The organism is Lentzea alba (assembly GCF_047445655.1).
Lineage (GTDB): Bacteria > Actinomycetota > Actinomycetes > Mycobacteriales > Pseudonocardiaceae > Lentzea > Lentzea alba_A.
In genome coordinates this window covers 30,775-261,460 of record NZ_JAJAEG010000005.1, presented here as the reverse complement: position 1 = coordinate 261,460, position 230,686 = coordinate 30,775, and the positions used below count along the sequence as shown (strand labels likewise).

Sequence of the window (230,686 nt, the reverse complement as noted above, 5' to 3'; positions counted from 1 at the left end):
GGTCAGGCTGCCGACCGCGGCCTGGACGGCGGCGCGCAGGTCGCCGCCGGTGTAGACGGTCCGGCCACCGTTGCGGGCCGTCCAGGTGCTGCCGTTCAGCACCGCCTCGGCGTTGAACGCACGGTCGCCGCACGCCAGGATCCGGGGTTCGGCGCCCGCGGGCGACACGCCACCGAGCACGGTCGCGGCGACGATCACACCCACTCTCCACCTGCTGGAGAACATGCGAAATCTCCCTCCGATAAGGGAATGCAGGGAATCGGCGGGGGCTTCCTCACCAGGCACGTTATCGCTAACGTTCCTTCCAGAAAAGGGTAATCGAAGCGATTCGATTCGAATTCGAACGGCGAAAGCGGTCGAATGAAATTCAGCAACGGGTACTGGCTGCTGCGCGACGGTGTGCAGGCGGCGCATCCGGTCGAGGTCTACGACATCATGCAGTCGGCGGGGGAGCTGGTCGTCCACGCGCCGACCCGGCCGATCCGCCACCGCGGTGACCTGTTGCAGGGTCCGGTGGCGACCGTGCGGTTCTCCTCGCCGATGCCGGACGTGATCGGGGTGAGCCTGACGCACTTCGAGGGTGAACGGCGCCGGCTGCCGGAGTTCGCGCTGGCCACCGCGGAGCCCCATGTGCACCTCACGGAGGACTCGCTCACGTCCGGTGCGCTGGAGGTGAGGGTCAGCCGCGACTGGAAGGTCGAGTTCGCGGCCGGCGGCGAGGTGCTGACGTCCAGCTCCGTCAAGGGCATGGGGTTCATGGCCGTGGACGGCAAGCACTACGTCCGCGATCAGCTCGCTCTCGGTGTCGGCGAGGTGGTGTACGGGCTCGGCGAGCGATTCGGGCCGCTGGTGCGCAACGGTCAGGTGGTCGACATCTGGAACGCGGACGGTGGCACGAGCAGCGAGCAGGCGTACAAGAACGTGCCGTTCTACCTGACGAACGCGGGCTACGGCGTGTTCGTCAACCATCCTGGCCACGTCTCGTTCGAGGTCGCCTCGGAAAAGGTGTCGTGCGTGCAGTTCAGCGTCGAGGGGCAGACGCTGGAGTACTTCGTGATCCACGGTCCCAGCCCCAAGGAGATCCTGCGCAAGTACACCCTGTTGACCGGCCGCCCCACGATGCCGCCGGCGTGGTCGTTCGGTCTGTGGCTGTCCACGTCCTTCACGACGTCGTACGACGAGCAAACGGTGTCCGGCTTCATCGACGGCATGATCGAGCGCGACCTGCCGTTGAGCGTCTTCCACTTCGACTGCTTCTGGATGCGCGAGTACAACTGGTGCGACTTCGAGTGGGACCCGCGCACCTTCCCCGACCCGGTCGGCATGCTGGAGCGGCTGAAAGCGCGCGACCTGCGGATCTCCGTCTGGATCAACCCGTATGTGGGGCAACGGTCTCCGCTGTTCGCCGAGGGAGTCGAGGGCGGCTATCTGCTCAAGCGTCCCGGCGGTGACGTGTGGCAGTGGGATCTCTGGCAACCGGGGATGGCCCTGGTGGACTTCAGCAATCCGGCCGCCCGCGAGTGGTACGCGTCCAAACTGGATGCTCTGCTCGATCAGGGCGTGGACTGCTTCAAGACCGACTTCGGCGAACGCGTCCCGACCGACGTCGAGTACTTCGACGGTTCCGACCCCGAGCGGATGCACAACTACTACGCCTATCTCTACAACAAGACCGTCTTCGAGGTGCTGCGCAAACGTCGCGGCGACGGTGACGCCGTCGTGTTCGCCCGCGCGGCCACCGCGGGATCGCAGCAGTTCCCGGTGCACTGGGGCGGAGACTGCGAGTCGACCTACGAGGCCATGGCCGAGAGCCTGCGCGGCGGACTCTCCCTGGGACTGTCCGGGTTCGGCTACTGGAGCCACGACATCGGCGGCTTCGAGGGCACCCCGGACCCGGCGTTGTTCAAGCGGTGGATCGCGTTCGGCCTGCTGTCGTCGCACAGCCGCCTGCACGGCAGCTCGTCGTACCGGGTGCCGTGGCTGTTCGACGAGGAGGCCGTCGACGTGCTGCGGGTGTTCGCGAAGCTCAAGGCCCGGCTGATGCCGTACCTGCACCACGCCGCGTTGCAAGCCGCCACCGAGGGAACGCCGATGATGCGGGCGATGGCGCTGGAGTTCCCGGACGACCCCGCGTGCACGCACCTCGAACGCCAGTACATGCTCGGCGACAGCCTTCTGGTGGCACCCGTGTTCTCCGACAGCGGTGAGGTGTCGTTCTACGTGCCGGAGGGCACCTGGACCGAGTTCTTCACCGGCGCCGAGGTGCCCGGTGGCCGGTGGACAACGATGACTTGCGACTTCCTCACCGTGCCGTTGCTCGTCCGGCCGAACACCGTTCTGCCGCTCGGGAGCGTCGACGATCGGCCGGACTACGACTACGCCGAGGGCGTCACGTTGCGGATCCACCACCTCGACGACGGCGCCTCGATCACCACCGAGGTCGCCGGTTCCACGTTCCGCACTCGCCGCCGCGGCAACCGGATCGACGTCGATGCCGAGGCGCCGCCGTCCGCGTGGCAGGTCCAGTTCCCCGGCGGAGAGCCGATCGCGGGCGGCGACGGCCGGTGGTCAGGTCACCTGAGGTAACTGGAAAGCGGAATCCGTTGGTCGCGCAGGGCCTTGGCGACGACACCGGCGATCTGCCTGGCTCCGGCAGCCTCGAAGTGGGTGTGGTCGTTGCAGAAGAAGGCACCGACCGCGCCCCTGGTGTAGTCACCGTCGTTGGGGCACAGCTTGAGCGTGTTGTAGAGCGTGTAGCTCAGCTTGTGCAGGTCGATGACGGTCACACCCGCGGCCCTGCCGGCGTCGAACGTCTCGGTGAGGAAGCCTCGGGTGCCGACGGCCGAGCTGCCGCTGCACCTGATCGCCGAGACGGGGGTGAGGAAGATCGGGGTGACCCCGCGGTCCCTGGCCGCCTTGGCCATCAGGGCGAGGAGGTCCTTGTACCGCGCGGAACCGACGTGCCTGGGGCAGTCGCGGCTGCCGTCGTTGATCCCGAACTGGATCATCAGGTAGTCGCCGGCCTTCATCCCGTTCGCCGGGTCGAGCATGTTCTGCCACCGCGGGTGGAAGGTCCTGGGGCTCACGACGCACTCACCGGCGGAGTCCTTGGTGTTCTTGACGTTGGACTCGTACAGCCAGGTCTGGAGGCTCCGGCCCGCCACGGCGCTGTTCACCACGGTGACGTCGCCGGTGAAGAGCGGGTCGAACTGGCTGCCCCAGCCGGCCGGGCAGCTGGACCGCGGGTCGGACATCGTGGAGTCACCGGCGAGCCACACCTTCACGCTCGCCGCGGTGGTGGACGTTCCGGTGGCGGGGGAGCAGTCGGGATGATCAGCCGATGCGGGACGGGCACCGGTGACGAACGGCAGGACGGCGAGCGCGACCAAGGTCAGAACACGTTTCCGCACGATTGTCTCCAGACGGCAGGGTTGTCTGATTCAGACGACAGGAAAACGATGCCCGAGCGTAGCTGGGAAAGCGCTTTCCGGCTGCGGAGAGAAGCCGTTCGACAGTCATTCGACTCGAACGAGGTCGAAATGAGCCGATCGGGTCCCCCGTCCGTACCCCGTGGCATGAGCCTCTACAAAGGACAGCCTCTCGTGCTGAAGGTCGCGGCGGGCCTGCTCGGCCTGACCGCGGTCGGTGCGCTCGTGGTGGCTACTACGAGCAGCGGCGAGTCCGCTCTGGCCGACGGGGCGGACAAGGGCTTGTTCGTCGACATCACGAAGGTCCAGCCGAACGTCAGGAAACCCAGACCGGGCAACGGCGCCACGACAGGCACGTTCACGGTCGACTGCGGCCGGAACGAGAACGGGCACTTCAACCCGGACAACTTCATCGCGCAGCCCGGTGTCCGCAACGGTGCCCAGCACCTGCACGACTACGTCGGCAACCTGTCGACCGACGCGGACTCGAACAACAAGTCGCTGGAAGCGGCCGGTACGACGTGCAAGAACGGCGACAAGTCGGCTTACTTCTGGCCGGTGGTGCGCATTGACGACGACGATGACGCCGAAGCCGGTGCCAAGGTGGTGAACTGCCCGGACGTGAAGAGCAAGCTGCCGAACGTGCCGGGCCAGGCCAAGGCCGAGGTCGATCGCAACCTGGAGTTGCTCAAGACCCAGATCGACGAGGCGAACAAGCGGCTGGCCAAGAACGAGAACCCGCGCGATCCCAACTTCAACCAGAACGCGATCGTGGGACCGTTGAAGGACAAGCGGGTCGCCACCATCGACCGGATCGCCATCGCGATCGGCCGCAACGCGCAACGCCCGCAGGGACTGGAGAAACTGGCGCCGTGCAAGCTCGAGGGCGGCGAGGGTGGCGGTGAGAACGAACTGCCCGGCAACGACGGCGAGATCCAGCGTCCGGAGGTCGTCGACCTCACCTTCCGCGGTTCGCCGGTCGGCAAGGTGGTCGCGATGCCGAAGTTCCTGCGTGTCCTGTACGGCGACGCCAAGGTCTCGACCAACGGCACCAAGAACGCCCGCGACTCGTGGACCTGCACGGGCTTCGAGGACAAGGTTCTGATCAACAAGTACCCGATCTGCCCGCAGGGCTCGAAGGTCAAGCGCATCCACGACTTCCCGAGCTGCTGGGACGGCAAGAACATCGACTCGAAGAACCACCGCGACCACATCGTCTTCCCCGACGGGAACGGCAAGTGTCGCAACGGCTTCAAGGCCGTTCCCCAGCTGCGCATCTCGCTCACCTACAACATCCCCCGCGACATCCAGCAACGCGGCCAGTACGCGGTCGACTCCTTCCCGGAGGAGGATCACAACCCGTTCTCCGACCACGACGACTTCGCGAACGTGATGTCGCAGCAGATCATGGACAGGCTCGTCAACTGCGTGAACACCGGCAAGAAGTGCCGGGAGTGAATTGTTCTGACGTCGTTCGACGATTCGGCAGATCGAATCCGTCGAAGCGCATCGATTTCTGGCAGGCGTCTTGACGAGGTCAGGGCGCCGTGCCAGTTTTCGGTTCATGTCGCGGCTTTTCGTTGAAACACAGTGGTTCCGACGATGGATCAGTGCGGCGGTGGCCGCGGCAGCGGTCATGGCCGTGAGCGCGGTGCCGGTGGCCGCCTCGGCGGAGTTCCGGGCGCGTGGCGCGATGGATCAGGTCGCGGCGATGCAACCGGGGTGGAACCTCGGCAACACGCTCGACTCGACCGGCGGCGACGAGACGTCCTGGGGCAACCCGCGCATCACGGAAGCCTTGCTGGACAACGTGAAGGCCCAAGGCTTCAGGAGCATCCGGCTGCCGGTCACGTGGAGCGCTCACCTCGCGCCGGACGGCACGATCGAGGCGGCGTACCTCGACCGCGTCAAGGAGGTCGTGCGCTGGACGCTGGCGCGCGACCTCCACGTGATGGTCAACATCCACCACGACTCGTGGCAGTGGATCAACACCATGCCGGCCGATCGCACCGGTGTGTTGAACCGCTTCAACAAAGTCTGGACACAGCTGGCGGCCGCGTTCCGGGACTTCGGGCCGAAACTGACGCTGGAGAGCGTCAACGAACCGCAGTTCGCCGGCAGCTCCGGCCAGGCGCAGGAGATCGCGCTGCTGAACGAGCTCAACGCGTCGTTCCGCGACATCGTGCGCCGGTCGGGAGGCAACAACACCGGTCGCCTCCTGATCCTGCCGACCCTGCACACGTCGGCCGACCAGCCCCTGCTCGACGCGCTCGCGAGCCAGATGCGGAGCTTCAACGACCCCAACCTCGCCGCGACCGTGCACTACTACGGCTACTGGCCGTTCAGCGTGAACATCGCGGGCGGCACACGATACGACGCCACCGCGCAGAACGACCTCACCGGCTACTTCGACCGCGTGCACAACGCCTTCGTGGCCAAGGGCGTTCCGGTCATCCTCGGCGAGTACGGCCTGCTCGGCTTCGACCGCCACACCGGGACCGTCGAGCAGGGCGAGAAGCTCAAGTTCTTCGAGCACCTCGGCCACTACGCCCGCACCAAGAAGATCACCACGATGTTGTGGGACAACGGCCAGCACTTCGGTCGTACGTCGTTCCGGTGGCAGGATCCCGCGCTCTACGCGCAGATCAGGTCGAGCTGGAAGGAACGCTCCGGCACGGCGTACAGCGACCAGATCTTCAGCGCGCGGTCCAGCGCCGTCACCGCCAAGACGGTCACGCTCAACCTCAACGGCACGTCGTTCACCGGCTTGTGGCACGGCAACCAGGCCCTCGTGCGGGGCCGTGACTACACGGTCGCCGGGGACCGGCTCACCTTGACCGCGGCGGCGTTGACGAGGCTGAGCGGTTCGCGGGAGTACGGCACGAACGCGCAGCTGACGGCTCGCTTCTCCCGTGGCGTGCCGTGGCGGTTCGACTTGATCACCTACGACCCTCCGGTGCTGTCGAACGCAAGCGGCACAACGGCTTCGTTCGCGATCCCGACGACGTTCCGCGGTGACCAGATCGCCACGATGGAGGCGAAGTACGACGACGGCACCAACGCCGGGCCGCAGGACTGGACGTCCTTCAAGGAGTACGACCGCACGTTCGCGCCCGACTACGCGGGCGGTGCGACGCTCCTGAGGCCGGAGTTCTTCGACGCCGTCAGGGACAACGCGCGGGTGACGCTCACGTTCCACTACTGGAGCGGGACCAAGGTGGCCTATCACGTCACCAGGTCGGGCAGTTCCGTGGCAGGGGCGACCGCGGCTCTCGACCACGCGCACACGGCCGGCCGGGTCACGAAGCAGGTCCAGTACACCTGGCCGGGCGTCTACTTCGAGGGCCGGTTCCGCGGCACCAGCGTCGGTGTCTCGCTCAACGACGCGATGAGCGACTACGACGTGCAGATCGACGGGCGAACCGTTTCGACGCTGGTGAAGCCGGGCCGCACCACCCACTGGATCCGCGACCTCGGCGACGCCGAGCACAGCGTCCGGCTCGTCAAACGGTCCGAGAGCCCGTGGGCCGCGGGGGAGTTCGGCGGGTTCGTCGGCGCGATGCTGACCAGGCCTGCCGCTCGCACCAGGCAGATCGAGTTCATCGGCGACTCGCTGACCGCGGGCTACGGCAACATGTCGACCACCCGGGACTGTTCCACGAACGGCGGCGTCGACCGCAACACGAACGCGGACCTGAGCTTCGGCGCGATCACCTCGCGTGCGCTCAACGCCGACTACCAGATCAACGCCTTCTCCGGTCGCGGCATGGTGCGCAACTACGGGGGTGGCGAGCCCGGCACCAGCTACCGCACCTACTACGACCGGGCGTTGCTGAACGTCGACGGTGACGTGTGGCAGAACCCCGGCACCTGGCGCCCGCAACTGGTCGTGGTCGGCCTGGGCACCAACGACTTCTCGACCGCGCTGAAGCCCGGCGAGCAGTGGCCGACCCAGCAGAGCCTCGTGGCCGCGTTCAAGTCGGCGTACCACGGCTTTCTGGACAAGCTGCGCGCCCGCTACGGCTCCGGTACGACGATCGTCGTGGGCGTCCCGGAGGGTTCGGGGACGTTCGCCGACGCGGCCGCGCAGGTCGTGGGGGAGCGGGGCGACAGCCGGGTCCGGTACTGGAACTACGCTGACCCGGCGCTGGACCGGCTCGGCTGCGACTGGCACTTCTCGCAGCGTGACCACCGGCTGATCTCCGGACTGCTGAACGACTACATAGCGCGATTGGGGCTGGCTTGGTGACGAGACGTCGTCTCGCGGTGTTGGTGGCGGCTGCGCTGGTGGTGGTGACCGCCGGCGTTGCGCTGCAGGGCAACGCGAGCGTGACCGGCCGCCCTGTGGCCGCCGATGTGGTTGTCACGACGACCGCGACGACCACGACGTCGCCGCCGACTGCGCCGTCCACGCCGTCCACGCCGTCCTCGCCACCATCACCGCCGCCGACGTCATCCGAGCAGCCGCCGCCTGTCGCGGGGGCGGCAGGCAAGGTCCAACCCGGCGTTCCCCGCACCGGTCCGGCGACGTTCTACGCTTCCGACGGCGGCGGCGCGTGCTCGTACGACCCGAGCCCGGATCCGCTGACGGTCGCGATGAACTGGTCGGACTACGAGGACTCCAAGGCCTGCGGTGCGTACATCCTGGTGCGGGCCAACGGCAAGAGCATCACGGTGCGGGTCACGAACCTCTGCCCGGCGCCGTGCCGGGCCGGGCAGCTCGATCTCAGCAGGGAGGCCTTCGCGCGGCTGGCGGACCCCGGCGTGGGGGAGATCCCGGTGACGTGGACGCTCGTGAGCCCGGCGCTGGAGAAGAAGATCTCCCTGCGCCACAAGAGCGGGTCCAGCCAGTGGTGGTGCGCGATCCAGGCGATCGACCACCGCAACCCGGTGGCACGACTGGAGGTCCAGGTCGCCGGGCAGTGGAAGGAACTGCGCCGCACGGAGTACAACTACTTCCTCTCCGAGAACGGCGCCGGCTGCGGCGGTGCCGTCGCGATCACCGACATCTACGGCGAGCGCCTGGTCGTGAACGCCGTGCCGGTCAAACCGGACGTGGTCCAGCCGACGGGCCTGCAGTTCGCCGCCCGCTGAGTTCTGGGAACGTTCCCAGTCCGTTCGGTCCACTCGGCGTTGCTCCCAGGGCTGCAACTTCGCGATGGATTTTCAAGCGGGCGATCCGGGTTGCTGCCGCCGGAACGGCCTATCGCGCTGAGAAACGATCCACTGTGGGTCTTCTTGCATGCTTCTTGCCTTGAGGGAGAAGTGATCCAGGCCTGGGCGATTGGCGTCTGGCACTAACGCTCCGTGCTGATCAAGCGGCCGGCGGGTGTTCGACGGGGTCTTTCCGGGTGGCCGATCCGTGAATAGAGTGTGCCGCCAGTCTGGGAGCGTTCCCAGAAATGAGGAGGCAGGATGCGCAACAAAGGAGTTGCCGCCGGCATCGCGATGGCCACGCTCGCGGCCACCGCGGCCGCGGTCCTGGGCAGTGCGGAGGCGGCCGCGTCGCCGTTCTACGTCGACCCGAACACCAGTGCGGCCAGGTGGGTGGCGCAGAACCCCGGCGACTGGCGCACCCCGGTGATCCGCGACCGGATCGCGAACGTGCCGCAGGCGAGGTGGTTCACCACCACCAACACCGGCACGGTGCGAGGCGAGGTCGACGCGTTCGTGGGCGCGGCGGCGTCCGCGGGCAAGGTCCCGATCATGGTCGTCTACAACATCCCCAACCGGGACTGCGGCGGGGCGAGCGGCGGCGGCGCGCCCAGCCACAGCGCGTACCGGGCGTGGGTCGACCAGGTCGCGGCGGGACTGGCGGGACGGCCGGCGGTGATCGTGCTGGAGCCGGACGTGCTGCCGCTGATGACGAACTGCCAGAACGCCGGTCAGCAGGCCGAGACCAGTGCGTCCATGGCGTACGCGGGCAAGCGGCTCAAGGCAGGGTCGGGCCAGGCCAGGGTCTACTTCGACATCGGTCACTCGGCGTGGCTCGCACCCGCGGAAGCGGCGGCACGGTTGCGTGCGGCCGACATCTCGAACAGCGCCGACGGCATCTCCACCAACGTGTCCAACTACCGCTGGACCAACGACGAGGTGGCGTTCGCCAAGGCGGTGCTGAGCTCCCTGGGCGACTCCCGGTTGCGAGCGGTGGTCGACACGAGTCGCAACGGCAACGGTCCGGCCGGCAGCGAGTGGTGCGACCCGGCCGGTCGGGCGATCGGCACGCCGAGCACCGACCAGACCGGTGACGGCCGGATCGCCGCGTTCCTGTGGGTGAAGCTGCCCGGTGAGGCGGACGGCTGCATCGCCGGAGCCGGCCAGTTCGTGCCGCAGCGCGCCTACGAGCTCGCGAGTGCGGCCAGCCAGCCGCCGACCACCACGACCCCTCCGCCGACGGCCGGGTGCAAAGCCACGCACAAGGTCACGAGCACCTGGCAGGGCGGCTACAGCGCCGAGGTCGTCATCGAGAACCGGGCGGCGCCGATCAACGGGTGGAAGCTCACCTTCTCCGCGCCCGGTGTGACCGTGACCCAGGGCTGGAGCGGCACGTGGAGGGACACGGGTGACGTCGTCGAGGTCGTGAACGCGGCCTGGAACGGTGCTCTCGGCACCGGCGGGACCGCCACCATCGGCTACAACGCGACTTATGGCGGCGGCACCCCGCCGTTCCTCTCACCCGCGCTGAACGGGGTGGTGTGCACGTGAGCTAGGGCGGCGCGGGCGACCGGCAGGTCGGGGCATGTCGTACCTTCGGGTCTCATGCCTGCTGATCTTCCGGTCCGCCCGCTGTCCGACGACGGCTTCGTCCTGGCGCGGGCCAAGTTCGCGACGGTGCTGGCCGCGGGCGTGACGGCCGGCGTTGTGGTGTCGTTGCTCGGCCACGCCGAGTTCGGGCCGCTCGTCGGCTGGGACGTGGCGACGCTGGTCTACCTGGTCTGGGTGTGGAGCCTGATCTGGCCGATGGACGCCGAGCAGACCGCTCAGCACGCGGTGCGCAACGACCCCACGCGCACCGCGGCCGAGATCGTCCTGCTGCTCGCCGCGACCGCGAGCCTGGTCTCGGTGGGTTTCGTGCTGGCCCGAGCCGCGGAGACGACCGGGACGTCCGAACTGCTGCGCGTGGGGCTGGGTGTGCTGTCGGTCGTGCTGTCGTGGACGGTGGTGCACACGATCTTCACGTTGCGCTACGCCCGGCTGTACTACGTCGACGTCGACGGCGGTATCGACTTCAACCAGCCGGAACCGCCCGACTACGGCGACTTCGCCTACGTGGCCTTCAGCATCGGCATGACGTTCCAGGTCTCCGACACCTCGCTGTCCACCAGGGAGATCCGCCGCACGGCGTTGCGGCACGCGCTGCTGTCGTACCTGTTCGGCACGGGTGTGCTGGCCACCACGATCAACCTGGTGGCCAGCATCAGCAGCACCGCGTGAGAGCGCTCTGACATCCACTCCAGGCAGGACGGGCGATCGTCCCTCAGGACGATGCCCGATGCGTCCGAACGGACCTGACCTCGCGCTCATGTCACCTCAGGTCGTGCAGGCACTGTCCGATCAGCAGCTCAGGTTGCTGGAGGGCGGCGGCCTCGTGCTCGTCGTGCTCGGGGCTGTCGCTCTCCTGGTCTTCTGGGGCGCCGCTCTGATCAGCGTGCTGGGTGCGCCGATCGGGTGTGGCGCCAAGATCCTCTGGCTGCTGGTGGTGTTCTCCCTCCCGTTCTTGGGCGGCATCCTGTGGTTCGTCGCCGGCAGGCGGCCCGCCGGTGTGCACTAGCAGTGGAGTGGGTCTGGGTGAGCAGGCCGATGTTGTACGAGCCGGCGGTGTTCACCGGGCTGGCGAAACGTGCCAGCGTCATGGCGTGATCCGGTAGGTGATCAGCGACCGTGCCGGCACAGTCGCGGTGAACGCGCCGTTCGCGACGCGAATGGGGGACTGTGCTGTCGTGCTGGCGGTCGTGTTCGTCAGGTACGGGGTCGCGGTGCCGGCGGCGACGTTCTTGAGGGTGTAGGAGACGGAGCTGGCACTGGTGCCCGTGTTGAGCGCGACGACGGCGAGGGTGCCGTCGGTGTTGCGGAACGCGGACAGCAGCAGCCCGCCCGACGAGGTCGCGTCGATCCGCGTCGCGCCGGGACGGATGAACCTGCTGTAGTTCGCCAGCGCCCACAACCGTTTCGACACGCGGTAGCTGTCGCCGTTCATCTGGATGAGGCCGCGGGTGGCGCCCACCGACGCGCCGTACCAGTACACGTAAGCGTTGACCTTGCCGGTGGTGAGCGCGGTGTGGACTGCCTTCGCGATGGTGAGGCCGTCGTAGCCGCTGCCGTCGTCCCAGTTCTCGTTCCACGTCGTTCCGTTCGGCGACCACTCCGACATCCAGCTGCGGCGCGAGGTCGGCAACGGGCCGGTGATCTGCGACGCGTAGGTGTGGCCGGTGTGCGTGGCGACGATCCCGCGCGCCGTCGGGTCGGCCTCGATCGCCCTGGTGTAGGCGGCTTGCTGGTTCCAGCCGAACGAGTCGCAGCACGCGACCTTCAGCCCGCCGGCGACGGGTCCGAGGACCTTGGTGAACTCCGCCGCCTGGGCCGGGGTGAAGCGCATCGACGAGTAGTCGGTGGTGTAGTCGGGCTCGTTGGTGAACCCGATGTCGGTGATCCTGATGCCCTCCTGCGCGTAGAACTTGGTGTACTGCACCAGGTAGTTCGCGTAGGCACGGCGCCAGTCACCGCTCGCGCAGGACGCGCCGGCCAGCCCGCAGAGACTGCCGCCGTTGGCCTCGTCCCCGTTGGTCTTCATGTAACCGGGCGCGCTCCAGGCGTTGGCGTAGAAGCGGTTCACCCCGTAGGCCTTGGCCTGCTGGGCGAGCCACACCTGGCTCTCGTCGTCGCGGTCCCAGACGTAGCGCGGGGGCGCGCTGGGGCCGCCGGGGTCCGTCGGCTGGATGGAGTTGGTGGACGTGGACCCGATGCCCAGTCGCACGATGGACATTCCGGCGCCGGTGTTGCGCGACAACAGCAGATCGAGGATCTCGCGCTGTTCGGACGCGGAGAGGCCCTGCGAGCCGTGCATGATCTCGGCACGCCCGAACGCCTCGGAGAACCCGAAACCGTCGATCTGCTGGTGTGGTCTGGCACCGTCGATGGTCGCCGTGGCCGGCGCGGCCGGAGTGACGAGCGTGCCCAGGAGAAGCACCGCTGTGGCGACCACCGCTGATGTCATTCATCCAGAGTGGTGGAACCGTTGCGGTGCAAGCAATCCGGACAGCTTCTTCGACTCGAATTCGACCCGCTTCAGCGGACGGACAGCTCGTGAACCGTTTCCTGGCGGTCCGCCAAGCTCTATATTGACGACTGCAACACCGAGGGCGTCAACGCTCGGAACGACGCAGTGCGGATTCCCGACGAGCCTCCGGTCTAACATCGAGCGGCCCGAGCCTGCCTGCACCAGACTCAACCCGTAGCTGGAGAGTCCACTTGGCACAGTTCTCGAACCCGGTCCTGTCCGGCTCGCACCCGGATCCCTCCGTGTGCCGGGTGGGACCGGACTACTACCTCGTCACGTCCACCTTCGAGTACTTCCCCGGGTTGCCGGTCTTCCACAGCCGCGACCTGGTGCACTGGCGGCAGCTCGGACACGTGCTGGACCGGCCGTCGCAGCTGCCGTTGCAGGGTGTGCGGGCGTCCGGCGGGTTGTACGCGCCGACGATCCGGCACCACGACGGCGTCTTCTACGTGGTGTGCACACTCGTGCACGGCACGCGGGAGACCGGCAACTTCGTGGTCACCGCAACCGATCCGGCGGGACAGTGGTCCGAGCCGACGTGGTTGCCCGAGGCCGCCGGGTTCGACCCGTCGTTGTTCTTCGACGACGACGGACGGGCGTGGTGGACGGCGACCCGGGAGATCCGTGACGGCCGCAACGAGATCTACCTGCGCGAGTTCGACCCGGAGTCGTTGGCTCTCGTCGGCGAGGAGCACGTGGTGTTCCGCGGGGCGATGGCGGACTCGCTGTGGCTCGAAGCACCACATCTGTACAAAGTGGATGGGCGGTATGTGCTGGTGTGTGCGGAAGGCGGCACGGACTTCGCGCACTCGGTCGTCGTGGCGTTCGCCGACGAGATCACCGGTCCGTACCGGGGCTCGCAGCTGAACCCCGTGCTCACGCATCGCCATCTCGGCCGTTCACACCCCATCTCGGCGACCGGGCACGCCGACCTGGTGTGCACGCAACACGGTCAGTGGTACGCGGTGTTGCTCGCGACCCGGCCGTACGGTGGCTACTACTACAACCTCGGTCGCGAGACCTTTCTCGTGCCGGTGACGTGGGAGGACGACGGGCCGGTGTTCAGCCCCGGCACCGGACGGGTGGAGGCCGTGTATCCCGTGCCGGACCTGCCGCCGCACCCGTGGCCGGAGGCTGACCCGGCGTGGATGTTCCTGCGCACACCGGAATCGGACTTCTGTTCGTTGACCGAACGGCACGTCCGGCTGAAGGTGCGGCCGGAGTCGATCACCGACCTCGTCAGTCCGAGCGTCGTCCTGCGTCGTCAGCAACACCAGTCGTTCCACGCCTCGTGTGAGCTGGACTTCACGCCCGCGGGATCGACCGAGGCAGCCGGGCTCGTGTTGCTGCAGAACAACGACCACCACGTGCGACTGCTGCTCGGTGCCGACCGCGTGGTGACGCTGGTGCGCCGGTCCGGCGGTCAGGACGAGGTGCTCGCCGAGACACAGGTCGCGGAAGGTGTCGTGCGGCTGGGTGTGGAGGCGCGCGGGCAGGAGCACCAGGCGCTGATCGGCAGACGACCGCTGGGCGAGCCGTTCGACGGCCGGTTCCTCAGCACGCCCGTCGCCGGCGGGTTCACCGGAGTCCACATCGGACTGTACGCGACCAGCGACGGCGTGCCGAGCGAGTCGTGGGCCGACTTCCGCGATTTCACCTACCGCACGCTGACCGGAACGGCGGGGGAGTAGTACAGCCGGCCGTGGGCGGCCACCCGCACCAGCGCCCACCAGTGCGCGCCGCGACGAGCGGTCGGAGCGGCGGTGGCCGTCACCGGCACGGTGATCTTGCCGCCCGGCGGGATGACGAACGGCTGGGTTCGCGGGCCGATCGCGACGTCGCCGTCCCAGGTGCCGAACGGGCTGATCACGGCGACCTCCCCGCGCACCTCGCTCTGCACCCGGTTCTGCAGTGTGACCGGCAGGAGAGCGTGCTCGCCCGGACCGAGCAGGAGAGCGCCCGCCCTGAGCACGACGTCCACCAACTCCCGGTCGGTGGTCGGGCCGGACACCACCTCGACGGTGTCCTCCAGCACCTGGCCGAGGTGGTCGCGGATGCGGGCGGCGTGCAGATGGCGCCCCGGCCGCGCCTTGACGGTGGCGGTGAACTCGGCGAACTCGCCGGCTGCCAGGTCGTAGTCCCACGACTGACCGTCGGCGAACTCCAGGCGCCCCTTGGCCGGGGTGCCGCTGCAGCTGACGCTGATCGACGCTTGCCCGGTGGAGCCGGGGGCGAGCCGGACGAACGACGGGGTGACGTGCACGGTCACCGGCAGGTTACCGATCGGTGCGGGGCCCGCGTTGTGGCGCCAGTACTTCGTGTAGATCGGCTGGACCGGTTCCACGGACTCGGTCGGCGTCACCGGAAGCGCGGACGCGGGTGTCAGCCGCAGGGTGGCGACGTCCGCAGCGCCCAGCCGAACCTCCATCTGTCCGGAGTGGACGGTCAACGGCTCCAGGTCGCGTTGCTCCAGCAGGTCCGTGCGGTGGGCCGCGGAGAGACCGCCGTACAGCGAGATCGACGCGGTGGTCGGGGTGCCGGCCGATTCGTACAGCCGCACCGCGAGATCCGAGCCGTGCTCCGCGGTGCAGGACGCGATCGGGTTGCCTCGGTTCTTCGCCGCGGTCAGCAGGACGTTCGGCGGTGACGCGGACAGCAGGCTCAGCTCGGCCGGCAGAGCTCCCGTCGTCGAAGGGACCTGGTGGGCGTGCAGCGGGTGGTTGACGTCCTGACCGGCGCGGGCGAATCCCGCCTGGCGCCAGTCACCCGCTGCGGCGACCAGGCTCAGCTCGAACGTGTGAGACCAGTGCTGGTAGGCGAAGCTCGACCCGTCGGGCACGGTGCGGCGGTCGCCGTCGATCCACACCTCGGCGGGCCAGCCGCTGCACGACCGCATCAGCGAGACGTGCAGCGTGCCGTCCGGTGTCACGACGAAGCCCGGCGTGCCGCGGTTGACGACGGCCACGGAGTAGTCGGTCGCGGGGTCGGTGGTGCCGCCCGGCCCGGCGACCTCCACGCACGCGTCGGCGAGGTCCTCGATGAGCGCGTTCACATCGGTGACGACGAGCACGGGCAGATCGCGCCGGCCGCGCAGGTCGGCGTGCGGCTTCCACTGTTCTGCTCGCGGGGTCCAGGCGGGCACGAACACACTGCCGGACTCCGCGAGCGCGCTGCGGTACTCGGCCGGCGCGCTGTCGAGCACCGCGGCCGTGAACGCGTTGTCGCCCACGACGATCCGCACATCGGGCAGGTTCGAGTCCACGTCGAGCGCACCGTAACGCGGGCCGGCCGGGCGCGTGCACGTGGCGGTGACGCCCTTGGCGACCAACGCGGCCAGCAGTTCCCGGCCGTCCTCGGCGACGACCTCGGCGACACCGATGGCGTGCAGGACGCCGTCCGGCAGCCGGAGCCGCACGGGAGCGGAGAGACCTGCCCACGTGTGCGCGGGGCTGTCGAGCGTCCACAGGTGGGCTGCCGCGTCGACGTCCACGAAGCCGAACGACCTGCCCACGGCGGCGAACCCGACCTCGGCCACGGGGAGCGTGCCGGGCAGGTCGAAGGCGAACCGGCTGCGCAGCAACCGGTCCTGGCCGATCGAACCGTCCACGTGGGACCGGATGTCGACGCGCGGCAACCCGTGCCACAGCGTCACCTGCTGGGTGATCCGCAGGTCTCCGAGGACAGCGCGGCTGACCAGGCGTTCGCCGATCGGGCTCGTCTCGACGTGCACGTCGGCCGGACCGGCTGTGGCACCGGGACCCTTGGGCAGCAGGTGCCACGGCCCCTCGCCCCACACCGGATGCCCGGCGTGTTCGTCCTGCACGAGCAGTTCTGCCGCCAGGCCGCCGGGCCGCACCAGCTCGCGCAGAGCCGTCCGGTCGTACACGCTCGTCAACGCGCCGCCCCTGGCCGGATCAGCCTGGACGAGGAACGACTCGGAGGCGATCGCCACGCCGGTGCGCGGAGTCCAGCGCGGCGGCACCGAAGACGCGTCGACCACCCGGTACACCCGATACCCGGACGCGGGCACCTGCCGCGCCAGGAAGGTCAGCGTCAGTTCGAGCGTGCCGTCCGGGTGCTTGATCACGGCCTCGGTCACGGCCGGGACCTGCCCTCCGTCGGGATCTGTGACGCGGGCACCGCGGAAACCGGGCAGGTGGAGCTCAACGCTCACAACGGCATCGCGCGCGAACGCCAGGGTGTTGACGACGATCACCGCCTCACCCGCACCGGAGGTGTCGGCACTGGACGCCAGGTGCGAGATCGCACCGGTCAGGACGGAACGGCCGAGCTCGTCGGCCTCCCGCCACCCGGTCAGCAGGTCGAGGTAGACCTGGTCGGACTCGGTACCGGTGATGGCGTCGTGGTGCGCGCCGTAGATCAGCTGACGCCAGGCCTTGTCCAGCGCGAACGCCGGATACCCCGCTCCCAGCAGGGTTGTGAGCGCTGCCATCCGTTCGCCGTCGAGCACCGCCACCTCGGCGGCGCGTTGTGCCTGCTTGGTGTCGACGTACGAGACGTCCTTGCCGGTGTAGACGGGGTTCATGTCCCTGGTCTGCGGGCTGAACGTCACTGACCGCGCGGCGGCGTCGGAACGCACCGCGGCGAAGAAGTCGCGCGGCAGGCCGACGACGAAGCGCGGCCAGACGTACCGGGCGTTCCACGCGCGGTGGATCTCGGTGCAGAAGCGGGACGGCACGTTGTGGTCGTGTCCCACCGGCAGCAGGACGTTGCGCGTGGCCGCGACCTGGCGCAACGTGCTGAACTGCCGGTACGCCTCCGCCATCGCCTCGTCCAAAGTGGACTTCCGTTCGATGTCCCACCCGGCGACGTAGTGGTCGGCCAGGCAGGCGGTGAGCACCCCGCGCCCGCTCGGCGAGATCCACTCGAACTCGGACGGGAACTGCATCCTGGTGATGTCGCCGGTGTGCCGCTTGGCCCCGACGTGATGCCACGGCCCGCGCGCCCACACGCTCGACGTGAGCCCCGCGTCCGCCATCAGTCCGGGGTAGGACGGATCGTGCCCGAACACGTCGAGCATCCAGGCGGACCGAGGGTCGGCGCCCAGCACGTCCCGTTGGAAACCGACGCCGTGCACCGCGTTGCGGACGGTCGACTCGGGATGGGTGAGGTTCGTGTTGGCCTCGTTGTAGTTGCCGCCGACGATCTCGATCCGGCCCTCGCGCAGGAACCGCCGCAGGTCGTGCCGGTCCGCCGGAAAGGCGTCCCAGTGCGGTTTGAGGTAGTCGACCTCGGCGAGCACGAACCGGTAGTCCTCGTCCTCCCGAGCTGCGTCGAGGTGAGCGCGCACGAGGTCGAACGCCGAGAGCTGGAACGGCATCCGCTTCGCCTGCGCGCCGGGCAGGTCGAGCCACGTCTCGGTGAAGCCGGCCTGGGTGTTCCACCACACCGGGTCGTAGTGGAAGTGCGAGACCATCCACATCGTCCACCCGGTCTCGGCGACGGTCACTGTGACGTCCCACGCGAACGGCGGCGCACCGCTGACCGGCGCGACGAGCACGGTCGCCGGGTAGGACGTGCCGGCGGTGGTCGGCGCGGAGAAGACCACGCCGACCTCGGCCACGACCTCACCCTGACCCGCCGCCACGCGCACCGGTTCGGGTGTGCGGACCAACGGCCCGGTGATCCGCACCCACGCCGGTTCGGGCCGCGGCACCGCCACGGTGACCCGGATCAGCTGGCGCGGTGCGGAAACCGGTCCGACGAAGAGATCCGTGCTTTCCACCATCGGTGCTACTTGGCCCCGTTCAGTGCTGCCTCGGCGTCGCGGAAGTACATCGCGACCGCGTCGGGAATCGACATCTTGCCGAAGGCGACCTGCTTGGCCGCCGCGTCCAGCGCCGTCTTCGCGTCGTTGTAACCGGGCGGCGCGGTCGGTGCGCTCGGCAGCGCGTCCTTCGCCACCTCGTCGGCGACGTACTGCGCGTAGGTGACGTCCCGCTTGTCGGCCGCGGTCAACGTCGGCGTCAGGGTCTCCAACGCCTTGCTCGACGGCGGGATGCCGCGGGACATGGCCATCGCCTTGATCGCGTCGACGTCGCTGATGAAGAAGTCGATCAGCTTGGCCGCGCCCTCTGCGTTCTTGCTCTTGACCGGCACGGAGAGCAGGACACCGCCGCTGATCGCCTGCCCGGTCTTGCCGTCGCTGCTGCGCGGAACCACCACGATGTCGAGCGTGTGCTGGGTCAACGGCGCCATCTGCGCGAGTCCCCAGCCCGTGGTCATCGCGATCTGCCCCGCGATCAACGGGTGGTTGCCGGTCGCCGAGTCGGTGTTGGAGAGCATCTCGGGCGGGCAGATGGCACCCGACTTGCGCAGGCCGTCCCAGAAGGTGAACCACTCGGCCAGGTCGTCCTTGCCGAACGCGAGCTTGCCCTCGGCGTTGTAGAGGTCCTTGCCGCGCTGCCTCAGCCACGGCTGCAGGGCGCCGGAGTCGTCCTTGGAGGCGTCCAGCGACCCGTACTTGCCCTGTCCCATGGCCTTCGACAGCTCGCCGGCGATCCGCGCGAAGTCGTTCCACGTCCAGTTGTCGGAGGGCACCGGGATCTTCGCCTGCTCGAAGATGGTCTTGTCGTAGAGAACGGGGGCGATCCCGGAGCCGGACGGAACACCGTAGGGCTTGCCGTCCACCGACCCCGCCGAGCGCACCGCGGGATACAGGGTGTCCAGGTGGATCGTGCCGGGGATGAACGACGACAGGTCGGTCAGCACGCCCTTGGCGGCGTAGGTGCTCACCAGCGCGGTGTCCATCTGGAAGAGGTCCGGTGGGTTGCCGCCCGCGAACTCCGTGTTGAGCTTGTTGAAGTACCCGTCGTAGCCGGAGTACTGGGCGTCGACCTTGATGCCGGTCTTCTCGGTGAAGATCTTCAAGGCGGCCTGGTAGGCCTTGTTGCGCGCTTCGCCGCCCCACCAGCGGAACGTGAGCGAGTTGCTCGCCGCGCCACCACCGCTGGTCGGCGCGAAACCGCAGCCGGCGACCGAGGCCGCGGCGAGACCACCGGCGAGGCCGAAGAGGCCTCTCCTGGAAATGGACATGGGTTCTCCCTTTCTTGGCGGGGAAAGGCGTTACTTGATGCCGGTGGTCGCGACGCCGTCGACGAGCCGGCGTTGCGAGATCAGGAAGACGGCGACGGTGGGCACGAGCGTGACTACGGACATCGCGAGCATTCCGCCGTAGCTGGAGCCGCTCGCCCGGTCGACGAACGCGTTGAGGCCCAGCGGCGCGGTGTAGCGCGAGTGGTCGGACAGGTAGACCAGCTGGCGCAGGAAGTCGTTGAACGTCCAGATGAACGTGAGGATCGTCGTGGTGAGCAACGCGGGTTTGAGCAGTGGCAGGATGATGCTGAAGAACACCCGCACGTGCCCCGCGCCGTCCAGCGCCGCCGCCTCGTCCAGCTCGCGCGGGATGCCGCGGATGAACTGCACCATCAGGAAGATGAAGAAGGCGTCGTAGGCGAGCAGGTACGGCACCACCAGCGGCAGGAAGGTGTTGATCCAGTTCAGCTGGTAGAAGATCGCGTACTGGGGGATCAGGGTGGCCTGGAACGGCAGCATCATCGTGCCGAGCATCACCGCGAACCAGAACCTGCGGAACGCGAAGTCCAGGCGCGCGAACGCATACGCAGCCACCGAGCACGACGCCACGTTCGCGATCACTGTGCACAGCGAGACCGTCATCGAGTTGGCCAGGTAGACGGTGAACGAGGTGCCCGTCGCCGTCCAGCCGCTGACGTAGTTGGCGATGGTGAAGCCCAGCGGCAGCGGGTTCATCGTGGTGAAGATCTGGTTCTCCGGCTTGAACGACGCGCCGACCAGCCACACCATCGGATAGATCATCGCCACCAGGACGAGCAGCAGCAGGGCGTGCGCACGCCAGTGGGTCCTAGTCCGCATAGTTCACCCACTTCCTGGCCGACCAGAAGTAGAGCGCGGTGAAGAGACCGATCACGGCGAACAACACCCACGCCATCGCGGAGGCGTAACCCATCTGCATGCTGCCGAACCCCTTGAGGTACAGGTAAAGCGTGTAGAGCAAGGTCGAGTCGATCGGCCCGCCGAGGCCGCCCGAGATGACGTAGGCCGGGGTGAACGTCTGGAAGGCGTTGATCGTCTCCAGCACGAGGTTGAAGAAAACCATGGGGGACAACAACGGCAGCGTGATCTTGAAGAACACCGTGAACCGCCCGGCGCCGTCGATGGCCGCCGCCTCGTAGAGGTCCTGGGGCAGCTGCTTGAGCCCGGCCAGGAAGATGAGCATCGGTGTGCCGAACTGCCAGGCGGACAACAACACCAGGGTCCACATCGCGTAGCGCGGATCGCCGATCCAGTCGGCGCCCTCGACGCCGAACAGGCCGAGGAACTGGTTGACCAGGCCGTCACGGGAGAAGATCTGCCGCCACATCACCGAGACCGCGACGCTCGCGCCCAGCAGTGACGGCAGGTAGAACGTCGCCCGGTAGAAGCCGAGCGCCTTCAGCCCGCGGTTGAGCGCGACGGCGACGAGCAACGCCGCGGCGAGCTTCAGCGGTACCGAGGTGAACACGTACAGCAGGGTCACCTTGATCGACTGCAGGTACCGCTCGTCGGAGAACAGCCGGACGTAGTTGTCGACGCCGGTCCACTGTGGAGCGGTGAGCAGGTTGAACTTGGTCAGCGACAGGTACAGCGAGTACACCATCGGGATCAGCGTGAACGCGAACAGGCCGATCAGCCAGGGCGCGAGGAAGGCGTAGCCCGCGAGATTGTGCTTGTGCCGCTTGTGTTTGCGTACGGGTGTTGCTGACATGCCACTCCTGGGACGTCATCGCTGGACCGTTGGGTCTTGCATCGATGCCACGCACGGTGCATTTCCCGTGGTCCGTCCCAGGGAGCCGGAAAGCGCTTTCCGGGACTGTAGGAACCGGCTACCCGGCTGTCAAGAAGATCTTCTGGAAACCTTGTTACCCAAGGGGTCGGTCGAACTTGAGGCTTGACGCCGACCGGGTGAACAAGTTTACGTTTAAACCAACAAGGCGGGTCCCAGCCGCGACGCACACGGAAACGACGGGGAGGCAACGCACTCCGGCCACGCACGCCCACCACAGCTTTCGATCTTGGGCGTGAGGAGTACCGATGACCGCCGCCGCGGTGTACCTGCCGAGCCAGCACGCGAGCGTGCACGACCTGCCGGACGACCACGAAGAACTGCGGATGGTGCTCGGCCGGGCGGTGACCGCCGCGATCGGCCGGCAGCGCCCGGACGGCAACCTGGAGGACCACGCCGCGGTCGACGACATCGGTGACATGGCGCTGGGCGTGGTGTCGCTGCTGTGCCTGGCCTGGCACCGCGGCGATCGGCGCGATCCCGAGCTGGTGGACGCGGCCCGGCGCGGGCTCGACTTCGTGCTGGCCGAACGGGTCTTCCGCGCCGACAACCCCGGCGAGCCGTTCCTGCTCGTGCGCGACAGCGGTCTGCCGTACGCCCGCTACGTGCTCGAGTCCGGCGACCACCCCTTCGGTGACTGGCCCAGCACCGTGTGGGCGCTGCTGCACGCGGTGAACGTGCTGGAGTTCGGCCGCGAGGTGATCACCGAGACTCAGTGGGCGGCTTTGTCGGAGTTGGCGGTCGGCTACTGGCGCTGGCTCACCGAAGCGAGCATGTTCAACCCGCAGCAGACCGCTAACCAGGCGATCGGTGCCGTGGTGGCGGGTCTGACCCTGGGGCGGCTGTTGTCCGAGAAGTCCATCGTGGACGTTGCGATGTTCCTGTACCACAGCGAGGTCAGGACCAAGCGCGTCGTCGACCGCGGCTTGCGGCTGCCGGTCGAGCACGGCGCCGGGCACGACCAGAACTACCTGCCGATCTCGCTGACGTTCCTGGCGAGGGCTCACCAGGTGAGCGGCGAGCAGTGCTTCCTCGACGACGGCGACGAGATCGCCCGGCACCTGGAGACGCGGCTCTCGGTCCGTGGCTTCGACTACGGCGGGCCCCGCTACAGCGAGCAGCACTGCGGCTGTGAGGGCATGTTCGGCCTGCGGTTCTTCAGCGGTCGCGTCCGGGCCGAGCTCGGCCGGTACCTCGGTGACCGGCGGGTGGCCTACTACTGCGCCTCGACGCCCGGCCTGCCGAGCGGCCACTTCGCCTTCACCACCGTGTGGTTCTTCCTCGACGGCCACCGGTGGTACCGCGAGCCCGCCGATGCTCCCGTGCACACCCGCTACTCGTTGCGGCACGGGAAGGCGTCGGTGTCGCTCACCGCCGGCCTCACCCCGTACCTGATCGACGCCGGCGGGACCGCGGTGATCGAGTCGGTCGTGGACCACCAGCACGGCATCGGGCCGCTGGTGCACTACGCGGACGGCAGGAGGTTGCTGCTGACCCGCCCGCTCGGTCCCGCGCGCGTGCGTGACGTGACCGAGGGCGGGCTGGGCGCGAAGCTGGTGACCAAGGCGGTGGTGACCTGGGACCAGGTCATGCTCTCCGTGCAGCAGCTGTACGTCACCGACGGCGAACGGCTGTTCGTGGTCGCGGTGCTCGACCGCGCGGCGTTGCCCCTCAACGCCGAGCTGAGCTTTCTCGCCGGTCTTCCCTATGCGACGGCCGAAGGCTCGCGGCAGCGTCGCATCCGGACGGTCGGCGTGCCAGGTGGCAGCCCGTTCGACCTCGGCGAACCCTGGCGGGCCCTCACCACCGGTGCAGCGCTGCTCGCGGGCGGGCTCGCGCTGAGCTCGGCCGCCGGCCTGCGGGTGGAGAACCCGCCGGACGGCACCGCGTACTTCAACAGCCCGCGGACCGCGGGCATGACCCAGGAGCAGCTGTCGTTCTGGCTCGGCGACGACCCCAGGGGCTACGGGGACCCGGACGCGGGCTGGCGCCGGGTCGTCTCGACCAACCTCGTGCTGGCCGATCCGATCGCCGCCACGCCGCACGGGCGAGCGGTCTTCGCCCTCTGCTACGGGCCCGAGCCCGTGGCGTTGGAGGTGTCGGCGGACGAGCCCCTGGAGGGTGTGCGGGTGCGCACGCCGTTCTTCACGGCGCTGGTCGGTCACCCGGCCGGTGACGTGGGCGGCGAGCCGGTGCTGCGCCTCGCCGCATCGTGAACTGTTAACGCTCACACCACCTCAGCTTCGAGTACGGTCCGGTCTCGTTGCGTATTGTGCACCACAATCCCCGTGCCGCCACACGCGTCCTTCAGGGACAATTGGGAGCGTTAACATGACCACTGTCGACGGGTTCGACCGCAGAACCCTGTTGCGTCGTTCGGCGATGCTGTCCGCCGGGATGCTGCTCGGCCCGGCCGCGCTGGACCTGGCACTCGAAGCGAGCGCCGCCGCACTGCCCACGGGTGCGGCGCCGTTCGTCGACTCCTACCGCACCAACGTGCCCGCCAACCTGACACCGGAGACCAACGCCGCGGTCCGCGCCCTGTCCGGGATGCAGGACCTCTGGCGCACCGGTAGCAGCTGGAACACCGGAGTCGTGCTCAACCGGGAGGTGCTCAGGGCCAACGTCCGCCACGTCGCGCGGATCACCGGAGCGCGGACCGCCGATCAGGCCAAGCGAGCGTTCATCGTGGACCGTCAGCACCAGAGCTACAGCGCGATCGGAGGGCTCGGCCCGCTCGCCGAGCCGTACAAGGCGGGCGCCAAGGCCGTCACCGGCATCACCTCGGCACCCGACGGCACCCCACCGTCCACAGTGGACGAGAAGCTCCCGCCGGACGCGCCGGCCGGATCGGCGCTCGGCGCGGGTTCGCCGGACTCCGCGCTGGGCCAGGTCGTGCTGCTGGTCAACACCCTGCGCGGGCCGTTCGCCTCGGGCAACCCGTCGAAGTACGCCTACCAGTACCCGCGGCCGTGGCGGATGACCCCGGACAGCCAGGTGGTCCCGACGGGTGAGACGGACGAGTTCGGTTACCCGGTCTACCGATCGGACGTCGTGGTCGCCCCGCAGTTGCTGCGTCAGCGCAACCTCAGCCCGGCCGACGACGCGGGTTACCCGAGCGGCCACACCAACGCGCTGCACCTGGCGTGCCTGGCGCTGGCCTACGCGATCCCCGAACGGTTCCAGGAGCTGGTGACCAGGGCGTTCGACCTCGCCGACACCCGGATCACGGCGGGCATGCACTCACCGGCCGACGTCATCGGCGGCCGGATCCTGGCGACCGCGCTGGCCGCCGCGACGCTGTCCGACCCGGAGAACGCGACGCTCAAGGCGGCCGCCAGGGCGCAGGCGAGCGAGTACTTCCGGCAGCGCGTCGGCGTCGACGTGTTCGAGTACGCGCACTCGGCGGGCATCTCCACCGACCCGTACGCCGACCGCGAGGCGAACGCCCGTCTCGTGGCGCCGCTGTTCACCTACGGGCTGCCGAAGACCGGACGGCGGATCCCGATGAGCGTGCCGAAGGGCGCGGAGGTGTTGCTGGAGACCAGGCAGCCGTACCTGACCGCGAACCAGCGCCGCGAAGTCCTGCGCACGACCGCACTCCCGTCCGGGCACGCGCTGCTCGACGGCCCGGAGCACTGGGGCCGGCTGAACCTCTTCGCTGCAGCCGACGGCTTCGGCGCGTTCGACTCGGACGTGCGCGTCGACATGGACGCCAACCGCGGTGGCTTCCACGCCGCCGACACCTGGCACAACGCGATCGGCGGCCGCGGCGGGCTCGTCAAGAGGGGCACGGGCGCGCTGACGTTGGCGGGCACCAACTCCTACGCCGGCAGTACGCGCGTCGAAGGCGGCATGCTCGTGGCGGATTCGCCGTCCGCGCTGGGCAAGGGCGACGTCGACCTGCGGTCGGGCACCTTGCGGCTCGATACGGCGGTCCGGGTGCGGGGCTATCGACAGGGGGCGGGGGCCACGCTCGCGGTGACGGTGCGGCGGGGTACCTGCGCCGTGCTGACCGCCGCGCACCTGATCAGGCTGGCGGCCGGCAGCGTGCTGGAGATCTCGCTGGAGGACCTGCGCGCCGGCGACGTGGTGCCGGTGCTCGCCGCACCGGGCCTGCTCGGCAGGTTCGCCAGGATCACCGTTCCCGGGGGAGAGCATCGGGTCGAGGCCAGGTACAGCCCGGCGGGGCTCGCGGTGCGCGTGGTCCACTGAGGACTGTTGTCGAACGGTGACGGTGCCGTTCGACGACTTCGTTCGACGTTGTTCGACTGCCTTGCTTGACGCTCGGGAAGCCCCGTTGCAGACTCCGGAAAGCGTTTTCCAGACGTCGGGGTCGGGGGTTCATGAGCGCGTTGGACGAACTGCGTCACCTGCGCCACGGCGGCGTCCAGGTGCGCAAGCGCGACAACAGGGTGGCGTTCTGGTTCCTGGCGCCGTGGTTCGCCGGACTGGTCTTCATCACGATCGGTCCGGTGCTCGCGTCCTTCGGCCTCGGTTTCACGAAGTACAACCTGATCCAGCCGCCGAAGTTCATCGGGCTCGACAACTTCGCCCGCATCCTCAGCGACGAGCGGCTGCACAACGCGCTGGGCGTCACGTTCACCTACGTGCTCGTGTCGGTACCGCTGCAACTGGCCTGTGCGCTGGGCGTGGCGCTGTTGCTCGACCGCGGGCTGCGCGGGCTGGCGTTCTACCGCTCGGCCTTCTACCTGCCCTCGCTGCTCGGGTCGAGCGTGGCGATCGCGGTGCTGTGGACGCAGGTCTTCGGCACCGACGGCCTGGTGAACCGGGTGCTGGGGTTCTTCGGTGTCGAGGGCAGGGGTTGGATCTCCGACCCGGACACGGCGCTGTCGACGCTCATCGTGCTGAACGTGTGGACGTTCGGCTCACCGATGATCATCTTTCTGGCCGGACTGCGGCAGATCCCGGCGGTCTACTACGAGGCCGCCTCGATCGACGGCGCGAGCAGGTGGTCGCAGTTCTGGCGGATCACGCTGCCGCTGCTGTCGCCGATCCTGTTCTTCAACCTGGTGCTGCAGATCATCCACGCGTTCCAGTCGTTCACGCAGGCGTTCGTGGTCTCCGGAGGTACGGGCGGGCCGTCCGACTCGACGATGTTCTACACGCTTTACCTGTACCAGCAGGGTTTCAGCCGGTTCGACATGGGTTATGCCTCGGCGCTGGCGTGGTTCCTGCTGCTGATCATCGCGGCGTTCACCGCGATCAACTTCTGGGCGGCGAAGTACTGGGTGTTCTATGAAGACTGAGAGGTCTTCTTCTGGTCGCCTCACCGTGCTGGCCAAGCACATCGGACTCGTGCTGATCGGGTTCGTGATGCTGTACCCGGTGCTGTGGATGGTCGTGAGCTCGCTGCGGCCCGGCGACGAGATCTTCCGCAGCCCCGGCCTGATCCTCGACAGCCTCAAGACCGAGAACTACACCGAGGGCTGGTACGCGCTCAGCCCGTCGTTCGGGACGTACCTGCTCAACTCGGCGGTCCTGGTGCTGGGCTGCATCGTCGGCAACCTGGTGTCGTGCTCGATGGCGGCCTACGCGTTCGCCCGGCTGCACTTCAGCGGCAAGCGGTGGTGGTTCGGCATCATGCTCGGCACGATCATGCTGCCGGTGCACGTGATCATCGTGCCGCAGTACGTGCTGTTCTCCCAGATCGGCTGGGTGAACACGTTCCTGCCGCTGATCGTGCCGAAGATCCTCGCCACGGACGCGTTCTTCGTCTTCCTGATGGTCCAGTTCATCCGCGGTCTGCCCCGGGAACTCGACGAGGCCGCGCGCATCGACGGCTGCGGCCATCCGCGGATCTTCGCGCAGATCGTGCTGCCGCTGATGACACCGGCGCTCGCCACCACGACGATCTTCACGTTCATCTGGACGTGGAACGACTTCTTCACCCAGCTGATCTACCTGACGGACCCGGACATGTACACGGTGCCGGTCGCTCTGCGCTCGTTCGTCGACTCCACGGTCGCCACGTCCTGGGGCTCCCAGTTCGCGATGAGCGTCGTGTCGATCGTCCCGATCTTCCTCGCCTTCCTCATCGGCCAGCGGTACCTCGTCAAGGGGATCGCCACGACCGGTGGCAAGTAGCCGAAAGGAACGGACATGCCTCGATCCGGTACCGCGTGGGCGGTCGTGCTTTCGCTGACCGCGTCGCTGCTCGCCGCGTGCGGGTCCGGTTCCGACGCGGGAGGTGATCTCACGACGGAGAAGGTCACGCTGCGCTTCACGTGGTGGGGCGCGGACGACCGGCACAAGCGGACCCAGCAGGTCATCGAGATGTTCCAGAACAAGCACCCGAACATCACCGTCAAAGGCGAGTTCAAGGAGTGGAACGGGTACTGGGACAGCCTCGCCACCACGATGGCCGCGAACGACGCGCCGGACATCATGCAGATGGACGAGCTGTACATCGCGTCCTACGCCGAACGCGGCGCGTTGCTCGACCTGAACGAGGCCAAGAAGCACCTCGACACCACGAACTTCGACCAGAAGGCGCTCGCCACCGGCGCGGTCGACGGCAAGCAGTACGGGCTGCCGGTCGGCCTCGGCATGTACTCGATCATGGTCAACACCGACCTGCTCGCGAAGTACAACATTCCGGTGCCGGACGACACCAAGTGGTCGTGGGACGACCTGAAGTCGATCGGCGAGCAGGTGTCCAAGGCGGGCGGTGGTCAGGTGTTCGGCGTGCAGTCGCCGGGCATCAACGACACGGCGGGCTTGAGCATCCGGGCCCGGCAGCAGGGCAAGGCGTTGTTCGACGCGGAGGGCGAGGTCGTCCTGCCCCCGGAGATCGCGACGCAGTACTGGACCTACATCTCCGACCTCGCGAAGACCGGGATCGCGGCACCGCCGTCGGTGACCGTGGAGAAGGCCTCGGCCGGGCTGAACCAGTCCGCGACCGCGACGAACACCGCGGCGTTCGGCCTGTGGTGGAACACCCAGCTCACCGCGCTGACCGCCGCCAGCGGTGCCAGGCTCAAGCTGCTGCGGCTGCCCGGTGAGTCGCAGGCGAAGTCACCTGGTGCGTACTACAAGCCGTCGATGTTCTGGTCGGTGTCGTCGCGTTCGAAGCACCCTGCGGAGGCGGCCGCGTTCGTGAGCTTCCTCGCCAACGACGAGGAAGCGGCGAAGATCCTGCTGACCGAACGCGGTGTGCCCGCCAACCAGAAGATCCGCGAGGCCATCGCCGGTCAGCTCAAGGAGACCGACAAGGCCGCCAAGGAGTACCTCGACACCGTCCCGGTCAGCGATCCGCCCAGGATCACGCCGAACGGTGCCAGCACGGTCGACGCGATCCTCAAGCGGCACACCGAGGACGTCCTGTTCGGCCGGACCACCCCCGAGGCGGCGGCCGCGTCGTTCATCGAGGAAGTCCAGTCCGAAGTGGACGCGGCGAGGTGAGGCGCGCGGCCATCGTCGGCACGGGTGCCATCGCCACCTCCCACGCCGAGGCTTTGCGGGCTTGTGGAGAGCGCATCGAGCTGGTCGCCGTCGTGGACGTGGACGCCGATCGGGCGTCCGCGTTCGCGAGCGAGTGGGGTGTGCGCGTCCACCCGAGCCTGGCGGCGTTGCTCGACGCGGAGCAGTTGGACGTGGTGCACATCTGCACGCCACCGCGCTCCCATGTGCCGTTGGCGCTCGAATGCCTCGCCGCCGATGTGAACGTGCTCGTGGAGAAGCCGCCGGCGTTGTCGCTGAGCGAGATCGACACGTTGATCGCCGCCGAACACGGGTCCGCGGGCCGGGTCGCCACGGTGTTCCAGCACCGGTTCGGGCCGGCCGCGATCCGGTTGCGGCGCCTGGCCGCCGAGGGCGTGCTGGGCAGGTCGCTGGTGGCGAAGTGCGACACGCTCTGGTACCGCGGCGACGCCTACTTCGACGTGCCGTGGAGGGGGACGTGGGAGAACGAGGGCGGTGGGCCGACCATGGGGCACGGCATCCACCAGTTCGACCTCCTGCTGTCCGTGCTGGGGCCGTGGCAGGAGATCCGGGCGCTCGCCGCGCGGCAGGCACGTGACGTCGCGACCGAGGACGTGTCGATGGCGCTGGTGACCTTCGCCGACGGCACGGTCGCGTCGGTGATCAACTCACTGCTGTCGCCGCGCGAAACTTCGGAGCTGCGGTTCGACTTCGAGCGTGCCACGGTGGAGGTCGAGCATCTCTACGGCTACAGCGACGAGCACTGGACCGTGACTCCCGCGCCTGGCCAGGATGAGGTCGTGGCTCGGTGGCGCGAGGAGCAGTCGGGGATGGTGAGCGGTCACAGGTGTCAGCTGGAGGCGTTCCTGGACGCGCTGGACAGTGGTGAGACGCCGCCCGTGACGCTCGCGGACACCCGGAACACCATGGAGTTCATCGCGGCGTTGTACGCCTCGGCGTTCACCGGCACCGTGGTGAAGGCCGGTCAGATCGGCCCGGACAGCCCGTTCTACGCGACGATGGAAGGAATCGGTGCCCCATGGGCGAACGCCCGGTGATCACTCGGCAGGACGACGAGGTGCTCGTCGTGTCGGTGGGCGACGTCGAGCTCTTCACCTACGTGCACCGGCCGTCGACACCCGCGTTCGAGGGCCCGAAACCGTATCTGCACCCGGTGCGGACGCTGGCCGGTGACGTGGTGACCGCGTTCCGGCCGCACGACCACCGGTGGCACAAGGGTGTGCAGATGACCGCCACCGACGTGTCGGGCGAGAACTTCTGGGGCGGCGTCACTTACGTGCGCGACGAGGGGTATGTGGCGTTGCCGAACGTGGGCAGCATGCGCCATGAGGACTTCACCGTCTTCGAGGACGAGGCCCGGTTCGAGGAGCTGCTGTCCTGGTTCACCGAGTCCGGGCAGCACTGGGTCCACGAGACGCGTTCGCTGGAGGTGCGGGATGTCTCGGCCGACTCGTGGACGCTGGAGTTCGCCACGACGCTGACGAACCTGCGCTCGGAGCCGCTGGTGTTCGGCAGTCCGACGACCAACGGCCGTGAGCTGGCCGGCTACACCGGGTTCTTCTGGCGCGGGCCGCGGTCGTTCACCGACGGCGAGGTCATCGCGGCCGACGGCGGAACGGGCCAGGAGATGATGGGCAAGGCCGCCAGGTGGCTCGCTTTCGTCGGCCGGCACGACGAGGTGGACCGGTCGTCGACTTTGCTGTTCCTGGACCACCCGGACAACAAGGGCACGCACTGGTTCGTGCGCAGCAGCCCGTTCGCGGCCGTCAACCCGTCGTTCGCCTTCCACGACACGGTGGAGCTGCCGCCCGGCGAGGAGCTGAGCCTGCGCTACCGGCTCGTCGTCGGCTCCGGTGCGTGGGACCGGGATCGTCTTGAGTCCTATGTGGAGGCCCACCCGTGGTGACGCCGTTTCCGGGCGGGGTCGGCATCTCCGGCCTGCGGGTGTACGACTGGCCGACGGTGGACGGGCTGTGCGGAGGATCGCCGCACGTCCACCTCACCTGCGCGGAGTGCTACTTCGTCGTCGGGGGAGAGGGCTCGGTCCAGACGCTGACCCGGCGCGGGTTCGCTGAGACGCCGTTGCGCGAGGGCACGGTCGCCTGGTTCACGCCGGGCACGATCCACCGCCTCGTGAACGCCGACAACCTGCGGATCATCGTGATCATGCAGAACAGCGGCCTGCCCGAGGCCGGTGACGCGGTGTTCACGTTCCCAGCGTCTGTGCTGGCCGGGAACTACGCCGCACACGCTCAGGCCGGTGACGAGGAGTCGGCTCGGCGGCGCCGGGATCTCGCCCTCGAAGGGTTCCTCGAGTTGCGGCGCCGCGTCGAGGCGGGCGAGGACGGGGCGCTGGACGACTTCTACCGCGCTGCCGTGCGGCTCAAGCAGGGCGTGGTGGACGACTGGGAGAAGCGGTGGCGCGCCGGTGCGCTGGCGTCGGCCGAACGCACCGGCGAGCACCTGGACCTGTTGCGGGGTGGCGACATCGCGCACCTGGCCGAGGCCGACATCCACGTGATGAGGGCGGAGGGTCCGCAGCGGTTCGGCATGTGCGGAAGGCTCGACGTGCACGATCCGGCCGAGGGGAGGTCCCCGCACGACTGAGGTGTTCACGGGCAGAGGCAGAACGCGAGGACGGCGCCGATCATGGCTGCGACCAGGACAGTTGTCGTCGTGACCCGCAGGCGCCGCAGTCGCGCCGCTCGTGCGAGACCGGGCAGCACCGTGGCCGGTACCGGCGGGGCGGCCAGCGACTCGACCGCCCACTCGGCGGGCACGCGGGCCAGGAGACCTGCCGTCCCCGTCAGCCGGCACACCTCGTGTTCACACGACGGGCACGCGGTGAGGTGGCGTTCATAGGTGTGCCGGTCACCGGAGGACAGCGACCCCAGCACGTAGGCCACGTCCCACTCGCGGAACGGGCACGTCACCGCCCGGTCACCCCGTTCTCCTCCAGCGCGAGCCGCAGCGCGCGCAGGCCGTAGTGCAGGCGCGACTTCACCGTTCCCGGTGGCACACCCAGCGCCTCGGCCAGCTCGGCGATCGACTCACTCCGGTAGTACGCCCGCACGATCACCACCCTGTGCTCGGGTTTGAGCTGGGACAGCGCGTCGGCGATCAGCCAGGTGTCCAGCGTCGTGTCGGTGTGGTCGGACCTCGGGCGCTCGGGCGGGCTGGCCGAGCCGATCTCCCAGCGGGCGCGGGCGCTGCGGCACTCGTCGATGGCGAAGTTGCGGGCCACGGCGTAGATCCACGCCCTGGACGCCGCGGTGCCCTGTTCGAGGATGTCCGGGTTGCACCACGCGCGCAGCAGGGCCTCCTGGACGACGTCCTCGGCGAGCTCCTTGTTGCCGGTGAGGCGGAGTGCGTACCGCCAGAGAGCCTGGGCATGACCGTCGTGCAATGCGCGCAGGAGAGTGCTGTGGTCGTTGTTGATGGCGCACCCCCTAGGTTCGGAACTCAGGCGTGCGCTTGGCCAAGAACGCCGCTGTGCCCTCACGCATGTCGGTGGTGGTGAACGCATGTCGAAACGCTTCGAGCTCGACTTTCAGCCCGTCGTCGACCCCCAGGCCGTCGACCGCGTTGATCACCGACTTGCAGGCCGAGACCGCGGTGGGGGAGTTGGCGGCGATGTCGGCGAGCACTCGCCGGGCGGCGGTGAACATCTCCTCGCGGCTGTCGAAGACCTCGTTCACGAGCCCGAGTCGATGCGCTTCGACCGCGTCCACGCGGCGCCCGGAGTAGATCAGCTCGCGCGCCTTGGCCACACCGACCCGGCGGAACAGCCGGACGCAGCCGCCGAAGCCGGGGATGAGACCCAGCAGCACCTCCGGCTGACCGAACACGGCCTTGCGGGTGGCGTAGACGAAGTCGCACGCCATGGCCATCTCGCAGCCGCCGCCGAGCGCGTAGCCGTCGACGCAGGCGATCACGGGCACCGGCAGCCGTTCGAGCAGCCGGGTCACCTCCTGGCCCAGCGCGCCGAACGTCTCGCCCTCCTCCGGCGTCATGGCCGCCATCTCGCGGATGTCCGCTCCGGCGATGAACGCCGGCCCTTCCGAACCCGAGAGCAGCACCCCGCGTGGGACCACGAGATGGGTGAGGAGATGGCGCAGTTCGGTGAGAGTCCGCTGGGACAACGCGTTGCGCGCGGGCGGACGGTGGACGGTCACGGTGAGGACGCCGTCGTGCTCGTCGAGTGCGAGTGTCTGATAGTCCACAGTGGTCTCCTCACGAGTCCCAGATCGCGCCGTAGGCCGGGATCCCCCTGGCCTCCAGCTCTTCGACGACGTGCCAGGTGGTGGGTTTGTTGGAGATGCAGATGACCGCTTCCGCGTCGAAGCGCTTCGAAGCCTCGTACGCGAGCGCGACCAGGTCCGGCTTGCCGCGGCTCTCGGTGTCCCAGACAACGGCGTCGGGCTGGACACCGAGGATCTCGTCGACCAGTGCGTCCCCGTACGTGCGGCGCGGGTTGCGGGTCGACCACACCAGCACGGACGGCGTGTCGGCGGCCAGCAGGTGGGGCAGGCAGGGGCCGATGCCGCTGCCGGTCGCGACCCACACCACCCTGGTGAACAGCTTGTCGATGTTGCCGACCCCGGCGGTCGGAATGCCCTTGACCCACACGTGACCCGGCCGGTCGGCGATGAACCGGGCCGTCCAGTCGCCCGCGCGGGAGATCGTGAGCCGGAAGCCGCTGCGGCCCGGCGCCGGGACGTTGGCGAACGAATGCCACTCCAGCAACGGGTTGCGGCTCACCGTCGTCGACGAACCCGCGAACGGCGTGACGCCGTGGTCGAACGAGACGAGCGCGACGTGCGCTGACGGGCTGTCGATGTGCACCGGAACTCGCCGCAGCCGCAACCACGGCGCCGCCACACTGGCCACCACGAGGGCGAGCGGCCAGAGGAAGACGGGGTTCGACACGGCCGCCAGCAGGCCGAACAGCACAAGCACCGCCCACCCGCCAAATCGGTGCGACCGCTCGAACAGGTCGTGGTGCCCGGCCCGCAGCCGGGGCAACGCGAGCACGACTAGCGCGCCGAGCACCGCCATGATCGTCCAGGTCAGCGCGAGGACGAGCGGTGGTCCCGTCGTCGTGACGGCGAGCACGAGGAACCAGGCGGTGGCGCAGATCGCGGCACCGACGTGCAGGCCGCCGAAGTGGTAGACCTTGCCCAGCGTCCAGCGGATCCGCAACGGCCAGCGGGTCGGCGCGCTGGTGGCGAGCCGGAAGAACAGGTTGATCACGAGCTGCTGGCGGACGAGGGCGGCCAGGGTGAGGTTGGCGACGACCAGGGCGGTCAGCCGTTCGGCATCACCCCACCAGCCGGCGAACCCGAGGTTGGCCAGCACGACGAGGGCGACGAGCCGGTTGTGATGGGTGAACGGCCTCCTGCGCAGGATCGTGCGCCAGGAGCGGTCGGCCGGCGGCAGCCTGACGGCGTCGACTGAGGTCATGCCACCGTCTCCTCCTGTCCGTCCAAACGCGACAGAAGCGCCCGCCTGTCCACCTTGCCGCGGTCCGTGGTCGGCAGCGTGTCGACCGGCACGATCAACGTGGGCACGCAGTAGTACGGCAGCCGCTCCGCCACCGCTCTGCGGGCCTGCTCGGGTACCGCGCCGGCAGGGCTGATGAACCCGACGAGCTTGCCGTTGTGCAGCAACGTCGTCGCCCGCGCGCAGTCCACCGCGCGTTCGAGCGCCGACGTCACGGCGTCCAGCTCGACCCGGAACCCGCGCACCTTGACCTGGTCGTCGGTGCGGCCGTGGTGCTCCAGCTGGCCGTCGCGCGTCCACCGGCCGAGGTCGCGCGTGCGGAACATCCGGTGCTCGCCGCCCAGGAACGGGTCGGGCCGGTAGCGCTCGGCCGTCAGCTCGGGATCACCCAGATAGCCGGCGGTCACGCACACGCCGCCGGCCCACATCTCGCCGATCTGGCCGATGCGGCACGGTCGCAGGTTCTCGTCGAGCACGTACACGGTCGTGTTCGGCACCGGCCGGCCGATCGTGAGCTGACCGCCGGGCCGGTAGCGCTGAACGGTGTTGACGATGGTCACCTCGGTCGGCCCGCACGAGTTGTGGAAGACGGCCTGCCGTGACCACGTTTCGGCCAGAGCCTGCGGGCATCTCTCACCGGCCACCGCGACCGTGCGGACCCCTTGGCAGACAGCGGGATCGAGCGACGCCAGCACGCTGGGCGTGGCGATGACGACGTCGACGGTGCGCGCCGTCTGTTCGATGTCGTCACTGCGGATGACCAGCGTGCCGCCGTTCGCCAGCGTGCCGAGGACCTCCCACATCGCCATGTCGAACGCGATGTTCAGCAGCTGCGACACCCTGGTTCCCGGCGTGATCTGGAGGCTTCCGGGTGCGGTCAGCAGGACGTTGCACAGGTTGGCGTGCGAGACCTGCACGCCGTTGGGCCGGCCGGTGGTGCCGGAGGTGAAGATGACGGCCGCGATGTCCGAGTCCTCGGTGATCGTGCGGCAGAACGACGTGGCGTCGGGTACGCGGTCGATCGCGATGATCTTCCCGAGATCATCCGGCAACTCGTGAGCGCTCGTGGTGAGCACGAAATCGATGCGCGCGGTGCGAACGATGTGTCGCAAATGGACTTCGGGTGCGATGCGCACGTCCTGTGGAACATAAGCGGCACCCGCTTTGAGCACGCCCAGAATGCCGACGACCATCGAGATCGACCGGGTGAGGAACAGGCCCACGCGGTCGCCGGGACGCACCCCGGCGCGGATGAGGAACTCGGCGAGCAGTTCGGCTCTGCGGTTCAGTTCCGCATAGGTCATCGACTCGCCGAGGTGCTCCACGGCCGTGCGGTCCGGTTGCCGCACGGCCTGTTTCTCCACCGCGTGGTGGATGTGGTGGAACGGCGGAGTCCGGACGGGTCCGGCGCCGAACGACTGGAACAACGCGCGGTCGGACGGCGGCAGGTCGCGCAGGGCAGATTCGAGGAACACGGCTTTCACTGCGGGGTTCCCTTCCGGGAGCGAAGCGTGGTCACCCGTTCTGAACGAGACACACCCGCAGATCGTTCACGTCGAGTCGAACATTCATCGAATCGACGAAGCTGTTATGCCACAGCAACTTCGTGGTTCACAGTGAAAAAATGAGAATCGCAGCGGCAGTACTCGTCCTCGTGATCACGGTCCCCGGTACCGCTCAGGCGGCCACGTGGGAGGACGTGATCGGAACCGGTTCCTTCGCCAGTTACGGCGCGCTCCAGTCGGAGTGGAACTACCGCTATCCGTGGGGGTCCGACCACAACGGCACCGCCCGGATGTACGCGAGCGCCACCGACCACAACCACGTGTCGCTGTCCGGAGGTGTGCTGACGTTGAAGGCGACGAGGATCTCCTGGGACGAGGGGAACAGCGGCGCCGACCCGCACCTGCCCATCCGCTACCACTCCGGCGCGATCCACGCCAAGGAGCACGTCGTCGTGAACGACCAGTTCCCCAACTGGGAGGTGAAGGGCGACTTCCAGGCGCCGTCGGCCCGTGGCACGTGGCCCGCGTTCTGGCTGACCGGGGTCAACAGCTGGCCGCCGGAGAGCGACGTCCTGGAGTTCAAGGGTGACAACCGGAACTGGTTCAACACCTTCCGGACGTCCAGCGACGTGTCGAGCTCGATCGTCGGGGTGTCCTCGCCCGGCTCGTGGCACACCTACCGGGCGTGGATCACGAAGGTGAACAACACCGACGTCGACATCCACTACTACCTCGACGGCAAGTGGATCGCCCAGCACACCGGGAAGAACTTCGTCGGCAAACCGCTGTGGGTCATCATCAACCTGCAGATGGAGGGCTCGTCCGGCAGCCCCGGTCCGACCGCGGACACGATCTACCGGGCACGCAACGTCTACATAGGACGTACGCGGGCGTGAAGCGAGGTGGCCCCGGCGAACTCCGGGGCCACCCCTCGATCACGCTCCGGCCGGACGCCCCGACCAGGCCTCCTGCGAGGTCAGCGGCCGCATCGTGAGCGTGTACTCGTAGGTGACGTCTGGACGCACCTGGCTGCGCTGCCGCACCGGGTTCGGCGTGTCACCGACACCGGTCACGGCATGATCGGCGTGCAGCGTGAAGTACCCCTTGTTGCGCTGCAACATGAACGGGTACGCGGCCCGTTCGAGGTCGTCGTACTGCGTCACGCTGACGTCCTTCGCGCCCGACACCAGCAAGCCGGACGTCCGGCCGTCGGTGAGCAGCGCCCACCGGGTGTCGGTGTGGTTGCCGTGGTCCTGCGGGCGGTGGTACTCGACGTACTGGTCGGCCACCGAGCTGGTGTGCACCCCGATCGGCGTGCCGTCCTTGCGGTCGACGTAGCTCTCCGCCTTCCGGCCGTACCAGGAGAACTCGGAGTAGCGGTCCGGCACGGACAGCTGGACACCGATGCGCGGCAGGTAGGGCAGTGTCCGCAGGGAGCCCTGCGGCGTCACCCGGTGCCCGAGCCGCAGCACACCGGCGGAGTCCACCGAGTAGACCATCGTCTGGTCGAACCACGCCCCGCTCACACCGGGCGCGGCCACCGTGCTGTCCACGATGATCCGCGTGGCCTTGTGACCGTCCTTCTCCACGCGAACCCCGGTCACACTGGTCTCCAGCCGGTCGAGGCCGGCCTTGCGCCAGTCCTCGCCCTCCGCGCGGCCCCACGTGTACGTCTCGTTGCTGATCGGCGTGCGCCACGCGTCGAGCTTCGGCCCGCTGGTGAGCAGCTCCCGGCCCCACGACTTGATCGACGTCAACGCACCGGTCTTCTTGTCGACCGTGTAGGTCGTGCCGGCCGCGGTCGCGGTGACCTTGGCGGCGTCCTCCTGGGTGAAGACGACAGCCCAGTCGAGCGGCGCCTTGTCCAGGCCGGGCACCCGGCTGCCACCCAGTGAGAACTGGTCGTGCGCGAGCACGTGCCCGGAGGTAACCGCTTCGACGGTCAGGAACCGCTCGCGGTCGGCGTCGTTGACCGGAACCGGCAGTGAGATCCGAGCAGTCGAAGCGCTGGCGACCCGCAACGGTTGTTCGCCGCTCTTGACCATGCGCGATCCCTCGGTGACCCGCCAGCGCAGCGTCAAGTCGTCGGTGCCGGTGAACTGCCGTTCGTTGGTCACCGACAGCACGCCACCGGAGTAGGCGTACCGGATCGGCTGGTGGGCCCACGCCATCTGCACGGTTTCGGGCTGGAGCGCCCGATCCGTGCCGATCAGTCCGTCCACACCGGACAGCGTGGACCCGTACGCGAAGTGCGTGCCCTTGTCCTGCACGCGGTCGAAGTCGAGCGCCAGCACGGCTCCACCGGCGGGAGTCGAAGCGTTCAGCTCGGCCGGCGAGAGCGCCCTGTTGTAGATCCGCACGTCGTCGACGTCACCGCGGGACAGCCGGCCGACGTTCGACGGGTCGTTCCACGACATCTCGAAGTCGCGGCCGATGTTCACGTCGGCGGCGGAGTAGTCGATCGGGCCGCTGAACGGAAGGCTGCCGACCTCGGTGCCGTCGATGTACAGCCGGACCGCGGTGCCGTCATAAGTGCCGCTGACCCGGTGCCACTTGCCGTAGAAGTCGGCGGGCACCTTCGCCTGCACCGCCCGCCACGTGCCGCTGTGGATGAAGAACTCCAGCGTGGTCTCGTTCTTCATCTTGAGCGTCCACTGGTGGTCGCCCTTCGCGATGATCGGGAACTGCCCGGTCCACTCACCTGGCTTCACCCACGCGTCCAGCGTCAGCGCCGTGCCGGTGATGTCGAGCTTGCGGTCGCGGTAGACCTCGACGAAGTCGTCCAGCCCCGACAACGACAGCGCCTTGCCGCGGTGGCCGTCGACGAGCTTCGGCGCGCCGGAGAGCAACGCGGTGATGTTGTTACCGGACGTGTCCGGGGTGATCAGCGTCTTCTGCTTGATGTTCTGCTCGGCCCAGTCCCAGATGAACCCGCCCTGGGTCTGCGGGTTGGCCCGGATGATGTCCCAGAACTCGCGGAAGTTGCCGAGGCTGTTGCCCATCGCGTGCGCGTACTCGCCGAAGATCAACGGCTTGGTCGTGCTCTTGGCCTGCTCGGCGAACCGCTCCGGCGACGGGTAGCGCGGCCCCCACACGTCGGCGAACGGCGCGTCACCGTCCGGGTTGTTCGACTGGTGGTAGATCGGCCGCGACGGGTCGTTGGCCTTGAGCCACTTCGCCATCTCGTAGTGGTGCGCGCCGAGGCCGGCCTCGTTGCCGGTGTCCCACATGAAGACGCTGGGGTGGTTCTTGTCGCGCTCGACCATGCCGATGAGCCGGTCCATGAACGTGTCGCGCCACTCCGGCTGGTTCGCCTGGCACCACCGCGTGCAGTTCTCGTGGTTGTGGGTCTCGATGTCGACCTCGTCGTCGATCCAGATGCCGTGCCTGTCGGCGAGCTCGTAGAAGTACGGGTCGCTCGGGTAGTGCGAGGTGCGGACGGCGTTGACGTTGAGCTGCTCCATCAGCGCCACGTCGCGTTCCTGGGCCGCGCGGGGCACGTGCCGGCCGTGGTCTGGGTCGGTCTCGGCCCGGTTGACGCCCTTGAACAGCACGCGCTTGCCGTTGACCAGCAACGTCCGGTCGCGGATCTCGATCTCACGGAAACCGGTGGTGTCGCTGACGACGTGGCTCGTGCCGTCCGGCGAGGTGAGCGTCAACACCACGGTGTAGAGGTTCGGCGTCTCGTCGGTCCACTTGGCCGGGTTGCGCACGGGCAACGTCAGGCGCGCGGTGCTGCCGGACACTTCCTGGCTCGTCGAAGTGACTTCGCCTCCGCGAGAGTCGCGCAGGACGGCCGTGAGGCGGTGTGTGCTCGTGATGCCGCGGAGCTCGACGTCCGCCGTGAGGGTCGCGTCGGTGTAGGTGACGTCGAGATCGGTCTTCAGCGTGGCGTCCTGGATGAACGCCTTGGGCGTCGAATAGAGCGACACCGAGCGGAAGATGCCCGAGTACCGCCACTGGTCGTAGTCCTCCAGGTAGGAGCCCGCGCTCCAGCGGTGCACCTGCACGGCGATCTTGTTGCGGCCCGGTCGCAGCACGGAGGAGATGTCGAACTCCGCCGGGGTGTAGCCACCCTGGTCGTAGCCGATGTACTTCCCGTTGACCCACAGGAGGTAGGCGGACGTCACGCCCTCGAACCGCACGAACGTCGCGCGCTTCGTCCAGTCGGCGGGCACGTCGAAGTCGCGGACGTACGCGCCGGTCGGGTTGATGTCGCGGGGGACGCGCGGCGGGTCGTCCGGCTGCACCTCGGTGGCGATGTTGCGGAAGATCGGGTGGTCCAGGCCGTCGGTCTGCCAGGTGTGCGGCACGTTCACCGTGCGCCAGCCGGACGTGTCGTAGTCGTCGGAGTAGAACCGTGCCGGTACGTCGGAAGGCTTGTCCGCCATGGCGATGCGCCATTTGCCGTCGAGCGTGCGCGTGAACTCCGGCTCCTGGCGCAGGAACGCGTGGTGCGGCTCCTGTCCCTCGGCGATCTTCCGCGGATCTTCGAGATAGGTGTGCACGTCGGGAGGGGGATCGACGGCGGCGGCGATCGGTGTCGTCGAACCTGCCGCAACCAACAAGACTGTCGCAAGAACAATCGCGCGCCGCACGCTGAACCTCCATGTTCAGACATAAGTGCACACAAGTGAACAGTCGGTGCTGGGGGGCGACAAGGGGCCGCGTGGTCCGCGCCGTTCACACCCACGCGTTGTTATCGAATGGTTCGTCCCTTGTGTTCGATTTCGTTCGACAGCACGCTCCGAGGGCATGATCGCTCGCCTGCTGACCGCGGCCGTTGTCGCCGCCTCTCTGTCCGTGCCGGGGATCGCTCACGCGGCACCGGGCGTGAGCCTCGTGGGGGACATGCTGCTCGATCCCTCGGCGCTGTACTTCGTCTCGTACGACGGGGTGGTGAACAACAACTCGTTCCAGCAGGACGCGATCCTCACCTACCAGGGACGCCAGTACGCCACCTGGTACACCGCGAGCCGCAACGCCGTGATCGCGCGCAGGAGCGTCGGCGGCACCCGCTGGGAGGCCGTGGTCCTGCCGCACCGGCTCAGCGCCGACGACTCGCACAACGTGATCTCGTTGGGAATCTCCCCGCAGGACAACACGATCCACGTCGCGCTCGACACGCACAACACGCGCTTGTTCTACTTCCGCTCGAAGCCGGGACTGGCGATCGGCGCGCAGCGGTGGAGCGCGGAGTCGTTCGGTGCGGTGCAGCGAACGCTCGGGACCGTCGAGCTCGGTTCGATGACCTACCCGCAGTTCGTCGTGACGCCCGAGGGCAGGCTGCAGTTCAGCTACCGCAGCGGTGGTTCCGGCAACGGCGTCAACGAACTGGCCGAGTACTCCGGTGGCACCTGGCGCAAGCTCGGTGGCTGGTCGTCCGCGACGGGCTCGTACACCGGGCCGAACGGCGTCGTGTCGACCACCCGCAACATGTACCTGCACGGTCTGAACTACGACCGAAGTGGACGGTTGCACGCCGCTTTCACCTGGCGTGAAGGCAACACCGGCGTGCTGTGCAACTCGGGCGGGCTCACCAACCACGACACCGGCTACGTCTACAGCGACGACCGCGGCCGGACCTGGGGCAACGGTGCGGGAACCGTCGTCGGCACGACCGGCGGTACCCCGGTCGGCGTCACCTCGCCGGGACTGGTGGCCGACCCGCTCGACCCGAACCACGGCCTGATGAACCAGGAGAGCCAGGCGGTGGACACGAGCGGCCGGCCGCACGTGGTGATCAGCTACGTGCCCGGCCGCTTCACCCAGTGCGTCTCGAACTACGCCCAGCAGCGCGCGCAGTACGGCCGCACGTTCCACGTCTTCCGCGGCGCCGACGGGAAGTGGACCAAGATGGAGGTGCCGATCCCGCCGAACCACACCCAGCGCACCAAGATCGTGCTCGATCGCAACGACAACGCGTACCTGGTGATGCCGCGCGGCAAGATCGTGGCTGCCACCAAGGCGAGCGGCTGGACCGACTGGACGACCGTGTTCGACCGGCCGTCGCTGCAGGCCTTCGGCGAGGTCAACGTCGACACGTCGCGCGTTGCGTCGCAAGGGATCCTGTCCGTGCAGTACCAGCAGGTCTCCACCGGCACGACACCGTCGGCGATCCGTGTCGCCGACTTCCGGCTCGGCTAGGCGGTGGACTCGCGCACGACCAACCGGCACGGCTGCCGGACGACACCACTGGCAGGCGTGCCGGAGAGCGCCGCGAACAGGTGCGTCACGGCGGTCGTGCCGAGCAACCGTTGTCGGACGCCGGCCTCGTACCAGGTCCAGTGCTGGAACGGCAGCGGATGGGCCGACGTCGCCGGGCAGACCAGGACACCGGCGGCGCCGCGCGCGAACCACAACCTCGTCCAGTTCACCCCGGTCGGCACACAGCGGCTGCGGGTGGTGATGACGCACGCAGCCGGGTTCCGGACCGAGATGACGGAGATCAAGGTCTACTGAGAAGGACGTACATGACAATCGCACGTCTGGCAGCGTTCGCGCTGTGTCTGGCCGTGGGTGCGGGGATGTTCGCCGTGCCCACGGCCGCGTTCGCGGAACCGTTGCCGCAGCACGGGGTCACGGTCCGGGTCGACCCGTCCTACCAGCAGCCGGAGTTCGAGGGCTGGGGAACGAGCCTGGTGTGGTTCGCCAACGTGACAGGCGGCTACCCCGAGCCCGTCCGCCGCAGGCTCGTCGACCTGCTGTTCGGCGAGGACGGGTTGCGGCTGAACATCGCCCGTTACAACATCGGCGGCGGCAACGCACCGGACGTCCGCAAGGACTACATGAAGGCCGGCGCGACGATGGAGGGCTTCTGGAAGGCGCCTCCCGGCACCACACGCACCGACGTGGACTGGTGGCGGGCCGACAACCCCGGCCACTGGAACTTCGGCGCGGACGCCAACCAGCGCTGGTGGGTCGACCAGATCAAGCGCAAGGTCACGAGGTGGGAGGCGTTCAGCAACTCACCGCCGTGGTTCCAGACCGTCAGCGGTTACGTCTCCGGTGGCTTCGACGCGAACACCGACCAGATCCGCAGGGACCGCGTCGACGACTTCGCCACCTACCTGGCGCGGGTCACCCAGCAGCTGGAGCGCGCGCACGGCATCAAGTTCGACACCCTCGCCCCGTTGAACGAGCCCAACACGAACTACTGGGGCACCCAGATCGGACCGGACGGCCAGCCCACCGGTGGACGACAGGAGGGCGCTCACGCGGGACCCGAACTGCAACAGGAGGTTCTGCTCGCGTCACGGCGTGCGCTCGACCGGCTGAAGTCGGACGTCGGAGTGTCCGCAATGGACGAAACCAACCCCGGCACGTTCGTGCGCAACTGGAACGGCTACGGCCCGGCACGTGAGGTGATCGACCAGCTCAACGTGCACACCTACGGCACCGGCCAGCGCACCAGCGTGCGCGACATCGCCAAGGGTGCCGGCGAGAAGCTCTGGATGAGCGAGGTCGAGGGCACGTGGGGCAACGGCACCACCGACTACGTGGGCATGGAACCCGGTCTGGGCATGGCGACCCGGATGCTCGAGGACATCCGCGAGCTCGAACCGTCGGCCTGGGTGTTCTGGCAGCCGATCGAGGACTCGATCCCGCAGCAGGCAGCCGGCAAGAACTGGGGCAGCATCCACATCCCGTTCAACTGCACGGCGATCGACACCCCGGAGTCCTGCCCGATCAGGACCAACACCAAGTTCAACACCATCCGCAACTTCACCCACTTCGTGCGGCCCGGTGACAGGTTCGTCAAGACCGACGACCCGTCGACCGTCGCCGCGGTGAAACGCTTCGACCGAGGTGCCAGCGTCGTGCACGTCAACAACGGCTCCGCAGCCCGTGCGGTCACCCTCGACCTCTCCCGGTTCCGAAGCGTTTCGACGACCGCGCGGGTGACCCCGGTGGTCACGAGCGCGGAGGGTGCTCTGGTGCGCGGCAAGCCGGTACGTGTTTCCGGCGGTTCGGCGACGCTCGCGGTGCCGGCGAAGTCGGTCACCACGTTCCTCGTCGACGGTGTCTCCGGAGTGTCCGGGGACGCCGCGCTGATCCAGCCGGACCACGTGTACCGGCTGGCCATGGGCGGGAAGTCGCTGCAACCGTCCGACGACTGGTCGCGTGTGGTCGCCCGCACGACCGACACCGCCGGCGCGCGGCAGCTGTGGGCGGTGCGCAAGCTCAGCCGCGGCAACGGGAACCGCGAGCGGTACGAGATCGTGAACGCCGTCTCCGGCACCCGGCTGGCCGCGGCGGGCGAGGCCGTGGTGCTGCAGTCGGCGAAGGACCCCGCCGCGGAATGGATCATGTCCACGACCGGTGACGGCACCTGGACCTTCGTCAACGCGGCCACCGGCGGGTTGATCGACGCGACCGGCGAGACGGTGTCGGCGAAGGGCCCGACGTCGGGTGCGAGCCAGCGCTGGACCGTGGCCGACGAGACCGTGCTGCGGACCGAGGACGCCGCGGTGTTCACCGTCCCGAAGCTGCGTCCCGCGCTGCCGCACACCGTCACACCGGTCCACCGCGATGGCGGGCGAGGCGCCCTCCCCGTGGCGTGGGAGCTCCCGTCCGACGTGCGGTGGAACCGGCCCGGCACCGTGCGGGTGCGCGGAACGGCGACGGATCCGTTGGGACGGAAGCTGTCCGCGCTGGCAGTGGTCACGGTCGACACGATCGTCTCGACGATTCCCGCCCGTGCCGGTACTTACGTCGGCGGGCGGCCGGATCTTCCTTCCACCGTCGAGGGAATCGGCAAGCGGGGTGGCCGGGCCGAGCTGCCCGTCACGTGGGACGGCGGGGTGTTCGACCGGGTCGGCACGGTGATCGTGACCGGGCGGGCTCAGATCGTCGACGGCAGCACGGTCCCGGCCACCGCGGTCGTGGAGGTCACCGAACCCGTGGAGGTGAACGCCGCCCTGGACGCGGCCGTGACGGCGACGTACACCGAGTCCGGCTATTCCGCGGACCGGCTGCGCAACGGCGTCACGGACGAGAAGGCGTGGTCGAACTGGAAATCCGGCACCAAGAACCCGTCCGACACGATCACGTTCACCTTTCAGAAGGCACGCGATCTCACCCGTCTCACGGTTCATTCCCATCGCGACGGTGACGGAGGTATCGCGCAGAGCCTGAAGGTTCAGGTGCGCACGGCCGACGGTGCCTGGGCGGACGCGAGTGGAGACATCGAGGTCACCCCGGCGGCGACCGCGGTGCCGCTGAGCCCGCCCGGACCGGTGACCGCCGTCCGGATCGTGCTCACCGCCCGTCCAGCCGGATATCTCACCCTTGGCGAGATCGAGGTGTTCGCGAAGTCGAATCGAGTCGAAATCTGAGTTCTGTTTGAATTGCCGTGCGGGCGAGGGGCACCATTCGCAGAAATCGGCGAGAAGGGATTCTCAATGCGGAGAGCTCTCGCAGGCGCACTGGCGGCGGTGACGACGGCCGCGCTCGTCGTGGTGGCGCACACGACGAGCGCGGGTCAGGTGGCGGCCGAGACCTACTCGTGGGGCAACGCGGAAATAGCCGGAGGTGGGTTCGTGCCCGGCATCGTGTTCAACCAGCGCGAGCCGAACCTGGTCTACGCACGCACCGACATCGGCGGCGCATACCGGTTGAACCCGCAGACGAACAGGTGGATCCCGCTGCTCGACCACGTCGGCCTCGACAACTGGGGGTTCAACGGGGTCGCGAGCCTCGCCACCGACGCCGTCGACCCGAACCGCGTGTACGTCGCCGCCGGCATGTACACCAACAGCTGGGATCCGAACAACGGAGCGATCCTGCGCTCCTCGGACCGCGGCACCACGTGGCAGAGCACGCCGCTGCCGTTCAAGGTCGGCGGCAACATGCCGGGACGTGGCACGGGGGAGCGGCTCGCGATCGACCCGAACCGCAACAGCGTGCTGTACTTCGGCGCGCCGAGCGGCAACGGCCTGTGGCGCAGCACGGACTTCGGTGTCACGTGGAGCAAGGTCACCGCGTTCCCGAACCCCGGCAACTACGTCCAGGACCCCAACGACCCCAACGGGTATCTCAACGACAACCAGGGCGTGCTGTGGGTGACGTTCGACCCGCGCACCGGAAACGCTTCGACGCCGACCCGGACCATCTACGTCGGCGTCGCGGACAAGGAGAACAACGTCTACCGCAGCACGAACGGCGGCACGACGTGGGAACGGGTGGCGGGGCAACCGACGGGTTTCCTGCCGCACAAGGGAGTTCTGGAAGGCGACACGCTCTACCTCGCCACGAGCGACACCGGAGGCCCTTACGACGGTGGGAAAGGCGACGTCTGGAAGCTGAACACCGCGACCGGTGCGTGGACGCAGATCAGCCCCGTGCCGTCGAGCAGCGCCGACAACACGTTCGGCTACAGCGGCCTGACCGTCGACCGCAGGAAGCCCGGCACGCTGATGGTCGCCACGCAGATCGCCTGGTGGCCGGACGTGGTCTTCTTCCGCAGCACCGATTCCGGTGCGACGTGGACGCGCGTGTGGGACTGGACGAGCTATCCGAACCGCAGCTTCCGCTACCGGATGGACATCAGCGCGTCGCCGTGGCTGGACCTCGGCGCGAACCCCGCACCACCGGAGGTCTCGCCGAAGCTCGGCTGGATGACCGAGTCCGTGGAGATCGACCCGTTCAACTCCGACCGGATGATGTACGGGACGGGCGCGACGATCTACGGCACCACCGACCTCACGGCGTGGGACCGCGGCACGCAGTTCACGATCCGGCCGATGGCGGCAGGACTCGAGGAAACCGCGGTGAACGACCTGATCAGCCCGCCGTCCGGGCCACCGCTGATCAGCGCGCTCGGTGACATCGGCGGGTTCCGGCACGACCGGCTGGACGCGGTGCCGGCCAGGACCTTCCAGCAGCCCTACTTCACCACCACCCGCAGCCTGGACTTCGCCGAGCTCAGCCCCGCGACGATCGTGCGCGCCGGCGAGTTCGACAAGATCGGCAGGCCCAACGACAACCGGGTGGCGTTCTCCACCGACGGCGGCGCGAACTGGTTCCAGGGCCAGGAACCGGGTGGTGTCACCGGTGGCGGCACCGTGGCCGCGGCGGCCGACGGCAGCAGGTTCGTCTGGAGCCCGGGAGGAACCGGGGTGCACCACGCGACCGGCTTCGGCAACTCGTGGACGGCGTCGACCGGTATCCCGGCGGGCGCGGTAGTCGAGTCGGACCGGGTGAACCCGATGAAGTTCTACGGCTTCTCCGCCGGGAAGTTCTACGTGAGCACGAACGGCGGGGTCACCTTCACCACGTCGGCCGCGACCGGGCTGCCCGCGTCTGCGCGCTTCAAGGCGGTGACGGGCCGGGAGGGCGACGTCTGGCTCGCGGGCACGGGTGGCCTGTGGCGGTCCACGGACTCAGGTGCGACCTTCGCGAAGGTCTCCGGCATCACGAGCTCGCTCAACATCGGTTTCGGCAAGGCCGCCGCGGGACGGGCTCATCCCGCGCTGTACCTGATCGGTGAAACCGGTGGTGTCAAAGGCGTCTTCCGATCCGACGACACAGGTGCGAGCTGGGTGCGGATCAACGACGACCGCCACCAGTACGGCAACATCGGGGACGCCATCACCGGGGACCCGCGGGTGTACGGCCGTGTCTACCTCGGCACCAACGGACGCGGTGTCGTGCTCGGCGAGACGACCGGAACCCCGCCCACCACCACGACTACAACCACCACGACTACAACCACCACGACGACCACCGGCCCGCAGCCCGAAACCGGGTGCTCGGTGAAGTACACCGTGCAGAACCAGTGGCCGGGCGGGTTCCAGGGCGGTGTCGACATCACCAACACCGCAACGGCGGCCGTCAGCGGGTGGACGCTGAAGTGGTCGTTCGCCAACGGCCAGGTGATCAGTCAGCTGTGGAACGGCAAGCTCACCCAGACCGGCGCTGCGGTGTCCGTGGCCGACCAGGGCTACAACAGGGAGATCAAGCCGAACGGCACCGTCGGGTTCGGGTTCTCCGCGAGCTGGGCGGGGACGAACGCCAAGCCGGTGTCGTTCAGCCTCAACGAACGGCCGTGTGCGGTGCTGTGAGCGTGGTGCCCCGATCGGTCACCTGCGGGTCGAGCAGCCGCACCTCGGGCGACTGCTCGCCCGCCAGCCCGCGCATCAGCATCTCCACCGCGATCGAGCCGACCTCCTCGACCGGGACCGCGACCGACGTGAGCGGCACCGGCTGGGTGGCGGCGACGGCGTCGGGGCACAGCGCGATCACCGAGATGTCCTCCGGCACCCGCCGGTCGCGGCGCCGCAGCTCCAGCACGACGTCCGCGAGCACGGCCTCGTTGTGCACCACCAGCCCGGTGATGGCGAGCTCGGACTCCAGCAGACTGTCCAGGCAGGCGCTGAGGGCGGTGTAGGACGGCGCGCAGGGCTGCACGTGCACCGTCACGCCGTGCTTGCGCGCGGACTTGGTGAACCCGGACAGGAACCGCTTCGCATAGCCGGTCTTGCGCTCGTAGACGGCAGGCGGGGAGCCGATCAGCCCGACCGCGCGGTGCCCGAGGCCGGCCAGGTGTTCCACCGTGCACGCGCCGCTCGCCGCGAAGTCGAGGTCGACGCAGTTGAGCCAGGCGGTGTCGGCCGGCACCCCGATCAGCACCACCGGCACGTCCAGCTCGCGCAGGCCGGAGATGCGCGGGTCGCGTGCCTCGACGTCCATCACGATCACCGCGTCGGCCCGCGCGGACGCGATCACCCGGTGCACCTCGTCGGCGCCGGACTCCTTGGTGAGCAACAGGACGTCGTAGTCGTGGCCGCGGGCGGCGGTGACGATCGACGACACGAACTGCATGATCACCGGCAGGTTCAGGTCCGTCCGCAGTGGAACGACGAGCGCGAGGACGTTCGTGCGGCTGCTGGCCAGCGCCCTGGCTCCCGCGTTGGGGTGGAAGCCCAGCTCGCTGATGCTGCGGTGGACGCGCTGCGACGTGGCCGCCGAGATCGGCCGCTTGCCGCTGAGCACGTAGGACACCGTGCTGATGGCGACACCGGCGTGCTTGGCGACGTCCTTGATGGTGATCAACCGGCCTCCCGGGCGCATGTCGTTGTCCGGGCAACTTTAGCGCCGGGGTCTGACATCCCCGGCAGGTCGACGTCGAATACAGGTCGAAAAATTGTTCGCGACACATTCGATTTATTCGACGCTAATGTTTCCTCCTGGTGAAACGTTTCGATTTCCAGGAAGGAAAAGTTCCATGAACAATCTCGGGCGTGCACTGGTGGCGGCACTCGCCGCGACACTGGCGTTCTCGCTGGGTGCTCCCACCGCGTCCGCCGCGACGTGGCAGTCGTCGGACAAGTGGGGCACCTGGAACAACGGCGGCTACATCGTCCGCAACAACATCTGGGGCGGCGGCGCCGGCCCGCAGACGATCTGGGCGAACTCCTACAGCAACTGAGGGGTCTGGGCGGACCACCCCAACACCGGCGGGGTGAAGTCCTACCCGCACGCCGGCAAGGCGCTGAACCGGCGCCTGAGCTCGATCGGTTCGCTCACCAGCAGCTTCAACGTCAGCGTGCCCGGATCGGGCGCCTACGCGACCACTTACGACATCTGGGCGAACAACAACGCGTACGAGGTCATGATCTGGATGAACAGGACCGGTGCGGTCGGTGCCATCGGGTCGCGCCAGGGCACGTTCTCCGTCGGCGGCCACACCTGGGACGTCTACCGCGGTTCGAACGGTGCCAACGCGGTGTTCTCGTTCCTGCGCACGTCCAACACGTCGGCCGGCTCGGTGGACCTCAAGGCCGTCATGAACTGGCTGCGCAGCCGCGGCTGGTGGGGAGACGTCACCGTGGGCGAGGTGCAGTTCGGCTACGAGATCACGTCGTCCAGCGGTGGCAAGAACTTCACCACGAACAGCTACTCGGTGTCGGGCGGGTGATCGGCGATGCGGCGGACGACGACGTCGGTCCTGCTCGTGGCGGTTCTCGTGGCGGGCGGCGTGCCGGCGACGGCCGAACCGGCGGTCGCCTCGGACCGCGGGCTCGTCAGCACCCGGTCGGTCCACGGCAACGGCAACTTCGTGTCGTGGCGGCTGCTCGGCTCCGATGCCGCTGACGTGGCGTTCAACGTCTACCGCGACGGGGTGAAGGTCAACCCTGCGCCGGTGACGACGGCGACGAGCTATCTCGACGCGGGTGCGCCCGCGACGGCGTCCTACTCGGTGCGTCAGGTGATCGGAGGCGTGGAATCGGCGGCCACGCGATCCGTCGGCACCCTGGCGACCAGCAGGGACGTCCCGATCCAGAGCCCGGGATCCGGCTACGTGGCGAACGACGCGTCGGTCGGCGACCTGGACGGCGACGGCGAGTACGAGATCGTCCTCAAGTGGGATCCCGCCGACGCCAAGGACAACGCGCACGCGGGTCGCACGGGAAACGTGCACCTGGACGCGTACCGGTTGAGCGGCACCAGGTTGTGGCGCATCGACCTCGGCCGCAACATCCGCGCGGGCGCGCACTACACGCAGTTCCAGGTCTTCGACTACGACGGTGACGGCAAGGCCGAGATCGCCGTGAAGACCGCGGACGGCACGCGGTCGGGCACCGGGCAGGTGATCGGCAACGCGAACGCCGACCACCGCAACGGCGACGGCTACGTCCTGACCGGGCCGGAGTTCCTCTCGGTGTTCCGCGGCACGGACGGCGCGGTGCTCGACACCGAGAACTACGTGCCACCACGCGGGAACGTCTCGTCGTGGGGCGACAACTACGGCAACCGCGTCGACCGCTTCCTGGCCGCAACGGCCTATGTGGACGGTTCGCGGCCGAGCATCGTCATGGCGCGCGGGTACTACACGCGCAGCGTGATCTCGGCGTGGGACTTCCGCGGTGGGCAGCTGACCCGGCGCTGGACGTTCGACTCGGCGTCGCAGTCGAACCGCTCGGCCTGGGAGGGCAAGGGCAACCACAACCTCTCCGTGGCCGACGTGGACGGCGACGGCCGCGACGAGATCATCTACGGCTCGATGGCGATCGACGACGACGGCCGCGGCCTGTGGCAGAACAACACCCACCACGGCGACGCCCTGCACGTCGGCGACCTCATCCCGGCCAGGCCCGGGCTGGAGGTGTTCAAGCCGTCGGAGTGGACGAACGAGGTCTCGCACTGGATGGGTGACGCGCGCACCGGCCAGATTCTCTGGAGCGCACCGTCTTGCGGCTGTGACAACGGCCGTGCGGTCGCCGCCGACATCTGGGCGGGCAACCCCGGCGCCGAGGCGTGGTCGGCCTCGGTGGGCGGTCTCAGGTCCGCCACCACCGGCGGCCAGGTCGCGGCGCGGAAGCCGGGTTCGATCAACTTCGTGATCTGGTGGGACGGCGACGCGCAGCGCGAGCTGCTCAACGGCACCACGATCGACAAGTACGGCCCCAACGGTGACACGCGGCTGCTCACCGGTTCGGGCGTGGCCTCCAACAACGGCACCAAGTCCACGCCGGCGCTGCAGGCCGACATCCTCGGCGACTGGCGCGAGGAGGTCATCTGGCGCACGTCGGACAGCCGGGCGCTGCGGATCTACTCCACGACCGAGCCGACCTCGATCCGGCGGCCCTCGCTGATGGAGGACCGGCAGTACCGGGAGGCGGTGGCCTGGCAGAACACCGCGTACAACCAGCCGCCGCACCCGAGCTTCGCCACTCCCTGACGTTTCCGGGAGCGGATCCGCGGACGGGTTCCCCTCGTCCGCGGATCCGGCGTGCCCGCATTTATTCCCCAGGTTTATGTCCGTGAATTGCACGCTTTTCACCGTTGTGAATCTTTTGGCGATTTATTGCGGGTTTGAAAGCGGGTGCGTTAGCTTGCCTGGGAGCGCTCCCCGAATCCTTTCGCACTCAGGGAGAAAATGATGAAGTCCATAGGTGTGGCATTAGCCGTGGTGCTGGCGCTGCCGTTACCCGCGTCCGCCGCGGACAGCGTGCTGTACGTGTCGCCGTCCGGTCGTGACGGCGCGACCGGCACGATCTCGGACCCGACCACGCTGACCTCGGCGATCACCCGGATCGCCGCCGGCGGCACCATCTTCTTGCGCGGCGGCACCTACAGCATCGCCAAGACGGTGACGATTCCGCCGACCAACAACGGCACGGCGAGCGCGCGCAAGAAGCTCACCGCATACCAGTCCGAGAAGCCGGTGCTGAACTTCTCCGCACAGACCGAAGACCCGGCGAACCGCGGCCTCGCGGTGAACGGCTCGTACTGGCACGTCTACGGCGTCACCGTCGAACGGGCCGGTGACAACGGCATCTTCGTCGGCGGTAGCAACAACATCCTCGAACGCACGATCACCCGGTTCAACCGCGACACCGGCCTGCAGCTCTCGCGGATCGCGTCCAGCACACCGAAGGCCCAGTGGCCGGCGAACAACCTCGTGCTCAGCGCCGAGTCCCACGACAACCGCGACTCCGACGGCGAGGACGCGGACGGGTTCGCCGCGAAGCTGACCGTCGGCGCGGGCAACGTGTTCCGGTACGCCGTGGCGCACAACAACATCGACGACGGGTGGGACCTCTACACCAAGACGGACACCGGTGCGATCGGCCCGGTGACCGTCGAGGACTCCCTGGCGTACAAGAACGGCACGCTCAGCGACGGCGGCCAGGCGGGCAACGGCGACCGCAACGGGTTCAAGCTCGGCGGCGAGGACATCGCCGTGCCGCACGTCGTCCGTCGCACCATCGCGTTCGACAACGGCAAGCACGGCTTCACCTACAACCGCAACCCCGGCGCGATGACGGTGTCGAGCAACCTCAGCATCGACAACGACGAGCGCAACTTCTCGTTCGACACGGGCACCTCGGTGTACCGCGGCAACACGTCGTGCCGCAGCAGCAAGGGTTCCAACGACAAGACCGTCGGCAACGCGGACAGCTCGAACCAGTTCTGGACCGGTGCCAACGGGTCGCGCTGCTCCGGTTTCAGCGGCGCTCTCGGCTGGTCGTTCGCGTCGGATGGCAAGCTGCGGGTGACGCTCGGCGGCAAGCCGGTCAGCTTCTAGCCTGAGCGAGTTCCTGAACCCGACGTTCCGTGAACTTGTGCGATGGGCAGCGCACGGAGCGTCGGCTCGGCAACTCGCAACACCGGCAAGCCACTAGCTGGCGCAAGGACGTTCGGTCCTGACACCTTTCGGCAAGGTGTCCTTCTCCTGCTGGGTGAACTCGCGGTCGGAGACGCGGCACAGATCGCGGAACCACTGCTCGGGGTCGAGCGGAATGGACTCTCGCCGCCATGGCTGGTCGTTGAGCAGAAAACTGCCACCCTCGATCGCTTGCACGTCTTCGGCGCCGCTGAGCTTCACCGTCGCCACCTGGCGTCGTTCCCGCCAATGCCAGACCATCAGTTCCGCAGTGCTCTGCGTGTACAGGTAGTCCCCGGCGGCGTCGATGATCGATTGGCCTGGGGCGTTCAGCGGGGGGAGTTTCTGGTTGTTCTCGAGATCGATCAGCACCAACTTGTCGTCCCCCGAGGTGACGGCGAGAGACCCGTCGCCGGACACGGTCCCCACAGAGGCGTTGCCCACGTCGAAGCGGTGCACCTCGGTCAAGGTCGGAACATCCCACAGGGACAGCCTCGTCATGTGGCCGACGAGCATCTGGTCAGGATGTCCCGGCCGCGCCATGAGGCCCGGCCCTCCGACGAGTTCCTGCCACGCTTCGGTGCGGTCGTTTCCCGCCAGCGTCAGCGGGGGACGTGTCTGCACGCCGGTGCGGATGTCCCAGCTGGACAGAATTCCGAGGTGACCGATCAAGGTCAGCCCGTCCGGGCCCGCGGCGACCCCGGAGTGGTGGGTGCTGTAGAGCTTGTGGCCGCTGTGTCCTGGTGGGGTGGGGAGGGGTACTTCTCGTTCCAGCACCATGCCGTCCGTGCGGTAGATCTGGACGGTCGGACCGTTCACCACGATCACTCGTTCCCCGGTGGCGTCGAACTCGACCCCGTCAGGGGCGAAGGGAACCGAGCGGCGATGCAGCTGCACGCCGTCCGCGTCGACGAGGATGATCCAGTTGCCTGTCACGGTGCGATCGTCGAGAAGGCCCACCCAGTGCTTGCCGTCAGGACTTCGCGCCTGCCAGCTGGTCGAAAGCTTCGGTCTTGGCACGTGCGCTCTGGTGGTGACCGATCTGATCTCCACTGCGCCACCTCGCAGCGTGATCGCGTGGAGCCCGTCCGCCGCGGGCGTGACGACCGAGTTCCTGGGACCTGGTTTCCAGGTGAGCGCGAGGTTCCTGGTCTCACCGGTCTTCAGATCGAAGAACAAGGGCGGCTGGGTGTTGTCCAGGGGAGAGCCGCTGATCAGGTATCGCCCGGTGGCGTCCCTGCCGAACTCGAACGGACACGCGTGGACCGGGAACTCGCGTTGGGTCGTGCCGGACACCGGGTCGAACAGGCTCAGCGTGTTACCGCCGCAGGAGGCGAGTCCCGTCCCGTTTCCGACGAGCGGCAGAGAGCCGGTGCCCGTCGCCTGGAAGGTGCGGGTGCCCTTGCCGGTCGCCCGGTCCCGCACCACGACCTCCATCGGGGCTCCTTCAGGGGACACCGGTTTCTCGACTGTCACCAGTGACACGCCGTCGGACGTCGGGTACGCGTCGTCCAAACCCCGTTCCTGTCGGGCGTACGTCACTTCGCTCGGAAGTTGCTGCGAGGTGTGAAGATCCCAGAAGCGGACGCGGGAGGGCGTTTGATCGCCTATCCCGACGAACTCCTCCACGGCCATGAATCGGCTGTTGGCGCTGAAGGTGGCGGCCCTGAACGTGGTGGTCGAATCCAGCACGGCAGGATCGCCTGGACGGGTCAGGTCCCACACCCGCAGGCCTGGTTTGGTGCTGCCGGCCTCCGCGAGCCAGCGGCCGTCCGGGCTCAGCGTGATCGCGGTGTCACCGGCCATCCGAGGCAGCTCGCGATGCCTCGCGTCGGGGCCTTGCGGGTCCCACCAGACCGTCATGGTGCCGACCTTCCTCAGGACGACGATCCGCCCGTCCGCACTGGCGTGGAGCTCTGTGATGCCGGTGAAACGCGGATCGGTCAGCACACGGTCGACCCCGCGCCAGTAGATCCGCTGCTGGAACAACGCACCGTAAGCGTCAGCGTTGCCAGGCTTCTCGCGATACGCGGCAAGCGCCAGCTGCAACGTCTCCGCGGGATTCTTCTCCATGTCACGATTCGCGGCCTGTGCGAGCGAGGCGGCGTTGTTGGAGCGGAGCCGGTCGTCGAGTTCGGCGAGGTTCTTCACCACGACCCCGGCGAGAAGTGAGGCGAGCAGCCCGAACGTGACGGACACGGCCGTGATGACGCGCCAACGACGCTGGTTTCGGCGTTGAGCGGCTTGGCTGTGGCGGATGAAGGCGCGCTGTGCCGCGGGAATGTCGTCGGACCGATCACGGAGCCAAGCGGACGCCTCGGAGAGCGGCGCGTCGACGAGTTGACCGCCGGCGCCGTGGAGGTCGTGGAGTTTCGCCAGCCAGGTCAGGAACTCGGTGTCCTCTACGAGCCAGCCGCGCAGGGTCGGCCAGTGGTCGATCAGGGCCTGGTGCGTCAGGCTGACGGTCTGGTCCTGGATCACGACGAGGCGCTTGGCAGCGAGATCGTGGGCGATGTCCTGGCCCTGAGGGTCGAGATCTGTCAGCCGCGCACTCCGGCGTGCGTAGCCTCCTTCGCCGTCCGCGTGGGTGAGCCCGGTGAGCAGCTGACGGGCTGCCTTCCGTTGTGCGGGAGTCAGCGACGCCAGCACGTCGTCCGCCGCGTTGCTCAACGCGCCCTGCACGCGCCCGAGTTCGTCGTACGCCTGGTGGGGCAGCCAGCCGCCGTGGCGGTGCCGCCACAGTTGGTCGAGTACCAGCGAGACGAGCGGCAGCGTGCCGGGCTCGTCCCTCGTGTCGTCCAGAATCCTTTGCACCAAGCCGGATTCGAACGCCAAGCCGCCTACCACCGCCGCGGGCTTCTCGATGGCGGCCGCGAGTTGAAGGCGGGACATCGGTTCGAGGAGCCACACCGCGCGGTTGAGCTCGGCGACGGTCTCCTTGGAGATCAGGTCGTCCAGTGAGCGCGACCGCAGCGTGAGCACGGCTCGCACCGGCGCGGGCTCGCCCGGCTGCCGGTGCTGACCAGCGACTAGCCGCGTGATCGCCGCGAGCTTCTCCCTCGCCGCGGCTGGGTTCGCGGCCACGGCCTCCTCGAACTGGTCCAGCACCAGCACCGTGCCGGCCTCGGGTGACTCCGGCACGCCGTCGTCCGCGCCGAGATCGACGACCGTCGCCCCAGCCTGCCTGAGCCGCGGGATCAGACCTGCGCGGACCAGCGACGACTTGCCGCTGCCGGACGGACCGGCGATGGCGACGATGTCCTGCCGTGCCAGGAGGTTGACCAGCCGGTCGGTGTCCTCGTCGCGGCCGTGGAAGAGGGCCGCGTGCTCCTCCTCGAACGGGCGCAGTCCCCGGTACGGGTTGCGAGCCGGAGTCGTCCACACGTGGCCGAGCGCGGTCGTCGGCACCAGGTGCGCCGTGGTGTTGTTGCGAGCCGTGAAGGTCACGACCATGCCCACGACACCGGCCAGTTCCTCGTCCCAGACCGGCGCGCCGCTGAAACCCGGCTCGACCCGCCAGTGGTCGGGGTCCTGGGCCATCTGGATCCGGCCGGTGCCCTGAGCGCCGAGGAGGCGGCCGGTCACCCAGATGCCGTCCGGCAGGTCGTGCGGGAAACCGAAGGTCCGGAATCGGTGGTCGCGGACGTCGCCGGTGATCCGAGCCGGGATCGGCAGCGCGCCCGGCGGCGGATCGGCCAGCCGCAGGATCGCGACGTCCGCCTCGTCGTCGCGGTCCAGCACCTCGACGGCGTGGCCGTGGCTGCGCAGCATCGGGAAGTCCGCCACCGGCGTCTCACCGTCGATGACGTGCGCGCAAGTGGCGGCGACGTCGGGCGCGATCAGGAAACCCGCGCCCAGAAGCCGGTTCCCGGTGCGCAACCGGATCAGGGCGGAGTCGAGGGGATCAGCGCCCAGTCCGCTCATCGGCTCGTACCGGCACCGTTCCACTCGATCGTGACGGTGAAGTTCGCCTCGGCCGCTGACGCGGCCACCACGAAGTCGGCATCGGCGTTCACCTTGATGCCGAACTGCACGGTGACCTTCGACGGCGGCTGCTCCGTCGCGCGGAGTTCGCCGAGCACCTCATCGGCAGCGGAACGGATACCGCTCATGGCCTTCCGCACCGTCTCCGAGGCCTGCACGACGATCTTCCCCGCACCGCTGACCGGCACCGAGCCCTGGTCACCGGCCGCTTCGATCAGCAGCGTGCCGCCGTCCTCCAGGGGCATCCTGACCAACTGCGCCATGCCGTGAACCCCCGACTCGTCGTTTGGGCCTCATCGACGTTAGCTCAAGACCTGCGGCCGACGGGCGAGTTTCGGGCGAATCAGTCGCTCAGGAGCAGCTGATCGGCAGGAGGTGCCCCCGCGCGCCGGTGGCCTGGTCGATGAGCTGCACCTGGGCGCTCTGTCCCCGCAGGTCGCTGACATCCCAGTCGGTTCCGCCGGCGAACGTGTCCAGCGCCGCGTTGCCGACCATGCCCGGCCGGTACCAGGGCAACGGCCCGGTGCCGAAGCTGCCGGTGGCGTAGAGGTTGATGCCGGTTTCCGAGGGGGCGGCGAACACCTGGCTGGAGTGCACGTGGCGGCCTTCGTTCACGAACGCCTCGTCGTCCGGTTGACCAGGATCCGCAGGTGTGCGGTGGTTTCGCGGGGTTCCACGGAGCGGCTGCACCCCGATGTTGTCGAGCTGGGTCCAGCTGACCTCCGTTTCCAGCTGGTGGGCCGTTCCGTTGTACGCCACCGGCACCAGGCCGTCGTTGACCTCGATGGTGCCGAGGTTCGTCACGGAGGAGGCGTGGGTCGCCAAGGCTGAAGTCGGTTGGGACACCAGCGAATACCCGTCGCCACGATGCTTCAGCGGTCGGTGAACCCGTCAAGAGTCGACGGAGACGGCAGGCTGTGGGTGTCGCACACGAGCTCGGACCCTTGCGATCGACTCCAACACCAGGCCTCCGCCCTCTGGACGTCGAGTAGCGCGACACCAGGTGTTGCTTTTGCATCAACGCATGTGGCGCTGGCGGCGACGATGGCGATGCGCTTTTCGTCGCGGCAGAGGACGAAATCGGGGTCCGGCGAGGCCTGCGGCTTCCCGGCCGGGCAGATCAACGGCGGCCACGATGAACCGTTCCGACACGTGAAGCATGTGCTCGAATGTGTTGCAGCGCAATGTGGAAAGAGATTCCCGTCGAATTGTCGAATCGAGCGCGGCGTTCGACAGAAAAATGTGTCGAACAAGTCGAAACGGGCCCGCCCCTTCTTGACGGCCGTTGTGAGCCGTGCCACGTTCACGAAGTCCGGTCGAAGCGATTCGATTCAACCTCGGTGACCAAGAAGGGCGTGCCTTGAGCATCGAGAACCTCAACGGGGACCTGCCTTTCCGGAATCGGGACCTGCCGTTGCCGCAGCGGGTCGCCGATCTGCTGGGCCGGCTGACCGCCGCCGAGAAGATCGCGATGTTGCACCAGTGGCAGCCCGCCGTACCGAGGCTGGGGCTGGCGGCGTTCCGTACGGGTACGGAGGCGTTGCACGGCGTCGCGTGGCTGGGTCGTGCGACGGTGTTCCCGCAGGCGATCGGCCTGGCGAGCACGTGGAACCCGGATCTCGTCAGAGCGGTCGGCGACGCGACGGGGACCGAGGTGCGCGGCTTCCACCACAAGGATCCGGTGGCGCACGGGCTCAACGTGTGGGCGCCGGTGGTGAACCCGCTGCGCGATCCGCGCTGGGGCCGCAACGAGGAGGGCTACTCCGAGGACCCGTTGCTCACCTCCGTGATGGGCACCGCGTACGCGAACGGCCTGCGCGGCGACCACCCCGTGTACCTCAAGACCGCGCCGACGCTGAAGCACTTCCTGGGCTACAACAACGAAACCGACAGGTGCACGACGTCGTCGGCGATGCGGGCGCGCGTGCTGCACGAGTACGAGTTCCCCTGCTTCCGCGGCCCGATCTCCTCGGGTGCCGCGGTTGCCGTCATGCCCTCGTACAACCTCGTCAACGGCAGGCCCGCGCATCTGACGCCGTACATCGAGGAACACCTGCGGTGCTGGACGAACGACGAGATCGCGGTCGTGAGCGACGCGTGGGCACCATCCAATGTGGCCGGTTTGCAGAGCTACTGCGAGGACCACGCCGCTGGGCACGCCGCGCTGCTGAGGGCGGGCGTCGACAGCTTCACCGACCAGGACGCGGGCAGTGGGATCACCGCCGCACGCGTCACCGAGGCACTGGACCGGGGGCTGATCACCGAGGAACACGTGGAACGCGCGGTGGGGCGCCTCATGACGCTGCGGATGCGGCTTGGTGAGTTCGACGCGCCGGAGCTCAACCCGTACGCGGAGATCACGGAGGAGGTGATCGACGCGCCGGAGCACCGCGCGCTCGCGCTGGAAGCGGCCCGGCAGTCGATCGTGCTGCTCAAGAACGATGGTCTGCTGCCGCTCGACCGGCACGACGGCGGGAAGCTCGCCGTGATCGGCACGCACGCGGACACGTTGTTCGAGGACTGGTACTGCGGCACGCTCCCGTACTCGGTGACGCCGCTGGACGGGATCCGGCGGCTGGGCGGCGGCGAGGTGACGTTCAGCGAAGGAGTGGACCGGATCTCGCTGTCCACCGAGGACGGCCGGTTCCTCGCCGTGGTGCCCGACGAGGGCGTGGCCGGCCTGGCGGACCACTGGAGCGATGCCGGCGCGTTCGACCTCTTCGAATGGGGCGACGACGTGGCCACGTTGCGCAGCGCCCGCACCGGCAGGTACCTGGCCGCGACGCCGGAAGGTGCGCTCGTCGCCGAACGGGCCATGCCGGGCGGGTGGGACGTCCGCGAACTGTTCGAGATCGTCCGGCCGTCGCCCGGCACGTGCCTGCTGCGCAACACCGTGCTCGACCGGTACCTGGCCGTGCGCGGTGACGACATCGTGTTCGTGGCCAACAGGAACGAGGCGGCGCGGTGGCGACTGGAGGTCGACCGCTCGGGTCTCGACCAGGCCGTCGCGCAGGCCGCGGCGGCCGCCGCGGCGATCGTCGTGGTGGGCAACGATCCGCACATCAACGGCCGCGAGACCCAGGACCGCACCGGCCTGGACCTGCCGCCGAGGCAGGCGGAACTGGTCCGCGCCGTCCGGCAGGCCAACCCGCGCACCGTGCTCGTCGTGGTCAGCAGCTACCCGTACGCGCTGGTCTGGGAGGACGAGCACGTCCCCGCGATCCTGTGGTCGTCGCACGGCGGCCAGGAGTTCGGGCGGGCCCTGGCCGAGGTCGTCTTCGGCGAGGTCACCCCGTCCGGCAAGCTCACCCAGACCTGGTACCGCGGCGTCGAAGCGCTTCCGGACCTGTTCGACTACGACATCATCCGGGCGCGCGGCACCTACCTGTACTTCGAGGGTGACCCGCTCTACGAGTTCGGCCACGGGCTGAGCTACACGAGTTTCTGCTACGGCCGGCTGAGCGTCCCCGTCGGTTCGGTGTGGCAGCACGAGGAGTTCGAGGTCTCGGTCGAGGTCACCAACACCGGTGACCGGCCGGGCGCAGAGGTGGTGCAGCTCTACGGCAGGCAGCGGGAGTCGCGGGTCGTTCAACCGCTTCGACGGCTGCTGGCGTTCGAGCGGGTGCAGCTCGCGCCGGGGGAGAGCCGGGTGGTCCGGTTCTCGTTGCACGGCAGTGACTTCTGGCATTGGGACGTCATCGGTGACCGGCGGGTCGTCGAAACGTCCGTGCACGACCTGTGGGCCGGACCGTCGTCCGCACGCCGGCCTGAGTCGCAGGCCGAGGTGCTGGTGATCGGCGAAGGCATCGCAACGCGCGACGCGCAGATCCGCGCGGAACGCTTCGACGACTGTGCCGGGATCACTCTCGCGGACGAGACCAGGGAACGCGGCACAGTCGTCGAGAGCACCGAGGCGGGCGGCTGGATCCTGCTCGGTGACGCGCGGATCGAGGAGAAGGCCACGCACTGCACCGCCCGGCTGGCCGGTCGCGGCGGGGTGGTCCAGCTGCGGATCGGCCACCACGAGCGAGGACGTGTGCTGTGCACGTTCACGATTCCGGCGGATTCCGAGCCCCGTGCCTGGCACGAGATCACGGTGCGGGCGAAGTGGGTGCCTGGCGTGCACGACATCGTCGCCGTGTTCAGCGCCCCGGGGATGCGACTGGCCGCCCTCGATTTCGGTTGTCGGTCGTCAACGTGAGTAGTCGAAACGCTTCAACACTCGGAGGTGCCGACGTGGTCACCATCGCGGACGTGGCTAGGCATGCCGGCGTCGCGCCGAGCACTGTCTCGTACGTGCTCACAGGCAAGCGGTCGATCTCGACGCAGACCCGCACCAAGGTCAGGGAGAGCATCCGGTTGCTGGGCTACCACCCGCACGCCGGAGCCAGGGCTCTCGCGACGAGCAGGACGAACGTGGTGGCGCTGGTGCTGCCGCTGCGCCCAGGCGTGTACCTGCCCGTGCTGATGCGCTTCGTCACGGCGGCGGTGACGACAGCCCGCAGGCACGACATGGACGTGCTGCTGGTGACGGCGGACCAGGGCGCGCAGGGCCTGCGCCGGGTGGCGGGCAGCGCCCAGGTCGACGGTTTCCTGGTGATGGACGTGGAGCTCGACGACGACCGCGTGCCCCTGCTTCGGCAGATGGGACAGCCGTCCGTCCTCATCGGACGGCCGGCCGCGGTCAAGGGACTGACCTGCGTGGACCTCGACTTCGAGGCCGCCGGTGCGCGCTGCGTCGACCACCTGGCCGACCTCGGGCACCGCTACATCGGGTTCCTCGGCGCACCGAGCGTCGTGTACCAGCGCAACGCCGGCTACGCGCAGCGCACCATGGCGGGGTTCGGCGCGGCGGCCATGCGGCGGGGCATCGCGTCGACGGCGCTTCCGGCCGAGGACGACTACGAGTCGGTGCTGGCGTCCGTGCGCTCGTTGCTGCGCACGCAACCGGCGATGACCGCGCTCGTCGTGCACAACGAGGCGGCGCTCGGCTGGGTCGCGAGCAGCCTGCGCGCACTGGGCCGCAAGGTGCCCGACGACGTGGCCGTCGTGGCGATCTGCCCGGACGAGCTCGCGGAGCAGATGCACCTCACCTCGGTGCAGCTGCCTGCGGAGGAGCTGGGACGGCAGGCGATGGAACTGCTCGTCTCCAGGCTGAACGGCCAGCCGACGGCGCCGCTGACCCTGTTGCCGCCCAAGCTCTCCGGCCGCGCGAGCACCGCACCCCGCCTCCGCCGCGCCTGATCCGACCATTCGATCAGGGGCGGCTCGGGCGTACTGGTCGTCGAAGCGCTTCGACGGTTGTCCTGCTTGCTGAAACTTCGAGATGTGGCGCAAAGGAGCGTTGACGTGGCTGGTGAACACGGCTTAGACCGCAGGGGGTTCCTCTCCCTGGTGGGCGCGGGTGTGCTCGCGACGACGGTGGGCGGCGGGGTGAGCGCGTGCAGCACTCCGTCGGCCCCGCAGACCGGTAGCGCGCTCGGGGGTGCCGACGGCGTGCTGCCGGCCCACGTGCCGGTGGACTTCGTGAAACCGGACCTCCCCGGCGTGAACGGATCGCCCGCGGCCTACCTGAAGTACCCGTCGCAGCTGGTCCAGGCGATCAAGGACAAGCCGGGCACCGGCGGTCAGCTCACCGCGATGACGCCGTCGTTCTGGCCGGTGCCACCGGGTCTCGGGCAGAACGCCTACTACGACGCGGTCAACGCCCAGCTCGGTGCGACCATCAAGTTCGAGCAGGTCAGCGGCAACGACTACCAGCAGAAGCTGAGCGCCATGATGGCGGCCAAGCAGGTGCCGGAGATCGTCGTGATGCCGTCGTTCACCGTTCCCGCCCGCTTCACCGAGGGCGTCGGCACCGTGTTCGCCGACCTGACCGACCTGCTCAAGGGCGACGAGGTGCGCAAGTACCCGATGCTCGCGAACATCCCCACCGACAACTGGCTGGGCTGCGCGTTCAACAAACGGCTCTACGGCGTGCCGTTCCCCGGCTCGCCCTTCCCGGAGACCATCTACTACCGCAAGGACGTCTTCGAGCAGCTGGGGGTCGCGCCGCCGAAGTCGGCAGCCGAGTTCGAGCAGCTGTGCAAGAAGATCACCGATCCGGCGGCCAAGCGCTGGGCCCTCGGCGACGTCTTCCGCGCGATGGTCCGCATGTTCGGCGGCAAGGGCGACTGGAGCCGGGACGCGTCCGGCAAGGTGGTCAACCAGCTGGAGACCGAGGCCTACGTCGAGGCGGTGAAGTTCACCCGGTCGCTGTGCGCCGCGGGGTACGCCCACCCCGACTACGTGGCGGGCGCCCTCAGCGGCACCAGCAAGCACAAGGAGCTCTTCGCGAGCGGCCAGATGCTGATCGTCCAGGACGGAGTCGGTGCCTGGAAGGAGGCACTGGCCGCGCAACGGCCGTCGAACCCGAGCTTCGACATGGCCGCCATGCCGTTGTTCAACCACGACGGCGGCAAGCCCACGTACCCGATCTCCACTCCCACCAGCATGATCACGATGTTCCGCAAGGACCTGTCGAAGGACCGGATCGAGGAGCTGCTGCGCATCACGAACTTCGCGGCGAGCCCGATCGGCACGCAGGAGTACCACCTGGTCAACTACGGCACCGAGGGCACGCACAGCACGCGTGACGCCCAGGGTGAACCGCAGCTCAACGACCTGGGGCGCAAGGAGATCACCCTCACCTACGGGTTCTTCGCCGGACCGCCGCAGATCGTCACGAACCCCGTGTACCCGGACTTCGTCAAGGCCTCGCACGCCTGGTACGCCGACACGTACTCCCACCAGATCAAGCCGCTGGAGTTCGGGCTCAAGGTGGACGAGCCGGCGGAGTTCTCGAAGATGGGCAAGGAGTTCCAGGACAAGACCTTCGACATCATCTTCGGCCGCACCCCGGTCGAGGAGGTCACCAAGCTGGCCGACGAGTGGCGGCGCAAGGGTGGCGACAAGCTGCGCGAGTTCCACACGAAGGTCCTGGCCGATGCCGGTCGCTGATGTGCTGACCCGACCGGCAACGGCCGACGCGCCGCCCGCCGCCCGCCGCCAGGAGAAGCCGTGGCGGCGGCGGCTCAGGCGCGACTGGCCGTTGCTGGTGATGGTGGCACCGGCGATCTCGCTGTACGTCGTGTTCCACTACATACCGTTGCTGGGCAACGTGATCGCGTTCCAGAACTACTCGCCGTACACCGGGATCCTCGCGAGCCCGTTCACGGGCCTGTACAACTTCGAGCGGATCTTCACCGACGGCGAGTTCTGGCAGGCCGCGGTCAACACTGTGACGATCACGTTGTTCCAACTGGTGTTCTACTTCCCGGTGCCGATCCTGCTCGCCCTGCTGCTCAACAGCCTGCTCAGCACCCGGCTGCGGATGCTGATCCAGAGCGTGGTCTACCTGCCGCACTTCTTCTCGTGGGTGCTGGTGATCACGCTGTTCCAGCAGATGTTCGGCGGCACCGGGGCGATCAACACGTTCCTGCGCGAGCACGGCGCGCAGACGGTCGACATCATGAACAACCCGGATCTTTTCCTCGGGCTCGTGACGCTGCAGTCGGTCTGGAAGGACGCGGGGTGGGGCACGATCATCTTCCTCGCCGCGCTGTCCACTGTGGATTCGAGCCTGTACGAGGCCGCCGCGGTCGACGGCGCCGGCAGGTGGCGACGGCTGTGGCACGTCACGCTGCCGGCGCTGGTGCCGGTGATCGTGCTGCTGCTCATCCTGCGGCTCGGTGACGCGTTGAGCGTCGGCTTCGAGCAGTTCCTGCTGCAGCGTGACGCGGTCGGCGCGGACACGGCAGAGGTGCTCGACACGTACGTCTACTTCACCGGCGTGGTGAACAACGACTGGTCCTACGCGGCGGCCGCCGGGTTGGTGAAGGGCGTGGTAGGCCTGCTTCTCGTGCTGGGGGCCAACCGGCTCGCGCACGTGTTCGGCCAGCAGGGGGTGTACCAGAGGTGAGCGTTCAGGCCGTCCGGCCCCTGTGGGACGAGGAACCGACGCTGTTCGGGCGCGCCGCGAAGGGCGTGGTCGTCGCCGTCGTGGTGCTGGCCGTGCTCTTCCCGTTGTACGTGGTGATCCTGACCAGCGTGTCGCCGCAGTCCGCCATCACGAAGGCCGGAGGGCTGGTGATGGTGCCCGACGGGTTCAGCCTCGCCGCCTACGCCGAGCTGCTGACCGGCGGTGTGGTGAGCAGGGCGGTGCTGGTCAGCACCGGGCTCGCGGTGTTCGGCACGCTCTTCAGCACCGTCCTGACGCTGCTCGCCGCCTACGGGTTGTCGCGGCCGGGTTCGTTCGCGCACCGGCCGCTGTTGTTCGTGGTGCTGCTGACGTTCCTGTTCGGGCCGGGCATGATCCCGACCTACCTGCTGGTGAGCTCGCTCGGTCTGCTCGACACCTACGCGTCGCTGGTGCTGCCCGGCGCGGTGGCGGCGTTCAACCTCGTCGTGCTGCGGTCGTTCTTCATGAACATCCCGCAGGACCTCGTCGACAGCGCCCGCATCGACGGGGCGAGCGAGTTCGGCATCCTCACCCGGATCGTGCTGCCGCTGTCCAAGGCCGTCACCGCGGTGATCGCGCTGTTCTACGCGGTCGGCTACTGGAACGCGTTCTTCAACGCGTTCCTGTACCTCAACACGCCGGAGAAGTGGCCGATCCAGCTGGTGCTGAGGCAGTACGTCCTGCAGGGCCAGCCGATTCCCGGCACCGGCGGGGAGGCGGTGATCGAGGGCGTCGCGCCGTTGCCGACGCTCGCGGTGAAGATGGCCGTGGTCGTCATCGCCGTCGTGCCGGTGCTGTTCGTGTACCCGTTCGTGCAGAAGCACTTCACCAAGGGCGTCATTCTCGGCGCCGTCAAGGGATGACACATGCCGAAGTTGTCCGATGTCACGCGCGGCCGCCTCATCTACGGAGGTGACTACAACCCGGAGCAGTGGCCGGAGGCGGTGTGGCTCGAGGACGTCGCGCTCATGCGGGAGGCCGGCGTCAACCTGGTCACCGTCGGCGTGTTCTCCTGGGGCAGGCTCGAACCGTCGCCGGGCGTGTTCGACTTCGACTGGCTGGACCGCGTGCTGGACCTGTTGCACGAGAACGAGATCGGCGTCAGCCTCGCGACCCCGACGGCCTCGCCGCCGCCGTGGATGAGCCTGCGTCACCCGGACACGCTGATGGTGACGGCGGACGGCGTGCGGATGTCGCACGGTTCGCGCAACCACTACTGCCCCTCGTCGCCGGTTTACCGCCAGTACGCGCGGGCGATCGTCACGGCGCTGGCCATCCGGTATGGCGAGCATCCGGCGTTGAAGATGTGGCACGTCAACAACGAGTACTGCGAGGTCTGCCACTGCGACGGGACCGCACAGCACTTCCGGCGGTGGCTGCGTGAGAAGTACGAGACGCTCGGTGCGTTGAACGAGGCGTGGGCGACGGCGTTCTGGAGCCAGCACTACGGCGAGTGGGCGGAGATCCTGCCGCCACGCGCCGCGCCGTACCTGCGCAACCCCACCCAGGTGCTGGACTTCAAACGGTTCTGCTCGGAGGCGCTGCTGCAGTGCCTGCGGGCCGAGCGCGAGATCCTGCGCGACACCACGCCGCTCGTCCCGGTCACGTCGAACTTCATGGGCTTGTACGCGCCGCTCGACTACTGGCAGGCGGCGGCGGAGCAGGACTTCGTGTCCCACGACTGGTATCCCGACCTGACCGATCCGACCGCACATGTCGAGACCGCCATGAGCTACGACCTCATGCGCGGCCTGGCCGGGCGCAAGCCGTGGTTCCTGATGGAGCAGTCCGCGAGCGGTTCGCACGGCGCCCGCCGGCCACCGGGCCATCTCCGGACGCAGTCGCTGCAGGCGATCGCGCGCGGCTCGGACGCGGTGTGCTTCTTCCAGTGGCGGGCCTCCCGTGCGGGCGCGGAGAAGTTCCACTCCGGCATGGTGCCCCACCGCGGTCCGCACAGCCGGGTGTTCCGCGAGGTCGCCGCGCTCGGCCGCGACCTGGCCGAACTGGCGGAGGTGGCGGGCGAGCCGGTGCCCGCGCAGGTCGCGATCCTGATGGACTGGGACAACTGGTGGGCGGTCAGCGGCGCACACCTGCCGGCGTCGATCGACCTCCTCGCCAGGCTGCGCGACTTCTACGAACCGTTGTGGCGGCTGGGGATCGTCGCCGACTTCGTGCGTCCGTCCGATGATCTGAAGAAGTACCGGGTCGTGCTCGCGCCGAACCTCTACCTGCTGACCGCCTGCGACGCCGACCGCATCACGTCCTATGTGGACGACGGTGGCACGTTCGTGATGGGCTTCTTCTCCGGTGTGGTCGACGAGCACGACCACGTCCGGGTGGGCGGTTATCCCGCGCTGCTGGCCGACGTGATGGGCCTGCGGATCGACGAGTTCCTCCCGCAGCGCGACCCGGTGACGTGCGCCTCGGAGCTGCTCGGCGAGTTCACCGCCGACTTCTGGGCCGACGACCTCGCCGCGACCACGGCCGAGGCCGTTGCCACGGTGTCCGAGGGCGAGCTCGCCGGCACACCGGTGGTGCTGCGCAACGGGTTCGGGGAGGGCACGGCCTGGTACGTGGCGACCAGGCCGGAGCCCGCCGCGCTGCGGGCGTTGCTGGCGCACGTCGCTTCACAGGCGGGCGTGACCTCGTCCCCGCAGCCGGAAGGTGTGGAGGTGGTACGGCGCGGTGACCTGCTGTTCGTGATCAACCACCGGCCCGAACCCGCGAAGGTCGTGGTGGACGGTGTCCGGGTCGACCTGCTCAGCGGCGAACGGGTCACCGGTGTGACCGAGCTGGCTCGCTACGGCGTGCGGGTGTTGAAGTGACCCGGTTGTGGTTCACGGCTCCCGCGGGGGCGTGGGAGGAAGCGTTGCCGCTGGGCACGGGACGGCTCGGCGCGATGTGCTTCGGAGGCCTCGACACCGAGCTGGTGCAGCTCAACGACGACCGGTTGTGGACGGGCTCACCGATGCCGCCGCCGTCCGGTGATCCGGAACTGGTCGCACGGGCCCGCTCGCACGTGCTGGCCGGTGCGCCTGCCGCAGCTGAAGAGGCGTTGCGGCAGATGCAGGGGCCTGACACGGCGAAGTACCTGCCGCTGGCCAACGTCATGCTCGTCGGTGGCCCGGCCCAGGCCGAGTTCTATCGGCGTGAGCTCGACCTGCGCACGGGCGTCTACTCGGTGTCGTACCGCACAGGGGCTGCGGAGGTGCGGAGGGAGGCCGTGTGCCACTCCGGGTTGCACGTCCTGGCGTTGCGGGTGACCGGGGTCCGGACCGGCCTGCTGGTGCGGAGCTCGTTGCCCGGCGAGCACTTCACCTCGTCGGGCCGCGTCGTGGGGGTGCGCGGCCGGGTGCCGGACGGCATGGCCTGGGCTGTGGTCGTGGCGGTGGACGGCGACACGGTCTACGTGGCCACCGAAACGGGCTACCGCGGGCCTGGCACCGCGCCGGACGACGACCCGGCCGAGTGCTCCCGGCTGGCGCTCGCGCGGGTCGAGCAGGCACGCGGGCTCGGCTGGGAGACGTTCCGCGAGCAGGCCGTCGAAGCTCACCGGACGTTGTTCGACCGGGTGAGCCTGCAGCTGGGTCCCGTGCCGGACCTGCCGACCGATCAGCGGCTCGCGCGGCCGGACCGGGCGTTGCCGGCGCTGCTGTTCCAGTACGGGCGCTACCTGCTGATCACCAGCTCGCGGCCGGGCACGCTGCCCGCGAACCTGCAGGGTGTCTGGAACCCGCACACCGATCCGCCCTGGCGCGGCAACTACACGCTCAACGTCAACCTGCAGATGAACTACTGGCCGGCCGAGGTCACCGCGTTGCCCGAGTGCCACGAGCCACTGCTGGAGTTCGTCGCCGAGCTGTCCGGCTTCGGTGCGGCGACCGCGAAAGCGCTGTACGGCGCGCCAGGCTGGGTGGCGCACCACAACAGTGATCCGTGGTGTCTCACCACGCCGGTCGGGAACGGCGGTGGCGACCCGGCCTGGGCGAACTGGCCGATGGCGGCGGCGTGGCTGTGCCGGCACCTCTGGGAGCACTACGCCTTCACCGGCGACGTGGACTGGTTGCGCGGCCACGCGTGGCCGGTGCTGCGTGGTGCCGCCGAGTTCTGTCTGCACTGGCTGGTTCTGCGCGACGGTGTGGTCACGACCGCGCCATCGACGTCACCCGAGAACCACTACCTGGCCGGTGGCAGGGCGGTCGCGGTCGGTGTCGGGTCCACAATGGACCTGGCCCTGACGGCGGACCTCTTCGCGACGTTGCTGGAAGCGGCCGAGGTGCTGGGTGTGCGAGACGACCTGGTGGACAGGGTGCGTGAGGTGGAGCTGCCGCCACCGCCCGTCGGATCACACGGCCGGTTGCTGGAATGGGCGGACGACGTGCCGGAGGCCGAGCCGGACCACCGCCACCTGTCCCACCTGTTCGGGCTCTACCCCGGTGATCAGATCGATCGTGTCCTCACCCCGGAGCTGGCCGAGGCGGCGGAACGTGCGCTCGTCGCCAGGGGAGACGCGGGCACGGGCTGGTCGCTGGCCTGGAAAGCCGCGCTGTGGGCACGTCTGGGCGATGGCGACCGCGCGCACGCGTTGTTGTCGATGTTGCTGACCGACGCCACGGCCGGAGGCCCGGGGGCCTATCGCAACCTGTTGTGCGCACATCCGCCGTTCCAGATCGACGGCAACTTCGGTGCCACCGCCGCGATCGCGGAGATGTTGCTGCAGAGCCACACCGGCGAGCTGCGGTTGCTGCCCGCACTGCCTGCGGCCTGGCCGACGGGTGTGGTGCGAGGGCTGCGGGCGCGGGGCGGCGTGGTGGTCGACCTGTGGTGGGACAACGGACTGCTGCAGGCCGTCGCGTTGCGCGGCCTTGGTGGTGCCAAGACGGTCGTCGTGACGTACGCCGCCCGCACGGCCGACGTGAAGGTTTCGCGGGACTTCGATCTGATGCTCGACGGGTCGCTCGTCCCCATCGTATGTTAGCGCTCACATTCGGACCTCTGGAGGGCATGCGCATGGTGAGCGGGTTCGCACGGCGGGACTTCCTCAAGGCGACCTCTGTGGTTGCCACCGCACCACTGCTCGGCATGGCGGCCGCCGAGGCCTCGGCAGCTCCCAGTGCTCTCGCGCCGGGAAACCTGAGGCCTTTCGAGTTGTCCGAAGTCGCCCTCGCGGACGGCCTGTTCTCGAAGAAGCGCGATCTCGTCCTGAGCTACGCGCGCGGGTACGACGTGAATCGGCTGCTGCAGGTGTTCCGGGCCAACGCGGGCCTGGACACGTTGGGCGCCATCGCACCTGGCGGCTGGGAAGGCCTCGACGGTGAGGCCAACGGCAACCTCCGCGGCCACTACACCGGCCACTTCCTGTCGATGCTCGCCCAGGCGTACGGCAGCACCGGCGACGCCGTCTACCTGGAGAAGATCCGCACGATGGTGGGCGCGCTCACCGAGTGCCGGGCCGCGCTGCGCCGTGATCCGCAGGTGCTGAGCGTGCCGGGCAAGTCCGGTCGTGCGGTGGAACAGGTGCGCGGGTCGTACCAGTTCGTCGACCTGCCGGCCGCGCCGCTGCCCGCGATGTTCACGTTCACAGCGTGGGTCCGGCCGTCGCACAACGCGAACTGGACGCGGATCTTCGACTTCGGCAACGACAACACCCGCTACCTGTACCTGGCTGCCCGCAACGGGTCCGGCGTGCCCCGCTTCGCCATCACCACCAACGGCCCCGGAGGCGAGCAAGGCATCAACGGCACGGCCCCGCTGCCGTTGAACGAGTGGAGCCACGTCGCTCTGACGATCGCGGGCACCGTCGGCACGCTCTACGTGAACGGTGTGCCGGTCGGCTCGAACACCGCGATGTCGCTGAACCCCGCCGCGCTGGGCACGGTGGTGCACCACTGGCTGGGGCGGTCGCACTTCGGTGGCGATCCGGTGTTCGCGGGCGCGCTCGACGACGTGAACCTGTTCTCCCGTGCGCTGACGGCGGAGGAGGTCATGGCGCCGCTCAAGGGAGATCTGGGTTCCTACTCGTTCGACGAGACGACCGGTGGGACGTTCGCCGATGCGTCCGGTCGCGGCCGGACGGCGGCGCTGCGCCGCACGTGGGGTGGCCCGAGCCACCCCGGTTTCCTGGCGGCGTACCCGGAAACCCAGTTCATCACGCTGGAGACGATGACGCGTCCGGACTATCTCGTCGTGTGGGCGCCGTACTACACCGCGCACAAGATCCTCAAAGGCCTGGTCGACGCCTACCTCAACACCCAGGACGCGCGGGCGCTGGACCTCGCGGACGGACTCTGCGACTGGATGTACTCGCGGCTGAGCAAGTTGTCCGCCGAGGTGCGCCAGCGGATGTGGGGGATCTTCTCCAGCGGTGAGTTCGGGGGCATGGTCGAGGCGATCGCCGACCTGCACTCGATCACCGGGAAGCACCTGGAGTTGGCCAGGTTGTTCGACCTCGACTCGTTGACCACGGCCTGTGCGGAGAACCGGGACGTGCTCGACGGCCTGCACGCCAACCAGCACATCCCGATCTTCACCGGCCTGCTGCGGCTCTACGAGGCCACCGGGGAGCAGCGCTACTGGCTGGCGGCGAAGAACTTCTGGGGCATGGTCGTGCCGCCGCGGATGTTCGGCATCGGTGGCACCAGCACGGGGGAGTTCTGGCGGGCGCGCGGCGTCGTCGCCGGTGCGCTGAGCGACACGACGGCCGAGACCTGCTGCGCGCACAACCTGCTGAAGCTCAGCAGGCAGCTGTTCCTGCACGAGCAGTCGCCGAAGTACTTCGACTACTACGAACGCGCGCTCTACAACCAGATCCTCGGGTCCAAACAGGACCGTGCCGACGCCGAGCTGCCGTTGATGACGTACTTCATCGGCCTCACACCCGGTGCCGTGCGCGACTTCACACCCAAGCAGGGCACGACCTGCTGCGAGGGCACGGGGATGGAGAGCGCGACTAAGTACCAGGACTCGGTGTACTTCCGCGCGGCCGACGACTCGCGGCTGTACGTCAACCTGTACAGCCCGTCGGTGCTGAGGTGGAAGGGCGTCACCGTCACCCAGACGACAGGCTTCCCGGCGGAGCAGGGCACCACCCTGCGGATCACCGGCCGGGCGCGGTTCGAGCTGTCGCTGCGGGTACCGGCGTGGGCGGGGGAGTTCACCGTGACGGTCAACGGCGAGCGGCAGCGGGTGAACGCCCTGCCCGGCACTTACGTGACGTTGACCCGATCATGGCGTGACGGGGACGTTGTGCGCGTGCGCATGCCGTTCGCGTTGCGGGCGGAGCGCACGCCGGACCAGCCTCTCGTGCAGTCGCTGATGTACGGCCCGGTCCATCTGGTGGCGCGCGATGCGCGGCGCGAGTTCCTGGAGTTCGGGCTGCACGGTCGCGCTGCGCTGTCCGGGGACCTGGCCGGCAACCTCCAGCCGATCGCGGGCAGCCCGCTGCACTTCCGGCTCGGCGAGGTCGAGCTCGCGCCGTTCTTCGAGGGCACCGAGCACGCCTTCCACTCGTACTTCCGCCGGTCGGAGCCGAAGATCGTGTTCGCGGGCGTCGACTCCGGTGTGGCGAACCCGGTTCGTGTGGACACCTCGACGTTCCTCGACGAGGTGTGGGTGGCCGCGCCGTTCTCGGCCAGGAGCGTGTTCCTGGACCGGGTGAGCGCGGTGGCGCGGCGGTGGGTGGGGGAGGGCCTGATGTCCGTCGCCGACCACGACCGCGTGATCCGCACGGCTCGCAACGCGCCCCTTCGGTGAGGTCGTGAGTGGTTTCCGTCGCCGCGGCGACGGAAACCACTCACGAGGCTAGGCCGGTACGAAGATCGCGCCGAGCCGGTCGACCTCGGCGCCCGCCCGGCCGGTGAAGCCGGCGATCCGCCAGCCCGCCGGTGCGGTGACGGTCAGCGTCTCACCGGTGGGCTGACCTGCCGAGAGCGTGCGGCCTCGGCTGGTGGTGAACGCGGCCGAGAACACCCGCGTGTGGCCGTTGTGCTTGCCCTGGCTCAGCTTCGCGGAGACCAGGTGCTCGCCGGGTTCGAGCGTGAGGGTCGTCGCCGTGCCTCCGGTGCCGCCGTGGCTGAACGTCGCGCCGTTCGCGAGCGTGACCGCGATCTGGTCCAACCTGCTGCCGCCGCGCAGTGTCAGCGTGCGCACGGCTCCCAGGTCGGCCGCGGCGAGGTCGGTGAACGGGGTGCCGTGCGGGCCGCCGAGCTCGGCGCTGAGCTTGATGCCGTCGTCGGCCGTCCAGTCGAACCGGGTGGCGATCGGGTAGTGGTCGGACAGCGGTTTGCCCTGTGCGTCGACGAACGCGGCGTTGTCGTTGCGGTAGTCCCGTGCGGTCAGCGTGATCTGCCGGTTGCCCCGGTAGAGGATCTTGTCGACCACCTCGCACGAGTCGGTGAGCGCCGCCGGGTCGCACAGCACGGCCGGACTGCCCGCCGCCGGTGCCTGGCCGCCGCGTTCTAGCTGCACCCACGCGTCGGTGAGACCGTTGGTGGTGATCAGCTCGCGGATGTTGTCGTCGGCGCGGGTGTAGCGGGTGTTGGTGTCGCCCATGACGATGACCGCGTTGCCCGCGGAGTTCGCGGCGATGAACCGGGACAGCTGGCTGATGTTCGACCGGCGCGCGGCGAGGTCGGCGTTCTCGGTGCCGGCGTTGGGGTGCAGGTTGTAGAGGTCGACGTGCACGCCGTCGGCCAGCCTGATCCGCTTGTACGTGAAGCCCTTGGGCGTCAGGCAGTCCGTGCCGTTGCAGGACGACCACTTCGTGCGTTGGAGGTCGCTGTAGGGCAGGTGGGACAGGGTGTTCAGACCGCTGCCGAACGGCACCCCGCCGCTCGTGGGCGTGCGGTGGGCGTGGTTGTCGCCCGCGTACAGGGCCGCGTGGTAGTTGAAGTCCTCCTGGACGTTGACGACGGCGTAGGGCGCCAGCCGCGGGCTGATCAACGGGGTGTTCACGGCCGGGTTGCCGGACGACAGGCCTTCCGGCAGGCCCGCCACGTTGTAGGTCAGCACCTCGAAGCTGCCGCCGGCGGCAGCTGTGGACGCTGCGGCGGTGGGCGGGACGAGCGCCGCCAGCACGACCGGGATCACGAGCAGGGTGGATCGTCGCATGCTGCTCCTCGCAGGGATGGGAGCGTTCGCACCACGAACGCGGCACGATGATCCACGATGTGTGAGCGCTAACAAAGCGGTCGTGCGGCCGCCCCTGTCGAATTCGACGTCGAATTCAAAATCGGCGCGCACGATTGAAGCGTTTCAACTGCTTGTCCGGTTGTGGACAGGCTTCCGACGAACGTCTTGACGTCCCTCGCTGCGCCCAACACCCTGGCTGTCGCCTCAGGAATTGAAACGTTTCATCCAGCGACGAAGGTGGAGACGACGTGCGGCGACGGGAGTTCCTGAAGACATCGGCGGTCGGGCTGTCCACGACGGCGCTGCCGGTCGGGGTGGCGCAGGCGGCGCGGGACCAGTCGGACGGGATCTGGGCGGGCGGGGACCGGGCGGGTGGGTTGCGGGTCGTGCGCACCACGGTCGAGTACGCGGAGACCGTGCTGGGCACCGACGTCACGGCACCGCGGCTGGGCTGGGTGCTGGCGGCGGGCGGTTCCGGCGCGCGGCAGACGGCCTACCAGGTCGAGGTGGGCACCGCGCCCGGACGTGCGGACGTGTGGCGGTCCGGCCGGGTGAGATCGGACCGCACGACAGGAATTCCCTACGGCGGCACGGAGTTGCGGCCGCGCACGCGTTACCACTGGCGGGTGCGGGTGTGGGACGGCGCCGACCGGGTGTCGGCGTGGAGTGCGAACGGGTGGTGGGAGACGGCCCTGCTCGGCACGCCGTGGCAGGCGCGGTGGATCGGCGCCCCGGACACGTCGATCGGCTTCACCGGCGCCTCGTGGATCTGGTCGGCCACCACGCCACCGGAGAGCAGGTGGTTCCGCACCCGGCTGGACCTGCCCGCGGACGCGGTCCGCGCGCGGCTGGTCGCGACCGCGGACGACGACTTCACGTTGTACGTCAACGGGTCCGAGGTTCTGCACGTGCCGGAGCAGACGGACGTGTGGAAGGTGGGCCAACGTGCTGACGTCACTCGGCTGTTGAGCGGCAGGCGAATCGTGCTGGCCGCGCGAGCGACGAACCGGTCTCCCGGACCGGCGGGACTGTTGTTGCGACTGCTGGTCGACCTGCCGGACGGACAGCGCGAGCTGGTCACCGGTCCGGGCTGGAAGGTGACCGACATCGAGCAACCCGGTTGGCGGGCAACGGACTTCGACGACTCGGCATGGGCGCCGGCGACCGTGCTCGACCCGTACGGTCAGGGCCCGTGGGGATCGAACGTCAGTGTTGTCGAGCAACCGGCGCCGTTGCTGCGCAAGGAGTTCGCGCTGGGCAAGCCGGTGAAGCGTGCCCGGCTGTACGTCAGCGGGCTGGCGTACCACGAGACGGAGATCAACGGCCGCCGCGTCGGTGACCGCGTGCTCGATCCCGGCTTCACCGACTACGACAACACCGTCCTGTACGCGACGCACGACGTCACCGAGCTGGTCAGCAGAGGTCGCAACGCGATCGGGGTCACGCTGGGCCGCGGCTTCTACGGCATGAAGACGCCGAACGTGTGGCACTGGGAGCGCCCGCCGTGGCACGACGAGCCGAAACTGCTGGCCCAGCTGGAGATCGACCACCCGGACGGGACGCGCACGACCATCACGTCGGACGAGACCTGGCGTCTGACCGACGGCCCCACCGTGTCGAACTCGCTCTACACCGGCGAGACCTACGACGCCCGGCTCGCCCCGCGTGACTGGACGAAACCGGGCTTCGACGACAGCTCGTGGCCGACAGCACCGCAACGGCCGGCTCCCAAAGGCACGCTGAAAGCCCAGGAACACGAACCGATCCGGGTGATCGAGTCGGTCACGCCCACCGTCACGTCACCGAAGCCCGGAGTGTTCGTGGCCGACATGGGTCGCACGATGTCCGGCTGGACGAAGCTCACCGCGACCGCGCCCGCGGGCACGATCATCAGGCTCAAGCACGGCGAGACGCTGAACCCCGACGGCACCGTGCGCATGGAGAACGGTCACGTCACGGGCAATCGCATCCAGCTCGACGAGTACGTCTGCGCCGGCCGCGACGACACGTGGGAACCGAAGTTCTCCTACAAGGGCTTCCGCTACGTCGAGGTGACGGGCCTGACCACCGCACCGGCACTCGTCGGCCGTGTCGTGCACTCCGATGTGCCGCAGGTCAGCACGTTCCGCTGCTCGGAGCCGTTGTTCGAGCAGTACGACGCCGCGATGCGCCGCACCGTCCTGAACAACCTGCACGGCATCCCCACCGACACGCCGACCTACGAGAAGAACGGCTGGACCGGTGACGCGCAGGTGGGCGCGCCGTCGATGCTCGGCGAGTTCGGCATGGCGAAGTTCTTCACGAAGTGGCTGGGCGACCTCGCGGAGAGCCAGGACGCGGCCGGCCAGCTGCCGGTGATCGTGCCGAGCGGTGGCTGGGGCTACCGCGAGCTCGCGCCCGCGCCGGAGTGGACGACGGTGTACCCGTTCGTGCTGCGGGAGATGTACCGGATCTACGGCGACGAACGCCTGCCCGCCCAGCACTGGCCGGTGCTCACGCGGTACCTGGACTGGGAGATCGGCAGGCTCCATAACGGCCTGGCGGTCACCGCGCTCGGCGACTTCCTGCCGCCCGGCTCCGGTGGCCTGCCGCCCGAGGACACCCGGCTGACCGCGACCGCGTACCTCTACCGCGCGTTGCTGCACACCGCCGAGCTCGGTGACGTGATCGGCAGGCCGGTGCCGCGTTATCGCGAGGTCGCCGCCGGCCTGTTGTCCGCGTTCAACAAGACGTTCCTCGACGGCTACTACCGCACGGCCAAAGATCCGGACTACCGGCAGACGTCCAACGCGATCCCGCTGGCGTTCGGCATGGTTCCCGCCGGCTCGGTCCAGTCCGTCGCGGACCGGCTCGCGGCGGAGGTGAAGGCCAACGGCAACCACGTCAACGTCGGCTGCCTCGGCGCGAGCGTGCTGCTGAAGGCGTTGAGCGACAACGGGCATGCGGATGTCGCCAGTGCCACGGCCACTGAACGGTCGTATCCGAGCTGGGGCCACTGGTTCCAGAACGGCGCCGACACGATGTGGGAGATGTGGGACACCGGCACCCGTTCGCGCAACCACTACTTCAAGGGCACGGTCGCGCAGTGGCTGTACGAGCACGTCGCCGGGCTCGTGCCGGGTGATGCGGGGTACCGGACGTTCACCGTCCGGCCGAACGCCACGAACGGCGTCTCGTGGGCGCGGTTCGAGTTCGAGAGCGTGCGCGGGCGCATCGGGGTGGCGTGGGCCAAGGTCGACGGTGTGCTCAGGCTGACCGTCGACGTGCCGGTGGGCTCCACCGCCGAGGTGCACGTGCCGCACGCGAGCGGCACCGCCGTGGTGAAGGTGCCGCACGGGCGGTGGAGGTTCAGCGGGGGAGGTAGCGCCGCAGCGGCTGAGACTCCCTCACCAGCTTCCTGAGATCGGTGAGCGTGCCTTGTGCGGCGCCCACGGCACGAGCTTGCACCAGGACGTTGCCGAGTGCGGTCGCCTCGGCTGGCCCCGCGACCACGGGTAGACCGCACGCGTCGGCGGTGAGCTGGCACAACAGCTCGTTGCGGGAGCCGCCGCCGACGATGTGCACGACCTCGACTTCCTTGCCGGACAACCGTTGGGCGTCCGCGATGGCGTCGCGGTGCGCGATCGCGAGACTGTCCAGGATGGACCGCACGATCTCCGGTCTCGTCATGGTCTTCCCGCACCGCTCCTGGATCCGCGCGGGCATGTCGCCCGGTGGGACGAACACCGGGTCGTTGGGATCGAACACGGATCCGGTCGCGTGCCCGGCTTCCCGCAGCAACGGCTCCAGGCCTGCGTCCCACACCCGCAGGGACTCCTGCAGGAGCCACAGGCCCATCACGTTGCGCAGGTAGCGGATCGTGCCGTCGACGCCGCCCTCGTTGGTGAAGTTGGCGGCCTTGCTCTCGGCGGTGAGCACGGGTGCGGAGAGCTCGACGCCCACCAACGACCAGGTGCCGCACGAGATGTAGGCGAACCGCTCGTTCTCGGCCGGCACGGCGACGACGGCGGACGCGGTGTCGTGCGAACCAACGGCCGTGACCGGGACGCCGTTGTAGACACCCGCGGGATCGCCGGGATGACGCAAGTCCGGCAGGAGGTTCGAGGGCAGATCGCGGGTCAGCTCGGACGACCACTGTCCGGTTCGGACGTCGATCAGGCCCGTTGTGGTGGCGTTGGTGTACTCAGCGCCGCGTTCGCCGGTCAGCCAGTAGGAGAGCAGGTCGGGGATCAGCAGCAGCTGCGCGGCCTGGGGCAGCAGCGGTTCCGCCATGAGCTGGAACATCGTGTTGAACGGCTGGAACTGCAGTCCGTTGATCTCGTACAGGCCGTCCGGTGGCGTGATGCCCTCGGTGCGGGAGTCGCGGTAGTGCACCGGGTTGTCCAGCAGCCGGCCGCGCGCGTCGAGCAGGCCGTAGTCGACCGCCCAGCTGTCGATGCCGATGCTGTCGACCTCACCCGCTCGTCGCAGCCCGGTGAGAACCTCCCGGTACAGCCCGGGCACGTCCCAGTGCAGCGTGTCGCGCAGGTGCACCGGCCCGTTGGGGAACCGGTGCACCTCCTCGACCTTGAGGCCGTCGCCGATCAGGCCGCGCACGACGCGGCCGCTGGACGCCCCGAGATCGACCGCGGCGACCGCTCTCATCGCAGGAACGCCGCGGCGACACCGGCGTCGACCGGCACGTGCAGCCCGGTCGTGAGGGACAGATCGCCCGCTGTCAGCGCGAACACCGCGGCGGCCACGTGCTCGGGCAGCACCTCGCGCTTGAGCAGGGTGCGCTGGGCGTAGAACTCGCCGAGCTCCTCCTCGGGCACGCCGTAGACCGCGGCGCGCTGGGCACCCCAGCCGCCGGCGAAGATGCCGGAACCGCGGACCACCCCGTCCGGGTTGATGCCGTTGACGCGGATGCCGTCCTCGCCCAGTTCGGCGGCCAGCAGCCGGACCTGGTGTGCCTGGTCGGCTTTGGCGGCGCCGTACGCGACGTTGTTCGGGCCGGCGAAGACCGCGTTCTTGCTGGAGATGTAGATGATGTCGCCGCCCATCGCCTGTGCGCGCATCATCTTCGCCGCCTGCTGGGACACCAGGAACGAACCCTTGGCCATCACGTCGTGCTGGAGGTCCCAGTCGGCCTCGGTGGTCATCTCCAGCGGCTTGGAGATCGACAGGCCGGCGTTGTTGACCACCAGATCGACGCCGCCGAACGCGAGCGCGGCCTGTCGAAACGCTTCGACAATGCCTGCGGTGTCGGTGACGTCGACGGTCACCGGCACCGAGACGTCTGTCGAACCGATTCGCTCGGCGACCTCGCGCGCTGCCTCACCGTTGCGGTCGGCGACGACCACACACGCGCCCTCGGCGGCGAGGCGTTGCGCGATGGCACGGCCGATGCCCGAGCCGCCGCCGGTGACGAGCGCGACGCGGGTGGCGAGCGGTTTGGGCTTCGGCAGCCGCTGCAGCTTGGCCTCTTCGAGCGCCCAGTACTCGATGCGGAACTTCTCGCGTTCCTCGATCGGCGCGTACCTCGACACCGACTCGGCTCCACGCATCACGTTGATGGCGTTCACATAGAACTCGCCGGCTACGCGTGCGGTCTGCTTGTTCTTGCCGAAGCTGAACATGCCGACGCCCGGCACGAGCACGGTCGCCGGGTCCGCGCCGCGCATCGGCGGGCTGTCCGGCTCGGCGTGCCGCTCGTAGTAGGCCTTGTAGTCCTCGCGGTAGGTGTCGTGCAGCCGTTCCAACCGCTCCACGACGTCGTCGAGCGGCGCGGTCGGGGGCAGGTCGAGCACCAGCGGCCGGACCTTGGTGCGCAGGAAGTGGTCCGGGCAGGACGTGCCGAGCGCGGCCAGTTCCGGATGCCGTTCGCGGGACAGGAAGTCGAGCACCGCGTCGGTGTCGGTGAAGTGCCCGACCTGCGGGCTGTCCGTGGAGGCCAGGCCGCGGATCACCGGCGCGAGTTCGGCGGCCCGCACCCGGCGTTCTCGTTCGGGCAGCGGCTCGTGGACGACCGGGCCGAACGGGTCGGGGCGGCTGTGGTCGTCGAGGTAGCGCTGGGCGGTGTTGATGATGTCGAGGGAGTTCGCCTCGCACTCGTCGCTGGTGGCACCCCACGCGGTGATGCCGTGCCCGCCCAGGATCACACCGATCGCCTGCGGGTTGTCGCGTCTGACGGCGGCGATGTCCAGACCCAGCTGGAAACCTGGCCGCCGCCACGGCACCCAGACCACCCGCTCGCCGAAGCAGGCTTTGACGAGCGCTTCGCCGTCGGCGGCGGTCGCGAACGCGATGCCCGCGTCCGGGTGCAGGTGGTCGACGTGCGGGGCGTCCACCAGGCCGTGCATGGCCGTGTCGATCGACGGTGCCGCGCCGCCCTTGCCGTGCAGGCAGAAGTCGAACGCGGCGACCATCTCGTCTTCCCGTTCGACGCCTGGATAGACGTCGGTGAGCGCACGCAGCCGGTCCAGCCGCAGCACCGCGAGGCCGGACTCGGTCAGTGTGCCCAGGTCTCCGCCGGATCCCTTGACCCACAACAGTTCCACGGGCCGGCCGGTCACCGGGTCGAGCTGCTCGCCCTTGGCGGAAGTGTTGCCGCCCGCGTAGTTGGTGTTGCGCGGATCGGCTCCCAGCCGGTTGGAACGGTGGAGAAGCGCTTCCACCTCGGTCATTTCAGGCACCCCATCCGGCGGCCTCGCCGCCGACTCGGTCACGGACGATCTGCTCGGCGTACCCGGACCGCGCGTAGGCGGCCATCGGGTCGGGGTCGAGGCCCATCTCCTCGCGGAGTTCTCGCAGCAGTGGGCGGACATCGGTGTTGTAGGCATCCATCAACGCGCCGTTCGCGGCGAGCACGTCACCGGCCTTTTGCGCGGTTTCCAGTGCATCGTGGTCCACCAGGAGTGCCTTCGCGGTGGCCTCCTGGACGTTGAGCACCGAGCGGATGATCGCCGGGATCTTCGGCTCCAGGTTGTGGCACTGGTCGAGCATGAACGCGATGCCCGCGGCCGGTGTGAGCGCGTCCGCGAGCACGATCTCGTGCATGATCCGGAACAGCTGGAACGGGTCCGCGGCGCCCACCATCAGGTCGTCGTCGGCGTAGAAGCGCGAGTTGAAGTCGAACGCGCCGAGCTTGTTCACGCGCAACAGGAACGACACGATGAACTCGATGTTCGTGCCGGGTGCGTGGTGCCCGGTGTCGATCACGACCTGCGCTTGTTCGCCCAGCTGCAGGCAATGCGCGTACGCCGTGCCCCAGTCCGGCACGTCCGTCGTGTAGAACGCGGGCTCGAACAGCTTGTACTCCAACAACATCCGCTGGTCGGAGCCGAGCCGTGCACAGGTCTCCTGGAGTGCCTCGGCGAGCCGGTCCTGGCGGGCCCGGATGTTGTCCTGGCCGGGGTAGTTGAGGCCGTCGGCGAACCAGAGCTTCAGATCGCGCGAGCCAGTCTGGTCCATGATGTCGACGCACTCGAGCAGGTGCCCGATCGCCTTGCGCCGCACGGAAGCATCCGGGTGGCACACGCTGCCGAGCTTGTAGTCGTCGTCCTGGAAGACGTTGGAGTTGATGGCACCGAGCGCGACCCCGCGGTCCCGCGCGTAGGACGCGAGCTTGCCGTAGTCGTCGACCCTGTCCCACGGGATGTGCAGCGCGACCGTGGGCGCGACGCCGGTGAGCCGGTGCACGACCGCCGCGTCGTCGATCTTCTCGTACGGCGTGCGCGGAACTCCCTGCTGCGCGAACACCTTGAAGCGGGTGCCCGAGTTCGCGTACGCCCACGACGGCGTCTCGATCCGCTGCTCGCGCAACGCGTCTTTCACACTCATGGTTCTCCCCAAAGCTTTCAGTCCCCGAGAAATCAGGCGAGGTGGAAGACCTCGTCGAGCGGTCGCATGCGTTCGTCGGCGTTGCCGTCGCCTTCGAAGAACTCCGCCATCTCGGCTTGCCACCGCGCGTTCACCTCGGTGCGGGCCATCTCCGCGAGCGCCGAGTCGAAGTCGTCGCATTCGAGGTACCCGATCAGCAGGCCGTCCCCGGCGAGGAAGAGGCTGTAGTTGCGCCAGCCCGCCTCGCTGAGGGCGGCCCGCATCTCGGGCCACACTTCGCGGTGCCGTGCCTTGTACTCGTCGAGCCGGTCGGCCCGGACCCGCAGGGTGAAGCAGACGCGCATGTCAGAAGTCGAACTTGTCGATGTTGCCGGAGTTGAACACCGTCGGCGGGCCGAGCACGACCTCACCCTTGGCGCCGATCGTGTACTCGCCGAGGTCGCCGGCCTTGAACTTCTCGCCCTCCGCACCGGTGATCTGCCCGGACGCGAGCGCGGCCGCGGCGTAGGTGGCGAGGTAGCCGAGCTTGGTCGGGTCCCACAGCGCGAAGTCCTTGACCGTGCCGTCCTGCACGAACTTGCGCATCTGGTTCGGGGTGCCCAGGCCGGTCAGCTGGACCTTGCCCTTGTACTCGCTGGAACTGAGGTAGCGGGCTGCGGCGGCGACACCGACGGTGGTCGGCGAGATGATGCCCTTGAGGTTCGGGTGCGCCTGCAGCAGACCCTGCGTCTTCTGGAACGAAGTCTGGTCGTCGTCGTTGCCGTACGCGGTTTCCACGAGCTTGAGGCCCGCGTACTCGGGCTTCGCGAGCTCGGTCTTCATGACCTCGATCCACGCGTTCTGGTTGGTGGCGTTCGGGGTCGCGGACAGGATCGCGATCTCGCCGCTGCCGCCGACCGCCTGCGAGATCAGCTTGACCTGGCCGGCCGCGATCTCGTTCGAGGTGGCCTGGTTGATGAAGACGTCGCGGGCGTCCGGTGCGGCGTCGGAGTCGAACGTGACGACCTTCAGGCCTTGTGAACGTGCGCTTTTGAGTGCGGGCGCGACGGCGTTGGCGTCGTTCGCGGAGATCACCAGTGCGTTCTGCTTCTGCTGGGCGGCGGTGTTGATGTAGGTGACCTGGGAGGAGGCTGCCGCGTCGGACGGTCCCGTCGCCTTGACCTCGGCCTTGATCGCGGTGCCCGCCTGCTCGGCACCCTTCTGCGCCACCGTGAAGTACGGGTTGTTGACCTGCTTGGGCAGGAACGTGATCTTCAGGCCTTCTTTGAGCGGCGCGTTCGGGTCGGCCTTGGCAGCGTTGGTGGTGCCGCCGGTCTGCTGGCTCGAGCTGTCCTTCGTCGTGCCACCACAGGCGGTGAGTGCGACGGCCCCGGACACCACCAGAGCGACCACTAGACGTGTGTTCATGTCGTTGCCTTTCGGAGGGTTCGGGTGATCGAGGGGGCGAGAACGCTCACCAGCAGCAGGAGCCCGGTGACGATGGTCAGGACCTCGGTCGAGGTGTCCTGCAGGATCAGGAGGTTGCGCAGACCGCCCAGCAACAGCACGCCCGCGAGCACGCCGAAGAGCGATCCCTTGCCGCCGAAGATGGACACCCCGCCGAGCAGCACGGCGGCGACCACGGCGAGCTCCAGTCCGACGCCGTTGTCCGCGCGGGCGCTGGAGAAGCGGAACGTGTAGACGATGCCGGCGATCGCGGCCACCGCCCCGGCGAGCACGAAGAGCGTCAGTTTGATCCGCTTGACCCGGATGCCGGAGAACCGGGCGCCCTCCTCGTTGGCGCCGATCGCGTAGACCGACCTGCCGAACGAGCTGGCGTGCAGTGCGACGCCGAACAGGATCGCCAGCGCTGCCGCGAGGACGATCGGGTACGGGATGTTGGTGCCGGGCACCGGAGTGGTGCCGAACTCGGTGTAGGTGGCCGGGAAGTCCGCGACCGCCGTGTCGCCCAGCACCACCAGCGCCAGGCCGCGGTAGAGGGCGAGCGTGCCGATGGTGACGGCGAGGCTCGGCAGTCCGAGCCGGGTGACGAGCAGTCCGTTGAACGCTCCGCAGATCGCGCCGACGACGATCACGGTCGGCAGGATCGTCTCCAGGGGCCAGCCCGCGTTCCACAGCCAGCCGATCAGTGCGCTGGACAGGCCGAGCACCGAGGCGACGGAGAGGTCGATCTCGCCGGCGACGATCACGAGCGTGAGTGGTAGCGCTATCAGTGCGATCTCGGCGATGTCCAGGCCGAGGTAGAAGAGGTTGCTGCCGTCCAGGAACGAGCCGCCAGTGCTGACCTGGCCTGTTAGCGCTACCACGATCAGCAGGAACACCAGTGCGGTCTCCCACCGCAGAAGGCTACGCATGGCTGGTCCCTTCGGTCTTGCGCAACGCCTTGGCCAGCCGCAGCGCGAGCACGCGGTCGACGGTGATGGCGCTGAGCAGGAGCGCGCCCGCGATCGCCTGCTGCCAGAACGCGGGGATCTGCAGCACCACCAGGCAACTCGTGATCGTGCCCAGGAGGAGGGCGCCCAGTGCGGCGCCGGCGACCGTGCCCGATCCGCCGAAGATCGCGACGCCGCCGACCACGACGGCCGCGACGACCTGGAGTTCCAGCCCGGTGCCCGCGGCCGCGTCGACCGTGCCGTACCGGGCCACCCAGAGCGCGCCGGCGAGGCCGGCGATCAGTCCACTCAGGACGAACGTGGTGAGCGTGCGCCTGGCCACGGGGATGCCGGCGAGGGTGGCGGCCTCCGGGTTCGACCCGATCGCGTACAGCTCGCGGCCTGAGCGGTAGGAGCGCAGGTACACGGCGGCTACCGCGATCACGGCGATGGTGATCAGGACCAGGATCGGGATGCCCAGGATGCGGCTGCTGCCCAGGTTCAGGAGGGCGTCGGGGAGGTTGGCGGCGTTGACCTGGCGACCCTGGGCCAGGGCGTAGTCGATGCCGCGGAACACGTAGAGCGTGCCGAGCGTGACCACGAGGCTGGGGACGTTGCCGAGCGCTACCAGGAGGCCGTTGAGGAGTCCGCAGGCCAGGCCTACCGCTACGCCGAACCCGATGCCCGCTACGAGAGGGGTGCCGGGATGGTCGGCGAACTGTTGTGCCGTGAGGAAAGCGGACAGGCCCAGGACGGAACCTACTGACAGGTCGACGTTTCTGGTGATGACCACGAGGGTTTGGCCGACTGCCAGGAGGGCGACGATCGAAGCGTTGAGGAGGAGGTCGCGGAGGCTTTGGGGCTGGATGAACCGCGGGTTCACGATCGCCGTGGGGATGACGACCAAGGCCAGGGCCACGACGATGCCGAGCTCGCGGACGCGGCCTACTCGGGTGGACAGGCGGCGGGCGGCGGTGCGGCGGGACGAGGGTGGGGCGACGGCGGGGTTGAGTTGAGTGGTCATGGACGCCCACCTGCCCGCTGGCCGCTACCGCCACGCCGCGAATGCGATGCAACGATCATCGCGCCACCACCTGCCCGGCCGCCGCCAGCGCCACCCGTTCCTCAGTCGCGTCGGCCCTGGCGAGCTCCTCCACCAGCCGCCCCTCGTGCATGACCAGCACCCGGTCGGCCATCCCGAGCACCTCGGGCAGCTCCGACGAGATCATCAACACGGCTACACCCTGCCCGGCCAGCTCGGACAACAGGCGGTGCACCTCGGCTTTTGTTCCGACGTCGATGCCGCGCGTCGGCTCGTCGACGATCAGCACCGAAGGCTTGCGGGCCAGCCACTTGGCGAGCACGACCTTCTGCTGGTTGCCGCCGGACAGCACGCCGACCGGGTCGCTCAGCCGCGCGAACTTCAGCCGCAGCTTCACCGCCCAGTCCTGCGCCAGAGTGCGCTCCGAACGCCGTCGCAGCAGCCCGAACGTCGACAGCCGGCCCAGGGAGGCGAGTGCGGTGTTGCGTTCGATGGACGCGTCCATCACGAGCCCCTGCTGGCGCCGGTCCTCCGGCACGAAGCCGACGCCCGCGGCCATCGCGGCAGTGGGTGAGCCGTACTTCAGCCTGCGGCCGCGCACCACGACCGAGCCGCCGTCTGGGCGGTCGATGCCGAACACCGCACGTGCGACCTCGCTGCGGCCGGCGCCGACCAAGCCCGAGAGCGCGACGATCTCGCCCGCCCGGACGTCGAACGACACGTCGGTGAACACGCCTTCGCGCGTCAGCCGTTGGACCGAGAGCAGCACCTCGCCCGCGGTGGTGTCCTCCTTGGGGAAGAGCTGCGACAGCTCGCGGCCGACCATCCGGCGCACCAAGGAGTCCGGTGTCTCCTCGTCAAGCGGACCGGACCAGACGAACTCGCCGTCGCGCAGCACGGTGGCCCGCTGGCACAGGTCGAACACCTCGTTGAGCCGGTGCGACACGAAGAGCACGGCCGCGCCTTGCGCCCGCAACGCCTGCACCACGCCGAAAAGCCGTTGGACCTCGTGTGCCGACAGCGCGGCGGTCGGCTCGTCCATCACGATCACGCGGGCGTCGAACGACAGCGCCTTGGCGATCTCCACCAGCTGTTGGTCCGCAATGGACAGTCCGCGCGCCGGGCGGGCGGGGTCGAGCCGGACACCCAAGCGGGAGAACAACTCCGAAGTACGGGCGTGCATCTCGGAAACGTCGATGCGGCGGCCGAAACCCAGCGGCTGGCGGCCCATGAAGACGTTCTCCGCCACCGACAGGTCACCGAAGAGCGTGGGCTCCTGGTAGATGATCGCGATGCCCGCGGCGAGTGCGTCGGCGGGGCCGGAGAAGCGGCGCACGGTGCCGTCGACCAGCACTTGGCCCGCGTCCGGGCGGTGGACGCCGGCCAGGGTCTTGATCAGGGTCGACTTGCCGGCGCCGTTCTCCCCGAGCAACGCGTGGGCCTCGCCGGGCAGCAGTCGCAGCGACACCCCGGACAACGCGCGGACGGCGCCGAAGGACTTGCTCACCTCGTCCAGTGCCACCACGGGAGGTCGGTCCACGTTGACGTCTCCTCGATGTTGAAACGTTTTAACAGCCGAGTTACGTGCAGCCTGGGCGCGGCGGGGCGACATGTCAAGAGTGGGGAGCTACGATCCGTTGTCACGTTTCAACAAAGGAGTCGCCCGTGAAGCCGTCAGTGGGCATCCGCGACGTCGCGCAGCACGCCGGCGTGTCGAACGCGACCGTGTCGAACGTGCTGAACCGACCGGACGTCGTCGCGCCCGCGACGCGGCAGCGCGTGCTGGCCGCGATCGAGGAGCTGGGCTTCGTGCGCAACGAGTCCGCGCGTCAGCTCCGTGCGGGTCGTAGCCGGGTGATCGCCTACGTCGCGCTCGACGCGGCGAACCCGTTCTTCACCGACGTTGCGCGGGGCGTGGAGGACGCGGCGCGGGAGGCGGGCCTCGCACTGTTCCTGTGCAACAGCGCGTCGGACGACAGCCGCGAACGCGAGTACCTGGAGCTGCTGCACGAGCAACGGGTCGAGGGCATCCTGATCACCCCGGTCGACGCCGAGCAGCTCACCGACCGCGGCACCCCGGTGGTGCTGGTCGACCGCGAGTCGAACGGCACCCACTGCTCGGTGGCGGTCGACGACGTGCTCGGCGGCGAGCTCGCGGTGACCCACCTGATCGAGACCGGCCACACCCGGATCGCGATGGTCGGTGGCCCGATGTCCATCCAGCAGGTGCGTGATCGGCACGAGGGAGCGATGCGAGCGGTAACAAACGCTGGTCTGCCAGCGGATGCGCTCACCTTTCTGGAGACCAAAGGCCTGCAGGTCGCGGAAGGACGCGGCGCGGGGGAGAGGCTCGTGGGACTGCCTGCCGCACGCCGGCCCACCGCGGCGTTCTGCGCGAACGACCTGCTCGCGCTGGGTTTGCTGCAGTCGATGACCCAGCAAGGCCTGCGCGTGCCGGACGACCTGGCCGTGGTGGGCTACGACGACATCGAGTTCGCCGCGGCGGCCGCGGTGCCGCTCACGTCGGTGCGCCAGCCGCGCGAGCAACTCGGTCGCACGGCCGCCCAGCTGCTGCTGGCGGAGAACGAGCCGGACCACGAGCACCGGCACGTGAAGTTCCAGCCGGAGCTCGTGGTCCGCGCGTCAAGCGCCGTAAAACGGTGAATTACCGGACGAGCATCATTTCCCGTTCGTCTTCGACGGTGCTCGAATTGTCCGGCGGGAGGTAGACGTTCAACGACGCCGACGTGAATGCGACGCCCTGCCGGAACGCCTTGGTGCGCGACACCACGGTCACGTCGACCTTGTGGAATTGGCCGGTGCACGCCACGCTCGGCGTGTATTTGTCGCCGATCGCGAGCTCACCGCGCACGTTCTGGGTGACCTGCACCCACAGCGACCCGGTCGCGCCTTTCTGGCACATCACCCGAATGGGCACGATCACCGCAGCTCCGCGCGCCGTCAGCCGCCCCTGCGACTGGATGGTCATCTCGGCGTCGACCTGGGCCGCTGCTGCCGGCAGAGCGGTGGCCATTATCGCGGCTGCGGTCACCACGAACGTCGAAATAGCACGCACGATTTTCACCTCGTTTTTGTCGATGGCTGTTTGCGGCCGCGGCACAACATTAGCCACGGGCTGATCAACCGGGCGAGGGGCCAAATGCGGCAGGCCATTTGTTAAAGGGTGAACGCACGTGGGTGTCCGAGGCCGGTGACGACCTCGGCTGATCGACTCGTGGTGCGGCCCAGACCGTGGAAGCTCGCGCTGTACCTGTTCGGCGCGGTGGTGTTCGTCGTGATCGGTGTGCTCCTGCTGATGTCGGGCAGCGTGTCCGGGTTCATCGCCGGGCTGCTGGGAATCGCGTTCTTCGGCGGCCTCCTGGTGCTCGTGGTCGCCAACGCGAGCGCGCGCCGGATGGCCCTGACGCGGGACGGCTTCGAGTTCCAGGGCGGGGTGATCCCGTGGGCCGACGTGGAATCCGTTGGTGTGGTGAAGGATCCGACCACGATGGTGGCGCTGCGGCTGCACAGCCGTGAGAGGTACCTGGCGTCCCTCAGCCGGGAGGGCGCGCGCGAAGCCAACCGCACCATCCGCTTCCTGAAGCCGTTCGCGCACGTCCTCCGCGCGATCCCGAGCATGCGGCGGTTCACCGAGGTCGACGGGCAGGGCGACCAGCTGAGGTGGAACCGGGACACGTACGGCTACGACATCGGCATCAGCCCGGTCTGGCTGGACCGGTCACCCGGCGACTTCGCCGAGCTGCTCGAGCGCTACCGGACCACCCGCTGACCGTCAGTCGAGCTCGCCCAGCATCGCGGTGCGCACGGTGTCGCCGTGCCGATCGGCCCAGGCGCCCAACGCGAAGATCGGCCCGAGCAGATCCCGCCCCGGCTCCGTCAGCGAGTACTCGACCCGCGGCGGCGCCTCGGCGTACCGGCGGCGTTCCACGAGCGCCATGCCTTCCATGCGGCGCAACGTCTGCGTCAGCATCTTCTGGCTGATGTGGCCGATGGTCTCCCGCAGCTCGCCGGGCCGCATCGGGCCCTCGCGCAACGTGTAGACGATCACTGTCAGCCAGGAGTTGGAGAACAGGTCGACCGCGATCCTGGCCGGGCAGTCGGCCTCGAAGTCGCCGTACGGCCCCAGGTCCGTCTGTTCGAGCGTCACGACGTTCAGCCTGCCAGTGCCGTTGCGCACCCGCAGGTGCCTTTCGGACTTCCTACCGTCTGCGGCATGCGAATCGGAATCATCGGTGCCGGGCAGATGGCACGAGCACTGGGCAACGGCTGGGCCGCGGCCGGCCACGAGATCAGGTACGGCAAGCGCGGCGAGGTCCGCGACGCCGTGGAGTTCGGGGACGTCACGCTGCTGGCGGTGCCCGTGTTGGCGCTCACAGACGTGTTGGCGCAAGGGAACTTCGACGGACAGACGTTGATCGACTGCACGAACGCCTTCGAACCGGACGAGGGCGACATGATGCTGGGCGAGGACGCCGTCGCCGAACGCATCGCGAAGCAGGCTCCGGGCGCGCGGGTGGTGAAGGCGTTCAACCTGTGCGCCGCCGAGGTGTGGGAGTCGGACGAGCGCGTGTTCGAGGGGCGTCGGCTGGCCGTGCCGCTGTGCGGTGACGACGCGGACGCGCTCGGTCAGGTCGAGCAACTCGTCCGTGACCTGAAAGCCGAGCCGGTGAGGGCGGGCGGGTTGCAGCGAGCCCGGTACCTGGAGGCGATGTCGGCGTTCGTCGTGGGGCTGTGGTTCGCGGGTGGCGACGCCCGCGCCGTGCTGCCACCACTCGAAGCGGCGTTCGCCGTTGCCGACTGACGGTTGAGGTGTCTGTCCGGTGGGAACCCCCGATCATGCCGGACAGACGTCTTCTCGCCGACCGTTACAGGTTGGGCGCGCTTCTGGGCACGGGTGGTGTCGCGGAGGTGCGCCGAGCCAGGGACGTCGTCCTGGCGCGTGATGTCGCCGTCAAGCTGTTCCGGTCCGGTCAGGACATCGCGGACGTGCGCAGGTTCGACAACGAGATCCGCACGCTCGCCGGGCTCTCGCATCCCGGACTGGTGACCGTGTACGACGCGGACACGTCCGGTGAGACCCCGTTCATGGTGCTGGAACTGGTCGAGGGCCGCACCTTGCGCGAACACATCGCGAGCGGGCCGATGGACGTCGACGAGGTGCGTCGGCTGGGCGCGGCGCTGGCAGACGCGCTGGCGCATGTGCACGCTCACAGCTTCATCCACCGTGACGTCAAGCCGTCCAACATCCTGCTGGACGACGACGGCGTTCCGCGCCTGGCCGACTTCGGCCTCGCACGTCTGGCCGACGGTGCGCGTCTCACGCGGGCCGACCAGGTCGTCGGCACGGCGGCCTACCTCGCACCGGAACAGGTGCGCGGCAGGAAGATCACCTCGGCGGTCGACGTGTACGCGCTGGGGCTGGTGCTGCTGGAGTGCCTGACCGGGCACCGCGAGTACGAGGGCGCGGAGATCGAGGCGGCCGTCGCGCGGCTGCACCGGCCACCGGACATCCCCGCCGATCTGCCGTTCGGCCTCACGCGGTTGTTGTCGTCGATGACGTCCTTGTCTCCGGCTCGTCGACCTTCTGCGGAAGAGTGCGCCGAGGCTTTGCTGGCGACGGATCCGCCCACGCTCGTCGCGCCGCGTCCCGTCCGTTCCCGTGGAGCGCTGGTCGCCGCATCAGCCGCGGTGCTGGTCGCGGCGGTCGGAACCGGGTTGGTCCTGCAGAACCGCGCCACCCCGGCCGAGTCTGCGCCACCGCCCACGTCGACGCAGCCGGCCACCGTCCAGCAGACACCGGTCGCCGAACAGCCGGTCGTCCAGCAGTCGGTCCTGCCGGAGTCGGTCCTGCAGACCACCGTGCCGCCACCGGCGCGGGAAGACGAGAAGGGCAAGGGGAAGCCGGGCAAGGGCAACGGCAAGGGCAAGCCCTGAGTCAGCGCAGCACGGGAAGCACGATCGCGGACGGCCGCGCCGGACCGTGGTGCACGGTCTGGTCGGCGGCGAGCAGCACGGTGGCCGTCGCGCGGGACTTGCCGGTACCGGGATTGCGGGTGTAGCGCGGGAAAGCACCGCTGGACACCTGAACCCGGAGGCGATGCCCGCGCCGGAAGCGGTACGCCGTCGGCCACAACCTGACGGCGGCGCGCTGAACCTCGTCGGCCCCGGTCAGGCTGACCAGGCCGTCGCACACGTTCCACGACCGGCCGTCGGGGTCGACGTCGCAGAGCCGCACGAACACGTCGGCGTGCGAGAGGCTGGAGGAGAACCAGATCTCGGCACTCACCTCACCGACCACCTCGACGTCCTCGGCCAGCACCGGCGTGGTGTAGGTCAGGACGTCCGGCCGGGCCTCCAGCGCGGTGTTGTCGACACGGCCGCTGTCGTCCACCATGCGCACACCGCCAGCCGCCGGAGTGGGATCGGCCGGGTCGTACCGGTAGGTGTCCACTGAGGACTCAGCAGCAGGCTCGGGACCGAGCACACCACCGGAACCGAGGTGGAAGCGCTGCGGTGAGCAGCCCTCGGGCGGCCACGATGAGAAGTCACGCCACGCGTCCTCGCCCATGACGTACAGCCGGACGGGTGCGCGGTCAGGCGGTTGCTCACCGCGAGCGTGGGCGAGCCCGAACTCCACGGCCTCCTGGACTGGCGTGGAGTTGAACTGCGCGTGCGTCCACGGGCCGACGGTCAGCCGGGCGGCACGCCCATGAGCCTGCAGCACCTGGAAGTCCCGCAGCTGACCGGGCAGGAAGATGTCGTACCAGCCGCCGATCGAGCTGACCGGCACCCGCACGTCGGCGACCCGCGCGCTGTGGTCGAACCCGTCCCACCGCGGCGAGCCGGCGTCGTGGGCGAGGATGTCCTGGATGTACGCGGAACGTTCACCGAACGCGGCGAAGTCGGCCTCGCGCAACGGAAGCGTGTGCAGCGCCCGAGCGACCCGGTTGCCCTGGAACTGCTTGCGCAGCATCGCGAGCGGCCGTTCCTGGGTGCCGACCAGCACACCCCACTCGAACGGCGTCTCCAGCGACATGCCGTCGGAACGCAGGAACTCGAGCGTCAGCGCGGACTCCGTCACCACCGGGATCATCGCCTTGACCTGCGGCGGCAACCGGTCGGCGACCGCCCACTGCACGTGCCCGAGGTAGCTCAGCCCGTACAGCACGATGGCGTCGGACCAGGGCTGCGCGACCAGCCAGTCCAGCGTCGCGAGCCCGTCCGCGCGTTCCTGGACCATCGGATCGAACGTGCCACCGGACCCGAACCCGCCGCGCACGCTCTGCATCACCACCTGGTACCCGCGCTCGGCCAGCGGGCGCGCCAGCATCTCGCCGAACAGGCGCCGGCCGTAGGGGGAGCGGATCAACGCGGTCGGCAGCCCGTCCCCACCGGAACGCGGCGTCCACCGGTCCGCCAGCAGCTCCACGCCGTCGGGCATCGGCACGCGCAAGTCGCGCTGCACCACGACGTTGCGGGTCAGCGGCGGCGAGAGCTTCAGCTTGCGCTGGATGAGGTAGCTGATCATCGGACCTCCATCAGCAGGGCGAGCACGCCCATCAGCCGGTCGGTGAACGCCTCCGGATCCGGTGCCCCGGCGACCACCCAGGCCGTGACGAACGACCCCGCGCCGCCGGTGATGAACGCGGCGAGATCGTCGACGGCGGCAGCGGTGAGGCGGTCGCCGTACAGGTGCACGACGCCCTGCCGGTTGATCGGCAGCAGCAAGCTGATCAGCCCGCGGTCCAGTGCGAACGCGCAGGGACCGGTGAGCAGGGCGCGGTAGAAGACCTGGTGCTCGGCGAAGTGCCGGGCCATGGCGAGGGTTTCCGCACGCGGGTCAACGGGTTCGTGGAGCTGCGCGAGGCGGGGCAGCAGCTCGCGGCGTGCGAGGTCGAGACCGGATTCCAGCAGTACCGAGTCGAGATCGCCGAAGTGCTGGTAGACGACCCGGCGGCTGACGTCGGCGGCCTCGGCGATCTCGGACAACGTGACCGCCGTCGTGCCGCGGGCGGTGACCAGGTCGAACGTCGCCTGGAGCACCGCAGCGCGGGTGCGGCGCACCCGGCGATCGCGGGCAGGTTCGACTTCGCGCAGATCCACACCTCAGATCATGCGCACATGTTACTAAGTATTCAAGTGTTACTTATTGGAGGATCTGGCCGGAGATGTGGGCGACGAGAGCGGGCGCGGATGCGAGCCGTACCTCGACAGATGCTCCGAGAGCCTGCAGACGTGTGGTGATCAGGGCCGGATCGGGGTGTTCGACGTGCAGCGACTCCAGCACCAGGCCTCCGGGTGCGGACAGCGCCGGAGACGGTGTGTCGCCCCAGCTGATCAGGAACGGCACGACGCCGCCGACGAGAGCGTTGCTGGTGAGGCGCCACCGCAGCACGTCGCCCGAGTCGGTCCGCCGCCGCCCGTCGATCACCTCACCGGGATCGAAGCCCGCGCGAGCGGCCGCGTCCCGTGCCTGCACGATGTCGTCGCACGTGACCGCCCATCCGACGAGGCGGGGAGTCGTCACACCGTCCACTCCGAACGGTCGCGGCAGCGCCGGTTCCGGCTGGCGCGGATCCGGCGCGATGATCTCCAGGTACGTGGTGGGGCCGAGTGCGAGCAACCTGTTGTGCGTGCCCAGGCCTAGGTGCTGGCCGCCGCCCGAGGCACGCACGCCGAAGCGTTCCTCGATCGCGTCCACGGCCGCGTCGAGCTCCGGCGCCGCGTAGACGAGGTGGTCGATCACGCGCCCCGCCCCAGGTACTTCTTGATGCAGTGCACGACACCCAGCCTGCTGGCGAAGGCGTTGAAGTCGGCGAGCCGCACCACCGTGAACCCGAGGCCGGTCCACAGCTGTTCCATCGAGTCGTCGATCACGGCCAGGTCGGCCTCCGGCCCGTGCCCGAACGTGGGCAGGTAGACGGTCCGGCCGCTGGAGCTGTTCTCCACCAGGCAGTTGTTCCAGGTGATGTGGTGCCAGGACCGCACCTTGATCACAGTTTCCGGCTGAGCGCCCGCAGCAGCGAAAGACGCCACCACCTCGCGCAGTTCGGCGCCGTCCGGAGAGTCGGCGAACGAGCGCAGCGCGGCGAACGTGAGTTGCTGGGTGACCTGAGGCCGGTGCACGAGCGGGTTGCGCTGGACGTCGAACCCGCGTCGCGAGAACTCGGCGGCGATCTCGTCGTAGGCGGTCTGCAGCGAGAACGGGGACTTGGTGCCGAGCGCGGCGTCGGCGAGGTCCGGGCTGCCAACGAGCACGCGGAACCGGCCGTCGTCGCCGGGACCCGCCAGGGTCACGAACATGTCGATGTGGAAGATCGGCTGGAGATCGCCGGTGCCGCCACCGGGCAGGTCGAGGAAGTACTCCCCGGCTGCCACGGTCGCGTAGTAGTTCTTCAGCCCCAACGGTCGTGAGGTGCCGACGAGCTGGAGCTCACGCGCGCTGTCGACGTGCCGGCTGAACAGCTGGCGGACGAACTCGACCTCCGTGTGGCCCGGCGGCACGCTGACCGGCAGTTCACCGCTGCGGATCAGCTCGAGCGTGTCGAGGAAGTAGTCGGTGCCCAGCAACCAGAAGTCGTCACCGATGAGGCAGTTCCCGCCCTGGAACACCAGCGGCGCCTGACTCGCGCGCACGGACGTGTACTCCTCGACGTTGTCCGCGATCAGCGAGTCGCCGGAGCGCGGGAACGACCACGGCTCCAGCAGGTACGTCCGGTCCTCCTCGACGTCGACCAGCGCCAGGTAGCCGTCCTCGGCCCAGTCGGTGAAGTCGACGTAATCCGGCATCGGCACGTACGCCACGTTGCCCTCGGGATGGCCGCGGAACCACTCCTCGACGACCTGCCGGTCACTCTCGTGGTGCACCACCACGAACCGGGTTCCGACGCGCATCGCGTTGATCACCGAACGGTAGCCCGCCGTCAGCGTGGGCGTGTGGACGCCGTAGGAGGGGAACGAGAGCAGCAGACTGTCGATCGTTCCCGACCACGACGAGATCAGGCTCGGACGCTGCACGCCGGGCCTGGCGCGGAACACGTTCAGCGTCGCGACCCGCGTGGAGCCGAACGCCGGGTCCCGGTCGGTGCGCTTGTGGTGCGGCGCATCGGGAACGAGGAAGCGGTAGGCGGCGTCTCCGTACGTGCCGGCACCCAAGGTGCACCTCCGGGATCAGCGGATCGCGTGCGGGCAGGATCCCACAACGATCACTCCGATTCGCGGGATTCGCGATGTCCGCGCAGTGAACCGGGGTGTGCCTTGGCGGACGGATCGTTGCGCGTCTTGATCAGGCTGGCGACGGTCACGATCACCAGGATCGAGATGATCACGCCGAGACTCAGCGGGGTGGGCACCTCGGGGATCGAAGCGGAGATGTCGACGTGGCCCCAGTGCAGGATCAGCTTCACGCCGATGAACGCCAGGATGATCGCGAGGCCGGCCGACAGGTAGACGAGCCGGTCGAGCAAGCCCTTCACCAGGAAGAACAACGCCCGCAGACCCAGCAGTGCGAACGCGTTGGCGGTGAACACGATGTACGGCTGCTCGGTCACACCGAACACGGCGGGGATCGAGTCGAGCGCGAACAGCAGGTCGACGCCGCCGATGGCCACCAGCACCACGAACAGGGGAGTGGCCATGCGCTTGCCGTCGAGGCGCGTGAAGATCTTGCCGCCCACGTAGTCGTCCGTGACCGGCAGCAGCTTGCGGGCGGTCTTCACGACGACGTTGTTCTCGACGTCCGGGTCCTCGTTGCGGTGCCGGAACAGCTGCACGGCCGTGTAGATCAGCAGCAGGCCGAACAGCAGGAACATGAACGAGAACAAGGACAGCAGCGTCGCGCCGACCGCGATGAAGATGCCGCGCATGATCAACGCCAGCACGATGCCGAACGTCAGCACCTTGTGCTGGTGCTCCTCCGGCACGAGGAACGTGGTCATGATGATCACGAAGACGAACAGGTTGTCGACCGACAGGCTCTTCTCGACGATGTAGCCGGCGAAGTACTCCGCGCCGAACCCGCCGCCGTGGGCGCTGGCGAACCACACGCCGAACCCGATCGCGACCAGGATGTAGAAGATCGACCACAGGCTGGCCTCGCGGAAACCGATCCGGTGCGGCCGCCACGCCGCGAGCACGAGGTCGACCGCCAGCAGCAGCACGATCAAGCCGATCGTGACCGCCCACGTCAGTCCGCTGATCTCCAGCACAGAGCACCCCTTCGACAGCCAGTCCGTCTTAAAAGGACGTTACCGGAGCCTGCCGCGCACCCCGGTCACCGCCACGGATGCCCACGATTCACACCGCGCAAGCCAGTGGTCCGCCGTTGTAGGCGATCGCGTCGCCCAATGCCGCTGCGACGTTGATGTCGGCGCTGTCGAGGTCGGCATAGGCGCGGTGCAGGTTGAGCACCAGTCGTTCTGCATCAGGCAGCTCGGCGAACTCGCCGAGGTCCGTCTCTCGTGCCGTTTCGAGCGGCGTCCGGCCCTTCTCCCGGCCCGCGACCGCGACATCGCGCACGAACTCGTAGTACCGCCGATGCGCCGCAAGCACGTCGGCGAACGACGAACCGGACACGAGCGGCCCGTGGCCAGGCACCACCACGGCGGCGTTGAAGCCTGCCAGCCAGTCGAGCGACCGCAGAGCGCCGTCCAGTGAACCCATCGCGATCATCGGCGTGACCTGGTGGAACACCAGGTCGCCGGTGAACAGGACGCGCTCTTCCGGCAGCCACGCCACCGCGTCGCCGACGGTGTGCGCCGCATAGCCGGGATGCCGCACGACTACAGGCGTTCGGCCGGCGTACAGGGTGATCTCGTCGCGGAATGAGATCGTCGGCGCGCGCACGGCGTCGACGCCCCACTCCGGGGTGGGCGACCACACGGGCGGGGTGTTGGCGAGGATGAAGTCCTGCAGGATGCCCTGGCGGGTGTGCTCGTGCGCGACGATCGCGGTCGAGTCCGGCAGCAGCGCGTTGCCGTAGACGTGGTCGCCGTGCAGGTGGGTGTTCACCGCGAGGCGGATCGGGGCGCCGCCGGTGGCCGCGTCGAGGGCGTCGAGGAACAGTCTGGTGCGGCGGGCGGTCGCGCAGGTGTCGACGAGCACGACCTCGCCGTCGGAGCAGACCGCTCCGGCGTTGTTGATCCACCACGTGCCGTCCGGCTGGATCCAGGCGTAGACGCCGGACGCGATTTCCTGCAGTTGCGGAGTCATGATCGAAACCTACTTCGAGGCAAAGCGGACCCGCACGTGAGGTCCGTTCGTCGGTGGGTGACGTCTGTCTCGCCACCATGGCACAGCGCACGGTCTGACTGCGAAACCGACGACGGGCACAGGGCGACGAAGACACCCTGTGCACAGTTGTGGCCGCGCAGCCCGTTGAGCAGCAAACATTTCCGCAACTTTCGGACGACTTGCCGACCGGTCCTCCGCGTCGGCGGCGGCCGGGCGAACGGCGCGTGCCTCGTCAAGTAGTAGCGTCGTGCCGGTGGAACTGCGAAAAGCCGTGACGGACGACGTCGTCGTGCTCGACGGCGGGATGTCGACCGCCCTGGAACTGGCCGGGCACGACCTGTCGGACTCGCTGTGGTCCGCGCGCCTGCTGCTGGCCGACCCGGACGCCATCCGTTCGGCGCATCTCGCGTACTTCCAGGCGGGCGCGCAGGTCGCGATCACGTCCAGCTACCAGGCCACGTTCGAGGGCTTCGCCGCACGCGGGCTGTCGCGCGCGGAGACTGAAACGTTGTTGCGCACCAGTGTGTCGTTGGCTCGTTCGGCCGCGTCGTCAGTGGACGGAGAGCGCTGGGTCGCGGCGTCCGTCGGTCCGTACGGCGCGATGCTGGCGGACGGGTCGGAGTACCGCGGCCGCTACGGGTTGAGCGTGAGCCGGCTTGAGGAGTTCCACCGGCCCCGCATCGAGGTGCTCGCCTCCTCCGATGCGGATCTCCTGGCCGTGGAGACGATTCCGGACGTGGACGAGGCCGAGGCGGTGCTGCGGGTCGTCGCGGGCAGCGGTGCGCCGATCTGGTTGTCCTACAGCGTGCGGGACGGCCGCACGTGCGCCGGGCAGGACCTCGCGGAGGCTTTCGCTGTTGCAGCGGGGGTTTCCGAGGTCGTCGCGGTCGGCGTGAACTGCTGCCGGCCGGAGGACGTCGAGGAGGCCGTCGAGGTCGCGCACCGCGTCACCGGGCTGCCCGTGGTGGTGTACCCGAACAGTGGTGAGCAGTGGAACGCCACGGCGCGCGCCTGGGAAGGTGGCGCGGTTCCCGTGGCCGAACCGGCTCTGCGGTGGGTCGCGGCCGGGGCGCGGCTCGTCGGGGGTTGTTGCCAGGTCGGCCCTTCGGGGATCGCGCGGCTCACCGAGGTGCTCGCGTCACCGAAGGGCTGAGCTCACGCCGCCACCCCGGTGTTCTGGCAGGCGGTCAGCCGCCATTGCCCGTTCTCCTTGGACATGACGAACAGGGGTGTGCCCTCGCCCTCGTCCTCGGACGGTTGACCGGTGCTGCTCACGTACAGCTGGCGCACCTTGACGGCGGCGACGTCGGCCCGGATGAACAGCACGCGCACCACCTCCATCGTGATCGTGAGACCTGCCATCCCGCCGGGCAGGACCTGGCGGGTGAACGCGGAGATCTCGTCCAGGCCGAAGAGTCTCTTGCCGCCGCCGGTCGTCCAGATCGCGTCGGCCCGGAACAGGCTGAGGAACTCTTCGACGTTCTCGTTCTGGGTGGCGTGCTGGACCGTGGCGACCACCTGCCTGATCGCCTCGATGTCCGTCGTGCGGGTGGGCTCATCGATCGTCGTGGTGTCCATGGTGCCAGCGTGCTACCTCCTGCTAAGTGGAGGTCAAGTGGTTCTCTCGACCCCCGGTGGTCTCCGGACGTGTTGCTGAGCCGCTACCCAGGAAGACCCGACGCCTGGAGAGCGACCGCGCGGATCTGCCGCATCAACGCAGACCTGCCTTAGAACGATAATCGTTTTCAGTTAGACTGCTCGGCATGGGAACCGAGGTCGTACTGGTAGCTGGATTCACCGACCACGACGTGGCCGACGCGCTGTGGCTCGCATCGCCGGATTCGGTGCTGGTCCGCCATGATCTGAGCGGGCTGGCCGATGGCGTCGTGCGCCGCTGGATCGACGGCCGGCTGACGGAGCTGACGCTCGCCCACGGCTGCGTGTCGTGCACCCTGCGACTCGACCTGCTGCCGTTGCTGGAGGAGCTGAACGGCCGGGTCGTCGTGCACCTCGACCCCGCGCTCGAACCGGAGGCGGTCTGCTTCGCGCTGAGCGAGACCGACATCCGGGTCGAGGCGGTGATCACGGTCGTCGACAGCGACACGTGGCTGGCCGACGCGACCGGCTCGGACACGCTCGCCGATCGCGGTCTCGGCGCCGCGGAGGAGGACGAGCGCACGGTGGCGCAGGTGGTCGTCGGCCAGGCGGAGTTCGCCGACGCGCTGGTGCTGACCGGCACGGATCCGTTGCTGACGGCGGTCTTGGACCGCCTGAACCCGCTCGCACCCCGCCAGGACCTCGCCGCGCTGGACGTGACGTCACTGCTCGCCGCGATCCCCGTCAACGCGCGCCGCGGCAGGTTCGACGACGGGTTCGGCTCGCTGCTGTACGGCAAGCCGACGTTGGAGTCCGCGTGCGGTGTCTCGGTCGTGCACTTCTCGGAACGCCGGCCGTTCCACCCGATGCGGCTGCACAAGGCCGTGGACGTCCTGCTGGAGGACGTCGTGCGCACCCGCGGCCGGGTGTGGGTGGCCAGCCAGCCGGAGGAGGCGCTGTGGCTGGAGTCGGCGGGCGGCGGGCTGCGGGTCGGGAACCTGGGACCGTGGCCGGCGGCCCCGTCGCAGGAGCTCGTCGTGATCACGACGTCGGCCTCGCCCGAGGTGATCACCGCGGCCCTGCGCGAGGCCGTGGTGACCGACGAGGAGCTGGCGCTGATGGACGAGCTGGAGTTCGTCGACCCGTTCGGGGAGTGGCACGAGGACGAGGACCTCTGAGTTCCGCACTGTGCGGAAGACCTCGGGGAGACCGGTGATCCGCGCCTCCACGGGTCGGCGTTGCCCGAGGACGAGCTGATCCTGACCAGGAAGGAACATCCATGCGCAAGCTCGTCTCACGCCTGCTCGTCGGCCTCGCCCTCACCGCCGGCTCGGTGGCTCTCGCTGTCCCGGCGTCGGCCGAGGAGTGGAACGACGTCGGCACGTTCCGCAGGCTGGTCGCGGTGAGTCAGCAGGCCGAGTTCGTCTGGGACAACAACCCGAGCCGCCAGGGCAGGCGGTTGTAGTCGCCGCCGGCGTTCGGATCGAGGCCCTGGTAGAGGAAGCGCAACCGGCACGGGCTGATCTCCATCGCCTGGTCGGTGCCGCTGCGGATCAGCTCGCCGTGGCTGATGTCCCGGGTCCACTGTCCACTGGGGAACGTCGTGGTGTTCGCGCGCGCGAACGGGTTCGGCTCGCTGTCGGCGAGCGCGGTCCACGGGCCGGTGATCGCGGGGCCGGTCCACGAGCGGAACCAGCGCCTGCCGTCCGTCCCGATCGCCTCGACCAGCAGCAGGTACTGGTTGCCGACCTTGTACACGTTCGGCGCCTCGAACAGGCGGTAGCGGTTGGCGTCCTGCATGGCGATCACGGTGTTGCGGAAGCCGTTGGGGAACTCGCCGACCGTGGTCTCCGAGCGGTAGAGGTGGCCGTTGTCGTCGGCGGAGAACAGGTAGCACTTCGCCGAGTCGCAGACGTTCCAGAAGTCCACCCAGTAGCCGTTGCCGATGTTGTCCCGGATGATCTGCGGCATCGACGAGTAGAAGTTCCTCGGCGCGGACCAGGTCTCCGGCCGGCTGATGTCGGTCGTCGTGGAGTACGAGCCGCCTGCGCCGGTCTGGTAGACGAGGTACCAGAGGCGTTGCGGGGCGAAGTAGAACACCTGCGGGGCGGCCCGGTAGCCGGCGCCGATGGCCGTGCGGTCGAGGTAGTGATGGGGCGCCGCAGCGGCTTGGGAGAAGTCGGTGAAGCTGAGGTACACGAGGTTGTAGCCGTTGGTGTAGGTCGACGCGAACACGTGGTAGCGGCCGTTGTGGAAGACCACGGTCGGGTCCTTCACCGCGAGGTTGGCGTGCGTGGCGTCCGGCTTCGGGCTGATCAGGACACCGCTGGAGGACCAGCGGAAGCTGTTCGGCAGGGCGGCCGCCTCCTGGCCGGTGTCGAGCCCGAAGAACTGGATGGCCCGCAACGCCATCCCGCCGGCCGGCAGCGAGTGTCCGGTGCCCTGCAACGAGATCGCCTCGACCCTGTCGCCGTACCGCGTGCGCGTCCAGTTCGGCTGCGGGGAGTCGGTGGACGTCGGCGTCGGCGGCAGGCCGTGGACGTTGGTCCACTGGTCGATCTCCTCGCCGAAGTTCGGATAGCGCAGGATTTCGTCCTGGGTGCCGTGCCAGAGCTGCACGCGCGGCCGTTTGCCCGTGTAGCCGGGGTAGGCGGACCTGGCGATGTCGCCCCACTGCTGCGGGGTGCGCAGCAGGGTTCCGTTGGCGCACTGGCTGTTCCACTCGGAGCCGTTGGTGGTGGCGAAACATCCGGCGGGCACGCCGGCGAACGCCGCGCCCGCGCTGAAGACGTCCGGGTAGTTGGCGAGCATGACGTTGGTCATCATCGCGCCGGACGACGCGCCGGTGACGAACACCCTTGCGGGGTCACCGTTGTGGCGCTGCAGCACGTACCTGACCATCGACATCAGGCCGACCGGGTCGCTGCCGCCGTCGCGCCGCAACGCCTGCGGTGAGGACACGTCGAAGCACTTGCTGTTCCTCGTGACGGTCGGGTAGATCACGACGAACCCGTGCTGGTCGGCGAGCCGCGCGAACTCGGTGCCGGAGTGGAACGCCTGCCCGGAGCCGCCGCAGTAGTGGACGGCGAGCAGCACGGCGGGTTTCGCGGCGACCCGGTCCGGGCGGTAGAGGTGCATGCGCAGGTTGCTGGGGTTGGTGCCGAAGTTCGTGACCTCGGTGAGCGTCGCCGCGGCGGCCTGCGGGGCGACCACCAGGCCGAGGAGCGCGACGACGGCGGCACCCAGTGCCTTGATCCCGTTGCGTTTCATGACAGATCGCATCCTCCTTCGCTGGACCCCGGCGGTCGACGGTAGTGACATAAAACGTTATCGACAACGTTTTACATCGAAGCGTCGAACAGCGGCCCGCGCCGAACGCTCCACCGGGGGCCGCCGTCCGTCCTAAGTGGACTTCATCGGACCTGGCACGGGTGATCGTTCACCGAGAACGCGATCGGGTCCGGGTTGTCGGCCCGGTGGTTTCCCGTGTACCCGACGACCTGGGTGCCGCCCACCGCGATGGTCGCGGTGTACGAGACGTTGGTGGCGCTCACATCGGCGCCGGACTGCTTGCCGGTCGCGTTCCACATGTCCGTCACGATCTGGCCGCGGGTGAACTTCCAGCGCAGTGTCCAGCCGTTGATCGGCGCCGTCCCGGTGTTGGTGATCGTCACGTCGGCGTTGTAGCCGCCGTTCCATCGATAGGTCACGCGGTAGCCGATGGCGCAGCCGAACACGGGTGCCGGGGCTGTCGTCGTCACCGGCGAGGGCACCGTGACGACGACAGGTGGTGGCGTTGTGGCGGCGGGTGGCTTGGCCTGACCCCTGCAGGGATCGCCCCACAGTCCGAGTCCGGCTGAGGTCGCGGCGGCCTCGGCTTCCCGGAACGCGGGGTCGTGCGGTGAGTCGCCGCGCAGTATTCCCTGGCTGACAGCGAGCAGGGCGTACTCGGTGCCGTCGTCGAGCCACAGCGGCGCTTCGTCGACGATGGTGGGATCACCCGCGTCGACCTTGACCGGCTTGTCCAGCAGGAACGCCTTGGCGAACGCGGTCGCGGCCTTCGCCCAGCACTCCTCCGGCGCCGCGAGGCCGGCCATGCGGATCCGCGTGCCGTCCGACAGCAGGACGGTGCGGCCGTCCTCCACGCCCTGGACGGTCAGCGTGTTCGCGATGGTCGGCGGTGCGACGAGGCGATGGGTGGTCGGTGGACCGGAAGCGATCGGAGCGGGCGATCCGGTGCATCCGGCGGCCACTATCGCGGCCATCACCAGAATGGTCGATCTGGGTCTCATTCTTTCCCCCGGTACTGCGGTAGTACGAGTGGAGCCGGGCAGTGGCGGGGAAGTTAGGCCAGACGGCGGCCGCGGTCAATACGATACTGATGAGTTCCGTTCGACGATTCCGCTGTCGAATCGCATCGAACAGGCTGGTAGTCGTGGTGTGGCCGTATTCGACAGCCTGGCGGATCGTGATGAGCACGTCACCTGAACTGGGGGTGGCGGGGTCGAATGTGGAATTCGAGCGCTTCGACTCGAATTCCGGTCGAATTTCACGTCGAATTGTCGAATGCATTCATTTCGTTGACGCCTGGCGCACGCGTTCGTAATATCCGGTTCACGCTCGTGGACGACGTTCACAAATATGAACTTCCATTCGGAGGGTATTGCGCCATGCGATTGTTCGTACGTGCGCTAGTGCTGGCGTGTGCCTGCACAGGACTGGCGAGCGCACCCGCGCACGCCGGCCATGACCCGGCCAGGCAGGTGCTGCCCGCCGGGGACGGATGGGCTTCGAGCGGTCCCGGGACCACCGGCGGGTCGGCCGCCGATCGCGTGCACACCGTGCGCACCCGTGCCGAGCTGGTCGCCGCGCTGGCCGCACCGGCGCCGCGGATCATCCGGATCAAGGGCGTGATCGAGGCGAACACCGGCCCCGACGGAAAACCGTTGGCGTGCCAGGACTACGCGACCGGCGGCTACACGCTGCCCGCGTATCTGGCCGCCTACGACCCCGCGGTTTGGGGGCGTGACCGGAAGCCGCAGGGGCCACTCGAAGACGCACGGGCGGCCTCGGCGCGCAACCAGCTCGCGGTGATCGGTCTCGAGGTGGGCTCGGACACGACGATCATCGGCGCCGGTCCCGGCGCCGGCATCACCGGCGGCAGTCTGCGCATCCACGGCGCACGCAACGTGATCGTGCGCAACCTGACGTTCCGCGACACCAGCGACTGCTTCCCCGCCTGGGACCCGACCGACAACAGCCCCGGTGCCCCGCCCGGCAACTGGAACTCGCTCTGGGACTCGGTGTCGTTGCAGAAGTCCGAGAACGTGTGGATCGACCACAACACGTTCACCGACGAACCGAACGTCGACAGCACTCAGCCGCTCTACTTCGGCAGGCCCTACCAGGTGCACGACGGCCAGCTCGACATCACCGCCGCCTCCGACCTGGTCACCGTGTCGCGCAACGTCTTCACCGCGCACGGCAAGACCATGCTGATCGGCGGGTCCAACACCTCGACGACCGACCCCGGCAAGCTGCGGGTCTCCGTGCACCACAACGTCTTCCGCAACGTCCAGGAGCGCGCCCCGCGCGTCCGGTTCGGCCAGGTGCACGTCTACAACAACCTCTACGAGGGCCTGCCGGTCTACAGCTGGGGTGTCGGCGTGCAGTCGCAGATCTACGCCCAGAACAACTACATCCGGGGCATCGCCCCGGAGAAGATCGTCTACAACTGGGGCGGCACCGCGATCACCGACACCGGCAACCTCGTCGACGGCAAGCCCGCCAGCCTGGTGGACGCTCACAACGCCGCGTTCTCCGACAAACGACTCGGCACGGACGCGGGCTGGACGCCGACGCTCAACCGCGGCCTCGAACCCGCGCACCGGATCCGGCACCTGCAGGCAGGCGCGCAGTCGGCAGGCCATCACCTGGTGGTCGGCGACGGGTTCGCGACCGTGCAGTCCGCGATCGACGCCGCTCCGGCCGGTGGCGTGATCACCCTGCCGAAGGGCGTGTACCGCGAGGTCATCAAGATCCCGGCGAGCAAGCGGGGACTGACCCTGCGCGGCGCCACCGGTCGCGCGCAGGACGTCGTGATCGACTACGACAACGCCAACGGTACGAAGAAGCCCGACGGCACGACTTACGGCACGTCCGGCAGCGCCACCGCGACCATCGCCGCGGACGACTTCAAGGCGCGCGACCTCACGTTCCGCAACTCGTTCGACCGCAAGAAGCACCCGGAGATCACGAACACCCAGGCCGTCGCGGTGAAGGCCACCGGCGACCGGATGTTCTTCGACCGAGTGCGCTTCGATGGCCACCAGGACACGCTCTACGCGGACTCCCCGAACGTGACCACACGCTCCCGCCAGTACTACCGCGACTGCGCGATCACCGGTGACGTCGACTTCATCTTCGGCCGTGCCACCGCCGTCTTCGAACGGGCGACGATCACCGCGCTCACCCGCGGCAGCAACTCGAACGGTTACGTGACCGCGGCCAGCACCCAGCGCGGCAACCCGTACGGCTTCCTGATCGTCGACTCGCAGATCCGCAGCGACGCACCGGCGGGCACGTACTACCTCGGCCGGCCGTGGCACCCCGGCGGCGACCCGGACGCGATCGCTCAGGTGGTCATCCGCAACACCTCGCTGCCTGCCGCGATCAAGCCCGCGCCGTGGACGGACATGTCGGGCTTCCCGTGGCGAGGGGCCAGGTTCGCGGAGTACGAGAACACCGGTCCCGGCTCGGGCAGGGGCACCGACCGGCCGCAGCTGACCGACGAGCAGTCGAAGCGGTTCACCAAGAGCGCCTACCTGGGCGGGTGGATCCCGGCGTGAGGACCCGCACGTGGGCGCCGTACGCGCTCATCGCCCCAACGCTGCTGCTGATGGCGGTGTTCCTGGTCTACCCGATCGCGTCGGTCGGGTGGTTCAGCCTGCGTCAGCACACCGTCACCCAGCCGTGGAAGAACGGCTTCATCGGGTTCGAGAACTTCCGGCGGATGCTGTTCGACGACGCGTTGTTCTGGCAGAGCCTCGTGTTCAGCGCGAAGTGGGTCGTCGTCGAGGTCGGCCTGCAGCTGGTGCTCGGTCTGGTTCTCGCGCTCATCGTCAACGAGACGTTCGTCGGCCGCGCGGTGGCACGAGCACTGGTGTTCTCGCCGTGGGCGGTGTCCGGTGTGCTCACCACCGGCATCTGGATCCTGCTCTACAACCCGTCCACGGGTATCTTCCAGCAGCTCGCGCAGTGGGGCATCGGCGATCCCGGCACGTCGGTGCTCGGCGACCCGGCGACGGTCTTCCCCGCCACCGTGGTCACGGAACTGTGGCGCGGGGTGCCGTTCTTCGCGATCTTGCTGCTCGCCGACCTGCAGACCATCCCGAACGACCTGTACGAGGCCGCGTCGGTCGACGGCGCCGGGCGGTGGCGCAAGTTCATCAGCGTCACCCTGCCGCACCTGCGCGACGCGATCGTGCTGTCGACGCTGCTGCGTGCGGTGTGGGAGTTCAACAACGTCGACCTGATCTACACGCTCACCGGCGGCGGCCCGGCGAACCAGACGACGACGCTGCCGTTGTACGTGGCGCGCAAAGCCGTGGACTCGCACGACTTCGGCTACGGCTCGGCGCTGACGATGGCCGGCTTCGTGATCCTGCTGTTCTTCTCGATCCTCTACCTGAGGCTGTCCAAGTTCGGGAGCCGGGCATGACCCAGACAGTGACACAGCCCCTCACCCGCCCGGAAACGGTTCTGCCGCCACCGCCGGTGCCACCGCGACGGAAGAAACACCGCGATCCATCGCGCTACCTGCGACTGCACCTGCCGTTGGTGCTCTATCTGTTGTTCACGCTCATCCCGTTCTACTGGATGCTCGTGTTCGCGCTGCGACCGGCGGGGGAGACCTCGCTCGTGCCGTGGCCGATCACGTTCGAGCACTTCGACACAGTGTGGAACGGCGTCGGTTTCGGGTTGTTCTTCCAGAACAGCCTGATCATCGGGCTCGGCACGCTCGTCACCGTCACGGTGTTCGCGCTCATGGGCGGTTACGCGCTGGCGCGCTTCAGGTTCCGCGGCCAGCGGGTGTTCCTGCTCGCGTTGCTGTGCACGCAGTTCATCCCCGGCGCGATGATGCTGATCCCGCTGTTCGTGATCTTCAAGAGCGCCGGTCTGCTCAACAGCCTCACGGGGCTCGTCATCGCGGACACCGCGTTCCAGCTGCCGCTCGCGCTGATCCTGATGAGCGGGTTCGTGCGCAACGTCCCGGTGGAGCTCGAAGAGGCCGCGATGGTCGACGGGTGTTCACGGCTGCGGGCGTTCTTCGCGGTGACGCTGCCGCAGCTGCGTCCGGCGCTGGTGGCCGTCGGGTCGTTCGCGTTCATCGGGGCCTGGAACAACTTCCTGTTCGCGCTGATGTTCGCGAGCAGGCAGGACAAGTTCACGCTCCCGGTCGGCCTCAGCTACGCGCTGGGGGAGTTCAACACCGACTTCGGGGCGCTCGCGGCGGGCGGAGTCGTCGCCGCGGTGCCGGTCGTGCTGGTTTTCGCCGTGGTGCAGCGGTTCCTGGTGCAGGGACTGAGCGCCGGCGCGGTCAAGGGTTGACTTCTCCGCTCATTGAGGGAGTGGATTCCTGCTTCTTCGCCGATCGCCCGCTCGGAGTGTTCCGTTGAGGTCTTACATCAGCTCCACAGGCCGATGCCGCCAGCCCGGCGGCCATGATGTTGCGCGCTGCATTGACATCGCGGTCGTGTTCGGCACCGCAGGCACACGTCCACACGCGGATGTTCAACGGCATGGTGTCGCGGCGTGTTCCGCACGACGAGCACCGCTTGGAGGAGGGGAACCACCGGTCCACGGCGATCACATTTCGTCCGTACCAGACCGCCTTGTATTCCAACATTTCTCGGAACCGTGCCCATCCCGCGTCACTGATGGCACGCGAGAGGCTTCGGTTCTTGACCATGGTTCGCACGGACAGGGTCTCGATCACGAGCGTTTGGTTTTCGCGCACGAGCCGAGTGGTGATCTTGTGCAGGTGGTCGTGGCGGCGATCCGCGATCCGGGCGTGGATCCGGGCCACTTTGCGCCGTGCCTTGATCCGGTTCGCTCCGTCACCGCTCGCCTTGCGTGCCAGGGCCCGTTGGGCGCGTGCGAGGCGGTCTCGGTCACGGCGTTCGTGCCGGGGGTTGGTGAACTTCTCTCCTGTGGACAGCGTCAACAGGTGATTCAGGCCGGCGTCCACACCGACTGTGTTCGTGGCCGGAGGCAGCGCTGTCACAGTTGGGTCCTGACACCGCAAGGACACGGACCAACGACCAGCGCTGTCCTGCGACACGGTGACCGTGGACGGAGACACTCCATCGGGCAGCTGACGCGACCACACGATGTCCAATGGTTCAGCCATCTTCGGCAGTGTCAACCGGCCATCGGAATACCGGAACGCGCCTCTCGTGTACTCGGCCGAGCGGCGGGACTTCCTCCGAGACTTGAACCGCGGATACTTCGCCCGCTTGCCGTAGAAGTTCGCGAAAGCCATCTGCAGGTGTCGCAACGACTGCTGCAGCGGCACCGACGACGCCTCAGTGAGGAACGCCAGGTCCTGGGTCTTTTTCCACGCTGTCAGCATCGCCGACGTGCTGTAGTAGTTCACCCGTTCCTGTCGCTCTACCCACGCTTCGGTGCGCGCAGCGAGCGCCAGGTTGTAGACCGTGCGCACGCAACCGAACGTGCGCAACAGCTCTGCAGCTTGCGAATCGCTCGGATAGAAGCGGAACTTGAACGCCCGCGTTACCGGCACACTCCTCACTCCCACAACCTAGCGCCTTGGGACAGCGGCTTCTGGACTGTGTCCTGCCGGGCGTGCGCAGCATCGGCTCGGCCGATGACTGTCTTTCCTTTTGGCGCGAGTCTGCGTGCTATCGCCGATCTGAAGGCTTTGACGTCCACAAAGGAGTCTTGATGAGAGCACTGCTGGTCGCATTGGCGCTCGTGCTGAGCGGATGTTCCGCCGCACAGGACGGGCCGACGACGATCACGTTCTGGGACAACAACGGCGGTCCCGGCCGCACACCGATCTACCAGGAGCTGATCAAACGGTTCGAGGCGGCGAACCCGGACATCAAGGTCGAGTACGTCGGTGTGCCGAGCTCGTCGGTGCAGCAGAAGTACGACACGGCCATCGCGGGCGGATCGACACCGGACGTCGGCGGCGTCACCACCTCCTACCTCGCGCACCTGGTGGGGCAGGACGCGCTCGAACCAGCCGACGACCGGCTGGAGAGCGGCCCGCTCAAGGGGAAGCTGCTGCCCGGCCTGTTGGAGACAGTGCGGCAGACCGCGCCGGACGGCAAGCTCTACGCCGTGCCCGCGTCGGGCAACCTCGACGTCATCTGGTACCGCTCGGACCGGTTCGAGGAGGCCAAGATCCCCGAGCCGTCCACTTGGGACGATCTGGCCAAGGCGGCGGCCCAGCTGACGAAGCCCGCGGACAACCAGTACGGGTTCACCATCCGCGGCGGCGCCGGGTCGATCTTCCAGCTGCTGTCGGAGGCCTACTCCTACTCCGGCGTCGAGAAGTTCTACGACGGCGGCAAGAGCACGGTCAACGACTCCCGCAACGCGGACCTCGTGCGCAAGGTCGCGGAGCTGTACAAGAAGGCCACGCCGGAGGCGGACGTCAACAACAACTACACGCAGATGGTCGCGCAGTTCACCGGCGGCACGGTGGCGATGATGCACCACAACCTCGGCTCGACCGCGGACGTGATGAAGGCGCTCGGCCCGGAACGCGTCAGTGCCATGCCGTTGCCGAAGGGCCCGTCCGGCAAGCGGACCGTCGTGCCGAACCCGACCGACGGCTTCGCGGTGTTCAAGGGCGGCAAGAACCGGGATGCCTCCTGGAAGTTCGTGGAGTTCCTGACATCGGCGGAGAGCAACGGGTACTGGAACGAGAAGGTCGGCCAGATCCCCGCGAACACCGACGTGCGCGGCGCCGAGTGGATCCAGAAGAACCCGGCCGTGAAGATGGCGCTCGGCGTGCTGGAGGACCCGGCGACGGTGCTCGTGCCCGCGCCGGTCTACCTGCCCGAGTACTCGTCGATCACCAAGACCGACACCGAGCCGCTTTACCAGAAGGTGCTGCTCGGCCAGATGTCCGCGCAGGAGTTCCTCGACGAGCTCGCGGGCAAGCTCACGACCGCCCAGCAGGAATGGGAGAAGCGGAATTGATCGAACGGGTGGCCGTGCGCACGTTCACCACGACAGCGCACACGGCCGTGGATCCCGAGGGGCATCGGCATCCCGCGCCCGAGCACGAGGTGACCGAGGCACTGCTGGAGATCACCGACACCGACGGCGCCACGGGGTACTGCCAGATCCAGCCCGACCACCTCCGGCCCGCCGTGCTGGACAGGCACGTCCGGCCGGTGCTGCACGGGCAGGACCCGTGGGACCGCGAACGGCTGTGGCGGCTGCTGGCCAGGCGGCAACGCGGCTCCGGCGGCGGGTTCACCGACCGTGCGCTGGGGTTCGTCGACACGGCGTTGTGGGATCTCGTCGCGCGCAAGGCCGGACTGCCCGCGTGGAAGCTGGCCGGCGGGGCCCGCGACCGGATCCCCGCCTACGCCAGCACCATGTGCGGGGACACCGACGGCCTCGCGACGCCGGGTGACTACGCGGACTTCGCCAAGCACCTGGTGTCGGCCGGCTATCGGGCGATCAAGCTGCACACCTGGATGCCGCCGGTGCCGGGCGCGCCGAACGTGTCCCGTGACATCGCGGCGTGCAGGGCGGTGCGGGAGGCGGTCGGACCGGACGTCGCGCTGATGCTCGACGCGAGCCACTGGTACTCCAGGATCGAAGCGCTTCGACTCGGTAGAGCGTTGGAGGAGCTGGACTTCTACTGGTTCGAGGAACCGATGGAGGAGGCCTCGATCAGCTCGTACCGGTGGCTCGCGGAGCAGCTGGCGATCCCGGTGATCGGCCCGGAGGTGGCGTGGGGCAAGCACCTGACCCGCGCCGAGTGGATCACGACGGGAGCGTGCGACATCCTGCGCGCCGGGCCGGCCGGGTCGGGCGGCATCACGCCGGTGCTCAAGACCGTGCACCTCGCGGAGTCGTTCAACGTGGAGTGCGAGATCCACGGCAACGGCACGGCCAGCCTCGCCGTGCTCGGCGCCACGGACGCGGGCCGCTGGTACGAACGCGGCCTGCTGCACCCGCACGTCGACTTCGACCGGGTACCGCCGCACCGCAACTCCATCGCCGATGCGCTAGACGAGAACGGCGACGTGACGCTACCGATGCGCCACGGAATCGGCGACGACTGGAATTTCGGGCACATCGGTTCGCAGACCGCCGAAATGTGGTGAAAACGATGAAGGGATCTTTCATCCACGTGAGGTGGATGAAAGATCCCTTCATCGTGAACCTAGCGGTAGGTCACGTCGGACGTTTTGTAGAGGCAGTTCGTGCTGTCCGGGCCGCTGCCGATCTTGCTCGGCTCACCGCTCGTGACACCCCGGTACTTCTCGCAGGCGACGATCTTGCGGCTGCTGTCGCCGACGATCGTGATCTTCGAGAGCCGTGCGGTGTCGCCGTAGTTGGTGTTGATGCCCACCAGCGTCTTGCCGGGCGAGAACGCGGTGATGTTCTCCAGCACCACGTGCCGCTTGTGCTGCGTCTTGCAGTTGCCGCAGGACCGGTAGAGCTTGCCGAAGTCGTCCACCTGGAAGTTGCGGACGATCATCGTGCCCGGTCCGTTGTGCTGGAACACCTTGTCGGACGCCTTGCGCGCGCCACCACCGCTGATGGTCATGGTCTGCGAGGACGACGTGCCCTTGAACGTGGCCGCGTCCTCGCCGACGTCCTCCCACCACACGTTGGTGAGCGTGCACGTGCCGAGGCAGTGGACGCCGTCCGCGGCGGGCGCGCCCAGCACCACGTTCTTCAGCGTCGCGCCGTCGGCGAGCTGGAAGATCGGGTCCTGGTTCTCGTTCTGGCCGCCCGACCCGAGGTTGCCGGTGCCGTAGAACCGCTTCAGGCCACCGTCGTAGGTGCCCGCCGGCACCTTGATGGTCGCGCTGACCGGCTTCGGTCCGGTGGGGGTGGGGAACGTGCTTCCCGCGGCCTGTGCCTGGGGCGCGAGCATTGCGGCCAGCGCAGCGACGAACATCATTGCTGCGAGTTTTTTCATGTGCGCTCCGTTTGCTCCGGATGCGCGGCGGTATTTCGATGGTAGGACCGGCGACGTGTTTCCTGTCAATTACGGGTTCGTTGTTCGAATCGAAATCGTCGAATTGTTCGACTGTTCGAGGTGTTCCCGGGAGGGCTCTATCGGCGGCCTGGGAGCGTTCCCGGAGATTCCACTCGAAGGGAGCAGCAAGAGGCTGGTAAGGGGAACGTGCGGACGAACGATCGCTGAGCTGGAAAGCTCAACGGACAGCGCTGAGTGGCTGAGCAACTACTTTCAGTGCCGCCGGTTGGCCCACGTGACCCACGTTACAGTGCCGTGAAATCTGGGAGCGCTCCCAGGTCGAGAGGGCGGCGGCATGACTCGGCGAACAGTGGCAATGATGGCTGCGGTGGTGATGGCGGCCGGTGGAGCACCCGCGGTGGCGGCTCCGGCGGCGGTCGCGTGCACCGTCACCTACGAGATCACCAACGAGTGGAACAACGGCTTCGGCGCGACCGCGACGATCCGCAACGACGGCGACGCGCTGGACGGCTGGCGACTGACCTGGACGTTCCCCGACGGGCAGCGCGTCACGCAGGGCTGGAACGGCAACTTCAGCCAGGCCGGCGCGGTGGTGAGCGTCACCAACCCGGACTGGGCGCGCACGATCCCGGCCGGCGGAAGCGCCGGCGTCGGTTTCAACGGCAGCAAGGGCTCGGCGAACCGGCCACCGACCGACTTCGCGGTCAACGGCGTGGCGTGCACCGGACCCAACCAGCCGCCGTCCGTGGCGCTGACCGCGCCTGCCACGGGCGGCACCTACACCCTGCCCGCCACGATCCCGCTGGCGGCGACCGCGCAGGACACCGACGGCACCATCGCGAGGGTCGAGTTCTACGCGGGCGACCAGCTGATCGCGACGGACAGCGCGGCACCGTTCAGCGGCAGCTGGACCACCGCGCCGGCCGGTGATCACCGCATCACCGCGAGAGCGTTCGACAACCGCGGCGCAGCAAGCACTTCAGCACCCGCGATGGTCAAGGTGCTGGCCGGACCCGCCGTGCTGGCAACGCCGAGCACGCTCACGGTCCGGCAGGGCCAGGCAGCCACGTTCGACGTGTCACTGGCCACCGCACCATCCCAGCCCGTCACCGTGACGATCGGTCGCAGCGGCAGCGCCGATCTCACGGTGACTCCCACCTCACTGACGTTCTCCAGCGCGGCGAAGCAGACCGTGACGGTCACGTCGGCGAACAACGGCGGGGACCTGGCGACGGCGACGTTCACCGCGAGCGCGACCGGGTACAGCCCGGCCTCGGTGGCGGTGCGGGAGATCTCGCAGTCCACTTCGGACTTCGCGAAGGCGTTCCTGGACCAGTACAACAAGATCAAGGACCCGGCCAGCGGCTACTTCCGCAAGTTCGGCGACCTGCTCGTGCCGTACCACTCGGTCGAGACGCTGATGGTCGAGGCACCGGACCACGGTCACCAGACCACGTCCGAGGCGTTCAGCTACTACCTGTGGCTGGAGGCGAGCTACGGCCGCCACACCGGCGACTGGGCACCGTTCAAGTCCGCGTGGGCGTCGATGGAGAAGTTCATCATCCCGGCCAAGGCCGACCAGCCCACGAACGACAAGTACAACGCCTCGAAACCGGCGACCTACGCGCCGGAACACCCGCGCATGGACCGTTATCCGTCACAACTCGACGCGGGCACCCCGGTCGGCTCCGACCCGATCGCGGCCGAGCTGAAGTCCGCGTACGGCACGGATGACATCTACGGCATGCACTGGCTGCTCGACGTCGACAACACCTACGGCTTCGGCCGGTGCGGCGACGGCACCACGGCACCGTCGTACATCAACACCTATCAGCGCGGTTCGTCGGAGTCGGTGTGGGAGACCATCCCGCAGCCGTCCTGCGACACGTTCAAGCACGGCGGTCCCAACGGGTTCCTCGACCTGTTCACCAAGGACGCGTCCTACGCCAAGCAGTGGAAGTACACCAACGCGCCGGACGCGGACGCCCGCGTGGTGCAGGTGGCACTGCTGGCCCAGCAGTGGGCCACGGCGCAGGGCAACGCCGGGCAGATCTCCAGCGAGATCGGCAAGGCCGCCAAGATGGGCGACTACCTGCGGTACGCCATGTTCGACAAGTACTTCAAGCGCATCGGCAACTGCACGAGCCCCAGCTCCTGTCCCGGTGGCACGGGCAAGAGCAGTGCGCACTACCTGATGTCCTGGTACTACGCGTGGGGCGGCGCGACCGACACGAGCGCCGGCTGGGCGTGGCGGATCGGTGACGGTGCCTCGCACCAGGGCTACCAGAACCCGTTGGCGGCACACGCGTTGGCGAACGTCCCGGCGCTCAAGCCGTTGTCCTCCACCGGACAGCAGGACTGGGCGACCAGCCTGAACCGGCAGATGGAGCTGCTGCAGTGGCTGCAGTCGGCCGACGGTGGCCTGGCCGGCGGCGTCACGAACTCCTGGGAAGGCCAGTACGGCACGCCTCCCGCGGGCACGCCGACGTTCTACGGCATGTTCTTCGACGCCCACCCGGTGTGGCGCGATCCGCCGTCGAACCGGTGGTTCGGCTTCCAGGTGTGGGGTCTCGAACGCACGGCCGCGCTGTACCGGATGACCGGTGACGCCCGCGCGAAGAAGATCCTCGACAAGTGGGTCACCTGGGCGCTCGCGAACACCACGACCGGCACGAACTTCCAGATCCCTGCCGACCTCGAGTGGACGGGCGCGCCGGACACGTGGAACGCGACCAACCCCGGCGCGAACGCGAACCTGCGGGTCCGGGTGGCGACGCGGAACCAGGACGTCGGCATCGCCGCCTCCTACGCGAAGGTGCTGCTGAACTACGCGTCCAGGTCCGGGCACGCCGAGGCGAAGGCCACCGGCGAGGCGCTGCTGACGTCGTTGCTGTCCCACCAGGACAACCTCGGCATCGCGACGCCGGAGACCCGCGCGGACTACAACCGCTTCGACGACGTCTACAACGCGTCGAACGGCGAGGGCCCGTACGTGCCGCCGGGCTGGACCGGCCGGATGCCCAACGGCGACCAGATCGCCCAGGGCGCGTCGTTCCTGTCGATCCGGTCCATGTTCCGCAACGACCCGCAGTGGCCCAAGGTCCAGTCCTATCTGGACGGTGGTCCGGTGCCGACGTTCACCTACCACCGGTTCTGGGCCCAGGCGGAGATCGCCACCGCGTTCTCCCTGCACACCGAGCTCTTCGGCTGAGGAGTACCGAGATGAGGAAACGATTAGCGCTGTTCACCGTGGTCGCCTGCACGGCCGCGGTCCTGGTCCACACCGGCGGCACGGCGGTCGCGCACGGGTCGATGGTCTGGCCCGGCAGCCGCACCTACCTCTGCTACGAGAACGGCCGCGCCGGCAGTGGCGGCGGTGACCTCCAGCCGACCAACCCCGCGTGTGTCGCGGCGGTGGCGCAGGGCGGGAAGCAGCCGCTGTGGGACTGGTTCGGCAACCTGATCAGCAACGCGGCGGGGCGGCACCGGGAGATCATCCCGGACGGTCATCTCTGCGGTCCCACCACGAAGTACGACGCCTACAACCTCGCCCGCGCCGACTGGCCGGTCACCCAGCTCACGGCGAACCAGACGGTCACGTTGCGGTACAACGCGTGGGCGCCGCACCCCGGCACGTGGGAGCAGTACGTCACCAGGGACGGCTTCGACGTCACGAAGCCCTTGAAGTGGTCCGATCTGGAGCCCGTGCCGTTCGACAAGATCACCAACCCGCCGCTGGCGAACGGTGAGTACAGCTGGCAGGCGAGGCTGCCCAACAAGTCCGGCAGGCACATCATCTATTCGCTGTGGCAGCGTTCCGACAGCCCGGAAGCCTTCTACAGCTGCTCCGACGTCGTGTTCGGCGGCGGCGTGCCGGACGCGCAGCCACCTACCGCACCCGGCGCACCGGTGGCGTCCGCGATCACCGGCAACTCGGCGAAACTCGACTGGCCGGCGGCGACGGACAACATCGGCGTGACGAGCTACCGCGTGCAGAACGGCAGCCAGGTGGTGGCGACCTCCGGCACCAACTCCGCGACGGTCACCGGGCTCACGGCGAACACGGACTACAGCCTGACCGTGGTCGCGCTGGACGCGGCGGGCAACGCGTCACCGGCCTCGCCGAGCGTCGCGTTCAGAACGGGCAGCGTCGGTCCCTGCACGGTGACGTACACGAAACCGAGCACCTGGAACGGCGGCTTCACGGCCAACGTGAAGATCGCCAGCTCGGTGGCGGTGCCCGCCTGGCAGCTGTCCTGGGACTTCCCGGCCGGCCAGACGCTCGCGCAGGCCTGGTCGTCCACGATCACCGTGGCGAACGGCAAGGCGACGGCGAAGGGTGCGTCGTACAACGCCGACGTTCCGGCCGGTGGCTCGGTGAGCTTCGGGTTCAACGCCAACACGACCGGTGCGGTGACGGACCCGGCGTCCTTCACCCTCAACGGTTCCGCCTGTTCCACAGGGTGAAGAGGGCGCTGATCGCCCTCCTGGTGGCGGGTTCGGTCGCGTGCGCCCTCCTCGTTGCACGCGCCGACCCCGCCCCGGACCTCACCAAGGGCGTCGACGGCGTCGCGGCGTGGCTCAACGACCTGACCGGTGAATGCTCGAAGGTCCTGCGGGACAACGACTTCACGTCGTTCGCCGGTCCGGTCCGCGCGAAGGTCTACGAGCCGTTCGTCGCGGAATGGGGCACGTGCACGAAGGAGCCCTACCAACGGCTCGGGCTCATCGTGCTGCGCCCGGGAATCGAAGAGGCCTGGCGCAGGGCGTTGACGAACGGCGAGGTCCGGGGAGATCCGGATCTCGCGTTCGGCGACGGCTTCGCGCTCACCGGCTCGATCGGCATGGAACACCTGGGACTGCGACGACTCGAATGCACGCCGGCCGTGTGCTCGTACGTCCAGATCGAACACCATTAACAGAAGGAGATCCGGGACAATGATGTTCAACGGACGAAGGCGGTGGGCCTCAGCGGGAGTGGTGGTCGCCACTGCCGCCGCTACAGCGGGGATCGCGCTGAGTGCGCCCTCCGCCGGCGCCGCACCGGGCTGTCGCGTCGACTACACCGCGAACAACTGGGGCGGTGGTGGCTTCGGCGGCAAGGTGAAGATCACCAACCTCGGTGACGCGATGTCCTCGTGGACGCTGAAGTTCACCTTCCCCGGCACGCAGAAGGTGACCCAGGGCTGGAGCGCCAACTGGTCCCAGTCGGGCGCGGACGTCACCGCCACGAGCATGTCGTGGAACGGCAACCTGGGCACCGGCGCGTCGACGGAGATCGGCTTCAACGGCAGCTACACCGGTTCGAGCAACGTCGACCCCGCGTCGTTCTCGTTGAACGGCACGACGTGCACCGGCCAGCAGCCACCGACCTCCACGACGACAACGACGACCTCGGGCAATCCCAACCCCGGGACCCGAGTGGACAACCCGTACGCCGGCGCGAAGGTGTACGTGAACGCGGACTGGTCGGCGAAGGCGAACGCCGAACCGGGCGGCAGCAGGATCGCCAACCAGCCCACCGGCGTGTGGATGGACCGGATCGCGGCGATCAACGGCACCACGGGCGCCCGCGGGCTGGCCGCGCACCTCGACGACGCGGTGCGCCAGGCGGCGGGCTCACCGCTGGTCATCCAGCTGGTGATCTACAACCTGCCCGGTCGCGACTGCTCGGCACTGGCGTCCAACGGTGAGCTCAAGGCCACCGAGATCGACAGGTACAAGACCGAGTACATCGACCCGATCGCGGCGATCCTGGCGCGGCCGGCGTACGCGAACCTCCGCATCGTCACCGTGGTCGAGATCGACTCGCTGCCCAACCTGATCACCAACGTCACGCCGCGGCCGACGTTCACCCCGCAGTGCGACGTGATGAAGGCCAACGGCAACTACATCACCGGCGTCGGCTACGCGTTGGCGAAGCTCGGTGCGATCCCGAACGTCTACAACTACCTCGACGTCGGCCACCACGGCTGGCTGGGCTGGGACGACAACTTCGGCCCGACGGCCGAGCTGCTGTTCCAGGCGGCGAACGCCCAGGGCGGCACCAAGGCGAACGTGCACGGCTTCATCGCGAACACCGCGAACTACGGGATCCTGAAGGAGCCGTACTTCAAGGTCGACGACAACATCAACGGCGAGGTCGTGCGCGAAAAGGCCAAGTGGGTCGACTGGAACCGCTACATCGACGAGCTCGGCTACGCGCAGGCGTTCCGGCAGCGCGCGGTCCAGGCGGGCTTCGACGCCGGAGTCGGCATGCTGATCGACACCAGCCGCAACGGCTGGGGTGGCGCGGCCCGTCCCACCGGACCCGGCCCGCGCACGACGGCGGACGCGTTCGTCAACGGCGGCAGGCTCGACCGCCGCATCCACCTCGGCAACTGGTGCAACCAGTCCGGCGCGGGGATCGGGGAACGGCCGAAGGCAGCGCCGGAAGCGGGCGTCGACGCCTACGTGTGGATCAAGCCGCCGGGTGAGTCCGACGGCGCGAGCAAGGAGATCCCGAACAACGAGGGCAAGGGCTTCGACCGGATGTGCGACCCGACGTACACCGGCAACCCGCGCAACGGCAACAGCATGTCCGGTGCGCTGGGCGACGCCCCGCTGTCCGGGCACTGGTTCTCCGCGCAGTTCCAGGAACTGATGCGCAACGCGTACCCGGCCCTCTAGAAAGGACAGACGCGCACGTGAAAAGTCTCTTCTGTGCGCTGGTCCTGTTGTTGTCGGCCGTCGTCGCCACCCCGGCGGCGACGGCGGCCGGCGACGGCTACTGGCACACCAGCGGTGCTCGGCTGCTCGACTCCGCTGGTGCGCCGGTGCGCATGACCGGCATCAACTGGTTCGGACTGGAAACCGACACCTACAGCCCGCACGGCCTGTGGGCGCGCAACTACCGGGACATGCTCGACCAGATCAAGTCGTTGCGCTACAACGTGGTCCGGCTCCCGTACGCGTCGCAGCTGTTCGACGCGGGCAGCACCCCGAACGGAATCGACTTCACCAAGAACCCCGATCTCGCCGGGTTGTCCGGAGTCCAGGTCATGGACAAGATCGTCGAGCACGCGGGCCGGATCGGCCTGAAGATCGTGCTGGACCGGCACCGGCCGAGCTCCTCCGGCCAGTCCGCGCTCTGGTACACCGACGCCTACCCGGAATCCCGCTGGGTCAACGACTGGGTGATGCTCGCCCGCCGGTACGCCGGGAACGCCACGGTGATCGGCGCCGACCTGCACAACGAACCGCACGACCCGGCGTGCTGGGGCTGCGGTGATGTCGCGCGCGACTGGCGTCTGGCCGCCGAACGCGCGGGCAACGCGATCCTCACCGCGAATCCTCAGTGGCTGATCATCGTCGAGGGGATCGGCGACAACTACTGGTGGGGCGGCAACCTGCAGGGCGCGGCGGCGGCGCCCGTGCGGTTGAACGTGCCCGACCGGCTGGTGTACTCGGCCCACGACTACGCGACCTCGGTGTTCGAACAGCCGTGGTTCTCCGACCCGGCGTTCCCCTCGAACCTCGCCGGGATCTGGGACCGCAACTGGGGCTACCTGGTGAAGAACAACGTCGCGCCGGTGTGGCTCGGCGAGTTCGGCACCACGCTCGCAGATCCGCGGGACCGGGTGTGGCTGAAGACGTTGCTGGAGTACCTGAACAACGGGTTCAGCTTCGCGTTCTGGTCGTGGAACCCGAACTCCGGTGACACCGGCGGTATCCTGAACGACGACTGGACCACGGTGAACGCCACCAAACAGGCTTATCTGGACCCCTATCTGGGCGGCGCGCCACCAGGACCGGAGCCCAGCGGGCCGTGCAAGGTGACCTACAGCGTCCCGAACGACTGGGGTTCGGGGTTCACCGGCGCGGTCTCCATCACCAACACCGGTACCGCGCCGATCAACGGCTGGACGCTCGCGTTCTCCTTCCCCGGCAACCAGAGGATCACCAACGGCTGGAACGCGACGTGGACCCGGACCTCGGCGACCGCGCTGGACTGGAACCGGACCATCGCACCCGGCGCGACGCTGAGCGGGCTCGGGTTCAACGCCACCTACAGCGGCACGAACAGCCCGCCCGCCGAGTTCAAGCTCAACGGGCAGCTGTGCGACACGCCCGGTGCCGCCAGGCCGTTGCGGGACCTGGCCGCCGCCAAGGGCAAGTACTTCGGCAGCGCGATGACCGTGTCCGAGCTGGAGGACACGCAGAACCGTGAGCTGACCGCACGCGAGGCGGGTGTCATCACCGTCGGCAACGAGCTGAAGTGGGACGCCACCGAACCCTCTCGCGGTCAGTTCACGTTCACCGGCGGCGACCGGATCCGGGCGGGAGCGGTCGCCGCCGGCCAGCGCGTGCGCGGGCACACGCTGGTGTGGCACAGCCAAACGCCGCAATGGGTGCACGACCTGCCCGCGGACCAGTTGCGGCAGGCGATGCTCGACCACATCGCGGCGGTGGCCGGGCACTACCGGGGCAAGGTGTTCGCCTGGGACGTCGTGAACGAGGCGTTCGAGGAGAACGGGTCACGTCGTCAGTCGTTCTGGCAGCAGAAACTCGGCGACGGCTACATCGCGGAGGCGTTCCGCGCGGCGCGTGCCGCCGACCCGGGCGCCAAGCTGTACTACAACGACTACAACACCGACGGACTCGGCGCGAAGAGCGACGCGGTGTACGAGCTCGTGCGGTCGTTCAAGCAGCAGGGCGTGCCGATCGACGGTGTCGGGTTCCAGGCGCATCTGCTGCTGGGTGCGGTTCCGTCGACGCTGCAGCAGAACCTGCAGCGCTTCGCGGACCTCGGTGTCGACGTCGCGATCACCGAGCTGGACGTCAGGATGACGTTGCCGGCGGACTCGGCGAAGCTCGCGACCCAGGCGAACGACTACGGTGCCGTCGCGCGGGCCTGCGTCGCGGTGACGCGATGCGTCGGGCTCACCACGTGGTCGTTGTCCGACAAGCACTCCTGGATCCCGTCGGTGTTCCCGGGGCAGGGTGCGGCGCTGCCGTTCGACGCGGCGTTCCAGCCCAAGCCCGCCTACCGGGCGCTCGCGACGGCACTGGGAGGGTGATGATGAAGACGCTGATGGTCGTCCTGCTGCTGATCGCCGGATTGGTGGCGCCCGCCAGCGCGGCGGCACCCACGCGGATCATGGCACTGGGTGACTCGATCACCGGCTCGCCGGGGTGCTGGCGAGCCCTGTTGTGGAAGCACCTGCAGGACACCGGGCACACGGACGTCGACTTCGTCGGCACACAGCCGTCCACCGGGTGCGGGTTCGCGCACGACGGCGAGAACGAGGGACACGGCGGGTTCCTCGCGACCGGCATCGTGCGCGACAACCTGCTGCCGGGCTGGTTGTCGGCGACACGTCCGGACCTCGTCCTGATGCACCTCGGCACCAACGACGTGTGGAGCAACATCCCGGCGAACACGATCCTCAGTGCGTACACCACGATGCTGGGCCAGATGCGGGCCGTGAACCCGGCGGTCAAGCTCGTCGTCGCGCAGATCATCCCGATGAACCCGGCCAACTGCACGGCGTGTGCGCAGCGGGTGGTGGACCTGAACACCGCCATTCCGGGGTGGGCGCGGGCGAACTCGACCACGGCCTCACCGATCACCTTCGTCGACCAGTGGACCGGGTTCTCCACCGCGGCCGACACGACCGACGGCGTGCATCCCAACTCCTCCACCGGAATCCAGAAGATCGAGAGCCGCTGGTACCCGGCCGTGGTCGCGGCGCTGGGGGCCCCGGGGTTGCACGTCGACGGCACGCGGATCGTCGAGGCGAACGGCACCGCGTTCGTGATGCGCGGCGTGAACCACCCGCACGTCTGGTACCAGAACCAGACCAGCTCGTTCGCGAACATCAAGTCCTTCGGCGCCAACACCGTGCGGGTCGTGCTCGGCAGCGGGCAGCGATGGGGCCCGACATCGGCTGCTGAGGTGTCGACGGTCATCGGCCTGTGCAAGCAGTCCCGGCTGATCTGCGTGCTGGAGGTGCACGACACCACCGGTTTCGGGGAGCAGAGCGGGGCGGCGAGCCTGGACCAGGCGGCGAGCTACTGGATCAGCGTCGCCGACGCGCTCAAGGGCCAGGAGAACCACGTCGTGATCAACCTGGGCAACGAGCCGTTCGGCAACAACCAGCAGGTGAGCGCGACCTGGGCGAGTGCGACGAGCAACGCGATCACCCGGCTGCGCGGCGCGGGCCTGACGCACCTGCTGATGGCGGACGCGCCGATGTGGGGCCAGGACTGGCAGAACATCATGCGCGACAACGCTGCTTCGGTGTTCAACGCCGACCCGCAGCGCAACACGGTGTTCTCCATCCACATGTACGGGGTCTACGACACGGCGGCCGAGATCAACGCCTACTTCGACGCGTTCCGGACCGCCGGGCTGCCGCTGGTGGTCGGTGAGTTCGGGAGCATGCACTCCGACGGTGATCCGGACGAGGACGCGATCATGGCCCAGGCACAGGCCCGCGGTCTCGGCTACCTCGGGTGGTCGTGGAGCGGCAACAGCGGCGACGTCGCGTATCTCGACATGGCCGTGTCCTTCAACCCCGCCACGCTCACGCCGTGGGGCGAGCGTTTCCTCAACGGCGTCAACGGGGTTCGGCAGACCTCGAAGGAGGCCACCGTCTACGGCGGTGGCGACTCGCAGGCACCGTCCACACCGGGCACTCCGGTGGCGTCGGCGGTGACGTCCACCGGCGTGACGCTGAACTGGACGGCATCGACCGACAACGTCGGTGTGACGGCTTACGACGTGCTGCGCGCACCCAGCGGCGGCTCGTTCAGCGTGGTGGGTTCCAGCGGCACTCCGACGTTCGCCGACACCGGCCTCACCCCGTCGACGGCCTACCGCTACCAGGTGCGGGCGCGGGATGCCGCCGGGAACGTCTCGGCGGTGTCGGGCACGGTCACGGTCACGACGGGCGCGGGCGGCACCGGGACGTGCAAGGTTGCTTACTCCGCACCGAACTGGGGCGGGGGCAACGGGTTCACCGCTTCCGTGACGGTCACGAACACGGGTGCCGCCACGATCAACGGCTGGACGCTGGCCTTCAGCTATCCGGCGGGCCAACGGGTCACGCTGCCGGGCTGGGGTGCGACCCTCGCCCAGTCGGGCGGTCAGGTCACGGCGACCAACCTGGACTGGAACCGCGCGCTGGCACCGAACGCCTCCACCGGCATCGGGTTCAACGGCACGCACAACGGTGCCAACCCGGCACCGGCCTCGTTCACGCTGAACGGAAACCCCTGCGTGATCGCCTAGATGAGCTCGAAGTGCACCACGCCGTCATCGTCCTCCCACACCACTTTCCCGAGAGCGCGCCACAGATCCAGCGCTCCGGGGGAGTGGCGGTAGGCGTGCAGGTAGATCGAGCGGTAGCCGCCATCCGCCCGTGCGAACTCCACCAGCTCGTTGACCATCGCTCGCGCGAGCCCCCGCCGCCGGTGCTCCGGCCGCACGTACACACGCCTGAGCTGAGCTGTCTCGCCGGACGGATACCGCTCGACGAGCCAGTCCGGCTCACGCGGACCGCGTGAATCCAACGCCGCGGTCGCGGCGATCACGCCCTGCTGGTCAACGGCGACCAGCAGGGCGTGGCGTCGCGGAGTCAGATAGTGCCCGGTCAGGTCGACGACGTCCTCGTGCCACTCCGGCACGTATCCGGTGCCGAAGTCGCGGTAGAGAGCGTCGAGCATCACTGCCCGCGCACCGCCGAGGTCCTCCGCCGTCGCCGCTCTGATGCCATAGTTGTGCACTTGCACATCTTATGCAGTAGGTGACCCGTCGGTCAGGATGCCGGCCGCTGGCCAACTGATCGGAGCTGTGAAGTGGACGAGGGCACGAACATCGTGATGGTCAACTCCGCGGAGGAGGTGCTGCTGTACCTGCGGGACGACAAGCCCACCATCAAGTTCCCGAACACGTGGTGCCTGCTGGGCGGCTATCTGGAGGAGGGCGAGGCGCCACACGATTGCATCCGTCGCGAGATCGAGGAGGAGATCGGCGTCCTGCTCGCCCCCGAGGAGGTGCGGCCGTTGATGTCCGAGCAGCGTTCGTACGGGATCGAGCACACGTTCTGGACGGTGGTGGACCTCGACCTCGACGCCGTCGTGCTCACCGAGGGACAACGCCTGAAGTGGTTCTCCCGCACCGAGATCGCCGCTCACGAGTTGGGCTACGAGGACAACGAGATCCTGGCCGACTTCTTCGAGCGCCGTGACCGGGGAACGCTGACGTGAGTGTGGTGGAGTTCGTCGACGAGGTGCAGAAAGTCGGCCACGACACCGCGGTCAGAGCGAACACGAAGCAGCTCGGGAAGTCGGCGGACGGCCGGAGCGGCTGGGCCACGGCGCACCCCGCCGCGGTGGCGACGAACCAGGGCGCCGCGATCCTCACGCGGGCCGCGGTGTCGGGCACGGGCCACCACAGGGCGAGCGGGACGATGTCGGCGACGTCGGCTACGCGAGCTTTCGACGGCAGGGCGAACCCGTGCACGAGCATCATCTGCAGCAGCAGTGCGCGGGCGGACCCTGCCCAGGGCCGCCGTGGCCGGGCTCGCGTTGTTCGGTTGGTGGGGCGCCTCCACTTGGCTGCCGGCGTTCCTGCAGGGCGACAGGGGTGTCCCGGCCGCGACGGCCGCCGTGTTCGTGATCGTGCTGAACCTCGGGATGTTCGTGGGCTACCACGTCTTCGGCCTGATCGCCGACCGCACCGCGTTGCTGTGGCTGGGCCCGCTGTTCGCGTTCTTCGCCGCGTTCGCCGGCATCTTCGGCGCCTACCAGGGTGAGCTGTTCCCGACCAGGGTGCGCACGACCGGCGCCGGGTTCTGCTTCAACGTCGGGCGCGGTGTGTCCGCGTTCGCTCCGCTGACCCTCGGCGCGCTGGCGGCCGCGGCCGGGTTCGGGACCGGCCTGCCCGTGTCCGCCGGCTTCGTCGCCCGCGCGGCGATCGCCATGACGTTCCTGCCCGATCTCCGCCGCGGTCAGGGCTGATCGATGTGAGCGTGCACACACGGGCAACTTTGCTTCCTGTTAGCGGATTCGTCTGGACCACTGACCACGGGAATTGTTAACGCGAACATCACTCTTGAACGGTGCCGGGGCGGTCCCTATGGTGACGGGACACGCCTCGGTGTGAAGTCGTGAAAAGGGGTGGGTGTGGTCACCATCGCGGACGTCGCACGACACGCGGGTGTCGCTCCGAGCACCGTCTCCTACGTGCTGACCGGCAACCGGTCGATCTCGGCGGGCACCAAGTCGAAGGTCAGGGAGAGCATCCGGCTGCTGGGTTACCGTCCGCAGACGCCGGACCGGTCGCTCGCGGCCGGCCGGACGAACGTGCTCGGCCTGGTGCTGCCTCTCCGCGCGGGCGTGCACCTGCCGGTCGTGATGCGGTTCGTGGCGGCGGTGGCGGTGGCGGCGCGCAGGCACGGTATGGACCTGCTGCTGGTGACCGCGGACGACGGTGCGCCGGGGCTGGGCCGGGTCGCGGACAGCGCGCAGGCCGACGGTTTCCTGGTGATGGACGTGGAGATGGACGACGAGCGGGTGCCGGTGCTCCGGCAGCTGACCAAGCCGTCCGTCCTCATCGGACATCCGGCGTCGACCAAGGGCCTCACCTGTGTGGACCTCGACTTCGAGGCCGCCGGCGCGTTGTGCGTCGACCACCTGGCCGATCTGGGGCACCGTTCGATCGGGTTCCTGGGCGCGCCGGGCGCGGTCTACCGTCGCAACGCGGGTTTCGCACACCGGACGATGGCCGGCTTCAGCGCGGCGGCGATGCGCCGTGGCGTCGCGGTGACCGCCCTGCCTTCCGAGGAGGACCACGACTCGGTGCTCAGGGCCACCAAGGCGTTGCTCCGAGCCCACCCGTCGATGACCGCACTCGTCGTGCACAACGAGCCCGCGCTCGGCTGGATCACCGGCTGCCTGCGCGCCGCCGGCCGCACCGTGCCGGGCGATGTCGCCGTGGTCGCGATCTGTCCCGACGAGATCGCGGAACAGACGTCACCGCCGCTGACCTCGGTGCGGTTGCCGGTCGCGGAACTGGGCAGGAGAGCGGTCGATCTGCTGGTGGGCAAGCTCGACGGGCGGCAGTCACCCCCGCTGATGCTGCTGCCGCCGCGGTTGGTGCGGCGCGGGAGCACCCCTGAGCTGGGTGTGGCTCGCCGCGCCTGAACCCGTCACCTGGACGGATGATGTGTGCCGTTTCCGTTTGTCATGCACCTCTGCGCATATGAGCATCTCGGCATCAGGCAGAGAGGCTGAGTCCAATGACGACGGTTGAGCACGCCCCGGCGGAAACGCATCGCCACACGCACGGTCCTGGCTGTGGACACGATGCGATCGTGCATCGTGATCACGTCGACTACCTGCACGACGGTCACGTGCATCGTGAGCACGTGACCGAAAGCGGCGTGCACTACGACGAGTGCGACAAGTGCCGCTGTGCGCACTGCAGCGACTCGTGCGCTCAGTGCAGCTGCGCGGAGTGTGACTGTCCGACCTGCAACCACGCCATGTGTTCGTGCGAGGGTTGCACGGACGCCTGCGCCAACTGCACGTGCGCTGACTGCACCTGCGCCACGTGCTCCCACGCGGCGTGAGCGGTCATCGGTAGGTGACTTTCTTCCACTGCTGCGCGAAATTCTCGTGATCGCGTTGTGGCGCGATTTTGAGATACCAGGTGACGAGCCGTTGGTGGCCTTCGTCGGTGAGGTGGTAGCCGAGGTGATCGCCGACGGGTGGACGCACCAGCCGTTCGGCGATGGCCCGGTCCACGGCTTCCTTCTCGCAGAGGCCGGTCATGAGCCACTGCCACACCATGCCCTGCGCCAGCATCCACAACACCCGCAGCAGCGGCACTTCCGCATCTTCGTTCACACGCATTCCCCCGTCGGACTTTCATTGTCACTGTGGGGTACGGCTGGAGTTGCATAGCGGTTCGATCGATCCCATTTGGACCGTCGGCGTCGAATGCGTTCGAACGAAAATCAGATAATGGATTTGTCCGGTAGCCACCTGAGCTGGCCGATCGCGCAGAAGTGCCGCAACGAGCGCCCGAGGCCGACGCGCTGGAAGTGGCGCAGCCGGTGCTTCGCCGTCGCGATCGCCTTGGCGCCGCGCAGCTCGCCGACACAGCCCTGAGACGTCTGGAGAGGAGCCGTCGCGGCCAGCGACTCGACGATCTCGTGGTCGAGTCGGTCGATCACCGGCCGGATCGCGGCGAGGTCGGGGCGTTGGGCGGGTGCCTGCGCCGGGTCCACCGTCCACAACGCGAACGGATCGCGCAGGGCGTGGTGGGGTGTCACGTTGGACGCGCTCGCGCACAGACCGGAGAACACCGTGAGCAGGACGGCCGTGAACAACGTCGTGGTGGTGCGCATCGGCGGTGCAGATCACGTCGAGTGCGCACGGACCGGGGTTTCCGCGTTAGCCGGAAGGTTTTCCGAGGTGGGTCAGAGCGAGCACGTCTTGCCGTTCAACGTGAAGGCTCCAGGCGTCGCGGTCGGGCCCTCCGCGTTGAAGCGGAACGCGACCGTGGCGCCAGGGGCCAGCGGTGCGGGACCGGTGGCGCTCATGGCGGCAACGTCGGTTCCGCGCTGGTGCACGGAGGCGTTCCAGGTCTGCCCGATCTTCTGGCCACCGGGGAACTTCCACTGCAGCACCCACTGCGAGACCGCTGCCTGGGCGGTGTTGCGGACGATGATCTCGACGTGGAACCCGCCGGCCCACTCCTTGGCGACGCGGTACGACACCGCGCAGTCCTTCGTCTCCACCGGCGGGGCAGGCGGCGGGGTGGTGGTCTGGACGGGTGGCGGCGGGGGAGGAGCGCTCGTCGCGGATCCCTTGCACGGCGGGCCCCACAGGCCGAGGCCGGCCTTCGCGGCGGACTTCTCGACCTCGGTCAGCACCGGGTCGTCCTTCTCCGCACGCGCCATGCCCTTGCTCACCGCCAAAGTGGCGAAGTCGTCGTTGTCGGCGAGGCGCAAGGTGATGACCGACGCCGACGCGCGGCTGTAGCGGACCTGGCGGTCGAGCAAGGTCTCCCGGGTGAACTTGAGAGCAGCGGCCGACCAGCATTCGTCAGCGGGCGCCAAGCCCAGGATGCGCGCTTCGAGGCCGTTCGACAGCAGGACGGTCCTCGCGTCGACGACGTCCGCCACCTGGTCCGGCGGCGGAGGCAGGACGGTGACTTGTTGCGGTGACGAAGAGGGCGGCGGCGACACGGGCGACGTGTTGGAAACGGGTTCCACCGCGCTGGTCGCACACGCCGCGACGATCAGCACCGCCGCCGACGGGTAGAGGACAGGGCGGTACCGGCCGAGCAATCTCATCGTTCCCCCGCGTAGTGCTGAACGCGCCTTTTCGTCACGGCGAGCGGAAAGGGAATCTAAGGGACGTTCGCGTTTCGCGGAAAGCTCTTTCCACGTTCGACGCCGTTCGACTCGAACGCGTTCGACGATCAGGGTGTGTCGAACTCCGGGACGAGTGCGCGATCGAACCCGACAACGCGCGGGCTTCCTGTCATCGTGAGCCGCAGCCGGGAGTGGACGTTCGCGCTCGACGTGCCCACGTGGAGCTCGACGTCACCGGGGTCGACCTGGCGCTGATACGTCCGTCCTGTGTAGGCGGTGAGGTCGGCGTGCAGTTCAGCCGTGACGGTGCGGGTCTGGCCGGGGGCGAGGTCGACCTTCACCGCGCCGATCAACTGGCGGACGGGCCGCGCGACCTCGGCCACCGGATCGTGCAGATAGATCTGCACGACCTCACTGGTCGCGATCTCCATGTCGTTGCGCAGGACCACGTGCACGCGGCACGTGCCGTCGGTCGGCCACTCGCGCTCCTCGCAGCCCACCGCGACCCACGTGGCGGGCGCGTAGGAAAGTCCGTGACCGAACGGGAACAGCGGCGTCGGGTCGACCGTGCTCACCTCGCTGCGGGTGCCCAGCGTGGCCGCGAGGTAGGTGGACGGCTGGGAGGACCCGGCGCCGGGAAAGCCGACCGGGAGACGCCCGGACGGGTTGATCCGTCCACTCAGGACGCCCGCGAGCGCCGGACCGCCCTCCTCACCGGGGTAGAAGCCGCACACGACGGCGGCGAGCCGGTCGATCTGCCGGGAGATGTCGTAGGGACGGCCGGACAGCAGCACGAGCACGACCGGCATGCCGGTGCCGAGCACGGCCTCCAGCAGCTCTTCCTGGCGTCCTGGCAGCTTCAGGTCCGGAATGTCGCAGCCCTCGCCGGACGTGCCCTTGCCGAACAGCCCCGCCTGGTCACCGAGCACCACGACGCACACCTCGGACAGCCGTGCGGTGGCGACGGCTTCGGCGATCTCGTCGTCGGTGCCGCCGAGCACCGGACAACCACGTGCGAAGACGACGTCGTGCTCGGCGCGCAACGCGTCCAGCACGGTCGGCACCTCGACACCCATCGGCACGTCCGGGTGGTGCACGCCGACGTGCAGCGGGAAGGAGTAGCAGCCCATCATGGCGCCGGGCTCGTCCGCGCGGGGACCGATGACCGCCAGGCGCTTGCCCGTCAGCGGCAGCACGCCGTCGTTGTGCAGCAACACGATCGAGCGCTCGGCGATCTCACGGGCGAGCGCGCGCGACTCGGGGTCGTCGAGGTCGACGCCCGCCTCGGGAACGGGGGAGTGGCCGGGGTCGAGCAGGCCGAGGTCGCACTTCTGCGTCAGCACGCGGGTCAGCGCCCGGTCGACGAGCGCCTGGTCCACCCGGCCGGAGCCGAGGCCCGCCAGCAGTGGCTCGCCGTAACAGTCCACAGTGGGCAGTTCGACGTCGATGCCCGCGGTCAGCGCCTGCGCCGCCGCGTCCTCCCGGTCGGCCGCGACACCGTGGAGCTTGTGCAGGAACGCCACCGAGAAGTAGTCGGCGACCACGGTGCCGGTGAACCCGTACTCGTCGCGAAGCCGTTCGGTGAGCATCGTCTGGTCGGCGGCGACCGGCACACCGTCGTTGTCCGCGTAGGAGTTCATCACCGACCGGGCACCGGCGCGCAGTGCCATCTCGAACGGCGGCAGCAGCACGTCGGCCAGTTCGCGCGGCCCGATGGGGACCGGCGCGAGGTTGCGTCCCGCACGGGAAGCCGAGTACCCGGCGAAGTGCTTGAGGGTGGCCACAACGCCCGCCGACTCCAGGCCCGCGACGTACGCGGAGCCGATGAGCCCGACCAGGTGCGGGTCCTCGCCGATGGTCTCCTCGACCCGGCCCCACCGCAGGTCCCTCGCGACGTCGAGGACGGGCGCCAGGCCCTGGTGCACGCCGAGGCGGCGCATCGACTCGCCGAACTTCGCGGCCATGCGCCGGATGAGATCGGGTTCGAAGGTCGCGCCCCAGCACAGCGGCGACGGGTACACGGTCGCCTGCCACGCGGCCAGCCCGGTCAGGCACTCCTCGTGCACCATCGCGGGAATCCCGAACCGGCTGGCCTCGACGATCTTGCGCTGGGTGCGGGCGAGGCTGTGCGCGCCGACCTCGGGCGCGACGGGCCGGGTGCCGAACACGCGGGTGAGCTGGCCGATGCCGTGCCTGGTCAGCTCGTCGAAGTCGTGCGGTGTCACGGCGAACTCGTGCTGGTGCGGTGCCATCTCCCCGGCGGCGTCGATCCCGGTCCAGACGCCCTGCAGTTGCGCGATCTTCTCTTGCTGCGTCATCCGCGCGACGAGATCGCGCACGCGCCGGGCCGTGGACAGGCGAGGGTCGCGCCAGGGCTCGTCCGGCGCCGTGGTCTCCGTTGTCATGACAACCTCGCGGTCGACCGCCGGATCACCAGATCGGTGCCGAGGGTGATGTGGGTTTCGTCCGGCATCTCGCCGTCGATCAGCTTGACCAGCAACGTGATCGCGCGTCGTCCCATCTCGCGGATCGGCTGCTGCACGGTGGTGAGCGGTGGGCTGCACAGCGCGGACTCGGGGATGTTGTCGAAGCCGACGACCGAAAGATCGTCGGGTACCCGCAGGCCGAGTTCGAGAGCCGTCTCGATGGTGGCGATGGCGCTGATGTCGTTGGCCGCGAACACAGCCGTGGGTCGGTCCAGGCCCTTCAGCAGCTCGTGCGCCGACCTGGCGGCGATGTCGTGGTCGTAGTCACCGCGCAGGATCAGGTCCTCGTGCACCGGGACGCCCGCGGCGGCGAGTGCGCGCCGGTAGCCGGTTTCCCTCTGCTGGGCGGACTTCAGGTCCTCACGGCCGGTGAGCAGCGCGATCCGGCGGTGACCGAGGGAGAGCAGGTGCTCGGTGGCCAGCTGCCCGCCGTGCAGGTTGTCGGAGTCGACGGTCGGCAGCGGTGAGCGGCCGGTGTGCGGGTCGACGGCGACGACCGGCGTGCCGGGCAGGCCTTCGAGGTCGACGGCGGGGGTGACCAGCACGGCCCCGTCGACCAGGGTGCCGCTCAACCGGGTCAGGTAGCGCCGCTCCCAGCCCTGCGGGTCACCCGTGCGGCCGCCCGCCGAGTAGACGACGAGCTCGAACCCGGTGCCGCGGATCGCGTCCGCCGCGCCCTTGAGCAGTTCGGTGCTGAACGGCTCGATGTCGGCGACCAGGATCCCGATCACGTTGGTGCGGTGGTTGCGCAGGCTTTGCGCGACCAGGCTCGCCTCGTAGCCCAGTTCCTCGATCACGGTCGTGACCCGCGCGAACGTCTCCGCGGCGACGCCGTAGCGGTTGTTGAGGACCTTGGACACGGTGGCGACCGAGACGCCGGCCGCGGCGGCGACGTCCCTGATCGTGACGCGAGAGCTTGGGGGCACCGGCCCAGGCTAGCCGTGTAAAACGTTATCGACAACGATTGACACGACCCCGGCCTGCACGAGAGTCTCTGGCCCCGACACGCAGTCCAACTCGGCCGAAGTCGTCAGGAGTGGACCCCGATGCGTTCAAAGATGCCCCTTGCCCTCTTCGCCGCGGCGACGCTCGCGCTGGCGGCGTGCAGCGGTGGCGGTGATGCCTCCACCGACGGCCCGGTCACCCTCACGTGGTGGCACAACCGGACCACCGAGCCGATGAAGTCGGTGTGGCAGAAGATCGCCGACGACTACCACCAGGCACATCAGGACGTCTCGTTCACGGTCGAGCCGATCCAGAACGAGCAGTTCCAGACCAAGGTCCCGCTCGCGCTGCAGTCCTCCACGCCACCGGACCTGTTCCAGCAGTGGGGTGGTGGTCAGCTCGCCGACCAGATCCGCTCCGGCAAGATCGCCGAGATCGCTCCGGCGTCGCTCGGCGAGTACGGCAAGGGCTGGCAGGTCGGCGGCAAGCAGTACGGCCTGCCGTACCAGATGCACGCGGTCGGCTTCTGGTACCGCAAGGACCTTTTCGCGGCAGCCGGTATCACCTCGCCACCATCCACTTTGGACGAGCTCAACACCGCGGTGGCGAAGCTTCGGGCCGCCGGGCAGACGCCGATCGCGATCGGTGGCAAGGACCGCTGGCCGGACGCGTTCTACTGGGGCTACTTCGCGGTCCGGCAGTGCTCGGTGGACGCGCTGAAGAACGCCGTCGCCAAGACCGAGCTCACGGATCCGTGCTTCACCAAGGCGGGGGAGAACCTCAAGGCGTTCCTCGACACCAAGCCGTTCCAGGACGGGTTCGTCGGCACGCCCGCGCAGCAGGGTGCGGGCAGCTCGGCCGGTCTGCTCGCGAACGGCAAGGCGGCCATGGAGCTGCAGGGCGACTGGCAACCGGACGTGATGACCGCGCTCACCGAGGACAAGCAGCTCGACTCGAAGCTCGGCTGGTTCCCGTTCCCCGCGGTGCCCGGTGGGCAGGGGGATCCGAGCGTGCTGCTGGGTGGTGGTGACGGGTTCTCCTGCACGACCCGCGCTGCCAAGGCGTGCGAGGGATTCCTGCAGCACCTGGTGAGCGAGGAAGTGCAGAAGAAGCTCGCCGCGACCGGATCCGGCCTGCCCGTGCACCCCGCGGCCGTGGCGTCGCTGAAGACCGAGACGCACAAGACGATCTCCGAGCACATGGGCAAGGCCAAGCACCTGCAGTTCTACTTCGACACCGCGTTCCCGACCAACGTCGGCCAGGCGCTGAACGACGCGATCGCGAACTTCTTCGCCGGTCAGGGTGATCCGAGCACGATCGTGCAGTCGGTGAGCAAAGCAGCCGCCGGGAACAAGTGATGAGCACCGCGGTGACCACGCGGCCGGAGACCGCCCCCGCGCCGCACGCGCCCGCGGCCGGGGGCACCCGCCGGCGGTCGCGGCGGCGGGTGCGGTTCGAGCTCGCGTTGCTGCTGGCTCCAGGCCTGGTGTTGTTCGCCGGGTTCGTGCTGGTGCCGATCGGCGTGGCCGGGTTCTACAGCCTGTACTCGTGGAACGGGTTCGGCCCGCTGACGGATTTCGTCGGTCTGCAGAACTACGTGGAGGCCCTGTCCGGCAAGGTGTTCCAGGGCGCGATCGGGCACAACCTGATCATCGCTGCGTTGTCGATCGTGGTGCAGCTGCCGTTGAGCATCGCTTTGGCGTTGCTGCTCAACCGGAAGCTGCGCGGCCGGACGTTCCTGAGGATGGTGGTCTTCGCGCCGTACGTGCTCTCCGAGGCCGTGACCGCCGTGATCTGGCTGCTGATGCTGCAACCAGGCGGGTTCGTCGACTCGCTGCTGCGGTTCTTCGGTCTGGGCTGGCTGGTGCAGCAGTGGCTCGCTGATCCGGCCATCGTGCTCTACACGTTGTTCGTCGTGATCACGTGGAAGTACATCGGGTTCGGCGTGATCCTGCTGCTCGCGGGGTTGCAGGGCGTTCCGGTCGAGCTGCGTGAGGCCGCCGCGCTGGACGGCGCGTCGAGCTGGCAGATCACCCGCAACGTCGTGCTGCCGTTGCTGGGCCCGACGATCCGGGTCTGGATCTTCCTGTCGGTGATCGGGTCGCTGCAGCTGTTCGACCTGGTCTGGATCATGACGCTGGGCGGTCCGGCGAACGCGTCCACGACGATGGCGACCTACCTGGTCGACCACGGTTTCAAGCGCTACGAGTTCGGGTTCGGCAGCGCGGTCGCGGTGATCCTGTTCATCGTGTGCTTCCTGTTCGCGTTGCTGTACCAGAGGTTCGCCCTGCGCCGGGACACCGAAGGAGCGATCGGCTGATGCGCCGCAACGCCGTTGGGTACCTCGCCGCGTTCCTGGTGGTCGGCGTGACGGTGGTGCCGCTGCTGTTCGTGGTGCTGGGCGGGTTCCGGACGACCGCGCAGATCAACTCCTCGCCGGCCGGGCTGCCGGGCCCCTGGGTGTGGGAGAACTACCGTTCGGTGCTGGCCGCACCGGAGTTCTGGCGGTTGCTGGGCAACAGCACGTTGATCGCGGTGATCGCCACCGTCCTGGCCGTGGTGTTCGGCTCGATGGCCGCGTTCGCGTTGTCGCGTTATGAGTTCAAGGGCCGCGAGTCGGTCTACACGTTGTTCACGCTGGGTCTGCTGTTCCCCATCGGCGTCGCCACGCTGCCGCTGTACCTGTGGCTGCGCCAGCTGGGGTTGCTGGAAAACCCTCTCGGGGTCGCGATCCCCGAGGCGGCGTTCTCGCTGCCGGTCACGATCGTGATCCTGCGCCCGTTCATGCGGGCGATCCCGTCCGAACTCGAGGACGCGGCGCTGCTCGACGGCGCGGCGAAGCTCGGGTTCTTCTGGCGGATCCTGCTGCCGCTGTCCCGTCCCGCGCTGATCACGGTGTCCGTGCTCGCGTTCGTCACCAGTTGGAACTTCTACCTGCTGCCGCTGCTCGTCTTCAACGACTCCGCCCATTTCACACTGCCGCTGGGCGTGGCGATGTTCCAGTCGGAGCACACCCAGGACACCGCGAAGGTGCTGGCCTTCACCGCGTTGTCCATGCTTCCGGCTCTCGCGTTCTTCGTGCTCGCCGAACGACGGATGGTCGGCGGGCTCACCGGTTCGGTGAAAGGATGAGAGATGTTCGCACGATTAGCAGTGGCAGTGACGGCATTGCTGTTGGTGCCGGTGGTTCCGGCATCGGCCGCGGGTCCGTTGAAGGACATCACCACCAGGTACGTGGGCAGCGCGGTGGCCGCCCAACACCTGAACAGCGAAGCGGACTACCGGTCCGTGCTGACGCGGGAGTTCGACAGCGTCACGCCGGAGAACGAGATGAAGTGGGCCGTGGTCGAACCGAACCGCGGCCAGTTCAACTGGTCCGGCGCGGACGCGATCGTGAACTACGCGCAGCAGAACGGGAAGTCCGTCCGCGGCCACACGCTGGTGTGGCACAGCCAGTACCCGGGCTGGCTGAACAACCTCGGTGGCGGCGAGCTGCGCAGCGTGGTCCAGCAGCACATCAACACGGAGATGGGCCGGTACCGCGGCCGGATCCGCGCGTGGGACGTCGTCAACGAGATGTTCAACGAGGACGGTTCACGCCGGCAGTCGATCTTCCAGCAGCGGCTCGGTGACTCGTACGTCGCGGACGCCTTCCGCTGGGCCCGCGCCGCCGACCCGTCGGCGAAGCTCTACATCAACGACTACAACACCGAGGGCATCAACGCCAAGAGCAACGCCCTCTACAACCTCGTGCGCACGTTGAAACAACAAGGTGTGCCGATCGACGGCGTCGGCATCCAGACGCACCTGTCGACGCAGTACGGGTTCCCGACGAGCCTGCGGCAGAACATCGAGCGGCTCGCCGCTCTCGGCGTCGACATCGCGATCACCGAGGCCGACGTCCGCATCCCGCTGCCGGCCGACTCGGGGAAGCTGAACACGCAGGCGAACTACTACAAGCAGATCTGGGACGCCTGTCACGCGGTCTCGCGGTGCGTGGAGTTCACCACGTGGGGGTTCACCGACCGCCACTCGTGGGTGCCCGGCACGTTCCCCGGTGAAGGTGCGGCCTGTCTGTACGACACGAACCTGAGGCCGAAGCCCGCCTACACGAGGATCAACCCGTGACGTCTCAGCGGGGGAACTCGAAGATCGTCTCCTGGTGGTAGACGTCACCCGGTCGCAACACGGTGCTGGGGAAGTCCGGACGGTTCGGTGAGTCCGGGAAGTGCTGTGCCTCCAGCGCGAAACCCGCGCCGGGCGTCGGTGTGAGGAAGTTGCCGGCGTAGAACTGCAGGCCGGGTTCAGTGGTCCACATGAACAGCGTGCGCCCGGACACCGGGTCGTGCGCGACGGCCGCCGGGCCGGTCCCGTTGAGCACCCAGTTGTGGTCGAACCCGTGCTCGATCGGCCTGGCCCGGCGGAAGTCGAACGCGGTGCCCTCGACCGCCTTGGGGGCACCGAGCGGGATCAGCGTGTCGTCGACCGGGCAGTAGTGGTCGGCGTTGATCAGCAGCGAGTGGCCGTAGACGTCGCCGCTGCCGGCCAGGTTCCAGTACGTGTGGTTGGTCAGGTTGAGCACAGTGGGCGCGTCTGTGGTCGCCCGGTAGGTGATGATCAGCCGCTTTCGTTCCAGGCGGTAGGTCACGGAGGTGGTGACGGTGCCGGGGAAGCCCTGGTCGCCGTCCGGGCTGACCAGCTCCAGCCGGACACCGACGCTGCCGGCGTCGTGCAGCTCGGTGGCCGACCACACCCGCGTGTCGAACCCGGCGGGCCCGCCGTGCAGGCAATGAGGGCCGTCGTTGAGCGGCAGCGTGTGCTCGACGCCGTCCAGGGTGAACCGGCCGCCGGCGATCCTGTTGGCACATCTGCCGATCACCGCGCCGAAGAACACCCTGGACGCGCCGGGCCGGTTGTTCGCCACGTACTCGTCGAGCGTCGGGTAGCCGAGCACGACGTTGGCCGGGACGCCCTGCGAGTCCGGCGCCTCCAGGGACTGGATGACCGCGCCGTAGTCGAGCACGCGCACGGTGAGGGCGCCGGGCCAGGACAGGACGTACCGGTGCACGTCCGTGTCACCGAGCCGGCCGAAGAGCTCCCGGCCGAGCTCGGGTACACGCTGGGACATCGAACTCCTAGTGGTAGTTCCGGCAGTTCGGCCGGATCCGTTGCGGTTTCACGCTTTCCAGCGTCGGGACGACCGGGGCGATCGTGCCGTCGCGGTTGAACACGAGCTTGTCGATCGTGGTCTCGCGGTTCATGCCGTCACCGCCGGGGATGGCGAAGCGGTGGTAGACGAGGTACCAGTCGTCGGTGCCGGGCACCTGGAGCATCGAGCTGTGCCCCGGGCCCTTGATGCCGAGCTTCAGATCCTTGCTCAGGATCAGGCCGCGGTTCGTGAACGGGCCGGTCGGACTGGGCGCGGTCGCGTAGGCGACGCGGTAGTCCTCGCTGCGCGTGTCGTCGACCGACCAGCTCAGGTAGTAGGTGCCCTTGCGCTCCACCATGAACAGGCCTTCGCGGAAGTCGGTCAGGCCGGTCAGCCGGGTGATGCGCGCCGGGTCGTACGACACCATGTCGTTGTTGAGCGGCACGACGTACGCCTCGCCGTTGCCCCAGTACAGGTACGGCTGGCCCGACTTGTCGATGAACACGGCCGGGTCGATGGCCTGGCCACCACCGGGGTTGCGGGCGATCAGCGGCTGGCCGGAGTCGACGAACGGGCCGGTCGGCGAGTCCGACACCGCGACGCCGATCTTGGCGTCGGCGCAGAAGTAGAAGTAGTACTTGCCGTTGCGCTCGGTGATCGTCGGCGCCCAGGCCCGGCTGTCGGCCCAGCTCACGTCGGGGCCGAGGTCGAGGATGACGCCCTCGTCCTTCCAGTCCACCAGGTTCTTCGACGACCAGGCGGAGAACTTCGTGCCGCTCCAGCCGGGGAAGCCGTCGGTGGTCGGGTAGATGTAGTAGGTGTCGCCGAACGCGACGATGTTCGGGTCGGCGTTGAGCCCAGGCAGCACCGGGCTGCGCATCTCGCGGGCCTCGACCGTCCATTCGCGACGGTCACCGGAGGTGTTGGTGACGGTGAACTTGCGCGGCTTGCTCAGGTCGACCGTGCCACCGGGCTTGATGGTCGACCCTGGCGCGAGTCCGAACCGGGGTGTGAGCCGGCGCAGGTCGGTGCCGGGCTTGACGGGCAGCACGACGGTGCCGGCACCGGAGTCGATCACCGCGGGCACCTTGAGCGACGCGAGCTCGACCGAGGTGATCACGGTGCTGTTCGACGGCAGCGCGGCGACCTCGGCCCCTGACAGCGCGCGGTTGTAGAGCCGGACGTCCTTCATCTTGCCGGTCAGGGTCCTGTCGGCGGCGTAGACCGAGCGGCCCAGGTAGTTCGCCGCCGTGATGCCGCCGCCGATGTCGGACGGCTTGATCGTCGCGTTGGTGTTGCGGCCGACCTCTCTGCCGTCGAGGTAGAGCACTTCCACGCCGTTGCCGACGGTCAGCGTGACGTTCTTCCACACACCGCGTGCCAGCGCGCTGCCGGAGTCGACGCCCTGCTCGGTGGTCCAGTTCCCGGTGGCGATGGCGCCGCGGTAGTTGTTGCCGGTGCTGAAGAGGTAGCCGTTGCCGACACCGTTCGGCGCGGTGTTGCCGAACCCGTAGAGGAAGTACGGCGTCTGCTGGTTCGCGTCGACGAGCACGTCGGCGGAGACGGTCACGGCCGAGGCGCCGGTCAGCATGTTGTTCGGCAGCTGGACGTGCCCGGTGCGGCCGCCGAACTGCAGCGCACCGCCGGACCAGCTCACGTCACCGGCGAGCGCGCCGTCGTAGCCGTGGCCCGTGGCGTCCTTGGCGACCTGTCCAGACGTGGCGTTGAGCGGCCAGTGCGCGACGAGGCCCTTGCTGTCCGCGCGAACCGGCGCCGGGGGAGCGGTCAGGCGGTTGAGCTCGGCCTGCGTCACCGGCAGAACCGTGCCGTGGCGCGGGGAAGCGGGGAGCCTGGCACCGGTCGACATGGTCCACTTGCCGGACGCGAGATCGGTCGTCTCGAACGGCACGTAGCCGCGGCCGCCGTACTCGTCGATGAAGAGGTACCACTTGTTCTCGGTGTTGGACTTGAACCCGGTCGGGCCCTCACCGGCGTTGAGCCCTGGGCTGGTGGAGGTGGCCTTGCCGATGCACTCCGCCACGAAGTCGTACTTCAGGTCAAGCAGATCGGCCGACTTCTCGGCGGTGATGTACTTGCTGCACGGCGAGGACGACGAGTTGTTCCGCTCGTCCTTGGTGTAGCGGTAGTAGGTCCCGTTGTGCTCGATGACCGTCGAGTCGATCACGGAGTAACCGGGGTCGATCCACACCTTCGGCGCGCTGAATGTCACGAAGTCACGCGTGGTCGCGTACATCATGCGGTTGTAGCTGTTGCCGGTGTGACCGGGATCGTTCTCGGCGTACAGCTTCGACGCCCAGTAGACGACATAGGTGCCGCGCTTGGCGTCCCAGTGGGCTTCCGGGGCCCAGGTGTTGCCCGCGGTCGGCGGCGAGACCTGGACGCTGCGCTGACGCGACCAGTTCCTCAGGTCCGTCGACTCCCAGACCATGATCGACCGGCTGCCGGTGCGCTGCGCCGCGTCCCAGCCGTTGCCGCCGTTGATCTTCAGATCCGTTGCCAGCAGGTAGAACTTGTCGCCTTCGGGGGAGCGGAGGATGAACGGGTCGCGCACGCCGAGTTCGCCGAGGCTGGACTTGAGGATCGGCTGGCCGTTGTTGAGCTCGGTGAAGTTCAGCGGGTTGTTGCCGTTGCTGGCGGCGGCGTAGATCTGCTCGCCGTTCGGGCTGCCTTCGCCGGTGAAGTAGAAGAAGCTGTAGCCCGCCAACGGTTCCTTGGCCGGCAGGGGCGCGACCGTGGCCGTCAGCCTGCGGGTCGTGCTCTGGTATCCGCGACTGACCTTGGCCGTCAGCACGACCTTGGCCGGTTTCGTGCCGGTGGCCGGGCGGGTGACCTCGCCGGTCGGGGTGATCACCGAGCGGTTCGACGACGTCCACGTGATTGTGGTGTCGTTCGTTCCGCTGGTGGGCAGGGTCAGGTGTCCGCGGACGTCATCGATGTTCGGCACGGACAACGCTTCGGCCGCGGTCTTCACCACCGACTCGGCCGCGTTGGCGGGGACTGGTAAGAGGGCGGCCGCCACCGCCACAACGACGCCGAAATGGCGCAGGGATAACAACATCGTTGTTGTCTGCCTTTCGGATAAAGGGAGAAGATCAGGCCCTTCGTTTGGTCCACACGTCGTAAGCGACCGCCGCGAGCAGGACCAGGCCCTTGACGAGCATCACGCGTTCACTGGGCGCGCCGATGAGCGACATCCCGTTGTTGATCACACCCATGATCAGGCCGCCGGTGATGGCGCCGACGACCTTGCCGACACCGCCCTGCACGGCGGCACCACCGATGAACGCCGCCGCGATGGCGTCCAGCTCGAACGCGGTGCCCGCGGTCGGCCCGGCCTGGTTGAGCCGGCCCGCGAAGATCACGCCGGCGAGCCCCGCCAGCGCGCCCATGTTCACGAACACCCAGAACGTGACGGCCTTGACCTTCACGCCGGACAGCGTGGCGGCCTGCAGGTTGCCGCCGATCGAGTAGATGTGCCGGCCGAACACGGAGTTGTTGGCCATCAGCGAATAGCCGAGCGCCAGCGCCGCGAGCAGCACCAGCACCCACGGCAGGTTGCGGAACCTGGCCAGCTGCACCACGACCGCCATCACGACGACCGCCAAGCCGACGATCTTGAGGACGAACACCGGCATCGGGTCGACGGTCTGGCCGTACCCGAGCCGGGCCGCGCGCTTGCGCCACTGCGACAGCGCGAACCCGGCCACGCAGGCCAGACCTGCCAGCAGGCTCACCAGGTCGGCGCCGCCGAGCGGTCCGAGCCCGATGTTGCCGAGGTAGCCGCCGGTGAAACCGTTGGCCAGGGACCGGATCTCGTCCGGGAACGGCCCGATGCCCTGGTTTCCCAGCGTGGTCAGGGTGAGCGCGCGGAACACCAGCATGCCCGCCAGCGTCACGATGAACGCCGGGATGCCGAAGTACGCGATCCAGTAGCCTTGCGCCGCACCGATGACCGCGCCGGCCAACAGGGTCAGCAGCACTGCAACCGGCCAGGGGAGTCCCCATTGGACGGTCAGCACCGCGCAGATCGCACCCGTCAGCGCCACCGTCGAGCCCACCGACAGGTCGATGTGCCCGTTGATGATCACGAGGATCATGCCGATGGCGAGGATCAGCACGTACGAGTTCTGCACGATGATGTTGGAGATGTTCTGCGGCTGCAGCAGAGCCCCGTCGGTCAGGAACGCGAAGAGCACGACGATCAGGGCGAACGCCACGTAGATGCCGGACTGCCGCAGGTTGATCGTCATCAGTTCTGTCCTCGTGTCATGTACTGCATCAGGCTTTCCTGCGTGGCGTCCGCGCGGTCGGCCTCACCGGTGATCCGCCCTTCGGACAACGCGTAGATCCGGTCGCACAGGCCGAGCAGCTCGGGAAGCTCGGAGGAGATCACCAGCACCGCCCTGCCCTGGGCCGCGAGGTCGTTGATGATCGAGTAGATCTCGTACTTCGCGCCGACGTCGATGCCGCGCGTGGGCTCGTCGAGGATCAGCACGTCCGGGTCGGTGAACATCCACTTGGCCAGCACGACCTTCTGCTGGTTGCCGCCGGACAGCGTGCCCACCTGGGTCGACACGGCCGGGGTGCGGATGCTCATGGAGCGCCGGAACCGTTCCGCGACCGAGAACTCCTCGTTCTCGTTCACCCAGCCTTTCCTGGAGAGCTTGTCCAGCGCCGCCGCGGAGACGTTGCGCTGCACGCCCTCGATCAGGTTGAGCCCGTACCGCTTGCGATCCTCGCTGACGTACGCGAGCCCGTTGCGGATCGCCGACTGCACGGTGCGGGTGTCGATCTCCACACCGTCCTTGAGGACCCGGCCGGAGATGCCGACGCCGTAGGACCGCCCGAACACGCTCATCGCGAGCTCCGTGCGGCCCGCGCCCATCAGCCCGGCGAGGCCGACGATCTCGCCACGCCTGATGGACAGCGTGGCGTTGTCGACGACGACCCGGTCGGGCTGGGCCGGGCTGTGCACCGTCCAGTCCTCGATGCGCAGGACCTCGTCGCCGATGTCCGGGGTGCGCGGTGGGAACCGGTGTTCCAGGTCGCGCCCGACCATGCCGGCGATGATCCGTTCCTCGCTCAGGCCTTTCGCCGGAAGCGTTTCGATGGTCTTGCCGTCGCGCAGAACCGTGACGGTGTCCGCGATCCTGGTGACCTCGTTGAGCTTGTGCGAGATGATCACCGAGGTGATGCCCTCCGCGCGCAGCCCGTCGAGCAGATCGAGCAGGTGCTGCGAGTCGTCGTCGTTGAGCGCCGCCGTCGGCTCGTCGAGGATCAGCAGACTGACCTCTTTGGACAGTGCCTTGGCGATCTCGACCAGCTGCTGCTTGCCGACGCCCAGGTCGTTGACCGGCGTCGTGGGGTTCTCCCGGAGCCCCACGCGGTCGAGCAACGCCTGAGCCTCGTGGTTGGTGCGGTTCCAGTCGATGAACCCGCGCCGCGCCCTTTCGTTGCCCAGGAACAGGTTCTCCGCGACCGAGAGCTGACCGCACAGCGCCAGCTCCTGGTGGATGATCACGATGCCGCGCCGCTCGCTGTCGCGCACACCGTGGAACGCGCACGGTTCGCCGTCGAAGACGATCTCGCCGTCGTACGTGCCGTGCGGGTGCACCCCGGACAGCACCTTCATCAGCGTGGACTTGCCGGCGCCGTTCTCTCCGCAGATCGCGTGGATCTCACCGCGCCGCACGCTCAACGAGACGTCGTGCAGCGCGGTGACGCCCGCGAACCTCTTGGTGATGCCGCGCATCACCAGGATTTCGTCGGACACCTCGTGTTACCTGATCTGGTCGGCGGTGTAGTAGCCGGTGTCGATCAGTTCCTTCTGGTAGTTCGCCTTGTCGACGGTGACGGGCTGCAACAGGTACGACGGCACGACCTTGACGCCGTTGTCGTAGTCCTTGGTGTTGTTGACCTCGGGCTTGCCGCCCTTGAGCGCGGCGTCGGCCATCGTGACCGTGACGTCGGCGAGCTTGCGGGTGTCCTTGTGGATCGTCGAGTACTGCTCACCGGCGATGATCGACTTCACCGACGCGACCTCGGCGTCCTGCCCGGTCACGATCGGGTAGGGCTGGCCGGCGGTGCCGTAGCCGCTGCTCTTCAACGCCGACAGGATGCCGATCGACAGGCCGTCGTACGGGGACAGCACGCCGTCGACCTTGGCGCCACCGTAGGTCGAGGTGAGCAGGTCCTCCATGCGCTTCTGCGCGGTGGCCGGCTCCCAGCGCAGGATCGCGACGGTCTTGAAGTCCTTCTGGCCGGACTTCACGGTCAGCTTGCCCTGGTCGATCAACGGCTGGAGCACGGACATGGCGCCGTTGAAGAAGAACGTGGCGTTGTTGTCGTCCGGCGAGCCCGCGAACAGCTCGATGTTGAACGGCCCCTCGCCGCGCGTCTTCAGTCCTGCCAGGAGCGAGTTCGCCTGCTCCACACCGACCTTGAAGTTGTCGAACGTCGCGTAGTAGTCGACGTTCGGGCTCTGCCGGATCAACCGGTCGTAGGCGATGACCGGGATCTTCGCGTCTGCGGCCTGCTGCAGCTGCGACGTGATCGCGGTGCCGTCGATCGAGGCGACGATCAGGAGCTTGGCGCCCTTGGTGATCTGGTTCTCGATCTGGTTCGCCTGGGTGGGGATGTCGTTCTCGGCGTACTGGAGGTCGACCTTGTAGCCCTTGGCCTCCAGAGCCTTCTTGATGTTGTCGCCGTCGTGGATCCACCGTTCCGACGACCGGGTCGGCATGGTCACGCCCACCAGTGCGCCCTCACTCGACCCGCTCTGCTGGTCGATCGTCTTCTCCGCCGAACCGCAGGCGGTGAGGCTGAGGGTGAGCGCAGCCGCGGCCGCGATCTGGGGAAACCTCATTGGTTCTCCTCGGTGTCCGGAAACGCTGCGGCACGAGTGCCACAGGCGGCGAGTGTTATCGCTAACATCTCCGTCGTCAAGACTGGTGAGGAGCCGAAACCAAATTGATGTTAGCGCTCACAGATCGGTAGCGTTCGTCTGCTACTGAGCTGAACGCCGGGCACCCGTCCCGGTTCAGTGTCTCCCCCGTTCGGGGGCAATCGAGTGCGCCTGCAATTTGAAGATGGCAACCTGATCCTCATGTCGCCGCCAGAACCCGACTGCGACCTGTGTGAGGACACGGGCACGATGACCTGGCAGCAGCCGATGGCCGGCCCCGACGGCCGGTGGTCGCTGAGTCAGGTCGAACACCCGTGCGTCAACGGTTGTTCGGGTTGGTGGCAGCTCCCCGCCGCCGAACGCGCGGGTGTGCTGGAGCCCGGCACCGGGATCTGCGCGGGCGGCAACGTCGCGCAGGCGAACCTGCAGCAGCGCACCGACTGGTCACGGGATCTCCGTCCACCCGAGCTGTAAGACGCGCGGAGTGTTTTGACGCCGTGAGCTGGAACGATCACGATGTCGAGGTGACACGACGGTCTTCCGGCACCCCGAGCATCCGCGACGTCGCGGCCGCGGCCGGCGTCTCGTACCAGACGGTGTCGCGCGTGCTGAACGACTCGCCGAGGGTGAACCCCGATACCCGGCGGCAGGTTCTCGATGCGATCGAACGGCTCGGCTACCGGCCCAACCGGGCGGCACGCGCGCTCGGTTCGGGGCAGTCGAGCACCGTCACGGTGGTCACCTCCAACACCACGTTGTACGGCTACGCCTCGACCCTGCAGGGCATCGAGGAGGCGGCGCGGGCGGCCGGGTTCGCCGTCGGTGTCCGTGTGGTGGAGTCAGACGCCCCGGCGGATGTCCGGTGTGCGGTCGAGCATGTGAGCGATCACAACGCGGGCGGAGTCGTGGTGATCGCGTTCGACTCCGCGGGTGCGGCGGTGTTGAGGGCTCTGCCCGCGCACGTGCCCGCGGTGGCCGCCACCGAGGCGGGTGGGTTGGCGGGCAGCACCCGTTCGGTGGTCTTCCTGGACGAACGGCAGGCGGCCGAGGACGCGACACGCCATCTGCTGGACCTGGGTCACCGCACGGTGCACCACGTCGCGATCCCTTCGGAGACCGGTGCGAGCGCGCGTCAGCGGGGATGGCGGGCCGCGCTCGAAGCGTCCGGTGCGCCGGTGTGCGAGGTGCTGCCGGTCGGGTGGGACATCCGGTCGGCCTACCTGGCGGGACTGCGATTGGCGGCGGATCCGCAGGTCACGGCGGTGTTGTGCGGTAACGACGACACCGCGCTCGCGGTCCGCCGCGCGCTGCACGAGGCGGGCAAGGACGTGCCGCGGGACGTGAGCATCGTCGGGTTCGACGACGTTCCGGGTGCGGCGTACTGGACGCCCGCGCTGACCACCGTGCGGATGGACTTCGTGGCACTCGGGCGGGCCTGTCTCGCGGCGATCACCGCCGAGCTGGCGGGTGAACCGCGGAAGGTGACGGTCCTCGCGCCGCCGGCCCTGGTCGTCCGCGAGTCGACTGCGCGAGCCCGCACTCGCCCGTAACGACTGGGTAACACGCTCTTCTCACCCGACAGTGTTAGCGCTCACACTACTCGGCATTCAGCAGCCGTGTGACCGGTCACACGGCTGGTCGGAGGAGATGGGGGCGCGAGTGAGCTCTACCGACTTCGTGGCGAGCGTGGTGTGGGGCCACTCGGCGCTGGAGCTCGTGGTGGACGTGACTCCGGACGGCCCGGTGAGCGTCCGGAGCCTGTCGGAGAACGGGCTGCCGCCGGAATGTCCGCGGGGCACGCAGCCGCTCGTGGAGGTCCTCGTCGCGGGCGAGGGGCGGGCCAGGGCGTCGCACCGGTTCGCGGACACCGCGGTCGGAGCGCGGCTGGCGTACGTCGGCCAGACGCGCCGCACCGAGGGCAAGTGGCGAGTGCTGCACATCGACCTCCGCGACGAGCGGACAGGTCTGGCGGTGCGCAGCAGTTTCCGTTCGGTGGACGGCGTGCCCGCCTGCCAGGTCACGACCACGGTGACCAACGAGGCCACGGGGTCCGTTGTGCTGCAAGGGGTGACGTCCTTCGCCGCGGGCTTCGGCGGCATCCCGGTCGAGGACGTCGACCTGCTGAGGGCGGACAGCGAGTGGCTCGGTGAAGGCCGGTGGAGCCGGCAACCGTTGCGCGAGAACGTCTTCCCCGATCTCGGCCTGGAGCTGCACGGTCAGGACGGCCGGGGCAGGCACGCCGTGATCAGCGCGGGCTCGTGGTCCACCGGGACGAGCCTGCCCACCGGCGGGTTGATCGACCTCCGCGGCGACGTGGCCTGGCTGTGGCAGATCGAGCACAACGGCGCGTGGCGGTGGGAGGTCGGCGAGCGCAGGGACTGCGCGTACCTCGCTCTGCTCGGTCCGACCGACGTCGACCACCAGTGGCAACAGCGGCTGTTGCCGGGGGAGTCGTTCACCACGGTGCCCGTGTCGGTGGCCGTGTCCGCTGCCGGACTGGACGGTGCGGTGGCAGCGCTCACCGCGCACCGGCGCGAGCTCGTCCGCCCGCACCGCGATCACGACACCCGGCCGATCGTGTTCAACGACTACATGAACACGCTGATGGGGGATCCGACCACGGAGAAGCTGCTGCCGCTGGTCGACGCGGCCGCCGACGCCGGCGCCGAGGTGTTCTGCATCGACGCCGGCTGGTACGACGACGACTCGGGCTGGTGGGACAGCGTCGGCGAGTGGACACCGTCGAAAACCCGCTTCCCGCAAGGGATCGAGGAGGTGATCGCGCACATCCACCGCCGCGGCATGGTGTCCGGCCTCTGGCTGGAACCCGAGGTGGTCGGCGTGCGCAGCCCCGTGGCTGACCGGCTCCCTGCGGCGGCGTTCCTGCAGCGAGCGGGTGTCCGGCTGGTCGAGCACGGCCGCTACCACCTGGATCTGCGCCACCCGCTGGCGGTCGCGCACCTGGACGCGGTGATCGACCGCCTGGTGGGGGAGCTGGGGATCGGCTATCTCAAGCTCGACTACAACATCGACGCGGGCCCCGGCACCGACGTGGCGGCGGACAGCGTCGGAGCGGGTCTGCTCGCGCACAACCACGCGCATCTCGCGTGGCTCGACGGTGTCCTGGACCGTCATCCCGATCTGACGCTGGAGAACTGCGCGTCCGGTGCGATGCGGATGGACTACGCGTTGCTGTCCCGGATGCAGCTGCAGTCCACCAGCGACCAGCAGGACTTCCTGCGCTACCCGCCGATCGCGGTGTCCGCTCCGCTGTCGGTGCTGCCCGAGCAGTGCGCGAGCTGGGCCTATCCGCAGCCGGGCATGGCGCCGGAGGAGTTCGCGTTCGCGTTGTGCACCGGCATGCTCGGCCGCCTCTACCTGTCCGGGCGGGTCGACCACATGGCGGAGAGCCAGCAGGCGTCGTTGCGAGCCGCGGTCGAGGCGTACGAGGAGATCCGCTTCGACCTGTGCAACGCGGTTCCGGTGTGGCCACTGGGTTTGCCGCGGTGGAGCGACCACTGGCTGAGCCTCGGCCTGAGGTGCGATGCCGTCACGTACCTGGCTGTCTGGCAACGCGGCGGCGACCAGCTGAACGTCACGTTCCCGTTGCCGCACCTGTGTGGCGCGGACGTCGACGTGGAGGTGCTCTACCCGGTCCACCTGCCGGCCTGGACGGCCAGGTGGGACCGCGGCAACGGCGCACTGACGCTCAAACCCACCCGTGCCGACGCGTCGGCACGGATCTTCCGGATCAGCCGCAAGCTCCCCATCCCCGCTCCCACCGAAGGAACAGCGCGATGAAGAAATGGATCAGCGTTGCCGCGGCACTGGTGCTGACGTTGAGCGCGTGCAGCGACCCCGGCGCGGACAGCGCCACCTCCGGCCCGGTCACCTGGCCCGATCCGATCGCCTCGCTGAGCGGGACGAAGCTCACCGTCTGGGCGGCGCAGAACAGCAACACCGTGCCGGAACAGGTGGTGGCGGCGTTCGAGAAGGCCACCGGCGCCGACGTGGACGTCGTGACGATTCCCGACCCGTACGAGCAGGGCGTGCAGACCAAGGTCGCGACCGGTGACAAGCCGGACCTGGCCTTCTGGCAGCCCACCGCGTCGATGCTCACCGCGATCAACGCCAAGACGAACCTGCAGCCGCTCACCGACGCGCCGTGGCTGCCGAAGCTGGCGCCCGAGTTGAAGGACATCACCGGCATCCTCGACGGCACCCGCTACGCCACGCTGGTCACCAGCCCCGCCGTCGAGGGCGTCTACTACAACAAGGAGGTCTTCGCCGCCAACGGGATCACCGAGGTGCCGAAGAACTTCGACGACATGATCACCCTCGCGCGGTCGCTGAAGGCCAAGGGCGTCACGCCGTTCTTCGAGATGGCCGGCGACCGCTGGGCGACCCAGTGGTGGGTGCAGGTCCTGCTCACGGACGAGGCGAAGAACGGCCTGTGGGACAAGGTGAACCAGCGCCAGACCAAGTTCACCGACCCCGTGGTGCTCGACGCGATCAAGAAGTACAAGTCGTTGATCGACGAGGGGTTGTTCAACGCCGACGTCAAGACCGCGAAGTTCGAGGACCAGGGTGCCGCGCTGCTGGACGGCAAGGCCGCGATGGTCGTGCAGGTCAACTCGTTCTTCGGGCAGCTGCAGGCGAAGTCCGACACCGCGACGCTCGACCAGAAGATCGGGTTCTTCCCGATCTCGCCGTCCGGGCACGTCGGCACGTTCATCCCGGACCAGTCCAACGCGCTGGTCGCGTTCCGCACCGGTGACGCCAAGCGGGAGGCCGCCGCCCGGCAGCTGCTGGCGTACTGGATGGGTCCTGGCTACGCGGACTTCGTGAACGCGCGCAAGACCGTCTCGTTGCAGCCCGCGGTCGCGAACCCGGCGGGGGTGCCGAAGGCGTTGCTCGACGTGCACGCCTCGCTGGGCACGGCGGTCGGGTCCATGCAGGCGCTGGCGGTCGCGAACCCCGACCTCTACATCAACCTCGCCGACATGATCGTCGGGACGATGACGCCCGAAGAGGTCGCGAAGTCCACTCAGGACCAGTTCGACCAGCTCGCCAAAGCGGCTGGGGCGCCGGGCTTCTGATGACCGTGCACCGGCAGACACATCCCCTGTGGTTCCTGGCGCCGGCTTTCGCCATCCTGCTCGTGTTCTTCTTCCTGCCGACGCTGTTCAACTTCGTCTACGCGTTCACCGACTGGTCCGGCTTCAAGAGCGCGATCAACCCGACCGGGCTGGACAACTTCACCCAGCTCGCCTCGGACGGCACGCTGCTGCGGGCCGTGCGGATCACGCTCGTCTACGCGGTGCTGGTCGCGGTGTTCCAGAACCTCTTCGGGTTCGGGCTCGCCGTGCTGCTGGAACGCGACAACTGGCTCAACCGCGTGGCGCGGGTGTTCTTCCTCGTGCCGGTGCTGATGTCCGCGCTCGCGGTGGGTTACGTCTTCCAGGCGTTGCTGAAGCCCCATGGCAGCGTCAACAAGCTGCTCGGCATCGACTACGCGTGGCTGGGTGACACCACGTGGTCGATCGTCGTGGTGGCGCTGATCCACGCGTGGAAGTGGATGGGCCTGTCGATGCTGATCTACCTGGCGGGCCTGAAGACGATCCCGGAGGACCTGCTGGAGGCCGCCCGCATCGACGGTGCCTCGCGTGCCAGGGCGTTCTGGTCGATCCGGTTCCCGCTGCTGGCTCCGGCGGTGACGTTCAACGTCACGACGGCGCTGCTCGGGTCGATGAACGGGTTCGACATCGTCCAGGCCACCACGGGCGGAGGACCGGCCCGCACCACGGAGATCCTGAACATCTTCATCTACCGCACGTTCGGTCAGGGGCTGTTCGCGCAGGCCACCGCGATGAGCCTGGTGCTGTTCCTGCTCGTGGCGCTGCTGGCGTTCCCGGTGATCCGCACGCTGCGCCGGCGGGAGGCGATCCTGTGAGGAAGCTGCAGCCGTTCGCCGCGATCGCGCTTGTGATCGTGCTCATCGGCGCGCCGCTCTGGCTCGTGGTCGTCACCGCGGGCAAGTCTCAGGGGGAGGCGCTCAACCCGGACCTGTCGTTGCCTCGCCGGTGGCAGCTGCTGGAGAACCTGCGGCAGGTGTGGTCGGACGGCGAGGTGCCTGCCGCGTTCTTCGGCAGCCTGCTCGTGGTCGTGCCGACGGTCGCGGCGCTGCTCGTCTTCGGCTCGATGGCCTCGTGGGTGCTGGCCCGACGCGCAACCCGGCTCAACGCCGTGCTGTACGCGTTGGGGATCAGCGGGATCGTGCTGCCGCCGGCCGTGGTCACCGTGGTGTTGCTGTTGCGCCAGCTCGGGCTCGCGGGCAGCGCGGTCGGCATGATCGGCGTCTACACGGGCATCTACCTGTCCACGGTGATCTTCTTCGTCACCGGTTTCGTGCGCACGATCCCAGCCTCGCTGGAGGAAGCGGCCCAGATTGACGGCGCCGGGCCGTTCACCGTGTTCTGGCGGATCGTGCTGCCGTTGCTGCGGCCGGTGCTCGCCACCGCCACGATCCTGATCTGCCTCTACGTGTGGAACGACGTCTTCTACGCCTTCTTCGTCATCGGCGGACGAGTGGACACGTTGCCGCTCAACCTGTTCCGCGTCGCCAGCGCGGGCCTCTACCTCAACAACTGGCACCTGATCTTCGCCTACGTCGTCCTGATGAGCCTGCCACTCGTCGTCGTGCTCGCCGTCGCCCAACGCAAGATCATCTCCGGCATCACCGGCGGTGCGGTCAAATGATTGGAGTCCCGATGCGTCTCCCTGCCTGCGCGGTGGTCGCCGCGTTAGCGCTGACATCGCTGTCCCCACCTGTCGCCGTCGCGGCGACCGAAACCCTGCGCGTCGACCTGGCCTCGTCGACGGGCGCGTTCCACGGCGGTGCCACCGGCATCCTCTACGGCCTGGGTGATCCCGGTGTGCCGTCGCACGATCTGATCGCGGGCATGCGGCCGCGCACCATCTCGCAGAAGGCCCCGGACGGCGACCAGCACCCGAACGGCGACGCGCTGAAGATCGCCGACAGCTTCTTCGCGGCCGGCGGCACCGACGTTCACATCTACGCGCAGGACATCTACAGCAAGTGGCCGTACGAAGACCTCGGCATCGACGACTACGTCGCCCGGTTGCGCCCGCAGCTGGAGAAGGTCGCGCTGCGCCCGGACCGCGACCGGTTCGTCTGGACGATCTTCAACGAACCCGACGGGATCTGGTACTCGGACTGGGCGAACAAGAAGGAGAAGTTCTTCGCCGACTGGGCGCGGGTGTACCGGTTGGTCCGGTCCGTGCTGCCCAACGCCCGCATCACCGGCATCGGCGAGACCCGCTACCGCCCGGACCACCTGCGTGAGTTCCTGACGTATGCCAAGGCCAATGACGTGCTGCCCGACATCACGACGTGGCACGAGCTGGACCCGGACTCGCTGGCGCTGTATCGGGGTCACTACGCGGACTACCGAGCGATCGAACGCTCGCTGGGCATCACGCCACGCGCCATCAACATCAACGAGTACTCGAACCGCCGCGACACCTCGGTGCCCGGCCAGATGATCCAGTGGATCACCATGCTGGAAGACACCAAAGTGGACGGTCAGCTGGCGTACTGGTCCATGGCGGGCAACCTGAGCGACCACGCCGTCCGCGCGGGCCGCGCCAACGGCGGCTGGTGGCTGACGAAGTGGTACGCCGACCTCGCGGGCAACACCGTCCGCGTGACGCCGCCCCGGCCGAACACCAGGGACACGCTGCAGGGCCTGGCAACCCTCGGCAAGGGCAGGGCCACCGTCCTGCTCGGCGGCACCGCGAACGCCGTGGACGTGGCCGTGACCGGGCTGGACCGCCGCGTCTTCGGCTCCCAGGTCGACGTGCGCGTCTCGAAGACCACCTGGTCCGGCTACGAGGGCGACGCCGGCCAGCCACCTGTCGTGGCGGCTTCTCGCGTACGCGTGACTGACGGCCGCGCGACGGTCAAGGTCCCCGGCGGTGATCCACTCGCCGCCTATCAGGTGGTCATCACGCCTGCCGCGGGTGCTGCTCCGGTTTCGAGCGCGCCGTGGCAGGCCAGCTACGAGGCCGAGCTCGGCACGGTCGAGAACGCCACCGTCTACACGCAGGACGACGGCTCCGGCTCGTGGGACATGGCCATGCGCTACACCACGTCGGGCCGCAAGGACGTCGGCTCGATGAACAAGCCTGGTTCCCGCGTCACTGTGAGCGTTGACGTTCCGCGCACCGGGGCTTATTCGCTCGGAGTCCTCTACGGCACCAACGCTTTTGTCGGCCAGCAGGCCCTGTACGTGGACGACGCGCACATCCGCGACCTGACCCTGCCCGCGACGCTGGGCTGGACCTACCGCGGCAGGTACGACACGCCTGTCCAGCTCACCGCGGGCACGCACCGGATCTCGTTGCGCACCAGCGGCCCCGGCGGCTTCCTCGGCGGTGCTTCGGACATCACGCTGGACCGCCTGGACCTGACCGAGGTGACCGGTCCGGAAAGGACGGTGTACCCGCTGGCCGACGCCCGTGGTTCCGCTGTGCTGCGCGCCGGCGCCTCGGTCACGGCCTACGTGTCGGCCGCCGAGGACGGCTACTACCGGCTGTCGACCGCGTTCACCGCGACCGGCCGCGGCAAGCTCGGAGTCAGCCTGTCCGGCCGCCGAGCGACCGACCTTTCCCTTGCCTGTGCCGGTGCCTACTCCGGCAGCACGACCGTGCACCTCAAGGCGGGCATCACCGAAGTGGTGCTGTCCAACGAGGGTGGAAGTCCTCTTGTGGCGGGCACGTTGACCGCGGAACGCGATGTCGCGGCCGACCGCAACGCCGTCCGCGTCGAAGCCGAGGCGGGACAACTCGCCGGAGGTGCCGCGGTGACCTCGGGACGGTGGGCCTCCGGCGGTTCCTACGTCGGATGGCTCGGCAACAACGGCACGCTCACGGTTCCTCGCACGGGCTTTGAGGGCCCTGGCAAGTACAACCTGACCGTCGGCTACGCCCATGCCGACAAGAACACCGGCCATCCCTACAACACCGACATCATCACGCGGACGTTGGTGGCTACCGAGGCGGGCGGCAAGGCGACGAGTGCGCCCTACCGCCACAACTACACGTGGGACGGGTTCTGGGCGGAGACGTCACCGCTCGACCTGACCACCAGGGGAGGCGCGCTGACGTTCGGCAACCCCGCCGCGTGGGGCCCGAACGTCGACTGGGTCCAGCTCGCCCCACTGGTCGTTTCTTCCACGGTGACGCGCCGGTAGTCGCTGCGAACCGGCCGGGCGGCGCGCCCGGCCGGTTCGTCTACGACACGCGAAGGCCCCGCCGCAACGCCTCCACCTCGTCAGCGAACATCCGCCGTGAGATGGCCGCGCTCTCGACGAGCGCGGAACCGTGGAACGTGCCGGGGTACAGCCGCAGCTCGGCCTGCACACCCGCGTGCGACAGCCGCCGCGCGTACTCGATGCCTTCGTCGCGCAACGGGTCGAACTGGCAGACCGTCACGAACGCCGGCGGCAATCCTGCCAGGTCTTCGGCACGGGCGGGCGCGGCGTACGGCGAGACGTCGTTCTCGCTGCCGAGATAGCTGGCCCAGCTGAAGACGGCGTTGGGCCGGTTCCACAGCGGGGTGTCGACGTACTCGCGCATCGACGGCGTGTCGAGGCGGTCGTCGAGCTCCGGAATGCCGAGGTACTGGAAGGAGAGCGCCGGCCCACCCCGATCGCGCGCCAGCAGCGCCACGCCGGCCGCGAGCCCGCCACCCGCGCTCTCACCGCCGACGCCGAGCCGTTCCGGGTCGATGCCCAGCTCACTGGCCTTGGCGGCGGTCCACTGCAGGGCCGCGTAGCAGTCCTCGACCGGGGCCGGGAACGGGTGTTCGGGCGCGAGCCGGTAGTCGACGGACACGACGACGATGCCGAGCTCGTCGACCAGGCGCAGCACGTGCGCGTGGAACATGTCGAGGTCGCCGAGGACGAACCCGCCACCGTGGACGTACAGCAGGCCCGCCGACGGTTCTGCGGCGTTCGCCGGCGAGTAGATCCGCACCGGCACGTCGGGCGCGCCGGACGGACCGGGCACCGTGGTGTCCCGGACGTCGATCTGGCTGGTGGGCTCGTACGTGGGCAGCGCGCCGAGCATCTCGGACTGGCGGGCGCGGACGGCCAGCAGCGCGTCGTAGTCGGGCAGGCTCACCGCGGGCATCATGTCGAGCCAGGGGAGCAGCTCCGGGTCGATGGCGTAGCTCATGTCTCGATCCTCTGCTCGCGGCTGGGGCCCAAGCATCCGACACGTGGCGGGGAGTTGGCACGCTGGACTCGCCAGGTGGCGGTGTACGCGTGGAGGGGGCTCGTCGTGCGGTGGTGCAGATGTCTGGCCCTTGGACGTGTCGGGCTTGCCACGTGGCGATGCAGGCGTGTGGCACGTGATGAGGGCGCACCGGCCCTCCCACGCGGCAGGGCAGCGGGTGGCCATCGTGCTCGGCGGCCGGTTGACCGGTTGGTCGCCAGGCGTCGCGACGCACCTGCTCAGCGGCCGTTCTGACGGCTATCGTGACGTCATGAAGGGCCTGTTGCTGCGCCTGTCCGGACTGGACGCCGACGCCGAGAGCGCGGTGCGGGTGATCGGGTTCTTCGACCGCCTGATCACCGAGCGCGCGGGTCTCGACACCCTGGTGCGCAACACGGCCGAACTGGCGGGATGCCCGGTCGGCCTGCACGCGCCGGGGCAAGGTCTTTCGCTGCGTGCCGACACGGGTGCCGGTGTCACCGTGGCCAAGGTGCCCCCGCGCGCAGCCGTCCGTCCGCTCGAAGGCGGGGTCGTCGTCTGGGTTGCCCGCGAAGGAGCGCCGGCACCGCTGGACGACATGTTGCTGGAGCGGTTCGCGATCGCCGCCGCCGTGCTGCTGGACCACTCCAGCGTGCCGTTGCCCGAGCTCGGCGATCCGGCGCTGGTGGAGCTGGTGCTGTCGGAGAACGTTGGCACCGCTGAACGATCGCGCGCACTGCACCTGCTCGGCATCGCCGCCACGGCACCGCTGCGAGTGCTGGCGACGACCGGTGACGTCCCCGGACGGTCGGTGCTGCTGGGCGGCGTGCGGGCGGTGCTGAGCGCGGAGGTGCCGCAAACTTCCGGCGTCCGCATCGGCGTCGGCCCGCTGGTGCCGGCGATCGACCTGGCGCGGTCCTGGCGGGCCGCCCGGACCGCCTACCGGTACACCGCTGACGTCGAGCCGGTCGTGTGGTGGGAACGGCTCGGCGGACTCGCTCCGCTGGCCGAACGGCTCGACGACGCGGACGTTGCCGCGATCGAGGACGTGCGCGCGCTCGATCGGCTGGCCGCGGAACCGCACGGCGCGGACACCGTGGCGGCGCTGGATGCGTTGTGTGCTACCGGGTCTGTGCGCAAGGCTGCGGCGGCGGTGCACCGGCACCACAGCACGATGACCGCGCGGCTGGCCCGGGCCGAGTCGGTGCTCGGGTTCGAGATCGACTCGGCGCCGGGCCGGTTCAGGCTGCACCTGGCGCTGATGCTGCGGCGCCTGCGGGAGAACTGAGTTCAGACGAGACTGCCGACCACGACGAGGTCTGTCGCGGCACCGGTGATCGTGGACCGGGCGGCGTTGAGCAGTTCGTCGAGCAACATGAGCCGGAGCGAGTCCTCGGTCGTCGGACTGGCCCTGCCCCTGAGCCGCCCGTGAATCGCACGACTCATGTGCGGTTGCACGATCACGACCTCGGTGCGGCGAGACGAGTCGCGTGCTTCGAGCGCGTCGAGGAACTCCGCTCTGGACCCCGACCGCACGCCCAGATCCCAGCACGCCGGCCTGTCGAGGCTCGGGGCTGAGAGTCTGCTCTTGAGCAGGTCCGGCTGGGTGTAGACGAGGTTCTTCAAGGCCTGGCTGACCACCACCTCGAACGGTCCGAGGGCGACCCGCCTGCGCGTGGCCGCGCTCCTGGCTCCCTTGACGTGGATCAGGCTGAGGTCGCCACTCGTTGAGACGTAAAGGAAGTCTGCGGTTTCCCCGGGACCGTCGTCGCAGATCAGCCAGCCGTCGCGGTACCTGTTGACGACCCAGGCGAACAACGAACTGTCACCTGGCTCAGCGATCTGGTCGTGGATGCTCTGAGGATCCCGGAACGGAGGCTTCTCCCGTTCGATCTTGTAGCCCGTGAAGTCCTCGAAGGACCAGTTCGGGAACGGGAAGTCGCGGGGCCGCTCCGCCCAGATCCGTCCGTGCGCCAGCGTGTGGCCGGAGCTGTAGTAGACGGTGAGCAGCTCGTCCGCGTACTCGAGTGCGCTGAGCACCTGCCGGACCGGCTCGGGATCCGTCGGCGCGCCGCAGTGGCCGATGTCGAGGGTGAAGCGGGTGTCCTCGGCCTTCGGCCCTCCCTTCAACTGTCCGCTGATGGCGTTGTTGAGCCCCACGTCGATGCTGAACCGAGCAGAGTCGGGACGTCCCGTGACGTCGAGCACGGCGTTCTCCAGCAGTGCGGCGGCGTCGAGCAGGTCGGGTGAGGCGTCCGGCCGGAGGTGCGCGGCCGGCACCGCTCTGACCTCGTAGGCCCCGGTGACTCCGGCGAGGTCGAAGATCTCCCGTGCGAAGTGGGGGAAGGCCTCCTCACCGCTACCGGCCGCGAGTTCCTTCTCGATCAGCCCGAGCAGTTCGCACACGGCGGTGACGAACGTCGGGAAGTCCGGTGCGGCCTTGAACCACGCGGAGGACTCGCCGGGTGTGCTGCCGACGATTCCCTTGAGCACCAGCCGATCGGGCGATTCGGGTAGCTCTGAGCGTGCCGCGCCCACCGCGTACGAACCGTCGTCAGCAGGGCTGATGGTGTCCTGCAGTCGCAGGCCTCCGGTGTTCTTGATGTCGGGCTTCGTGGTGCGGGGCTGGTGCACACCGCGCAGCCAGAGGCTCTTTGCGTCACCTCGGTGCAGCGCACCCTCCAGTACTCGCGGCGGAATGCGCTTGAACGGTGGCTTTGGCGCCTTGTCCAGCCACCGCTGCAGGCGGTCGTGGGATCCGGTGTCGCAGTGCACGGCGATGAGGCGCCGCCGGCGCAGCGCGATCGTCAGGCGGTGGACCGTGTCCTCGAAACCGGCATCCGAGGTGGCCCATGTGGGTCGGTCCCGCTGTTGCCGTACGAATCCCGTGAGCTGGTCGACGTCCTCCGCCGCCTGCCCGACGTCGAGATCGTCGCTGGTCGCGACGATCTCGACCTGGCGCCCGGATCGACCGCGGCCCGGCGTGATGAGGTGATCGCGGAGTTTGCCGAATGCCGCAGGCAGATCGTCCGCAGTGCACTCGAGCACGGTGACGGACACGTACGGACAGACGGTCATCCAGTGCAGAACTCGCGCATCGCCACTCATCGCACACCTGCCGCCCACCCGTCACGTCGCGTCATGTCGACCGGTTGTTAACGCTAACGTGACTATTGACTCGAACCAGGCGGCGATGCGGTAGTCCTAAGTGGAAAGTGACCACTTTCTGTCCACTAGTACTTCCGGTTCAGGCGACCGACCTCAGGCGACTTCCTGTGCCCGCGTGCCGATCTCCTGCCGGAGCAGGCGGGCCTGCCTGGGCATGTTCCAGCCCAGCACACCGATCACCTCACCGTCGCGCCGGTACTGCGCGACGAAACGACGTTCGGCCACGTCGCCGTCCACAACGGACACCTCGGCGTCGGCGGAGGGCGTGCCGTGGACGTGGATCTTCGCGTCGAACTGGTCGGTCCAGAAGTACGGCACCGGCAAATAAGGCTCGCCGGCGCCGAGGATGTTCGCGGCGACGGCGATGGCCTGCTCGATGGCGTTGGTGCGGTTCTCCAGGCGCACGAGGCGGCCGAGTGTCTCGTGGTGCCAGCGCGCGACGTCGCCCGTGGCGTAGATGCCGTCGGCCGCGCGGCAGCGGGAGTCGCAGACGACACCGTTGTCAATCCTTAGTCCGCTGTCCTGCAACCAATCCGTCGCCGGCGCGGAGCCGAACGCCACCACCACGACGTCGGCGGGCAGCACCTCGTCCGTCTCCAGCCGCACACCGGTGACCCGGCCGCGAAGCGAGACGAGCCCTGCCACGGCGACGCCGAGCCGGAGATCGACGCCGTTCGAGGCGTGCAGGTCGGCGAGCAACCCGGCGGCGAGCGGCCCGACCTGCAGTGCCAGCGGAGCGTGCTGCGGGCCGACCAGGGTGACCGCGACGCCCATCCCGCGCGCGGTCGCCGCGATCTCGGCGCCGAGCACACCGTCCCCGACGACAACGACCCTGGAACCGTCAGTCAGTTCGGACCGCAGCGCCAAGCAGTCGTCCACGGTGCGGAGCGTGTGCACGCCGGCCAGCTGATCCTGCCCGGGAAAGGTGCGCGGCCGCAGCCCGGTCGCCACCACGATGTTCGACGCGGTGAACACCCGGCCGGACGCCGTGCGGACGCTCCGGCCGGCGACATCGAGGCTCACCGCGGCATCACCCAGCACGAAGTCCAGGCCGTTCAACGCCTCCACCGGGCGCAGCTGGGCCTTCTCGGGCGCCCAGTTGCCGGACAGGACCTGTTTGGACAGCGGCGGCCGGTCGTAGGGGAGATGCCGTTCGGCGCCCAGGACCGTCACAACACCGGTATACCCCTTGCGGCGCAACGCTTCCGCGGTGGCGAGGCCTGAGGCGGAGGCGCCGACGATCAGCGTGCTCATTCGTGCACCGCGATCGCGGCGGCAGGGCATACGCTGGCGGCCTCGCGGACCAGGTCGTGCAGGTCCTGCGGCGGCGCCTCGTCCAGCAGCACCACGATGCCGTCGTCGTCGCGCTGGTCGAACACGTCCGGCGCGAGCAGCACGCAGGTGCCCGCTCCGCAGCACTTGCCCTGGTCCACGGTGATCTTCATGAGCTTGGTTCCTTCACGAGTCGTTGGTGACCGGGGCCCGCCACAGCCCGGCAAGGGCGTCGATCAGGCCGGTCGCGGCCTCGTGCCAGGTGGCACGGGGCGTGGGGATGTCCTCGGCGAGTGCGCGTTCCCGCTCGGCGATCATGTGCACGAGCAGCTGACGCGCCATGTCCTTGCGCTCGGCGCGCACGTCGTCGGGAAGGTCGGGCAGCGAACTGTCCAAACCGGACAGGACGCGGGCCAGGGACGGCGTCTGCGTCTCCTCGACCAGGATCGGGCGCAGGACGGGGTCGGTCATGACCTGCGCACCGAACCTGGCGAACCAGGTGGGGCTGCCCACCGCGGCGAGGTGGTCGGTGACGGGCCGGACGAGACAGGTGAGCCAGTCACGCAGCTCGGTGCTGTCACCCGTCTCGGCGACCATGCGCGCCCGGATCTCCTCGACCTGGGCGGTGTGCTTGCGCGCGATCGCCCGGACGAGGTCGGCCTTGGTGCCGAAGTGATAGCCGACGGCCGTGTTGTTGCCCTGCCCGGCAGCCTCGCTGACCTGGCGGTTCGACACGGCGAACACTCCGTCCTCGGCGAACAGCCGTTCCGCCGCGACGAGGATCGCCTCGCGGGTCTGCGCCGCCCTGGACGGGCTGTTGTCGGCCTTGGTCATCTCGTCACCATCGCACCGGTAGTTCCACGAGCCCGCCCACGACGAGCCCCTCGACTCGACGCAGATCATCCACTGACACCGCTAGCTCCAGCGACGGGAGCTTGCGCAGCAGCACCTCCAGCACGACCTGGAGCTCGGTGCGGGCCAGCGGCTGACCGAGGCACGCGTGCGCTCCGGCGCCGAACGCGAGGTGCTGGTTCGGGGTGCGGCGCAGGTCCATCTCGGCGGCGCGGTCGAACACCGTCTCGTCCCGGTTGGCCGCGCCCATGCTGCACATCGCGGTCGTGCCGGCGGGCAGCACGACGCCGCCGATCTCGATCTCCTCGGTGATGAAGCGCGACATGCCGAGGCCGCCGTTCGCGTCCAGGCGCAGCGCCTCCTCGACCGTGGTGCGCACCAGCGCGGGGTTCTCGAGCAGGTCCTCCCACAGCCGCCGGTCCGAGAGCAGCATCGCCACCATCTTGGTGATCATGTTCGCGGTCGTCTCGTGCCCCGCGATCAACAGGCCCATGCCGGTGGCGATCAGCGTCGTGTCGGACATCGGCTCGTCTTCCCGCAGCAAGGCGCTGAGGATGTCGTCACCGGGGTTCGCGCGCTTCGCGGCGATGTGGCCACCCATGTACTGCCAGAACTCGCGCTGGGCGGCGTCCATCTCCTCCTGGGTGAACTTGGTCATGCTGAGCATGACGTCCGACCAGTGCGAGAACCGGTCGCGGTCGGCGTCGGGCACGCCGAGCATGTCGCAGATGACCCAGACCGGCAGCGGGAAGCCGAGCGAGGCCTTGAGATCCGCGGGCGCGCCCTTGGCCACCATGTCGTCGACGAGCTGCTCGGCCATGGTCGCGATGCCCGGCCGCAGCGCGTTCATCCTCTTGGCGGTGAACCACTTGCCGATGCTGCGCCGCCACGTCAGGTGCCTCTCGCCCTCCTGGGGGATCGCCACCGCCATCTCGCTGTTGAAGATGCCGCCCGACTCGACGTCCGCCATCTTCGCCGCGTCGTCCTGAGGCGTCGGCCTGGTGAACCGCGGGTCCGACAGGATCTGCTTGACGTCCTCGTGCCGCAACAGGAGTGCGGCCTGGTCACCGCTTGCGAGCTGCACGTGCGCCACGGGGCACTTCGCCCGCAGCTCTGCCCATTCGGCGGGCGGTTCGAGCGCGGCGTCGGTCTCGAACGGGAAACGGGGCAGTTCGTCCACTTCGGACATCCGGGGTTCTCCTTCGTGGCGGGAGGTCTGTCACCAAGATGCCGAGAGTCTCGGATTAAGTCAAGCGACTGACTTAAGATTCCGTCATGATCGGAGAACAGGTACTTCCGCCGACCAGCCGGCAGGTCCAGCCGAACGTCGTGGTGGCCGTGCTCGCGCTCGGCGGCATCGTCGTGTCGCTCATGCAGACGCTCGTGATCCCGTTGCTGCCCGAGCTGCCGGGCCTGCTGGGGGCGTCGAAGGCCGACACGGCGTGGGTGATCACCGCGACGCTGCTGGCCAGCGCGGTGGCGACGCCCGTGGTCGGCAGGCTCGGCGACATGTACGGCAAACGCCGCATGCTGCTGATCAGCCTCGTGCTGCTGGTGCTGGGATCGGTGGTGGCGGCGCTCAGCTACTCGCTCGTGCCGATGCTCGTCGCCCGCGCGGTGCAGGGCCTGGCGGCCGGTGTCATCCCGCTCGGCATCAGCATCATGCGGGACGAACTGCCGGCCGACCGGCTGGGCTCGGCGACCGCGATGATGAGCGCCTCGCTGGGCGTCGGCGGAGCGCTCGGCCTGCCCGCGGCGGCGTTCCTGGCGGAGCGGAGCGACTGGCACGTCCTGTTCTGGACCTCGGCGGCGCTCGGCGTGCTGGTGCTGGTCGCGGTGCTGTTCTTCGTACCGGAGTCCGCGGTGCGCTCCGGTGGCCGCTTCGACCTCGTGGGCGCCTTGGGCCTGTCGGTCGCGCTCGTCTGCCTGCTGCTGGCCGTGTCCAAGAGCAGTGAGCTCAGCGCCGGCACCACCGCGGGGTTGTTCGGGGTGGCCGCGGTCGTGCTCCTGGTGTGGGGGTGGTGGGAGCTGCGGTCCCGGCAACCACTGGTCGACCTGCGCACGACCGCCCGTCCCCAGGTGCTGCTGACGAACGTCGCCTCGGCGATCTTCGCGTTCGCGATGTTCGCGATGTCGCTGGTGCTGCCGCAGATCCTGCAGCTGCCCGCCGCCACCGGTCACGGGCTCGGCCAGTCGCTGTTCGCCACCGGTCTGGTGCTCGTCCCGTCGGGGCTGGTGATGATGGCGATGGCGCCGGTGTCCGCGCGCATCACCACCGCGCGAGGCCCGAAGGCGACGTTGATCGTGGGGGCGCTCGTGGTCGCGGCGGGCTACGGCCTCGGTGTCTTCCTGATGTCCGCGGTGTGGCAGCTCGTCGTGGTCTCCGCCGTGATCGGCGCCGGGATCGGCCTCGCCTACGGCGCGATGCCCGCGCTGATCATGGGCGCCGTGCCGGCCTCGGAGACCGCTGCGGCCAACAGCTTCAACACGTTGATGCGCGCGATCGGCACCTCGGTCTCCAGCGCGGTGGCCGGTGCGGTGCTGGCCCATGTGGCCGTGCCGGGCAGCTTCCACCTGATCATGGCGCTCGGTGCGGCGACCGCGTTGCTGGCGGGTGGAGTGGCGGCGTTCCTCCCGGGCCCCTCCCGCCGGTAGCTCAAGTGGCCTGCCCACGGTCGTGGACAGGCCACGTCCTTCAGCCGAAGAACCGGGTGATCTCACGGGCGACGAAGTCCGGCTGCTCCTCGGCGAGCCAGTGCCCGGACCCGTCGACCCGCACGACCTCGAACTGGTTCGCCACGTTCGGCAGCGCCGCGAGGAACTGGTCGTAGGAGGAGATCGAGGCCAGCCCCAGCACCGGCGGCGTGAGCTTGCCGTAGGTCTTGCCGTCCGCGATGTCCTGGTGGAACGCCTGGTACCACCCGTTGCTGGCGCGGATGGCGTCCGGCGAGTTGTAGGCCCGCGCGTAGATCTGCCGCGCCCGCTCGTCGATCGCCGCGGGGTTGAACGCGGTGTTCGCGAACAGCCAGTCGACCAGGAACCGGAACCGCCCGGCCAGCAGCTGCTCCGGCAGCGTCTGGACCTGGTTGAACGCGAACCACCACAGGCTGAATCCGCCGGGCGGTGGCAGCAGCGGGATGTGGTAGAAGCCCTCGTCGGGGTGCAGCACGTCCATGAACGCGACTTTGTTGGTAGCGCTGGGGAAGTTGGCCGCGAACGCGAACGCCACCATGCTGCCCAGGTCGTGCCCGACGACGTTGACCTCGTCGTACCCGAGCTTGCGGACCAGCTCGTGGATGTCGGTGGCCATGGTCTTCTTGTCGAAGCCTCCCAGCGGCTTCTCCGATCCGCCCATGCCCCGCAGGTCCACCGCGATCACGCGGAACCTCGTCGCCAGCGCGGGCATGATCTTGCTGTACAGCCACCAGGTCTGCGGCCAGCCCGGCAGCAGCACGAGCGGCTCACCCCGGCCGCCGGTGACGTAGTGCAGGCGCACCCCGTTCACCTGCGCGTAGTTGTGCCGGAAGCCGGGTAAGTCGGCCTCCGGCGTCCTGGCTTCGGCGGTGGTGACGCCGGTGCTCGCCGCGAGTGCGGCACCCAGTGCGAACACTCCGCGCCTGTTCAACTCCATGTCCCTGCCCCCATCCGTTGCTCGGCGCCGTCATCCGAACAAGCGGCGCTTGAGCACGGGTGGAGGTCAGGGAACGAGGTGGTAGGCGACCGTGGGCCAGATCGTGCCTTTGATCTCGCGGTCCTCGTCGCGGGCGGGATCTCGGACGAACCCAGCGCGTTCGGCCACCTTGCGCGAGCCCGTGTTGTCGCGGTGCGTCCACAACCGCAGCTCGGTCACGGCGTGGTTCGCGAGGATCCACGTGACGAACTCGGTGAGCGCCTTGGTAGCCAGGCCTCGCCCGCGTGCATGAGCGGCGACGAGGTACGACACGTGGCCGATGCCGTCCTCGAAGTCGACGGCCACGTTGCCGCAGCGCTCGCCGTTGTCCTCGATGCAGAACGACGTGGTGCCGGGGTTGCCGGGAAGCGCTTCGATCGCTGCGGCGACCTGTTCGGTCGTGATCGTGGGCGGATCGGTGGTGTAGCGCTGGACCTCAGGGTCTCGCGTCGTCTCGGCGTACCAGGCCGCGTCCTCGACCGTCCACTCGCGGAGCTTCACCCGAGCTCCGCCGAGTCCGTGAGCCGCAGCTTGCGCCGCGCCCGCTGGTAGAACGTGGTCATGCCGAGCCGGACCACCCGAGCGGCGCCGGGCCGGCCGCGCAACGACACCCGCTCGCCCGCCTGCACGTACCCCGCGACCATCCCGTCCACCTCGACGGCCAGGCGGCCGCTGGAGGGCAGCAGGTCGAGTTCGACCTCGTCGTGGACCGACAGCACGATGCCACGGCTGTAGGCGGAGTGCGGTGCGGCCGGGGTGACGAGCAGGGCTTCGACCGACGGGCTGGTGATCGGGCCGCCCGCGGAGAAGCTGTAGGCGGTGGAGCCGGTCGGGGTGGCGACGATGACGGCGTCGGCGGAGTAGCTGACGAACGGCTGGCCTGCCACGCGGACGGCGACCCGTGCGCCGCCTTCGCCGGGGATGCGGACGACGGCGACGTCGTTGAAGGCGGTGACCTTGGCGCCGTTGAAGACCGCGTCGACGGCGATGCGGGGTTCGACGGTGAAGGCGTGGGCGTCGATGGCGGAGAGTGCCGCGGGGAGGTCCGGGACGTCCACCTCGGCCAGGAAGCCGAGTTTGCCCAGGTTCACGCCGAGGACCGGGGCGCGTTCGCCGTCTGCCAGGCGCATGGCTCGCAGCATCGTGCCGTCGCCGCCGAGGCTCACGAGCAGGTCGGCGCGGCGGCCCAGCTCCTCCGCGGAGACCGGGGTGGCCTCGCAGCGGAGTCGCTGGATCTCGTCTTTGATGCCGAGGATTTCGACACCGCGGTTGGTCGCCCAGCCGAGTATTGCCTCGACGGCGTCGGCTGAGTCGCGTTGCGGGTGCAGCACCAGGCCCGCGGTGTGCACGTCAGGCCTTCCTCAGTGGAGTCACGAAGCCAGTCTGCCGAATTCCCACGGGTCGTGTGCGCTGAAGAGCGTCACCTCGTCGGCGTGGTCGCGCGCGAGGGTGCGCAGACGGGATTGTGTGTCGACCCTCAGTCCGTGGTCGACCTCGGAGGTGGTCTGCACGATGTCGAGCACGGGGTGTGGTTCGGGGTCTTGGTCGAGTTCGCGGTGGTAGTAGTAGGCGTCACCGCAGTGCAGGAGCCAGCGGGTGCCGTCGTGCACTGCGATGCCGGCGTGGCCTGCGGTGTGGCCGCCCAACGGGATCAGCTTGATCTCGGGAGGCAACCCTTCCGGCTGGATCGCGGTGAAGCCGAACCACGAGTCGCCAGTGGAGTCGTAGGTGCGCCACTGTGGACCGTGCGCCCAGTGGGCCGGGCGGTAGCGGAACGACGGTGCTTCGGCGAGTGCCGCGGTCAGTTCCGCTTCCAGCACGTGCACGGTGGCCTGGGGGAAGTCCGGCAGGCCACCGCAGTGGTCGACGTCGAGGTGCGTGACGAGGACGTGCCGGACATCGGCAGGGGAGAAGCCCAGGCGTTCGATCTGGCGGATGGCGGTTTCCTCCTCGGACAAAGCGGGCTGGGCCATCTGCACCCAGGCCGCGCCGAGGGTCTCGTCGGGGTTGCGGACGTTGCCGAGGCCCAGACCGGTCTCGATGAGAGCCAGTCCACGGCCGGTTTCGACGAGCAGGCAGTGGTTCACGGCGGGGGCGCTGGGCAGACCTTCGTAGGTGGGGTCGACCTGGCGCACGGAACCGCAGTTCAGGTGGTGGATCTTCATGTGGACGAGGGTGCTACTTGAACCGCGGTTGAGGTCAAGACCTCGTCCTTATGGCCGATGTGGACGCTGCCGAACCGGCCGTTCGGCGTTCGGCGTTGACCTTGAGGAGGAGTTCGGCCGAGCCGCTCGTTCCTAGGTTGGCCACATGACCATCCTGCTCGCCGATCCGGTCGTGCGCGCCGTCCGCGTGCTCGACAACGGAGATCCTCTGGTACCGCTCGACTTCGCACCTCACGTGCTCGTGCGGGAAGGGCTCGCCGGCCGGCTGGTCGAGGCACGGGCCGCGTTGCCGTCCGGTGTGGACCTGCGGGTCATCGAGGGGCACCGCAGCATCGCCGACCAGAGCGCGATCATCGAGCGCTACACCGACGAGCTGCGCGAGTTGCACCCCCTCGCGGACGCCGTCGAGCTGGACCGGTTGTCGAGCCGTTTCGTCGCACCGCTGGCCGTTGCCCCGCACGTCGCGGGCGCCGCGGTGGACCTGACGCTGGTCGACGCGTCGGGCGAAGAGCTGTGGATGGGCACCGAGGTCGACGCGACTCCCGAGCAGAGCGACGGCGCGTGCTTCTTCGCCGCGCCCGTGGACGAGATCGCCCGCCGCAACCGGTCGGTGCTGGCCGCGGCGCTGAGTGGTGCCGGCCTGGTCAACTACCCGACCGAGTGGTGGCACTGGTCCTACGGCGACCGCTACTGGGCGCTGCTCACCCGCGCCGACCACGCCCTCTACGGACCGGTGGAGGTGCCTGCGTGGGCGCGCCCGTGACGACGATCCGCCAGGTCTCGGCCGCGCCGTCACTGGAGATCGACCTGGCCGCGGTGAGTGCCAACACCCGGCGGTTCGTGGAGCTGGCGCGCGGCGATGTCATGGCCGTGGTGAAGGCGGACGGCTTCGGGCACGGTCTGGGCGATGTCGCACGGACGGCGATCGCGGCCGGCGCGAGGTGGATCGGCGTGACCTCGCTCGCGGAGGCGGTGGCGGTGCGCGAGTCCGGTGTGGACGCTCCGATCCTGAGCTGGCTCAACCCGGTCGACGCCGATTTGTCCCTGGCGGTGCGGTACGGGATCGACGTGAGCGTACCGAGTCTTGAGCACCTCGCCGCGATCGATCAGGCCGCGCCGGTCCCGGTCCACCTGCAGCTGGACACCGGCATGAGCCGTGACGGTGCCTCGGCGAACTCGTGGCTCTCCCTCATGTCCGCGGCGCGCAGGGCGGAGGTGGCCGGCCGGATCCGGGTCGTCGGGGTGATGGGGCACCTGGCCTGCGCGGACACACCGGGACATCCCGCCAGCGCGGCGGGCAAGCGCGCGTTCTCCCGTGGCGTGGAGATGGCACGGCAGGCGGGACTGCGGCCGTCGGTGCGGCATCTGGCGGCCACGAGTGCCGCGCTCACCGACCCGACCACGCACCTCGACATGATCCGGATCGGGGCCGGGCTGGTGGGGATCGACCCGTCCGGCACGACGGAGCTGAAGTCCGCGTTGCGGTTCACGGCGCCGGTGGTGCAGGTGCGGCGGGTCGACGCCGGTACCGGTGTCGGTTATGGACATTCGCACGTCACGGAGCGGGCGACCACGCTGGCGTTGCTGCCGGTCGGGTACGCGGACGGGCTGCCGCGGGCGGCTTCCGGGCGGGGCGAGGTGTGGCTTGCGGGGCGCAGGCGGCCGGTCGTCGGGGTGATCTCGATGGACCAGGTCGTGGTGGACGTGGGGGACGACCCGGTGCTGCCGGGCGACGAGGCCGTGGTGTTCGGACCGGGTGACTCCGGCGAACCGACGGCAGAGGACTGGGCTCAATGGGCGGGGACCATCCCGCACGAGATCGTCACCGGGATCGGGGCGCGTGTGCGGCGAGCCGTCCGTTGGTTGACTCAATAACTTCAGTGTAGACCGAAATTAATGCCGACGAGTGCAGGCCTGCGTGCGGACAGGCCGACCAACACCGCAACGACTGGAGCAGAGCGATGAGGGGCATCAGGGTCGCCGTGATCGGCGGCGGCCAGAACTGCGAGCACGACGTCTCGGTGGCGTCGGCCGCCTCGGTGCGCAAGGCGCTCGACCCGGCCAAGTACGAGGCCGTCTCACTGACGATCGGCCGTGACGGCCGGTGGCACGGGCAGAGCGGCCAGGTGCTCGACACGATGACGTCCGGCAGCCTTGCCGCCGCGCTCGACGTGCTGGCGTCGTGTGACGTGGTGTTGCCGCTGGTCCACGGCCCGCTGGGCGAGGACGGCACGCTGGCCGGCCTGTGCGAGCTGGCGGGGGTGCCGTACGTCGGGTCACCGCTGCGGGCCGGTGCGCTCGCGATGGACAAGTGGGCCACCAAGCTGGTCGCGGAGGCCGTCGGGGTGCGCACGGCGCAGGGCAGGCTGGTGACCGACGCGTCCACTGTGGACTTCACAGGGCCGGTCGTGGTGAAGCCGGTGGCGGCGGGGTCGAGCTTCGGCGTGCAGCTGGTGGAACGCGAGGAAGACCTCGAACCCGCTGTGCGCCAGGCGTTGGAGCTGGACGACCGGGTGCTGGTGGAGGAGGTGCTGCACGGCCGGGAGATCGACATCGCGGTGCTCGACGACCCCGACGAGGGGCGCAGGACCGGGCCGCCGCTGGAGATCCAGGTCGCGGGGCTGTTCGACACGACGGTGAAGTACGACGGCAGTGCGCAGTTCGTCATCCCGGCGCCGTTGGCCGACACCGAGCTCAAGGCGCTGGAGGACTCGGCGCTGAAGGTGTACGAGGCGTTGGGGTGTCGCGGGCTCGCGCGGGTCGACTTCTTCCTGACGGAGCACGGACTGGTGCTCAACGAGGTCAACACCATGCCGGGCATGACGGCGGAGTCCCAGGTGCCCAAGATGTTCGCGGCAGCGGGTCTGTCCTATGCGGACCTGCTGGACAAGCTCGTGCGGGGAGCGATGAGGTGAAGCGGATCGCCGGGCTGGACGTGTTGCGCGGCATCGCGATCCTGCTGGTGATGCTGCGGCACGCGTTCCCGGACGTGTTTCCGGGTGCGGGTGTCGTCGGCGTCGTCGTGTTCTTCACCCTCAGCGGCTACCTGATCACCGGTGTGCTCCAGCGGGAGCTCGCCACCAAGGGCAAGGTCGACTTCAAGAAGTTCTACCTGCGGCGGGCGCGCAGGCTGTTGCCGGCGTTGATAGCGCTAACAGTGATCTTCGCGATCGTCACGCTGGTGTTCGACCCGCTGGGGGAGCGGGACAAGCTGGTCCGCACGGTGGCGGTGCTGCTGACGTTCACGGGCAACCTGCCGATCAGCGGGGTGAGCCCGGCGGCGTTCCACGGCTGGACGCTCGCGACAGAGGAGCAGTTCTACCTGCTGTGGCCTGCGTTGCTGGCGTTCGCGTGGACGAGGAACAAGGTCGGCGCCGCGCTGGCCGTGACGGCGCTGGCGGCACTCGCGGCCTGCACGGCGACTCTCGTCTGGCTGTGGCCGAACGCGGACAACGCCTACGCGCTGCCGACGTCGTGGTTCGTGTGTTTCGTGATCGGCGCTGCTGTGCGGCTCAAGGGCAAGGACGTTCCGCGCTGGGCGGTGCCGGTCGCTTTGGTCGGGCTCGCCGTCCTCTCGGTGATCCCGCTCCGCGGTCATGCGCTGACCTACCTCGTGGCGGGTCCGGCGATCGCGGGCTGCACGGCCGTTCTGCTGCTGACCTGGTCGAAGTGGGAGACGGTGTCCACGCCGCTGCGGCCGTTGGTGGCGCTCGGCGTGGTGTCGTACGGCGCCTACCTGTGGAACTACCCGCTGACGTTGTGGCTTCGGCCGGAGCTGGGCGCCGCCGCCGGACCGATCGCGGCGGTGCTCACGATCGTGGCGGCGGCGCTGAGCTGGCGTTACGTGGAGGAACCCGTTATGCGGCGAGGTAGCCGTTCACGAGATTCCGCCAGTTCTTCTTGAGCTTCCAGCCGGTGGGCGTGGTCGGGTCCAGGTGGTAGATGCCGTGCGTGCACTCGTTGGTGCCGTTGAGGCGGTAGGTCCACCACGCCCACCCGATGGCGTTGGTCTTGAAGGCGTCCAGCACCGTGTTGGCCTTCCCCAAGGCCACGTCGTCGGTGTCGCAGCCTTCGATGCCGACCTGGTTGATCCACATCGGCACGTTGTAGTCGCGGCGGAAGTCGGTGATCCGCTGGATCCGGTTGAGCGGGTACTCGAAGATGAAGTAGTTGCAGGTGTAGATGATCTTCGGGTCGATCGAGGTGTAGGACTCCTCCAGCTTGCTGCAGCTGTAGTTGTCGTTGGGACCCACCACGACCGGCGTGCGTCGGTCGATCTCGCGGATCGCGAGAGTCATCTCCTCGTAGAACTTCCGCACCGCCTCGTCGGTCTGGTTGATCGGCTTGGGTTCGGGAAGGATCTCGAACGCGCCCATGTAGGGCGTGTTCTTGAACTTCCGGACGAGGAACTGCCAGACCTCCTTGAACTCCTGCCTCTTCTCGGGCTTGGTCCAGAAGTTCTCACGACTCCCGTTCGCGCCCTGGCCGTAGTCCGAGTCGACGAACAGCGTGATCCACAGGCCGGCGGCGCTCGCCTGCTCGATGGTCTTGGTGAGCAGCGTCAGGTGTTCGTCCTTGATGTGGCTGGCGTTGTCCGGGTCGTCGTCGTAACTGTCGACGTTGTCCTTCCACTCACCCCACCAGCGCAACGGGATCCGCACCGAGTTGGCGCCCGCAGCCACGTGGTCGCCCGGGTCCTTCGGCTGAACTGTGCCCCAGTGCCCCCAGTTGTACCCCCGCAGCACGATCGGGTTTCCCGCCGGATCCACGACGTTCGCGCCCGACACGGAGAGACGTGCCGGTGCGGCCGCCGTTGCCGGGACGCTGCCGGTGAGCAGCGCCGCGGTGATCGACAGACCTAAGACCACCCGTCTCAGTTTCATGCTCTACCCCTCTCAAGGAAACGTTCGGGGCGGTACGTTGCCGGACCGGGAAACGGGCGCGGTTCGGGAAATGTTCGAAGAACGTCAAGATCGAGGGCTAACCTCGAACGGGTGCTGGACATCGGTGAAGTGGCCGAGCGGACGGGCCTGGCGCCGTCGGCTCTGCGGTTCTACGAGAAGAAGGGCCTGCTCGAATCGAGCGGCCGCAACGGTCTGCGCCGCACCTACGAGCCCGAGGTGCTGCACCGGCTGGAGCTGATCAACTGCGCGCGCCGGGCCGGGTTCTCCATCGCGGAGATCAGCCGGTTCCTGGTGGCCACGCCCGACGACACCGTTCTGCGGGCCAAGATGGCCGAGAAGGCCAAGGTCCTGGACGAGGACATCGCGCGGCTGCAACGGATGCGCGACAGCCTGGAACACGCTGCGACCTGCACGCATGAGCCGTTGGTCGAGTGCCCTGACTTCAAGCGGACGCTCGCGCCGTAGACGGAGGGCGATTCTTCACCGTTTCATTCTTCAGGCCTCTGACCTCGACCGTTAAGAACGTCCGCTCGCTGGACAGAGCGCATGAAGACGCTCGCGGTCGAGCGGAGGGGCGAACTGGGAAGAACAACGGCCTCGGCCCCTACAAGCCGCAGAACCTGTTCCCGCGGGACTGGATCAGCGGCGACGCGAACCACCGCGTGCCCGTCCAGGTCCTGCTGGGCGTGCTGGGGCAGGAGTCGAACCTGTGGCAGGCCAAGCGGCACGTGATGCCGGGCCAGACCGGAAACCCGTTGGTCGGCAACTACTACGGCGTCGACTACTACAACGACACCGGAGCCGACGACTGGAACATCAACTGGGCTGATCCGTGCCGTGGCACGGCTCGACGTGCCATGGCTGCGGGCGGCTACGGTCGTGCTGGCAGGAGCGTTGGTCGTGATCGCGTTGTCGTTCCACGATGACGCCAGCGCCGTGGTGCAGGTCAACCAAGTCGTGGTGGGAGCGGTGATCGCGCTGACTTCACTGGCGGTGGTGATCGCCGGCGGCGAGTGGCTCGGCTGATCAGATCCAGCCGAGGTCGGCTGCGGCCACCGCGGGCTCGCCACCGGCCTCGGTGAAGGCGGTGAGGGCGTCGACGAGCCCGCGTCGTTCGTGCTCGGGCATCTTCGCGACGATCCGGCCGATCGCCGTCCGCCGGCGTCGTGTCACGCCTCGCACGACGCGGCGACCTTCAGCGGTGAGTTCCACCACGACCTCGCGGCGCGCTGCCGGGTTGGTCTGCCGCGCCACCATCTCGGTGGCCACGAGACGGTCGACCATGCGCGTCGCGGTCGAGGGGTTGACGTCCAGCAGTTCGGCGAGCGCGGTGAGCTTCATCGCGCCTCTGCTGTCCAGGATGACGAGCATCCGGAACTGCGGCAGCGTGATCGTCTCCTCTACCGCGGCGAGTGACCGCGCGGAGACGGCGACCAGCAGACGCGACGCGGTGAGCACCGCGTCGGTGAGCGTGTCGACGTCGCTCGCGTCGACCTTGGGCCGGGACATGCCACAGTTCTACCGCAGTTGCCCCGGGTTGATCACCCCGCAGTTCGGGATACCTGCTGCGTGATGCCGCATTCGGTCGCAATGACCGTTTCGAGTGCGTCGAGCGCCGACTCCACCCAGGTGTTCACGTGGATCGCGGACGCACCTGGAGGGCCGATCAGCTGGACGGTCACCGCGCTGCGATCGTCGGCGAGGCGGAGCACCTGGAGCGTGCCCGAGCAAGCTGTGGTGGACTCGCTGCCCCACTTGACGCGGAGCCGGTCCCAGTCGATCCAGACTCGGCGCTCCAAGCCGAACTCGGCGTGGCGGCCCGGCAACCACACGCGGATGCGATTGGGGCTGGACAGCTCTATCTCAACGGAACCGGGCAGCCAGGTGGTCATGTTCTCGAGATCGGAGACGATGTCGAAGACGGCCTCCGCGTCGGCGGGCATGGAGCGGCTTCGGGTCAAGACGGCGGTCCTCTCGGCGGATTTGTCCCATCCTGTCCACATTCGCGCGGCGATGAACCTGACGAGTGGCTAACGATCGCTCGACGAAGGCAGTGGAGTCGTCGCGGTCGGTGTGGCGGGTGTGGTGCTGCTCGCGGGTGTCGGATGACGGCGTTGCGTCACGACGGGAGTCGGGGCCTCGCCGTTCGTGGTCGGTGGGCCCAGCGGCTCTGGTTCATCCTGTGTGGACACCCCGCACGCGGTGAGGGACAAGCACAACGCTGTGATGAGGACAGCTTTCACGTGACGGCCTCTGGAATCTCCACCACGAACCGGGCTCCGCCACCAGGGCGGTCCTCCACCCAGACCCGGCCGTGGTGGCGGCGCACGTGCTCGGCGACGAGCGCCAGGCCGAGACCGCTGCCGGTGTCTGCGCCGCGACTGCCCGCCCTGGTGCCGCGGGTGAAGCGTTCGAACACCTGAGCACGCATGTCAGGTGGGACACCTGGTCCCGCGTCGTCGACCTCCAGCCTGACGTTCCCGTTGTGGTGCAGCACTCCGAGCCGGATGGCTCCTCCGGCATGGCGTTCGGCGTTCTCGATCAGGTTGGCGATCACCCGGTCGAGCCTGCGCCGGTCACCGAGCACAACGGGCGGTGGTGATCCGATGACGATCTCCACGTCCTCGCCGAGCCGGAGCCCTGCCGCACCGCGCACGAGGCCGCCGACGTCGAGTGGTTCGAGTTCCTCCAGATCGCCGTCCTGGTCGGACCGGCTGATCTCCATCAGGTCGATCACCATGCGCGCGAACCTGTCCACTTCGGACGTGAGCAGACCGAGTGCCTTGCCGGCGGTGCCGGGTAGTTCGGCTTGCCGGCGGCGCAGTACGGCGGCGGCGTTCACCATGGTCGTCAGCGGGGAACGCAGCTCATGGCTGACATCGCCCGCGAATCGCGCGTCACGCAGCACGCGCTGCTCCAGGGCGTCGGCGGTGGAGTTGAAAGTGCGCGCGAGCGGCGCGAGGTCGGGATCGGCCTGGTCGGGCAACCGCGCCTTGAGGTCACCACCCGCGATGCGGGATGCCGCAGTGGTGAGCGCGGTCAACGGCCGCAACGCACGCCTGCTGGCCCACGCCCCGAGGGCTGTGCCGATCAGGCCGCTCAGCACCGCTCCGGCGATCAGCAGGCCGCTCAGGAACCGGAACGTGCGATCGAGCTGGACCAGCTGGAACAGCTCGACGTAGACGCCCCGCCCGTCGGCGAGGGCTTGGGCCACGGCGATCACCGGGATGCCGTCGGCACGCAGGCGCTGCCTGGCCGGGTGGCCGTCACGGGCCATCGCGAGCAGGTCGGCCGGCACGACGCCGGGGTCGACCTGACGGCCGCTGGTCACCACCTCGTCCGCGCGGAACAGCATGATCGTGGAGTCCGGATTCGTGGTCAGACCGGTCAGCAGTTCTGTCAGTCCGTCCGAATCCGTGCGCACGGCCTCCTCCACCAGCCGGAGGTTGACCTCGGCCTGTCGTGTCGTTGCCTGCACGCGTTGCCGCAGCATGTAGTCCGATGCGAGATTCCACGTGCCGAGTGCGATCAGGCTGGTGACGAGCAGCGAGCCGATGCCGAGTGCGGCGGCGACGCGCCAGCGCAACGAGGTGCGGCTCAACGACACTCTCACCGCGGTGGCCCGATCTTGTAGCCGGAGCCGCGCACGGTCAGCACGAACACCGGGTTGTCGGCGTTGTGCTCGATCTTGGTGCGGAGCCTGCGGATGTGCACGTCGAGCAGACGGGTGTCACCGTAGTAGTCATAACCCCAGACCCGTTGCAGCAGCTGTTCCCTGGTCACGATCCGCCCTCCCGACGCGGCCAGCTCGGCGAGCAGCCGGAACTCGGTGCGGGTCAGCCGGATCTCCTCACCGCCGCGCTGGACGACGCCCTCGTCCGGCCAGATCTCCAGGTCCTCGATGCGATGCGAGATGTTCTGCTTCGCACCCCCGCGGCGCCGCAACAGGGCTCTGATGCGGGCGGCGAGCTCACTGGCGACCAACGGTTTGGTCACGTAGTCATCGGCACCTGCCTCCAGACCCGCGATGACGTCGGGGGTGTCGGTTCGCGCCGTCACGATGATGATCGGCAGGTCTCCCTGGGCTCGCAGCGTCCTGCAGACCTGCAGACCGTCCACACCGGGCAGCATGAGATCGAGGAGGACGACGTCGTAGGTGTCGTTCTCCAATCGCCGCAACGCATCCTCGCCGGACACCGCCTCGTCCACGGCGAAGCCCTCGTCCGCGAGAGCGAGACCGAGCGCCTGACGGATCCGCTCGTCGTCATCCACGAGCAGCACGGAGAAATCCATGTCCCGCTTTTCCTCGTTGGTTTCAAGTGCTGCTTCTATCACGTTGTCATAGTCGCTGCATTCGATGCGAACCGCGCGCCATCGGAAGGAGTTCGTAAGGTTGCACAGTGCATGTTTCAGGCATCCTGTCGCGGCGGGTGTACGCCCGTCGCGGGCGCGTGCCCGCGCCAGCGTTTCCGGGGAAGGCCGGTGTCGGTGGTCGCACTGCGCGGCCGGCACCTGCCGCACCCACAACGAAAGGCCCGCACCAGTCGTGACAGGCATGCCGACCACGCACGAAGGCAGCACGGGAACCATCCTCGTGTGCGACGGCTGCGGACGGTCACGCCGGACCAGCAGCACCGGCCCGATCGCCTGGGATCTTCTGTGGCTGCAAGCGAACCTCGCGGGCTGGACCGGTTCGGATCGGGCGCTCGGTCCGCACTACTGCACGGTCTGCGCGGGTAACGAGTAGATAACATGTGCATAGTGCAATAATCGCGATCGCCTGAATCGTCCGTATCCCTTCGTGTCAGAGCACACGTTCGCCGTTGTTCGCGAAGGGAGATCCGGTGCTCACACGTCTCACACAGGTGATGACGGCGGTCGCGGTTCTTTGCTCGCTCGCCATGCCCTCCGCGTTCGCGCAGCCGGACTTCGGCCCGGACTACACGCCGACCCAGTTCGGCCCGATGGGACCCGCGGGCCGGGACATGCTCGTGAAGGTGCGGCTCGCCGGGCTGTGGGAGGGACCGGCGGGGCGACTCGGTCTGGAGAAGTCGTCGAACCCGAAGGTTCGGGAAGCCGGACGGCATCTGATCGCCGGACACGACGAGCTGGACGCCAAAGTCCTCGAACTGGGCCGCACGTTGAACGTCCCGCTGCCCACCGAAGCCAGCGCCGACCAGCGCGGCTGGATCGCCGAGATGACCAACGCCCCGGCCGGAAGCGTCGAGTTCGACCGCATCTTCGCCAACCGGCTGCGCGCTGCACACGGCGGCGTCTACAAATTCCTCGCGGTCGTGCGCACCGGTACGCGCAACACCTTGATCCGTGATTTCGCCAAGCGCTGCATGGAGGTCGTGCTCGACCACATCCAGGTGCTCGAGGCCACCGGAATGGTCGACTTCAACGACACCGAGGCGATCCCACTGGCCGCGATCGCGGCACCAGCGGCCAAACCCACCGCCGTCACCACCGTGCCGCAGTTCGCTCCGAACGTGCCCAGGACGCAGAACGTCGCGCAGGAGAACGAAAGCGGCGGCACCGACGCCCTGCTCGGACTCGTGGTGGTCGCAGCCGTCATCGGTGGGATCTACCTGTGGACGGTCGGCCGTCCGACACGTTCTCGGTCGTCACGACAATGAGATCACTTCGAAAGGACCTCGCAAGGTTGCACAGTGCGGGTTTCCTGCACACTGTCGACGCGGACACGCAACCGGTCGGGGCGAGTGTCCGCACCAAACCACTCCGGGGATACCGGGTGCCGGCCGGCGGATCGGCGGCCGGCACCCGCCTGGCGCGGTTGCGGGCCAGACCGCTCCTGTGACCGCGGCGTGAATGCGCCGACAGCGGTCATGACGAGGAGCTGGGATTGGGCTCGCACACCGTGCTCATCGGCTACAGCACCCGCGGCCGAGCTCTGCTCGCGGCGCTCTGCGGGGACGGGCGTGCGACGGACTTCACGGTCATCGACGCGGATCCTGAGCGGGTGGAGCAGGCAGTGCTCGACGGAGTGAACGTCGTGGCGGGCTCTGGCTGGAGCCTGCGCGTCCTCTGGGCTGCGGCGGCACACGTCGCGGACCACGTGGTCGTCGCGGTGACCGACGACGCCATGGCACTTCGCATCACCTCTGTGGTGCGTTCCCTGAACGAGACCGCAGTCGTCATCACAGTCGTGCGCCGAACGGAGCTGCGCGATCTCATCGAGTTCCTCGGGGCCGATCACGTGCTCACGGCGGACCAGGCCGACGAGTGGACGCTCACCGCGGCAGGCTCGGCGTTCGAGCACGTCGAGGTGCCCGACCTGGCATGGGTGGTGGCGGAACGGGCGGTGAGAAGCGACGAGATCGGGTGTGCCCCGCTGACGTGCGGGCACCAGGTGCTGGCCGTGGTGCGGGACGGCCGGCGCGTCTGGGCGGAGGATCCCGCGGTGGCTGCGCTGCGTGGCGACGACAGGTTGCTGGTGTTGAGCAGCGTGCCGGTCGGCGACTGAGTTCTGTCGATCTGGTTCACCGATGTCGGTGGCGACATGGCTGTACAGTGCTCTCAGGTGTGCCGGGAAGCCTGGTCGGCGTCTTCAACGACGCCTACGTGCAGGAGCTTCCATGGACACCGCGGTAGCGGGCACGGCAATCGGCCCGATGGTCATCGTCGCAGCCGACCAGTACGACGCCCATCCGGTCGTTCAAGACGACTTGGCAGCGCGCGTTCTGCCCCTCCCCGGACGTCTGGCCGCAGCGGCGGCACGCTGGCGCCCGGTGCGCAACGCACTCATCGCGGCGACGGAGAAGAAGATCCCCGGGCTGTGGGCCGGCATGCTGTGCCGCAAGCGGTACGTCGACGACCGTCTCGCGGTCACAGATGCGGAGGCAGTGGTCGTCCTCGGCGCCGGTTTCGACACACGCGGCTGCCGGCTCCGCGACAAGCAGCTGTTCGAGGTCGACCTGCCGTCCAACATCGAGAGCAAACGTGCCCGGTTGCGCGCGATCTTCGGCGAGGTGCCACCGAACCTCCGCCTCGTTCCGGTCGACTTCGAAAGCCGGCGCATCGATGACGTGCTCGCCGAACACGGCTACCACGCCGAACTGCGGACGTTCTTCGTCTGGGAGGCGGTCACCCAGTACCTGACCGAAGAGGCGGTGCGTGCGACGTTCGGCTTCCTCGCCCAGGCGCCTGCGGGTAGTGAGCTGGTGTTCACGTTCGTGCGCAAGGACTTCCTCGACGGCACCGCGCTGTTCGGTGGCGAGGAAGCCTACCGCGAGTTCGTGGTGAAGCGCCGTGTGTGGAAGTTCGGACTGCTTCCCGAGGAGGTGGCCGGGTTCGTCGCGCCGTACGGGTGGGTCGAGTTCGAACAGCTGGGGCCGGGGGAGTTCACCGAGCGCTACCTCGCACCGTCGGGTCGCTCGCTACCGGTCTCGGAGCTCGAACGCACCGTGCGGTGCGTCAAGGTCGTTGACCGATGACCCCGGTGATCCACGCGCGTGGTCTGACCAAGCGCTACCCGAACGTCACGGCGGTGGACGACCTGTCCCTCCGCATCACCGCGGGCGAGATCTACGCGCTGCTCGGCCTCAACGGCGCGGGCAAGACCACGACGATCCGCATGCTGCTCGGCATGGTGCGTCCCAGCAGTGGCACCGTCGAGGTGCTGGGCACGCAGGTGCGACCCGGCGCCCACGCCCCGTGGTCGCGGGTCGGCTACCTGGTGGAAACGCCCGCCGCATACCCGGAGCTCACCGTGAGGGAGAACCTCGCGGTCGCCGCCCGTCTGCGTGGCCTGACAGGTGGGCATCACGTGGACGAGGTCATCGAGCGGTTGCTGTTGACCGCGTACGCGGGCCGGCGGGCGGGGACGTTGTCGCTGGGCAACGCACAACGGCTCGGACTGGCCAAAGCGTTGCTGCACAAGCCGGAGCTGCTTATCCTCGACGAGCCCGCGAACGGCCTGGATCCGGCCGGTGTGGCCGAGATCCGCGACCTGCTGCACGAGCTGAGCCGCGAGCACGGCGTGAGCGTGGTGCTGTCGAGCCACATCCTCAGCGAGGTCGCGCGGCTGGCGACGCGCATCGGCGTCATCCACGGCGGGCAGCTCGTCCGCGAACTCGACGCCGGCGACCTCGCCACCCACCTGCGCCCGCGCCTGAGCGTGTCGGCCCGTGACCAGGCGGCGGCCGAACGCGCGTTGTCCCGAGCAGGTTTCAGTCCAATCAGGACGGAGACGCACGACATCGCCCTGCGCGATGACCGTGCGATCGCGGAACCCGACGCGGTCGCGACCGTGCTGGTCGCCGCGGGTTGTCCGCCGACCCGGCTCGTCGTCGAGCAGGACGACCTCGAGACGTTCTTCCTGCGGGTGGTGGAGTCATGATCAACGCGGTGGCGACCGAGATGCTCAAGGCCCGTCGATCCCGCGTGCCGTGGGTGACCGCGCTCGCGTTCACCGTGGCCGCGGCAGTGGGTGGCCTGTTCATGTTCATCCTGCAGGACCAGGAGCGTGCGCGATCGCTCGGGCTGATCGGGACCAAGGCCTCGCTGGTCGGTCGCGACGCCGACTGGCCCACGTACCTGGCGTTCCTGGCCCAGATCACCGCCGTCGGCGGCATGCTCATCTTCGGCCTGGTCTCGGTGTGGTTGTTCGGGCGCGAGTTCAGCCAGAACACCGTGAAGGACCTGCTGGCGTTGCCCACCGCGCGAACCACGATCGTGCTGGCGAAGTTCGTCGTGGCGGGCGCGTGGTGCCTGGCTCTGACGGTGCAGCTCGTCGTGCTCGGACTGGTGATCGGCACGGCGCTCTCGCTACCAGGGTGGTCTGCGGGGCTGGTGGCATCGGGAATGGCGACGGTCGCGGCGACTGCGGCGATGACCGTCCTGCTCACCACGCCGATCGCCTTCGCGGCCAGCGCCGGGCGCGGCTTCCTGCCCGGCGTCGGGGTGCTGATGGCCGCGATCTTCTGCGCGCAGGTCGTTGCCGCGCTCGGTTATGGGCAGTACTTCCCGTGGTCGGTGCCGGCGTTGTTGAGCGGCCTGGCGGGACCGGACCAGACGGTGCCCGGTCCGCTCGGCGTGCTGCTGGTGGTTCTCGTCGGCGCGGCAGGGGTGGCGGCGACCGCACTGTGGTGGCGCCACGCCGATCAGGACCGCTGATCTTGATGGAGTTCGCGGAGTCAGCCGAAGCGGTCGATCCGCCACCGCCGCGCGAGGTGGTCAGCCTCGTCCATTGTGGATCCTCTCCAGCTCGTGCACGGCGGCGCCGACGCCGTCCTCGGCTCGTATCTGCTCGCTGACCTCTCCTGCGCGCTGTCGCAGCGCCGGGTCACCTACGGCCTGGGTGATCGCTTCGGTCAGCGTGTCGACGGCGAGCTTTTTGTACGGAACGGGTTCTGGTGCGACACCAACCGCATGCATCCGCTGAGCCCAGTGCGGTTGGTCCGCGACGAACGGGCACACGACCTGCGGCACACCCGCGGCGAGCGCCGCTGCGGTCGTGCCTCCGCCACCGTGGTGCACGACAGCGCGCACCTGGCCGAACAGCCAGTCGTGCGGCACCTGGTCGACCACCAGGAGATCGTCCGACGAGCGCGCAGCGAGTCCGCCCCACCCGGTCGCGACGATCGCGCGCACTCCGGCTGCCCGCGCTGCCTCAGCGACGATGTCACCGGTGCGCTGCGCGTCTCGTCCCGCCATGCTGCCGAACCCGATGTGGACAGGTGCCGGCCCAGCGTCCAGAAAAGCCTGCAAGGCCGGGTCCGGCGACCAGCTCGCTTCACGCGGCAGGTACCAGAAACCGGTGGTGTGCACCGAATCCGGCCACGCGGGATCAACCGGCGTGACCAGGGAACTGAACGCCTGCAGAACGACGGCCCGACGTGGGCCCTGACCGAGTGGCAGGCCGAGGTCGTTGGTGCGCCACGCGTTGACGATGCCGGAGTAGGCGCGCATGGTCGCGGACACCGTCAGGTAGGTGGCCCGGTTGAGGAACCGGGGCAGCCGGGGCAGCGGCACCATCGGGCACGGGAACTCCGACGTCGGCACCCAGCCGGGTTGCAGCGCGGCGAGGACCGCGGGCACGCCGAGCATCTCCGCCGCGTGCTGTGCGGGGACGCTCGGCGTGTGCACCACGACATCCGCGCCGCTGGTGCGCGCGACCGCGCCGACATCGCGCAGCACGTCGGCCATCAACGGCTTGATGCGCCTGATGGTCGACAGGGCGGTGATCTTGCCGCGGACGCCGCGATACCCGCCCTCGATCACGTCCGCCAGCAGTGGATCTTCGAACAACCTGTTGGGGCCGTTGTCCAGTGGCGCGAACTCGACGTCCTGCGTCAGGACACTGGCGGCGAACGATTCCGGAGCGGCCAGCAGCACCTCGTGACCTGCCTTCTTGAGTGCCACCGCCAACGCCAGCAACGGCTGCACGTCTCCGCGTGTGCCGTGCGCGACCAGCAACGCCTTCACGACCTTGTCCTCTCATGGATGTCGGTGAACGCCGTCAGCCAGCGATCGTCGGCGAACAGGCCATGGGTCAACATCTCCAGGCCGGCACGGGCTCCGCGCACCGCGGTCGCGGTCTCGGCAGGGTCACCGCCCAGCAAGCGACCCACCTGGCTGCCAAGCACTAGTGGCGCCAGCAACCACGACACGTAGGTGACCGCTCGCGCCCTGGCGTCCGCTGTAGCGCGCACCCAGCCTTCCTCTTCGCCGATCGCGAGCCACGCCTCGGTGCGCTCGACGATCTCGGCGAACAGGGCACTGGCCGCGGGCGTGTCATCGAGCAACGCCCTCGCCAGGTAACGCCGGACCGGTGTCGCCGCCTGCAAGATCTCGCCCAAGGCCTCGGTGGCGGCCTCGCCGCCGCTGCGGATCGAGTCGAGGACGTAGTCGTCGCAAGCCTGCCGGAGTCCTTCCTTGGAACCGAAGTGGTGCACGACGAGCGCCGGCGAGACCCCGGCATCCGCGGCCACGGCGCGGACCGAGGTTCCGGCGATGCCGTCGGTGCCGAACCGGGCGAGTGCCGCGTCGCGGATGCGAGCCCTCGCCGTGAGATCAGTTGCTGAACGCATGTTCAAAGTATTGAACAGACGTTCAGCTCTGTCGAGGCCTGCCGGTTTGCTTTGAGAGGGCCTTTACGGCATCTTTGCGCGCGGAGCGCCGGGAAGTCTGGTCGGCAACGCTCATCACGGATCTCGTGGTGGGCCGGGCCGACGTGGACGGGGTTCGTTGATGGCGCTGGTTCTTGCATTCGGTGTGGTCCTGCTGATCAGCGTCTCGCTGTCGGGTCTCGCCGCCCGCACGATCCTGTCGACGGCGTTGATGTTCCTGGTAGCCGGTGCCCTGATCGGCCAAGGCGGTCTCGGGCTCGTCGACATCCCGTCCAACAGCGCGTTCGTGACCGTTCTGGCAGATCTCGCGCTGTTCACCGTTCTCTTCACCGACGGCCAGCGAGCCGGTCTGCCGGACCTGAAGCAGGGCTGGCGGCTGTCCGGACGGGCGTTGGGCCTGGCAATGCCGCTGACCATGGTCGGCATCGCCGTGCCGACGCACTTTCTGACGGGCCTCGACTGGACCACCTCGTTTCTGATCGGCGCGATCCTCTCGCCGACAGATCCCGTCTTCGCCTCCGCCATCGTGGGCCGCACCGACGTTCCCGCGCGGCTGCGGCGGCTGCTCAACGTCGAGTCCGGGCTCAACGACGGTCTCGCGTTGCCGTTCGTGCTGATCTTCCTGGCCACGGCGGCGAACAGGGACACCGACTTCGCCACGATCGGGATCGAACTGGCAGCAGGGCTTGCGCTGGGCATCGTCATCCCTGCTGTCGTGGTGCTGGCATGGCGGTTGCGCGTCTTCACCGCGGAACCGCGTCTGCAGGCGCTGGGACCGCTGGCGATCGCGGTGATGCTGTACGCGGCCTGCCACCTCACGCACGCCAACCCCTACCTCGCCGCGTTCGCCGCGGGATCGACGATCGCGACTCTCGATCGCGTTGCGGCGGAACACTTCGAGCACTTCGGTGACCTGTTGTCCGAGATCACGAAGTTCGCCGCGCTGCTCGTCTTCGGCGCCCTGATCACGCCGGAGCGCATCTCACACCTGAGCGTGGGGGACTGGGCTGTCGCGATCATCGCGATCCTGCTCGTGCGCCCTGCGGCGATGATGCTGTCGCTGTTGCGCACTCCGTTGCCCGCACGCGAGCGCTCGGTCGCCGCGTGGTTCGGGCCGAAGGGATTCGCGTCGGTCGTCTACGGGCTTCTGGTGCTGCAAGCCGGTATACCGACCGGTGAGCACGTGTTCGACCTCGTGGCGATCACGATCGCGTTGTCGATCGTGCTGCACTCCTCGACCGATGTTCCCGTGGCGAAGGCGTTGAGCATCGAACCACCGGACGGACTGCCCACGGGGCAGCCTGAGCGGAACCAGCCGTGATGGATTCGCTGAACCTGACGCTGGTCTGGGCGGCGCTCGTGATGCTGTCCTTCTGCGCCATCCCGCGCCGCTACTGGTACGTCCAGCTGCCTGCGGTCCTGGGGTGGGCGCTGGTGTGGTTCGACGGCGAGTTCGCCGGCCACTGGACGGACTCGCTCGGACTGGCGGTGACCGGCGTCAGCTTGCTCTGGCTGTGGTTCGTCAAGCCACCTGAGGACACCGAGCAGCGAGATCGCCATGAGCCTTGACGAGGCCGCAGAATCGGTGCTCCGCGACCGCTGGTCGCGCAGTCAGCGGCACATCACGATGTTCTCCGTTGTCTTCCCGGCGCTGCAGTTGGCGCTGTGCACGGTGATCGTCGTAGTGGCCGGCGACGGAGGCATCTGGCCGGCTGCGATTCCGCTGGTACCCGTTGTGATCTCAGCAGTGGCGTTGCGGCAGTGGCTGCGGCGCCAGGCCCCTCTTGATCCTCGGATGTGGCTGCCCGCGGGGTTCCTCGTGGTGGGGGTGCAGCTGCTGTCCGTCGCGATTCCTGCCTACGACATCGCCACGAGCAGCGCCCCTGACGGGCTGACCGGACCGGCCGTCCTGTTCTTGCTCTGCTGGTTGGTCGCGGTCGCGACTTGTCTGTCGGCTCACCGAGCCGGCCGGGTTCTTCTGACTCCTCTTGTGGCCGAGCTGGGATCGGCCGACCTGCGGCTGACGGTCGCCGTGCGCGCCGCGGCCACCGGACCCGAACTCGTGTCGGCACAGATCGTCGTCGAGCGTGACCGTGTCGAGTGGACGGTGAGCCTGCACGTGGGCCGCAGTGGTGGTCCCCGGACCGACGTGTCGGTGTCGTTCCGGGAACTTCTGCAGGTCATGCCGGTGACTCTGCCCGTCGTTCCCGAACTGAGGCCGTGGATCGTCCTGTCCGGAGGGATCACGTTGTACGCGCAGGCCGGACCGGCGATCCTGCTGACGTCCACCCACGACCAGTGGCTGATCCCCGTTCACGACGCGGATCTCGTCGCCGACCTCATCCGCCGTCGCCAAGCCTTGTGGCTACAGGAAAACCTCTAGCGCTGCCGTGACCGACCTGTGCGGGCGGTCAGCCGCGTTCGTCGGCGCCGATGACGTCGCCCTGGTGCACGTCCGGGATGCCGTCGTTGTCCGCATCGCGGGTCTCTTCTTCGTAGATCCGGCGGTACACCCTGTTGCGCACCCGCAGAATCACCGTCGCGATCAGCGCGGACAGCACGGAGCCCAGCAACACGGCCACCTTGGCGTTGCCGTAGTCCGCACTGCCCTCGCCGAACGACAGCTCGCTGACCAGAAGTGAGACGGTGAACCCGATGCCGGCGAGGATCGACAGACCGACCACGTCGATCCACGACAGGTCGTCGTCCAGATCAGCCTTGGTGAACCGCGCGACGAGGTACGTGGCCGCGGTGATGCCGATCGGCTTGCCCAGCAACAGACCGAGCACGATGCCGAGAGTCACGCTGTCCGTGAGCGACATGACGAACCCGCTCAGACCTCCGATCGAGACTCCGGCGGCGAAGAAGGCGAAGATCGGCACAGCGACACCCGTGGACAGAGGCTGCCACCGGTGCTGGAAACACTCGGCCAGACCGGGGCCCTCGCCGGACTTGCGGATCACCGGCACGGCGAACCCGAGCAACACGCCCGCCACGGTCGCGTGCACCCCGGAGGCGTGCATCAACGCCCACGTCGCCACCGCAAGGGGAATGAGCAACCACCACGACCGGACTCGTCGCTGCACGAGCACTGTGAACAACGCCAGCGGAACGAACATCAGCAGCAACGGCGGCAACGACAAGTCGTCGGTGTAGAACAGGGCGATGATCACGATGGCGATCAGGTCGTCCACGACGGCGAGGGTCAGCAGGAACGTCCGCAGCGCTGAGGGGAGACACCTGCCGATCACCGCGAGCACCGCGAGCGCGAAGGCGATGTCGGTGGCGGTGGGGATGGCCCAGCCGGCGAGCGCGGGGCCGCCGCCGAGGTTGACCGCGGTGTAGATCAGGGCCGGCACGAGGACTCCGCCGAACGCCGCCGCGATCGGGACGGCGGCACGACGAGGATCGCGGAGGTCACCGGCGACGAACTCGCGTTTGAGCTCCAAGCCCGCAACGAAGAAGAAGATCACCAGAAGGCCGTCCGACGCCCACTCGGCGAGACTGAGCCTCAGGTGCAGCGACTCGGGGCCGACCTCCACAGTGCGCAGGGTCTCGTAGATCGACGCCCACGGTGAGTTCGCCCAGACCAGGCCCACCACCGCCGCGACCAGCATGATGACGCCGCCGACGGTTTCCAGGCGGAGCAGGTCGGCGATGCGCTTGGCCTCGGGCCAGGACGCGCGGCTGAACAGCCGGGTCTTCACGGGTTCCACAGGTCACTCCGGGTGTCGTCGGCCGCATCGCCGACCAGACTTCCCGGCACACCATGCCGCTCGTCACGGCAACAGCCCGACCGTACCCCACGATCAGGCACCCGGCGCCGTTGATGTGATCTTGGCCGGAGCGCGGATCAGTCCGATGGCTCGTCTTTTTCGCGGGTTCGCCAGGTCTGGACGACGATGGCCACCGGGCTGAACGCGGTCACGGCCGCGCCGAGTGCGATCAGCACGATCGACGACAGCGACACACCCGTGATGACCAGCACCAGCCCGACCACGTAGATCAGCAGCAGACCGATCAGTCTCAGCACGCCCGGCCGCAACCTGTGATGGGGTGGCGGCGTCTTGACGAGTTTGGCGGCGAACTTGGGATCGTCCTCGGCGAGACGTTGCTCGATGGCGTCCAGCTCGCGCTGCTCGTCCTCTGGCAATCCCATTGTCACGCACCTCCCGAACTCGCCACCGACTGTCCGCGTCCTGTCAGCGACCCGCCAGTTCCGGGCGCAGTGCGGTCACCGGCTTGGCGGCGTCCGCGGCGTCCGAGACGGCTTCGGCGGCTGCTTCGCTCGCCTGGGCGACGTCTTTCTCGGCCTGCGCGGCAGCAGCCTCGACGGCGTTGTCGGTCTGGGCTGCGGCCGATCGCGGCAGCGCCTCGGAGAACGCCTTCGAGACGTCGTGCAGCGCGGTCGTGACCTCACTCGGAATCACCCAGAACGTGTTGCCGGGTCCCTGTGCGAGCTGGGGCAGCATCTGCAGGTATTGGTAGGCGAGGAGTTTCGGGTCGGGATCGTTGCGGTGCACGGCCTGGAACACCTGGTCGATCGCGCGGGACTGGCCCTCCGCCTCGAGGATGGTGGCGGCCCGGTGTCCTTCGGCACGCAGCACAGCTGCCTGCTTGTCGCCCTCGGCCGTGAGGATCTGCGACTGCCGCTGTCCTTCGGCGGTCAGGATCGCGGCCCGCTTGTCGCGCTCGGCCCGCATCTGCTTCTCCATCGCCTCCTTGATGCTCTGCGGCGGGTCGATGGCCTTGATCTCCACGCGGTTGACCCGCAGGCCCCACTTGCCCGTCGCGTCGTCGAGGACCCCGCGCAACTGGTTGTTGATCGTGTCCCGCGAGGTGAGGGTCTTCTCGAGATCCATGGATCCCACGACGTTGCGCAGGGTGGTGACGGTGAGCTGTTCGACCGCCTGCAGGAAGCTGGCGATCTCGTAAGCGGCGGAACGAGGATCGGTGACCTGGAAGTACAGCACCGTGTCGATCTGCACCACCAGGTTGTCCTCGGTGATCACCGGCTGCGGCTGGAACGAGACCACCTGCTCGCGCAGGTCGATCGCTGGATAGACGCGGTCGATGTAGGGGATGACGAAGTTGAGACCGGGCGTGAGGGTGCGCTGGTACCTGCCGAGGCGTTCGACGTTGCGCGCGCGGGCTTGCGGCACGATGCGCACGGCGCGCAGGACGGTGAACGCCGCGAAGATCGCGAGCACGAGTCCGGCGACGAGCAGTGTGGACATGGCTCACTCCCGTGGGTAGACGACGGCGGTGCTGCCGTCGATGTGCAGGACGTCGACCGTGCTTCCGGCGGGGATGACGAGGGACCCGTCGTACGGGCGAGCAGTCCAGTCCTCGCCGCGGATGCGCACCATTCCCTCGTGGTCGTTCACCTCGTGCAGCACGTAGGCCGAAGCGCCGATCAACGCGTCGACGCCGAACCGTTCGAGCCGTGGTTGCAGCATCAATCGCCGCGCCCAGGGCCGGACGAGCACCACACCCGCGGCGGACACGACGCTGAACACCACGAGCTGTCCGGGAAGCGGAAGGCCGATCGCCGCCGTCCCCGCCGTGATGATCGCTGCGGCGCCGAGGATGCCCAGTGCGGCGGTGAGCGTGAAGATCTCGGCGATGGCCAGCACCAGACCGACGATCAGCCAGATGAGCCAAAGTTCCATGGTGCGACCCTCCCTGGGGTGGAGGTACGCCTCGAACGCATGACGTCTCCCCTCCATGGTCGATCCGATTCAGCCCGGTGGACAGGCGTGCGCCCGGCCAGTTGGACCGCGGTTGTCTGCCGGTGCCCGGCAATCACGGTGCGAGTCCGGGCTGGGGCCGGCCGAGCAGACGCGCTCCGAGCACGGCCACCTGGAGTGTGAACGCCTGGGCGGGATCGTCGGCGCGGTAGCCGGTCAGCTCGCGGACCCGGTTGAGGCGGTAGGTGACTGTGCGCACGCCGATGCCGAGGGTCTGCGCGGTGGCGGTCGTGACTCGTCCGGAAGCGAAGTAGGCCTCCAGCGTGTCGACCAGGTGCTCGGCTCCTCCGCGTGCCGCTCGCAGCGGCTCGAGCACGGCTGTGACGAGTTCGCCGAGTGCCGCGCTGTCACGTAGAAGTACTTGGTAGACAAGGAGATCTGCGGCCTTGACGAACCTGTCGGTCAGCGCGAGGCGTTCGGCGATGTCGAGGGCGTTGCGGGCCTGTTCGAAGGAACGGACCGCGCCGCCGGGACCGGAGTGCGGCTGGCCGAGACCAACCCGCCACCCGGAGTTCCGTCCCGCGACCTCGCTGACCTGACGGGCGAACTCCTCGGGTGCGCCCATGAGGTCGTGCGGCACCACGCACACCAGGAGGCCGTCGCGCGCGGCGACGAGCACGTGGCGGGAGCTGAACCGCAGACTCATCGCGGCCTGGACGCTCGACGTCGCCGTGCTCGATTCGAGGAACGGCCGGGAGGCGGACGCCGCCGCGACGACGTTCGTGCCGGCGAGCTGCAGCCCGTACCGCTCGGCGCGTTCCGCCAGCTGGCCGACATCGCGTCCGGTGAGCAGGTCGTCGAGGAACTCGCGACGCAGCGACTCATCCCTGCGCACGGTCCAGCGCTGGGTTTCCTCATACCCCTTGGTCAGCTCACCGACCGCGTCCTCGGCCGCCCGGAACACCGCTTCGCCGGTTCGTTTCAGTGCGTCGGTGTTCGCGGCGGCGTCCACGCCGGGCAAGGTCGCCCATGATCGCCACATCTCGGCGAGATGTCCCTTGATCAGCTCACGGAGCGGGACACCGCGTTCCGCCGCGTCGGCACCGATGTTGTGCAGATCGTGGCGTTCTTTGGCCGACAGGGCCCGTCCCGCGAGACTGATCTCGCGGAGCGCCTGGACGAACGCCGGCACGTCCGCGGGGAGGTCGTTCGGGGCCTGCTTGGCAGATCGCCTGCGTGGCAACGCAGTCACACTCCTTTGTGGACGTCGGTCCTCACGCGGCGATCTGTTCGGAGACCTGCTGTGCGAGGGCGGGCAGTTCCTCCCTTTCCTGCTCGGTGACGTACCGCCTGACCATGAGGTGCTGGACCTGCTTGCGGACAACCCTCTGCGCCTCGTCGATGCACGCCAGGAGATCCGCGGAGACGAGCTGGGGGCTCTTCCGGCGGATTCCTTCGGTCAACTCGATGTCGGTGGGTACCCCGTCCGCGTTCACCGTGACGGAGACGGAGCCGTCGTCAGTGGACGAAGTCGCTCTCGTTGTGCCGAGCAATCGCAGCATCTCGTGGTAACGCGCACGTTCGTGTTCGATCGCGGTCTCGACGCGCTGTTCCCACCAAGCCTTCCTCCGGTCGAGCACCGCGCACACCGCAGCCGCATCACGTGTCGGAACTGTCCATCGGCCTGACGAAGTGTGCAACACCAAAGCGAGCGTCGCGTCCGTCATCGTGACGGTGACGTCGTGGAGGTTGCGGAAGGACACACCGACATCGAGTCGGCCACCCGCCGTGTGGCACGTCCAGTCGACTCGATCCGTGCCGATGACGATGCGGGACGACGAACTGCGGAACACCAGCTGGAGCGGAGTGGAGCCGAGGTCGGCCACCGGCGACGCGAGCAACGAACTGCACGCCCGCCGAGCGAGCGACCACGCCGAACCCGCGCTCAGAACTCCGAGCGCGAGCAAGGCCTTCAGCAGCACCGCGGTTCCGGTCGCCGACCGCAGGGCAACGCCGAATCCCGGCACCACACCGAGCACCAGCTGGCTGCTGGTCATCAGCACAGTCGCGGGGAACCACGAAGCGGGATCGGTGAGACCGTCGCGACGTAGCCACGCCACGAGCGCGACGGCTGACAGACTGGCGGCGACGACGGGAATCACCGACCACCTCACCGCGGCTACGTCCTGGCCGGGCAGCAGCGCGAACGTCAGGCAGATCAACCCGAGCAGTGCGGGCAGACCCACCATCGAGACCAGTACCAGCGCTCTCGCGCGATGCCAACGCGCAGCCAGCGCGACAGCCACGTGTGGACTGTCGACCATCGGAATCATGCGGGGAACGACAACCACGGCACACCTCACCCCTAGTGGTCCAGCGGCGTGAACGCCTTGCAAGACAAGAGAAGAAGGGCAACTCGACGTCGAGTGCCACCAAGCCGGACGAACGCGCGGATCAGCGTTCGGGCGGATGTCCCGACTTGCCCGACCGGGGGAGGGGAAACGTGGAAGAGGAGGATCGAAGCCGGGGCATGCCACCTCGAGTCGTGTAGCCGCCGCCACCGTGTTGTGACGAGCGGGCCGACCAGGCTTCCCGGCGCTCCGCCCATAAAGATGCCGTAAATGTGGTGCCGGCGCAAACCTCCGCTCAGCGGACCGTCAAGCCCTGGTCGCGGGTTCGGCAGGTCGGCGCACTGCCACGACCGCCCAGCGGTCACCGCGCAAAGATCGCGTAAGAATCGGCCGAGACCGGGCGGATCGGGGCACCGAGCCAGGTACTGATGAGGCGTGGCGCGCTGAGGAGCCGCACGCCATCGCTCGGTTTCGCCGGGTGCGTCGTGAACCCTGCGTGGTGGAGCCTGGTGACATCGCTGTCGAAAGCAGCTTTACCGTGGCGGCGGTTGTCGCCGAGCGCGCGACATCCGGCGCGGATCGTCGTGCTGGCGTTCGGCGTGGCGACGCTGATCGGCACGGCGCTGTTGATGCTGCCGGTGGCGACGGAATCCGGCGTCGGCACGGACCCTGTTCCCGCGCTGTTCACGGCCGTGTCGGCGATCTGCGTAACGGGGCTCGTCGTGGTCGACACCCCGACGCACTGGTCGACTTTCGGCGAAGTGGTGGTGCTCGCCCTGATCCAGGTGGGCGGTTTCGGCATCATGACCCTCGCCTCGCTGCTGACCTTGCTCGTTTCACGCCGCCTCGGCCTGCGGATGCAGCTCACCGCGCAGGCGGAGACCAAGACCCTCGGGCTCGGTGACGTCCGCACCGTGGTCGGTGGCGTGATAGTGGTGAGTCTGGTCGTCGAGGCCGTGACCGCGGTCTTGCTGGGACTGCGGTTCCTGACCGGGTACGGCGAAACACCGGCACGGGCCGCATACCTGGGGATCTTCCACGCGGTGTCGGCGTTCAACAACGCCGGGTTCGCGCTGTACACCGACAGCCTGGTCGGGTTCGCCACGGACCCGTGGGTATGCCTGCCGATCCTGTGCGCGGTGATCCTCGGAGGACTGGGTTTCCCGGTCCTGTTCGAGCTCGTCCGCAGGCGAAACCGGAAGCGCTGGTCCCTGCACACGCGGATCACGGTGCCGGTGTACTTCGGGCTGTTGGTCATCGGCACACTGGCGGTCCTGGCGTTCGAGTGGGGCAACACCCTCGGCGAGCTCGACGTCCATCACAAACTGCTGGCGGGAGTGTTCCACGGCGTCATGCCGCGCACGGCGGGCTTCAACAGCATCGATGTCGGCGCGATGCAGTCGTCCACGTTGCTGGTCAACGATGTGCTGATGTTCATCGGCGGCGGTAGTGCCGGCACGGCTGGCGGGATCAAGGTGACCACCTTCGCCCTGCTGGCCTTCGTCATCCTCGCCGAGATCCGAGGCGAGCCGACGGTGCACGTGATGGACAGGCGACTCGCGGACCAGGTGCAGCGCCAAGCGCTGACCGTCGCTCTGCTCGGTGTGGGAGCGGTGATGGCCGGCACGATCGCGCTGCTGTCGATCAGTCCGTTCCCTCTTGACGACGTGCTGTTCGAGGCGACGTCGGCGTTCGGCACAGTCGGCATGTCCACCGGTATCACCGCCCAGCTTCCAGCCACCGGTCAGCTCGTCCTGATCGCGTTGATGTTCATCGGCAGACTCGGGCCGATCACTCTCGCGTCCGCACTCGCCCTGCGCGATCGCGCCCGGCGTTACGAACTCCCCGAGGAGCGACCTGTTGTCGGATGAACAAGCCTCACGGGTGGTCGTGGTCGGTCTGGGCCGCTTCGGCAGCTCACTCGCGCTCGAGCTCACCGCCCGCGGAACCGAGGTCCTCGGCATCGACTCCAACCCCAAGATCGTCCAGCAGCACGCGCACGAGCTCACCCACGCCGTCGTCGCCGACACCACCGACCCGGAGGTGATGAGGCAGCTCGGTGTCGGCCAGTTCCAGCGCGCCGTCGTCGGCATCGGAACCGACCTGGAAGCCAGCATCCTCACCACCGCCCTGCTGGTGGACTTCGAGATCCCCCACATCTGGGCGAAGGCGGTGAGCCGCCAGCACGGCCGCATCCTGGAACGCGTGGGAGCTCACCACGTCGTGCTGCCCGAGCACGAGATGGGGGAGCGCGTCGCTCATCTGGTGACCGGCCGGATGCTGGACTTCATCGAGTTCGAGGACGACTACGCGATGGTCAAGACCCGCGCGCCCGAAGAGGCCGTCGGCATGCCACTGGACCAGAGCCGTCTGCGGTCGAAGTACGGAGTGACCGTGGTCGGCGTGAAGCGGCAGGGAGAGGGCTTCACCTACGCCACCGCCGAGACCGTGATCAACCGCGGTGACGTGCTGATCCTGGCCGGCCGGACCTCCGAGGTCGAACGGGTGGCCGACCTCACCTGAGGTTCCCGGACTGGTGGGATCGCCAGGGACGCAGTCGCGGCGACCATCCCGGCACTGCGGCACGATAGGCGGCGTACTGGTCGCCGAACTGGCGCAGGAGTGCCGGTTCCTCGTGCCAGCGCACCATGGTCACGAACGCCGCGCTCACCACAACCGCGTAGGCCAACAGGATCACCTGTCCGAGCACCAGCGCCTGCCCGATGATCAGGGACAGCACAGCGAGGTACATGGGGTTGCGGACATGTCGGTAGAGCCCGCCCACGACAAGGCGATCAGGTGGCGCGATGGGCGCGGGCGTGCCGAACCCTTCGGCGACGAACCTGACGAACGCGGAGATCAGCACCGCCAGCGCGGCCAGCAGCACGACGACACCGAGAACACGCAGCGGCAACCAGAAGGGCAACGGTTCCTCTGCTTGCCATCGGGTCAGCAGCCACGGGATCAGCCCGGCGACTCCGCCCGGCGCCAGCACGAAGAACGCAGCGGAGCCGAGTGCCGCTTTCCGTCTCTCCATGGCGTACACCCTTACCCGTTGTGGGTCACTGCGGGTAGCTCTAAGGGCAGTCTTCGAGGGGTTGTTCACCTGGTCGGGCTACCACCTGGGCTGCGGAGAGCTGTCCGGAGTGCACTGCGTGTGTCTCGAAGGGACGGAGCGACGATGGCGGGTAGATGACGTCCGGTCCACGGAGCGCTGTGTTCTGACGCCGCACGTGCCGCACGACCGGCCGCATCTGCTGTTCCCACCAAGCCAACGCCTCGGCGGTATCTGTGAAGATGTCCAGCGCATCCCCCAGCAACTCGGCACCGCCGATCGCGAGCGACGCGTCCTCGTCACAGGGCCGGCCCGCACACCACGCGGCGTCGCCGACCAGCGCGATCTGCTTCGACACCCACCGGTGCGCGTGCACCTGGAAGCTCGTGCGCCGAGCAGTCGGCCCACCGTCTACTTGAGACAAGAACTCAGGCCCGAGCCAGGCGAGATCGCCGAAGACCTCCTGCACTGGAAGAGAAACATCGCCGCGCCAGGCGAACAGCGCCGCAGAGCCGCCGCCTCGCAAGGGATGAACACGGACCGTCCGCTCCGCGAGTTCCATCCAGACCGCAGCGTTCGTTGTCGTCTTCAGGCGGCTCGACACCGACACCGTGACCTGACGGTGCTCATGGTCCTCTCCGAAAGCGGCACAGCGGACTGCGGAGTCGTCACCGTCCGCACCGACAACGAGGTCGAACCAGTCCTCGTCTCCGTCCGGAAAGGTGACCGTGACCCCGCAGTCGTCTTCGACCAGGCTCAACACCTCGGCCTGCTCGCACACCTCGACATCGCCGATCGCTTCGCGAAGCACTGTCGCGACGTCGGCGCGGCGCAGCACAGGTGTCACCCCGGACGGCTTGGGACACAATGCGAACGGAGCCCCCGTCGCATCGACCACCAGCGTGTCGCATCGCGGCTGGCTGTGTTCGACGAGTGCCTGCAGCAGTCCCAGCCGCGCGGCCGCGTTGTACCCGACGCCGCGGAACGCGTGAGGGAACCCTTGGTCGCGAGACCCTGCGGTTCGTCCGGCGAGAACGATCTCCCAATCGCTGCGGCGCAAGCGCAGCGTGGTGGCCAATCCGGCGATGCCCGTGCCGACGACAAGAGCCCTTCTGGTGGGCATGACCGCTCCCTTCCGAACGGGGACACGTCACGCCGACCAGGCTTCCCGGCACACCTCCGCTGAGGGTAGTTCACGCCGGCGGTGCGCAACAGCCACTGACTGCGCGACGCCCCGTGCGGTCAGCGAGGTGCAAGAGCCCGTTTGACGGCGTTGGGCTACCCGGCGTCGGTGGTCGGTTCCTGCTCCGCGTCCTTTTCTGCGCGGCGCACGTCCGGTTCGAGGTAGATGACCTGCGCGATCGGCACTGCGGTCCGCACCCGGCGCTCAGCAGCGTCGATGGCCATCGCGATGTCTGTTCCGGTGGCTGATCTGCTGATGGCGACCTTGGCGGCGACCAGCAGTTCGTCGGGGCCCAGGTGCAGCGTCCGCAGGTGGATCACCGACTCGACCCCGTCGCCGGGCAGCGCCTTGGCGATCGCACTCTGGTGTTCGCGGGTGGCGCTTTCCCCGATGAGCAAGGACTTCATCTCGACGGCGAGGACCGCGGCGATGACGATCAGGAGCAGTCCGATCATCGCGGTGCCGGCGGCGTCCCAGCGTCCCTCACCGGTGATGAGGGTCATCGTGACGCCGATGAGGGCGAACACCAGGCCGCACAGTGCGCCGAGGTCCTCGAGCAGGATGACCGGCAGTTCCGGTGCCTTCGCGGTGCGGATGAACCGAGCCCAGGAGCGGCTGCCGCGGACGCGGTTGGACTCGAGCACCGCGGTGCGCAGTGCCAGGCCTTCAAGGACGATGGCTACCAGCAGAACCACGATCGGGACCCAGTGCCACGAGTCGATCGGGTGCGGGTCGGCCCATTTGTGCCACGCCTCGTAGAGCGCGAACAGGCCGCCGAGGCTGAACAGCACGATGGAGACGATGAACCCGTAGACGTAGCGCTCGCGGCCGTAACCGAAGGGATGTTCCGGGGTGGCTGCCCGCTTGGCGCGCTTGCCACCGAGCAGCAGCAGCGCCTGGTTGCTCGTGTCCGCCACCGAGTGCACCGACTCGGCGAGCATCGACGACGACGCGGTCAGCAAGAACGCGACGAACTTGGTCACGGCGATGCCCAGGTTGGCGAACATGGCCGTGACGACGGCTTTCGTGCTTCCTTCGGTAGCCACGAGCGAACTCTAGGGCTCGATCGCCGGCGTCGCGCTGTGACCTGCGGAATCAGCGGCTAGCGTGGTCGCTCTTCGAACCAGCACAGCGGGGAGTGACAGGGTCCGGATGGACGGCTACGGGTTCAACATCGCGCTTGTCGGCGCGTTGGTGCTGGTCAACGCGTTGTTCGCGGGCAGTGAAATGGCGTTGATCTCGCTGCGCGAGGGGCAGCTGCGCACCCTGGAGCGCGAAGGTGGCAAGGGGGCCCGGACCTTGGTGAGGCTCGCCAGGGACCCGAACCGGTTCCTCGCCACGATCCAGATCGGCATCACCCTGGCCGGCTTCCTCGCCTCGGCGACGGCTGCGGTGTCACTGGCCGAGCCGCTGGTGCCGCTGCTCGGGTTCCTCGATGGTGCCGCCTCGGGTGCGGCGGTGGCGCTGGTGACGATCGTGCTGACCTTCTTCACGCTCGTGTTCGGCGAGCTGGCGCCCAAGCGGCTGGCCATGCAGTACGCGCTGCGGTGGGCGTTGCTGGTGGCGCGGCCGCTGGACGTGTTGTCGACGATCTCGCGGCCCGCGGTGTGGACGCTCAGCGCCGCCACCAATCTCGTCGTGCGGATCTTCGGCGGCAATCCCGATGCCGATTCCGCGCAGCTCTCCCCGGAGGAGTTGCGGGACCTGGTGGAGAGCCAGCGCGGCCTCAACGCAGAACAGCGCGAGATCATCTTCGGTGCGTTGGAGATCCATGAACGCCGCCTGCGGGAGGTTCTGGTGCCCCGGCGGTCCGTGTTCATCCTGTCCGGCGACCTCGACGCGGCCACCGCACGCACCGAGCTCGCCTCCTCCGGCCACTCCCGAGCGCCGGTGGTGCGCGAAGGCCACCTCGACGACGTGATCGGCGTGGTGAATCTGCGCGACCTGCTCGACGACGATGTGAAGCTCGCCGATGTTGTGCGCGAGCCGGTCGTCTTCCCGGACTCGGTGCGCGTGTCGGAGGCGTTGCGCAGGTTCAAGATCGAGCGTGAGCAGTTCGGGCTCGTGATGGACGAACACGGTGCGGTGGCGGGCATCGTCACGTTGGAAGACCTCCTGGAGGAGATCGTCGGCGAGATCTACGACGAGACCGACCGCGATGTGATGGCCGTGGCCAGGGCCGAGGACGGCTCGCTGGTGCTGCCGGGCACGTTCCCCGTCCACGACCTGGTCGACGTCGGTGTCGAGCTGCCGGAAGCGCCCGCGGGCAACTACTCCACGATCGCAGGCCTGGTGCTCGTCGTCCTCGGGCGCATCCCCGAGAAGCCGGGCGACGTCGTGCGGGTGTCGGGGTGGGAGATCGAGGTGCTGGCGGTGGCGCACCACGCGATCACGTCGGTGCGGTTGCGGCAGGCGGGTAGCCGCTAGGGCAGCATCGTGTCCGGCGGGATCTGCAGCGCGATGGTGATCAACGAGTGCACCCGCGTCGCGATGATCGCGAGCAGACCCTGCATCTCCGGTGCGGCGCCGTCCGCGGCCGACTGCAACGTCTGCAGGTCGGTGTCGATCAGGCTCAGGATCGTCGCAACGTCGCCGGATCTCGCGCTCAGCGCCGTGGAGATCTCCTCCAGGGGAACACCGTGGACTTCCAGACGTTGAACCAGGTGAATGCGATCGACATCGGCAGGGGAGTAGAGGCGGTAGTTCGACGCGGTGCGCTGCGCGGGGCTGATCAGGCCCAACGTCGTGTAGTAGTCGACGGTCCGGATGCTGACGCCGGCGCGGGCGGCTAGCTCGCCGATCTTGAGCAGTGCCTCCGTCACATTCACCTCCTCGTCCCTGCCAACCGTACAGTGCTACGTGCTACTGTGAAGTATGCCTGACCAAGCCGACATAGACGGCTGTAGTAGTGCGCCGGGGCGAACCCGGCTGAACTTTCTCGCTGCCGCGGGTGCGGCATGTTGATTCTCTCCGGCCTGCTGGCGATCGTGGCGCTGACTGTCGCCACCGGCTACTTCGTGGCCCAGGAATTCGCCTACATGGCGGTCGACCGCGGTCGGTTGCAGCAGATGGCCGAGGCGGGCGACAAAGCAGCTGAGCGTGCCTACCGCGTGACGCAGAAGCTGTCGTTCATGCTGTCGGGCGCGCAGTTCGGCATCACGGTGACGGCGCTGCTCGTCGGTTACGTGGCGGAGCCGCTGCTCGGCACCGGCCTCGCGAACCTGCTCGGACTGCCCGAGTCGTTCGGCGTGCCGCTGTCGATGGCCGTGGCGCTGATCTTCGCGACCGTCGTGCAGATGGTGCTGGGCGAGCTCCTGCCGAAGAACCTCGCGATCGCCAAGCCCGAAGCGCTCGCCAAGTGGCTGAGCTCCTCGACGCTGGTCTACCTCAAGATCGCGGGTCCGATCATCCGGTTGTTCGACGCAGCCGCCAACAAGCTGTTGCGCGCCATCGGGATCGAGCCGGTGGAGGAGCTGCCGCAGGGCGCGACACCGGAGGATCTCAAGCAGATCGTCGGCGATGCCGGTGAACAGGGTCACCTCGACCCGGAGCTCGCCCAGCTGCTCGACCACGGCCTGGACTTCCGTGAGCTGGTGGCGGAGCAGGCGATGACGCCGCGCGTGAACGTGCACTCGGTGCGGTGCGACGAGCCTGCCTCCCGTGTGGTGGAGCTGCTCGACACCGGGCACTCGCGTTTCCCCGTGACGGGCGACGACTTGGATGACATCCGGGGCGTCGTGGGCTTGGCCGAGGTCTTGACGCTCACGCCGGAACAGCGGCCGGTCACACCGATCGGTGAGATCGCCTCGCCCGCGCTCGTCGTACCGGCGACGCTGCCACTGCCGGCCGTGCTGGAACGGCTGCGCACCGAGCGCCGCCAGCTGGCCTGCGTGCTCGACGAGTTCGGCGGGTTCGCCGGGATCATCTCGCTGGAGGACCTCGCCGAGGAGTTGGTCGGTGAGATCCACGACGAGGACGACATCGTCGAGGACGCCATCGAGCGCCTCGACGAACAGCGCTGGCAGGTGCCCGGCCGGATGCGGCTCGACGAGGTCGAGGACGCGACCGGCATCGCGTTGCCGGAGAACGACGCCTACGACACGGTGTCCGGGTTGGTGCTGCACGACCTCGGCCGCACGGCCGAAGTCGGTGACGAGATCGAGTTCGGCGACATCGTGCTGCTGGTCACCGCGGTGGCGCGCAACGTGCCCGACACGGTGGTTCTGACGGCGCGGCTGCGGGAGGAGGCCCGATGAGCATCGGCTTGTCCCTCACGGTCTCCGTGATCCTGCTGGCGCTCAACGCCTTCTTCGTCGCGGCCGAGTTCGCGTTGATCGCGGCCAAGCGACACCGCCTGGAACAGGAAGCCGAGACCTCACGCGCGGCACGGGCCGCCGTCGCGGGTGTGCGAGAGCTGTCGCTCATGCTCGCGGGCGCCCAGCTCGGCATCACGCTGTGCACGCTCGGACTCGGCGCGCTGGCCAAGCCCGCCGTGGCCGATCTGCTCGATCCGCTGCTGCAGGCGACCGGGCTGCCGGATGGTGTCGCGTACGGCATCGCGTTCGCGATCAGCCTGGTGCTGGTGGTGTTCCTGCACATGGTCGTCGGTGAGATGGCGCCGAAGTCCTGGGCGATTTCACACCCCGAGAAGTCGGCGCTGATGCTGGCGCTGCCGTTCCGCGCGTTCGCGCACTCGGTGCGTTGGATCCTCAGTGGACTCAACCACACCACGAACGGCCTGCTGCGTTTGATGAAGGTCGAGCCGCAGGACGAGCTCGCGCAGGCTCACCGGCCCGACGATCTGCGCCTGTTGGTGCGGCAGTCCGGCGAGCACGGCCTGATCGGTGAGCACCAGCAGCGGCTGCTGACCCGCATGCTGCAGGTGCAGAAGACGACGCTGCGCGAGGTCATGGTGGCCGTCGAGGACACCTCCACGGTCACCGAGCACACCACGGCCCGCGCGATCGAACGCCGGAGCCTCCACTGTGGACGATCACGATTCCCGGTGAGGAACCTGCGGGGCGAGTTCGTCGGCCTGGTGCACATCCGTGACGCCATGCGCGCCACCGCCGCCGGAACCGACCCGGCCGCGCGGGAACTCATGAGCCCCGTGCTGACGTTGTCCGCTTCGATGCCGGTCGCCGCAGCCGTCAGCGCGATGAAGGCGGACCGTGCACAGCTCGCGCTGGTGTCCGACGACGACCGCGTTGTCGGCATCGCGGCACTCGAAGATCTGCTCGAAGAGCTCATCGGCGACTTCGACGACGAGACCGACGCACCGCGCGTTGCGGTGCGCCAGAACTAACCCCTCACCCCGTCCCCGCAGGAGGAGACTGCCCATGTTCAAGCGGATGCTCAGCGCGTTCGGCGTCGGCGGACCGTCCGTCGACACCGTGCTGGACTCACCGCACGCCGTGCCCGGCCAGGTTGTCACCGGTCAGGTGCGCATCCAGGGTGGCAGCGCGGACGCCGAGATCGGCCAGGTCGTGCTGTCGCTGGTCACCCGCGTCGAGGTCGAGCACGGCGACCACGAGTACGGCGGTGTTTCCGAGTTCATGCGCTCCGTGGTGCAGCAAGGCGTGCGCGTTCCGGCGGGCCAGCTCGTCGCGATCCCGTTCCAGCTGCCGATCCCGTGGGAGACGCCGATCACCGCGGTCGGCGGCGCCCCGCTGCCCGGCATGACCGTCGGCGTGCGCACCGAGCTCGTGATCGCGGGTGCCCCGGACAAGGGCGACCTCGACCCGGTCCTGGTCGGCCCGCTGCCCTCGCAGGACGCGGTGCTGAACGCCTTCGGGCAGCTCGGCTTCTCGTTCCGCAGCGCGGATGTCGAGGCCGGCCGCATCCGCGGTGTGCACCAGGAACTCGGCTTCTACCAGGAGATCGAGTTCTTCCCACCGGCCCAGTTCGCCAGCGCGGTCAGCCAGGTCGAGCTGACCTTCGTCGCCAGCCCGCACGAGCTCTACGTCGTGCTGGAGGCTGACAAGCGCGGCGGCATGTTCTCGTCGGGCGGTGACGCGTTCGGGCACTTCCGCGTGTCGCACCAGGAGGCGCAGGCCACCGACTGGGCGTCGGCGATCAACGGCTGGCTCGCGCAGGTGGCCCAGCGCGGCCACGCCAACCCCGCCTTCGGTGGTGGTCACGCGGGCTACAACCCGGCGTTCGGCGGCCAGCCCATGCACGGTCACCAGGGCTACGACCAGCACGGACACCACGGGCATCACGGTCACCGCAGCGGTCCCGGCATGGGCGGCATGATCGCCGCGGGTGCGGCCGGTGTCGTCGGCGGCATGGTGCTCGGCGAGGTCGTGGAAGAGGTCTTCGAGGACGACGGCGGCGGCGACTTCGCGTTCGAGGAGTGATCTGCGGGTCGAACTGACTCTCCTCCGGTTCGGTGCTCTTGGCAGGGCGCCGAACCGGAGCGATGGTGAGGCTGGCACGACGAGCGAGCGGGAGGGCCGGACATTGGGGCTGGCAGACCGTGAGAAGCGGGAACTGGACGAGATCGAACAGCGCTTGGCGGAGGAAGACCCCAAGCTCGCCGCCAAGCTCAACCGGCCCAGCCCGCTCGCTTTCCTTTCCAGCGGAACGATGCGGGTGCTCGGTGTGGTCGTCGCCTACGTCGTCGGCCTGCTGGCGATGATGGCCGGGGTGACGTGGTCGTCGTTCCTGCTGATCGCGCTCGGCGCCGGATTGTGCCTGAGCGCGTTCGTCGGTCTGCTGGTGCGCACCTGGCGCAAGCATCGCGAGTAGCAAGGCGGAACCAACCTGACTTCGGTTCCGCGACTACGATCATCAGTACGTGGGACGTCGCTTTCGAGGAACCAGCGGGGAGAGCACATGGCCGTCTCGGGAATCATCAGCGCGTTGATCGTCGGCCTGATCATCGGAGCGCTCGGACGCCTGGTCGTGCCGGGCAAGCAGAAGATCCCGGTCTGGTTGACGATCCTGATCGGCATCGCCGCCGCCATGCTGGGCACGCTGGTCGCGAACGCGCTGGGGGTCGGCGACACCAACGGCATCGACTGGATCGAGCTGATCATCCAGGTGGCTCTGGCGGCAGTCGGCGTGAGCATCGCGGCCGGAGCATGGAGCCGCAAGTCCGTGCATTGACGCCTTGGCAGGGCCGCGGGAAGCCTGCTCAGACCGCGGGTTCAACCGTTGAGGCTCGGCGCTGTCCTGGTGATCCGGCAGTCCTGGTGTTCAACCGGGCGAAGTGTCCTGGCAGTAACAGGTTCGCGACGCGGACGCGCGTCGATTGTCCTTTGGGGACACTCCGGAATCGATGTTCTCACCGCCGTCGGACCACCGGAGCCGGCCAGCCGCCGCACCCGCCGTCCCACGTCCGCGATGTCGGCGTCGGCGTCGGTGTCGACGACCACCAGCACCCGCTCGGCGTGCCGCGCTGGACGGCTTCAGGCGGTACAGATGGGATTACACCGCCGCCGCCTGCCTGCTCGGCGTCGCGGTGATCATGTACGTACCCCGAGGCGAACCAGATTCGCCGTGCGTTGACCCGCTGAGAGCGGGACAGTGGTGAAGTGAGCGCATCGAGCGGCGCACCGGTGCTGGTGGTCGGATTCGACGATCAAGCGGCAAGTCTGGCCGCGTTGCGCACTGCGGCGGATCTTGCGCTTCGGCTCGGTGCGGACCTGCACGTGGTGCACGGCATCGATGCGCGCGATGAGCCCGTCGACCCCGACACCGACGTCGGCACCTGGGACACCTACAAGCACAAGGCGCTGGAGCATCTGCGCGTCCAGGTGGAGCAGACCTTGGCCGCACATCCTGGTGCCTGGACCTACCACGCGGCGAACGGCAACCCCGCGAAGTTGCTGGTCAGGATCGCCGATGAAGAGCAGGCTCTGATGATCGTGGTCGGCACGCACCGGCATCGCTCGCTCGCCCGGATGATGCGAGGCTCGGTGAGCCGTGGCGTGGCAAGGGCCGCCCATCATCCCGTCCTGCTCGTCGCCGACTTCGCAGGGCGATGACGTTCTTCAACCGACCAGTGCCGCAGTGGTCGTGCAGGCGAGCAACACCCCGCCAAGCCCCGTGACGGTGCGGACCACGGCGTTCAGCACGGCGTAGAGGTAGGCCTTCTGCTCCACCAGGCGCAGCGTCTCGTAGCTGAAGGTGCTGTAGGTCGTCAGCGCCCCGCAGAACCCGGTGCCCACCAGGGTGAACACCTGACTCGGCAGCGCGCCGCCGGCACCGGCGAGCGCACCCAGGACCAGGCAGCCGGCGAGGTTCACGCCGAAGGTCCCCCCACGGGAACAGACTGTCGTGACGCGACTGCACGAACCGATCGGTCAAGTACCTCAGCGGAGCACCGACCATCGCGCCGACGAACACCAGCACCGCCGTCACGACTGCCTCGTGGACCAGAGCGAGGCCGACATCCGCCGCTGCCTCGACGCGGGCGCCGCCACCGTGCAGCTGGACTTCACCGAGGGCAGGCTCTCGCTCAAGCTCGGCCCGAGCTGTGGCCTGCTGCAGACGTTCGTCGACCTCAACAACCAGGTCCTCGACCGGTTCTCCGCAGAGGAGCGGCAACGCATCGGCCTGCACACCTGCCCCGGCGGCGACCAGAACAGCACGCACAGCCTGGACATCGACTACGCCGAACTGCTGCCGGACCTGTTCCAGACCCACGCCGGCAAGCTCTACCTCCAGCTCGCGAGCGAACCCGACCGCCGCCAGGTGCTGGAAGTGATCAGGGAGCAAGCGCCGGCCGACGCCACGATCTTCATCGGGGTGATCGACCCGATCGACCCGCGGGTCGAGTCCGCGGAGGAAGTGCGCGACCGGGTGCTGGAAGCGGCCGAGTTCATCCCCGTGGAACGACTCGGCACGTGCGACGACTGCGGTCGACGACCTGCGTCGCGGGTGGGAGCTGCACATCGGGTTCGAGGGCACCAAGGACCTGATCCAGTTCTACCTCGCGGCCGACCGCGGCAACCACCACCCGGCCACCGGCGGCAACTCGGGCATCCCGGCCTTGTGCGCCTCCCACCGCTCGATCGGGCAGCGGCCGAGCCGGCGGTGCTGACGCTGGTTCGCACGGCCCAGCCACTCAGCGAGCTGAGCGTTGAAGTCGGCCGGTGAGGTGGAACCGCGGCCGGGCAGGAACCAGGTCTCCGGATCGGCCGGACGACAACGGATGACTTTGATGCCAAGCGTTCCGGGTTCGCCGCGAGCTCAGCAAGGCAGAAGTGAATCTGGAGAGCTCAGCGAGCACGACGGTCTGCTGGGCGAGGGCACGATCGTGCGGTCAGTGAAGGTCCATGCCTTCGAAGACCTGCTTGGAAGACCCTTGTCGGGCGATGTCGAGCATCACGCGGCCGAGACGTTCGGCGGTGGTGGTGTAGCGGGGCAGGAGCCGGTCGAGCACGGGGAAAGCACGGACGGCCACCCGGTATCCGAGGCTGTAGCGGTCGAGGTCGTTGAGGTGCATCGGCTGCACGTGAGCGGGTCGCAGCGTGTACATCGTGTCCGGGAAGATCTTCAGCAGTTCTTGTTCGGTCTCGCCTTTGACGCGAGCTGCACGCAACCGGGCGTCGGCGCCGGCGTCGACCGCGGAGACGAAGCAGAAGCGCAGCTGGGGGTTGTGGGCGGCGAGGGTGCGCGCTGCCGCGAGGGTGAAGTCACGGGTGACCCGGACGTACTCCGAGCCCTTGAGGGCGCTGGAGGTGCGGCCCAGGCACCAGAAGCACGCGTCGAAGCCGGCGAGCTGGTCCGCGATCGTCGAGTAGTCGGTGAAGTCGTCGTGGAGCAGCTGCCGCAGGTGTGGATGCTTGAAGTCCAGGGCGCGTCGCGTCACGACGAGCACCTCGTCGACGTCAGGCGCTGACAGGCACTGTTCCAGGACACCCCGGCCAACAGTGCCTGTGGCCCCGAAAAGCAGGATCTTCATCGTTTCCTCTTCGCGTCGAGCGATCAGAGATGTTCCTCCGAGGCAGAACACCAAGTGGAGATCTCTCCGCTTGAAGGCGAGCTTAACGGAGACCTCTCCGCTTGGCAAGATGGCCTGGTCGCTCCAACCAAAAGCGGGTTGATCGTCCCGGTTGTCGGACTGCGGGTCCTGCAGGCGATCACCTTCTGATCGGTGGAGGGTCAGCGTGTCGCCGGGCCGTGAGTGATGCGGGTGTAGTCCGCGAGGTGTTCGAAGTGCCGGGCGCACATCGGTAAGTGGCGCGCTCGCGACTCGACGTCCGCGCGCAGGCCTTCCCGGACTTGGTGTTGCCAAAGCGGAGAGCTCTCCGCTAATGTCTGCGGCGAACGGAGAGGTCTCCGTTTCGCTGAAGCGCAGTCGCCACAACACTGGCCGGTTCCAACTTCATCCGCCAGGTCGACGAGCGGCGGCGTCAGTGGACGTCGCCCTGACCGTCGATGAGATCGCACGCCTGCAACGGCCCTGCATGCCCCGCTTCGACGTCCAGGGCGTGTTCGGCGACGCCGAACCGCAAGCGCATCACACCGTCCGCACCCTCCAGTTCGGCGCTCCCAACGCCTGAACCATCCACAAAGGAGCAATTACGATGCTTCGCCATGCCCGGGCCGCCGTTTTCGGTGCCGTCCTGCTCACCGTCGGGCCGTTGCTCTACCTGCTCGCCGAGGCGATCGCCGCGCTCGCGTGGACAGAGCCCAATTACGACTACTTCTACCACTACGTCAGCGATCTGGGCATCGCCGGGCCGCCGTCCCACGTGTTCGGGCAGGACGTGTACTCGCCGTGGGCTGTGGTGATGAACACCGGCTTCATCGGCTACGGCCTGTTGTTCGTCATCGCGGCCTTCCTCGTGCTGCGAGCGACCTCGGGAGCCCGGCCGAAGATCCTGCTGACCGTCGCCGTCATCTTCGGCATTGGCATCGGCATGGTCGGCATGTTCCAGGGCTCGCAGGCCAGCATCGACAACGGACAGATCCTCTACCACGTGATCGGCGCCCAGGCCACCATCGTCGGCGGCAACCTGTTGACGATCCTGGCCGCGTCGTTCCGCGACCGCCTCGGCATGTCGCCCGCCGTCGGCCGCACTCTGCTCGTGCTCGGAGTGATCGGACTGCTCGGGTTCGCCGCCTTCATGATCGATGTCCGGGGCGGGATCAACATCTACGTCGGCATGTTCGAACGCCTCGCCATCTACCCGATCGTCGTGGCGCACGTGGTGTTCGGAGTCTCGCTGCTCGTCAGCCGGAAGCGCCGGCCGGTCACCGCACCCCGCAACCACGCCGTCCCTGCGGCGGCTTGAGGAGATGGCGATGCGCACACTGTTGACGTCGATGCTCACGGTGGTTCTCGTCGCGGGCCTCGTCACCCAGGCGGAAGCCGGTGAACCGCTGACGATCACCACCGTGGCCAACCCGAGACCGGGTCTGCTGAGCGGACCGGAGACGTTGCTGCGGATCAGCCCGGCCGCGCCACGGCTCCGCGTCACCCAGGACGGCCGTGACATCACGGCCGGATTTCTGCCTCAGGCCGACGGAAGCCTGCTCGGGCTCGCCACCGGTCTGCGTTCCGGCGACCACGTGATCGCCGCCAAAGCCGGAGTCCGGCGCGCAACAACACGCTTGACGGTCCACCCGAGCACCGGGCCGGTGTTCTCGGGTCCGCAGCAGCAGCCGTTCTTCTGCGAGACCACGGTTTTCGGCCTCGCGGCCGCGGCCCAGCCGGACTGCTCCGCACCGACCGTCGTGACCTACCGGTACCGCAACACGGCTGGTGCGTTCCAGCCGCTGAGCGACCCGGCGGCACGTCCTGCCGATCTGGCCACGGCCACAGTGGACGGACGCGACGTGCCCTACGTGGTACGTCTGGAAACCGGCACCGTCGATCGCGCCGTCTACCAGATCGCCGCTCTGACCGACGGCACGCCGCCGTCTCCGCTGCGTCCACTCCAGACCTGGAACGGCAGGTTGGTCTACACGTTCGGTGGCGGCTGCAACGGCGGGTACCACCAGGGCAACTCCACCGGTGGCGTCCTGAACGACCTGATGCTGTCGCAGGGCTACGCGGTGGCCTCGTCGACGCTGAACGTGCTCGACCAGAACTGCAGCACCATGTTGTCCGCGGAAGCGGCGATGATGGTGAAGGAACGCTTCATCAACACCTACGGGCCGGTGCGGCACACGATCGGCTGGGGCGGATCCGGCGGCGCGATCCAGCAGTACGCCATCGCCGACGCCTATCCCGGCATCGTCGACGGGATCATCCCCGGAGTGTCCTTTCCAGACGCACTGAGCGTCATGGGCGTCACCAGCGACTGCGACCTGTTCGAGCACTTCTTCACCGCGGCGGGCAGTGGTTTCACGCCGGCTCAGCGGCAGGCGGTCGCAGGGTTCCCGAGCTACAGCACCTGCAGGTCGTGGGACCAGTCCTTCGCCAACCGGATCACGCCGACCGGCAGCTGCAACAAGCAGATCTTCTCGGTCAGCGACGCCATCCCCGCCGAGGCGATGTGGAACCGCGAAACGAACCCCAACGGGGTCAAGTGCAGCATGAACCAGCAGTTGGCCAACCAGTTCGGAATCGACCCTCGCACCGGCTTCGCCCACAGCGCCCTGGACAACGTCGGCGTCCAGTACGGCCTGCGAGCGCTCAACGACGGGAAGATCACGCTGGATCAGTTCGTCGCGCTGAACCGGGAGATCGGCGGCTTCGACGTCGAGGGCACACCTGTCGCACGTCGCACCACGGCCGACCGGCAAGCGCTGACTGCCGCCTACCGCGACAGCGTGCTGGTGTCCGGATCGCTGGGACTGCGCACCACGCCGATCATCGATCAACGCACGAACCTCGACCAAGCCGGATTCCTCAGCGACATCCACACCTCGGAGTGGTCGTTCGTCCTGCGGGCCCGGCTTCACAAGGCCAACGGCACCTCGGCCAACCAGGTGATCATCGCCAACCAGCGCACCCCTGACCAGACGACGGCCGCGAACCGCTACCAGCTCGCGGCCATGGACCAGTGGCTGACGAACATCGGCGCCGACCACAGCAGGCGCTCGCTCCAGCAGAAGGTGATCGCCGGCAAACCGGCGGGCCTGGCCGACGGCTGCTACCTGTCGGCCACCGAGCGGATCGCCGGCCCGATGACGTCCCCGGCCAGCGGACCCTGTGCGGCGCAGTACCCGGTGGGGGAGAACCCGCGCCTGGTGGCCGGTGCGCCTCTGACGTCGGACGTCCTGAAGTGCCGGCTGAGGCCGGTCGACTTCACCCAGTACCGCGTCCCGCTGACCCCCGCGGACAAGGCCGCACTGCGGGAGACCTTCCCGGAGGGCGTCTGCGACTACCGCTTGCCTGGGATCGGTCAGACCTCGCCGTTGGGCAGCTGGCTCGGTTACGGCGACGGGACGAACGCCACCTTTGGACACGCACCATCGCCCATTCGGTTGCGCTGATCGTGCTGGACTCCCAGAGGCGCGGCTCGAACCGCGTCACCGCGACGGCGGCGCCTCTGGGCAGGCCAACCCCCGGATCAGACCCCGGCGAAGGTGGGCATCGCCGCCCAGCCGTCCCAGTTCACCTCAGACGCGAACGCCACGATCAGCGCCTGCCGGTACTGCTGGCCCTGGGCCGAGGTGATGGTGCCCGCGGAGACCGTCTGGTCGATCGCGGGACTCCACGCGTTGACCATTGCCTGCTGGGGTCTTCCGTGCCCGGATTGTCGGCAACGAGAGGAGAGGTGACGTGCAAACCGTGGTCATGACCCGTTCACGGCGGCCTTCCATCCGCCGCCGGAGGACAGTCGCGGCAGCGAACTTCAGACGGTCAGCCTGGGGCGAGTCGGTTGATGTCACCGCTGGTCAGTGTTCGCGGTCCCGAACCGTCCAGTTGGGACACCGCGATCATCGCCTTGCCGATCGCGCCGTTCGACGTCGTCCAGCCCGGCATCAGCTTCTTGAGCAACGCGTGCGTCCAGGACGTAGGTGTGGAACGGATACGCCAGAAGGCTTGCGCCGCGAGTGCCTTCACCCGTGCCCACATGAGCTTCGAGTCGGGGGAGGCGCTCGCTCCGGACAGGTAGGCGTGTGTCATCGCGGGGTTGGCGGGTAGAAGCAGGTGTGTCTACCCGGCCGAGGCCCGCCAGCCCGGTCGCGCCCGGCAACACGACGTTCTTGGCCGACGAAGATCCTCTCCAAGTTTCAGCCGGTCGACCAAAGCAGAGATACCTCGACCAAAGTCGAGGTATCTCGGCCACGAAGCTGCGGCTCCCGCCGTGGGGGCGTTGCCGCCGTGCCCGCCGCCGTGCGGTGTGGACGACGCGATCTTGTGTGTGGGCTTGTGTGTGGTCCGATCGTCGTGGCGAAAACAGAGACCAGCGTGGTGGTCGTCAGACGGTCGCGCCTCGCAGGGCGAGCAAGCTCTCCGCGGTGTCGGCGATGGTGTCTTCGATCGGTCGCGGTGACCATCCCAGCATGCGCTGAGCCTTTTCCGAGGTGGCGTCGAAGTTCTTGCCGAGTTGCGGGCGCAGGATGCGCAGTCCGGGGTTGATGCGTGCGAGTGCGCGCGCCGTCCACACCGGCAGTTCGCGCGTGGGCACCTTCGAGGCGCGGTCGCCGAGGCGGTCACGCAGGATCGTCGCGATGTCGCGGACCCACAGGCTGTGCCCTGAGATCGCGAGGAACCGCTCGCCCGCCGCGACCGGGTCGGTCATCGCCCGCAGGTGCAGGTCCGCGACATCGCGCACGTCGACGTAGCCCATGGCGAACTTCGGCAGTGCGGGCAGTTCGCCGTCCAGCATTCGTTGCAGCAGCCCGAGAGAGGGCGAGTAGTCGGGGCCGAGCACCGGCCCGAACACGCCCACGGGGTTCACGACCGCCAGCTCGACGCCGCCGTGCTCGGCGACGAAGTCCCATGCCGCCTTTTCCGACAGGGTCTTGGATTTCTGGTAGGGCGCGATCCCACCGTCCACATTGCTCCAGTCCTCCTCGGTGAACACCCGTGACTTCTCCGGGTGGCCCATTCCGACCGCTCCGAACGCCGAGGTCAGCACAACCCGTTTCACTCCGGCCTCGCGCGCCGCACGCAGAACGCGCAGCACCCCGTCCCGGGCTGGTCCGACCATGTCGTCGTCACTCTGGGACAGGCTGGTGAGCGTCGGCGAGGCGACGTGCAGGACGTAGTGGCAGCCTTCGACCGCCTCGCGCCAGCCGCTGTCCTGCTGCAGATCCGCCTGCAGCACGGTCAGCTTCGCGTCCTCGGGTGCTCCGCCGGCACGCAGCATCTCTCGCACCGCGGACTCCTTGTTCAGGTCTCGCACCGTGGTGCGAACGGTGTGCCCGTGTGCCAGCAGTGCGAGTACACACCAGCTGCCGATGTAGCCGGAGCCGCCGGTGACCAGTACGTCAGCCATGGATTACCTCGCAAGAAACCGGTAGGGAAGCCGTTGATCCTTCGAACCGCGCGGTGACGCAGCCGCCCCACCCGGAACTGCGAGCCTGGTGTGCTGAGCAATGCTGCTGTACGGTTCTGGAGAGTTCTCCACATAAGTTAGTGGAGAACTCTCCGGATAGCAAGGGGAGTACATGGTCCGCTCGGACGCCCGCGAGAATCGGGCTCGCATCGTGCAGGTCGCGCGCGAGGCCTTCGCCGAGGACGGCGGGGTCTCGATGAACCAGATCGCGCAGCGTGCCGGTGTGGGACCCGGCACCCTGTACCGCAACTTCCCGACCAAGGAGGCTCTCGTTCTGGTCGTCTACCAGCACGAAGTCGACCAGCTCATGGAATCGGTGCCGCAGCTGCTGGCGGCGCAGCCTCCACTGGAGGCGCTGCGGCGGTGGACCATCGACCTGGTGGCCGCCATGCGGAAGAAGCACGGTCTCGGCGACGCGCTCAGTCCCGGTGCGTACCAGGCGATCGCCGAGCAGGCCTACGACCCGGTCATCACCGCCATCACGCAACTGCTGGACGCCGGCAAGAGCGACGGCACCATCCGTGTTGACGCCGATCCCCGGGACTTCCTTCAGCTCACCGGCGCTCTGTGGCGGGCCGCCTCGGGGCCGGAGGATCGATCGGCCTCCATGCTCGCCCTGATTCTCGACGGGTTGAGCACTCACCGGCACCCATGAAACGATCACCGTCCGGGATGCGGGTTCCGTGCCCCGGCCCCGTGGCGCTCATGTCCGTCTGGGCGTGATCACCCGGAAAGACCGCACCGGCCGGTGAATCCGCGTGTCCGTGGTGGTCGACGGGGGCCGTGGCGGCTGTTCAGCTCGGTCGGGGCGCTTGTTCGAGGCCGCGGAACACGGTGGCGATCAGGCGTCGCCCCTGGGCCACGCCCTCGTCGTTGTTCGCGACGCGCCACAGGAAGCTCATCAACATGATGATGTCCGCCGGATCGTGTCCGGCGGACATGGTGCCCTCGGTCACGCAGGCGTCGACCAGCTTCGCCACGGCCGCGGTGGTCGGCGCCCACGAGGCGCTGATCACGTGCTGTGCCGCGGCGCTGTGCAGCGCGTCGCCGAGGCCGTGCTTGATGCGGATGTAGCCCGACAAGGTCTCGAACCACTCGACGAACGCCGCCTTCGCGGACGAATGACGCGCCAGCACCTCGCCGGCGGTGGCGGTCAGGCGTTCGATGTCGTGCTGGTAAGCCGCGAGGATCAAGTCCTCCCTGGTGGGGAAGTGGCGGTAGAGCGTTCCGGCGCCGACGCCGGCGCGTTTGGCCACCTCGCTCAGCGGCACGAGCGGATTCTGCGCGAACAGTTCGTGAGCGGCCTCGATGATCGCGACACGGTTGCGCGCGGCGGCCTCGCGCTGCGTGCCGTACGTGCTCGGTCTCTGGTCGGTCATCCCTGCATGGTGCCCGCTCGTTGACTCGCGGACAATCCTCCGCTAGTTTGGCAGAACTTGCGGAGGATTCTCCGCATGTTCCCCCCCCCCCGCAGGAGATCCCATGCGCTACGTCAAGCTCGGCACCACCGGCCTGGACGTCTCGCCCATCGCGATCGGCGCGATGACCTACGGCGAGCCCGACCGTGGCCACCCCGTCTGGTCCTTGGGTGAAGAGCAGGCCCGCCCGCTGATCAAGCACGCTGTCGAGGTCGGCATCAACTTCTTCGACACCGCGAACATGTACTCCAACGGCTCGAGCGAGGAGATCCTCGGCCGCGCGCTCAAGGACTTCGCCGATCGCGACGACGTCGTGATCGCGACCAAACTGCGCCACCCCATGCGCCCCGGCCCCAACGGCAAGGGCCTGTCCCGCAAGGCGATCATGACCGAGGTCGACCACTCCCTGCGGCGGCTCGGTACCGACTACATCGACCTCTACCAGGTGCACCGCAACGACCACGCGACGCCGCTGGAGGAGACTCTCGAAGCGCTCAGCGATCTGGTGCAGGCGGGCAAGGTGCGCTACCTGGGCGCGTCGTCGATGTTCGCCTGGGAGTTCGCCAAGGCGCTGCACCTGCAGAAGCAGCACGGCTGGGCCCGGTTCGTCTCGATGCAGGACCACTACAACCTGCTCGCTCGCGAAGAAGAACGTGAAATGATCCCGCTGTGCCTTGACGAGGGCGTCGGCACGATCGTCTGGAGTCCTCTGGCCCGCGGTCGTCTGGCCCGCGCTTGGGATGACGCGAAGTCGACCGCCCGGTCGGAGACGGATGGCGGCTACGCCGACACGCTCTACTCACCTGCGGAAGAGGCGTCGAACCGCGCCATCGTCGACGCGGTCGGAAAGGTCGCGGCCGATCACGGCGTGAGCCGCGCGTCCATCGCCCTGGCCTGGCTGCATCGCCAGCCGGTCGTCACCGCTCCGCTGGTCGGCGCCGGTTCGACCAAGCAGATCGACGAGGCGGTCGCGTCGCTGGACGTCGAGCTCACGGACGAGGACGTCCGCGCTCTCACCGTCCCCTACACGCCACGGTATGACTGGCAGGGCGTCTCGGACGAGGCGACCATGGACGCGATCCGCGCCCGTATCCCGGGAATGGCGCTCAAGTGACGCCGATCGTGCCTCGGCTCGGCTGCCCGCGCCGGAGCGGTCCTGTCCTTCATCGGTCGGCTGGTGCCGTGGGTGGCGGTCGCGCAGCTGCCTGATCTCCTCGACCTTCTCCGGTGCCGACCGCAGCAGGGGGACGACGTTGCGGAAGCAGCTCAGGTAGTGGTCCCTGCCGACGTTCTGGTCGCCGATGCGGACGAGCTCGACGACGAGGTCTGGCTCGGCCGGGGTTCGCAGGTACTTGCGCAAGTAGATCGAGATGATCTCGCGTCGTTCGTCTGGCTCCGGCAGGTCCACGAAGACTCGCGCACGTGATTCCTGCAGCCAGTAGAGGAACTGGCCCGCCAGGCGGGCGGTCACGCCGGTGGAGTCGGGGTCAAGACGCTTCGCGCCGAACTGCTGGACCGCCCGGCGAGCGGCCGGACGACACCGAGTCCTGACCCGTCCAGACGGAGAACGCGCCGCGCGGCCGGGGCTGGGGTGGCCGCAGCAGGGCGAGTTCGTCGTCGGTGAGGTACATACCCCCGGTCTGGGGTGCGCTGCGGTGCGCAAATGCCCGCCCACGGTCTCCGTGGCGTTGCCGTCGGGTGGCTGGCGCGCAGCACCGCGGTGCAGATGACGCCCAGGCGCCGTGGTCGGCGGCGGGGACGGCAGATCCGGGATGCGGGTATGCACCAGCGCGGACGCGTCCGCGAGTAGTACCGCCGCCCGAGCCTGCTGCTCCGTGGTCAACTCCACCTCGGTGCGGGTCTGCACATCGGCCACGGTCCCAACGGCGGGACGGCGCCGTGACCACGGCTCCGCCATCCGGCTGATCCATGACGCCGCACGACACCGTACAAGCTCGTCGTGGAAGGGGGTGATCATGCGGCCGGCATCGTTCAGGCGGGCGCTACCAGGCGATCGCACCGAGACGCACGTGGCCGAAGCCGCCGCGGTCGCCTGGCGAGTACCAGGAGAAGACGAACTGGTCCGGGGTGCTGAGCTCGGCATGCCCGTGATAGGCGTAGCAACCGAAGCCGCCGCCTTGACACGTGTCGGGCACGTGCCCGGCAGGTCCCGCGGTCCACGGACCGGTTGGCGACGTGGCCGTGTACAGCCGGAAGCCGCTCGTGGCGAACGATGTCTTCACGATCATCGCCAGACGGTGCGGACCCACCCCGGTGTAGTCGGCGACGTGGACACTCCACGGTGTCACGCCGGAGATGATCGAGGTGACCGCGGTCAGGTCCTCGGTCCACTGCGCCGGGCCATCTCCGGGGCGCCCCCACCAGTGGTAGTTCGCGCCGTTGCCCCATGCGTTCGGGTCGGCTGGAACGCGGGCGACGAGCACGATGTCCGGATTGAGCTGCCTGCCGAAGAGGTAGAGGTACCCGTCGTCGCCGAACACCGGACTGCCGAGGAGCTGTGCCGCGGGCAGGCCGGCCTGCAGTGGTGCGGCGACGAACGGTGTGCCCGTCGAGACGAAGCGGTTCGTCGCCGGGTCGTACTCGACGAGCTTCAACCGCTCGGTCGGCCAGCCTCCGGTCTTCGCCACGCACAGCTCGCCGTAGACGATGAGCATTCTTTCTGTTCCGGGGATCTGGGCGAGTCCCGTGGGCCAGGACGCCGGGTAGCTGTTGTTCGTTCCGCAGGCGGCAGGCGGGTCGTGCGGAGTGAGCAGGCCTTGCGGCCGCGGCAGGAACGGTGCGGGGGACGCGCGCCCCGGCTGCGGCGCGGCCGGCGGGGTCGGGAGTTCCTCGAGCCGGGTCGGCGCCTCGCCGCGAACGTGGGGGCCCGCGGCCGCTGTGGTGCCCGCCAGGAACGCCGGTCCGTTGCGCTGCACGGTGTCGCCGAACAACCACAGACTCCGCGACGGCGAGTACGCGGCGCTCAGACCCGCGTCGCGGGAGATCGCGTTGGCGTTTGTGTCCGCTGTGGACAATGCTCGGCCGAGGTCGACGGTACCTACGGTGTCCGGTCCGGCCGTGCGGAAGTTCTGGGTGGCGCTGTAGTCACCGGCGTCGGGTTGGCTGCCCGGCTTGGAAAGAGCGCCGTCGCGCTGACCGATGCACAGTCCCGGTTGCTCGACGTTGCGGTCCCCGTATCCGCAGAACTGCGTGCGGTAGAGCGTGTCCGGACGCAGACCCGTGATCGGTTGTCGGACCTCGACGAACCCGTTGGTGTCGACGTTGGCCGTCACCGGGTTGGTGTGCTGCACCGATGTGACTCCGTCGGGCCAGTACTGGAACCAGCTGGTACACGGATTGTCGGTCGTCTCGGCCAGGCACGAGGTCTGTGCGTGCAGCGTGGCACTGGTGGATGTGATGCCGGTGGGTCGAGAGGACCAGCCCGCGCAGCCGGCGGCCGCGAGGCCGAACACGGCCGCGGTCGCCGTGAGTCGGACCAAGCCTGGGCGAGTCGTCATGACAGCTCCGCAGATCAATGCTGGATTGATGAAACCCTCGGCACGATGACCACTGTGGACAGTTGGGCCAACTCCGCCGTCGTGTGATCCTGGTCAGGAGTATGACTCGTCCAGTACGCGATCGAGAGGGGCCAGTCGCATCGGATGGCGCGAGGTACAACATTCGTTGCGGTACTACTACGGACAGCCGAAGACGTTCCAATCCGGCCAGTACGCCCGGTACGGAGCCCCTCGGTCCCACACGATGAGCCAACCCTGGTCCCATGTGTAGTCATAACCGCGTGGGAAGGAATCCAGGAAGGCGCGAACACCGTTGTCGCGGTGCAGAACGCCTGCCCTGCCCCAGCACGGGTTGGTCGTGGCAAGAACAGTCACCTGCTGGGCTGCGCCCTACCGAGGCGGTCGATGTCGACGCCTGACTCCGGCTGGCGGTCGCGCCAGTGGCCGAAGTGATCGCGAGCAGCGCCGTGAGCGAGATGATTCCACTCCATCGCAGTCGTCTGCGCATCACGAGATCTCCTTTGTCCGTTCTCCGAGGGACATCTGTGTCCGGTGCGTACAGATGTCCTTGCGCACCAAGGTGTACCTCACCGAGGCTGTCTGCGATCGGGGTGCGTGCTGGACAACCAACGACAGACAACCCGGATGAGGCGAGCGCAGGGCAGGAAATGCCACGGCCGGAAGGTCCGCTTGACCCAGATGCCGGAGTGGTGCAACAGCTCGCGTGGGAGCTGCGCCAATTGCGCGATGAGGCGGGTAGACCGTCATGTCGAGCGCTCGCGCGACGCGCGCACTACTCGCAGTCGACGCTGGCCAAAGCCGCCGCGGGCCAGGAGTTTCCCGGCTTGGCAGTGGTGCTCGCCCTCCCTGCTCGGCGCCGGGTTGCTCGCGGTGGTGGGCCGACGGTGCGCCACCGTGCTGATCACGCCGGGAGTCGATCCGCAGTCCCGGCTCGAGCAAGCCCTGGAGTCGCGTCCCGTCGATGCGGACGTTGTGCTGGTGGTCGACCAGTTCGAGGAACTGTTCACCCTGTGTCCCGACCACACCGTCCAGGAGACGGTGATCACCACGCTGCTGTGCGCCGCACGGGAGCCCGGCAGTCGCACCCGTGTGGTCATCGGCGTGCGGGCCGATTTCTACGGCCACTGACCGCACCGAGCGCGACACCACACCCCATCGCGACCCGATCACCCGATCGCAGAGCCACGCTGTAGGTCCGCACGTCGTCGGCGAGTACTGGGTGGGCTGATCAACGAGTACGAACCTGCAGCTGCTTGATGCGCAGGTCAGCCCTATCGGAGCGTGTTTTGGCACCCCACAGCATGGACGTGGTTTTCGGCACGCACAGCTCCAGACCGCTGCTCGTGGGAACTGGAGCCCTGTCGAGAACCGTGCGCTGGCGGGTGTCGTTGTGTGCCGCCGGATTCGCCGGTCGGTTGCTGACGGCGATCAGCTCGGCGAGCAGGTCAGCAGCATCAACGCGGCCAACGCCGTAGATGCGGTGACGACGGGCAATGCCATGGCGGCGACGCTGGCGAACCCGCAGGACAGCAGCCTGCGGGCGCGGTTCGGCATCCGGCGGCGCCGCTGGAGGCGTTCCAGCCGTGTTCCCAACGCGTCTTTGCTCATCGCGAGCGCGGAGCTCGGCAGGCCGTGGGAGGACACCCGCATCAGTGCGGCGCGGACCGTCTCGACGCCGTGTGTGCGGGCGGCAGCCAGGTCGGCGGCCATCTCGACGAGCTCGCGGATCGTCGTCGCCGCTCGCTTGAACAGAGGAAGGATCGGCAGCGTGGCGGCCACGGCGTCGGCGGCGGTGACCAGCAGGTGGTGGCGGCCGTTGAGATGAGCTCGCTCGTGATCGAGCACGGCGTCGACTTGGCTGGGGGTCAGGTGGCGGTGCAGGCCCTCCGTGGCGACGACGACACCGGGCTTGCCGGCGAGGCTGAACGCCAGCGGGCGGTCGTGGTCGAGCCACATCGTCGGGTGCGGGCCGCCCTCACGACGTCCTGCGAGGCGCAGGACCGAGAGGTGTTCCTCTCGTGCGCGGGCGCGTTTCCGGGTGCTGCGTGCGCCGACGACCGCCAGCCGGATGAGGAGTGCGGTCAGCAGTGCGCCGCCGGTCAGGCCGCTGATCACCTCAACGGTAGGCGTGGTGCCGTGCCGCACGGAGTCCCAGCAGTGGTGCAGGGAGTCGAGGACGCTGAGGCCGTGCTCGGGCAGTACGAGCAGGACGGCGGCCACGGTCGAGGTGATCACGACCGCGAGGACTGAGGTGATCCATGCGACCAGGGCGACGGCGGGGTCGTCGAGCCGCCAGAGCACGCGTGGCGCCAGCCAGCCCACCAAGGTGGACCCGAGCAGCAGCGCCAGCGCGACCGTCATCGTCCCGAGGCTTTCTTGCGCAATGCTCGGCGCAGCAGCGCCGACTCCTCCTCGGTCGCGGACTGTGCGAAGTGGAGCAACGCGGCTTCCGGGTCGCCGGAGGCGATGAGCACGTCCCGCAGGGCGTTCGCGGCGGCTTCGGCGCGGCTGATCGCGGGCTGGTACCGGTAGGCGTTGCCCTCGAACTCGCGCGTCACCCAGTCCTTGCGGTGGAGGTTGTCCAGCACGGTGAGCACGGTCGTGTAAGCGAGTTTTTTGCCGGTGTCCAGGCGTTCCAGCACCTGGCGCACCTTGAGCGGCCCGCCGTCGTGCCAGAGCACGTCCATCACCGCGGCTTCCAGCTCACCTAGTCCGTGCATCCCTCACGCCCTTCCAGCTGAACGAGAAGTATGCCTGCCCGCAGGGACCCAGCCATAAGCCGAACACCACTGTTCGACTTATGGCTGGGTCTGGCGTAGCTTAAGTCGAACATGAGTGTTCGACTTAAGGGGTGGGCATGAGTCAGACGGCCGTGCGGACGAACTGGTGGGTGCTGGTACTGCTGTGCCTGGCCCAGTTCATGGTGATCCTGGACGTGACGGTCGTGAACGTCGCGCTCCCGGTGATCGCGACCGAACTCGACCTGGACCGCGCCGCGCTGACCTGGGTGGTCACCGCGTACACGCTGTGCTTCGGCGGGCTGATGCTGCTGGGCGGCCGGCTGGCCGACGCGATCAGCAGACGGGGCGTGTTCCTCACCGGGCTGGCCGTGTTCACGCTCGCTTCGCTGGCTTCTGGGCTCGCGGAAAGCGCGACCACGCTGGTGGCGGCACGTGCAGTGCAGGGCGTTGGGGCGGCGTTGCTGTCCCCGGCGGCGATGTCCATCGTCACGACGACCTTCCACGGGCCGGAGCGCAACCGCGCTCTCGGTGTGTGGGCGGCGATCGCCGGAGCGGGAGCCGCGGTCGGAGTCCTGCTCGGTGGTGTGTTCACGGCAGGGCCCGGCTGGGAGTGGGTGTTCTTCATCAACGTGCCAGTCGGCGTTTTCGTGGCCGTCCTGTTGCCGCGGCTGGTGCCGTCCGGCCGAAGTGGACAGTCGCGGGGAAAGGTCGACGTGCCAGGAGCGCTGACCGCGATGCTGGCCGTCGGCGCGTTGATCTACGCGCTGGTGCGTGCCGGTGACACCGGTTGGGGCGGTGGCAGCACGCCGTACGTCCTGGCTGCGGGCCTCGTCCTGCTCGGGGTGTTCGTCGTCGTCGAACGCAAGGTCGCCGAGCCGCTGGTCCGGCTGGAGCTGCTGGCCCGGCGCCCCGTCGTGGCGGGCAACCTGGTCATGCTGGCCGCATCCGGTCTGCTGCTGGCGAACTTCTTCCTCAACTCCCAGTACCTGCAGCACGTCCTGCGCCTCGACGCGCTCGAGACCGGTCTGATCTTCCTGCCGGTGGCGCTGGTGATCGGCGTCGGCACCCACATCGGCGTTCGCGTCGTGAGCCGGTTCGGCGGACGACCTGCCGTCGCCGTCGGCTTCGGTCTCGCCGCCGTCGGTGCGGTTCTGCTGGCGCAGGTGCCTGCCTCGGGGAACGCTGTGCTGGCGGTCCTGCCCGGCTTCCTGATCTCCGGTCTGGGCCTGGGTGCCACGTTCGTCACGGCGACGACCACCGCGATGGCGCACGCCGGACCGCACGACGCCGGAACGACGTCCGGCCTGATCAACACCGGACACGAGCTGGGCGCGACGCTGGGCATCGCGTTCGTGTCGACCGTCATGGCCCTGAGCCTGCAGAGCGGTGGAAGCCCGGTCGGAGGCTTCAGTGCGGCGTTCACCGCGACCGCGATCGCTGCGGTAGTCGCCGCGGTCGGAGCCACGCTGCTCGTTCCGGCAGGCCGTCCGCCTGCCACCGATGGTCCGGTGTTCGCGCACTGATCAGCCGTAGGCTTTCGGTCGTGGCCACCACGGAGACCCGGCGCCGCGCCGACGCCGAACGCAACATCGCCGCCATTCTCGACGCAGCCCTGGTGGTCTTCACCGAGGAGCCGCAGTCGAGCATGGTGGCGATCGCGCGCGCCGCCGGCGTCGGCCGGGTCACGCTCTACGCGCACTTCCCGTCCCGCGAGGTGCTGCTGGAAGCGGTGCTGGACCGGACGATCGCCGAAGCCGGCGAGGTCATCAAGAAGGCGGCACCGGAGGAAGGCTCCGCCATCGAGGCGCTCCGGCGGCTGCTGCACACGTCCTGGCACGTGCTGAACCAGCACCGCAAGCTGTTCGACCTCGCACAGCGCGAGCTCGGCCCGGTTCGGCTGCGGCAACGGCACCGCGAGGTCGTCGACCACGTCGAGGGACTGCTCACGCGCGGGCAGCAGGAAGGCGTGATCCGGTCCGACCTGCCGATGAACTGGCTCGTCACCACCGTCTACAGCCTGCTGCACGCGGCCGCGGAGGACGTCAACGCGGGACAGCTGAAGGCGGAGGAGGCTGCGGACGTGCTGGAGGCGACCCTGTTGCCCGCCCTCAAATCCTGAGACCGGTCACGCCTCGCGGTTTGTAGACCGCGAGCGCCATCGCCACGACCAGCACCACAAGAGCGCCAGCGGCGTGCAGCACGAACGTAGGCGTCCGCAGCGGTGCCAGATCTGCGGCAGGATCCCCGGCGAGGGCGGCGAAGCGGTCCACTGTGCGCGTGTAGACGAGCAGCACGGCGGTGGCGAACGCGTTCAGCACCAGTTTGAAGATCACCCAGTAGTGCCTGAGCAGGCCCCACGCCGAGCCGAGCGACGAGACCAGCCCGGTCAGCAACGAGGCGACCGCGAACGGCAGGACGACGTACCAGACGATCGGCTGCGCGATCAGGTTCGCCGCCCGCACAACGCGATCGTCCTGATCGGCCACTCCGATGATCGCCACCGCGAGAAACGTGAGCACGGCGCCGAACCAGCCCACCGAGGACGCGATGTGCGCGGTCAGGGCGAGCTTGCGCAGTCGTGGCCTCATCGGTGCATGCCCGGTCCGTGCTCGATGGGGAGCGCGAGCAAGACGAGGAACAGCACGATCAGGACGGCCACGACGATTCCCATGACCTTCACCCAGCGCGGTGTGTCTGCCATGCACCGAGTTTACGAGACACTGTGTCTTTCTCACAGACATAGTGTCTCGATCCCGTAGGATGTGGTCGTGCCGAAGCTGTGGAACGACACGATCGAGACGCACCGCCGCGAGGTGCGGCAGGCGATCCTGGCCACGACCGCGGCGCTGGTGGCTGAGCGCGGCCTGCTCAACGTGACGATGTCCCAGATCGCGGAGCAGGCCGGCATCGGCCGGGCGACGCTCTACAAGTACTTCCCGGACGTCGAGGCGATTCTGCGTACCTGGCACGGCGAGCAGATCGCGCATCACCTCGCGCACCTGACCGCCGTCCGCGATCGAGCTACCGGCCCTGCCCAGCGGCTCGAAGCCGTGCTCGAGGCGTTCGCCACCATCGCGCACAGTTCGCGCGGTCATTTCGACACTGACCTCGTCGCATCTCTGCATCGCGACAAGCAGGTCGCTCACGCGCAGGAGCAGGTCCGCGACATGGTCCGCGACCTGCTGGCAGACGCCGCCGAGGCGGGAGAGATCAGAGGCGATGTGGCGCCTGCGGAGCTCGCCGCGTACTGCGTACATGCTCTGGCCGCGGCCGGAACGCTGTCATCGAAGGCTGCAGTTGGTCGGCTCCTCGTGGTGACTCTCGCAGGGCTTCGGCCGATTTCCTCCTAAGTGGGATAGTAGGGCCTTGCGCCGCGTCCCGGCCGGGACCTTCGCATTTCGCCGATCGCGACGTGCTGCTCTGATGATCGCCGCAGGAGGCGGTGATGCTCGAAGACGTCCAGGTAGCAGAGGAGGACGTCATGAAGCGCCAGCACCTCGGGCTCTATGCGATCGCACTCGCGATTCTGATCGTCGGCCTCGCGTTCGCCGGAGTTCCTGTCCAGACGATGCTGTTCGGCCTGCTCGTTCTGGCCTGCCCGCTGATGATGATGTTCATGATGGGCGGACACGGCGGTCACGGCGGGTCTGACCAGCAAGAACAGGATCACCACACCACCGGCCGGTCGTGATGGCTGAGGCCGCGTACGGGCTGTGGCCCCTGGTCGCCCTGAACACCGTGTTGTTCGTCGTGTTCGCGATGAGCTTCTTCCAGCCGCGCACCAAGAGGGACTGGCGGGCGATGGGCGCGTTCGCCGCGTTCCTGGTCGCGCTGTTCACCGAGATGTACGGCATCCCGCTGACCATCTACCTCCTGGGCAGCTGGCTCGGTTCGCGGTTCCCGCTGCTGCGCGACACCCATGCCGGTGGGCACCTGTGGAACGACCTGACCGGCTGGACCGGTGACCCTCACCTGAGCCCGTTCCACCTGGCCAGCTACCTGGCGATCGCAGGTGGTTTCTGGTTGATCTCCGCGGCGTGGACTCGGCTGCACGAGGCGGCCAAGGAGAACCGGCTGGCCACGGCGGGGCCGTACGCGCGGGTGCGGCACCCGCAGTACGACGGGTTCCTGCTGGTCATGATCGGGTTCCTGCTGCAGTGGCCGACCATCCCCACGCTGATCATGTTCCCGGTCCTGGTCGCGGTCTACGCACGACTCGCTCGTAACGAGGAACGCGAAGTCGCGCAACGATTCGGTGAGCACTGGACCACCTACGCCGCACGCACTCCGGCGTTCCTGCCCCGGCCGCACAGCAGCTCGGTCGCGAGAGCCGGGAAGTAGCGATGGCGGAGGCCGCGAAGCTGCTCGGCGGCACCGGGCCATCGGTGGAAACGGCCGCAGCCGGCTGGGCGGCGGGACTCCTGGCGGGGATCGCCCCGTACTTCCAGCTGCGTGCGGCGCGTGCGGCTGATCGCAGGCTCGTGCTCGCCGGCCTGCCGTCCACACGGCTGGTCACCGCGCGAGTGACGACCGGGTTGGCGCTCGCGGTGCTGGTGTCCGCGGCGGCGTTGGTGGCGTTGGCTGCTCGCACCGGAATCGACGAACCGTGGCGAGTGGCCGCCGGGACGCTGATGTTCGCCGTGATCTACCTGGCCATCGGGGCCGTGACCGGTGTGCTGGTGCGCAACCCGGTCAACGGCACCGTGCTGATCCTGTTCGTCTGGATCATCGATGTGTTCTTCGGACCCGCCCTGGGGTCGCCGGACCGGATCGCGACCCGCTGGCTGCCGACGCACTTCGTCACGCTGTGGATGGGCGACCTGCCGTCGCGGCACGGCGGCCGGCTCGGCGACCTCGGCTGGGCCCTGCTCTGGACCATCGGCGCGCTTCTGGCCTCATGCCTCGTGGTCATCGCGACCACGCGAGTCGCCCGCGGCCGACGACCGCGGGGCAGCTTCACGACCGCGCTGCGGATGGGGCTGCGCGACTATCGACGCAACCCGGTGCTGTGGGCGTTGCTGATCGTGGTGCCGGTCGTGTTCATCTGGCTGTCCAAGGTGATCACACCCGACGACACCATGACGTTGTCTCTTGTGGACGACTGCAGGGAGACGCTGTTCTCGTTCTGGCTTCCGGACATGCACGCCGGCACCACGACGCCGATCGCCATCGCCTCGCTCGCTGCTCTCGCCGGGCTGTTCATCGTCCTGGACGCGCGGTCCGGTGACCAGCGGCTCACCCTCGCCGGTTTCGGCACGCCGACACTGCTCGCCGCACGCCTGAGCGTGATCGGCTGCGCAGTGCTGCTGGTGACCGCGGCGTCCCTCGCCGTCACGGTCACGGTGTTCGACGCCCAGCAGTGGTGGGTCTACGCGGGCGGCAGCGCGTTGCTGGCTGCCACCTATGCGCTCATCGGTGTCCGCATCGGGCCGATTTTCGGCCGCGTATCAGGTGTGTTGATCGCGTTCCTGGTGCCGTTCCTGGACGTCGGCATCGCGCAAAGCCCCATGTTGCGGACCGAACCGCCGGGCTGGGCCCGGTTCCTGCCCGGCTACGGCGCCGATCGTGTGGTGCTCGACGGTGGGTTGACCGCGAGCTTCGACGAGACCTCGGCGTTGCTGCTGGGCCTCGGCTGGCTGTTCGTGCTCGGTGTACTGGCCGCGAGGCTCTTCCGGAGGGCGACGACATGACCACCTTCAGCCGCCGGGCCTTCCTCGGCACCGTTGCGCTCGGGCTGGCCGGGTGCTCGTCCGACAACCCGCTGGTCCTGCCGACCGACCCGCTGGTGAGCCGCACCGAGTCGACCCGTGGTGGCACGGGCCGCACCCGTGCGGTCACGCTGACCGCGACCCGCAGCCAGGTCGACCTCGGCGGTCCGGTGGTCGACACGTGGACCTACGACGGTGCCCTGCCCGGCAAGGAACTCCGCGTCAGCGCGGGCGACCTCGTCGAAGCGCGCCTGGTGAACCGGCTGCCCACGGATACGTCGATCCACTGGCACGGACTGGCGCTGCGCAACGACATGGACGGCGCGCCACCCGTGACCCAGGCAGCCACCGAACCGGAGGAGGAGTTCACCTACCGGTTCGTCGCGCCCACGCCGGGCACGTACTGGTTCCACCCGCACACCGGCACCCAACTCGACCGGGGCCTCTACGCGCCGTTCATCGTCGAGGACCCCGTCGAGCCCGGCCGGTACGACGCCGAATGGGTGGTCGTGCTGGACGACTGGCTCGACGGCACCGGCACGAATCCGGACGAGGCGCTCGCCGGGTTGCGGCGCCGCGGCGGGCACTCGATGCGCGGCATGAGCGGACTCGGCGGGGACGTCGCGCACGCACATCACCTGATCAACGGCCGGATCGCGGCCTCGCCGGTCACGTTCGCCGCCAAGCCCGGCCGCCGCGTGCGGATCCGGTTCATCAACGCGGCTGCCGACACCGCATACCGGGTCGCGCTGGGCGGACATCGGATGACGGTCACCCACACCGACGGCTTCCCGGTTGCCCCGATGGACACCGGCGCCCTGGTCATCGGCATGGGCGAGCGGTACGACGTGCTGGTCACCTTGGCGGACGGCGCGTTTCCGCTCGTGGCGCTCGCGGAAGGCAAGAACGCCACCGCGCGGGCAGTCGTGCGCACCGCATCCGGTTCGGTCTCCGATGCGCGGCCGGCCGAACTGGACGGCAGAGTCGTGACGTACGACCAGCTCGAGGCGACGGAACCGCTCGACGTGCGGAAGCCGGACGTGGTGCACCGGATGGCGCTGACCGGGGGAATGATGAGCTACGAGTGGGGCATCAACGGACGCGCCGGTGACATGACCCCAGCTCGTGTCCGAAGTGGACAGAGAGTGCGGCTGGAGTTCGCCAACACCACGATGATGTGGCACCCGATGCATCTGCACGGCCACACCTTCCAGCTCGACGGACCGCGCAAGGACACCGTGATCGTGCTGCCCGGCCAGACCGTGGCGTGCGAGTTCGACGCGGACAACCCCGGGCAGTGGATGGTTCACTGTCACAACGCCTATCACGCCGAAGCCGGGATGATGGCCGTGCTCGGTTACGAGGAGTCTCGATGAACACCGTGGTGCTGGACGTCAGCGGACTGCACTGGGCGTCCGAGCAGAACGTCGTCAACGCGAAGCTCGGCAGGCAACCCGGTGTCCACCACGTCGATGTCAACCCGACCGCGCAAACCGCGACCGTGCAGTTCGACCCCGCCGTGACCTCCGTGGCGGACCTGCGCCGGTGGGTGGTCGACTGCGGGTATCACTGCGCCGGTCAGTCCGTGCCGCACCACATCTGCGATCCGACCGCGGAACCAGGTGCCGAGCACTCTCCGCAAGAGATGATGAGCCACGGTGGGCACGCCGGAATGTCGATGGCCGCGATGGTCGCGGACATGCGCAACCGGTTCCTGGTGGCGTTGCTCTTCTCGATCCCGATCGTGCTGTGGTCGCCGATCGGCACCGACGTGTTCGGGCTGCACCTGCCCACGCCGTTCGGCATGCGAGCGGACGTGTGGTCGCTGCTGCTCAGCCTGCCGGTGATCTTCTACTCGTGCTGGATCTTCTTCGACGGAGCTTGGCGAGCGCTGCGCGCCAGGACGCTCGACATGATGGTGCTCGTCGCCGTGGCGGTCGGCGCGGGCTGGCTCTACTCCGTGGTGATCACGCTGACCGGCGGGGGAGAGGTCTTCTACGAGGCTGCAACGGTTCTCGCCGCGTTCGTCCTGTTGGGACACTGGTTCGAGATGCGCGCCCGCGGTGGCGCCAACGACGCGATTCGAGCACTGCTGGACCTCGCGCCGCCGAAAGCACTGGTGCTGCGCCACGGCGAGCCGGTCGAGGTGCCGACCGCCGAGGTGGCGGTCGGGGATCTGCTGCTCGTCCGGCCGGGCGCGAAGATCGCAGTGGACGGAGTGGTCGAGGACGGAGACTCCGAGGTCGACGAGTCGATGGTCACCGGTGAGAGCCTGCCGGTGCACAAAGCACCCGGTACGGCCGTCGTCGGCGCCACCATCAACACCAACAGCACATTGCGGGTCCGCGCGACCAGGGTCGGGGTGGACACCGCGCTGGCCCAGATCGTCAAGCTCGTGCAGGAAGCGCAGAACTCCAAGGCGCCGGGCCAGCGGCTCGCGGACCGGGCGGCGTTCTGGCTGGTGCTGGTCGCATTGGCCGGCGGTGCGCTGACGCTCGCGGCCTGGCTGCTCTCGGGCGCGTCGCTCGCGACCGCGATGCTGTTCGCCATCACGGTGGTCGTGATCACCTGCCCTGACGCGCTCGGCCTCGCCACCCCGACCGCGATCATGGTCGGCACCGGGCTGGGTGCCAAGCGCGGCGTGCTGTTCAAGAACGCCATGGCGCTGGAGACCTCCGCGCGCATCAACGTCGTCGTGATGGACAAGACCGGCACCCTCACCAAAGGCGAGCCCGAGGTCACCGACGTGATCGCGGACGGCTTCGACGAGACCGAGCTGCTGCGGCTCGTCGCGACGGTCGAACGCGAGTCCGAACACCCGCTCGCAGCGGCGATCGTCCGCCGCGCCGGCGACCTCGACGGTGCGCGCGCCGAGCAGTTCGAGAACGTGCCGGGACACGGCGCCATCGCCCACGTGGGCGGGCGGCGAGTCGTGGTCGGCAACCGGCGGCTGCTGGAACGGGAGGGCATCGACCTCGCAACCCTGGCGGCTCGCCGGGACGAGCTCGCCGCCACCGGCCGCACCGCTGTGCTGGCCGCGATCGACGGCGTGGCGGCCGGGGTGATCGGCATCGCCGACGCACCGAGGGAGACCTCGGTGGCCGCCGTCGAGGCACTTCACGGCCTCGGCGTGGAAGTCGTGATGCTGACCGGCGACAACCAGGCGACCGCTGAACGCATCGCCTCGCGGCTCGGCATCGACACCGTCATCGCCGAGGTGCTGCCCGGTGACAAGGCCGCCAAGGTGGCCGAGCTCCAGCGCTCCGGCCTCAAGGTCGCAATGGTGGGTGACGGCGTCAACGACGCCCCGGCACTGGCTCAGGCCGACCTCGGCATCGCGATCGGAGCGGGCACCGACGTGGCCATCGAGACCGCCGACGTGGTGCTGATGCGGTCGGATCCGCTCGACGTCCCGACCGCGCTGCGGATCGGGCGCGGCACGCTGCGCAAGATGCGGCAGAACCTCGGCTGGGCCATCGGCTACAACGCCATCGCCCTGCCGATCGCCGCCGGTGTGTTCGAGCCTGCCTTCGGGCTGATGCTCCGCCCGGAGATCGCCGCACTCTCGATGTCCGGCTCGAGTGTCATCGTCGCGGTGAACGCGCTCGCGCTCAAGCGGCTGCACTTGCCCTCGACGAACTAACTACTGCTGCGGGTAGTAGGTCCTGACAGGAGCCTGACACCGGACTCCGTAGGATGCCGCCCATGACGAACACCGGCGCGCGAGCCGGGCGGGGACACCTCGCCCGGCTCGTCGTCGTCGCGGTGCTCGCCGGGCTGGCTCTCATGGTGGGAATGCAGTGCAGCGACGGCATGAACATCGCCATGCCGATGTCGCACAGCACGGCCGTGGCGATTCCGATGGCCGACCACGAACCCGGCTCGGACATGGGCACGGGTGAGTCGCTCACCATGTGCCTGGTCCTCATGGTTGCGGTTGCGGCGGCGGCGTTCGTCCTCACACTGCCGGCTGTGCGGACATCCGTCGTGGCGCATGCGCCCAGTTCGGCGGCGAGGTCCGAGAGTGCGCAGGCGCGTGCTCCGAGCCTGGCCAGGCTCTGCTTGCTGCGGATTTAGGGGAGAGGTCTGTCCACGTCGCGTTCGGCGTGGACCTGCGGTTTTCCGTTTCTCTTCTCTCCTCGCAGGAGTTGTTCGTGAACCTCGTTCCTGTTCTTGCCACCGGCTTGTTCGCCGGTGGTGTGTCCTGTGCCGCGGTGCAGGGCGGCCTGCTCACCGGGCTGATCACTCGCCAGCGCGCCGCCGCCGGCGACAACACGGCCCAGCGCGACTGGCGGGGCCAGCTCGGCGACGACCTGGCCCCGGTCGGCGGCTTTCTGGCGGGCAAGCTCGTCTCCCACACCTTGCTGGGCGCGCTGCTGGGCGCTCTCGGCAGCGCCGTCGACATCTCGGTCGGCTTCCGCACCTGGCTGCAGATCGGCGCGGGCGTGCTGGTCGTGGTGTTCGGCCTGGCGCAGCTCGGTGTGCCGGGCTTCCGCCGCATCGTGATCGAGCCGCCGATCTCGTGGATGAAGATCGTCCGCAGTCGTGCCCGCTCGCAGTCGGCGCTGGCACCGGCGGTGCTGGGGTTCGTCACGATCCTGATCCCGTGCGGAGTCACGCTGTCGGTGGAGGCGCTCGCGCTCACGTCCGGCTCGGCGCTCATGGGTGCCGCGACCATGGCCGTCTTCGTGCTCGGCACCGCGCCGCTGTTCGCGATCCTCGGTTACGCCGCCCGCAAGGCCGCCACCGCCTGGAAGGGGAGGCTCGGCGTGGTGACCGGCATCGTCGTCGTCGCGATGGGGCTCTACACCCTCAACGGCGGCCTGGAGCTGGCCGGTGCGCCCTTCGCGGCGAGCCGCATCGCCGAGGCTGCTTCGAGCAACGACACCCCCTCTGACACCTCGGCTGTGAGCGTCGTGGACGGGAAGCAGATCGTCGTGATCACCGCACGCACGGGCGCGTACAGCCCCGACAACGTGCAGGCGCAGTCCGGTCTGCCGACCACGTTGGTGGTGAAGTCCGACCAGGCACAGGGGTGTGTGCGGTCGTTCGTGGTCCGCGACCAGCAGAAGGTCCTGCCGGTCAGCGGTGAAACCCGCATCGAACTCGGTGTGCTGCAACCAGGACGGCTGGACTACGCCTGCGGCATGGGCATGTACACCGGCGTCATCACCGTCGTCTGAGGGAGGAGTCCACTGTGGCCACGACGCACGTGTTCGAAGTCAGCGGGATGCATTGCGGCAGCTGCGCTTTGCTCATCGACGACGCGCTTGAGGATCTGCCCGGCGTGCTCAGCACCCAGACCACGGTGAAGCGAGGACGCGCCACCGTGGAGCTGGACGCGGATCAAAGCACTCCGGAAGACGTGGTTCGCGCGATCGAGGAACTGGGTTACCAGGCCTCGCTGATGTCCTGATCGCCGCTGGTGTGGTGGGCGTGGCACCGCTCACCACACCAGCGTTCAGCCTTCGAGACGGCGGATCACGTTGATCGGGCCGATCGAGTCGATGTTCGCGATCTTCACGGGAACGCCCTCGGTCGAGGCGTGCACGGCGCGGACGCTGTCCACGGCCATGGCGACGTGGTGCTGGTCGGCGTAGTAGATGATCAGGTCGCCGGCCTTGACCTCGTTGCGCGACACCGCACGGCCCACGCCGGCCTGGCCGTAGGTGGTGCGGGGGATCGACACACCCGCTGTGCGGTAGGAAGCCTGCATCAGGCTGGAGCAGTCCCACGCGTCGGGTCCGTTGGCACCGAACACGTACTGGTCACCGCGCTGCGCGAGCGCGTACTCCAGCGCCTTGCCCGCTGTCCCGGCCGGTACCGAGATCTTCGACATGTCGCCGGTGCTGCCGAGCACGCCGCGATCCGCGGCGCTGAGCTGGTTGTACTGCTGCCGGGCCGAGGTGACCTGGCCGTCCAGTTCGGACTTGCGCGCGGCGATGTTCGCGGCGGCCTCCTGTGCCTTGCGCGCGGCGTTGTCCGCCTGAGCGACCGCGTCGATCAGCTTGGCGAGTGCTTCCGCGTTGTCGGTCGCGAGGAGGTTCAGTGCGGACATCCGGTTCAGGAAGTCCTGCTGCGAGTCGCTGACCAGCGCGGCGGAGAGCTGGTTGAACGTGGCGCCCTTGAACGTCGCCTCGGTCAGCAGGTCCACCTGCACGCGCAACGACTCTTCAGCCTGCCGAGCGGTACCGAGCTCGGACTCCTTGGCCTTGAGGTCGTCCTGTGCGCGCAGGTGCTCTTCGTTGAGCTTCTCGGCCTGGCCGGCCAGCTCGGTGTACTTCTTGAGCGCGTCTGAGGCGTTCGGTGGTAGCGGGGGATCGGCCGCGGCCGGGGCCAGGTGCGTTGCCGCGGCCACGGCGACCGCAGCCACCACCACGGTTCCGCGCACCGTACGTCTCAAAGGGAGCGGCACCACGTCGCGCGTTCCTCCTCACGTCACGACCAGATGGTCGCGGCCAGGCTACGTACCGCTGCAGTACATGTCTACTATCGCACTTAGTAGATCTTGGGCTGCGTGAATCTTTCCTCAGGTAGCATCCGGGCACGTGAGCGACTTGAGCAGGCTGACCGTGTGCCGCGGATGTTGTTGTGGCACGCAGAAGAAGCACCCCGGCTTCGACCACGAAGGGCAGTTGCGTTCGTTGCGCGAGGCGGTGGGGGAGGAGCGGGTGCAGGTCGCTGACTGCCTCGACTCATGTGACTTCTCGAACGTCCTGGTGGTGCGGCCGTCGCCGTCCGCGCGTGCGGACGGCGCGAGGCCGGTCTGGTTCGGTGGCGTGCTCGGAGATGAGGCCACGTGGCACGTGGTCGAGTGGGTGGCCGCTGGTGGACCGGGCCGCGTTGCAGTGCCTGACGAGCTCGCGGACAAGGTGCTCGACCGGACCAGGAGCGAGGACGACGAGCTCGCGTCCTAGCGGGTCAGGAAGTCCGTGATGCGGTCGGTCCAGGTCTGCACGTCGGCGACCGTGGTCGACACGTGCAGGGTCGAGTCCGGGAGCAGCTCGTGGAGCCGTTCCGCGGTCGAGACGGGGTGCAGCGGGTCGGTGTCCCAGGTGAGGATCAGCGCCGGATGCGGTAGTGCCGCGATCGCCTCCTGGGCGGGAAGATCGGACTCTCCGATGCCGCGCAGGATCGGGGCGAGCAGCTCGTCCGGGATGTCCGGTGCGAGGTTGAACGCCGGGTAGTCGGCGAAGATCGGCAGGGGCGGCTTCTGGGCCCATTCCTGCCGCCAGTGCGCAGCGCCGTGCGACTCGATGGCGTGGGCGCTGTCGGTGTACCACTGCCGCTCCTGGTCAGGCCCTTCCTCCCAGGCCACCGGCGGAATGATCAGTACGAGGCGGCGAAAGCGCTCAGGTGCGGTGATGGCGGCCCGCAACGCGACGTCGCAGCCCAGTGAGGAGCCCGTGAAGTCGATCGGCTCGTCGAGGCCCAGCTCGTCCAGCAGGGCGAGCAGGTCCAGGGTGAAGTTCTCGAAGCGGTAGTCGTCGGCGATCGGGCGGCCGGTCGAACGGCCATGACCGCGCTGGTCGTAGGTCAGCAGCTGGCGGCCGGTCGCGAGGGCGTCGAAGTCGAGGAGATGAAGCCGCCGTACGGCCGCGCGACTGAGGAAGACGCCGTGGGCGTAGCCGAGAGTCGGTCCGGATCCGGTGAGCTCGTATGCGATCTGCGCGCCGGCCCTGGTGACACACCTGTCCTGCATCACTGCCCCCTCAGCGTGG

At 68.5% G+C, this 230,686-nt stretch carries 200 protein-coding genes and 4 pseudogenes (1 of these 204 cut by a window edge); 113 read left to right on the top strand and 91 right to left on the bottom strand.

Going from position 1 to position 230,686, the window contains the following annotated elements; translation table 11 throughout:
- On the bottom strand, window positions 1-225 hold the 5' portion of the coding sequence (locus LFM09_RS10820) for a hypothetical protein (RefSeq protein WP_414096213.1). It extends 918 nt beyond the left edge of the window; only the first 225 of its 1,143 coding nucleotides appear in the window; the start codon lies at window positions 223-225; its stop codon lies off the left edge, out of view.
- Window positions 226-360: 135 nt separating this feature from the next.
- On the opposite strand from LFM09_RS10820, the gene yicI reads away from it, so the two are divergent.
- Window positions 361-2,586 (top strand): alpha-xylosidase, encoded by a 2,226-nt coding sequence (gene yicI / locus LFM09_RS10815; RefSeq protein ID WP_414096212.1) that lies wholly within the window; start codon window positions 361-363, stop codon window positions 2,584-2,586.
- On the opposite strand, the gene LFM09_RS10810 is transcribed toward yicI, so the two are convergent.
- Window positions 2,574-3,410, bottom strand: a complete 837-nt coding sequence (locus tag LFM09_RS10810) for an SGNH/GDSL hydrolase family protein (RefSeq protein WP_414096211.1) — start codon at window positions 3,408-3,410, stop codon at window positions 2,574-2,576. The genes yicI and LFM09_RS10810 overlap by 13 nt on opposite strands.
- 165 nt (window positions 3,411-3,575) lie before the next feature.
- Between LFM09_RS10810 and LFM09_RS10805 the strand changes: the two genes are divergently transcribed.
- From LFM09_RS10805 to LFM09_RS10780, 6 genes are all read left to right on the top strand, one after another.
- Entirely contained in the window at window positions 3,576-4,886 is a 1,311-nt protein-coding gene (locus tag LFM09_RS10805) for a DUF1996 domain-containing protein (RefSeq protein ID WP_414096210.1), read from the top strand.
- Between the two features lie 160 nt (window positions 4,887-5,046).
- On the top strand, window positions 5,047-7,677 hold the full coding sequence (locus LFM09_RS10800) for a cellulase family glycosylhydrolase (RefSeq protein ID WP_414096209.1): 2,631 nt from the start codon (window positions 5,047-5,049) through the stop codon (window positions 7,675-7,677).
- The gene (locus tag LFM09_RS10795; protein ID WP_414096208.1) at window positions 7,674-8,522 is read left to right on the top strand and encodes an expansin EXLX1 family cellulose-binding protein; all 849 of its coding nucleotides are present in this window, start codon (window positions 7,674-7,676) and stop codon (window positions 8,520-8,522) included. The genes LFM09_RS10800 and LFM09_RS10795 overlap by 4 nt, the downstream gene beginning before the upstream one ends.
- A gap of 354 nt (window positions 8,523-8,876) precedes the next feature.
- On the top strand, window positions 8,877-10,133 hold the full coding sequence (locus tag LFM09_RS10790; RefSeq protein WP_414096330.1) for a glycoside hydrolase family 6 protein: 1,257 nt from the start codon (window positions 8,877-8,879) through the stop codon (window positions 10,131-10,133).
- A gap of 54 nt (window positions 10,134-10,187) precedes the next feature.
- Complete coding sequence (locus LFM09_RS10785; RefSeq protein ID WP_414096207.1) at window positions 10,188-10,862, top strand: DUF1345 domain-containing protein; 675 nt, start codon at window positions 10,188-10,190, stop codon at window positions 10,860-10,862.
- Window positions 10,863-10,920: 58 nt separating this feature from the next.
- Window positions 10,921-11,199 carry a PLD nuclease N-terminal domain-containing protein gene (locus LFM09_RS10780; RefSeq protein ID WP_414096206.1) on the top strand — a complete coding sequence of 93 codons (279 nt, stop codon included), beginning with the start codon at window positions 10,921-10,923 and terminating at the stop codon, window positions 11,197-11,199.
- A 78-nt stretch (window positions 11,200-11,277) separates the two neighbouring features.
- Here the strand turns inward: LFM09_RS10780 and LFM09_RS10775 are convergent, their stop codons facing one another.
- Window positions 11,278-12,642, bottom strand: coding sequence for a glycoside hydrolase family 30 protein (locus tag LFM09_RS10775; RefSeq protein ID WP_414096205.1), 1,365 nt, complete (start codon window positions 12,640-12,642; stop codon window positions 11,278-11,280).
- A gap of 254 nt (window positions 12,643-12,896) precedes the next feature.
- Here LFM09_RS10775 and LFM09_RS10770 point away from each other — a divergent pair, with 254 nt between their 5' ends.
- Entirely contained in the window at window positions 12,897-14,396 is a 1,500-nt protein-coding gene (locus LFM09_RS10770; RefSeq protein WP_414096204.1) for a glycoside hydrolase family 43 protein, read from the top strand.
- Here LFM09_RS10770 and LFM09_RS10765 read toward each other — a convergent pair.
- Genes LFM09_RS10765 through LFM09_RS10750 form a run of 4 tightly spaced genes read right to left on the bottom strand, consistent with a single transcriptional unit; the run spans window position 14,363 to window position 21,511 of the window.
- On the bottom strand, window positions 14,363-18,454 hold the full coding sequence (locus tag LFM09_RS10765) for a glycosyl hydrolase-related protein (RefSeq protein WP_414096203.1): 4,092 nt from the start codon (window positions 18,452-18,454) through the stop codon (window positions 14,363-14,365). The two genes, LFM09_RS10770 and LFM09_RS10765, sit on opposite strands and share 34 nt — an antisense overlap.
- Before the next feature lie 5 nt (window positions 18,455-18,459).
- Window positions 18,460-19,761, bottom strand: a complete 1,302-nt coding sequence (locus LFM09_RS10760) for an ABC transporter substrate-binding protein (RefSeq protein ID WP_414096202.1) — start codon at window positions 19,759-19,761, stop codon at window positions 18,460-18,462.
- Window positions 19,762-19,791: 30 nt separating this feature from the next.
- Window positions 19,792-20,619 carry a carbohydrate ABC transporter permease gene (locus tag LFM09_RS10755; protein ID WP_414096201.1) on the bottom strand — a complete coding sequence of 276 codons (828 nt, stop codon included), beginning with the start codon at window positions 20,617-20,619 and terminating at the stop codon, window positions 19,792-19,794.
- Complete coding sequence (locus tag LFM09_RS10750; RefSeq protein WP_414096200.1) at window positions 20,609-21,511, bottom strand: carbohydrate ABC transporter permease; 903 nt, start codon at window positions 21,509-21,511, stop codon at window positions 20,609-20,611. The genes LFM09_RS10755 and LFM09_RS10750 overlap by 11 nt, the downstream gene beginning before the upstream one ends.
- A gap of 326 nt (window positions 21,512-21,837) precedes the next feature.
- Between LFM09_RS10750 and LFM09_RS10745 the strand changes: the two genes are divergently transcribed.
- From LFM09_RS10745 to LFM09_RS10710, 8 genes are all read left to right on the top strand, one after another.
- Entirely contained in the window at window positions 21,838-23,805 is a 1,968-nt protein-coding gene (locus tag LFM09_RS10745) for a hypothetical protein (RefSeq protein WP_414096199.1), read from the top strand.
- A gap of 115 nt (window positions 23,806-23,920) precedes the next feature.
- On the top strand, window positions 23,921-25,804 hold the full coding sequence (locus LFM09_RS10740) for a phosphatase PAP2 family protein (protein ID WP_414096198.1): 1,884 nt from the start codon (window positions 23,921-23,923) through the stop codon (window positions 25,802-25,804).
- 131 nt (window positions 25,805-25,935) lie between these two features.
- A complete protein-coding gene (locus LFM09_RS10735) occupies window positions 25,936-26,859 on the top strand; it encodes a carbohydrate ABC transporter permease (RefSeq protein ID WP_414096197.1) in 924 nt (307 codons plus the stop codon).
- Entirely contained in the window at window positions 26,849-27,697 is an 849-nt protein-coding gene (locus LFM09_RS10730; protein ID WP_414096196.1) for a carbohydrate ABC transporter permease, read from the top strand. Before LFM09_RS10735 ends, LFM09_RS10730 begins: the two co-directional genes overlap by 11 nt.
- Before the next feature lie 15 nt (window positions 27,698-27,712).
- Window positions 27,713-29,014, top strand: a complete 1,302-nt coding sequence (locus LFM09_RS10725) for an ABC transporter substrate-binding protein (RefSeq protein WP_414096195.1) — start codon at window positions 27,713-27,715, stop codon at window positions 29,012-29,014.
- Window positions 29,011-30,090, top strand: coding sequence for a Gfo/Idh/MocA family protein (locus LFM09_RS10720; RefSeq protein WP_414096194.1), 1,080 nt, complete (start codon window positions 29,011-29,013; stop codon window positions 30,088-30,090). Before LFM09_RS10725 ends, LFM09_RS10720 begins: the two co-directional genes overlap by 4 nt.
- A complete protein-coding gene (locus LFM09_RS10715) occupies window positions 30,072-30,959 on the top strand; it encodes a PmoA family protein (protein WP_414096193.1) in 888 nt (295 codons plus the stop codon). Before LFM09_RS10720 ends, LFM09_RS10715 begins: the two co-directional genes overlap by 19 nt.
- Entirely contained in the window at window positions 30,956-31,660 is a 705-nt protein-coding gene (locus LFM09_RS10710) for a cupin domain-containing protein (protein ID WP_414096192.1), read from the top strand. The genes LFM09_RS10715 and LFM09_RS10710 overlap by 4 nt, the downstream gene beginning before the upstream one ends.
- A 5-nt stretch (window positions 31,661-31,665) precedes the next feature.
- Here LFM09_RS10710 and LFM09_RS10705 read toward each other — a convergent pair whose 3' ends face one another.
- From LFM09_RS10705 to LFM09_RS10685, 5 genes are read right to left on the bottom strand one after another with little or no spacing between them, the layout of a single operon-like run.
- Window positions 31,666-31,986 (bottom strand): anti-sigma factor family protein, encoded by a 321-nt coding sequence (locus tag LFM09_RS10705; protein WP_414096191.1) that lies wholly within the window; start codon window positions 31,984-31,986, stop codon window positions 31,666-31,668.
- Complete coding sequence (locus LFM09_RS10700) at window positions 31,983-32,492, bottom strand: sigma-70 family RNA polymerase sigma factor (protein ID WP_414096329.1); 510 nt, start codon at window positions 32,490-32,492, stop codon at window positions 31,983-31,985. Before LFM09_RS10700 ends, LFM09_RS10705 begins: the two co-directional genes overlap by 4 nt.
- Before the next feature lie 10 nt (window positions 32,493-32,502).
- Entirely contained in the window at window positions 32,503-33,276 is a 774-nt protein-coding gene (locus tag LFM09_RS10695; protein ID WP_414096190.1) for an enoyl-CoA hydratase/isomerase family protein, read from the bottom strand.
- 10 nt (window positions 33,277-33,286) lie between these two features.
- Window positions 33,287-34,516 (bottom strand): hypothetical protein, encoded by a 1,230-nt coding sequence (locus LFM09_RS10690; RefSeq protein WP_414096189.1) that lies wholly within the window; start codon window positions 34,514-34,516, stop codon window positions 33,287-33,289.
- Window positions 34,513-36,030 (bottom strand): amino acid adenylation domain-containing protein, encoded by a 1,518-nt coding sequence (locus LFM09_RS10685; RefSeq protein WP_414096188.1) that lies wholly within the window; start codon window positions 36,028-36,030, stop codon window positions 34,513-34,515. Before LFM09_RS10685 ends, LFM09_RS10690 begins: the two co-directional genes overlap by 4 nt.
- 149 nt (window positions 36,031-36,179) lie before the next feature.
- Here LFM09_RS10685 and LFM09_RS10680 point away from each other — a divergent pair, with 149 nt between their 5' ends.
- Window positions 36,180-36,956, top strand: coding sequence for a family 16 glycosylhydrolase (locus LFM09_RS10680; protein WP_414096186.1), 777 nt, complete (start codon window positions 36,180-36,182; stop codon window positions 36,954-36,956).
- Window positions 36,957-36,995: 39 nt separating this feature from the next.
- Here the strand turns inward: LFM09_RS10680 and LFM09_RS10675 are convergent, their stop codons facing one another.
- Entirely contained in the window at window positions 36,996-40,658 is a 3,663-nt protein-coding gene (locus tag LFM09_RS10675) for a glycoside hydrolase family 2 TIM barrel-domain containing protein (protein WP_414096185.1), read from the bottom strand.
- A 157-nt stretch (window positions 40,659-40,815) separates the two neighbouring features.
- Here LFM09_RS10675 and LFM09_RS10670 point away from each other — a divergent pair, with 157 nt between their 5' ends.
- Window positions 40,816-42,207, top strand: coding sequence for a BNR repeat-containing protein (locus tag LFM09_RS10670; RefSeq protein WP_414096184.1), 1,392 nt, complete (start codon window positions 40,816-40,818; stop codon window positions 42,205-42,207).
- Here the strand turns inward: LFM09_RS10670 and LFM09_RS10665 are convergent.
- Window positions 42,204-42,512 carry a hypothetical protein gene (locus tag LFM09_RS10665; protein WP_414096183.1) on the bottom strand — a complete coding sequence of 103 codons (309 nt, stop codon included), beginning with the start codon at window positions 42,510-42,512 and terminating at the stop codon, window positions 42,204-42,206. The genes LFM09_RS10670 and LFM09_RS10665 overlap by 4 nt on opposite strands.
- 21 nt (window positions 42,513-42,533) lie before the next feature.
- On the opposite strand from LFM09_RS10665, the gene LFM09_RS10660 reads away from it, so the two are divergent.
- Together LFM09_RS10660 and LFM09_RS10655 are read left to right on the top strand one after the other, a co-directional pair.
- A complete protein-coding gene (locus tag LFM09_RS10660) occupies window positions 42,534-45,398 on the top strand; it encodes a glycoside hydrolase (protein WP_414096182.1) in 2,865 nt (954 codons plus the stop codon).
- Between the two features lie 66 nt (window positions 45,399-45,464).
- Window positions 45,465-48,125 (top strand): cellulose binding domain-containing protein, encoded by a 2,661-nt coding sequence (locus LFM09_RS10655; RefSeq protein ID WP_414096181.1) that lies wholly within the window; start codon window positions 45,465-45,467, stop codon window positions 48,123-48,125.
- On the opposite strand, the gene LFM09_RS10650 is transcribed toward LFM09_RS10655, so the two are convergent.
- Entirely contained in the window at window positions 48,097-49,116 is a 1,020-nt protein-coding gene (locus LFM09_RS10650) for a LacI family DNA-binding transcriptional regulator (RefSeq protein WP_414096180.1), read from the bottom strand. The genes LFM09_RS10655 and LFM09_RS10650 overlap by 29 nt on opposite strands.
- 172 nt (window positions 49,117-49,288) lie before the next feature.
- Between LFM09_RS10650 and LFM09_RS10645 the strand changes: the two are divergent.
- The 3 genes and pseudogenes from LFM09_RS10645 to LFM09_RS10635 all read left to right on the top strand — a co-directional run bounded on the left by LFM09_RS10645 (window position 49,289) and on the right by LFM09_RS10635 (window position 53,095).
- Window positions 49,289-49,981 (top strand): annotated as a pseudogene (locus tag LFM09_RS10645) (GH12 family glycosyl hydrolase domain-containing protein).
- Window positions 49,982-49,987: 6 nt separating this feature from the next.
- A complete protein-coding gene (locus tag LFM09_RS10640; protein WP_414096179.1) occupies window positions 49,988-51,745 on the top strand; it encodes a rhamnogalacturonan lyase in 1,758 nt (585 codons plus the stop codon).
- 201 nt (window positions 51,746-51,946) lie between these two features.
- Entirely contained in the window at window positions 51,947-53,095 is a 1,149-nt protein-coding gene (locus LFM09_RS10635) for a right-handed parallel beta-helix repeat-containing protein (RefSeq protein WP_414096178.1), read from the top strand.
- A 93-nt stretch (window positions 53,096-53,188) separates the two neighbouring features.
- Here LFM09_RS10635 and LFM09_RS10630 read toward each other — a convergent pair whose 3' ends face one another.
- The 3 genes from LFM09_RS10630 to LFM09_RS10620 form a co-directional block, all read right to left on the bottom strand.
- Window positions 53,189-57,097, bottom strand: a complete 3,909-nt coding sequence (locus LFM09_RS10630) for a trypsin-like peptidase domain-containing protein (RefSeq protein WP_414096177.1) — start codon at window positions 57,095-57,097, stop codon at window positions 53,189-53,191.
- Window positions 57,094-57,420 (bottom strand): CU044_2847 family protein, encoded by a 327-nt coding sequence (locus LFM09_RS10625; RefSeq protein ID WP_414096176.1) that lies wholly within the window; start codon window positions 57,418-57,420, stop codon window positions 57,094-57,096. The genes LFM09_RS10630 and LFM09_RS10625 overlap by 4 nt, the downstream gene beginning before the upstream one ends.
- 88 nt (window positions 57,421-57,508) lie before the next feature.
- On the bottom strand, window positions 57,509-57,961 hold the full coding sequence (locus tag LFM09_RS10620) for a hypothetical protein (RefSeq protein WP_414096174.1): 453 nt from the start codon (window positions 57,959-57,961) through the stop codon (window positions 57,509-57,511).
- A gap of 556 nt (window positions 57,962-58,517) precedes the next feature.
- Here LFM09_RS10620 and LFM09_RS10615 point away from each other — a divergent pair.
- From LFM09_RS10615 to LFM09_RS10580, 8 genes are all read left to right on the top strand, one after another.
- Window positions 58,518-61,358 carry a glycoside hydrolase family 3 C-terminal domain-containing protein gene (locus tag LFM09_RS10615; RefSeq protein WP_414096173.1) on the top strand — a complete coding sequence of 947 codons (2,841 nt, stop codon included), beginning with the start codon at window positions 58,518-58,520 and terminating at the stop codon, window positions 61,356-61,358.
- Between the two features lie 35 nt (window positions 61,359-61,393).
- Window positions 61,394-62,401: a LacI family DNA-binding transcriptional regulator gene (locus tag LFM09_RS10610; RefSeq protein WP_414096172.1), complete on the top strand. Its 1,008-nt coding sequence runs from the start codon at window positions 61,394-61,396 to the stop codon at window positions 62,399-62,401.
- A 105-nt stretch (window positions 62,402-62,506) separates the two neighbouring features.
- Entirely contained in the window at window positions 62,507-64,156 is a 1,650-nt protein-coding gene (locus tag LFM09_RS10605; RefSeq protein ID WP_414096171.1) for an extracellular solute-binding protein, read from the top strand.
- On the top strand, window positions 64,143-65,117 hold the full coding sequence (locus LFM09_RS10600) for an ABC transporter permease (RefSeq protein ID WP_414096170.1): 975 nt from the start codon (window positions 64,143-64,145) through the stop codon (window positions 65,115-65,117). Before LFM09_RS10605 ends, LFM09_RS10600 begins: the two co-directional genes overlap by 14 nt.
- Complete coding sequence (locus LFM09_RS10595) at window positions 65,114-66,019, top strand: carbohydrate ABC transporter permease (protein WP_414096169.1); 906 nt, start codon at window positions 65,114-65,116, stop codon at window positions 66,017-66,019. The genes LFM09_RS10600 and LFM09_RS10595 overlap by 4 nt, the downstream gene beginning before the upstream one ends.
- 3 nt (window positions 66,020-66,022) lie before the next feature.
- Complete coding sequence (locus LFM09_RS10590; RefSeq protein ID WP_414096168.1) at window positions 66,023-67,981, top strand: beta-galactosidase; 1,959 nt, start codon at window positions 66,023-66,025, stop codon at window positions 67,979-67,981.
- Window positions 67,978-70,134, top strand: a complete 2,157-nt coding sequence (locus tag LFM09_RS10585) for a glycosyl hydrolase family 95 catalytic domain-containing protein (protein WP_414096167.1) — start codon at window positions 67,978-67,980, stop codon at window positions 70,132-70,134. Before LFM09_RS10590 ends, LFM09_RS10585 begins: the two co-directional genes overlap by 4 nt.
- Before the next feature lie 26 nt (window positions 70,135-70,160).
- Entirely contained in the window at window positions 70,161-72,908 is a 2,748-nt protein-coding gene (locus LFM09_RS10580; protein WP_414096166.1) for a beta-L-arabinofuranosidase domain-containing protein, read from the top strand.
- A gap of 48 nt (window positions 72,909-72,956) precedes the next feature.
- On the opposite strand, the gene LFM09_RS10575 is transcribed toward LFM09_RS10580, so the two are convergent.
- Window positions 72,957-74,264 (bottom strand): jacalin-like lectin, encoded by a 1,308-nt coding sequence (locus LFM09_RS10575; RefSeq protein WP_414096165.1) that lies wholly within the window; start codon window positions 74,262-74,264, stop codon window positions 72,957-72,959.
- 269 nt (window positions 74,265-74,533) lie between these two features.
- On the opposite strand from LFM09_RS10575, the gene LFM09_RS10570 reads away from it, so the two are divergent.
- Window positions 74,534-77,686, top strand: coding sequence for a family 78 glycoside hydrolase catalytic domain (locus LFM09_RS10570; RefSeq protein ID WP_414096164.1), 3,153 nt, complete (start codon window positions 74,534-74,536; stop codon window positions 77,684-77,686).
- Here LFM09_RS10570 and LFM09_RS10565 read toward each other — a convergent pair.
- From LFM09_RS10565 to LFM09_RS10530, 8 genes are read right to left on the bottom strand one after another with little or no spacing between them, the layout of a single operon-like run.
- Window positions 77,634-78,929 carry a rhamnulokinase gene (locus LFM09_RS10565; protein ID WP_414096163.1) on the bottom strand — a complete coding sequence of 432 codons (1,296 nt, stop codon included), beginning with the start codon at window positions 78,927-78,929 and terminating at the stop codon, window positions 77,634-77,636. The genes LFM09_RS10570 and LFM09_RS10565 overlap by 53 nt on opposite strands.
- Entirely contained in the window at window positions 78,926-80,950 is a 2,025-nt protein-coding gene (locus tag LFM09_RS10560; RefSeq protein ID WP_414096162.1) for a bifunctional aldolase/short-chain dehydrogenase, read from the bottom strand. The genes LFM09_RS10565 and LFM09_RS10560 overlap by 4 nt, the downstream gene beginning before the upstream one ends.
- Window position 80,951: 1 nt before the next feature.
- The gene (gene rhaI, locus LFM09_RS10555; RefSeq protein ID WP_414096161.1) at window positions 80,952-82,106 is read right to left on the bottom strand and encodes an L-rhamnose isomerase; all 1,155 of its coding nucleotides are present in this window, start codon (window positions 82,104-82,106) and stop codon (window positions 80,952-80,954) included.
- Window positions 82,107-82,138: 32 nt separating this feature from the next.
- Complete coding sequence (locus tag LFM09_RS10550; RefSeq protein WP_414096160.1) at window positions 82,139-82,450, bottom strand: L-rhamnose mutarotase; 312 nt, start codon at window positions 82,448-82,450, stop codon at window positions 82,139-82,141.
- A gap of 1 nt (window position 82,451) precedes the next feature.
- Window positions 82,452-83,513: a rhamnose ABC transporter substrate-binding protein gene (gene rhaS, locus LFM09_RS10545; RefSeq protein ID WP_414096159.1), complete on the bottom strand. Its 1,062-nt coding sequence runs from the start codon at window positions 83,511-83,513 to the stop codon at window positions 82,452-82,454.
- Complete coding sequence (locus tag LFM09_RS10540) at window positions 83,510-84,460, bottom strand: ABC transporter permease (protein WP_414096158.1); 951 nt, start codon at window positions 84,458-84,460, stop codon at window positions 83,510-83,512. The genes rhaS and LFM09_RS10540 overlap by 4 nt, the downstream gene beginning before the upstream one ends.
- On the bottom strand, window positions 84,453-85,502 hold the full coding sequence (locus LFM09_RS10535) for an ABC transporter permease (RefSeq protein WP_414096157.1): 1,050 nt from the start codon (window positions 85,500-85,502) through the stop codon (window positions 84,453-84,455). Before LFM09_RS10535 ends, LFM09_RS10540 begins: the two co-directional genes overlap by 8 nt.
- 55 nt (window positions 85,503-85,557) lie before the next feature.
- Complete coding sequence (locus tag LFM09_RS10530) at window positions 85,558-87,060, bottom strand: sugar ABC transporter ATP-binding protein (RefSeq protein WP_414096156.1); 1,503 nt, start codon at window positions 87,058-87,060, stop codon at window positions 85,558-85,560.
- 125 nt (window positions 87,061-87,185) lie between these two features.
- On the opposite strand from LFM09_RS10530, the gene LFM09_RS10525 reads away from it, so the two are divergent.
- Window positions 87,186-88,184 (top strand): LacI family DNA-binding transcriptional regulator, encoded by a 999-nt coding sequence (locus LFM09_RS10525; protein WP_414096155.1) that lies wholly within the window; start codon window positions 87,186-87,188, stop codon window positions 88,182-88,184.
- Window position 88,185: 1 nt separating this feature from the next.
- Here LFM09_RS10525 and LFM09_RS10520 read toward each other — a convergent pair whose 3' ends face one another.
- Window positions 88,186-88,596, bottom strand: coding sequence for a hypothetical protein (locus tag LFM09_RS10520; RefSeq protein WP_414096154.1), 411 nt, complete (start codon window positions 88,594-88,596; stop codon window positions 88,186-88,188).
- Window positions 88,597-88,731: 135 nt separating this feature from the next.
- Here LFM09_RS10520 and LFM09_RS10515 point away from each other — a divergent pair, with 135 nt between their 5' ends.
- Window positions 88,732-89,310: an STM3941 family protein gene (locus tag LFM09_RS10515; RefSeq protein ID WP_414096153.1), complete on the top strand. Its 579-nt coding sequence runs from the start codon at window positions 88,732-88,734 to the stop codon at window positions 89,308-89,310.
- A 3-nt stretch (window positions 89,311-89,313) separates the two neighbouring features.
- On the opposite strand, the gene LFM09_RS10510 is transcribed toward LFM09_RS10515, so the two are convergent.
- Entirely contained in the window at window positions 89,314-89,688 is a 375-nt protein-coding gene (locus LFM09_RS10510) for a winged helix-turn-helix transcriptional regulator (protein WP_414096152.1), read from the bottom strand.
- Window positions 89,689-89,754: 66 nt separating this feature from the next.
- Between LFM09_RS10510 and LFM09_RS10505 the strand changes: the two genes are divergently transcribed.
- Together LFM09_RS10505 and LFM09_RS10500 are read left to right on the top strand one after the other, a co-directional pair.
- The gene (locus LFM09_RS10505) at window positions 89,755-90,342 is read left to right on the top strand and encodes an NADPH-dependent F420 reductase (RefSeq protein ID WP_414096151.1); all 588 of its coding nucleotides are present in this window, start codon (window positions 89,755-89,757) and stop codon (window positions 90,340-90,342) included.
- A gap of 71 nt (window positions 90,343-90,413) precedes the next feature.
- Complete coding sequence (locus LFM09_RS10500; protein WP_414096150.1) at window positions 90,414-91,475, top strand: serine/threonine-protein kinase; 1,062 nt, start codon at window positions 90,414-90,416, stop codon at window positions 91,473-91,475.
- A 1-nt stretch (window position 91,476) separates the two neighbouring features.
- Here the strand turns inward: LFM09_RS10500 and LFM09_RS10495 are convergent, their stop codons facing one another.
- From LFM09_RS10495 to LFM09_RS10470, 6 genes are all read right to left on the bottom strand, one after another.
- A complete protein-coding gene (locus LFM09_RS10495) occupies window positions 91,477-93,069 on the bottom strand; it encodes a CocE/NonD family hydrolase (protein ID WP_414096149.1) in 1,593 nt (530 codons plus the stop codon).
- Window positions 93,066-93,644: a TetR/AcrR family transcriptional regulator gene (locus tag LFM09_RS10490; protein ID WP_414096148.1), complete on the bottom strand. Its 579-nt coding sequence runs from the start codon at window positions 93,642-93,644 to the stop codon at window positions 93,066-93,068. The genes LFM09_RS10495 and LFM09_RS10490 overlap by 4 nt, the downstream gene beginning before the upstream one ends.
- Window positions 93,645-93,687: 43 nt before the next feature.
- Entirely contained in the window at window positions 93,688-94,287 is a 600-nt protein-coding gene (locus tag LFM09_RS10485) for a VOC family protein (RefSeq protein WP_414096147.1), read from the bottom strand.
- Complete coding sequence (locus LFM09_RS10480; RefSeq protein ID WP_414096146.1) at window positions 94,284-95,696, bottom strand: hypothetical protein; 1,413 nt, start codon at window positions 95,694-95,696, stop codon at window positions 94,284-94,286. Before LFM09_RS10480 ends, LFM09_RS10485 begins: the two co-directional genes overlap by 4 nt.
- Before the next feature lie 50 nt (window positions 95,697-95,746).
- Complete coding sequence (locus tag LFM09_RS10475) at window positions 95,747-96,748, bottom strand: TerC/Alx family metal homeostasis membrane protein (protein ID WP_414096145.1); 1,002 nt, start codon at window positions 96,746-96,748, stop codon at window positions 95,747-95,749.
- Window positions 96,749-96,836: 88 nt separating this feature from the next.
- Window positions 96,837-97,751 (bottom strand): MBL fold metallo-hydrolase, encoded by a 915-nt coding sequence (locus tag LFM09_RS10470; protein WP_414096144.1) that lies wholly within the window; start codon window positions 97,749-97,751, stop codon window positions 96,837-96,839.
- Between the two features lie 274 nt (window positions 97,752-98,025).
- On the opposite strand from LFM09_RS10470, the gene mmuM reads away from it, so the two are divergent.
- Window positions 98,026-98,925 carry a homocysteine S-methyltransferase gene (mmuM, locus tag LFM09_RS10465; protein WP_414096143.1) on the top strand — a complete coding sequence of 300 codons (900 nt, stop codon included), beginning with the start codon at window positions 98,026-98,028 and terminating at the stop codon, window positions 98,923-98,925.
- Between the two features lie 2 nt (window positions 98,926-98,927).
- Here the strand turns inward: mmuM and LFM09_RS10460 are convergent, their stop codons facing one another.
- Window positions 98,928-99,350, bottom strand: a complete 423-nt coding sequence (locus tag LFM09_RS10460) for an SgcJ/EcaC family oxidoreductase (protein WP_414096142.1) — start codon at window positions 99,348-99,350, stop codon at window positions 98,928-98,930.
- A 185-nt stretch (window positions 99,351-99,535) separates the two neighbouring features.
- Here LFM09_RS10460 and LFM09_RS10455 point away from each other — a divergent pair, with 185 nt between their 5' ends.
- Window positions 99,536-100,546, top strand: a complete 1,011-nt coding sequence (locus LFM09_RS10455; RefSeq protein ID WP_414096141.1) for a CobW family GTP-binding protein — start codon at window positions 99,536-99,538, stop codon at window positions 100,544-100,546.
- 101 nt (window positions 100,547-100,647) lie between these two features.
- Entirely contained in the window at window positions 100,648-100,833 is a 186-nt protein-coding gene (locus tag LFM09_RS10450; protein ID WP_414096140.1) for a hypothetical protein, read from the top strand.
- Here the strand turns inward: LFM09_RS10450 and LFM09_RS10445 are convergent.
- Both LFM09_RS10445 and LFM09_RS10440 read right to left on the bottom strand, forming a co-directional pair.
- Window positions 100,776-102,638 (bottom strand): non-reducing end alpha-L-arabinofuranosidase family hydrolase, encoded by a 1,863-nt coding sequence (locus tag LFM09_RS10445; RefSeq protein WP_414096139.1) that lies wholly within the window; start codon window positions 102,636-102,638, stop codon window positions 100,776-100,778. The genes LFM09_RS10450 and LFM09_RS10445 overlap by 58 nt on opposite strands.
- Before the next feature lie 143 nt (window positions 102,639-102,781).
- Window positions 102,782-103,513: a cellulose binding domain-containing protein gene (locus LFM09_RS10440; protein WP_414096138.1), complete on the bottom strand. Its 732-nt coding sequence runs from the start codon at window positions 103,511-103,513 to the stop codon at window positions 102,782-102,784.
- Between the two features lie 16 nt (window positions 103,514-103,529).
- Between LFM09_RS10440 and LFM09_RS10435 the strand changes: the two genes are divergently transcribed.
- From LFM09_RS10435 to LFM09_RS10420, 4 genes are all read left to right on the top strand, one after another.
- A complete protein-coding gene (locus LFM09_RS10435) occupies window positions 103,530-103,856 on the top strand; it encodes a hypothetical protein (protein WP_414096137.1) in 327 nt (108 codons plus the stop codon).
- A gap of 182 nt (window positions 103,857-104,038) precedes the next feature.
- Window positions 104,039-106,216, top strand: coding sequence for a pectinesterase family protein (locus tag LFM09_RS10430; RefSeq protein ID WP_414096136.1), 2,178 nt, complete (start codon window positions 104,039-104,041; stop codon window positions 106,214-106,216).
- Window positions 106,213-107,088: a carbohydrate ABC transporter permease gene (locus tag LFM09_RS10425; RefSeq protein ID WP_414096135.1), complete on the top strand. Its 876-nt coding sequence runs from the start codon at window positions 106,213-106,215 to the stop codon at window positions 107,086-107,088. Before LFM09_RS10430 ends, LFM09_RS10425 begins: the two co-directional genes overlap by 4 nt.
- Window positions 107,085-107,978, top strand: coding sequence for a carbohydrate ABC transporter permease (locus LFM09_RS10420; protein ID WP_414096134.1), 894 nt, complete (start codon window positions 107,085-107,087; stop codon window positions 107,976-107,978). The genes LFM09_RS10425 and LFM09_RS10420 overlap by 4 nt, the downstream gene beginning before the upstream one ends.
- On the opposite strand, the gene LFM09_RS10415 is transcribed toward LFM09_RS10420, so the two are convergent.
- Window positions 107,968-109,173, bottom strand: a complete 1,206-nt coding sequence (locus tag LFM09_RS10415; protein ID WP_414096328.1) for an RNA-guided endonuclease InsQ/TnpB family protein — start codon at window positions 109,171-109,173, stop codon at window positions 107,968-107,970. The genes LFM09_RS10420 and LFM09_RS10415 overlap by 11 nt on opposite strands.
- 161 nt (window positions 109,174-109,334) lie before the next feature.
- On the opposite strand from LFM09_RS10415, the gene LFM09_RS10410 reads away from it, so the two are divergent.
- Both LFM09_RS10410 and LFM09_RS10405 read left to right on the top strand, forming a co-directional pair.
- The gene (locus tag LFM09_RS10410; protein ID WP_414096133.1) at window positions 109,335-110,603 is read left to right on the top strand and encodes an ABC transporter substrate-binding protein; all 1,269 of its coding nucleotides are present in this window, start codon (window positions 109,335-109,337) and stop codon (window positions 110,601-110,603) included.
- Window positions 110,600-111,745 carry an enolase C-terminal domain-like protein gene (locus LFM09_RS10405; protein ID WP_414096132.1) on the top strand — a complete coding sequence of 382 codons (1,146 nt, stop codon included), beginning with the start codon at window positions 110,600-110,602 and terminating at the stop codon, window positions 111,743-111,745. The genes LFM09_RS10410 and LFM09_RS10405 overlap by 4 nt, the downstream gene beginning before the upstream one ends.
- A 59-nt stretch (window positions 111,746-111,804) precedes the next feature.
- Here the strand turns inward: LFM09_RS10405 and LFM09_RS10400 are convergent, their stop codons facing one another.
- Window positions 111,805-112,569, bottom strand: coding sequence for a pectate lyase (locus tag LFM09_RS10400; RefSeq protein ID WP_414096131.1), 765 nt, complete (start codon window positions 112,567-112,569; stop codon window positions 111,805-111,807).
- Between the two features lie 379 nt (window positions 112,570-112,948).
- On the opposite strand from LFM09_RS10400, the gene LFM09_RS10395 reads away from it, so the two are divergent.
- From LFM09_RS10395 to LFM09_RS10370, 6 genes are read left to right on the top strand one after another with little or no spacing between them, the layout of a single operon-like run.
- The gene (locus LFM09_RS10395) at window positions 112,949-115,801 is read left to right on the top strand and encodes a glycoside hydrolase family 48 protein (RefSeq protein ID WP_414096130.1); all 2,853 of its coding nucleotides are present in this window, start codon (window positions 112,949-112,951) and stop codon (window positions 115,799-115,801) included.
- Between the two features lie 11 nt (window positions 115,802-115,812).
- Window positions 115,813-117,057: a lytic polysaccharide monooxygenase gene (locus tag LFM09_RS10390; RefSeq protein WP_414096129.1), complete on the top strand. Its 1,245-nt coding sequence runs from the start codon at window positions 115,813-115,815 to the stop codon at window positions 117,055-117,057.
- Window positions 117,054-117,509 carry a hypothetical protein gene (locus LFM09_RS10385; RefSeq protein ID WP_414096128.1) on the top strand — a complete coding sequence of 152 codons (456 nt, stop codon included), beginning with the start codon at window positions 117,054-117,056 and terminating at the stop codon, window positions 117,507-117,509. The genes LFM09_RS10390 and LFM09_RS10385 overlap by 4 nt, the downstream gene beginning before the upstream one ends.
- A 19-nt stretch (window positions 117,510-117,528) precedes the next feature.
- On the top strand, window positions 117,529-119,259 hold the full coding sequence (locus tag LFM09_RS10380; RefSeq protein WP_414096127.1) for a glycoside hydrolase family 6 protein: 1,731 nt from the start codon (window positions 117,529-117,531) through the stop codon (window positions 119,257-119,259).
- A gap of 17 nt (window positions 119,260-119,276) precedes the next feature.
- A complete protein-coding gene (locus LFM09_RS10375) occupies window positions 119,277-121,649 on the top strand; it encodes an endo-1,4-beta-xylanase (protein WP_414096126.1) in 2,373 nt (790 codons plus the stop codon).
- Between the two features lie 2 nt (window positions 121,650-121,651).
- Window positions 121,652-123,865, top strand: a complete 2,214-nt coding sequence (locus tag LFM09_RS10370) for a cellulase family glycosylhydrolase (RefSeq protein WP_414096125.1) — start codon at window positions 121,652-121,654, stop codon at window positions 123,863-123,865.
- Here LFM09_RS10370 and LFM09_RS10365 read toward each other — a convergent pair.
- Window positions 123,862-124,359: an N-acetyltransferase family protein gene (locus LFM09_RS10365; protein ID WP_414096124.1), complete on the bottom strand. Its 498-nt coding sequence runs from the start codon at window positions 124,357-124,359 to the stop codon at window positions 123,862-123,864. The two genes, LFM09_RS10370 and LFM09_RS10365, sit on opposite strands and share 4 nt — an antisense overlap.
- A 72-nt stretch (window positions 124,360-124,431) precedes the next feature.
- Between LFM09_RS10365 and LFM09_RS10360 the strand changes: the two genes are divergently transcribed.
- From LFM09_RS10360 to LFM09_RS10350, 3 genes are all read left to right on the top strand, one after another.
- Window positions 124,432-124,842: an NUDIX hydrolase gene (locus tag LFM09_RS10360; protein WP_414096123.1), complete on the top strand. Its 411-nt coding sequence runs from the start codon at window positions 124,432-124,434 to the stop codon at window positions 124,840-124,842.
- A 276-nt stretch (window positions 124,843-125,118) separates the two neighbouring features.
- On the top strand, window positions 125,119-125,595 hold the full coding sequence (locus LFM09_RS10355; RefSeq protein WP_414096122.1) for a hypothetical protein: 477 nt from the start codon (window positions 125,119-125,121) through the stop codon (window positions 125,593-125,595).
- A gap of 165 nt (window positions 125,596-125,760) precedes the next feature.
- A complete protein-coding gene (locus tag LFM09_RS10350) occupies window positions 125,761-126,780 on the top strand; it encodes a LacI family DNA-binding transcriptional regulator (RefSeq protein ID WP_414096121.1) in 1,020 nt (339 codons plus the stop codon).
- A gap of 295 nt (window positions 126,781-127,075) precedes the next feature.
- Here the strand turns inward: LFM09_RS10350 and LFM09_RS10345 are convergent, their stop codons facing one another.
- From LFM09_RS10345 to LFM09_RS10320, 6 genes are all read right to left on the bottom strand, one after another.
- On the bottom strand, window positions 127,076-127,216 hold the full coding sequence (locus LFM09_RS10345) for a hypothetical protein (protein WP_414096120.1): 141 nt from the start codon (window positions 127,214-127,216) through the stop codon (window positions 127,076-127,078).
- Window positions 127,213-127,467 (bottom strand): hypothetical protein, encoded by a 255-nt coding sequence (locus tag LFM09_RS10340; protein WP_414096119.1) that lies wholly within the window; start codon window positions 127,465-127,467, stop codon window positions 127,213-127,215. The genes LFM09_RS10345 and LFM09_RS10340 overlap by 4 nt, the downstream gene beginning before the upstream one ends.
- A 128-nt stretch (window positions 127,468-127,595) precedes the next feature.
- The gene (locus tag LFM09_RS10335; protein WP_414096118.1) at window positions 127,596-127,988 is read right to left on the bottom strand and encodes a hypothetical protein; all 393 of its coding nucleotides are present in this window, start codon (window positions 127,986-127,988) and stop codon (window positions 127,596-127,598) included.
- A 72-nt stretch (window positions 127,989-128,060) separates the two neighbouring features.
- Window positions 128,061-128,939, bottom strand: a complete 879-nt coding sequence (locus LFM09_RS10330; RefSeq protein WP_414096117.1) for a cellulose binding domain-containing protein — start codon at window positions 128,937-128,939, stop codon at window positions 128,061-128,063.
- A gap of 128 nt (window positions 128,940-129,067) precedes the next feature.
- Window positions 129,068-131,365, bottom strand: a complete 2,298-nt coding sequence (locus LFM09_RS10325; protein WP_414096116.1) for a beta-glucosidase family protein — start codon at window positions 131,363-131,365, stop codon at window positions 129,068-129,070.
- Complete coding sequence (locus LFM09_RS10320; RefSeq protein ID WP_414096115.1) at window positions 131,362-132,372, bottom strand: LacI family DNA-binding transcriptional regulator; 1,011 nt, start codon at window positions 132,370-132,372, stop codon at window positions 131,362-131,364. Before LFM09_RS10320 ends, LFM09_RS10325 begins: the two co-directional genes overlap by 4 nt.
- A 120-nt stretch (window positions 132,373-132,492) precedes the next feature.
- Here LFM09_RS10320 and LFM09_RS10315 point away from each other — a divergent pair, with 120 nt between their 5' ends.
- The 4 genes from LFM09_RS10315 to LFM09_RS10300 are packed head-to-tail and all read left to right on the top strand — an operon-like array spanning window position 132,493 to window position 136,519.
- Window positions 132,493-133,749 (top strand): ABC transporter substrate-binding protein, encoded by a 1,257-nt coding sequence (locus LFM09_RS10315; protein WP_414096114.1) that lies wholly within the window; start codon window positions 132,493-132,495, stop codon window positions 133,747-133,749.
- Entirely contained in the window at window positions 133,749-134,711 is a 963-nt protein-coding gene (locus LFM09_RS10310; RefSeq protein ID WP_414096113.1) for a carbohydrate ABC transporter permease, read from the top strand. The genes LFM09_RS10315 and LFM09_RS10310 overlap by 1 nt, the downstream gene beginning before the upstream one ends.
- Window positions 134,711-135,523 (top strand): carbohydrate ABC transporter permease, encoded by an 813-nt coding sequence (locus tag LFM09_RS10305; RefSeq protein WP_414096112.1) that lies wholly within the window; start codon window positions 134,711-134,713, stop codon window positions 135,521-135,523. The genes LFM09_RS10310 and LFM09_RS10305 overlap by 1 nt, the downstream gene beginning before the upstream one ends.
- A 3-nt stretch (window positions 135,524-135,526) precedes the next feature.
- The gene (locus LFM09_RS10300; protein ID WP_414096111.1) at window positions 135,527-136,519 is read left to right on the top strand and encodes an endo-1,4-beta-xylanase; all 993 of its coding nucleotides are present in this window, start codon (window positions 135,527-135,529) and stop codon (window positions 136,517-136,519) included.
- A 4-nt stretch (window positions 136,520-136,523) separates the two neighbouring features.
- On the opposite strand, the gene LFM09_RS10295 is transcribed toward LFM09_RS10300, so the two are convergent.
- From LFM09_RS10295 to chvE, 5 genes are read right to left on the bottom strand one after another with little or no spacing between them, the layout of a single operon-like run.
- Complete coding sequence (locus tag LFM09_RS10295) at window positions 136,524-137,519, bottom strand: aldose epimerase family protein (RefSeq protein WP_414096110.1); 996 nt, start codon at window positions 137,517-137,519, stop codon at window positions 136,524-136,526.
- A gap of 7 nt (window positions 137,520-137,526) precedes the next feature.
- Window positions 137,527-140,619 carry a family 43 glycosylhydrolase gene (locus tag LFM09_RS10290; RefSeq protein ID WP_414096109.1) on the bottom strand — a complete coding sequence of 1,031 codons (3,093 nt, stop codon included), beginning with the start codon at window positions 140,617-140,619 and terminating at the stop codon, window positions 137,527-137,529.
- A gap of 34 nt (window positions 140,620-140,653) precedes the next feature.
- A complete protein-coding gene (mmsB, locus tag LFM09_RS10285) occupies window positions 140,654-141,811 on the bottom strand; it encodes a multiple monosaccharide ABC transporter permease (RefSeq protein WP_414096108.1) in 1,158 nt (385 codons plus the stop codon).
- Window positions 141,811-143,334 carry a multiple monosaccharide ABC transporter ATP-binding protein gene (mmsA, locus tag LFM09_RS10280; protein WP_414096107.1) on the bottom strand — a complete coding sequence of 508 codons (1,524 nt, stop codon included), beginning with the start codon at window positions 143,332-143,334 and terminating at the stop codon, window positions 141,811-141,813. The genes mmsB and mmsA overlap by 1 nt, the downstream gene beginning before the upstream one ends.
- Before the next feature lie 6 nt (window positions 143,335-143,340).
- Complete coding sequence (gene chvE / locus LFM09_RS10275) at window positions 143,341-144,426, bottom strand: multiple monosaccharide ABC transporter substrate-binding protein (protein ID WP_414096106.1); 1,086 nt, start codon at window positions 144,424-144,426, stop codon at window positions 143,341-143,343.
- 240 nt (window positions 144,427-144,666) lie between these two features.
- Here chvE and LFM09_RS10270 point away from each other — a divergent pair, with 240 nt between their 5' ends.
- The 7 genes from LFM09_RS10270 (at window position 144,667) to LFM09_RS10240 (ending at window position 153,740) form a co-directional block, all read left to right on the top strand.
- Window positions 144,667-144,939 carry a hypothetical protein gene (locus LFM09_RS10270; RefSeq protein WP_414096105.1) on the top strand — a complete coding sequence of 91 codons (273 nt, stop codon included), beginning with the start codon at window positions 144,667-144,669 and terminating at the stop codon, window positions 144,937-144,939.
- 50 nt (window positions 144,940-144,989) lie between these two features.
- Complete coding sequence (locus LFM09_RS10265; protein WP_414096104.1) at window positions 144,990-146,015, top strand: LacI family DNA-binding transcriptional regulator; 1,026 nt, start codon at window positions 144,990-144,992, stop codon at window positions 146,013-146,015.
- A 109-nt stretch (window positions 146,016-146,124) separates the two neighbouring features.
- Window positions 146,125-148,266, top strand: coding sequence for a glycoside hydrolase family 36 protein (locus tag LFM09_RS10260; RefSeq protein WP_414096103.1), 2,142 nt, complete (start codon window positions 146,125-146,127; stop codon window positions 148,264-148,266).
- Window positions 148,263-149,564 carry an ABC transporter substrate-binding protein gene (locus LFM09_RS10255; RefSeq protein ID WP_414096102.1) on the top strand — a complete coding sequence of 434 codons (1,302 nt, stop codon included), beginning with the start codon at window positions 148,263-148,265 and terminating at the stop codon, window positions 149,562-149,564. The genes LFM09_RS10260 and LFM09_RS10255 overlap by 4 nt, the downstream gene beginning before the upstream one ends.
- The gene (locus tag LFM09_RS10250) at window positions 149,564-150,418 is read left to right on the top strand and encodes a carbohydrate ABC transporter permease (protein ID WP_414096101.1); all 855 of its coding nucleotides are present in this window, start codon (window positions 149,564-149,566) and stop codon (window positions 150,416-150,418) included. Before LFM09_RS10255 ends, LFM09_RS10250 begins: the two co-directional genes overlap by 1 nt.
- Window positions 150,415-151,224, top strand: coding sequence for a carbohydrate ABC transporter permease (locus LFM09_RS10245; RefSeq protein ID WP_414096100.1), 810 nt, complete (start codon window positions 150,415-150,417; stop codon window positions 151,222-151,224). Before LFM09_RS10250 ends, LFM09_RS10245 begins: the two co-directional genes overlap by 4 nt.
- An 11-nt stretch (window positions 151,225-151,235) precedes the next feature.
- Window positions 151,236-153,740 carry a hypothetical protein gene (locus tag LFM09_RS10240; protein WP_414096099.1) on the top strand — a complete coding sequence of 835 codons (2,505 nt, stop codon included), beginning with the start codon at window positions 151,236-151,238 and terminating at the stop codon, window positions 153,738-153,740.
- Window positions 153,741-153,780: 40 nt separating this feature from the next.
- On the opposite strand, the gene LFM09_RS10235 is transcribed toward LFM09_RS10240, so the two are convergent.
- On the bottom strand, window positions 153,781-154,725 hold the full coding sequence (locus LFM09_RS10235) for an alpha/beta hydrolase (RefSeq protein ID WP_414096098.1): 945 nt from the start codon (window positions 154,723-154,725) through the stop codon (window positions 153,781-153,783).
- 310 nt (window positions 154,726-155,035) lie between these two features.
- Between LFM09_RS10235 and LFM09_RS10230 the strand changes: the two genes are divergently transcribed.
- Window positions 155,036-156,031 carry a helix-turn-helix domain-containing protein gene (locus LFM09_RS10230; protein WP_414096097.1) on the top strand — a complete coding sequence of 332 codons (996 nt, stop codon included), beginning with the start codon at window positions 155,036-155,038 and terminating at the stop codon, window positions 156,029-156,031.
- A gap of 2 nt (window positions 156,032-156,033) precedes the next feature.
- Here the strand turns inward: LFM09_RS10230 and LFM09_RS10225 are convergent, their stop codons facing one another.
- From LFM09_RS10225 to LFM09_RS10205, 5 genes are all read right to left on the bottom strand, one after another.
- Entirely contained in the window at window positions 156,034-157,851 is a 1,818-nt protein-coding gene (locus LFM09_RS10225; protein WP_414096096.1) for a hypothetical protein, read from the bottom strand.
- A gap of 153 nt (window positions 157,852-158,004) precedes the next feature.
- Entirely contained in the window at window positions 158,005-159,165 is a 1,161-nt protein-coding gene (locus LFM09_RS10220; RefSeq protein WP_414096095.1) for an NAD(P)/FAD-dependent oxidoreductase, read from the bottom strand.
- Window positions 159,162-159,356, bottom strand: a complete 195-nt coding sequence (locus LFM09_RS10215; protein ID WP_414096094.1) for a ferredoxin — start codon at window positions 159,354-159,356, stop codon at window positions 159,162-159,164. Before LFM09_RS10215 ends, LFM09_RS10220 begins: the two co-directional genes overlap by 4 nt.
- Before the next feature lie 13 nt (window positions 159,357-159,369).
- A complete protein-coding gene (locus LFM09_RS10210; RefSeq protein WP_414096093.1) occupies window positions 159,370-160,017 on the bottom strand; it encodes a TetR family transcriptional regulator in 648 nt (215 codons plus the stop codon).
- A 4-nt stretch (window positions 160,018-160,021) separates the two neighbouring features.
- Entirely contained in the window at window positions 160,022-161,224 is a 1,203-nt protein-coding gene (locus LFM09_RS10205) for a cytochrome P450 (protein ID WP_414096092.1), read from the bottom strand.
- Between the two features lie 86 nt (window positions 161,225-161,310).
- Between LFM09_RS10205 and LFM09_RS10200 the strand changes: the two genes are divergently transcribed.
- Window positions 161,311-162,690, top strand: coding sequence for an MFS transporter (locus tag LFM09_RS10200; RefSeq protein WP_414096091.1), 1,380 nt, complete (start codon window positions 161,311-161,313; stop codon window positions 162,688-162,690).
- A 40-nt stretch (window positions 162,691-162,730) separates the two neighbouring features.
- Here LFM09_RS10200 and LFM09_RS10195 read toward each other — a convergent pair whose 3' ends face one another.
- The 4 genes from LFM09_RS10195 to LFM09_RS10180 form a co-directional block, all read right to left on the bottom strand.
- The gene (locus LFM09_RS10195) at window positions 162,731-163,666 is read right to left on the bottom strand and encodes an alpha/beta fold hydrolase (protein ID WP_414096090.1); all 936 of its coding nucleotides are present in this window, start codon (window positions 163,664-163,666) and stop codon (window positions 162,731-162,733) included.
- Window positions 163,667-163,732: 66 nt separating this feature from the next.
- Window positions 163,733-164,206 carry a GNAT family N-acetyltransferase gene (locus tag LFM09_RS10190; RefSeq protein WP_414096089.1) on the bottom strand — a complete coding sequence of 158 codons (474 nt, stop codon included), beginning with the start codon at window positions 164,204-164,206 and terminating at the stop codon, window positions 163,733-163,735.
- Window positions 164,203-165,054, bottom strand: a complete 852-nt coding sequence (locus tag LFM09_RS10185; RefSeq protein ID WP_414096088.1) for an NAD(+)/NADH kinase — start codon at window positions 165,052-165,054, stop codon at window positions 164,203-164,205. The genes LFM09_RS10190 and LFM09_RS10185 overlap by 4 nt, the downstream gene beginning before the upstream one ends.
- A gap of 21 nt (window positions 165,055-165,075) precedes the next feature.
- Window positions 165,076-165,870: an MBL fold metallo-hydrolase gene (locus tag LFM09_RS10180; protein WP_414096087.1), complete on the bottom strand. Its 795-nt coding sequence runs from the start codon at window positions 165,868-165,870 to the stop codon at window positions 165,076-165,078.
- Window positions 165,871-166,015: 145 nt separating this feature from the next.
- On the opposite strand from LFM09_RS10180, the gene LFM09_RS10175 reads away from it, so the two are divergent.
- From LFM09_RS10175 to LFM09_RS10160, 4 genes are all read left to right on the top strand, one after another.
- Window positions 166,016-166,633 (top strand): M15 family metallopeptidase, encoded by a 618-nt coding sequence (locus LFM09_RS10175; protein WP_414096086.1) that lies wholly within the window; start codon window positions 166,016-166,018, stop codon window positions 166,631-166,633.
- Window positions 166,618-167,745 carry an alanine racemase gene (gene alr, locus LFM09_RS10170; RefSeq protein ID WP_414096085.1) on the top strand — a complete coding sequence of 376 codons (1,128 nt, stop codon included), beginning with the start codon at window positions 166,618-166,620 and terminating at the stop codon, window positions 167,743-167,745. Before LFM09_RS10175 ends, alr begins: the two co-directional genes overlap by 16 nt.
- 86 nt (window positions 167,746-167,831) lie before the next feature.
- The gene (locus LFM09_RS10165; RefSeq protein WP_414096084.1) at window positions 167,832-168,785 is read left to right on the top strand and encodes a D-alanine--D-alanine ligase family protein; all 954 of its coding nucleotides are present in this window, start codon (window positions 167,832-167,834) and stop codon (window positions 168,783-168,785) included.
- A complete protein-coding gene (locus LFM09_RS10160) occupies window positions 168,782-169,774 on the top strand; it encodes an acyltransferase family protein (RefSeq protein ID WP_414096083.1) in 993 nt (330 codons plus the stop codon). The genes LFM09_RS10165 and LFM09_RS10160 overlap by 4 nt, the downstream gene beginning before the upstream one ends.
- Here the strand turns inward: LFM09_RS10160 and LFM09_RS10155 are convergent.
- Entirely contained in the window at window positions 169,728-170,753 is a 1,026-nt protein-coding gene (locus LFM09_RS10155; RefSeq protein ID WP_414096082.1) for a glycoside hydrolase family 5 protein, read from the bottom strand. The two genes, LFM09_RS10160 and LFM09_RS10155, sit on opposite strands and share 47 nt — an antisense overlap.
- Before the next feature lie 111 nt (window positions 170,754-170,864).
- Between LFM09_RS10155 and LFM09_RS10150 the strand changes: the two genes are divergently transcribed.
- From LFM09_RS10150 to LFM09_RS10140, 3 genes are all read left to right on the top strand, one after another.
- Complete coding sequence (locus tag LFM09_RS10150) at window positions 170,865-171,239, top strand: MerR family transcriptional regulator (RefSeq protein ID WP_414096081.1); 375 nt, start codon at window positions 170,865-170,867, stop codon at window positions 171,237-171,239.
- Window positions 171,240-171,436: 197 nt separating this feature from the next.
- A complete protein-coding gene (locus tag LFM09_RS10145; RefSeq protein ID WP_414096080.1) occupies window positions 171,437-171,700 on the top strand; it encodes a hypothetical protein in 264 nt (87 codons plus the stop codon).
- Window positions 171,675-171,800 (top strand): hypothetical protein, encoded by a 126-nt coding sequence (locus LFM09_RS10140; protein ID WP_414096079.1) that lies wholly within the window; start codon window positions 171,675-171,677, stop codon window positions 171,798-171,800. The genes LFM09_RS10145 and LFM09_RS10140 overlap by 26 nt, the downstream gene beginning before the upstream one ends.
- Here LFM09_RS10140 and LFM09_RS10135 read toward each other — a convergent pair whose 3' ends face one another.
- The 4 genes from LFM09_RS10135 to LFM09_RS10120 form a co-directional block, all read right to left on the bottom strand.
- A complete protein-coding gene (locus LFM09_RS10135) occupies window positions 171,801-172,283 on the bottom strand; it encodes a MarR family winged helix-turn-helix transcriptional regulator (RefSeq protein ID WP_414096078.1) in 483 nt (160 codons plus the stop codon). It abuts the gene before it with no gap.
- A gap of 32 nt (window positions 172,284-172,315) precedes the next feature.
- The gene (locus LFM09_RS10130) at window positions 172,316-172,777 is read right to left on the bottom strand and encodes an SRPBCC family protein (protein ID WP_414096077.1); all 462 of its coding nucleotides are present in this window, start codon (window positions 172,775-172,777) and stop codon (window positions 172,316-172,318) included.
- Between the two features lie 236 nt (window positions 172,778-173,013).
- Window positions 173,014-174,387 carry a sensor histidine kinase gene (locus LFM09_RS10125; RefSeq protein WP_414096076.1) on the bottom strand — a complete coding sequence of 458 codons (1,374 nt, stop codon included), beginning with the start codon at window positions 174,385-174,387 and terminating at the stop codon, window positions 173,014-173,016.
- Window positions 174,384-175,067, bottom strand: coding sequence for a response regulator (locus LFM09_RS10120; protein WP_414096075.1), 684 nt, complete (start codon window positions 175,065-175,067; stop codon window positions 174,384-174,386). The genes LFM09_RS10125 and LFM09_RS10120 overlap by 4 nt, the downstream gene beginning before the upstream one ends.
- Before the next feature lie 262 nt (window positions 175,068-175,329).
- On the opposite strand from LFM09_RS10120, the gene LFM09_RS10115 reads away from it, so the two are divergent.
- The 6 genes from LFM09_RS10115 (at window position 175,330) to LFM09_RS10090 (ending at window position 179,912) form a co-directional block, all read left to right on the top strand.
- Window positions 175,330-175,521, top strand: coding sequence for a hypothetical protein (locus LFM09_RS10115; RefSeq protein WP_414096074.1), 192 nt, complete (start codon window positions 175,330-175,332; stop codon window positions 175,519-175,521).
- Window positions 175,522-175,618: 97 nt separating this feature from the next.
- Window positions 175,619-176,413: a DUF4142 domain-containing protein gene (locus LFM09_RS10110; RefSeq protein WP_414096073.1), complete on the top strand. Its 795-nt coding sequence runs from the start codon at window positions 175,619-175,621 to the stop codon at window positions 176,411-176,413.
- Between the two features lie 227 nt (window positions 176,414-176,640).
- Complete coding sequence (locus tag LFM09_RS10105; protein WP_414096072.1) at window positions 176,641-177,261, top strand: NAD-binding protein; 621 nt, start codon at window positions 176,641-176,643, stop codon at window positions 177,259-177,261.
- A 112-nt stretch (window positions 177,262-177,373) separates the two neighbouring features.
- A complete protein-coding gene (locus LFM09_RS10100; protein WP_414096071.1) occupies window positions 177,374-178,231 on the top strand; it encodes an SAM-dependent methyltransferase in 858 nt (285 codons plus the stop codon).
- The gene (locus tag LFM09_RS10095; protein ID WP_414096070.1) at window positions 178,228-179,136 is read left to right on the top strand and encodes an ABC transporter ATP-binding protein; all 909 of its coding nucleotides are present in this window, start codon (window positions 178,228-178,230) and stop codon (window positions 179,134-179,136) included. Before LFM09_RS10100 ends, LFM09_RS10095 begins: the two co-directional genes overlap by 4 nt.
- On the top strand, window positions 179,133-179,912 hold the full coding sequence (locus tag LFM09_RS10090; RefSeq protein WP_414096069.1) for an ABC transporter permease: 780 nt from the start codon (window positions 179,133-179,135) through the stop codon (window positions 179,910-179,912). The genes LFM09_RS10095 and LFM09_RS10090 overlap by 4 nt, the downstream gene beginning before the upstream one ends.
- Before the next feature lie 60 nt (window positions 179,913-179,972).
- Here LFM09_RS10090 and LFM09_RS10085 read toward each other — a convergent pair whose 3' ends face one another.
- Both LFM09_RS10085 and LFM09_RS10080 read right to left on the bottom strand, forming a co-directional pair.
- Window positions 179,973-181,223, bottom strand: coding sequence for a glycosyltransferase (locus LFM09_RS10085; protein ID WP_414096068.1), 1,251 nt, complete (start codon window positions 181,221-181,223; stop codon window positions 179,973-179,975).
- Window positions 181,220-181,828: a TetR/AcrR family transcriptional regulator gene (locus LFM09_RS10080; protein ID WP_414096067.1), complete on the bottom strand. Its 609-nt coding sequence runs from the start codon at window positions 181,826-181,828 to the stop codon at window positions 181,220-181,222. The genes LFM09_RS10085 and LFM09_RS10080 overlap by 4 nt, the downstream gene beginning before the upstream one ends.
- Window positions 181,829-181,988: 160 nt before the next feature.
- Here LFM09_RS10080 and LFM09_RS10075 point away from each other — a divergent pair, with 160 nt between their 5' ends.
- From LFM09_RS10075 to LFM09_RS10065, 3 genes are read left to right on the top strand one after another with little or no spacing between them, the layout of a single operon-like run.
- Complete coding sequence (locus tag LFM09_RS10075) at window positions 181,989-183,188, top strand: cation:proton antiporter (RefSeq protein WP_414096066.1); 1,200 nt, start codon at window positions 181,989-181,991, stop codon at window positions 183,186-183,188.
- On the top strand, window positions 183,188-183,436 hold the full coding sequence (locus LFM09_RS10070; protein WP_414096064.1) for a hypothetical protein: 249 nt from the start codon (window positions 183,188-183,190) through the stop codon (window positions 183,434-183,436). The genes LFM09_RS10075 and LFM09_RS10070 overlap by 1 nt, the downstream gene beginning before the upstream one ends.
- Window positions 183,426-184,250 carry a hypothetical protein gene (locus LFM09_RS10065; RefSeq protein WP_414096063.1) on the top strand — a complete coding sequence of 275 codons (825 nt, stop codon included), beginning with the start codon at window positions 183,426-183,428 and terminating at the stop codon, window positions 184,248-184,250. Before LFM09_RS10070 ends, LFM09_RS10065 begins: the two co-directional genes overlap by 11 nt.
- Window positions 184,251-184,278: 28 nt before the next feature.
- On the opposite strand, the gene nhaA is transcribed toward LFM09_RS10065, so the two are convergent.
- The 6 genes from nhaA to LFM09_RS10035 all read right to left on the bottom strand — a co-directional run bounded on the left by nhaA (window position 184,279) and on the right by LFM09_RS10035 (window position 189,863).
- Complete coding sequence (gene nhaA / locus LFM09_RS10060) at window positions 184,279-185,583, bottom strand: Na+/H+ antiporter NhaA (protein ID WP_414096062.1); 1,305 nt, start codon at window positions 185,581-185,583, stop codon at window positions 184,279-184,281.
- A gap of 137 nt (window positions 185,584-185,720) precedes the next feature.
- A complete protein-coding gene (locus LFM09_RS10055) occupies window positions 185,721-186,026 on the bottom strand; it encodes a DUF3040 domain-containing protein (RefSeq protein WP_414096061.1) in 306 nt (101 codons plus the stop codon).
- A gap of 43 nt (window positions 186,027-186,069) precedes the next feature.
- The gene (locus tag LFM09_RS10050) at window positions 186,070-187,104 is read right to left on the bottom strand and encodes an SPFH domain-containing protein (protein ID WP_414096060.1); all 1,035 of its coding nucleotides are present in this window, start codon (window positions 187,102-187,104) and stop codon (window positions 186,070-186,072) included.
- Between the two features lie 3 nt (window positions 187,105-187,107).
- Window positions 187,108-187,539, bottom strand: coding sequence for an NfeD family protein (locus LFM09_RS10045; protein WP_414096059.1), 432 nt, complete (start codon window positions 187,537-187,539; stop codon window positions 187,108-187,110).
- 133 nt (window positions 187,540-187,672) lie between these two features.
- Window positions 187,673-188,800 (bottom strand): PucR family transcriptional regulator, encoded by a 1,128-nt coding sequence (locus LFM09_RS10040; RefSeq protein WP_414096058.1) that lies wholly within the window; start codon window positions 188,798-188,800, stop codon window positions 187,673-187,675.
- Window positions 188,801-188,831: 31 nt separating this feature from the next.
- Window positions 188,832-189,863: a YbaB/EbfC family nucleoid-associated protein gene (locus LFM09_RS10035; protein WP_414096057.1), complete on the bottom strand. Its 1,032-nt coding sequence runs from the start codon at window positions 189,861-189,863 to the stop codon at window positions 188,832-188,834.
- 563 nt (window positions 189,864-190,426) lie between these two features.
- On the opposite strand from LFM09_RS10035, the gene LFM09_RS10030 reads away from it, so the two are divergent.
- Together LFM09_RS10030 and LFM09_RS10025 are read left to right on the top strand one after the other, a co-directional pair.
- Window positions 190,427-191,779, top strand: coding sequence for a TrkH family potassium uptake protein (locus LFM09_RS10030; RefSeq protein ID WP_414096327.1), 1,353 nt, complete (start codon window positions 190,427-190,429; stop codon window positions 191,777-191,779).
- Window positions 191,766-192,431, top strand: a complete 666-nt coding sequence (locus LFM09_RS10025) for a potassium channel family protein (protein WP_414096326.1) — start codon at window positions 191,766-191,768, stop codon at window positions 192,429-192,431. Before LFM09_RS10030 ends, LFM09_RS10025 begins: the two co-directional genes overlap by 14 nt.
- Here the strand turns inward: LFM09_RS10025 and LFM09_RS10020 are convergent.
- From LFM09_RS10020 to LFM09_RS10010, 3 genes are all read right to left on the bottom strand, one after another.
- Window positions 192,424-192,945 carry a methyltransferase family protein gene (locus tag LFM09_RS10020; protein ID WP_414096056.1) on the bottom strand — a complete coding sequence of 174 codons (522 nt, stop codon included), beginning with the start codon at window positions 192,943-192,945 and terminating at the stop codon, window positions 192,424-192,426. The genes LFM09_RS10025 and LFM09_RS10020 overlap by 8 nt on opposite strands.
- 40 nt (window positions 192,946-192,985) lie before the next feature.
- Window positions 192,986-194,086 (bottom strand): FAD-dependent oxidoreductase, encoded by a 1,101-nt coding sequence (locus LFM09_RS10015; protein ID WP_414096055.1) that lies wholly within the window; start codon window positions 194,084-194,086, stop codon window positions 192,986-192,988.
- 155 nt (window positions 194,087-194,241) lie between these two features.
- On the bottom strand, window positions 194,242-195,192 hold the full coding sequence (locus tag LFM09_RS10010) for a cation diffusion facilitator family transporter (protein ID WP_414096054.1): 951 nt from the start codon (window positions 195,190-195,192) through the stop codon (window positions 194,242-194,244).
- Between the two features lie 106 nt (window positions 195,193-195,298).
- Here LFM09_RS10010 and LFM09_RS10005 point away from each other — a divergent pair, with 106 nt between their 5' ends.
- Complete coding sequence (locus LFM09_RS10005; RefSeq protein ID WP_414096053.1) at window positions 195,299-196,573, top strand: hemolysin family protein; 1,275 nt, start codon at window positions 195,299-195,301, stop codon at window positions 196,571-196,573.
- Here LFM09_RS10005 and LFM09_RS10000 read toward each other — a convergent pair.
- Window positions 196,570-196,968 (bottom strand): MerR family transcriptional regulator, encoded by a 399-nt coding sequence (locus LFM09_RS10000; RefSeq protein WP_414096052.1) that lies wholly within the window; start codon window positions 196,966-196,968, stop codon window positions 196,570-196,572. The genes LFM09_RS10005 and LFM09_RS10000 overlap by 4 nt on opposite strands.
- Before the next feature lie 135 nt (window positions 196,969-197,103).
- Here LFM09_RS10000 and LFM09_RS09995 point away from each other — a divergent pair, with 135 nt between their 5' ends.
- The 6 genes from LFM09_RS09995 (at window position 197,104) to LFM09_RS09970 (ending at window position 202,137) form a co-directional block, all read left to right on the top strand.
- The gene (locus LFM09_RS09995; RefSeq protein ID WP_414096051.1) at window positions 197,104-198,402 is read left to right on the top strand and encodes a hemolysin family protein; all 1,299 of its coding nucleotides are present in this window, start codon (window positions 197,104-197,106) and stop codon (window positions 198,400-198,402) included.
- Window positions 198,399-199,451 carry a hemolysin family protein gene (locus tag LFM09_RS09990; protein ID WP_414096050.1) on the top strand — a complete coding sequence of 351 codons (1,053 nt, stop codon included), beginning with the start codon at window positions 198,399-198,401 and terminating at the stop codon, window positions 199,449-199,451. Before LFM09_RS09995 ends, LFM09_RS09990 begins: the two co-directional genes overlap by 4 nt.
- A gap of 34 nt (window positions 199,452-199,485) precedes the next feature.
- Entirely contained in the window at window positions 199,486-200,505 is a 1,020-nt protein-coding gene (locus LFM09_RS09985; protein ID WP_414096049.1) for a sporulation protein, read from the top strand.
- Between the two features lie 103 nt (window positions 200,506-200,608).
- Window positions 200,609-200,896: a DUF3040 domain-containing protein gene (locus LFM09_RS09980; protein WP_414096048.1), complete on the top strand. Its 288-nt coding sequence runs from the start codon at window positions 200,609-200,611 to the stop codon at window positions 200,894-200,896.
- Window positions 200,897-200,983: 87 nt separating this feature from the next.
- The gene (locus LFM09_RS09975) at window positions 200,984-201,256 is read left to right on the top strand and encodes a GlsB/YeaQ/YmgE family stress response membrane protein (RefSeq protein WP_414096047.1); all 273 of its coding nucleotides are present in this window, start codon (window positions 200,984-200,986) and stop codon (window positions 201,254-201,256) included.
- A 428-nt stretch (window positions 201,257-201,684) separates the two neighbouring features.
- A complete protein-coding gene (locus LFM09_RS09970) occupies window positions 201,685-202,137 on the top strand; it encodes a universal stress protein (RefSeq protein ID WP_414096046.1) in 453 nt (150 codons plus the stop codon).
- Between the two features lie 6 nt (window positions 202,138-202,143).
- On the opposite strand, the pseudogene crcB reads toward LFM09_RS09970, so the two are convergent.
- Window positions 202,144-202,513 (bottom strand): annotated as a pseudogene (gene crcB / locus LFM09_RS09965) (fluoride efflux transporter CrcB).
- Between the two features lie 6 nt (window positions 202,514-202,519).
- Between crcB and LFM09_RS09960 the strand changes: the two are divergent.
- Window positions 202,520-203,023, top strand: a pseudogene (locus LFM09_RS09960) (5-methyltetrahydropteroyltriglutamate--homocysteine methyltransferase); the annotation flags it as partial.
- 394 nt (window positions 203,024-203,417) lie between these two features.
- On the opposite strand, the gene LFM09_RS09955 reads toward LFM09_RS09960, so the two are convergent.
- Window positions 203,418-204,059 (bottom strand): NAD(P)H-binding protein, encoded by a 642-nt coding sequence (locus tag LFM09_RS09955; protein ID WP_414096044.1) that lies wholly within the window; start codon window positions 204,057-204,059, stop codon window positions 203,418-203,420.
- A 454-nt stretch (window positions 204,060-204,513) separates the two neighbouring features.
- Between LFM09_RS09955 and LFM09_RS09950 the strand changes: the two genes are divergently transcribed.
- The 3 genes from LFM09_RS09950 to LFM09_RS09940 are packed head-to-tail and all read left to right on the top strand — an operon-like array spanning window position 204,514 to window position 207,544.
- The gene (locus LFM09_RS09950; protein ID WP_414096043.1) at window positions 204,514-204,660 is read left to right on the top strand and encodes a hypothetical protein; all 147 of its coding nucleotides are present in this window, start codon (window positions 204,514-204,516) and stop codon (window positions 204,658-204,660) included.
- A gap of 24 nt (window positions 204,661-204,684) precedes the next feature.
- Window positions 204,685-205,395, top strand: a complete 711-nt coding sequence (locus LFM09_RS09945; RefSeq protein WP_414096042.1) for a DUF998 domain-containing protein — start codon at window positions 204,685-204,687, stop codon at window positions 205,393-205,395.
- Between the two features lie 10 nt (window positions 205,396-205,405).
- Window positions 205,406-207,544: a DUF6351 family protein gene (locus tag LFM09_RS09940; protein WP_414096041.1), complete on the top strand. Its 2,139-nt coding sequence runs from the start codon at window positions 205,406-205,408 to the stop codon at window positions 207,542-207,544.
- A 77-nt stretch (window positions 207,545-207,621) separates the two neighbouring features.
- Here the strand turns inward: LFM09_RS09940 and LFM09_RS09935 are convergent, their stop codons facing one another.
- The 3 genes from LFM09_RS09935 to LFM09_RS09925 form a co-directional block, all read right to left on the bottom strand.
- Window positions 207,622-207,780, bottom strand: coding sequence for a hypothetical protein (locus LFM09_RS09935; protein ID WP_414096040.1), 159 nt, complete (start codon window positions 207,778-207,780; stop codon window positions 207,622-207,624).
- A gap of 134 nt (window positions 207,781-207,914) precedes the next feature.
- On the bottom strand, window positions 207,915-208,181 hold the full coding sequence (locus LFM09_RS09930; RefSeq protein WP_414096039.1) for a hypothetical protein: 267 nt from the start codon (window positions 208,179-208,181) through the stop codon (window positions 207,915-207,917).
- A 295-nt stretch (window positions 208,182-208,476) separates the two neighbouring features.
- Window positions 208,477-209,499, bottom strand: a complete 1,023-nt coding sequence (locus tag LFM09_RS09925) for an SDR family oxidoreductase (protein WP_414096038.1) — start codon at window positions 209,497-209,499, stop codon at window positions 208,477-208,479.
- 172 nt (window positions 209,500-209,671) lie between these two features.
- On the opposite strand from LFM09_RS09925, the gene LFM09_RS09920 reads away from it, so the two are divergent.
- Window positions 209,672-210,214 carry a TetR/AcrR family transcriptional regulator gene (locus LFM09_RS09920; protein WP_414096037.1) on the top strand — a complete coding sequence of 181 codons (543 nt, stop codon included), beginning with the start codon at window positions 209,672-209,674 and terminating at the stop codon, window positions 210,212-210,214.
- A 139-nt stretch (window positions 210,215-210,353) separates the two neighbouring features.
- On the opposite strand, the gene LFM09_RS09915 is transcribed toward LFM09_RS09920, so the two are convergent.
- Entirely contained in the window at window positions 210,354-210,938 is a 585-nt protein-coding gene (locus tag LFM09_RS09915; protein WP_414096036.1) for a TetR/AcrR family transcriptional regulator, read from the bottom strand.
- A 103-nt stretch (window positions 210,939-211,041) separates the two neighbouring features.
- Here LFM09_RS09915 and LFM09_RS09910 point away from each other — a divergent pair, with 103 nt between their 5' ends.
- Together LFM09_RS09910 and LFM09_RS09905 are read left to right on the top strand one after the other, a co-directional pair.
- Entirely contained in the window at window positions 211,042-212,091 is a 1,050-nt protein-coding gene (locus LFM09_RS09910; protein ID WP_414096035.1) for an aldo/keto reductase, read from the top strand.
- Between the two features lie 72 nt (window positions 212,092-212,163).
- Window positions 212,164-212,403, top strand: coding sequence for a hypothetical protein (locus LFM09_RS09905; protein ID WP_414096034.1), 240 nt, complete (start codon window positions 212,164-212,166; stop codon window positions 212,401-212,403).
- A 577-nt stretch (window positions 212,404-212,980) separates the two neighbouring features.
- Here the strand turns inward: LFM09_RS09905 and LFM09_RS09900 are convergent.
- Entirely contained in the window at window positions 212,981-214,495 is a 1,515-nt protein-coding gene (locus LFM09_RS09900) for a hypothetical protein (protein ID WP_414096033.1), read from the bottom strand.
- 476 nt (window positions 214,496-214,971) lie between these two features.
- On the opposite strand from LFM09_RS09900, the pseudogene LFM09_RS09895 reads away from it, so the two are divergent.
- Together LFM09_RS09895 and LFM09_RS09890 are read left to right on the top strand one after the other, a co-directional pair.
- Window positions 214,972-215,349, top strand: a pseudogene (locus LFM09_RS09895) (helix-turn-helix domain-containing protein); the annotation flags it as partial.
- A gap of 61 nt (window positions 215,350-215,410) precedes the next feature.
- On the top strand, window positions 215,411-215,644 hold the full coding sequence (locus LFM09_RS09890) for a hypothetical protein (protein ID WP_414096032.1): 234 nt from the start codon (window positions 215,411-215,413) through the stop codon (window positions 215,642-215,644).
- A 300-nt stretch (window positions 215,645-215,944) separates the two neighbouring features.
- Here LFM09_RS09890 and LFM09_RS09885 read toward each other — a convergent pair whose 3' ends face one another.
- The gene (locus LFM09_RS09885) at window positions 215,945-216,877 is read right to left on the bottom strand and encodes a M56 family metallopeptidase (RefSeq protein ID WP_414096031.1); all 933 of its coding nucleotides are present in this window, start codon (window positions 216,875-216,877) and stop codon (window positions 215,945-215,947) included.
- A complete protein-coding gene (locus LFM09_RS09880; protein WP_414096030.1) occupies window positions 216,874-217,236 on the bottom strand; it encodes a BlaI/MecI/CopY family transcriptional regulator in 363 nt (120 codons plus the stop codon). The genes LFM09_RS09885 and LFM09_RS09880 overlap by 4 nt, the downstream gene beginning before the upstream one ends.
- A gap of 137 nt (window positions 217,237-217,373) precedes the next feature.
- Between LFM09_RS09880 and LFM09_RS09875 the strand changes: the two genes are divergently transcribed.
- Together LFM09_RS09875 and LFM09_RS09870 are read left to right on the top strand one after the other, a co-directional pair.
- Window positions 217,374-218,780, top strand: a complete 1,407-nt coding sequence (locus LFM09_RS09875; RefSeq protein WP_414096029.1) for an MFS transporter — start codon at window positions 217,374-217,376, stop codon at window positions 218,778-218,780.
- A gap of 20 nt (window positions 218,781-218,800) precedes the next feature.
- A complete protein-coding gene (locus LFM09_RS09870) occupies window positions 218,801-219,376 on the top strand; it encodes a TetR/AcrR family transcriptional regulator (protein WP_414096028.1) in 576 nt (191 codons plus the stop codon).
- On the opposite strand, the gene LFM09_RS09865 is transcribed toward LFM09_RS09870, so the two are convergent.
- On the bottom strand, window positions 219,366-219,845 hold the full coding sequence (locus LFM09_RS09865; RefSeq protein WP_414096027.1) for a DUF2269 domain-containing protein: 480 nt from the start codon (window positions 219,843-219,845) through the stop codon (window positions 219,366-219,368). The two genes, LFM09_RS09870 and LFM09_RS09865, sit on opposite strands and share 11 nt — an antisense overlap.
- Window positions 219,846-220,025: 180 nt before the next feature.
- Between LFM09_RS09865 and LFM09_RS09860 the strand changes: the two genes are divergently transcribed.
- The 9 genes from LFM09_RS09860 (at window position 220,026) to LFM09_RS09820 (ending at window position 228,381) form a co-directional block, all read left to right on the top strand.
- Window positions 220,026-220,607 (top strand): TetR/AcrR family transcriptional regulator, encoded by a 582-nt coding sequence (locus LFM09_RS09860; RefSeq protein WP_414096026.1) that lies wholly within the window; start codon window positions 220,026-220,028, stop codon window positions 220,605-220,607.
- Window positions 220,608-220,738: 131 nt separating this feature from the next.
- Window positions 220,739-220,948, top strand: a complete 210-nt coding sequence (locus LFM09_RS09855) for a DUF2933 domain-containing protein (RefSeq protein WP_414096025.1) — start codon at window positions 220,739-220,741, stop codon at window positions 220,946-220,948.
- Complete coding sequence (locus LFM09_RS09850) at window positions 220,948-221,598, top strand: methyltransferase family protein (protein ID WP_414096024.1); 651 nt, start codon at window positions 220,948-220,950, stop codon at window positions 221,596-221,598. The genes LFM09_RS09855 and LFM09_RS09850 overlap by 1 nt, the downstream gene beginning before the upstream one ends.
- Before the next feature lie 2 nt (window positions 221,599-221,600).
- On the top strand, window positions 221,601-222,947 hold the full coding sequence (locus LFM09_RS09845) for an ABC transporter permease (protein WP_414096023.1): 1,347 nt from the start codon (window positions 221,601-221,603) through the stop codon (window positions 222,945-222,947).
- A complete protein-coding gene (locus tag LFM09_RS09840; RefSeq protein ID WP_414096022.1) occupies window positions 222,944-224,341 on the top strand; it encodes a multicopper oxidase family protein in 1,398 nt (465 codons plus the stop codon). The genes LFM09_RS09845 and LFM09_RS09840 overlap by 4 nt, the downstream gene beginning before the upstream one ends.
- A complete protein-coding gene (locus LFM09_RS09835) occupies window positions 224,338-226,608 on the top strand; it encodes a heavy metal translocating P-type ATPase (RefSeq protein ID WP_414096021.1) in 2,271 nt (756 codons plus the stop codon). Before LFM09_RS09840 ends, LFM09_RS09835 begins: the two co-directional genes overlap by 4 nt.
- Window positions 226,609-226,670: 62 nt before the next feature.
- Window positions 226,671-227,042 carry a DUF6153 family protein gene (locus tag LFM09_RS09830; RefSeq protein ID WP_414096020.1) on the top strand — a complete coding sequence of 124 codons (372 nt, stop codon included), beginning with the start codon at window positions 226,671-226,673 and terminating at the stop codon, window positions 227,040-227,042.
- 77 nt (window positions 227,043-227,119) lie between these two features.
- The gene (locus tag LFM09_RS09825) at window positions 227,120-228,148 is read left to right on the top strand and encodes a sulfite exporter TauE/SafE family protein (protein WP_414096019.1); all 1,029 of its coding nucleotides are present in this window, start codon (window positions 227,120-227,122) and stop codon (window positions 228,146-228,148) included.
- A gap of 14 nt (window positions 228,149-228,162) precedes the next feature.
- Entirely contained in the window at window positions 228,163-228,381 is a 219-nt protein-coding gene (locus LFM09_RS09820; RefSeq protein ID WP_414096018.1) for a heavy-metal-associated domain-containing protein, read from the top strand.
- Window positions 228,382-228,426: 45 nt separating this feature from the next.
- Here LFM09_RS09820 and LFM09_RS09815 read toward each other — a convergent pair whose 3' ends face one another.
- Window positions 228,427-229,368 (bottom strand): NlpC/P60 family protein, encoded by a 942-nt coding sequence (locus LFM09_RS09815; protein WP_414096017.1) that lies wholly within the window; start codon window positions 229,366-229,368, stop codon window positions 228,427-228,429.
- A 145-nt stretch (window positions 229,369-229,513) separates the two neighbouring features.
- Between LFM09_RS09815 and LFM09_RS09810 the strand changes: the two genes are divergently transcribed.
- Complete coding sequence (locus tag LFM09_RS09810; RefSeq protein WP_414096016.1) at window positions 229,514-229,882, top strand: hypothetical protein; 369 nt, start codon at window positions 229,514-229,516, stop codon at window positions 229,880-229,882.
- Here the strand turns inward: LFM09_RS09810 and LFM09_RS09805 are convergent.
- Window positions 229,879-230,686 (bottom strand): alpha/beta fold hydrolase (locus tag LFM09_RS09805; RefSeq protein ID WP_414096015.1); only part of this gene is annotated, 808 nt, incomplete at its 5' end. The two genes, LFM09_RS09810 and LFM09_RS09805, sit on opposite strands and share 4 nt — an antisense overlap.

Coding starts and splice junctions, on each gene's coding strand:
- LFM09_RS09935 (WP_414096040.1), bottom strand. CDS start 207,780: ATGGTCAACGCGTGGAGTCCCGCGATCGACCAGACGGTCTCCGCGGGC.
- LFM09_RS10690 (WP_414096189.1), bottom strand. CDS start 34,516: ATGACCTCAGTCGACGCCGTCAGGCTGCCGCCGGCCGACCGCTCCTGG.
- yicI (WP_414096212.1), top strand. CDS start 361: ATGAAATTCAGCAACGGGTACTGGCTGCTGCGCGACGGTGTGCAGGCG.
- LFM09_RS10255 (WP_414096102.1), top strand. CDS start 148,263: ATGAAGAAATGGATCAGCGTTGCCGCGGCACTGGTGCTGACGTTGAGC.
- LFM09_RS10055 (WP_414096061.1), bottom strand. CDS start 186,026: ATGGGATTGCCAGAGGACGAGCAGCGCGAGCTGGACGCCATCGAGCAA.
- LFM09_RS09955 (WP_414096044.1), bottom strand. CDS start 204,059: ATGAAGATCCTGCTTTTCGGGGCCACAGGCACTGTTGGCCGGGGTGTC.
- LFM09_RS10785 (WP_414096207.1), top strand. CDS start 10,188: ATGCCTGCTGATCTTCCGGTCCGCCCGCTGTCCGACGACGGCTTCGTC.
- LFM09_RS10565 (WP_414096163.1), bottom strand. CDS start 78,929: ATGAGAGCGGTCGCCGCGGTCGATCTCGGGGCGTCCAGCGGCCGCGTC.
- LFM09_RS10550 (WP_414096160.1), bottom strand. CDS start 82,450: ATGCGCGTCTGCTTCACCCTGCGGGTCCGGGCCGACCGGCTCGACGAG.
- rhaS (WP_414096159.1), bottom strand. CDS start 83,513: ATGAACACACGTCTAGTGGTCGCTCTGGTGGTGTCCGGGGCCGTCGCA.
- LFM09_RS09830 (WP_414096020.1), top strand. CDS start 226,671: ATGACGAACACCGGCGCGCGAGCCGGGCGGGGACACCTCGCCCGGCTC.
- LFM09_RS10120 (WP_414096075.1), bottom strand. CDS start 175,067: ATGGATTTCTCCGTGCTGCTCGTGGATGACGACGAGCGGATCCGTCAG.
- LFM09_RS10210 (WP_414096093.1), bottom strand. CDS start 160,017: ATGACCAAGGCCGACAACAGCCCGTCCAGGGCGGCGCAGACCCGCGAG.
- LFM09_RS09990 (WP_414096050.1), top strand. CDS start 198,399: ATGAGCATCGGCTTGTCCCTCACGGTCTCCGTGATCCTGCTGGCGCTC.
- LFM09_RS10020 (WP_414096056.1), bottom strand. CDS start 192,945: ATGGAGAGACGGAAAGCGGCACTCGGCTCCGCTGCGTTCTTCGTGCTG.
- LFM09_RS10400 (WP_414096131.1), bottom strand. CDS start 112,569: ATGAAAAAACTCGCAGCAATGATGTTCGTCGCTGCGCTGGCCGCAATG.
- LFM09_RS09840 (WP_414096022.1), top strand. CDS start 222,944: ATGACCACCTTCAGCCGCCGGGCCTTCCTCGGCACCGTTGCGCTCGGG.
- LFM09_RS10755 (WP_414096201.1), bottom strand. CDS start 20,619: ATGCGGACTAGGACCCACTGGCGTGCGCACGCCCTGCTGCTGCTCGTC.
- LFM09_RS10495 (WP_414096149.1), bottom strand. CDS start 93,069: ATGATCAGCTACCTCATCCAGCGCAAGCTGAAGCTCTCGCCGCCGCTG.
- LFM09_RS10390 (WP_414096129.1), top strand. CDS start 115,813: ATGAGGAAACGATTAGCGCTGTTCACCGTGGTCGCCTGCACGGCCGCG.
- LFM09_RS10660 (WP_414096182.1), top strand. CDS start 42,534: ATGACAATCGCACGTCTGGCAGCGTTCGCGCTGTGTCTGGCCGTGGGT.
- LFM09_RS10540 (WP_414096158.1), bottom strand. CDS start 84,460: ATGCGTAGCCTTCTGCGGTGGGAGACCGCACTGGTGTTCCTGCTGATC.
- LFM09_RS10305 (WP_414096112.1), top strand. CDS start 134,711: ATGCGCCGCAACGCCGTTGGGTACCTCGCCGCGTTCCTGGTGGTCGGC.
- LFM09_RS09925 (WP_414096038.1), bottom strand. CDS start 209,499: ATGGCTGACGTACTGGTCACCGGCGGCTCCGGCTACATCGGCAGCTGG.
- LFM09_RS10730 (WP_414096196.1), top strand. CDS start 26,849: ATGAAGACTGAGAGGTCTTCTTCTGGTCGCCTCACCGTGCTGGCCAAG.
- LFM09_RS10180 (WP_414096087.1), bottom strand. CDS start 165,870: ATGAAGATCCACCACCTGAACTGCGGTTCCGTGCGCCAGGTCGACCCC.
- LFM09_RS10200 (WP_414096091.1), top strand. CDS start 161,311: ATGATCGGAGAACAGGTACTTCCGCCGACCAGCCGGCAGGTCCAGCCG.
- LFM09_RS10100 (WP_414096071.1), top strand. CDS start 177,374: ATGGACACCGCGGTAGCGGGCACGGCAATCGGCCCGATGGTCATCGTC.
- LFM09_RS10805 (WP_414096210.1), top strand. CDS start 3,576: ATGAGCCTCTACAAAGGACAGCCTCTCGTGCTGAAGGTCGCGGCGGGC.
- LFM09_RS10015 (WP_414096055.1), bottom strand. CDS start 194,086: ATGCCCACCAGAAGGGCTCTTGTCGTCGGCACGGGCATCGCCGGATTG.
- LFM09_RS10625 (WP_414096176.1), bottom strand. CDS start 57,420: ATGGCGCAGTTGGTCAGGATGCCCCTGGAGGACGGCGGCACGCTGCTG.
- LFM09_RS09940 (WP_414096041.1), top strand. CDS start 205,406: ATGCGCACACTGTTGACGTCGATGCTCACGGTGGTTCTCGTCGCGGGC.
- LFM09_RS09835 (WP_414096021.1), top strand. CDS start 224,338: ATGAACACCGTGGTGCTGGACGTCAGCGGACTGCACTGGGCGTCCGAG.
- LFM09_RS10680 (WP_414096186.1), top strand. CDS start 36,180: ATGAGAATCGCAGCGGCAGTACTCGTCCTCGTGATCACGGTCCCCGGT.
- LFM09_RS10220 (WP_414096095.1), bottom strand. CDS start 159,165: ATGAGCACGCTGATCGTCGGCGCCTCCGCCTCAGGCCTCGCCACCGCG.
- LFM09_RS10560 (WP_414096162.1), bottom strand. CDS start 80,950: ATGACCGAGGTGGAAGCGCTTCTCCACCGTTCCAACCGGCTGGGAGCC.
- LFM09_RS10450 (WP_414096140.1), top strand. CDS start 100,648: ATGCGCAAGCTCGTCTCACGCCTGCTCGTCGGCCTCGCCCTCACCGCC.
- LFM09_RS10095 (WP_414096070.1), top strand. CDS start 178,228: ATGACCCCGGTGATCCACGCGCGTGGTCTGACCAAGCGCTACCCGAAC.
- LFM09_RS10740 (WP_414096198.1), top strand. CDS start 23,921: ATGACCACTGTCGACGGGTTCGACCGCAGAACCCTGTTGCGTCGTTCG.
- LFM09_RS10135 (WP_414096078.1), bottom strand. CDS start 172,283: ATGTCCCGGCCCAAGGTCGACGCGAGCGACGTCGACACGCTCACCGAC.
- mmsB (WP_414096108.1), bottom strand. CDS start 141,811: ATGACGATCAACCTGCGGCAGTCCGGCATCTACGTGGCGTTCGCCCTG.
- LFM09_RS10765 (WP_414096203.1), bottom strand. CDS start 18,454: ATGGTGGAAAGCACGGATCTCTTCGTCGGACCGGTTTCCGCACCGCGC.
- LFM09_RS09995 (WP_414096051.1), top strand. CDS start 197,104: ATGTTGATTCTCTCCGGCCTGCTGGCGATCGTGGCGCTGACTGTCGCC.
- LFM09_RS09900 (WP_414096033.1), bottom strand. CDS start 214,495: ATGACGACTCGCCCAGGCTTGGTCCGACTCACGGCGACCGCGGCCGTG.
- LFM09_RS09880 (WP_414096030.1), bottom strand. CDS start 217,236: ATGCACGGACTAGGTGAGCTGGAAGCCGCGGTGATGGACGTGCTCTGG.
- LFM09_RS10725 (WP_414096195.1), top strand. CDS start 27,713: ATGCCTCGATCCGGTACCGCGTGGGCGGTCGTGCTTTCGCTGACCGCG.
- LFM09_RS10455 (WP_414096141.1), top strand. CDS start 99,536: ATGGGAACCGAGGTCGTACTGGTAGCTGGATTCACCGACCACGACGTG.
- LFM09_RS10330 (WP_414096117.1), bottom strand. CDS start 128,939: ATGAGATTGCTCGGCCGGTACCGCCCTGTCCTCTACCCGTCGGCGGCG.
- LFM09_RS10235 (WP_414096098.1), bottom strand. CDS start 154,725: ATGAGCTACGCCATCGACCCGGAGCTGCTCCCCTGGCTCGACATGATG.
- LFM09_RS09850 (WP_414096024.1), top strand. CDS start 220,948: ATGGCTGAGGCCGCGTACGGGCTGTGGCCCCTGGTCGCCCTGAACACC.
- LFM09_RS10065 (WP_414096063.1), top strand. CDS start 183,426: ATGAGCCTTGACGAGGCCGCAGAATCGGTGCTCCGCGACCGCTGGTCG.
- LFM09_RS10715 (WP_414096193.1), top strand. CDS start 30,072: ATGGGCGAACGCCCGGTGATCACTCGGCAGGACGACGAGGTGCTCGTC.
- LFM09_RS10345 (WP_414096120.1), bottom strand. CDS start 127,216: ATGACCGCTCACGCCGCGTGGGAGCACGTGGCGCAGGTGCAGTCAGCG.
- LFM09_RS09845 (WP_414096023.1), top strand. CDS start 221,601: ATGGCGGAGGCCGCGAAGCTGCTCGGCGGCACCGGGCCATCGGTGGAA.
- LFM09_RS09910 (WP_414096035.1), top strand. CDS start 211,042: ATGCGCTACGTCAAGCTCGGCACCACCGGCCTGGACGTCTCGCCCATC.
- LFM09_RS10240 (WP_414096099.1), top strand. CDS start 151,236: ATGCGTCTCCCTGCCTGCGCGGTGGTCGCCGCGTTAGCGCTGACATCG.
- LFM09_RS10155 (WP_414096082.1), bottom strand. CDS start 170,753: ATGAAACTGAGACGGGTGGTCTTAGGTCTGTCGATCACCGCGGCGCTG.
- LFM09_RS10115 (WP_414096074.1), top strand. CDS start 175,330: ATGCCGACCACGCACGAAGGCAGCACGGGAACCATCCTCGTGTGCGAC.
- LFM09_RS10760 (WP_414096202.1), bottom strand. CDS start 19,761: ATGTCCATTTCCAGGAGAGGCCTCTTCGGCCTCGCCGGTGGTCTCGCC.
- LFM09_RS10295 (WP_414096110.1), bottom strand. CDS start 137,519: ATGTCCCAGCGTGTACCCGAGCTCGGCCGGGAGCTCTTCGGCCGGCTC.
- LFM09_RS10580 (WP_414096166.1), top strand. CDS start 70,161: ATGCGCATGGTGAGCGGGTTCGCACGGCGGGACTTCCTCAAGGCGACC.
- LFM09_RS10470 (WP_414096144.1), bottom strand. CDS start 97,751: ATGACTCCGCAACTGCAGGAAATCGCGTCCGGCGTCTACGCCTGGATC.
- LFM09_RS10325 (WP_414096116.1), bottom strand. CDS start 131,365: ATGACAACGGAGACCACGGCGCCGGACGAGCCCTGGCGCGACCCTCGC.
- LFM09_RS10445 (WP_414096139.1), bottom strand. CDS start 102,638: ATGAAACGCAACGGGATCAAGGCACTGGGTGCCGCCGTCGTCGCGCTC.
- LFM09_RS10775 (WP_414096205.1), bottom strand. CDS start 12,642: ATGACATCAGCGGTGGTCGCCACAGCGGTGCTTCTCCTGGGCACGCTC.
- LFM09_RS10075 (WP_414096066.1), top strand. CDS start 181,989: ATGGCGCTGGTTCTTGCATTCGGTGTGGTCCTGCTGATCAGCGTCTCG.
- LFM09_RS10745 (WP_414096199.1), top strand. CDS start 21,838: ATGACCGCCGCCGCGGTGTACCTGCCGAGCCAGCACGCGAGCGTGCAC.
- LFM09_RS10230 (WP_414096097.1), top strand. CDS start 155,036: ATGAAGGGCCTGTTGCTGCGCCTGTCCGGACTGGACGCCGACGCCGAG.
- LFM09_RS10205 (WP_414096092.1), bottom strand. CDS start 161,224: ATGTCCGAAGTGGACGAACTGCCCCGTTTCCCGTTCGAGACCGACGCC.
- LFM09_RS09985 (WP_414096049.1), top strand. CDS start 199,486: ATGTTCAAGCGGATGCTCAGCGCGTTCGGCGTCGGCGGACCGTCCGTC.
- LFM09_RS10505 (WP_414096151.1), top strand. CDS start 89,755: ATGCGAATCGGAATCATCGGTGCCGGGCAGATGGCACGAGCACTGGGC.
- LFM09_RS10290 (WP_414096109.1), bottom strand. CDS start 140,619: ATGTTGTTATCCCTGCGCCATTTCGGCGTCGTTGTGGCGGTGGCGGCC.
- LFM09_RS10600 (WP_414096170.1), top strand. CDS start 64,143: ATGCCGGTCGCTGATGTGCTGACCCGACCGGCAACGGCCGACGCGCCG.
- LFM09_RS10790 (WP_414096330.1), top strand. CDS start 8,877: ATGGCCACGCTCGCGGCCACCGCGGCCGCGGTCCTGGGCAGTGCGGAG.
- LFM09_RS09920 (WP_414096037.1), top strand. CDS start 209,672: ATGGTCCGCTCGGACGCCCGCGAGAATCGGGCTCGCATCGTGCAGGTC.
- LFM09_RS10670 (WP_414096184.1), top strand. CDS start 40,816: ATGATCGCTCGCCTGCTGACCGCGGCCGTTGTCGCCGCCTCTCTGTCC.
- chvE (WP_414096106.1), bottom strand. CDS start 144,426: ATGAGGTTTCCCCAGATCGCGGCCGCGGCTGCGCTCACCCTCAGCCTC.
- LFM09_RS10655 (WP_414096181.1), top strand. CDS start 45,465: ATGCGGAGAGCTCTCGCAGGCGCACTGGCGGCGGTGACGACGGCCGCG.
- LFM09_RS10630 (WP_414096177.1), bottom strand. CDS start 57,097: ATGAGCGGACTGGGCGCTGATCCCCTCGACTCCGCCCTGATCCGGTTG.
- LFM09_RS10380 (WP_414096127.1), top strand. CDS start 117,529: ATGATGTTCAACGGACGAAGGCGGTGGGCCTCAGCGGGAGTGGTGGTC.
- LFM09_RS10590 (WP_414096168.1), top strand. CDS start 66,023: ATGCCGAAGTTGTCCGATGTCACGCGCGGCCGCCTCATCTACGGAGGT.
- LFM09_RS09975 (WP_414096047.1), top strand. CDS start 200,984: ATGGCCGTCTCGGGAATCATCAGCGCGTTGATCGTCGGCCTGATCATC.
- LFM09_RS10410 (WP_414096133.1), top strand. CDS start 109,335: ATGAGAGCACTGCTGGTCGCATTGGCGCTCGTGCTGAGCGGATGTTCC.
- LFM09_RS10395 (WP_414096130.1), top strand. CDS start 112,949: ATGGCTGCGGTGGTGATGGCGGCCGGTGGAGCACCCGCGGTGGCGGCT.
- LFM09_RS09930 (WP_414096039.1), bottom strand. CDS start 208,181: ATGACACACGCCTACCTGTCCGGAGCGAGCGCCTCCCCCGACTCGAAG.
- LFM09_RS10250 (WP_414096101.1), top strand. CDS start 149,564: ATGACCGTGCACCGGCAGACACATCCCCTGTGGTTCCTGGCGCCGGCT.
- LFM09_RS10165 (WP_414096084.1), top strand. CDS start 167,832: ATGAGGGGCATCAGGGTCGCCGTGATCGGCGGCGGCCAGAACTGCGAG.
- LFM09_RS10430 (WP_414096136.1), top strand. CDS start 104,039: ATGCGATTGTTCGTACGTGCGCTAGTGCTGGCGTGTGCCTGCACAGGA.
- LFM09_RS09855 (WP_414096025.1), top strand. CDS start 220,739: ATGAAGCGCCAGCACCTCGGGCTCTATGCGATCGCACTCGCGATTCTG.
- LFM09_RS10195 (WP_414096090.1), bottom strand. CDS start 163,666: ATGGAGTTGAACAGGCGCGGAGTGTTCGCACTGGGTGCCGCACTCGCG.
- LFM09_RS10335 (WP_414096118.1), bottom strand. CDS start 127,988: ATGCGCACCACCACGACGTTGTTCACGGCCGTCCTGCTCACGGTGTTC.
- LFM09_RS10050 (WP_414096060.1), bottom strand. CDS start 187,104: ATGTCCACACTGCTCGTCGCCGGACTCGTGCTCGCGATCTTCGCGGCG.
- LFM09_RS10300 (WP_414096111.1), top strand. CDS start 135,527: ATGTTCGCACGATTAGCAGTGGCAGTGACGGCATTGCTGTTGGTGCCG.
- LFM09_RS10005 (WP_414096053.1), top strand. CDS start 195,299: ATGGACGGCTACGGGTTCAACATCGCGCTTGTCGGCGCGTTGGTGCTG.
- LFM09_RS10090 (WP_414096069.1), top strand. CDS start 179,133: ATGATCAACGCGGTGGCGACCGAGATGCTCAAGGCCCGTCGATCCCGC.
- LFM09_RS10640 (WP_414096179.1), top strand. CDS start 49,988: ATGCGGCGGACGACGACGTCGGTCCTGCTCGTGGCGGTTCTCGTGGCG.
- LFM09_RS10080 (WP_414096067.1), bottom strand. CDS start 181,828: ATGCGTTCAGCAACTGATCTCACGGCGAGGGCTCGCATCCGCGACGCG.
- LFM09_RS09875 (WP_414096029.1), top strand. CDS start 217,374: ATGAGTCAGACGGCCGTGCGGACGAACTGGTGGGTGCTGGTACTGCTG.
- LFM09_RS10460 (WP_414096142.1), bottom strand. CDS start 99,350: ATGGACACCACGACGATCGATGAGCCCACCCGCACGACGGACATCGAG.
- LFM09_RS09885 (WP_414096031.1), bottom strand. CDS start 216,877: ATGACGGTCGCGCTGGCGCTGCTGCTCGGGTCCACCTTGGTGGGCTGG.
- LFM09_RS10130 (WP_414096077.1), bottom strand. CDS start 172,777: ATGTGGACAGGATGGGACAAATCCGCCGAGAGGACCGCCGTCTTGACC.
- LFM09_RS10315 (WP_414096114.1), top strand. CDS start 132,493: ATGCGTTCAAAGATGCCCCTTGCCCTCTTCGCCGCGGCGACGCTCGCG.
- LFM09_RS09865 (WP_414096027.1), bottom strand. CDS start 219,845: ATGAGGCCACGACTGCGCAAGCTCGCCCTGACCGCGCACATCGCGTCC.
- LFM09_RS10535 (WP_414096157.1), bottom strand. CDS start 85,502: ATGACCACTCAACTCAACCCCGCCGTCGCCCCACCCTCGTCCCGCCGC.
- rhaI (WP_414096161.1), bottom strand. CDS start 82,106: ATGAGTGTGAAAGACGCGTTGCGCGAGCAGCGGATCGAGACGCCGTCG.
- LFM09_RS10070 (WP_414096064.1), top strand. CDS start 183,188: ATGGATTCGCTGAACCTGACGCTGGTCTGGGCGGCGCTCGTGATGCTG.
- LFM09_RS10635 (WP_414096178.1), top strand. CDS start 51,947: ATGAAGTCCATAGGTGTGGCATTAGCCGTGGTGCTGGCGCTGCCGTTA.
- LFM09_RS10270 (WP_414096105.1), top strand. CDS start 144,667: ATGTCGCCGCCAGAACCCGACTGCGACCTGTGTGAGGACACGGGCACG.
- LFM09_RS10225 (WP_414096096.1), bottom strand. CDS start 157,851: ATGAGTGGCGATGCGCGAGTTCTGCACTGGATGACCGTCTGTCCGTAC.
- LFM09_RS09945 (WP_414096042.1), top strand. CDS start 204,685: ATGCTTCGCCATGCCCGGGCCGCCGTTTTCGGTGCCGTCCTGCTCACC.
- LFM09_RS10735 (WP_414096197.1), top strand. CDS start 25,936: ATGAGCGCGTTGGACGAACTGCGTCACCTGCGCCACGGCGGCGTCCAG.
- LFM09_RS10750 (WP_414096200.1), bottom strand. CDS start 21,511: ATGTCAGCAACACCCGTACGCAAACACAAGCGGCACAAGCACAATCTC.
- LFM09_RS10045 (WP_414096059.1), bottom strand. CDS start 187,539: ATGGAACTTTGGCTCATCTGGCTGATCGTCGGTCTGGTGCTGGCCATC.
- LFM09_RS10310 (WP_414096113.1), top strand. CDS start 133,749: ATGAGCACCGCGGTGACCACGCGGCCGGAGACCGCCCCCGCGCCGCAC.
- LFM09_RS10420 (WP_414096134.1), top strand. CDS start 107,085: ATGACCCAGACAGTGACACAGCCCCTCACCCGCCCGGAAACGGTTCTG.
- LFM09_RS10175 (WP_414096086.1), top strand. CDS start 166,016: ATGACCATCCTGCTCGCCGATCCGGTCGTGCGCGCCGTCCGCGTGCTC.
- LFM09_RS10370 (WP_414096125.1), top strand. CDS start 121,652: ATGAAGACGCTGATGGTCGTCCTGCTGCTGATCGCCGGATTGGTGGCG.
- LFM09_RS10780 (WP_414096206.1), top strand. CDS start 10,921: ATGCGTCCGAACGGACCTGACCTCGCGCTCATGTCACCTCAGGTCGTG.
- LFM09_RS09915 (WP_414096036.1), bottom strand. CDS start 210,938: ATGACCGACCAGAGACCGAGCACGTACGGCACGCAGCGCGAGGCCGCC.
- LFM09_RS10215 (WP_414096094.1), bottom strand. CDS start 159,356: ATGAAGATCACCGTGGACCAGGGCAAGTGCTGCGGAGCGGGCACCTGC.
- LFM09_RS10575 (WP_414096165.1), bottom strand. CDS start 74,264: ATGCGACGATCCACCCTGCTCGTGATCCCGGTCGTGCTGGCGGCGCTC.